Origin of the sequence: Staphylococcus sp. Y174-1 (genome assembly GCF_049897865.1) — a bacterium.
GTDB lineage: Bacteria > Bacillota > Bacilli > Staphylococcales > Staphylococcaceae > Staphylococcus > Staphylococcus saprophyticus.
Window position 1 is genome coordinate 661,927 of sequence record NZ_JAFCXB010000002.1, and the last position, 176,955, is coordinate 838,881.

Sequence of the window (176,955 nt, forward strand, 5' to 3'; positions counted from 1 at the left end):
AGAAATTTGTGAAGCCAAAAAAGAACTCGGTATGCAACAGGGAGTTAAAATTTGGTTTGCGTTTTTTGAAGAAAACAAAGCGTTTTTCACAAAACTTTTCAGTATCCAATATTCTGATAAATATAAGAAAAATTTGCGTACTTTTATGGAAAAAGAATTCGAGAAAAAAATTCCTTATGAAGAAGGCTTAAATCAAAAATAGATGACTATGTATACCTTACATTTATTAGTAACGGCATGGTGCGCCTTATCGATTTATACCTCGGTGCAGACTCACCATACCAAGAAACATTAATTTCCGAAGTTTCTAAGTTAATGCAAATCATTACTGACCCGAACATAGGCTCAGAACAATAAAATTGTCTGATCCTTAACAACTTATATTAAATATGTTGCTAAGCTAATAGCAACCAACTCATTACACAGCCTAAACATAAAAATACATTACGTGAACACCTTTAACGACATAATGAAAAGTTAAACACTTCGACCTCGCTATCTCTACTTTGAAGCTTAACAATGATAATACGACAAAATATAAAAGACCTAGGCAACGCACTTTCCATGCATTTCCAGGTCTTTTATACTGTATAATTTATCCATAACAATAAACCAATTCACGCTTTATAAATTTTCAATTCTAACCCTTAAATGTTTAATTTTATGACGTTCCCCATAAATACTTAATAATTTCATTAGCGACATCTCTATTCTCGTGTAATTGGCTATGTTGTGCCTGCTTACCATGATATTTTGATTCTTGATAACTTTCCGGACTACTGCTCAATAAATCTTTCAATGACTTTGAAGAACTGTTCGATACACGACCGTCAGAGTGCGTGCCGTCTTCAAGATCACCATAAATATTCAACACTTTAATCTGTTTGCCTTGATAAATTGCTTTCAATTCACGCAATTGCTGATACGGTGGATTCATGCGACTTGGTTTCCCTTCTTTATCCACACTGATTTCGTTAACTTGTTCGTTCATATTTAAGACACCATTAAATGTCCCCGCAATATTTACTTGTTTATTCAAACGTGGTAGAGAGGCATCGTTACCATAATTCAGCATATACGTCGCAAATGATAAATTTCCCATAGAGTGACCTACAAAATTGAATTGTTTGAATTGATATTCCTTTTGTAGGGCTACCAGAACATTTTTAAACCATTTTGCATTTTTATCGTAGTCACCGTCTTTATTATTTTCCAATTCAACTTTCACTATAGGATTGATGGCATTTTTGTTTAACTGACCTTTAAACGCGACGTTACCATTTTCAGATACCACTGCGGTGATGACATCGTGAGTGACGCCTTTGTTTTCAGCTTGTTGCACCAGGAACTTCTCTGAATTGGCACTGCCACCATACCCATGTAAAAATAATGTAGGTATCGGATGATTCACGAATTTTGAGTGTGTTACCTGTTTTGATGGCTTTTGACTTACAAAGACTGCCATCACAATCCCTACTACAATAACTATCGCTATGATACTTGCTCCCCAAATCCACAATTTCTTCACTAAAATAACCTCGGTTCTCGTTTTAAACCCATTATAAAGCATGCTTCATAAAATTGTCTTGTATCTGACGAACCTCTTTTGAACATCATTTAAATTCTCTTATATTTGCTAAAATACTTTCTAAAATTTAAAATTATATTAAAAGCGCAACGCATATTACTCGTATTTGCATCATATTATTTAAAATTTCCAATGGAGTGAGATAAATGAATCAAAATATTGAACACTTAAAAAAGATTATTAAAGATGCGAATCAGATTACATTTTTCACAGGTGCTGGCGTCTCTGTCGCAAGTGGCGTGCCTGATTTTCGATCTATGGGCGGCTTGTTTGATGAGATTTCAAAGGAAGGCTACGCTCCAGAATATTTACTAAGCGCTGAATACTTACAAAATGATCCAGAAGGATTTGTTGATTTTTATCATAAGCGCCTACTATTGGCAGACAAGCAACCTAATGTCGTACACGAATGGATTGCTCAACTTGAACACCATCAACGTTCATTAGGTGTTATTACTCAAAATATCGATGGACTGCATACAGATGCTGGAAGCGCGAATGTTGACGAACTTCATGGAACCTTAAACCGCTTCTATTGTATCCAATGCGAACATAAATATGATAAAGCCACAGTGATGGCAAAGCATTTACGCCATTGCGAAACATGTGGTAGTCCAATCAGACCCGATATTGTACTTTACGGTGAAATGTTAGATCAACAGACTATTTCTAATGCGATTCAAAAAATTCAAGAAGCTGACACCTTAGTCGTCTTAGGTTCCTCTCTTGTAGTTCAACCTGCAGCAGGTCTCATTTCTTATTTTGAAGGTCAACACCTTATTATCATTAATAAGGATGCAACGCCCTATGATCGAGATGCAGATGTTGTTATTCACGATGACATGGTTGATGTAGTTAACGCGATTCGTGAGTAATGAAGTTGACTAAAGGCTATATGTTGCGTTTGCACATATAAAAAAGAGAACGCGCTTTTAAACGGTGCGTTCTCTTTTTATTTATTTTTTATATGCAAATACCTTCTAATTAATATCGAAATGGATGCGATGTCGTCACTTTTTCTAGCTTTTTATCTATCCATATTAACTATGTATTTTTTGATTTAATCCCAACTTTTCACGTAAAGTCCCTTCACTATAAGCCGCTTGAATCAAACCTCTTTCTTTTAAAATCGGAATCACTTTATCGACAAATAAATCAAACTGCGTCGGATTGAGCGGTGGCATAATATTGAATCCATCTGCTGCACCACTTGTAAACCATGCTTCCATTCTATCCGCTACATCTTCAGCAGTACCAACGACGATATGATGCCCTCTTGCACCAGCAACGTGCTTCATTACATCTTCTAAAGTATATTCATTCTTCTTCGCTGTATCTTTGATTAAGTCTACACGACTTTGTATATTGTTTCCTTTTTCTACTTCAATATTTTCAAACGGTGTATTTAAATCGTAATGACTTAAATCTGTATCACCTAAATAAGAAGATAATAACTCTATTCCCATCTCTGGCACAATGAGATCTTGTAATTCTTGGAATTGCGCTTCCGCTGCCTCGCGTGTTTCTCCAATAAATGGAAAAATACCTGGCATAATAACAATTTCATGTGCATTTCCGTGCTTTTGTTCAACTTTATTTTTCAAATTATGTGCAAACGTGATTGCATCGTTGATATCATTTTGCGCTGTAAATACAACTTCTGCATGTTTCGACGCAAATTCTGTACCTTTTTCTGAAGAACCTGCTTGTACAAGTAATGGATAACCTTGAGGTGATGCTTCAATATTTAATGGGCCTTTTACACTGTAAAATTCCCCCTGATAATTAATTGGTTCTGGCTCTTTTTCACTAAAAAAGCCTCCTGCAGCATGAAGATGTTCCGTATTAACGCCACGCCAAGAATCCCATAATTGCTTAGAAATATTCACAAATTCTTCGGCTTGATCATAGCGTAAATCATGATTTGCATTCGTAGTGCCATTAAAATTCTTCGCTGTATGATTAATACCTGATGTAACAATATTCCAACCCGCTCTGCCATTGCTGTAATGATCTAAAGACGAAAAGATTCTCGCAAGGCTAAATGGTTCTGAAAATGAAGTAGATCCTGTCACAATCAATCCAAGATTTTGAGTTTCTCTAGCTACAATAGACATTAAAGAAATTGGCTCAAACATCGTAAACATATCTGGATGCGTCTTGTTATCAAGATATAAACTATCAGACACAAATAGAAAATCAAATTTAGCTTGCTCTAACGTTTTTGCTTGTTCAATGGTTTTCGTTAAATTCATACCCCCACGTTCTAATGCATCTGGGTGTCTACTACTCGCAACATGGTGACCAAAACCAGTTAAAAAATATCCTAATTTCATTCTTTTCATCTTTATCCCTCCACACACTTATTATTCCGATTTGATTAATAGGGATAATATTACCATTCCATTATTATAGAGTCAATTAGTTATATAAACCGCATATGAAACAACTTTTTTTAAATTTAAAACAAAAATAACGATTGATGCTTCATATGCATCAACCGTTATGATTAAGAAACTTTATATTGTAATGACATTAAAATTATCGCCCATACCATCGACTAAATCACACAGCGTATATCATAAACTTGAATCAACCATCGCGTTAGCAAATCATCCTATTTAAATGATCTATTTGCGATTGAAAAATTTTTGATTAATGTGGATTCCTTGAGATACGTAACATCATAATATCTTGTCATACAATAGATAAAGAAAATGAGCGTATGTGTATCGATTCGATCTAGTAAGTATTGTGCCTTCAGCTTTTTAAATAATGCTTTCTCTGAGGCGCTACAAAACTTTTTAAAATAACCCCATATATGGCTAAATGTATTGATTACCGAACCTTTGCTAGGCTGTATGGACAGTGCATAATCAATTGCTTCTTCAACATCTCTATATTCACATTGCCCTTTAAGCATTTCTCTAATCTCATTATAGCTTTGTTGACTATGCCACATGACCTCATATTTATATGCTTTCCATAACAATTCCATTTCATGCCTATGTTTGATTATGCTCATCCCCTTATTTAGAGATTATAACTTTAACTTTCACAATAATTTAATATCACCGTACCCATATTAAACCGTTATTTAAGTCTGTGTTAACACGCCATCTTCCATATGATAAACCTTGTCACAATAGGATGTAAGTCGTTCATCATGTGTAACCACAATACACGTTTTATTTTTTTCTGATGTTTGTGCTTTTAAAATTTCCATGACTTCCATCGCATTTTGTGTATCAAGCGAAGCCGTTGGTTCATCCGCTAAAATAATCGAAGGTTGTGTATATAGCGCTTTAGCAATGGCTACACGCTGCTTTTGCCCACCAGAAATTTCACTCGGCAGTTTATTTTCAATTGCTTCGAGATTGAGTTGTGACATCAACTGCTTGTATTCAGTTTGACTTAATACATCTTTCTTTTGTTTAGCCAATAATTTAAACTGCTGTTTCACCGTTAAAAAAGGCACCAAGTTAGTTGCTTGAAGTATAAAGCCAATCTCCTGCATCCGTGTGTTTGCTAATGCTTTCTGAGACATCTGGGAGACTTCCTTACCATTAATGAGAATCTCTCCAGACGTCGGTGTTTGAAGTGCGCCCGCCATAGTTAGGAAAGTACTTTTCCCAGATCCTGAAGGTCCTATAATTGCAATGAGTTCAGTTTGATTAAATTTTAGTGAGGTAGGCTTCACAGCTTCTATTTTTTGGTTTCCATCTTGGAAATATTTCGTGACATTTTTAAATTCTAGCATTTGTTATACACTCCTCATTTACCCTATCGCTTTCAGTGGATCAACTTTTCTTATCGTTAATATGGAGAATAGACTACCTATTAATGAAACAGCGATAAGGACAACCCCATAAATTAATAATGTTGTGGCGCTAAATTTAATCGGTACCGCACTCGGCAAGAACGCTCCTGTAATTAAGGTCAATACCAGTCCAATGACCGTACCAATCAAGGCAATGATAAACGTTTGCGACAACACTACTTTGGCTAAATAACCATTTGAAAAGCCTTGTGCTTTTAATACACCAAATAAATTCGTTTTTTGTAATGTAATAACATATAAAAAGATGCCAATAACTGTAGCAGAGATGATAAATAAAAATGAAATCATAAAGTTTAACGTTAAGTTTTGCGCTGTATAACCTGGTAAGTTTTTAACGAAACTTTCGATACCAATCGCTTCTAAATTATGATTTAAATCTTTAGACTGCCAATCTTTATCTTTTACAACAACCGCATTCGTCTTATCTTCAGTTAATGACGGATTAATATTTTGAATGGTTTTGTTATTTGAAAAAAGTACCGGAGAAGCATTATATTTAGCACTTTCACTAAACCCAACTATTTTTAACTTTTCGTCGGATTGTGATAGCGATAATGTATCACCTAGTTTAAATCCTTTTTCTTTTAACGTTTCATCAGCAACGACTTCATTATCTGCATTAAATTTCTTTCCATCAATCATATTCGGTACGAGAAAAGAATCATCTGTAACACCGAACATTAATGCATTTTCTTCATTATCTCCATTAGATACAATGACACCGGATTGCTTTAGCGTTGTTTGTTTTTTATATGTATCTGCAACATCCTTTTTATCAAACATTGATTGTTCAACCGTTTGATTCGCATCTTTGTTTAAAATGATGGCGTCTGCTTGCCATTTATCAATACCTTCTCTATTCATATTCATTAAACCACTTGCCAAACCTGATAATAGGAACAGCAAATAACTAATCATAATTAAGACACCGATAATCAGACTAAATTTCAATTTGTTACGCTTTATTTCATTCCATGCTAAAAACATAAACAACCTCCTTTCATTTATCTTATAATTTTTTATGTATTTGTATTAACAACTACGGTATATTCAGTGTACCAACTAAACAACTAAAATTACAGCTTTGTACATATCGTAAACTGATTGCGCTTGTATAACATAAATAGATGCTCAGGCTTTAATCAATTTGTTAGCAGCTGTATTATGTGTAACCATTTAAAATATATAAAAATCCCCTCTCAAGTTTGCACTTATATGTGCCATCATTGAAAAGGGCATATGTTAATTAAATAATTCAAGTTCTTGAAAATGGATTCAATATTTCACGAGGGGCATGATTATGCTTTTGACACACTCACTTTTCTACCATGTATGAAGTGATAGATAAAGAAAGTGACAATTAATAATACAGCCATTACTATATACATATTGCCTAACCCAATCTGATTAGTAAACAAACCTAGTATATAGGGCCCAAATCCTAAGCCTAAATCTAAACCGATAAAGAATGTTGAGGTTGCTCGCGCAATTTTTTCTTTTGGTACGACTTTGACAGATACCGATTGAGACGTAGACGTGATATTACCATAACCTAATCCTAATAAAGCACCACCAATTAATAACATCCATGCTGAATGTGAAAATGCAATAACTAAGAAATAGATAGCCTGAAATATAATACTAGTGTATATAACTATATTTTCATTTTTGCATCCATTAATCTACCACAAACTGGTCTTGAAAAAATTGAGACGATTGCATAGACAACGAAAAAGTAACTTGAAGCTGTAATTAAGTCTCTCTCTTGCGCAAAAACTTTAATATAATTAAGAATAGAAGAATAAGAAAGACCAGCTATAAACACGATAATGGCAATTGGAATGGCTTCTTTCGCGATAAAATCTGAAACCTTAAACCCTTTATCCTCTGCTGTTCTAGCAATTGTTTCAAAAGGTACTTTCATAAATATTGCCAAAATCAATGAAATAAAACTCAATACAAGATTAAGTCCAAAGATGACTTCTATTGAATATTGTTGCATTAACAATAAACCTAAAAATGGGCCAATGGCTGCACCAAGCACCATACTCAAACTAAAAAGCTGATACCTTCACCTTTTTTAGTTTCCGGTGTTATATACCCTGCTATTGATCCAGTTGAAGTTGTACAAATCCCAAATGAAAATCCATTAATGATTCTAACAATAATTAAAAATAATAATGAAGATTCTACAAAATAAAAAACACTGGTAATTGTAAATAATACAGTTCCAATTAAGAGTACCTTTCTAGGTCCTAAACTATTGATATATTTCCCCATAACAAATCTACCCATCAGTGACCCGACTATAAATAAACCTGCTACCAGTCCAGCCGAACTATCTGAGGCATTAAATTGAGACTGCGCATAGCCTGCAATTAAAACAATCAGTAAATACATATTCAAATTAACCAAAAAGTTAACTACAAAATTCATCGTGAAATTTTTTGTCCAAATTCGTTCCATATCTATTGTACTATTTTCCATAAAAAATTGACTTCTTTTCTAGTTACAGTGCCTTCCCCTTAAAAATTAAACGCAACATATATATTGTCTGCTCATATTGACTAAATGTAAAATAGTTTTTAGTATATATAACATATAAGTAATTACTTATGTCATTAAGGAGAGAGCCTTATTAACCGTAACTATAAATATATTGAAACGATCATCAATGAAGGAACAATAACCAAGGCAGCCAATAAACTCTATGTTTCCCAGCCCTATCTCAGTAGTTTTATCAAAAATATTGAAGCTGAGTGGAACATCATTATTTTTAATCGTAAAAAACATCCCATTACCTTTACGCCCGAAGGCCAACTTTATTATCAATATCTACAAGAACAAGAGCGACTTTATCATGATGTAACGCGAAAAATCACTAATATTTCAAACTTGAATTCCGGTTTTTTAAATATAGGTGTTACACCTACATTAGCGTTCCATATACTACATAAAATTCTGCCTAAATTTATGAATCTTTTTCCTAATATTAAAATTAACTTAATCGAAGGTAATTCCTAAGACATTGAAAAACAAGTACTAGAGGGTAAAGTCGATTTATGTCTAAATACACTACCATTATGGAATAAAAATATTCAATACACTCAAATCTATACGGAACCGATATATTTAGTTGTGCCACCTCAGCACCATTTATATAAAAGAATTCAACAAAATGAATTAAATTCCAATGAAATCATGTCACTCATATCTCACGATCACTTTATCATTCTAAAAGATAGATACGGACTTAAACAGATCATCAATAAAGTTCTAGAAACATACAACATTTACCCTAATATTATTTTAGAAACTTCAAACGTAGACAATGCCGATCGCCTTGCAATTTCTACAGGCGTCCTCACATTTATACCAAGTAGTTCTACTGAACATAATAGTGACGCCATTTACGTTGAATTAAATCAATCATTTACAAACACAGTAGTGATTGGTTATAACAAATTAGAAAATTTAACAAAAGCAAGTGATCAATTCATTGACTTAACACTTAAACAATTTAACTAAACCACTGCTAGCCACACCTATATTTAATTTTAAAAAGCGATAACTAACACAATTTTTATAGTTAGAGTTGGTGTATCGCAGTTAGCATTTTTGTCCAAATAAAATTGAAAATGTGTATAGAATTGATTGGGGAATCTTTAGCATAAATAATACTTTATATACAGCAAAACTTTGAGGAACACAAAAAACACTAAAGTCGTATGACAAAACGCCATCGACTTTAGTGTTTTTTAATTGGTTTTATAATAAATATTTTCCAGGAAATAATCTATGCGGTATTTCCACTAACTTTTTAACTTATCATACATGCTCATATAGATAAGTAGCGAGCATGATATGCTTTAATTTCGGTCTTTTCAAATTCATTTTATGAAATAAATAAACTACAAATAAATGTCCAAATACAAACGAGAATTAACAATCCGATACTGAAACGCATTGCCATTTTCATCAGTTCTGATTCTTTACCTACTTTATTAACTGCTGCTGTAGCGATAGCTATAGATTGTGGTGATACAATCTTAGCAGTTACACCACCAGCGACATTAGCTGCAACAAGTAATGAACCTTTTGTACCAATTTGTTCAGCAACAGAGGCTTGAATTGGCGCAAACAATGAATTATTGTTTACGACGGATCCCGTCATAAATACACCAATCCAACCAAGTAGTGGTGACAATAATGGGAAGGCAGCGCCTGTTTTAGATATGCCTTGTCCCATAGCATTACTTAATCCACCATATGTTGTAATTTTAGATACTGCTAAAATGAAACAAATGGTTAACACTGAAATCCATAATTCTTTAACTGTGAGACCCAGTAAATGACCAGCCGTTTTAAAGCTCATATTTTTCGCAATAATAATTGTAATGATCGCTGTAATTAAAATCGCTGTACCTGTTTGAGCAAAGAAATTGAATGTCAGTTCATTCGGTTTATTAGTCACAGCATTCATCGTACCCGGTACATTAAAGTTCACAACAAGTGCACTTAGGGCACCACCTTTTTCAAATAAACCTTTAAATGCTGGTAAGCTCCAGATCATCACAACAATCGTTAAAATGATAAACGGGCTCCATGCATAAGTGATGTGTCCAATAGAATGTTTAGGCACGGCATCTGCTTTTTCATCTTTATTAATTCTGAAAATATTTTTAGGTTGCCATTTTCTTGAGAACAATGCTAATGCAATCATTGCTACAAGGCCAGGGATAATATCAGCCAACTCTGGTCCAGCAAAAGCTGCAATAAGCACTTGTAAAACTGTGAAAGTAACTGCCACAACTAAAGTAGCAGGGAAAGTTTCTTTCACACCTTTAAAGCCATCCATAATATACATTAATAAAAATGGCACAACGAAACTAATAAAGCCTAACGTTAAATTACCAATTAACGCTACTTGAGATGTTGTTACACCACCTGGCAAATTCAAAGTATCCACGATAGCAATCGGTATACCTACCGCACCATAAGCACCTGCTGCTGCATTAGCTACTAAACAGTACATCGCAGCTTGCAAAGGTTTAAAACCTAATTGTGTTAATAGTACCGCACAAATGGCAATAGGTACGCCAAAGCCTGCAGCACCTTCTAAAAATCCATTAAATACAAAGCCAATCAATAATAATTGAACACGTTGGTCCCTTGAGACACTCGCGATACTATCTTGCACAATAGCAAATTGGCCGCTTTTTGTAGCAATTTTATATAACCAAACTGCCATGATTACAATAAAGCCTATTGGGATAATCCCTTGATAAAAGCCCTCTAAAGTAGCGCCGCCTGCAATACTTCCTGGTAATTTAAAGAAAGCCATAGCAACAATAATTGTAACGATTAACGTTGTAATTGCTGCATAAACACCTTTCATTTTAAATACAGTCAAACATAATAAAAATAATATAATTGGTATTGCGGCTACAATACTTGAAAGTAGCAAATTATTAAAAGGGTTAAAACTTTCAACTAACATATTTGCTCGCTACTCCTTTATTCTGCTTGTCTTATTTCTTTTGCAATATCTTTGTAGTCAATATCTGTATTTGTAAATGCTTCATCATCGACTGCAAAATGTTGTTCAAATGTTTCAAAGTTTTGAATTTCTACCGTAACATCTGAAACTTCAAAATCCAATACGTGTCCGCCAAAATTACGGTCATCATTAGCGAAATGAACATGGAAACCTGCTGAACCAATGCCATGGAATAATTCTGGTGTAAAGAAGCCTACAATAGAACCTTTGATATTTTCTTCAATTTGTTCAGGTTGTCTATTCGCTGAGTTAATCAATCTTGTATATGGTGGCTCTTGTCCTGGCATCATACGTACATGCATTTTTTTAAATGTTCCTGAAATTTTAACAGCAGAGAATAAATTTTCACTTAACATTTTTTCTTTAACTTCATCATAAACTTCTGTTGAAGATTTATTGCTCGTGCTATACGTTTTATCAGGTGTAAATCTTGATACGGTTGCATATGGTGATAATTCGTCACCTTTCAATTCTACAAATTCTTTATGTTCATTGGCATGATAAGCTTTACCATCAACGATAATCACTTCACCATCTGAACCTGTTAAAGTCGCAATACCAATGTCTCCATGTTCTAATAAATTATTGATTGAAGCAGTACCTTGTAAAAGGCCTGCCATCAATGTACCTAGTGTGCCGTGTTGATATAGTACGTTAGTCATAACTTTATTCACTCCTATTTTGATAAATAATTAATCATTTTCGCCGTTTGATTCGATATTAGTTAAAAGTGTCAGGTAACATATTTGTTGAAAGTTTGACATTATCTTTGTAATTCACTGGGATATCAATTAATACTGGTCCTTCAGTTTCGTATCCCTCTTTAATTGCCGCTTCTAATTCTTCTTGATTTGTTACACGTAAGCCTTTAGCACCAAATGATTCAGCATATTTAACGAAGTCTACTGAACCAAAGTCTACGCCTGAACTACGTTCATATTTCATTTCTTCTTGGAATTCAACCATGTTATATTTACCGTCATTCCAAATTAATTGAATGATATTAAGATTTTTACGTACAGCTGTTTCTAAGTCTTGTGCTGAGAATAAGAAACCACCATCACCAGCAACGGATACAACTTGTGTATTAGGACGTACTAAAGCAGCTGATATAGCCCATGGTAACGCAACACCTAGCGTTTGCATACCATTACTGAATAGTAAGTGTCTTGGATTGTAACTTCTAAATTTACGTGCCATCCAAATATAGTGACTACCTACGTCTACAGTTACTGTTGTATCATCTGATAATACTTTTTGCATTGACTCAATGACTTCAACTGGGTGTAACACGCCATCTTCATGTGTTGGTTTGATACCAGTTGATTCAAGTATATGCGCTCTTAAAGTTTCTAATTCGTCTAAATGTTTTTGACTGATAAAAGGTTCATCGACTTTGTCAGAAATAAGTTCGATTGTGCCAGCAATATTACCAACCAATTCTTTTGCTGGTTGCATATGATTTGTAATTTCCGCTTGAATTTCATCTATATTAATAATTTTAGTATCTAATTCTTTATTCCAATTGCTCGCTTCATATTCAATTGGATCATAACCAATCGTAACAACGAGATCACTTTTTCTTAATAATTCGTCACCGACTTGGTTACGGAATAAACCAACACGACCAAAGAAATGGGATTCTAGTTCACGACTAATCACACCTGCACCTTGGAATGTTTCTACAACTGGTAAATTTGTTTTTTCAACTAATTTACGGATTGCATTCGTTTCGTCTGAACTTGAACTTCTCATACCTGCTAATAATACAGGGAATTTCGCGTTTTTAATCGCTTCAATTACTTCATTAACATTTTGTTCACTTGGCACACCTAAGCTAGGTTTTTGGCAAAGTGCAATCGCTTGTGATTCAACCGGTGCAGAAATAACATCTTGCGGTATGCTTATGAAACTTGCGCCATTTTTACCTGAAGTTGCAGTTCTCATCGCATTTGTCATAACTTCTGATAATGACTCTGGATCTTGAACTTCTTCACTATATTTTGTTGAAGATTTTAATAATGCTGCATTATCAATACTTTGGTGTGTTAGACGTAATAAATCGTTACGTTTAACTTGGCCACCTAATGCTAATACAGGGTCTCCTTCTGATGTCGCTGTTAAAAGTCCAGTCGTTAAATTACTTACCCCTGGGCCACTTGTTACTAAGGCAACACCTGGTTTACCTGTTAAGCGTCCAATACCTTGTGCCATCATTGCCGCGTTTTGCTCATGACGCGTTACAATAAGTTCTGGGCCATCATCTTCAAGTGCATTGAATAAATAGTCGATTTTAGCACCTGGGATACCGAATACATATTCCACACCATTATTTTTCAAAGTATTTATTACCATATTTGCTGCTGTATAATTTTTGTCAGCCATTTTACATTCATTTCCTTTCAACATTTAATGCAAAAAATCATTAATCATTGCAAACAATTTAAATTATTCACTCAACAATGTATTAAAAATTTAATCTCATTATATTATTATGAAAAATTCATATTTAATACTCTAAATTAGCGCCGTTCACATTTGTTCCTATACCATGGCATGTTATAACGAATGATTTGCGCTGTAAATTGATTACATACTAATTATAAAACGCTGCAACATATAAATAAAATACATATTATCTATACAACCCATAGAAAAAAGTAATGGTTAGAACATGTGAAAGTTGGATAATTTGCGTGTATATGGATAACTATCATATAGGAAGTTTTTAAAATAGCTGTTATCTTTCCAGTTGCTCAATGTTGATATTAGAAAATTAAACTTTCCTATTTAATATGTACACACGTGTACATACGCACGTGCGTGAATAAATAAATGTACAAATATTTTGATAGTCGTGTTTGTTGAAGATTGATCGGGGTAAAATTACATAGAACTATAATTTTTCTATATTTAATTAGCAATGCTATATTATGGAATGTTTGTAAATTTTCTGTTTAAATGAAGTTATACATCAATCGAATAACAAAAAAGATATTTAAAAAATTTATTTCTCTCTATGTTTTAATAGTAGAAATAAAAAAGATTCCATATTAGAATGGCACCTATAAAAAATATGTATTTTAATGATAGGTGATTTAGTATTATACTATAGTTGCAAGTTGAGATAAGGAAAGGTGATTAGATAATGGCTACTAACAAAGAGTCAAAAAGCGTTGTAATAATCGGCGCTGGGGTATTAAGTACTACATTCGGTACAATGATTAATGAATTAGCACCAGAATGGGATATTAAATTATACGAGCGTTTAGATCGTCCAGGTGATGAAAGTTCTCACGAGCGTCATAACGCTGGTACAGGACACGCTGCTTTATGTGAATTGAATTATACAGTTAGACAACCAGATGGTTCAATTAACATTGAGCAAGCGAAAGAGATCAATGAACAATTTGAATTATCAAAACAATTTTGGAGTCATTTAGTTCAAAACAAAACAATCAGTAACCCTGAAGAATTTATTCGTCCGCTACCACACATTAGCTTTGTAAGAGGTAAAAATAACGTTCAATTTTTAAAAGATCGTTATGAAGCTATGAAAGAATTCCCAATGTTCGACAATATTGAATATACAGAAGATATTGAAGAAATGAGAAAATGGATTCCATTAATGATGCAAGGTCATAGTGCAGGTGACATTATGGCAGCTAGTAAAATTGATGAAGGTTCTGACGTAAACTTTGGTGAACTTACTCGTAAAATGGCCAAAAACTTAGAAAAAGAACCTAATGTAGATGTTCAATACAACCACGAAGTAATGGACTTTAACCAACGTAAAGACGGTAAATGGGAAGTTAAAGTACGTCAACGTAACAGTGGTAGTGTAAAAACACAACTAGCTGATTATGTATTTATTGGTGCAGGTGGTGGCGCAATTCCACTATTACAAAAAACAGGAATTCCTGAAAGTAAACACTTAGGTGGATTCCCAATCACTGGTCAATTCTTAATCTGTACAAATCCAGATGTTATACAAGCACACGATGCTAAAGTATACGGTAAAGAACCTCAAGGTACACCACCAATGACTGTACCTCACTTAGATACACGTTATATTGATGGTGAACGTACATTACTATTTGGACCATTCGCTAGTATTGGACCTAAATTCCTTAAACAAGGTTCTAATTTAGATTTATTTAAATCTGTTAAACCATATAACATCACAACTTTATTAGCATCAGCAGTTAAAAACTTACCATTAATTAAATATTCAATTGATCAAATCTTGATGACTAAAGAAGGTACTATGAACCATCTTCGTACATTCTACCCAGAAGCACGTGACGAAGACTGGCAATTATACAATGCTGGTAAACGTGTTCAAGTAATCAAAGATACACCTGAAAACGGTAAAGGCTTTATCCAATTCGGTACAGAAGTGGTTAATTCTGAAGATCATACTGTAATTGCATTATTAGGTGAATCTCCAGGGGCTTCTACTTCAGTATCAGTTGCATTAGAAGTATTAGAGAAAAACTTCCCTGAATATAAATCAGAATGGACACCAAAAATCAAAAAAATGATTCCATCTTATGGTCAATCATTAATTGAAGATCCTGATTTAATGAGACGTACACGTCAACAAACTTCTAAAAGCTTAAACCTAAACTATTATAGTAAATAGTAGTTTAATGCATAATAATTTTAAAGGATTGTGAAAAAAATGAAAAAACTATTAGTAGTTTCAGTAATCGGCGCTATCGGTTTTTACGCTTTAAAACGTTATCAAAAACACGTGAATAAAGCACCGAATATCGAATATTAAAAACAACTAACAATTGTAGGGCTTCAATTGAGAGTTTAGAACGACCCCCACTCTTAATTGTAAAAAGACTAATTCGCTTGAGCGAATTAGTCTTTTTTTATATTTCCAATCTTCTTAATCATGCTTCGAATTTCATTACACTTCTCTCAAACCAATTCAAAATACTCAAATTAATAAAATTCATATTACTCAAAGTTCATTCCAACTATATTCCAAATATAATTTTATATAGTATTATTTTTATATATTAATCATTACATAAAAATTAGGAGGCTCATATGACAGAATATCTATTGTTATTAGGTTCAGATCAGTTTTTAAGAGAACGTGCTTACGTTGGTGGCAAAGCAATCGGTGATTTTCAAATATGGACAGCAATTCAAAATGCAAAATATAAGTACAATGCGTATTTTGATTTTTGCATTGATGCCAATCCTTTAAGCTATGAAGAGATAAAAAAGGAGTTAGCATATTATCAAATTCAGGGGTACGAACCAAAAAGCATCGTCCCTTTAAATGATTGGACATTAGAAGTAGCTAATCAATTAAATCAAGACTACGGTTTGCCTTACCTTGAACCAAAGGTTATTAAAGCTTGCAGAAACAAGCACATCATGAAATCCTTATTTGAAAAAGCAAACATTCCTACAGCAAAGTCGATACAATTTAATGATGCAACAGAATTGAAAGAATGTATCAAAGAATTTACTTTCCCAGTAATTATAAAACCAATGGATTTTGGAGGCAGTGGTGGGGTTTACTTAGCAAATAACGAAAAAGAATGCATGGATGCCTATAGAAAATCGAAACAAATTATGGAGACTTATGCTGATACCTTTCATGTGTTTAAAAATAAATTTCTGATTGAAACATTTATTGATAGTGATGACGAAGTTTCAGTTGAAGTGTTGTGTGGTCATCATTTCTATGAGGTCATTACAGTTACTGAAAAATATTTATCTCCCAGACCATGGTTTACTGAAATGGGTCATTTAGTCCCAAGTCACAGATATAAAAATGAAGATATTAAAAACCTTGCAATCCGCACGTGTCAGACTTTAGGTATTACGCGAGGCGTTGCTCATGTGGAAATAAAAATCAAAGGCGACCAACTCTATGTCATAGAAGCTGCTGCTAGACCTGGTGGTGACGCTATAATGGACTTAGTTGAAAATGCTTATGATATGAATCCTTATCAACTCCATATTTCTATGTACATTAATAATAAAGTTAAATCAGCAGATATATTCACACCAAAACGTACGTCTGCTATCGCTTTTATGAAAGCTAAAAAAGGTAAGATACAAAATATTAACTATCCTGATATAGCCAATGATTCTGAAATAAAAAAAGTAAATTTATTAAAGGGGATTGGAGACAATGTAACCGATCCTGAAAATTGGAGCAGTCGTGAAGGACTTGTGCAGTTTAGCTGGCCTGAATTATCGACTACAAAAACTTTCAAACATATTCATAAAGCCAATGAACTCGCATCTAAAATTTTTGATTGTAGTGATGCGCATCATGACTAATTATTTAATAATTACTGCATTATACCGTTTTATCTGTTTAGCCTACCTAATTCTTTGCTTAGCAATTAGAAGTAGAAATAAGATGATGCATCTTACCTCTATAAACGAATCACCTCCACCCAAGTCATATGTAAAATTAATACATTATTTTATGAGCATGCTGATGTGGCCAATATTGGGAACAATTAACTTTATGCTACCTACGCTTACAACTTATAAAGGCGGTGAAGTTCATGAAGTCGCGCTATTAGACAGTGTTTTAGGTATAGGCATGGCTGTCATTGGTTTACTATTTAGTAAATTTATTTCAAATAAGTGGATGCATTTATTATTCATCCTCAGTATTGTAATCACTATCTCATGGTATGTATTAGAAGATATACTCTTATTTAAATTAGTTTTAATGTTACTATTCGGTTTAACCTTTGGTGGTGCTAGAATTATTTTCAGAAAAATGATTGTTACAACCTATGCGAGCCATACCGTAAAACACATTTATTCCCTGGGAAATGCTTTAGGCTCCCTATTCTTGCGCTATGTATTTATTTAAGCATATTGAATTTAAATTTTGTTTGGTTACCATCATTTATTTTATTAATTGTATTACTGTTTTTGCTTAAAATTGGACATCATGAAAGGATTTCATCGCATGAAAAATCACCTAATTGAAAAGAAAGATATTTATAACATTGTATATTACTCGCAACAAGAAATTAATGTCGAAAAATTGTTTGATCAACTTTATGGAATGATAACTTACATGCTAATTTCACCTTGTATGAAATTAGCTTTTTTATTGTACATTATCCTATGTTCAGTCTAACTTCAGACAAACCGTATAGTTACCTAACGCTTGTATAAGCCTATAGTTACAGTGAATGACCCCGCTCCTTATTATCATTCATCTATTGTAAAGACTTTTCAAATATACTCACTGTTGCTATTAATTTTTCTTAGAAACTTTCCATGTCATTTATCATTTAAAGTGCTGATTTATTAAATTCTACCGCAAATACCAAATGCCATATCTCTTATAAAAGCACTGTGATGCTTTTCAGATTCATTTGTTAGATCATTTAAAAATTGTTCAATAGAAAAAGATGATTTAACTACCTGACGTTCTTTCATTCTGGTAGCCATGATATCTATAAGCCACTTCAAATCATTGTCGTCTGAGGTTTGAATCACTGCTTCTGCGATAAATTCTACAGGCACTACGCCTACTTTTTGAAATAATGTATAAAGTTTTTGACCAATATGAATATCGCCACCTTCACTTTCTACAGTTTTCCATACTAGTTGAATCGCTTTTTGATGCATTGGTAAATTATCTGCGCCTACCCCGCTATTAATAGCATCACTTTCTTGAAAACAGAATATACCATTAGGTTTCAAATGACCTTTCAATACATTTAAAGCTTCATATGCACCTGGTAAATACATCAAAACGCTTCTACCCACAATTGCATCAAACTTGCCAATGTCTTTAGGCAAATTATAAATATCACCTTTAATGTATTTTACATTCTCAAATTGTTTATTTTCCTCAGCCATATGAAGCATATCTTGGTTCATATCCACACCAATCACTTCACCTTGGTCACCAACTTTATTGGCAACAATTTGAGTAACCTCGCCCGTAGCGCAACCTACGTCCAGTACGCGCATTCCGTTTTGGATCGATGCTTTTTCTAATAATTTAACTATAAAATCATTTCTCTTTTGCATATTTCATCCTCCTAATCTCTGATATATCATTATTTTTATTATTAAAAAATACCGTGAATCTAAAACTTTAAAAATTTTCTTTGTTTTTACTTGAAAAATATATTGCTATACTAAATAGCACATGTATATAATATTGAATAAATACGTTAGCGTTAACTTTTTACACAAATAACAGTAAGGGGACAGGTTAAGTGAACAAAAGTTTATATAAATATGTTTACCACTTTATATCATTATTAATGGCAATTGTATTCATAATGACATTTCATATGACTAAATTACAAGCAGCTGAAACGACTACTAATGAGTACCATGCAGCCAACTATAAATTAACTAAAAACAATTCAATTCAAACAAAGGATACCAAATTTAATCAAAATAACTCATTGTACCATAACAATAAGAAACAAGTTGCCAAAAATATCGTTAAAAACAATAGTATTTATTCATCTTCTAAAAAAGCTGTAAATCAAAAAGCACAACCTGCATCACAGATACTAAAGTCTAAAAAACTACAAACAATAGCACAACCCATACAAAACCACAAAACACTCGTACAATCGAATACAATAACCAAAAATAATATAAATACTAATGTGAAAGTAATCAAAAGTGAAAAGAAAAAAAAATATACTTTACCAAGACAATTTAAGCAGGTAAAAACGCAAGTTCAATCAACTAAACTTAATAAAACCGGGCAAAAATCTAGCAAAGTAACAGCGAAGAAGCCGCAGGTACCATCAACTTCTAGTAAAGTAACGAAGTTTAAGAAAAGTCTAGTGGAACCATCACCAAAACACAATCAAACTAAAATTCAAAAACCACAAATATTATCAGCAACTGTAAAAAACAAACCATCAAACACACAAATAAAAAAAGCAAAGGCATCTAAAAGTGTAAAAGTTACGCCAAAATCAAGCAAAAAAAAACAGACAAACCTTAACTACTATAATCAAGCGCCAAAACGATGGTCTTCCAAGATACCTGGTAGTGATAATGTTCGAGACTTCGGTCAAACAACCAGTGCTTCTGGTATCAATGATGCATTAAAAATTATGAAAGCTTCAGGTAATAAAGGCGTTACTTTAGAACATACAAATGCAAAAGCAGCTAATATTGCAACTGTATTCAATTGGAATCCTACAGCAAAAGCGTTAACTTATGGCACTGGAACTGCAATTGGCAAACATACAATAATAACAGCGAACCATGTCATCAATAATCAACAAGCACATAAACCGATGACACCTTCATCAACACAAAATTTAAGAATAAACTTATTACAAGAAGGTTCAAAAGTGGCGCGCTCTCTCCAAGTAACTGGTGTCAAAATGTTACAATATGGCGATGTTGCTTTAGTGTATACAAATGAAGATATTTCAAAATATATGAAGATACGTAAAATTGCTCCTGAAAAATCGATTACAAATATCAAATCCAATACACCTATTCACTTATATCATTACGGTTTACCAACTGGAAAATATAAAAAAGATCCAATGGGTACTATGTATCATTCAAAAGGTAAATATTCACTCATGGCTCGAAATGTAAATCCAATGGGTTATTATCAAATGATGGCTGAACCAGGGTCTTCTGGTGGATCAATTTTAAATAGCAAAAATGAAATTTTAGGAGTACATGCTTTCAGAATTGATTCAGGAGATTATAAAAAATATCACCTTAATACCATGGCAGAATTAAGAGGCAAACTTCGTCAAGAAGTAATCAAAAATATAAAATAAAGTCTAACCCTGCAATATCTGAAATAGATTGGCAGGGTTAGACTTTATTTTTCTATACTACTTTTTTACTTGCTATATTTTCGAATACTACTAAGAGTGTGTTTTAGAATAGTGAAGTAGCATACGTTACCTTAGGATACATTTCATTTTAGCTTCGGTGATTTTAGTTGTTTTCACTGACAGATTTACTTTTCTCAAATAGATTATCTAGATGACGTGTAGTCAAGGCAGTATCTTGATTTAGCACTTTAATATCGTTATAAATTGCTTCAAGCTCTTTAAATGAACCTTGTGTTTGATCAATAAGTCCAATGTTCATAACTACTTTCAATAATATATAGGATAAACCTTTAAAATTTTTAAAAATAATAGTCTGTGCTTTCGGTCTAATACGATGACCTTGATGTTCCAACAATTGATACATTTCATTAAAAGCAGCTATTATTTCCTTTATTAAATCATTCGTGTGATGTCTTTTACTTTGTTTTAGAATAAAAAGCATGTTGATTGGTAAAATTGAAGCAGCATGTGACATCAACCAATCTTCAAATTTTGCCTCATATGTTAATTTAATTTTCGTATTTTTAAATATTGAGTTTAGTTCATGTGCGAATGCAATATCTCCATACATATTGCCCACTTTGAGTTCACCAGCATTAAATCTTAAAATCTTAGTATCGTTATCTTCTCTTGAACCACCAGTCATCAAAAAGCCGAATGTGATATGTTTAGTATGATGACTCTGTTGCATTAATGTTTTTTGAAGTAACTTAGGGTTCATGTTATTTCCAACAAAGATAATATTTTGACTTTTATTTTCAGCTAATGTTGGAACCACATTATAAAAATCTGAATACTTCATCGTTACAAAAACCACGTCATATATATCCTGTTCTGAAAGTGTGTTGATCGTTGGTATATATTCAATTGTCGTCTTTCTTTGTAATAAATGTTTAAGTTTTAGTCCTTTTTGATTCAATTGTTCTAAATTTTTCCCTCGTGCCAACATTGTAACAGTATTTTCTTTGGTATTTAGTGCGTGAGCCAAAAATTGACCCTGTACACCAGCACCATATATTAAAATTTTCATATTCTTATCACTCCAGTTTAGTTATTGAACAATTGTTCAATAACTTGAAATTATCATCACTAAACTTTAAACTCAATGAACAATACAACTTTATTGACGCTTAATGAACAAATACTTGAAAATGTTGATGTTAAAAGGAGTTAAAATGGTTAAACGTAAAGAAAAATCTCAACAACTGATTATTAGTAGTTTTGTGGAACTAATCAGAGAAAAAGACTTTGATAAAATATCTATGAATGATATTGCTCAGCATGCCAATATAAATAGAGGTACCATTTATTTGAATTTCATAGATAAATACGACATTTTAGACCATGCTATTGATTTTATTTTGAGTGCAGCAGTAAATCAATGCAATCTTTACATGGCAAAATCAGAGGATAATGAAAAGGCATTACGTGAAATATTATATGTCATTGACGATCAGTACACTATTTTAAAGACTTTGTTTAAAAGGTCGGATCTTAATATAGTTAAACAAACATTATCAAAGAAAATGCGCGACAACATGAATCAAGAAAATAATGAAATTACAATCCAATTTTTATCATCAGCTGTAGTAGGCGTTATTGTATGGTGGATTGAAGCATCAAAACCATGTGATATTGATACTTTAACAACAGAGCTGTCCGTTTTATTGGAACCCCATTCAATGCACTTATAATGCTAAAATTGATAGGAGCATAAAGTTTATATTAAATCGTGTTATAAATTGGGAGTCTGGGACATAAATAAATGTCTCAGTCTCTTTATGTATAATAAAAAAGAATATCTAAATCATTAACTAGTCATTTTTCAATGTCTATCCCTATGTCACTCAACAAAAATTAAAAGTTATAGAGTTTATACATAAAATCGATTTAAATCCAAAATAATTTCAACTCTAGTTTAAACTGCGCCTATCAGTTATAATTAGCTGATGTGTGTTATTTTCATTAAGGGGGAGCATGTTGAAGTATTTTGAAGAAATACCTATTATTAGATCTATTGCTACACTATTTATCGTATGTGTTCATCTATCAGTTTCATATAAGAATAGCGAAAACAACCATAATATGACCATTCTCGCAGGATATTTGAGTCAAATTGGTCGGCTTGGCACGCCTGTTTTTGCAGTGATTAGCGCTTTTTTATTAACCCATTCTGTATTAAAACGAGGTTTTGATTTAAACTATTTCGCTAAATCACGATTCACCAAAATATTTGTGCCTTATATCATTTGGACTACCGTTTATTTATATTATTTAGGTGTTGTTGAAGTGAATTTAGATAGTAATAAAAACTTTATTAGCTATTATTTATTTGGAACTGGAAATTACCATTTATATTTTATATTAACCGTGTTGCAGTTTTACATATTATTTCCATTCTTACAAAAAATTAAAAAAGGGATTCCCTTATTACTAACTTACTTATTATTTACATTCATCACTATTTTATGGCAATTAAACTATGAACACATTTCAATTGATATACCAGTTATCGGTACTTTTATAACAAGTAGGGCATTCATACTCAATTGGATTTCTTATTTTATATTGGGTATTATTTTTGCTAAGTATTATGAAGAAATCAATTCATTGATCAAAAAGTATATCAAGTTATTTTTACCTGCCATTGTTGTCGTCTTTATATCTTTTTTATTGTTTATTGATTTAGATTATTTTGTAACCTCATCGCATCCAGCATTTTTATTATATACACCGTTTTTCTTAATATTTTTGATTTATTTTTATTTTTTAATTAGAAAAAATAAATTACTTATGAAAACATTAACTTTAATTGGTAATTACTCTATGGGGATATATTTAGTACATCCTTTAGTAAAATGGCTTGTATTAAAAATTTCAATTTTTGATAATAGAGATAGCATACTGTTATATGGTCTTTCATATATCATTATCGTCGGTTTATCTGTACTAGTTATTCATTTACTTATTAAAATTCCAAATGGAAACTATATCGTACCTGTCCCTAGAAAACCAAAACTTAAAAGTAATCCCACTCAATATTTCAGAAGTAAACCATCATCATAAATTTACTGTTTTCCATCTAATCAAATTCATTTCACTATTAATATAGCGAAAAGCAATATAGCTTCCTTGACACCACACGTCAAGGAAGCTATTTTTTTACTTTGTAGGAGAACGAAAACCGCATAAAAGACGTATTTACTGAAAAATACATTAAGTTGCGCTATGCCCCCACTACTATAAAAATAGCTACTATTCACAAGCTGCTTTTTTAAAATCACCCCAAAAAGAATTGCACAATTTATACAACTTTTAAAAACTATTCCATAATTACTGGTTTTAATAGTATAATAAATAACAAAAGTTAATTGTTATCACAAAATATAAAAAATCACTATTTATATTTACACAACTAGAGGCTAATTACAAAATTTCATCAAATTATAAATCTTATGAACATAGAAAGGGATATGAAATGAAAGTTATAAAAAGTAATAAAGTAACAAATAAATTTAAAGTAAGTATACTTATAAGTACATACAATAAGGAGAAGTTTATTGAAAATACGTTAAATAGTATATTGGCACAGACAATGAATAAAAATGATTTTGAATTAATCATTGTAGATGATTGTTCCACAGATAATACGCTTGATATTATATCTAAAAAGATTGAAAGTTTTTCTAATTATCAATTTGTTCAATTAGATGAAAATTCAGGAACACCTGCCAAACCTCGTAATCTATCAATCGATTTAAGCAAAGGTAAATACATTATGTTTGTAGATGGCGATGATTGGTTACCTTCAGATGCCTTGGAAAATTTATATACGCTTTTAAAATCAAATAAAACTGACTATGCTACAGGTCTTACAAAATATGTATATAGTGATCGTATTGCACGTAGTGGTGTTGCCTTATCTAAAATTGCATATAATAAAGTTGGTTTGAAAAATTTTAGAAAATCATTTTATCATTTAGCGCCTGCTGGTAGGATGATGAAATCTAGTGTTATCAAAAAAAATAATATTCGTTTCCCAGAAATGATATTTGGAGAAGATTTACAATTTTTCGCTGAAGTGTTTTTTAACACTAAAAATATCAGTACCACACAAGACGTTGTTTATTGTGCTAATCGTTATGACGAAAATATTTCTTTAGTAAAATCTGAAGCATCTACCGTGCTTAATCGTATAAAATGGCAAAATGAAGCCTACCGTTACTTAACAAAAAAATACAAAAACAATAAAATTTTTGCTAACTTATTATACCGAATTATAAACAAAGATATTTTAGAAGGTAAATTTTATAAAAAAGGATTCATTAAAAATATTGATACATTACTTCCTGTCTTTCAAGATATTTTAAATACGATAGATAATGATTTTAATTCTTTGGACTATGCAGATGACACATTGAATCAACATGCCTTAACGCTCATTAAAAATGGTGACAAAGAAGAGATTATAGACTTTGTTAACTTTTATTTAAAGAAAGACGAGAAGCCACTTTACCTTTCAAACGATAAATACTATTACGTCTATAAAGAAAATAAATATAAAAAAAGAATGCATATCATATTGCAAAAAATAATCAAAAAAGATGAAAACATATTTTTAAAACTCTACTCTAAAAACTCAGAATTAAAATATCTTGAAATAAAAAATAGAAAAGATCCAACCAACTATACAGTTCTAGAGATTAAAAAACATCTTTTCAAAACTGGAGAATACACAGTTCAATTCAAAGCAAATGAACTTTCAAAAGGTAAATTAGCACTGACAGTACTTGATAAAGATTTAAATGGAGCTGCTATTAAATCAGGTATGCAATTCGATTTTTATGAGACTGTTAACGGAAATCTCGGTTATATTAAGAAATGATACTTTTATCCTCCTTATTATAGATTTAATGATACGTCCTAACTATCAAAATAAATCAATCAGTAAAATTTAAAAACGACAGTTATAACCTGTAGTTGAAGCGATGTCATAACACATAGCCAGTAACAAATAAAATACTTATAGATGCAAAAAGGCGAACCCACTAGGATTCGCCTTTATTTATAATATGATCAAATAACAAGATTTGAATTTTCATATTATTTCCCTCTTTTCTACTATTTGTTTTTCCTTGAATTTACAACCCAATTGTCTTTCTGATACCTTTTAATTGAATATCTCTCATCGTCGATGCCACTTCTCTCACGTCAATGCTATCTTTATTAGCGGACCAATACTGAAATGTTTTAATTAAAATAACATACAAATATTCTTTCACTAAATCTTCACGTACTTTGGATACATGATGAAGCTCACCTAAATTGATAAACCTTTTACCTATTTCATTCTTTATTTTCATTTCAAAACTTGAGTCTCCATTATGCCCTAATAAAAGTCGTATTGTTTCTGAATATGGCTCTAATGCTTCAAACAATTGTTGAAATACTTCAACATTCAACATATCTTCTTTCGCAAATTGTTGATCTATCTTTTGACGTTCTTCGTATAAATGCGTCAAAATCTCTTCTTCTATCTCTGATAGCAAATTATATTTATCATCATAATATCTATAAAATGTACTTCTTGTGATCTCCGCTTCTTCAACAATTTGATTAACGGTAATTAAATCAAATTTATGTGTTTCTAACAAAGTTACTAAACTGTTTTTTATACGCTTATGAGTTAAAGTAGTCTTCCTTTGATATCCCACATCATCACTCCTATTTTTCAAATATAATACAAAATCATACAAGTTGTTCGATTTCATACATTGTATCATATTTTGTTCTTTTACAAATTCATACAGGATGCTATATTTCCAAAGTATTAATTATCAAGAACTTTAGGAGGCTTGTTTATGTCTACCCAAACAAGTAAAAATATGAACTTAGACATTCATGGACAACAATATAAACCAAAAATCATTATGAGTATTATTCTTCTAGCCACATTTGCTGGTGCACTCATGCAAACGTCATTAGGTACAGCTTTACCTACTTTAATGAATGACTTTGATATAGATTTTAGTACTGCGCAACAAGCAACGACTTGGTTTTTACTGGCTAACGGTATTATGGTGCCTTTATCTGCTTTTCTAGCAACCAGAATTTCTACTAAGTGGTTACATGTCTGTGCATACGGTTTATTATTAATCGGCTTAACACTAACGGCTATTGCACCATCACATCACGATGCATGGATTATTTTCTTATCAGGACGCATTGTCACAGCCATTGCAGTAGGGCTGATGATGCCATTAATGCAAATTATTATTATCAATATGTTCCCTATCAATAAACGAGGTACTGCTATGGGCTTAAGTGGCTTAGCTGTAGGTTTAGCACCTGCTATGGGTCCTACATTTGCAGGCTGGATCTTAGATAAAGACCACGTCTTATTAGGTATTACGATTTCTGATTCATGGAGAAATATTTTTGTATTACCAATTATTATTGTAGCCATCGCATTTGTATTGAGTTTCTTTTTTATGAAAGACGTTATACCGAACCGTAAATTGAAATTAGATGTATATTCACTGATTCTGTCATGTATTGGCTTCGGTCTCTTTTTATGGGGATTCTCCAATGTTTCAAGTGAAGGTTGGGACAGTGTGAACTACGTTATCTTACCGATTATCATCAGTGTTATTGTCTTAACACTATTCGTAATCAGACAGCTCAAATCCAAAGATCCTTTCCTAGATTTATGCGTATTCAAATCTAAAGGATTCACTATCGCAACGATTGGTTTGATTGTGGTTGCTATGGCCATGTACGGTGTTGAAATGATGTTACCAACTTATTTACAAAATATTCATGGTTTCTCACCTTTTGAATCTGGTTTGACCTTGCTCGCTGGTGCTTTAATGCTCGGCTTTATTTCACCCATATCAGGTACGCTATATAACAAAGTGGGCATTAAGCGTTTAGCCTTTGTCGGATTTTCAATTTTAACTTTATCATCCATACCATTTGGATTTTTAAGTGATCATACTTCACCTACATTAATCCTTGTACTCTACGCGATTCGTATGTTTGGTATTGCCATTTTGATGATGCCTTTAACTACAAACGCTATGGATGCATTAACGGTTGAAAAAGGCACACACGGGACAGCGGTCAATAATACAGCTAGACAAGTTGCTTCATCCATAGCTGTAGCACTATTAACGTCCGTTACACAAAATATTATTAATAACAATATGCCCGCTTCTAGTCTTAAAGATATCGATCCTTTAAAATATGCTGAACAGGCGCAACAAGCGTCAATTGACGGCTTTAATACAGCATTTATCATAGGTATCTTCTTTGCGCTAGTCGGTGTGCTCATCGTACCATTCTTGAAAATGAATTCATCTGAAAGTGAGGACAAATAATATGATCATAACAATTATTTTAACGCTATGTGTATTTGTTAGTTGGTTATTAATTCCTCATAAGGTCACACGCTATATTTTAGGTTCTATTTCCACAGTAGCCTTATTACTTATGATCATTGGTATCACAGCTAACATGACACACCATTGGGGAATGGAGAAAAAAGTAGTCACTTCTGATAAAAAAGAAATCTATAGCGCTGGTTCTAAAGACAGTCCAGTCAATATGTTAATCGCTAACGAGATGGGCAAAAATAGTAATAATTATATTATGGTTTATAAAAATCATTCAGACGATCAAAAAGCCGAGACACATTTTAAACCAAATATGGATAAAGATCAATTATCAGAATCGGTTAAACACCAAGCGACATATGAAGTAAAAGATACTGATAAAGCAACAACACAAACTAAAAAAACAGTTTGGGTTTGGAAATCAGATGTTTATAAATCATTATTTAGCTTTGGACATGCTAACCAAGAATTAATCAAAAAAACGACCGTTGTGGCAGTCCCTAAAGATACGTGGGTCGTTTTAGATGCTCAGCAAGCAAAACAATTACAACAATCACAGCAAAAACAGAGCAGCGAAGGAAATCAAGTGAAGCAGCAACAACAGAAAAAAGCAATGCAACAGTTAGCAAGTAACTATAAAAAACAACATCCAGAAGCGTCACAACAAGAAATAAACGACTATTTAAAACATCAACAACAAGTTCAAGCTACCAAACAAATTAAAAAAGAAATAGCGAACTAAATTTGTGTATAAATAAAAAGCGTTAAGTTACTCAGCATTGAATAACTTAACGCTTTTTTTATGTCGACGACTAACTTGTGGCTTAATTATGATTTAAGCCATGTTTTTACTATCTCACACCTTTTCTTTGTTTGTTATAACAGGTCATACGGTTAATTCACCTTAGTAAATCTCAATCTATATCACCCCCCATATATTCAACATTTTTCTATAATAAAATTCCCCCAAATTTTTAATTTAAATTAAATCGTGTTATAAATAGGGAGTCTGGGACATCCATCGATGGTTTCAGAATCTTTTTTCAATTAGGCAGTAGAGGGCTGGACTGAAAATCTAAAATCTCACTTCTTTAAAGCACTCCTTTTTCATGTCATGAAAATGAGTCATTCTTATGCACTTATGCATTTCACATGAAAATTCTAGTGAGACTGATACATGAGGGTTAGCTCAGGTAAACTCTTATACCAGTCATCCTCGCCAGGGAAGTACTAGGGAAGCACTACGAAATCTCTATTAAACAATTTGATTTCAGTCCCCACTCCCTAAATATGTAAACAAAGGAGTCGTTATATGCAAGATATCGTATTAGGTATAGATATTGGCACGAGTGCTGTTAAAGTCATTGCTGTAACCAGGTATGGCAACGTATTACAAAGTGTTCATGCACCACTACAAACAAGGCATGTGGCCAACGGTTATAGTGAGCAAAATCCAGATGACTGGTTTGAGGCTACATGCCATTGCATCCAACAGTTAGTACACAGTGAGGCACTCAATCATTATCAAGTGAAGGGCTTATCTTTGTCAGGACAAATGCATAGTTTGGTTATTCTGGATGATGAAAACCAACCCATCCGTGATGCGATTTTGTGGAATGATACAAGATCAACGTCACAATGTAATTTAATTAAAGCACAACTTGGCGAATATGTATTAGACAATCCCGTCCTAGAAGGCTTTACACTCACAAAATTACTATGGATAAAGGACAATGAACCTGAGCACTGGCTCAAAACCAACGTGTTTTTATTGCCTAAAGACTACGTGCGTTTTAAATTAACAAGCAAATTAAATATGGAGTATTCCGATGCATCTAGTACATTGTTATTAGATAATCAGCAAAAATGTTGGGCTAAAGAGATTGGCCGACAATTTGGTGTTGACCATATTTATCCTGAGCTCGTGACTTCTGATGCCTTTGTAGGCTACGTCACTAAAGACATAGCTAGACAATTAGGCCTAAATCATGATGTCGCAGTATTTGCAGGTGGCGGAGATAATGCATGCGGTGCGCTCGGTTCAGGAGTTGTCTATGAAAACCAAACGCTGTGTAGCATTGGTACTTCTGGCGTTATCTTAACGAGTGAATCTGACAAGCAATACGACTATAAACACAATATGCATTATTTTAATCACGTCGTAAACGATATGTCGTACGTCATGGGCGTCACACTTGCAGCTGGCGATAGTTTGACATGGTTAAAAAATCATATGCTCCCACATTTAAGCTATGAACAAATTGTTACACAAGCTGAATCATCCACATTAGGCAGTCATGGTCTATTATTTACACCTTACTTATCCGGGGAACGTACCCCGCATGGTGACGCAAGTATTCGAGGGAGTTTCATAGGCCTGAAAACGTCGCATCATAGCAGTGATATCGCGCGTGCCGTGATAGAAGGCATTACGTTTTCTTTATATGAATCCATTAACTATCTACGTCACATGGGTAACAATATTGAACATGTGATATCCATTGGTGGTGGCGCAAAAAGTGACTTTTGGTTACAACTCCAAGCCGATATCTTTAATGCTAAAATTAAAAAATTGAAATATGAAGAAGGACCTTGTATGGGCGCAGCCATGCTCGCTGTCTTAGGTTTAGGATGGTATCCGGATGTAGCGCATATGACAAAGCATTTTATAAAATATGAACATAGCTTTGAACCTGATGCCCAAAGACACGAACAATATATGGCTTATTTTGAATTATATCAAGCTGTTTATCAGCAAACACAAGCCATTACAAGTAAATTACTCGAAATATCTGACGTTGATTAACGCTAAAAATATTTTTCTGGAGTGAGCGCCATAGAGTGTTCAACCAGTTAATTCAATATCGTAATATACACATTTGTTTTTAAGTAAAACTTGCAAAAAAGAATAGAATACGTTAGATTGTAGATAATTATTCAGAAAATTAGTGAAACGTATCATTAAAAAATTAAATAGTTTGAGAAACCACTGGAAGTGCCTTGTAAAAGGCTGAGACCGAAGTAGTAACTTAGGAATTCCCTGAACCTGATCCAGTTTGTACTGGCGTAGGAAAGTGGCGTTTAGGTATATTACTCGTTATTTCAACGTCATTTTTCCAGCCGGAGAAGTGACGTTTTTTTAATGAGGTGAGCCATATGTTTATAGCCATTACTGAATTTGAAAATTTAGATTCAGACGATATTCAACATTACACAACCATAGCATCTGTTATTGATTATTTAATGATACGTACCCCTATGTCACAACAGCAACTGATAAATTGGATAAATCGCTTAATACAGGCAGGTTTTCCGAAAAATAAAATCATTATTCATAGTCATATTGCAGTTTTAGAACAATGCCATTTATCAGCAATCCATTTTAGAGAAGCTGACGCACGAATAAAGGATTTTAAAAAGTCACATCCTCATATTCAAATCAGTATGTCGACACATCACGAGGAAAGTGTCAAACAAGCACAAGCACTCAATTTAGATTTTATATTGTTTAGTCATATTTTCAGAACAAATTCTAAGCCTAATCAACCACCACGAACACAGTCAGAAATTAATAAAGTGTTACAGTACCCTATGCCAAACGTAGCACTCGGAGGTGTGAATGAACAAACCTTGAACGATTTGCCGAAAGGATTTGATGGGATTGCAGGTATAACGCTATTCAGACGAAAAAACAGAGAAACGATGGAATTATTAAGGGAGCGATGGAATGAATACCAAATTTGATGTCATTATTATTGGATCCGGCGTAATAGGTATGTCGATTGCAAGAGAATTAAGTCAAAAAGGCCTGCGGATAGCCATTATAGATCGCAATGTTCGCGGTATGTATGCCTCTTACGCAGCTGGAGGTATGTTAGGTGCACATAATGAATTTACGGAATCCTGTAGCTTATTTCATTTAGCAAGACAATCTCAAGCCATGTTTCAATCCCTTAAAGATCGTTTGCTGTCTGAGGTCGGTCTAGATATTGAATATTTGGAAAGCGGCCTAGTTAAAATGGCAAAAAATGAGATAGATAATCCCATTGTGGAACAGCAATTCCAATTTCTACACCAGCACGATTCGAACACACAATTATTATCTTCCAAATCCCTTGAAGCCATTACAGACAATAACGTTCAATCTCAAACTTTAACCGCGATGCTAATTCCTAAAGATCATCAAGTCAACGCGAATCAATATACCAAAGCCTTATTACTTTCCTTAGCCAAACGCCATATCCAATTGATTGATCATAGTGAAGTTCAAGCAATTACAAAGCAAAATAACGGCTATACAGTCATGACGCAAAAAGACACGTACCGCGCCGAAAAGGTTGTCGTTGCAGCTGGTGCTTGGAGCGGTCAATTATTAAATCAATATTTTTCCCAAAATCCTGTCACGGGTGTCAAAGGTGAAGTACTCTTAGTCGAACACCCCACGTTAAACCTGCAGACCACCCTATTTATGACAAATGGTTGCTATATCGTTCCAAAAAAGAATCACCGTTATTTAATCGGTGCTACGAGCTATGTTGATGATTATTCTATCGGCGTGACGAAACCCGGAAAACATTGGTTGTGCAAACAAGCGCAACACTACGTACCAAACTTAGCAAACAGTAAACTGATTCATCAATGGTCTGGTATCAGACCGACTTCAACAAACGGTCAACCCATTATGGATGAAGTAGACCATCATTTATTCGTTGTTACTGGTCATCATCGCAACGGCATTCTGTTATCACCACTGATTGGTTTAAAAATGAGTGAATGGATTGAAAGTGGACGCAGACCCACTGAATTTGAAGACTTTTCAATTGAAAGGAGCTGTAAAACATGAAATGCGTTATAAACGGTGATTATTTTACTTTTAATCAAGCAGTCAGTATCCAAGCTATTTTACAAGAATTAGAGTTGGATGCCGATAGAGTCATTGTTCAGCATAATGAAAATTTAGTAAAACAAGCAGATTTTCAAGCAGTAAAGATTAATGATCAAGATTGTCTTGAACTATTAGAATTTGTAGGAGGCGGATAAAATGTTTAAAATTGGTGACTTTGAATTAAAAGCGAGCTTATTATTAGGTACAGGTAAGTTTGACAACGAAGCGATACAAACACAAGCGATTGAAACGTCTGAAACTGAAGTATTAACCTTTGCAGTCAGACGTATGAACTTATACGACAAAGCATTGCCTAATCCATTAGCAAAAGTTGATTTATCAAAATTCATTACTTTTCCAAATACGGCAGGCGCAAAAACAGCAGATGAAGCAGTGCATATTGCTAAAATTGCCAATCACGCCGGTGTCTGTGACATGATCAAAGTTGAAGTGATCGGTGATGACGAAACATTGTTGCCAGATCCATTAGAAACCTATAAAGCTTGTGAAATATTATTAAACGAAGGCTATACCGTTTGTCCATATGTATCTAATGACGTGGTATTAGCCAAACGTTTAGAAGATTTAGGCGTACACGCGATTATGCCTTTAGCATCTCCAATTGGAACGGGGCGCGGAATCAATAATCCATTAAATTTACGTTATATTATTGAACGAGCCAACGTACCGATCATTGTTGACGCAGGCATCGGGTCACCTAAAGACGCCTGTCATGCAATGGAGTTAGGTGCAGATGCAGTGTTGCTAAATACAGCCATCTCTAGTGCCAAAGACCCTGTAAAAATGGCTGAAGCAATGAAATTAGGCATTCATGCAGGTAGACTAAGTTATGAAGCTGGTCGCATTCCAGTTAAATACACTGCTCAAGCATCTAGCCCACAAGAAGGCATTGGATTTCTATGAATGAACGCTATAGTCGACAAATACGCTATCACGATTTTGGCAAAGAAGGACAGAATCGGCTACAGAAGCTCCACGTGATGATTATGGGCGCCGGTGCATTAGGCAGTCATAGCGCAGAAATGCTAGCGCGCATGGGTGTGGGTCAGTTAACAATCATTGATATGGATATCGTTGATGAATCCAACTTGCACAGACAAGCAACCTACGATGAGTCCGACGCAGCCCGTATGGTGCCTAAAGTAGAATCATTGAAGACCCACCTCAGTCTTATCAATAGCGAGGTAACCATTACCGATGTAAATCAAGAACTAACACCTTCCAATATTGAAGCCGTTTTAACAGAGGCACAACCCGATATCGTTATAGATGGTATGGATCATTTTGAAATCAGATACCTCATTAATGAAGCTTGCCATAAACTGCATATCCCGTGGATTTATGGCGCCGCCGTTGGGAGTAAAGGTACAGTCTTTGGCATAGATTATACAGGTCCTTGCTTAAAATGCATGCTCCAAACCATACCAACGACCGGTGAAAGTTGCGCTATTAATGGCGTCTTACCTCCCGTCGTATCTCAAGTAACAAGCATGCAAGTCTCAGAACTCATTCGATGGGTCGCTGGTGAAGGCTTTTCTCAAAAAATAATGACCTTCGATTGCTTTAATTTAAAATTTAACACATTTAACGCAGAAAATTTGAAGGATCCCCAATGTCCTACATGTATACGTCATAACTATGAGCTACTCCATACACAGCAAAAACAATCTATCGAAGCACTTTGCGGAGATGCATTCTTGTTTCGGTTTGGCACTCAAATCTTTGAACACGTAGACTATCTACCACTCAACGTAACGAAAAGTAATCATTTTGTGAAATTAGCTCATTACGGAGATTATACGATGACCATTTTTAAAGATGGACGTACACACGTATACGGTATTAAAAATCAGACACAAGCCAAAACAGTTTATAACCAACTCTTGAAAGCTATAAAATAGCGCCACGATTTTACTTGTTTGATTTATATTGCCTGTGAAGCACTGGGGAATGATGATTTGTGCGGCATGTCGTTTAGAGCGCGTGATGGGATAAGTCGCATTTCTAGATAGGCATGGTGGATGAACTAATTTATGATAAAAATAGGGCGTATCGCTTTATTATTAAAGATACGCCCTACTCTATTTGTTTCAAATAGATGCCAAAAGTATATTAATGTTATTGTGGTTTCGCTTTTGCTGCATGTCTAGCTGCTTTAACATCTTCAGCTGTTTTTCTATTTTCTTCAGCCTCTTTTTTTGTAGCTTCATCACCACACACCACGTGGTCGATTTTATTTTTTAATGCTTCATAGCCTTGTTCAGCAACAAGCACTTTATCATTTTTATGATTTTCATCTCCAAAATATGTTGCATCCATACCTGCATTATGATGAAAATCCGTATTTGTTGCCCCAGGTAACATAGCCGTTACATTAATATTTTTTTCTTTCAATTCTTCTCTTAACGCTTCAGCAAACATAAATCCAAATGCTTTGGACGGTCCATAAACAGTCTCATATGGTGTAGGTAACGTAGCTGATAATGATGAAACGATTAGAATATCACCAGATTTATTTTTGGCCATATGCTGTGAAACCCTTTTAGCCATATGAACCATACCTGAAATATTAATATCAATCAGTTTTAACTCTTCATCTAAATCATTTTCTAAAAATGCTCCGCCAATACTAATACCAACATTTAAAACTGCCGCATCAACAGTACGATTTTTATTTTCAACAAAACGCCAAAAATCTTCTACCCCATCATAAGTTGACGCATCGGCTTGAAATGGATACGTTTCAACACCTAATTTTTCAATTTCTTTTGCAGAATCGTAAATTCTATCACTTGAGCCTGACATTGCAACATCATAACCATCTTTTGCAAATAATTTTGCCAATTCAAAACCTAATCCTGAACTTGATCCTGTTATCAATACGAGTTTTTTATTTTCAACCATTTGAAACGCTCCCTTTAATTTAATATTTATATTTTTATTCTAAAGGTTAAAGTGCACTTTATAGCAAATAATTAGTTTTGACTGTTCTTTTCATATTCCTTTTCTAAATCATTGAAATATTGAAGTTTTACGTCTACTTTATTAAATGCTTTGTCTAACGCTTCTTGTTGCTGTTCTAAAACTTTCTTATGATCTAATAAAATTTTACGCCTAGAGTCAAAATCTTTTTCTCCATTCACGGTCATTGTAATAATTTTTCTTAAATCATTGATAGACATACCCGTTATTTTCAAGCAATTGCATTAAATCTTTTCTCTTTAATAATTCGCTCATAATATTTTCCACCTTTATCTATATCTATTACTGTAACATTACCATATTGTCAGATTATTATTAGTTTCCTTTTTCATATAAAAAAATGGAAATAACTAAAATCAATAGTTATTTCCATTCAAAACTTTAGTTTTAAGATAAATAAAGTACAATTTTTATCTCTGATTCAACAATTTTATCATTATAAAAATTCGCTTGAATGGCAACTAAGTCATGTTTTTTGAACTGATAAATCTACTACTATATCTTTTTAAACATGGTAAAAACTTCAGCTAAATTATTTATGATATGCTTCTGCTTATCAGTGATTTTGCTAAAACTTTTTATATCGCTTAAAAAATAGGCAAGTTAGTATTTAAATAACTCGCCTATATGTTTGCAGAAATATCATTTAATTCAAAAATTATGTTATTTAAATTCTAAACTAATATTAAATGATAGGTTTCTGTTTACAATAGATTTATCAGCACCTTGCTTGGTTCCTCTATTTTTATGGGATGCTTTATATTCCTGAGACTCTTGCCAATGTTTGTAAGCTGCTTCGTCTTGCCAAAACGTAATGATAACATGATGTTCATGTGTACTATGTGGCTTTAGAAATAATAGATTTTCAAACCCTTCAGTATTCTCTAGATGTTTATCTCTATTTAAGAACACACGCTCGAAGTCTGCCTCTAAACCAGGATTAGCATATAAATGGTTTAAAACTGCATAACCATATTGTGGCAAATCATTAATTTGTTCTAATATAGTATAGTGATATGTCACATTAAATCTATTAATAGTTACCTCATTATTATTTTTGTCTAAATAAATACGATGTATTTCATTTTTCAACAAATGAATCACTCCTTTTTATTGGATGATATGTCAAAATTGCTTAAATTTATCCATAACATAATCTCTACTATTTTTATGATTCACGATAGTCTGTGGATAATCTTTTCCAATTTCAATATGATAAATTTCTTGTAACTTGTCTTTATATTTAGTTGGATCATGAATGTATTTACTGCTCACATCATTAAATATTTCTAGCTGTGTTTTAATAAAATACCCTTGCGCATCAAAACGCTCACTTTGACGTATAGGATTAAACATTCTGAAATAAGGCACTGCATCTGTTCCAGTTGATGCTGACCACTGCCATCCATGTACATTAGATGCATTATCATAATCTATCAAATACTGTCTAAAGTACTCCTCCCCCCAAGTCCAATCAATAAATAAATTTTTCGTTAAAAATTGTGATACGACCATTCGTAAGCGATTATGCATATATCCTGTACGATTCAGCTTCTTCATTGCAGCATCAACGATTGGGTAACCAGTTTGACCTTTTTTCCATACTTCAAAATGTGTTTTATTATACGACCATTGCATGTTTCGATATTTTTCAGAAAAAGATTTAGTTGCCGTTTCTGAATACTGTGTCATTAACACATAATAAAATTCACGGAATAGAACCTCTCTTATAAAAGCTTCAAAATTTTTTTCATCGCTCTCATAATCTTCAAGTAAATCATTTATAATTTCACGAATATCGAGTAGTCCATATGCTAAATATTTACCTAATCCACTTACAAAATCCTGCGACACATCGTCAGTCAATTTATCATAATGAGCTATGTCACCATTTAAAAAATCATCCCAAGCTTTACGCGCTAACTTTTCTATATCTTTATTATTTTCAAATTTTAAGTCACTTTGATTTGAACCCTTTTCCGCAATTTGAGACAACTGCTTAAATTGATAACTTTTTTTAGGGGTGTGTACTAAGTCCTGACGATTTGCTTTATAAAAACTAGTAAATACTTTATAAGGCTGTTGCTGTTTATTAAAAGTCTTTGTTGGCTCAAAATAATGATTCACGCGCTGTCCAATTACTGTAACTTGGTGATTTTCAAAAGCCTTTTTTACATGAGGATAGTCATATATTTCTTTGTGATAGCTCATAATATCTTTTGCTACTAATACGTGAGATAACGCCAATGTTTCTGCTAATTTACCTAGCTTTTCGTATGTGACAATATAAGGTTGTAAATCATGCTTATCTAAAGCATTTACAAATCCTTTTACAACTTTATAGTAATAGTCACGTTTTACTTCTGATGCGTCAGTTAAATCTTCTAAAGGTAAGATAAAATACAATTTATTTATCTCATTTTGATGCTTCACTATATATTGAAAAAGTGGATTATCTTTCGTTCTAAAAACTCTGTTAAGTATGACTCCTAAATGCATTTTATTGCCTCCCAGCTTGTTTCATACAAATTCACTTTATAATTGTCCTTTAACTTAAGATTGTGTTTTAAATCATATACCCGTTTTAACTTTTGTATAATTCACTAAAAAATAAAATAAATTTTAATACCTTACATATTATAGGCAACTTCAGGGTATACTATTATCAGAGGTGATTAAATTATGAATAACAAACAATTACAAAATGAAATTGAAAATATATTAAATACATCAAAAATAGGTGTCCTATCTACTGCACATAACAATACACCTAATAGTAGATACATGGTATTTTATAATGATGGACACACACTTTATACTAAGACAAGCATTGAGTCTAAAAAAATTGCTGAATTTAAAGATAATCCCAAAGCTCACGTACTTATAGGTTACGATGAAACGAATAATCGTAGTTTTCTAGAAATTGATGCTAATGTTGAAATACTGAAAGATCAAGAGACTATTGATTGGATTTGGAACAAACAAGATAAGTCCTTTTTTGACTCTAAGGATGATCCAAACTTGTGTGTAATTAAAGTAATACCAAAATCCATAAAAATTATGAACGATAAAAAATTAGACGCACCACAAACCATTACGTTCGATTAGTTAAAAAGGCGAGCCTAGGACATAAATAGATGTCTCAGGCTCGTTTTCAATTTGGCAGTAGGTGACTGAATTGAAAATGCGATTATATCAAGCTTTTTTCAATCCTAGTCACCCTTGCCGGGGTGGGACTACGAAATCTATATTAGAAAATTTGATTTCTGTCCCACTCCCGTTTTTTATATACCATTATTAATATCTTCTAACATAGCATCAACTGTAATTTTAGCACTCGTCAGTACAATTGGCACTCCTGCCCCTGGATGAACACTAGCTCCAGCAAAATACAAATTTTTGTAATCTCTGCTCACATTAGGCGGTCTGTAATAGTTACTTTGCGCTAAAGTAGGCATTAAACCAAAGGCTGCTCCAAATTTAGCATTATAATCTCCTTCAAAATCCTTAGGCGTATAAATAATTTCTGTCACAACTTGCTTTTTCAAATCTTTTAACGCTTTAATCGTAGAAAGCTTATTGTAAATAATATCTTTCACTTGTATGATTGTTGACTCATCAGACCAATCCGTATCACCTGTTTTCAATTCTGAAACGGGCATCAGCACATAAATACCTGTTTGACCTTCTGGCGCTAACGACTGATCTTCCACACTAGGAGCGTATACATATATTGATGGATCTTGGGATATTTCCCCGGAAAATATTTCATTGATATTATTATCAAAATCCTTTGAAAATATAACATTATGTAACAAGATATCTTCAGATAAATCTTTATTAACCCCTATGTACATTAAAAAGGCTGAGCAAGAATAGTCCATATTATCAATTTTCTGTGTCGTATACTTCTTAGGATGATGTTCATTTTTAATTAAAGATGAAGTAGCATATGGAAAATCAGCAGTACAAATTATTTTGTCATACTTTTCTATATGTCCGTTTACTTTTAGTCCCTCCGCACGCTTATACCTACTATCAATGATAATTTCTTCAACGTTTGCGTTGGTATAAATTTGAGTACCTAATTCTTCATTTAGCGTTTGAAGCGCTCTGACAAAGCTATACATACCACCTTTTATAAAGTGAACGCCAAACATTAACTCTATCATGGGTATAATTGAATACAATGACGGGCTTCGTTTAGGGTCGATACCTATATATAATGTTTGAAACGCTAAAATCTTTTGGATTTTTTCATTATCAACATATTTTTCAATTAAATTATCTGCTTTATCAAATGTTTTGAGTTTCATACCCTGATATATAGTAAAAGGATTATAAAAATCCGTAGGTTTCCTAAACGTACGTTCTAGAAAATATTTTCGTGCTATTTCGTATCTTTCGTATATATCTGTTAAAAAGGACATAAAACCATATGTAGAGTTAGGTTCAATACCTTCAAGCATATTTCTTAACTGAGCAAGATCTGTAGGAACGCGAATTTGATCTGTTTCACTAAAATAAACATCATATATATGTGATAATTGTTTAATTTCCAAGTAATCATTCATATTTTTTTGAGCGTAATTAAAAACGTCTCGATAAATCTCAGGCATCATTACGATGGTTGGTCCCATATCAAATGTAAAGCCATCTTGCTTGATCTGATTCATTCTGCCACCTATTTGTTGGTTCTTTTCATATAAATCTACTTGGTGACCGTTTGCTGCTAATCTTGAAGCTGCAGCTAAACCTGAAACACCGCCGCCTATAACTGCAATCTTCATAATGTTTCACTCCTATTATATTTCGCACTAAGTTCACGATAAATTTTCATTTTTTTCAATTTGCTTACATATACTTTCTTATACAACGTATAGTTTGCCTTCCTTACTTCCACAAGTATTTCATGATAAGCTATCGCAGCTAATTCGATAATGTAACGTACCTCTTCGTCAAAATAATTAATACCGTTTAATGCATTATCATATAACCTAACTGCCTCTGTAGCGTAACTTTCCCACAGTTCTATATAATTTGGCGTAACTCCTTCATAATATATAGAATGTAGATTAACTCGATATTGAGCTAATTTTTCTACACTTAGATAAATTCTTCCATTTTGAAAATCTTCGCCGACATCTCTTAAAATATTAGTTATTTGCATTGCCTTGCCTAAAGCAATCGCAGCTTCTTCAGCTTGCTCGAAATTATTTTCATTTGATGAAGTTAATATAGGAGTTAACAATTCACCGACAGTACCTGCCACACCATAGCAATACTCATATAAATCTGAATCAGTTTTCATTTCTTTTAAAACTAAATCTTCCTTCACATATTGAATTAAAGATTCAAAAGGTTTTTTAGGTATTGAATATGTATTCAATGTATTACTTAAAGCATTCATAATAGCTGCATCACTTTGATACGCTTGAATATAATCACAATCGCTATAAATCACATCTAAATCTCTAGCTATGCCGTTTAATTGCTCAAGGTCTTTGTATTTATCAATACTGTCATCTATAATTCTGCAAACTGCATAAATAGCCCAAATTGCTTTTTTCCTTTTTAAATCCAAAAAATCAAAGGCATATGAGAACGTTTTTGAATGTTCTTTCATTATATTGTGACAATGGTTATAATCTCTCTCTAATTGATTCATTTATTGGCCTCCTCAGTAAGCCTAGAACTTCTTGACATTTGTATAAAAAAATAAGCTATAAATCTATTCTACGACCTTTCCAATATATACGTTTGAATACATTGATATCTAACCATGATTTAAAAAATATCACGACAAAGCATATGAAGAGCAGTGGATGACATAAACTCGCAACGATATTAAAATTTCCTGTTCTTCGAATAAATATATGAAATTGTATCGCATATATAAAATATAGAGTAATAGCTAATAATATATATAACGAGCCTAAATTAATTGAAAAAATTATCGCTAAAACTGTTGTAAGTGAACCAAATAGCCATAAAAATACAAACGTAAGCGTAGACTTTTTAGTTACTTGAGAGCCAAGTGCAAAGTGTTTACTCCAACCCTCTAATAGCGCTTTATATCCTTGAGAATACATTCTAAAATTCACTACGCCTTGGCCTTCATGCAAACTAACTGGCAAACCTTGCTGATTATATGCTTTACTTATTGCAAAGCCTTCAATGATTTGATTTTTAGCTTTCAAATGTCCTTGTGTCAATTTATAATCTTGCTTATTTGTCACAAGGACTGGTCCAAACGCGCCTTGCTCATTATTTGCTGATTTCGTGATTGAAAATTGATTCATACCTACGATTGTCATTAAATTAAAAATCGCCGATATATTTTCATATAGCTTTTTTATCTTGTGATAAGGTTGTATTGACAACAAACCTTTACCACCTTGTAAATCATATTGATTGGCTATATTTTGAATACTATCATCACAAGCAAACTGAACATCAGCATCAACAAACATTAATAAATCATGCGTTGCATATTTGCTACCTTGCCAACAAGCATGTGACTTACCTTGCCATGTAGTATCATTTTCAACAGTATATACGCTCGCACCATAATATCTAGCGACAACTTGTGTCTCATCAGTTGAACCATCATCCATAACAATTACTTCTATTTCTTGCTCTTTACTTATACTGTTAAGTAATTTAGGTAAGTTCTCCGCTTCATTTCTAGCAGGTACAATAACACTGACGGCTGTCTGACCTCTTCCTTTTCCGGAGTTATTTATAATCGCTCGACGCGCATACATACACATTCCACTTATTAGTGATAGTATCGTCAATACTATTGCTATTATATAAAGTATCATTCAGACTCAACTACTTTCTCCATTAATAATAGCTTCTGCTACTTGCATACCACTCAAAGTAACCATAGGCATACCAGCGCCAGGATTTACAGAACCACCTACAAAGTACAAATTTTTGAAGTACTGACTTTTTTTAGGAAATTTAAAACCTTTATTTTTCTTCTTATTGGATACTACGCCATATATAGCTCCTTTATTAGAATTGTATGTATTTTCTATATCATGCGGTGTCCATACGTCTTCATATACAATGTGCTTTCTCAAATCTTTCAAGCCCATGGACTCTAATTTATCCAATATACGTTCTTGGAATTGCAGATATTCTGCTTCACTAAATGACTTACTCTGAATGTACGGTATGTGTGGCAATATTTTTATATTCTCGTGTCCCTCTGGCGCCTGTGTCTTATCTGTTTTATTTGTATTCACTACATAAATAGTCGGATCTTCAGGCAAAACATACTGGTGAAAAACTTGATCATAATTAACTTTAGAATTACTTGAAAAGAAAAAGTTATGATGTTGAAGCTCTGGATAACTTTTGTCCACACCAAGATGCATGACATAACCTGAACTAGCTGGCTCAAATTTACGTTCCAATTTGTTTATTTGGTTTGCATCAAAATTCAATAAATACTTATAAACAGGGATTACTTCCATATTAGATATAATGTAATCTGCATATATTTCCTTATTACTTTCTATTGTTATCCCTGTCACCTTATTTTGACTATTATAATTGATACGTTTTACAGGGGTGTTAAAATGTATGCCCACACCTAATTTTCTCGCTAATTGTTCCATCGCTTCCGCTAACTTATGAATGCCACCATCTACGTACCACAAACCTTCCTCATGTTGCATTTGAGGTAATAAACTCAATACAGCCGGAGCATCATAAGATGAGGAGCCGACATATTTTATGAAATAACCTAGCATTTCTCTTAAATATGGGTTATCTACCCTTTTATTAATGGCTTGTTGCATTGTATGAAAATAATCGAATTGTTTTAAAGCTGAAAATGGACCATGATAACGAATGATTGCATACATCGTATCTAACCCCTTTTCAAAGTAGCTTTTTTCAGCCACTTGATGTATCTTTTGTGCGTAACTAAAAAACGAAGAAAGTTGCTCTATATCTTTATTTGTTAACGATTCATTATTTGTTAACATATCTTCCATGGATTCATATAAATCTAAAATTTGGCCATCTGGATAAACGTTTCTAATCTGTAAACTTAACTTACGAATGCTAACATAATCTTCTAGCCTTTCATCACATCGTTGAAATAAGCGTTGAAATACTTTAGGCATGGTTAAAATTGATGGACCGAGATCAAATCCATAGTCATCTATGTCTAACCTATTTACCTTTCCACCGATATGCTTATTTTGTTCATATAAATCCACTTGATAGCCTGCTTGAGCCATACAAATTGCGCTAGCAATCCCTCCCAAGCCACCTCCTATGACAACCACTTTCTTATTTCCCATTTAATCACCTTTTCTTTTTTGTAATTTATTATAAATACGTATTAACTTAGGGCGATTATAGCGCTGAACAATCATACAAGGCACATTAGCTATAATGACATATATAAAATTAATTATTTTAACACTTTTTGACGCTTTAAAAAACGCAATAACAGGAAATATGGATAGCAGATGAACCACCTCTGCACGTCTAGTTTCTAATATAAATCGCTGTATATCATTCATATTTTTAGATAGATCGAAAGTCGCTTTACTACTGATATTCGGGTTAAGATTTTGACCGTCTGGCAAATGATCTTTCCAATATTGCACTTTAACTAATTGTTGCCATAATTGACCCTCTTGTTCAATATTCCAACTTCGAAAATACTTATTATCTTTTTCTAAGAACTTATAACTAATACGAGTACCAAGTTGAGCAATAATCATTTGAACTATAAACCAATATAGCGCAATATATATAATCTTTTTCATCAATTTAATGCTCAGATTTCGCTGTATAGCTTGGGTTATCTTTATTTAAATACCAATTCCCAGCTGTTAAATAAGTAGCAAAAGCACTCCAAAGCATATATGGAACTAGTAAAATGCCAGCAACTTTTTTTACATTGAAAAATTTTACAGTTGTTGTAACTACTGCGCCCAGTAATACAACACTCTCTATCAACGCACTAAAGCGTAATTTATATTTGAAGTATAATATCGACCATAGATAATTCAGGCTTAATTGTGAGTAATAAGCACCTTTCAAAGCCTTACTAGTAGATTTATTAGTCACTAATGCATAAGCTACGCCCATCGTTGTATAAAGTATTGGCCACACAATTGGAAAGACATAGCCGGGTGGTGAAAAAGGTGGTTTAACATTATTTTTATAATCTTTTCTCGCATTTTTCACTGCAAATTTCCCTATAAATTTACCACCTGTAATTGGTGTTATAACTTTTATAATTGTTTTAATTATCTCGTTTGCTTTCATAGTTGATCCCCTCTTTTTTTGTAAAAGTAACTAGCCTTTATTTTAGCCGTTACAATTCGGCATTGGACATGTTATTTTTTCTAGCTAAATACTTTTTCACTCCATATACTTTCAAAACAATTGCACCTGTAATAACAATTGGCAAAATAAACTTCTTCATATTAAAGTATTCTCCTTTATTAGTTTTTTGGCTATTAATCTTGAATTTAAAAAGATTCATTACACTTTTATGAACTTTTGCTTGGGTATACTTATATACCCACCAAGGTAACGTCGGTTCATATTCTTGTAACGCTATGATACATGCGTCACTATTAGGTAATCTTCTAAATTCTAATCTCGCATTACCACCATCTGAATCTAAAGCGAAATCTCCACCAACAATTCGATATAAAATTCTCTCATTATTAGAAGCTTTAAAATCTTTACTTAATAATAGTAAGTCCTTATTTAAACACGGCACACTAATCGTAAAGTTATCTTCGTTAAAATCACTATTAACGACATTTAATGTAATTCTATTTAAAAAATTTGCATATGATTCTGCCAATTGAATCATATTTACATCTTTAGGTAAGACTACCCTTGATATTGCTCTAACATCTTTAATATCGCCCTTACGTGATGACTTCCCTTTCTTTTGTGTCTTAGTTTCTTCTTCCAAGGCATTACGCACACTTTCCTTATAATCAATCTTGCCTATAGAAATGTCTTTCACAATATTTTCATCATTTCTAATCATATCATGAATTAAGCTATCCATTAACGGATAGACCATTTCTTTTGGAACACCTGAAATAAGTTTCACCCAATATTTACTTAGCCAAATGGGAATAATAGGCAAATCTATCGTAGGTAATCGTTTATCTAGTACCTCTGCAGTTTGCTTGAATAGATCTTTATAAGTCATATGACTAGGTCCACCAATATCTATCGATTCGTTCTCATTTGGATTACGCTCTACAATTTTATATAAACCGTCAATCACGTCGTCTATTGCAACTGGCAATGTTGTATTATAAGCCCATTTTGGTAGTAACAGGCCAGGTAATCTTTCTACTAATTTTTTTAATATAGGGTAAGAACTTCCTTTAGAGCCTATAATCAAACCAGCTCTTAAAGTACTTACTGGTACACCATATGATCCTAAAATCTGTTCGCATTCTAAACGGCTTCTTAAATGTGGTGATAATTCATTTGTATTAGGTATCAAACCACTCATAAATACAATATGCTGAACTTTATTATAACTTGCGGCTTTAGCAAAATTATCAGCTAATAATGCATCCATATCTTCAAAGCTCGCCTGCGTCAACTTAGCTGAAGGCATCATAGAATGGACAAGATATATAGCGATATCAATATCCTCCATTACCTCAGTGATTTCATTTAAATCAAACAAGTCAGCTGCCTTCCAAGTAACATTGTGTTCATTTGATTTATTTTCTATATTTCTAGAAATAGCTATAATTTCATAGTTATCTTTTAATTTATTCATTAAGTGACTACCGATATATCCCGAAGCGCCTGTTAATAATATTTTTTTCATATATTTAGCCTCCAAATAGAAAAAGATGAGCAGGTAAACTTTACCTCAGCTCATCTTCAACTTAACGAGCTCACTTGCTCATTATCTTAATTGACAAGAGCTCCAAGTCTCTTATTTAAAATTATACCCTTCTTAAAGCTTTTCAATCTTTATTTATAATAATTAATCAATAAATTTATCAAACCACAAGAATTTGACTAAAAAAGGAATAATCTTACTTGCTTTAATGATGTCACTAGTATAAAAAATTCTTTATCTTTTCCTGTATAATCTGGAATTAGTACCATATTTGCTTTGGTACTATATAATCACTTTCGATTTAATATATATCTTGATATTATTGAAAAGTATTTGAGCAATTTAAGTTTATTTTTACAATGTATCTACTACAACTTTATATTTTAAAAGTCATCATTTCCAATTTTATACATATATTCTTTGGCTCAGGCTGATGTAGATGTATACTTTGCTTCACCGTAATGATTCAATAATTATTTTTGCTCACTGACTTACCGTCTAATAAGAAGAAAACACCATTCGTTTTATGATTAGAAACCCCGTAATATGTTGGATCGTGTAAATCTTTATTATTTTTAGCTAATGCATTTTTAGTAATCTTGTGATTATTAATCTTGAAGTTATCAGCTTTTTGAGATGTTTTAAAATTCTTATCTAGAATAAAATTACTTTGATTTGCTGTATAACCACTGTAACTATAATAAGGTTTCACAGATTCTTGCGCATGTGCTTGAGTGATATTAAATAATTCGGGCGTTACGAAAAATCCCAAAACTAAACTACTAGCTAAAATAAAGTTAGAAACTTTTTTCATAAAAACCCTCCTCATATTTGTCTTACAGGTCACGTTATTATATTAATGTTACAATGTTGCGATAGTATCACATGATAAAATACATTTTTTATTTCTTCTTACACTCATACACGCAAATTAACTTATGCTTTTCTTAATTTAGAAGCTTATCACTATAGAAAAATTGAAAAGTAAATGTCTGATATGAGCTTATTTAAACAAAGAGCACATAAGCGTTGTCAAGAGAATCATTTGATATACGTCGATTTTAAGTGTAAATATTAAAAAATCGCCTGGAACAAAAAGTAATGTTCCAGGCGTGGCTATGATAAGTCTTATAATAGTTTCGCAAGTGCGACCATGACAAATTGTAATGGTAAACGAAGGACATGCTGCTTAACACTATCCGTTTCATCTCTTTCATCTTTGTAAGAGATGTTCTTACGTGCAGCGTAAATATTTGCAGGAAATACGAGCCAAAGGAATCCTTGTACTACTTTTCTTACGCGTGATCTATTTTTAGCACCGAGTACATAAAAAGCAATTATAAATTCTAATATGCCCGAATACTTAACTATTGCGTGTTTGAAAGGTAAATAGGACGGCACGATTTTTAAAAACATATCTTTATTTTTAAAGTGTGCAACACCACTTTTATAAAACAGTAAACTAAATATGAATCTTACTATGATATTTTTCATAGTCTTCCCCTATTCTTCAGCGACTTTGACAACTTGTTTACCAAAATTCTCTCCTGTGAATAACTTTCTAAATGCAGAAGGTAAATTGTCAAAACCTTCATCTATCGTCACTTCAAATTTAATTTTACCTTCAGACACCCATTGTGCGAGTTGTTCGCTTGCTTCTTTAAAATGATCAGCGAATTGTGCTACTACAAAACCTTGCATCAATGCTTGATTTTTAATCAACGTTCCTTGGATACGTGGTCCAATATCGTCTTTTTCATTATTATATGCTGAAATTGCACCACATACCGGAACGCGTGCAAATCGATTTAAGTGTTTAAACACTTCATCAGAAATTGCGCCGCCTACATTTTCAAAATACACATCAATACCATCTGGTACAGCCGCTTCGAGTTGCTGTGCGAAATCATCTTGTTTATAGTCAATGGCCGCATCAAATCCTAATTCATCTGTTAAATATGTTGTTTTCTGCTTACCACCAGCAATACCGACAACTTTTGCGCCTTTAATCTTAGCAATTTGTCCTACGACAGAGCCTACTGCACCTGATGCAGCTGACACGACAACCGTCTCGCCAGATTGTGGTTGACCAATTTGAAGCAATCCTGTATAGGCCGTCATTCCCGGCATGCCTAAAACACTCAAATATAAATGTAATGGTACATCTTTTGATGGCACAGGGGTCACATCGTCTCCATTCACTGTATTTATCTTTTTCCATGGTAATATGCCTGTGACATAATCGCCGACAGATAGACGTTCATCGTTCGATTGTGTGACTTTTCCAACAATATGACCTTGTAATGGCTCATTCACTTGGAAAGGTTGAACATAACTTTTTGTATCATTCATTCTGCCTCTCATGTAAGGATCTACAGATACATAAATGGATTCTACTTGAACCTCACCTGCATGTGGTTCTCGAGTTTCTATTGTTTCAAATCTAAATACATCGTCTTGAGGGATACTTTGTGGTCGTTTTGCAAGTACAACTTGTTGATTATTCATTTATTATTCCTCCAGATATTTAGTCGTAGCGTCTGATAATGACAAATCACCATTGATGATTTGGAATTCGTGACCTTTTAATGCTTCATCAGTTAACACAGAAACAAGCACTTCTGCTACATCTTCTCTTGTAATAGACGGATTTTGTACATTTTCAAATTGCGCACTCATATTGAATTGTTGCGTTTCATGATCGTTAGTTAATGCGCCTGGATGCACGATGGTATATTTTAAATTTGAATGTCTTAAGTAGTCATCCGCATAATGTTTTGCAATGGTATATGGTTTCAAGTCGCCTGACGCATCAAACGCTTCTCGACGTGAGTCGTACGTTGATACCATAACAAAGTGTTGACGACCGACGTGTTCACTTGCTTTAATTGCTTTCACTGCACCGTCTAAATCTACTATGATTGTTTGATCGTCACCTGTGCTTCCACCAGAACCGACGGAAAAAAGGATTTGATCATACGGTTTAAATAATTCTATTAATTCATCAATAGATTGTTTTGCAACATCAATGTAAGTTGCATCAATACCATCTGCTTTTAAAACTTCAACTTGTTCTTCTTTTCTAACACCGGCAGTAAAGTCAACGTTTCGTGCTTTGAGTTTGCGTACGAGATGTTGACCGACGCCACCATTAGCGCCAATAATTAATGATTTCATGTGTATCGCTCCTTTATGAAATTATTGATTAGCTAAGATTTTTAAAGCACGTTCAGCAACAGCATGTCCTGATTGAGGATTTTGACCAGTCACAATGCGACCATCTACGACTGCGAAATTGCTCCAGTCATCCTCTTTTTTAAAATGTGCACCGTTACTAATAAATTCGTCTTCTAATAAATATGGCATGTATTCAGTTGTACCATTTGCTTGTTCTTCACTATTTGTAAAACCAGTCACGTCTTTATGACGAACGAGGTAATCGCCATTTTTTTTAATGTCGAGTAGACCAGCCGCACCATGACATACAGAAGAGAGAACGCCTTGGTTATTGTAAATACTTAACGCAATGTCGTTAAGTTCTTTGTTATTTCTAAAATCCCAAATCGCACCATGTCCACCTGCAAAGTAAATGGCTTGATAGTCGCTAGAATTAACCTCTTTTGGAGATAAAGTTTGTCCAAATTTGTTCATATAATCATGATCCGTATAGTAATCCCAGTCCTCAGCTCGCATCATTTCAGGGCTAAGACTGACAGGATCAAGAGGCACATATCCACCATTCGGACTTACGAAATCAACATCATAACCTGCGTCATAGAAATCTTTCGCAAAGTGCGTAACCTCTGAGAACCACGCACCCGTAGGTCTGTCTAAATTATCGTATTTCGCAATGTTTGTTACAACAATTAAAGCTTTTTTCATTGTATTTCCTCCTCATTCATGTTTATATAGAGTACAATATCAGTTAAACCTTGGTTTAAGAGAAAGGATATGCTTACATGAAACAATATTACATTGAATATGTCTCAGATTATTGCAATATACCTAAAAGCAAACTGCGTTATTACGAGAAAAAGAATATCTTGAAACACATCGACAGAGATAGCAATAACAAGCGTTTATACACAGACGACGATATCGAAATGATTAAATTTATCCAGTGCCTAAGCAATTTGAATATGCCATTAAAAGAAATCCGAAAAAACACAGACATGCTTTATCAAAACCAAACAGATGTCCCAAGCGTGTTACGCGCACACCTAGAATTCTTGAATGAACAACGGAATTTGATCAGTAAACATATCGACTTAATTGAACAAGAAATACAAACTGCCATGACCGAGTGACGAAGGAAAAGGGCGATAGGTGGATAGGCAAAGCTGGAATGAGTCAGAAAATTGCGTCGGGTGGATAAGCTAGAATAGAATGAGTGGGCGATGGATGGATAGACAAAAACGGTTATAATATATCTTATACCTAAAATTACAGAGTACTAAAACTATCTTATCTGCCATCTCTTGACGCGTTCCCCTTGTTAGTGGTTTAGCTAAAAAATCTCATTAAGTAAATGAATTTATATTATTAAAATTTTATAATAGATAAAATCACTGTACTTCTAATTAAATATAGCTAATTCATTTTGTTATCATTATATTTTTTTATTCATCATTACCTATATTAGTAAAAAACCACCTTTTTTCTCAACGAATTATTATAATTTTCTTGTATTCTTTTTAAGTATTGTCTATATGTGAATTCAATGTTCTGTTTGTTTTCATATTAATTGGTAACAAATCTAAAAAATTTATTAATATCTTGATAAAGCTTACTAATTTAATATTCAAACATCAACATTACTTTTTCTATTTCTTCTTTATATTTAAGAAATCCATTGAACATTTCATGCAAATGGTCATTTAAACTATCTGCGTTAAGCGTGAAATATGCTTTTCTTGTATATATGGCAGTTATAATAGCTGCAACACATGCAAAAATTGCAATAATAATCGAATTCAACAAAAACTAGGCGATTTAGCCTCTATAAATTCAGAGAATTAGTAGCCTAGAACCATTGTATTTTTATTAAATTCCCATTCTTAGGATTCACCGCCATCCGTTTATACAGAAAATATTACAAATCTTTAGTTTATATAAAGCGTACAAAAGACATTTCGATTAAGGCTAATCATACCGTCTTTTTACTTATGATTATTTTTAATTCGATGATGTTAATGTTTTGATTATTCAAATGTTACTTGGGAAAGGGAGACGTATTACGCTACCTCGTTCGCTTAAAATTTGGATTTACATTTGAAAACATAAAAATAACGATTTTCAAAAAGCAGACTATTTCATTAGTTTTCCGTTCTTTTTGTTTTATCATTTATTTACAAATTTTAACTCTATATGCTTTTAAAGCGTATATTTACTTATAAAATTGTGACAAAATATTGACAGCGCTTTCATTTAGAGCTACTCTATATTTAAATTCCCTCACCAACGGTAATTTATAAGTCTCGTATGTAACTTCTTTTTACATAGAAATTTTTTATAATTGTAAGCGATTCCTAAAAATATCGATTTAAGAAAGGGTGATTGTTTTGGAAAATGTTAAAGCAGTATTTAGTAAGTTCTTTGGATTTATACCCCGTGCAATTATCAACATTTTTATCTAATTTATATATTTAAATAACTAATTAATAGAGGTGCTATTCATGAAAAATAGAGAAAACAGATACAGTATTCGTAAATTCAGTGTAGGTGCATCATCCATTTTAGTAGCGACATTGCTATTTATGGGAGGTGGCGGCGGTGCTGCACAGGCAACAGAAACACATCAGAAAGTGGGTACTTCTGAATCAACTTTAGCGCAATCTACTGGTGATAATCAAAAACAAGCTGATGAACAGGAAACACAACAAAACAAAGTTCAATCTAACGAACAAACAGCCTCTACATCGCAGTCAGTAACTAATGAAAATGAAAAACAACAAAATTTACATAATGAAAATACACCTTCAACTTCAGTTAATGATGACACGAATAAATCATACACTAATGAAGAAACAACAAACCGCCTAACTGATCAAACTACAAAAAATCAATCAACTGAAGCTACAGAAGCATCAACTACAGAAACACATTCCGATAACTCTCAATCAGCCTTAACTAGAGAGGATTCACCTTCTCTTGAAAAACAAGAAACGACTAAAAGCACACTTCAAAAAGACACAGAAACTTCAGATAAAAAAGATAACACAACAGAAACAACTACAAATGTAAATCCCACAGCAGAGAAAGCGACTAATCAAGAACTTTCAATAACACCAACTACTACTGATGAATCAAAAACACTATCTACAAAAGATAATACATCAAAAATAACTGACAATCATTCATCAGAAAAGATTCAATCAGAGCCAACCGAAGAAACTTTACAATCCACGTCATCAAAAGCTGAAGATAATTCAAATGTAAATCACGATTCAACAAAAAATGATAATAATGATGTAGAAACACTGTCTACTGAAAAAAACAATGGTATCATAAATACAAATGCAGCAAAACAAACAATACCAACTAAACAATCAATAGATTCCACTACATCTAAAGAGAATACTTTAAATATTAAAAAGGGAACTATCTCAATCAATGATGCAGCAAATGAAACTGTTGGAAATAAAGGTGCTAAAGATCAAAAAGACTCACCAGCAGAATTAGAGATGTTAGCTAACAATACAGTAGCCACGACAAATAATACGTCTCAACAACAAGGTACGACGGAAACAAAAGACCAAACAAACAAACCTGCTAAGCAAGGTCAATACAAAAATCAAGATCCAATTATTCTTGTTCATGGTTTTAATGGATTTACTGACGATATTAATCCTAGCATTTTATCACATTATTGGGGTGGAGATAAATTAAACATTCGTCAAGACTTGGAACAAAATGGTTATAATGCTTATGAAGCAAGCATTAGTGCGTTTGGTAGTAACTATGACCGTGCAGTTGAACTTTATTCCTATATTAAAGGTGGTACTGTAGATTATGGTGCTGCACATGCAGAAAGATATGGACATGAACGCTACGGTAAAACATACGAAGGTGTTTATAAAGATTGGCAACCTGGCCAAAAAGTACATCTAGTCGGTCATAGTATGGGAGGACAAACTGTCCGTCAATTAGAAGAATTATTAAGAAATGGTAGTCAAGAAGAAATTGAATATCAAAAAGCACATGGTGGTGATATTTCTCCTTTACTACAAGGTGGTCAAGATAATATGGTTTCTTCAATTACCACATTAGGTACACCACACAACGGTACACACGCCTCTGATAAATTGGGTAATGAGGCCATTGTTCGTCAAATTGCGTTTGATCTAGGTAAAAAACTTGGTAATAAATACTCTCGTGTAGACTTCGGTCTATCTCAATGGGGTTTAAAACAACAACCTGGAGAATCTTATTTATCATATTTTTCACGAGCTAAAACTTCTAAACTATGGCAAACAAAAGATAATGCTTTTTACGATTTAACACGCGATGGTGCCACAGATCTTAACCGTAAAACATCACTCAATCCTAATATCGTTTACAAAACGTATACAGGTGAAGCAACACACTCTACATTATCGGGTAAATATAAAGCGGACTATAATCTTTTCTTACCATTCACAGCTACTGCAAATGTCATTGGTAAAGCTACTGAAAAAGAATGGAGAGAAAATGATGGCTTAGTTTCTGTTATTTCATCCCAGCATCCTTTCAATCAAGCTTACACAGAAGCAACAGATACAAATCAAAAAGGTATTTGGCAAGTAACATCTACAAAACATAACTGGGATCATGTCGATTTTGTAGGACAAGATAGTAAAGATACAAAACGTACACGTGAAGAATTACAACAATTTTGGTACGATTTAGCCGATGATTTAGTTCAAAGTGAAACGCTCACTCAAACTCAAAAAGCTTAGTCTTTAATAGGTATTTAGAGAAAGGTGGTTAATCTAATGTCTGGTGATATCTTTCAATTATTTAGTTCTCTTTTCAGAGTAGTTAAAGCATTATTTTTCTAATTTAATATAAGCAAAACCCCCTTCAAATGAGAGAAAAATCATTTCCTTTGGAGGGGTTTTTCATTGTGAAAAAGTATGTATTACATTGTCTATGGTTAAGTAATATTGGATTCAAATTTAATCGTGTCTTAGGGAATATTTTTGTATCATTTTCAACCACTTTAAATGTCTTTAGATTAAACATGTTTCTCCCACAGTCAATATAATCTTTATCCCCATTGAGTTCTTCTGTATCTGAGGGTTTTTGCAATCCATCTACGACATTTCTTAGAATGCTTAATGAAGGCTTATAATCTACAAGCAATACTTATATCATTTTAGATATCATGCCTTGTAATTCATCTCCATTTATCTTTTGCCACCCGTTAGCTTTGAAAACAAACCGTTCTGAATTAAAGCGTTTGATATGAAAAACCTTTATCATCATTTCTATGAGTACGGTGTCATTGGGTTTCTTCTTAATATCAAAAATAGCTATAGATGTTAGGTCGATAATCCGTATCTTTTGGGATATTAAGTCGTAACTGATCGATAAGTTCGTTATACACAATTTCACCTTGAGCCGTTTCTTCTATTTCATTGTCATTATTAACAGAAATAGTTAGGATAGCAATCAGACCTTGACGGTCAATTGCCTCCTTAGCCACACTTATTATTTTAGTTAACATTTCGAATATACTGTTCATTATAATATTCGTCGAGTTTCATTTAATAGTGCTACATCGTGTACATAATAATTACCATTATATTGATCAATATGGATTAAATGCTTTCCGTCAATGTAAGATTCATACGTTTTGTAACCCACGCTATAGTTACTATAACGTTTAAGCCAATCATTGAATGACACCTGATTTGTGCTCGCTTGTGTTGAAATATTATGATTCGTATATACAATTTGATTGTTCACTTTAATTTTATATGTGAATTGGTGTTTTACTTCATTTGAAAAATCTGTTTGGATCACAGAATGTAACGTAGCTACATATATATTATTTTCTTTAAGTGGTGTAATACTTGGAATGTGTAGGCTTTGTCCTCTATCATTATTCATGGTCAACACCTCCTATTTCTTCCAATGTCACATGCGCAAATTCACCATTGAACAATTGGTTAGCTGTATCTTTCATTAGTTGGGCAACATCCTGTGCAGTCTCTTTATCATCACATTCAATCATAATCGCATCGTGTATGGGTACGATAATTTTGAACGCTTTTTGTGCATGTATATGTAACCTTAATGGTTTAAATTCAATTTTATCTATATCATTCTTAATACTTTTAATAAAATTTGCATATTGGGTAATATCTATGTTCTCTATCGCCCCTTTTCTTAACCTAACATCTTCATCCATTATTGCATTAGGTAACTTATCGTCTGACATATTATTCAATAAGACGCATAATATATCAAAAGCTATACCATTAAAATTATATGCAGCTCTTTCACTTTCTTCAGGGTTTTTTTGAAATTTTTTCATATCAATCTTATAAATATCGACTAGTTTATCAATTCTTTTCTGTAACTGCGCCTTATTTTTAAGACCTAAGGCTTTCTCAGATCTTTTTTTGTATACATTTTTTGAATGCTTTCTCTAAAGTCGCTACTATTACACATTATCCATTACTCCATTTGAACTATATTTTTTCAAATCATATGCACACAATAATTTTTTGTATGATGTATTATTTTTATTTTCGAATTCAAGTAGATGTTTTTTTAATCTTCTAAAACAATATTACCTTTTATTACATTATACACAAGAACATTTTCTTCTTTACTTGGTGTTATGTATTCACTGTCGCTTATTTCTTCTATTGTAAAACAAGCTATTTTAAAGCAATCTTCTAAATTTTCTAATATGTTTTTAATTTTTTCGTTTTGTTGTTTTTTAAATTTTTCTATATTATTAATTTTAGGATTAATTTTGTAAAACAATAAATTGGGAAAATTGATTTTTTGAATTATTTGCTTATTAATTACATCAAGAATTTGTTTGTTCTCTTCTTCTTCTATCTGAAAATATTTTTGCATAAGTTCTGGTACAGTTTGAAACTCATATTTAATCGTTTTTGAAGTTCCAATAGCTAGTATTTTTTCACTATTATTTAAATCATCTATATCTTCTGTTATTTCAACTCTAGTTTTACCACCTTTATAAATATCTTTAACAACATTCTGAACCTTACGTATATCCAAGGCAGAAACTGATAGTTCTAAATTGCCTAATGGTTTATATATACTACTATAATCTTCAGTTTTAATTTTATTAATTCTAATAACTTTGTTATTTTCTAGTTGAATATCGTGTTCCACAACCTCTTTATTTTTAGAACCTTCGTCAAACTCTACTAGTAAAAAGTTCCTTCTAATTCTTTCAGACAAATCACTATTTACATCTACATATTTATAAATAGTTTCTTAAATATCTCTTATGGTTTCATCGTTTATGCTATAACCCAGAAAAATAATTGGATTATGAATAAATAAAGATAATAACTGTGCTCTAATTAGTTCATAACTAGTATTGAATTTATTGTAATCTTCACTAGTTAATACAATTTTATCTGGTTGACTTATGCAGCTATGTATTTTATTAACTGATCCATAAGGATTACTTAATAATATTTGATTACCAATTAAAGGATTAAATTCGAATAAGTTTTCTATCAATTTGTCATAGTTAGTAGTAACAATTGATCCAATATTCTTTCTAGCCTTTTTCATATGAATAAATTCATATTCAAAATGGATTTTAAAATCTAGTTTCTTAAATAATTTTGATATATCAATTTTAAACCTACTAATATTTATTCCTTTTTCCATTAAATTATAATACTCATCATTGATTTCTTTAAAGTCACCTTCCCTTTCATTTTTTAAAGTTTCATTGAATAAATTTTCTATCTTTTCTCCTAATGCTGGAAAATCATAAGAAGCGTCTTCTTTTTGACATTCATCTTTATAATCATAAAATATTTCTTTATTTCCAGTTAACTGATAACAGATATGTTGCAGTAGATTTTCCCAACTATAGCTATTATTTAAGTACCTTAAGATTAATCCAGTACCTATAAATAATACCCGATGATTTAAATACCCTTTAATGAACTCTTCTATTTTCAAAATTATACTTCTTTTCTTTTTGTTATGAACAACTTATTTTTTAGTTTTATTTGTGATACGCTTCTGCTTATCGGTAGATGATGCGGTTTTTTTTCTCATTCCCCAATCCTATAGATCCACAAGAACACATAACATAGACAATAATCTATATAGATGGTACTCTATATATTGTAAGGGAGGTATGGTTATGTCTTATCAAGAACTAGCAACAATATTAAAAGTTTTATCTGATCCAAGCAGATTAGAAATAATAGATTTACTTTCATGTGGTGAACTATGTGCTTGTGATTTACTGGAACATTTTCAATTTTCACAGCCTACGCTAAGTCATCATATGAAGTCATTAGTCGATAAGCAATTAGTTCTTTCAAGAAAAGAAGGTAATAAACATATGTATCGACTTAATCATGAAATTTTAGATGATGTTAATCATAACTTAAATCTTATTAATACATCTAACGAACGATGTGTATGTAAAAATATGAAGTCAGGTGAGTGTTAATGACAATATTAGCAATTGTGATTTTTCTTTTAACTTTAACCTTTGTGATATGGCAACCGAAAGGTTTAGATATTGGTATCACAGCTTTAATTGGAGCTATCGTTGCGATCATTACGGGAGTCGTAAGTTTTTCCGATGTATTAGAAGTAACTGGTATTGTTTGGAATGCTACTTTAACATTTGTAGCTGTTATTCTTATTTCATTAATATTAGATGAAATTGGATTTTTTGAATGGTCTGCGATACATATGGTCAAGGCTTCAAACGGTAATGGATTAAAAATGTTTGTTTTTATCATGTTACTTGGGGCAATTGTAGCAGCCTTTTTCGCAAATGATGGTGCAGCTTTAATCTTAACGCCCATTGTATTAGCGATGGTAAGGAATCTAGGATTTAATAAAAAAATGATTTTCCCCTTTATTATTGCCAGTGGTTTTATTGCAGATACTACATCACTGCCCTTAATTGTAAGTAACTTAGTTAATATTGTTTCTGCAGATTACTTTGATATTGGATTTATTGAATATTTTAGCCGAATGATCATTCCTAATATATTCTCTCTGATTGCTAGTATTCTCGTTTTATGGTTATATTTCAGAAAATCCATACCTAAAACGTTCGATACAGAAAATCTTTCAGACCCTAAAAATGCAATTAAAGACCCTAAATTATTTAAGGTTTCATGGATTGTATTAGCAATACTACTTGTGGGTTATCTTGTTAGTGAGTTTATACAAATACCTGTATCAATCATTGCTGGTATTATTGCTATTATCTTTGTACTGTTAGCTCGCAATTCCGAAGCTGTGCATACGAAACAAGTAATTAAAGGTGCGCCATGGAATATTGTCCTATTTTCAATTGGTATGTATTTAGTCGTATTCGGCTTGAAAAACGTAGGCATCACCGCAATTTTAGCTGATGTATTATCCAATATTTCAAGTTATGGACTATTCAGTAGTGTTATGGGCATGGGCTTTATATCTGCTTTGTTATCATCAATTATGAATAATATGCCTACAGTTTTAATAGATGCAATTGCTATCGGACAATCGAATGTAGTTGGAACAATTAAAGAAGGTATGGTTTATGCGAATGTCATAGGTTCTGATTTAGGACCTAAAATTACACCAATTGGTTCTTTAGCAACATTATTGTGGCTACATGTCTTAACACAAAAAGGTGTGAAGATTTCGTGGGGGACATACTTTAAAACTGGAATTATCATTACTATTCCAGTCCTATTTGTAACACTCTTAGGTTTATACCTTACACTAATCATATTTTAAGAAAAGAGGCTTTAATTATGGATAAGAAAACAATTTATTTTATATGTACAGGAAACTCTTGTCGTAGCCAAATGGCTGAAGGTTGGGGAAAGGAAATATTGGGTGAAGATTGGAATGTCTATTCTGCTGGTATTGAAACGCATGGTGTTAATCCTAGAGCAATAGAAGCTATGAAAGAAGTAGATATTGATATATCAAACCATACGTCAGACTTGATTGATAATGATATTTTAAAACAATCAGATTTGGTCGTGACGTTATGTAGCGATGCAGACGATAATTGTCCTATTTTACCACCAAACGTTAAAAAAGAGCATTGGGGTTTTGATGATCCAGCAGGTAAAGAGTGGTCAGAATTTCAACGCGTTAGAGATGAAATTGGAAAAAGAATACAAGAATTCAAAGAAACGCTCGTTTAATGTGAGCGTTTCTTTATATTTAAGTCATACATTTTATTAATAATGATTTCATTTCTATATCTTTGATATAATAGTATGCCATTTTCCCATCCTTGTAAAAATTCAGCACGTCTCTTTTATACAGGGCTCTCAAATGATGTAATGTTGAAGCTATACTCAAACCTAATGTTATAGATAAGTCACAAACACATAATTCTTTCTCTTTAATTAGAGCTAATATAATTTTCAGCTTATTCTCATCACTTATCTTTAATAATGTATTGATAAGCCGTTGAGTTTTTTCTTCTTTTAAAAATCTTAAAGCATAATTCACTTTTTCCTCATGAACACAAATGACGTCACAAATTTTATTGTTACTCATATTAAGTCACACCTTAATTTATAATATAAATCCTAATATTGTTTGTATGGTTTTATTTTCAATAATAATAAATAAGCCCAATGCTATGTAAATAACAGCCATAATCCAACGACTGAATTTCTCAACAATTTCACCCACACCAGGAATTCTAGCTAGTTTTTGTGCTGTGAATACTAAAAAGAAAATTAAAACTAAAAATACAATTAAGGTAGTCAGTAATTCAATAATATCCAATGCTACAAAATAAGGGACAAATAAACCAATATTATCTGCACCACAACTTGCAATTGTCACTAAAGAAACAGTTCCTACTAATTTGGACAAACCTTTTTCTTTTAATTCTTTTTTTGCTCTTTTTTCACCTTCACAATCATCATAAATAGCAACTTTTATACCTAAGTAGATGGGGATCAAACCTAATAAACCTAATATCCATTTCTCTGGAACATAATGTAACACAAAAGCTAAAAATAAACTGACTAATATGAGGATAATCGATCCTAAATATTGACCTATATAAATATCCCTATATTCTTTTCTAGTCTTTGCTCTAGCAAAAAATATTAATAAAATCACTAATAAATCTACCGCAGTTGCAATATAAAGTATTGCCGCAGTTATAATAGTCTGAACCATAGAGCACCTCATTCAAATATACATTTGAATGAATTGTATCATATATTGCATATCTTATGAATAATAAATATTAGAACCGAAAAGTGACACTTTAACTGATAGTAAGGAGCTGTGTACATACGAGTGATTTATAGAGTCTTTGAGAATACGACTTAAAGCGATTTTAATTTGTCAGTTCATTGCATTTTGTTTTTTTAACAATTTCACTAATAAGAAGAACCTTATAAAAACCGCATCATTTATGATACACTTCTGCTTATCGATTTATGATGCGGTTTTTAGTTAATAAATAGCCGGTTTCAATATGAAACCGGCTAAACAAATTTTATGATTTTTATATATTGGGATAGTAACTACAATAATCTTTTAGCAATATGAACAGTAATTTTAGGATGAATGAATTAACTGATAGCAATCTACATGTATAATACAAATATGTAGCGGTTGGTTTCTTATAATAAATGACTCAATGTTCTTACTAATATGATTACGATTAATAAACGTTAAATTTTTATTTTTTTAAATATCTAAGTTACAGCGGATACTTTAATTTAGTGAAATTAACTTACTCTAGTAGTACTTTTTTAAAAATGTCTTTTCAAAATTCATGAGCTGATACATAAATTTTTCAAAATCTTCTCTAACAAAACAGCTTAATAAAAGTAATTTTATTTCTTTTGTTAAGTTGTTTTTTATTTCTTTTAATAAGCGTTCTCCATTATGCGTCAAACTCACTAATTTAGTACGTTTATCATTAGAATAAACTCTTTGCACATAACCTTTGTATTCTAACTTCTTAACACGTTTTGATGCAGCTGTCTTATAAGTACGTTGCTTATTTGCTAAGTCGTTAATCGATACTTTTTCATTATGCTGAATAAAATACATTGTTTCTATTTGTTCATAAGATAAGTAACGACCTGGTTCCAATTCTTTAACCATGTTAGTAATTGCTTTATTAATATTCGCTGTAGCATCATAGAATTGGTTAATTATTATTTCTAAGTTTCCCTCTTTATGCTCCATATTAACCTTCCTTACTAAACTATCGTTTTTCAACCATCATTGATTTTTTAAAAATTAAATATTACTTATTATAAGCATAATAACTTTATTCCATTACATCACTTTCTTCAGCTTTTTCAGTTGCTTTTCTCATCAGTGGATCAGTAATTGGTTTAAAGATAACACCAATTAATAAAAATCCTATACCAAATAATGAAAGTATCACTAATTTTTTAGTTAAAATTTCAGGTACAGGTCCTCCAACTGCTTCTCTTAAAGCATCTATTGAATAAGAGAAAGGTAAATAAGGGTGAATGACTTGGAAGAACTCTGGTGTAACTTGGATAGGGAAGGTTCCTCCACCACCTGCTATTTGTAGTACAAGGAAGATGATTGCAATTGCTTTCCCTGGATTTCCTAACAATGACACTAAAGTATATACAATTGAAATAAATACAAGTGATGAGAATACTGATATAGCAATAAACCATACAACAGATTCAACTTGCGCTTTCAGTATCACTATATCTCCAATTGATACGATGAGTGCTTGGATAATACCCAACGTGTAGAACAACCCACTCTTTCCTAGATAAATTTCTCTTGTCGTTAGATGTGGCTCTAATGATTTATGTTTATTATCTGTCGTTAATAAACTTACTAGTAATAAAGCTCCTACCCATATTGCTAATGCTGTGTAAAATGGTGTGCTTGCTGAACCGTAGTCTTTCACAGGAAATATATCTTTTTGATCTATATTAATTGGATTTGCGATTACATTAGCTTGTTTTTTCAAATCATTTTTCAATAGGTCTACCATTTTATCCACTGCATCGTCGTCTTCAATCTCATCAAATAGTTTGTTCGCTTTAGCCAGATCTTTTTCAACATCTGGTAATTGATTACGTGCAAAATCTGCCAAATTGTGCAAGCTTTCTTTTGCACGTGGTTGATTTGTATCTAAAATATCTACCAAATTATCATAGCGATTAAACAGTGTAGGTATTGTATTGTTCACAGTTGCTGTTGTATCAGATAACTGTTGTTCTAAACCTGGCAAGTCATTTTCAATAAATGATGCTGCGTTAGAAACACTTTGTTTAAATTGTGGATAATAATTTTGAGCAATAGACATTGCATCCATATATCTTTGCTCAATAACTGGTAGTGCACTTTGAATCGTCTCAATTCTATCCTTACCAGTAGTTAAAATACTTTCTCCTGAATTTATAACTTGATCAATTGTGTTTAATTTCGATTGAACAGTTGATAGTTTTATATCGCCGTCATCTAATAATGACATCACATCATTAGATACATCTAATAATTTTTGGTTTAGTTCTGACTTAATATAGTTTCTTAAATCATCTAAGCTACTATTCACGCGTGGAATTTCTTTAAGTAATTCTACTGCTTCTTCTTTACCAGAACTTCCATTCGAAAGTGCTTCACTAAGTTGATTTTGTGTCTTAATTAAATTATTAATTCTATTATTTGCTGATTCTAATTCCTTAATCTCATCAGAAAGATCTACCTTTTCTCTATCTTCAAGCTCTGATAATATATCTATAAACTTTTGATTGGACTTACTTGTTACTTCAAGCCTAGATTTAATATTATCTAAAGTTTCTTTGAAATCTTTTGGCTTATCTGTAGATATAATACCGTAAGTGACATTTTTTAGCGCATTAATATCTTCTTGACTACTTTCCGCTTGTTTGTCGGTATAATTGGATAAAGATAATAATGATTTTGATAGTGAAGCTTCCATTGCGCTTACATCTTCACTACTTATTGCTGTTCCATTTTGATTATTTCCAGCATTGTCGCTATTACTATTACTATTACTTATTTGCGAAGTTTTAATATTTGAATAACTATCTGACCCTTTAGAACTTTGCTGCTCGGTTTCAACATTTTCTTGTAATCGATTATTAGCATTTTGATTTGCTTCTTGTGCATTATCAACGACTTCTTGATAGCCTTCGACACGCTGTTGCACTGCAGGTAAATATCCTTGCGCTTCATTCAGGCCTTGTAACCCTGCGTCAACCCCTGCGCTTGCAAGGTCTACACCACGATTAATTTTTGGAAAAGCTTCTGGTACATCATTAGATGCAACATTCAAGGCATTTTCAATATTTGGCATGTAGTCATTTAATGCCAATATCAATTTAGCTCGCTCATTTAATGTCGGAATGGCCGCATTAACTTGGTTTAATTTATCTGCAGCATCTATAACTTCACCTTTATGATTTCCTAACGCTCTAAATTCATCAGCATAATTGTCAATTTCATCCTGATTTTCATCTAAATATATTATTTTATCAGCAAAATCATTAATTTTAGGTATAGAATCATTAGCTTTAGATACTGCATCTTCAATTTTATTTATGGTTGGAATTTCTTCCTCAAGTTTCACGCCAAGTCGATTTGCTTCATCTAATAATGCTTTTGTTACTGTCTCATTAAATTGTTCATTTGCTTTTTGAACAATGGCACTCGTCCCTGCATTTGTCATTTTAGGCGCAATCGCATTAAGTTTTTGATTCACTTTGTATTCTACGTCTGCTTGCTGTGGGTTTTTTCGAAGTGTGCCGGTAATTTGGTGTGTAAACTTCTCTGGTATGTAAATGGCCGCGTAATAATCGCCCATCTTCAAATCATGATCGGCTTTTTTTCGACTTACAAATTGCCAATCAAAGTTATCATCTTTCTTTAGTTTATTGGTAATTTTATTGCCCACGTTCACATTTTTATCTTTAACTGTATCTCCCTTATCCTCATTTACAACAGCCACTTTAATATTTTTAGTATTACCGTATGGATCCCATGTCGCTTCTAAGTTAAACCAAGCATAAAAAGAAGGAAGAAGTGCTAAACCTCCTAAAATCACTAAAACAGCAGGCGTCTTAGCAATCTTTTTCAAATCCATTACAAATAATTTTATTGCGTTCTTCATTTATACACCTCTAAAACTGTATCTATTGATTTTTCTTACATAAATTTAAAATTACTATTTGTTAATTTCATATAAGTTGATATACTGAATGCATTAATAAAGTCTATCCATTTTATAGTTGATACGATTCAACTAAATCTAAGTCTGTTTACAGTGTACCAAGACAAACCATAGTTTGTACATAGCAAAATAATATATTTTAGAAAAGAGGTATTTTCATGAAGCAACAAAAATTATTAGTCTGTTTGCTTTCAACTTCTTTACTTATTCCATCATTTTCTATCAACGATGTTAGTGCCGAATCTTTAGAAAAAAGTGCCACAACTTCTGAATCAAATGACGTGTATAAGGAAAAAGATGAGGAGCAAGCTAAGCAATCACATTCATCAAAAAATGGAAATGATGAAAAGAATAAAGCTAGTGATGAAAAGGAAAATAGTGAACGCAAGAGTAAGTTAAATAGTACAAAAGATGAAAGGACTACAGAAGATATTAATAATAAAAGACATAAAACTTCTGATAATGAATCATCCAACGAAAAAATACCGAGTTCATTTGAAAATTCATTTAATGATTCATCGTCTTATGATAGTTTGAATGTTTTCAAGCCAGAACCTTTTAAGAGTGACAATGATGGGCTATCTGAATTATTAAATCAACTGTTCTCTAATAATAAAATGAAACAAACTTCTACTATAGAGAATAACGATGTACAAAACGAGAAGAATGAGAGTAAAAATGATGATACATCTAGAGATCAAATAAATCCAAATACGACAAATTCGGATGATAGTGACGAATCAAATACTAACAATTTAGAAAAAAATAGTGATAAGGGTTCACTACAAGATGACATTGATGATGTACAGTCATCTGAGAAGTCAAAGAATGATAATATAGATAATAAGTCTGAATCAAACAAACTTCCAATTTATAAAAATCAAAAAAAAGATGATGGTGAGTCAAAACGATCTTCCCAACAAGATCGATCTTATGAAGAAGCAAATAATGATGCTGATGATCTAGACAACAAAGATAATGACACACCTGCTACTGAAAACGATAATGCCAACAGTGATAACGAAAATGCCAACAGTGATAACGAAAATGCTGATAAATCAGATACAAAATCTGACGATAAAGTATTAGATGCAATTTTAGACGAGTATAGTGAAAATGCTAAAAATAATAAAAAACAATATGATGCTAAAAAAGATGATTTATCAAATGGAAATAGTAAAAGTAAGGAAAATAATTCTGAGAAACAGGCATCTAATACAAATGCTAACCCTCAATTACCTTCTGAATCACAATTAGCTAAAAAAGAAAAGCCAGCTCAATCATTTGAAAACGACATAAAACAATCAAACATCAGATCTACTGCAACTTTCCAACAATTGCCAAATTTATCGGATGATAGTAAAAATTCTAACGATATAACAATTACTGAAAATAAAAACACACGAGGTTTTATTAAAACAATTGCACAAGACGCTCACGACATAGGTCAAGATGAAGATATTTATGCATCTGTTATGATTGCCCAAGCCATATTAGAATCTGACTCAGGCACTAGCGATCTTGCTAGTTCACCACATTTCAATTTATTTGGAATAAAAGGAGCTTATGAAGGTCAGTCGGCTACATTTAATACACTTGAAGATAATGGCAGCCATACGTTTCAAATTTCAGCAAACTTCCGTAGCTATCCAAGCAAAAAAGAATCATTGGAAGATTATGCCAATTTAATCAAACACGGCATCGATGGTAAAAAGGACATTTATAAACCAACATGGAAAAGTGAAGCTAATAGTTACCGTTCAGCAACAATGCATTTGGCTACCACATACGCGACTGATTCACAATACGCGGACAAATTAAATAGTATTATCAACCACTATGACTTAACACAGTTTGATAATAAAAAAATGCCTGATTTAAATAACTACAAAGCGAACAACGATGATTATGATTCAGCTTTCAAACCATTTTCAGAAACAACAAATGACTCTCCTTATCCTCATGGGCAATGTACATGGTATGTTTATAATCGCATGGCACAGTTCGACAAATATATGAGTGGTGATTTAGGCGACGCACGAAACTGGAATAATCGAGCAGAAAGAAAAGATTATGCTGTCTCTTCAACACCAAAAGCTCACACTGCCGTTGTATTTGAGGCAGGTCAACAAGGGGCAGACCAGATCTACGGTCATGTAGCTTTTGTAGAAAAAGTTAACGATGATGGTTCTATCGTTATCTCAGAATCAAACATTAAAGGACTTGGTATCGTTTCTTATAGAACAATTGATGCAGATGCTGCAACTGAATTGAGTTACATTACAGGTAATAACTAGTATGTTTAAATATTCCCTTTATTTTATTTATTAAAGTGTTTAATTTAGCTTTTATTCATTCAAAATACAAATGCTCCATTCAAAGTCCCACTTACTAGTGTTCACTTTGAATGGAGCATTTTAAATATACTATATGAATTAACTCATACTAAAATACAGTATGAGTTAATATTTACAATTTTTCTATTTATTTCGTTTGGTGAACCATATTAATCCACCACCTATAATGAAAAGTAGAATCCCTAATGGAATCGTTGATTTTTTTACTACTGTTCCTGTATCAGGTAAAGAAAAATCACCATTATTGTCAAATAAACCACTTAAAAAGCTACCCGAGGAATCACCTAGAGATAAAGCACGACCAGGCGAAGGATTAGATATATCCTTAATTCCATCTAATATACTGTTTCTATTAAATAAATCGTCAAATAGACTTGGTGTACCAAGTAATTTTGAATTTCCACTTAATTTTCGCATCTGTTCAGCTCTGTCTAACAAACTCCCATCAAATTTATTAGATAAACTTGGCGTATATTTTAATGGTTCAAACAAACCATGCATATCATCTTTAAATTTACTTATGTCTTTATCAGCCTTTAATAGATCATTCAACTCATTATTAATTCCCGATTTCATTAGATTTAATAAGTTATGCTTAGAATCTTCTTTTTTGGCAATAACGTCAGCAAGCGCTTTAGCTTTAGCATCATTTAATTTCGTAGCTAGCATTGTTTCTAAAGCTTTACGTTTATCATGAGATTGGTCCAATATATTTTCTAAAATATCATCACTTGTAACATTGTCCCCAAAATGATGTTTGATTAAAGCTACAATTTGTTCGTTACTAGGATTTTTATGCATTATTTCATCAACGATTTTTGATGTATCTATATGATCAAATTTAGTTAATAGAATTGTTTTAATAAGTTCTTGCTTATCAGATGTTTTATCAAACATAGATTTTAAAATATCATCACTCGTAGTAGTAGATAAGTTATCTAACTCACTAACAACTTGACTCGCGATTTGTTGATCTGTTTTACCTTTTGTATCTATACGTTCTAAAATAGATTGTGCACTCTTTTCATCAAAAGTACCACTAACAATATCTTTTACAGCTTGTTCTTTATTATTTACAGATTGTAAATGATTTAATACAACGTCATTTTGTTTTTTTAGACTTTGTTGCGTTTTTTCTATTTCCTTTTTCAATTTTTCTTTGTTTTTAGCAGATATTGAGTCTCGTTCAGAAAGCTTTGATTCCAATATCTTTAAATTATTTTCTTTATTTTCGACATAATAATCTAAATTATCTTTTACTTTTGAATGGTTTGTCGTAACTTTATCGATGTCTTTTTTAATTTCGTCTGATTGTTGCATTTGATTACTCTTAGTATTAGATGTATCTTTAAATGCTAAACCGTCTTGGTTGTTTTCTTTAACAGCGCCTTCGTCTTTTTCTGAAGCCGTATTTTTATTTTCTTCACTATCATTCATATCTGCTATATCTTTACTTTCTTCATTTAGTTTACCCATATCAACTAAATTGGAAAAATTAACACTATCATCAAACAAATGAGCTGTATTTTGCTTTGTATCTCTTTGATTTAAATTAGCATCAAACGTATTATCTTGCAGACCTTCTTGATCGAACAATTCATTACTATCTTGTTCTTCAATATGGTTAGACTTTTCTTTGACAGAAGAGGCTATATTTTTTTGACCATCTAACTCACTTTTTACACTTTCCTTATCTTCAGATACTTCCTTTTTGTCATTTTCAATTAAATGACTCTGCACTTTATTCTGTTCAATGATTTTATTATCAACCTTTTTTGCTTTCTTCAATATTGCTTCAACTTCTTCTGTACTTTTAGCTTTTATAATTTCATTAATAGAAGCATCTTTCTGACTACCTTTAATGTTTTTTAGTTTATCAATTTTCTCTTTACCTTCTTGAATGCGTTTTTCTAGCGTATTTTCACTATTCGAATGTGTCTCAATATTTAAATCAGCCTTATCTTTTGCTTCTACTGATGGTGTTAAAGTCACACTATATCCCATTAAAGAAGTGCTAATAATGAGGGCCACACTAGAAAATTTAAATTGATGATTTAATCTAGTTTTATTATTTAAATTATTATACCTTAACTTTTTCATTAAATTCACCTTTCTTCTAATTATTCATCCTCATTATATAGGTTATATAAATTTATTCAAATAGTAATATTGAAATACTATCTCATTTAAAGTAATAAATATTGTACAACTCAACTTTTAGCTTTATTTATTATAGGGTTCTGCTTATCAGGTAGTGATGCGGTTTTTAATTATATAATTTCAATTAATAAGGTAATGAACAGTTTTTTGATAAATGTTATTCTTCTAAAATTCTTTTTAATTTACACACTAAAAAATATCCTCCTTAACAATAATAAGTTATTTAAATTATTGATTAAGGAGGATATTTTTATATCTATTTATTTCTCAATTTAGAACTAGATTTTTATCGTGCTTTCAGCTCATTTCCTGTCATCCATTTATGATTTTTAATGATTTTACCATTATCTTTGGATTTGTAATCAACTACGTAAACAGTAGTCTTTTTCACGTTATCTATATTGGCTGTAGCACCTTTCATACCAGACATATGACTTGCTTCTAATTTAACAGTATCGCCCTTACTAAATCCATCTTTAGGTGCATCTTTAATCTCTTCGTTTACGACCCATTTATGATTGTTTACTTTTTCATTTCCATTTGTGGGTTTATAACTTACAACATAGGCATATGTTTTATACGCACCTTTTACAGTAGCTTCTGCACCTTTCATACCTGGCATATGCCCTGCTGTAATCGTTACTTTATCTCCCACTTTAAATTCACCCTCATTAGTCGATTTCATATCTTCTGGAACTTTACTTTCATCATTATGCTTCATATGGCTCTCACTTTTTTGGTCATTAGTGTCTTTATCTTTTTCATCATTATTGGAGCAAGCTGATAATATTAGTAATGATCCTAATATCATAAAAAATAATTTTTTAATCATAATAAAACTCCTATCTTTTATTTTAATTTTAATGTAAAGGCATTAATTGCAACAATAACCGTACTTAGTGACATTAAAATAGCACCTATTGCAGGTGATAAAATCAAGCCGATAAATGCTAAAATACCAGCTGCTAAAGGTACAGCAACAATATTATAACCTGCACCCCACCATAAGTTTTGCACCATTTTTCTCATAGTATTATTTGAAAGGGTCAAGAAATGAATAATATCTGATGGATTACTTTTAACAAGTATGATATCACCTGAATCCACTGCAACATCTGTGCCTGCACCAATTGCTATACCAATATCGGCTCTTATAAGACTCGGCGCATCGTTGATACCGTCTCCGACCATCATGACTTTATTACCGTCACTTTGATAATCTTTTATAATGCTTTCCTTATCTTCTGGCATGAGTTGTGCGTGGACATCACTAATACCTAATTCTTTTGCGACAGCGTGTGCCACTTCATTATTGTCACCTGTAAGCATGACTGGTGTAATATTTCTTGATAGTAAATCAGCTACCATTTGTTTTGAGCTTTCTTTAATTTGATCTCCTTGAGCAATCATGCCAATGACTTGTTGATCCTCAATTAAATAGCTGATTGAATTACCTTGTTGAGCTAATTTAGTAAACAAGTCATCGTCATAATTAAGTTTATGTTTATCAAGATAAGAGACATTTGTTATTTTATATGTTTTATTATCAATTAGACCTTCTAATCCGACACCTGGAATATTATTAACGTCTTGTGGATTAGTAAATGAAACATTTTTACTTTTCGCAAAATCAACAATACTTATAGCTAATGGGTGATTAGATTGACTTTCTAATGAGGCGAAAAGGCTTAATATTGTATCATTACTCAAATCATTTTTAAAGCTCTCATAATGATTCACAGAAAAGTTACCCTCAGTTAAAGTACCAGTTTTATCCATCATTACATAATCGATATGTTGAGCTATTTCTACAGACTCTCTATTTTTAATAATTAAACCATTATGTGCACCAATTGAAGTAGAACGTGCAGTGACTAAAGGTATTGCCAAGCCTAAAGCATGTGGACAAGCAATGACTAATACAGTTACGAGACGTTCGAGTGCAAAATCAACATCTTTTTGAATGAGCATCCAGACGATAAACGAAATCACGCCGACACTTACAGCAAAGTAGAATAAATAACCCGCTACTTTATCAGATAACAATTCAGCACTAGATTTATCACTTTGTGCTTGATTAACAAGTCCCATAACTTGAGAAAGATATCCATCTTCTCCCACAGCTGTAACCTTGAGTTGTATTGTTCCAGACCCATTAATAGAACCCCCGATGACGTTGTCATTTTGATTTTTTTGTACTTTTTTAGATTCTCCAGTGACTAGGGATTCATCTATAGATGTTTGTCCTTGAACGATAATACCATCTGTTGGAATGCTTTCTCCGGCTTTTACTTCGACGATATCATCAGTCATGATGTCTGATATTTTAACTTCTTCGCGTTGGCCATTATCCATAACTTTAATAGCACTATTAGGTAACAGTTCTGCCATTTTCTTTAAAGCATCTCCAGCATTTCCGACAGCATTCATTTCTATCCAATGTCCTAATAGCATAATTAAAATTAAGGTTGCTAATTCCCAAAAAAAGTCCATTGTATGACCAGTTGCACTACTAAAGTTATTCATATAAAAAGCATACAAGCTATAAATATAAGCTACTGAGATACCTAGGGTAACTAAGGTCATCATGCCTGGTTTTTTTGTAGCAATTTCATCTTTACCACCAGACAAGAACGGTTTACCACCATAAAAGAATAAAATTGTACTTAATATTAACACTACCCATTCAGAACCTGGAAATGTGAATTGAAAAGGTAAGTTAACACCCATCAGTGGCGATAAAAGAATGATAGGTATTGCAAAAATTAATGAAACAAAAAACTTAACTTTAAAATTTCCATGATGATGTGCATGGCCACTATGATGATGATGTGAGGCATGGTTATCATGATGCATTTGATTGGAATGATTCATGTGATTTTGATGATTATGCTCTTCACCATTATTATTCAAATTAACCCCTCCTAATGAAAATGTTATAGTAAAGTTACTTATACTATAACATATACCCACCCAGGGTATAAAGGTTTTCGATTTATCTCCTTTTATGGATTTATATAATTCCGAACCTTATATCTACACGTCCTACATTAGACCTTGTCATCGATATTTAAAACAATGTTTTAATTAAAAGATCTAATCTTAACTATCACATGACAATACACTCTAACCAAGGTTATCATTACCAACACAAGTCATATATTAATATTCTTAAAGAAAATAGCGCATTTCAAAGTATGCCTAGAAACGAAAATTGTCTTGATAATTATTAGAGAAGCCAGTAAATGAGTTTATAGTAAACTCATTTACTGGCCATTTTTCTAGTATTTATGCTCAGTCTCTTCAAACTATATTAATCATTTTTTGATTCTCATATTCTACGCCACAATAGCTGCATTCTATTAAAGTTACTATATATTCAATCAATTTCAAAGTGAGTTATATACAACCTATTTTTTAGTTTTATTTGTGATACGCTTCTGTTTATCAGCTAGTGATGCGGTTTTTGACAGATGTGTATGTATTATGACATTCTATCATTCTTAAATATTTTCTACTTCTTGTTTTTGTATGAATTTAAAAGAAATTCAGTTATTGTACGTGCTGAGTTAATTGCTAGAGAAGCATGTCGCGTTTCTGGTTTGTAATTTCGCTTGGATTTACCATGTGCGTCACCATATTCATTTCTTACTTCATCTAAACCATTAATTACGCTTATCATTCCACTCAAAATTGTCTTAAAAGTTTTTTCATTATATCCACCTGGTGAAAGATTCATTATCTTACTTACTTTTTTATATAAATCTCTTAAAGATTCATTATTATTAAAATCTTCTTCTTCTGAATCTAAAATATATTTTAGTGTACTTTCAACCATTGATTTTGCAGATGTTATTGCGTCTTCAGGATCCGTTTGTGCTTCTTTTTCAATTCTATTACATTCTCTCAATACATACTCAACATCAAATTTTTCTGCCAAAGATTTAACTGTACTTAGGTTAACCTCGCTTCCATTTTTAGTAATTTTTCCTGTATCTTTATTATATCCATAACCCAATGTATTAATTATTTTTATTAATCTATTAATTTCTATGTCTTCATCAATTTCAAAATTATGCAGATCCCATTGAAATAAATATATTTCTATAACATTAAGTAATTTAGAAAATTCAACTTCATTTTTTAAATTTAAAGTACTAATGTATTCCCACGCTAACGATTTACGTTGCCCGCTATATTTTAAATTTACAGTACTATCTCTCATAATATCTGCATCAATAAAATTATTTTCAATTTCTCTGAGCGAACTCCTTGAAGAGAGTAGGTCTAAAAATTTATCAATGAGTATTGATTTTTTCATGATATTCTCCTATTGACTATTAATTTTTCTAAAGTTTTCAAGTTCATCTTTTAAACCTTTAACTGTTTTTATTTTTTTAGTGATATCTTCTTTTGCAAATATTGTCATATGCTCAATTCCAAATACACGTGTATGATTTTCAAAAAGTTACCTTCCGTATCATTTTCGAAAACCAATACACACTCTTTAAATTTATTCTTCCATTGATTTACCTTCATACATAAAAAAGTGAATATTATAAAACATTGCATCTTCTATAAAATAACGATAATAAAGTGTACCATCTTAGTATACATTAGGATTTATCACACCAAATTCAGGCACTGAAGTTTTGTAAACGCTAGACTCTAATGCGACATATTGACGACCATAGAGAATTATTCTATGATATTTGAATTCATAATAAAAATACAAACTGCACTAATATATTAATTATACATATAGAATGGATCTACTAATGTAGAATAATTTTCTTTCTTTGCAAGTTCTTTATTTTCGTATACTGTATACTCCGGCGATTCTCTAAAAAAATATCCTGTTGATTTTGCATCTATTTTCAGAAGTTAGTAGGAATAATTAATGTCCATATTTATTGAATCATAATTTGAAAATAGCGATAACATCACTCGTCAATTGTCTATTACGTGCTTGGATATCTTTTATATCCCATTGACTATTTTTTTTATTAATTGATTTATTTAAATAAAGTCCTAAATTAAGCCCTACTAAATCTTTATTATCTGTGAAATTTAATTTTTCAACAAATGTTTTATTTCCTAACTCTGAGTTATATGGAGTTAATGTAAGGTTCCCTATTTTATGGACATACTCATCTCTTATTTCCACAGCCCGTTCTCTATCATCAGGGCTTATTACATCTTTCCAATAGTCTGATAAATTTAACCCTTGAGGTAAGATGTGTTCAATAGACCATATTAATGTACCTTTTTCATTTGTAAATTCATCTAAAGAATCTCTCTTAGCTTTATTAAAAAAGTTACCTTTGACTCTCTCTAGTGTTATTAAAATAAAGCGTGTAGTTTTTTTATTCCTATCATAGATTCCACTTTCTAACGCAGAAGTCAATTGTTCATCATTCGGTATAATTTTTTTGACCTCTTTTTTTATATATTCAACTATATCATTGGACTTAAGACCATTTTTATAAATATAATTTTTCATTGTCATAAGATCATGTCTTAAGTTTGACGCTTTGGGAATCAAAGTAATATTTCTTCTTACATATAGAATTATTAATATATTAATAATTTCATTTATGTGTTCATCATTTAATTCATATTCTTCTTGTTTTACCATTATATTCAAAAGTAAAGGATAGCTAGTTGTTGCATCTAATTTGGATAAACCTGATAAAGAATAAGTATATTGTCTTTCATTATTAGAAATTCTATTAAATATTCGGGCTCTGTGTAACAAACTATCGATATAGTCCGCTTTTTTTTCATTAAATATTTTTTCATATTTTTTAACTATTTTGCCTTTAGTCAGGCTTTGCGCGTTATCATAATTTTCAAGACCATCGTAATTATTAAGAATAAATTGTCTTAATTTGATATCGTCAATTTCATCTTCTTTTTCGAATAATGACTTCAGTTCATGCCATTTTTCAATCTCTCCCCCCTTTGAGAGATAAATATTTTTAAGTAGGTCAAGAGGAGTAAGCGGTAGTCCTTTTGAATTTAGACTTGCGAATACTTGATAAGAATCGTTTAGATCGGGAACAGCTATTTCTAATAGAACAACATTGGACAATTTGTTTTGGAACTCTAACAATTCCTCTAAGTTATCGATTTGTCCTATCAAGTGACTTCTTATATAATCATATCTCTTGAATAAAGTATATTTCTTCCAACCACCTGGTTCCTCATTATTCAGAATAAGGGTAATATTTTTCCAAACATTCTTGTCATTATCTAATAATTTCAATCTTACATCTTTACGATCGATTAAAAGATAACGTCTGATATCGCTCATTTGTTCAGATACTTCTAATCGTTTATTTGTATCATCTAATTTTTTCTCAAATTTAAGCAGATTTTCAAATACTCCTAAAAGAAATAAGGATAGGGTTGTTAACCGTTGTTGACCGTCTATTATATGATTTTCATTGTCATCTGTATAAATTAATAAGTTTCCAACATAGTACCCTTTTTCTTCACTCTTAATATCCGCGTACAATGTTTCAATTTGTTCTTCTTTCCAAGAATAGTTTCTTTGATATTCTGGCACATTATAAGTTACGTCACTGTTTGGTTGTAATAAGCCTTCTAAAGTTTTGGTGTTGGGTGTGATTTTCATTATTTACCTCCTGATTTTTCATAATTTTACTAATATTTTTAAAGTAATATGTTATTTATAACTAATTCATATTTTTCATTATCATATAATACTACTTGCCATCAGTTCAGCTTGCTCGACTATATTAACTACTGCTAACTTTAGAAGATCAGTTAGGTATTCGTTCTTTCTTAGTATCTTCCTCACAGCTATTCTCTTTTCACTTGCGCCAATCTACACTAATGTTTGTAAATATATGAGCTGATGAAATTTTTTTACAACTTTCTTTAACCACAGAGTTTATGAAATTTAAAAGTTTATATTTCCTTCTTAAATACTTTCTATTAATAATGTCAAAAACTTATTCTTTTTAATAGGAAAAGTTAGTTGTTTAACTTTCCTATTAATTAAATAATCAATTTTCTCAATATTTTATATGTTCAAAATTTCTAATCAAGCCAATCTATAGAGGAATTTGAAACTTGTTTTATTTTAATTCAATTATAAAATGTTGGTCTATTATATCATATTTATCTAAAATTTCTTTAGTTCTCATAAACGTTTCTCATTTGTATCAATGAAATACTTAAATTTTAATATATATTAATTCAAAATGATACTGTTTTCATCAAAAACCGCATCACTTGTGATACGCTTCGCCGCGCATAATCTTAAACGCACGATAAACTTGTTCTATTAATATCACGCGCATCATTTGATGTGGGAAGGTCATCTTGCTGAATGATAGTGCGTAGTCGCTGCGGTCTAGTACGTCTTTATGCAGACCGTTGGACCCGCCAATAATGAATGTAAAGTCACTTTGGCCACGTGTCATGCGGCTTTCTATTTCTTTTGCCAAACCTTCAGACGTTAACATATTACCTTTAATTTCTAACGTGATGACCGTGGACTGCTGTTTTACTTTTGCTAGCAAACGCTGGCCTTCTTTTTCCTTAACTTGTTCTACTTCTTTATCGCTCATATTTTCTGGTGCTTTTTCATCGGGAACTTCGATGATTTCTACTTTCGAATAGGCACCTAAACGTTTTTCATATTCTGCAATGGCTTGTTTCCAGTATTTCTCTTTTAATTTACCTACTGTGAGTATTGTTATCTTCATTTTTATCCTCCGAGTTTAGTAAAAGTATAAGTTATTAGACTTATCCACAAGTTATACACTTATTCACACTATTCCCTCTTATTATAACAGTAATGTATACTGCTTTTTAATAATTTTTACGTTTTATCAACAAAAAAGAAAGAATAACCTGTGTATTTGTGGGTAACCCTGTGTATAATGTGGGTATTTCTATGTGAATTGTGCACATCTCTGGATAACTTTGGACAAAACAGTGGATAAGTTGACGGTTGTCTTACATACTTATTCACAAACTTAACCTTTTCTTCATAAAACTCTTGTCTAATCCTTACAAAATGCTAAGTTATCCCCTGGTTATATTTATTCGATTACTGTATATTTCATCTGTGTTAAGACATAGGGTTGTATAACCATGTACGATTTATGATGACGGCTAACAAAAAACCTATACCTCCTTATGAGATATAGGTTAAATATGTATCTTAAATGATGTCTATTATGTGAGTTCCTTAAGTAGTCGCTAAACTTTTCCAGTTAAGTCTGTTCATATACCAACCAGTACATTAGCTTATGCATTAATAGTCCCTCTTTATACGCTATTCAACATGTCTATTGATGCGCATAGATGACTGGTTTCTAAATACGCTTATATAAAGCTTTTAAAGCATTACTTCTTTATTTATAAAGATTAGTAGTGCTTATGCAAATGCTAGAGCAATTGCATTCTTTTAAAAAACTCATCCTTGCGAGGGTGGGACTACGAAAATATTGGATTACATTAGCTTATACTAATGCATTAAGAGTCCCTAAACATCATAGATGTTAGGGACTCTATACCTTATAACGTATATATTGGTGTGGCGTTGGCTTTGTCGGTATCGCACAGAAGTACTTCTTTTTCTGTGTCGATATCATTTTCGTTAAGTAATTGACCGACGCTCATGCGTGCGAGATCTTTCATATTATTGTCTTGTGATAAATGGGACAGGTAAATGCGTTTGGTACTACCCGTGATGACGTCTGTCATGGCACGACCTGCGTCTTCGTTGGAAACATGGCCCATATCGCTGAGGATACGTTGCTTGGTCTTCCAAGGGTAACCGCACATGCGTAGCATATCCACATCGTGATTGCTTTCAAAGACGAATGCATCGCTGCCTTGAATCATGCCTTTCATGCGATCTGAGACGTAACCTGTGTCTGTTAAAATCGTAAATTTCTTATAGTTATTATGGAAGATATAGAATTGTGGATCAATGGCATCGTGTGACACGTTAAACGATTCGATATCGAATCCGGCTAATGATTTTGTTTCGTATGGATTGAAGATAAATTTTTGGTCCATTGGAATTTTGCTGTCTTTCTTTTCGATGGCTGTCCATGTTTTTTCATTGGCGTAAATTGGCAACTTATATTTACGTGCTAACACCCCGAGTCCTTTAATATGATCCGAATGCTCGTGCGTCACCAAGATACCATTCAAATTTTGTATCTGTTTGTCTATTTGTCCAAATAGTTCTTCCATTTTCTTTCCTGTCAAACCTGCGTCGACAAGGATACTGCCTTTATCACTTTCCACATAAGTGGCGTTTCCTGTACTACCACTCGCTAATACACTCATACGTATCAAGCGATTCACCCTTTCTAATCTATAAACATTGTTTAACGTTATTATTGCTGGGCAGACTACGGTTTATGTGCCGTCAACTTGCCCTCTGTCTAATTAATGCTATTTGTAAAGTGCAATCAGCAACGCTATCATAACTTTTCCTTATATCGTTATAAAAGTTACAAGCATACTGCACTTTTCTAAAATATTAACCATCTTATGATTATCTTCTCAATGATAAATCAACATGATTTCGACTTTTTTTATAATATCTTTTCGCGTTATTTAACTTTTCCATAATACGTTATTAACAGTATTTAATTTTAACATACTTTTGACTTCACTTCTGTGTATATTGTTTATTTTAACAAGCATCTTTTTCAAAAATTCTTAAATAAAACTCAAACAATCCAAAAAAGCACACCTTCAAAAGGTGTGCTTAAGTAATCCACATTATTCTTCAATAATTTTTGGACTGTCTGATACGGCTTCGACATAGTAGGTCTTAATCTTATCGCCGTGTTTGACTTTAATTTCCCAATTGGCTTCGAGTACTTGTACGTTCGGCTCTTTAACAACGGTATAGTAGCCAAGTCGTGCATTGGTTACTTCATCATTCCGCTTCAAGTAACGATTATAATACAGTGCTTCTATGGCGCTCTTAGCTGAGTTCACTTGTTTCTTATCGTTATTCGCACCTTCTGATGGCGCAATCGATTTCATTGCGGTTTGCTTATAGCTCGTTGCTTTACCTTCATTATTGACGTTAAATTCAAGTCTCGCTTTATTATTGTTCATAATTGGATAGTCATGATACGTTTGTTCAAAGGTCACTTTGTCGTTATCAATATTACTCATTTCGTAATTCTTACCTTTATAGACATTGTCTTTGACGTAGGATTTTAATGCGGTATATTGATCATTTCCGACATCGACCGCATTATTGATATCGCCTTTTGCTCTGGCACCGGAATCTTCACTTGAGATCTCAGAGCGTGATTTTGCATAAGATGAAAAATCAAATGACCGTGCAGTCAGTAATTGCATTTTCAAACCTTTAACACTTGGAAGGTTATCAGGAATTGTAATTTCTTCTTGTTTAAAATTCACAGCATTTTCTTCTTCGCTATCATTGATATGCGATTTATTCACCTTATCAATATAAATAATCACTAAGCTAATATTGACTAGAATAAACACGAAAATAAATAAGGTTTTGGCTCGTTTCCAGTTCATTTATTCTAGCCTCCCATCTTCGTATGCACGCCATTCACCGTTATATTGTACATACCATTGTGGTTTAAATTCGCTATTGCGTTGAATTTCAATATCACTTTTATCTGGTTTTTCTTCCATTCTGTAACCAATCGTCATGTTCGTCACATCTTCAAAGTTAATTTCTGGGTTGTTGGCCAACTCTGAACGTACCGTTTCAGCACCAGGCAATTTCGTTTCGTCTCCGCCACTGTCAATTGTGACATTGGCTTTAAGCAATGCACGTGCATAACTGAAGACGCCTTTATCTCCCCAAGATACTTTGATATTGTTTAAATTTTCATCGTTAAATGTTGGACGACCGTTTAAGAACATTTGATAGGTAAGTTCCCCATTTTTATTATCTATATTGAATAAGCGATAATCATCAGTAAAACCGCCGTGGTTATTAATATAGTCATAGGTACTTGGTATACTATCTTGCATGTTAGTTGAACGGTTTTCATCTTCTGAGAGGTTAGTATAACGATACTTTTCAGTTTCATCATTATAATTCGCCACACCTGTATTATTGTTATAGGTTGCGGTACCGCTCTTCGTACTACGTACAACGACAGAATCATTGAATAATATAGAGTTCATCGTATCAACACTGATGCGGTTGTAAATCGTATGATATGATTTCATCGCTTCTGGTGCTTTTGGTGCAAAGATATGTGTCGCTCTATCAATCGTATCTTTATTCGTTATGATTTCTGAGTATGGATTCATTTTTTTATGTTGTGATTGCATCACTTTTTTAATGTTATTTAATTTTGCGGAAGTGGTCATACGCACAACGTTATGTCTATCGCCACTAATCGCATAAAGTTTCACATTGCCATCTTTGTTATTGTCGATGATAAGTCGATCGAATTTAAAATTATTCGGTACTTTGGCATCGATATTCAGCGCTTGGCCTAAGTAAGTTGCTAATGGCATGTCATAGCTGAAATCAAGTACGAGAAACTCATCCGTTAAATCTGGAATGATTAAGTTGTGGTTGCTGTGCATTTGTTCAGCATGCAATACGCGATGGTTCTTTAATGGCTTTAATATGGTTTCGATATTTTGCTTTGTCGCTTCCATGCCTTCAGTCTGGTCACCTTTAGAGTGAACCACTTGATAGGGTGTAATGATTTGATCCATACCTTGATTCAACGGTTTGCCAATTGAATTGGGCTCATAATCTTTGCTGTTGCTACCTTGGTTATCTACATTGGCTAAATCAGGTGAGAAATTCCAAGTCATATAGGTTAACACGACGCTCATTAAGACAAGAAGGATGAGGATAATCGATTTAATTAATTCTTTACTCCGCATCCCAATCACCATCTTCTAGAACTTCACAAGGAAGTGTAATAAAGATTGACGTGCCTTGTCCTTCTACGCTGTTTGCCCATATACGACCGTTGTGTGCTTCAACGATTTCTTTAGAAATGGCTAAGCCTAAACCTGTACCACCCATTTTACGTGTACGTGCTTTATCTACACGATAGAAGCGGTCAAATATTTTATCTACTTTATTAATTGGAATACCAATCCCATTATCTTTCACACGAATGGTCATACGATTATATAACGTATTCTGTTTCACGTGAAACTCGACACGTTTATCGCCACGAGAGTATTTCATCGCGTTCGTTATGACGTTGTCAAACACTTGGGTCATCTTATCTGGATCGATTTCCGTAAAGATGGTTTCGGTTGGTACTTCACGCACAAATGTCGTATCTTTTGCTGACATTTCATGGCGGTTAATGATTTTATTAATAAACATATTAAAGTCGACAATTTCTTTGGTAATTTGCTCTGATTCATTGTCCATTTTAGATAATTGTAATAGGTCATTAACAAGACGAATCATACGTTCTGTTTCTTCACGTGTAACGGATAGAAATTGTGGTGCTAATTCGCCATCTTTCCAAGCACCACTTTCGAGTGCCTCGATATAACTGTTCATGGAAGTCAGTGGCGTACGCAATTCGTGTGAGACGTTCGCAACGAATTCACGGCGTTCGCGTTCTACTTGTTGTTGTTCTGTTACATCATGTAGCACGGCAATATAACCTGTCACAAAACCAGTTTCTTGTACAATCGTACTAAAGTTAACCCGGGCAATAATACCTTCATTTTCATTAATATCTAATAAGAAGCTATCATTATTTTCTTGAATTTCATCTAATGAGAAATCTTCTTCGAGTTTAAGCACTTTAAGCATGTGGTCACCGATAATGTCTTCTTTCATTGTGCCCATCATAGTGAGTGCCATGTCATTGACAATGCGCACACGGCCACGACGGTCGGTTGCAATGATACCGTCACTCATATGTGTGATAACGGAATCGAGACGGCGTTTCTCACTTTCGGTATTCGCTTGTGCTTCTTGAACACGTTTGGACAGATTGTTAAAGGCGAGTGCGAGCTCACCGATTTCATCGTTACCATAGATTTTCACACGTTGTGTATAGTTACCTTTAGACATTTCAACGGTTTGGTTCCGCATGTCTGTAATCGGCTTTGTAATGGTACGCGCAATAAAGAAACCGAGTATCACGGTAATCAATAGTGATATCCCTGTACCAACGATAAAGATTTGATTGATATTGCTCAATTGGTTATACACATCATTGATGTCCGCTTCGATATAGACATCACCAATTGTGCCATCGTTTGATGTTTTCACAGGCAGGTTGTATACCCACACACGTTGTTTACCATTACCGTAGTCTTTTAATACGGTATGGCTATTGATTTCACCGAGTGACAGCGCCTTTTGAATGGAATTGTCATTCGCTTTTTGATTAATTAGACTACGCGTAGACTGCTTCGAAGTAGCCATGATAATCTGATCTTTATCTATAAAACGGATTTCTTCTATTTCTTGTCTATTCGCATACTCATTAAGTAAGTTCTGAACTTCTTTTTGAGCATTAATTGCATTATCTTCGTCATAGACTTTTTCTATATTAATCTCAATTTGTTTCGCGTATTGCGAAATATTATTTTTAAATGTTTGTGTTAATTCTTTTTCTAGACTATTCGTAAAATATAAACCGATAATTTGCATACCGATTATAATGAGTAATACATAGACAATAACCAATTTCGTGTGTAAGGACTGAAAATGTTTAAGCCATTTCATTAATATGTGCCTCTATTCATGTTGTTGGAGGAAATATCCAACACCACGACGTGTCACAATATATTCTGGATGAGATGGATCATCCTCGATTTTTTCACGTAAACGACGAATTGTTACGTCTACTGTACGTACATCACCAAAATAGTCATAACCCCAAACAGTTTGTAATAAATGTTCACGTGTCATTACTTGTCCCATATGTTTAGATAAGTAATGGAATAATTCAAATTCACGGTGTGTTAATTCGATATCATCGCCACGTTTTTTAATAGAGTATGCATCTGGATAGATGACGATATCTTTAATTGTAATTTCATTGGACGCATCATTAACTTCTTGTGCTGGTTGTGAATAATGACGACGTAAGTTGGCTTTAACACGCGCGATTAATTCACGTGTGCTAAATGGTTTCGTCACATAGTCATCTGCACCTAGCTCAAGACCTAATACTTTATCAATTTCTGAGTCTTTCGCTGTTAACATGATAATTGGCATTTCGTATTTTTTACGTACTTCACGACAAACTTCCATGCCGTCGCGACCAGGTAACATAATGTCTAATAACACGATGTCTGGTTCTTCATCATAGATTAAATCGACTGCATCGTTACCATCATAGGCACAAAATACTTCGTAGCCCTCTTTTTTCAAATTAAATTCTAAAATATCAGCAATTGGTTTTTCATCATCGACTACAACAACTTTTCTAGCCATATTTATAAACCTCATTTCTATATTGTAGTACATTTACATTAAATTCTACGCATTTCCCTATAATACAATTTACCATTTATGGCGCGCTAATTCTATTTTTCCAAATAAAAATTTAAAATTGTATATTGTAAAATTATAACATTATCCCGATTAAATGGGTATTCATCGGGTCATCATAGGTGTTCCTAGTTTAAACAATCATCCTGTATCATTCGAATTTATTGCTTATAACACAAATAAGTGAGCGCACGCGTCACCTAATATGCATTAGATGACGTATGCTCCTCCCTCTGTGGTGCTTTATATTTATCTAAAACTGTATCATTCCGTTATTTATCACGTGCGTGTCGACGCAACGCTTGTTTCAATGTTGAAAAGCCTCATTGTCATAGCTTACTAATCACTGTAACGGATGCTTAGACACTTTTCTGTTTCTTAACGAATAATGAAAGTATAAAACCAATCACTGTTAATGCAGTGATAAAGAAAAAGGTAAACTGTACGCCATGAGAAAGTATGATTTCTTGGCTTACATTCGGATTAGCAGCGCCAAATGATTTCATTGCTGTTGTATAAAGCGTAATGGCGATAGCTGTACCTGCTGAACCACCGACTTGTATTAATGTCGTAATGGTCGCTGAGCCATCTGCGTATAAATCGTGTGGTAGTTGATTTAAAGCGTTCGTTTGTGCTGGCATCATTACCATTGTGATACCAAAGAAAAGTACCATAAACGTAAGAATAATGGCCCAAACTGGTGTGGATGCAGAAATAATAAGTGCAAACGTCATTGCAGCGATAAACATTAATAAATACCCGATAATGCCGAAGTATCTCGCACCAAAGCGGTCAAACAATGAACCGACGACCGGAGACAATACTAAATTGACTGCGTTACCAGGTAATAGCGTTAAACCAGCAATCACTGAACTAAATAGTAAGGCGCCTTTTAAATATAAGGGTAATAAGATGCCTGTTGATAAAATACATAATATCGTAATAAATACCATAGCTGCCCCAAGGACGAACATAGGATATTTAAAGACATTTAAGTTAAGCATTGGTGAGTCAATTTTAAATTGACGTACAACAAAGATGATTAAGGCTAGGATACCGATGACTAATGGTAGCCAAATGATAACATTTGTGAAGGCCACTTCTGCCATGGAACTTAATGCGAAGATTAATCCAGCAAATCCAATCGTTGATAAACAAATGGATAGGATATCGTTTTAGGCTTCGAAATCTCTCCTACATTCTCAGTATTTGTAAAAGCTAAACCTAAGACGACTAAATATAACACTGCACTGATCCAGAAGATGTAGTGCCAACTAGATGCGGAAATAATGACACCTGAAAGTGTGGGGCTGAGTGCTGGTCCTGCTGTAATAACGAGTCCCATGATGCCCATAACCGCACCACGTTTTTCAATTGGGAAGATAAGCATCAAAACCGTAACCATAATAGGTAATAAAATACCTGTTCCTAACGCTTGAATCAAGCGTCCCAATAATAGTAAACCGAAGTTAGGTGCAAGCGCGCCAATAACTACGCCTAATAATGATAATAAAATACCTGAAACAATTAGTGTTTTCGTGCTAAACCATTTAATAAGGTACGATGACGCTGGTACTAAACAAGCCATGACGAGTAAGTACCCTGTGTTAACCATTGCACCGTTGCCGCTGATACTTTAAAGTCAGCCATAATATCGGTTAATGCCATATTGAGTGCTGTTTCACTGAACAGTCCCATAAATCCATCAATCATTAAGACCAGTGCAAACATTTTCGGGCTTTTTACGTTTACTTGTGTTGCCATTTGATATACTCCTTTTTGATGGTAAATGAAGTATAAGTATAAATGAGAGTGTTAAGTATGGATGAGACAAATCAACTACTGTTTCCATAATCATCGATTGCTTTCTTCTACTTAATTCATCTACATAAGTTATGACTTATTCCTATATTTCCATTGAATTTTTATTATGCTAAGAATGATGCATGCTATATAGAAGATGTTTGATGTTACTCAAGATCCCTTTGTAAAGAAACTTTATGCCACATACTCCTGAATTCAAGCCATCTTTAAGCAACATTGTTTCATCATTATGCGACAATCTTCTATATAAATGCTCTAGCTATTTATGTAGTCGAAAAGACTGACCAACTTACTTTAACAAAATTTCGCCATTATTGTCAACCTAGTTGACAATAATGAATTACAAAAAAATTAGAGTATGTAACGTTGTGTTTATCGTTTTATATACTCTAATTATTCATCTGGCTTATCATTTTCTAATTGCCAGTCTGCTTGTAACAATTGCTCTAAATGTGCAACTTCTGACGCACCGATCACTTGACCAATATGTTCAATAATGTGTTGTTTGTTTTTAATATATTTCTCATAGCACATGATACCAAATTCCGTTAAGGTTACACGTTTTTCTTTCTTATTATTGGGCACACTTTCAATTTGAACAACTTGTTTCTGTTCTAATTGTTTCACTGCTTTATGGATTGCCTGACGCGTTAAATTGATCTTATGCGTGAGTTCTGCAAAAGTAGGCTGATCATATTTAATGATCATAATTAAATACCATTCAGCACTACCTAAATGAACCTGAGGTAATTGTTGTGCCGTCATATATTCTACTTTTTGTCTTAAGTCATGGTGTCGATCACTGATGAGGTTAATCAAATCTGTTTCTTCTATATGCTTATGATTTGTCATTTATTTACTCCTCATTTTAAATTTCACTTCATTGTACAAAAGCTTATTCATTCATTAAATAGATTCCGACCAAAACATACGATAAAGTATTGCTCATCCACCATATTACAATATGATATAAAAAATTATCTAGCAAAACTTATACATTTCTATATTTACGCATAAAAAAACCCATCCTATTGGATGGGTTTATACGGTCTCGACGGGAATCGAACCCGCGATCTCCTGCGTGACAGGCAGGCGTGTTAACCGCTACACTACGAGACCTAAAAATGGTGACTCCTACGGGACTCGAACCCGTGTTACCGCCGTGAAAGGGCGGTGTCTTAACCGCTTGACCAAGGAGCCTGTCTTAAGCACAAAATAAATTATATCAACTCTTATACCGGATGACAAGCTATTTTTTTAATTTTATTAGTATAATTTTCTATATTAATTGTATAAAGTTCAAATACGGTGCTAAAACGCTTAAAAAGTCTGTCATATTGGTATGGCAGCACATTCATTTTTATCATTTCAGTCACTAAAATATGAGAAATTGATAATTTTTTAAAAACTATTAAAATTTAAATCTTTTTTGTTTTCAATACTTTTTGATAAACTAGTTAAATAAAATATGAGGAGGGCTTATGATTGGCTAAGGTATTATTTATTAATTCAGGATCCATTGGACATCTTAATCCTACGATTGCCGTGTGTAAAGAACTTGTGGCGCGTGGTGAAGAGGTGGTTTACTACATTGGAGATCAATATCAAGATAAGCTAAAAGATACGGGTGTGGAAATACGTACACTACCAACAGATGAGATTATACAACGCTTTACAGCATACGGCTCTGGCAATTTATTCCACGTCGTCAACGGCTTATTGAATACTGCGGATGTAATACTTCCAAAGATTTTGGAAGATACGAAAAATGAACATTATGATTATTTAATTTCTGACTCCATGTTTAGTTTTGGTAACTTAATTGCGCAAAAATTACATATTCCTACCATTTCGTCGATTACGTCTTTTGCACATACTGCAGAAACGTTTGAAGCGGCACTCAACTATAATGCACAGGCGTTATCAGAAACAGAAATGAATGACGTAGAAGACACTTTTAATCATTTACAACAGCATATTCAAACAACCTATGGCGTCGAGGTTAACTCACGTTATGAAACAATGAATAATCCGGGCGATTTCAATATTGCTTATATCTTGGAAAAATTCCAAATAAATCCTGAATTATTTGATTCAGCACATTATCGTTTTGTTGGACCATCTGTGATGAAACCACAGTCAACGGATTTTATGAGTCAAGTTGATCAAAGCCGACCAATAGTTTACGTTTCCCTTGGCACGGTATTTAATCAAAATATTGGTTTCTTTAATCAATGTTTTGCCGCGTTAAAAGATCTTGATGTATCTGTCATCGTATCGATTGGTGAAGCAAATAACGCGGCTGACTTTGATACAGTCCCTGATAATGTATTATTGAAATCCTATGTACCTCAGACAGAACTATTACAGCATACAGCACTTTTCTTAACACATGCTGGAATGAATAGTACAAATGAAGCATTATTAATGGATGTGCCTTTATTGGCTTTTCCACAAAATGCGGACCAACCGCTCGTTGCGCAACAAATTGAAAATATCAACGTAGGTCAACAACTGAATTCTGAAACTGTCACAACCGAAGATTTGAAAGCAAAAGTTGTGGAAATGTTACAGAATCGCGCAACTTATCAAGCACAGATTAAAAAAATCAAGCAAACACAAGCCTTGAATCAACCTGGTTACGTAACGGCAGTTGATCAAATCCTCACTTTTCGCGATCATCACATAAATTATTAATATAGATAAACAAAAAACCTTGTAGAAGTACCATCCACTCATTGTGTGATGACATCTACAAGGTTTTTATAATATCTAATCTACAATCTTACCATAGTGATTTTAATAGGTTTGTTTGATTACGGTCTGGACCTACTGAGAAGATTGAAATCTTCACGTCACATAATTCAGAAATACGTTCTAAGTATCTACGCGCATTATTAGGTAATTCTTCTAATGAACGACAACCTGTCACATCTTCTGTCCAACCTGGTAATGTTTCAAAAATTGGCTTACAACGTTTTAAGTCTTTCAAGTTAGCTGGGTATTCCGTAATTTCTTTACCGTCTAACTCATAAGCAGTACAGATTTTAACTTCTTTAAGGCCTGTTAATACATCAATTGAGTTAATAGATAAATCTGTAATACCACTTGCACGACGAGAATGACGTAATACAACTGAGTCGAACCAACCTACACGACGTGGACGTCCTGTTGTTGTACCGTATTCACGACCTACTTCACGGATGTGGTGCCCATCTTCGTCAAATAGTTCTGTTGGGAATGGACCATCGCCGACACGTGATGTATAGGCTTTACACACACCGATAACTTTAGAGACGAATGTTGGACCTACACCGCCACCGACAGTCACATTACCTGCAACTGGGTTACTTGATGTAACGAATGGATATGTACCATGGTCGATATCTAACATCACACCTTGTGCGCCTTCGAATAATACTTTTTCGTCAGCTACAAAGGCATCATCTAAAACTTTTGCAGTATCTGTCACGAATGGTGCTAAACGTTGACCAGCTGCATAATATGTTTCAAAGATTTCTTCAAATGTTGGACATGCTTTGCCAAACATCCCTTCGAAGTATGCACCTTTGTATTCAATATTATCTTTTAATAATTTTTCAAATGTTTCTTTATCTAATAAATCTGCGACACGGATACCAATACGTTGTGCTTTATCTACATAAGCTGGACCGATACCTTTTTTCGTTGTACCGATTTTATTATCTCCGCGACGTTCTTCTTCATATTCATCTTGTTTAATATGATAAGGTAAAATAACTTGCGCACGGTTTGAAATGCGTAAATTATCCGTTGAAATACCTCTTTCGTTTAGCCCGTCTAATTCTTTTAATAGTGCTACTGGATCGACAACGACACCATTACCAATAACTGCTAATTTTTCTTTATAGAAAATACCAGATGGTACTAAGTGTAATTTATATGTTTCTCCACCAAATTTAATTGTGTGGCCTGCATTGTTACCGCCTGAAAAACGTGCAATAACATCTGCTTGTTCTGCTAAGAAATCTGTAATTTTACCTTTACCTTCGTCTCCCCATTGTGTCCCAACGACTACTATTGATGACATATGAGCACCTCCAAGTTTTCTCGATTAACCATTACGTATTTTACCAATACACCAACCATATTGCAAACCAAAAATCGAACATTAATTTATTTATATTTTGAAAATTTTGATGGTGTTCAAAGTGGAAAGAGATACAGTTTAAATCCAGTCACACCAATTATTAAGACCATTTTTTACATTTATAAGGACACATACTTACTGCGAATACACGGCAATAAACACAAACAAAAACCGTACAATGAAATACGTATTTGTATTATTGTACGGAAATTAACAAGAAAATTATTTTTTTACCTTATCCAAAATCAGCATGTGCATAATCTATATCTGTAAATTTATTATATTGTTTCATAAAGTGTAACTTAACGGTGCCTGTAGGGCCGTTACGTTGTTTCGCAATAATGATTTCAATTTCACCATTATCGTCATTCGTTTGTGGTTCGTAATTTGAATCATCATCGTCGTCTTCATCTTCGCCACGATTGTAATAATCATCACGATATAAGAAGGCTACGATATCGGCATCTTGCTCGATAGAACCCGACTCACGTATATCACTCATCATCGGACGTTTATCCTGACGTTGTTCTACACCACGAGATAACTGACTCAATGCAATCACAGGACATTCTAATTCTCTGGCAATCGCCTTTAAAGTACGTGATATTTCTGATACTTCTTGTTGTCGATTGTCAGAAAAACGAGAACCACTACCTGAAATTAACTGTAAGTAGTCAATAACAATCATGTCTAAGCCATGTTCTTGTTTCAAGCGACGACACTTTGAACGAATATCTGTGATACGAATCCCAGGTGTATCATCAATAAATATCTTTGTACGTGATAATTTACCTACAGCAATTGTGAAACGATTCCAGTCTTCCTCAGTCATCATACCTGTTCTTAAGCGGTTCGAATCCACATTGCCCGAGCTACAAATCATACGTGTTGCTAACTGATCTGCGCCCATCTCTAAAGAAAAGATCCCTACAGAAAAATGATCTTCATGTGTTGCCACTTTTTGTGCAATATTAAGTGCGAAGGCAGTCTTACCTACCGAAGGACGTGCTGCTAAGATAATTAAATCGTTACGGTTAAAACCCGCTGTCATTTGGTCTAAATCGCGATACCCTGTTGGAATACCTGGCGTTTGACCGCTGTTTTGATCTAATAGTTCTGCATTTTCATAAACATCACCTAAGACATCTCGAATGTCTTTAAATCCATCACTTTCACGTGTGGATGATAGTTCTAATATACGACGTTCAGCATCGTTAAGTATCGTATCTAGTTCCAGTTCATCATTATAGCCATCGTTCGCAATACTATCCGCAGTTTGAATTAATTTACGCTTCGTGGCGTGTTTAAACACAATTTCCGTATAATATTGAATATTACGTGTGGTCGGCACATTACTTGATAATTCTGCAAGATATTGAGGACCGCCCGCTTCATTCAATCGTCCTTCTTGGGATAACTGATCCATAATGGTAACGACATCGATATCTTTATTATCTTCATTGAGGTTCATCATTGCTCTGAAAATGTGCTGGTGTGCCCCTCTATAAAAGGACTCAGGAAGTAATACTTCCTGAGTAGTGTTGATTAATTCTGGATCTATGATAATGGCACCTAAGACAGACTGTTCAGCCTCATTACTGTGTGGCATTTGATTTTGTTCGTACATTCCATCCATTCCATCCATTGCGCTTACACCTCATATCTCAATCCGTTATTATTGTTCAACTGTGTGTACACGAATTGTACCTTCAACTTCTTTGTCTAATTTAACTGGTACGTTAGTGTAACCTAATGCATGGATACCATTTGGTAAGTCCATTTTACGTTTATCAATCTTAATGTCATGTTGTTGTTGTAATGCTTGTGTGATTTGTTTGGTACTTACTGAACCAAATAATTTACCGCCTTCACCTGTTTTAGCAGATACTTCGACTTCAATCTCACTTAATTGTTCTTTTAATTTTTTAGCATCTTCAATTTCTTGTTGACGTTCTGCTTCAGCAGCTTTATTTTTTTGTTCTAATTGTTTTAAGTTACCTGGCGTTGCTTCAACTGCCATGTTTTTCTTCAATAAGAAGTTATTTGCGTAACCAACTGGTACGTCTTTAACTTCGCCTTTTTTACCTTTACCTTTAACATCTTGTGTGAATATTACTTTCATGAATTTTCACTCCTACTCATTTGTTCTGTTATAGCTTGCTGTAATTTTTCAATTGCTTCATCAACAGTCACATCTTTTAATTGTGTGGCTGCATTCGTTAAATGACCTCCACCACCAAGTGCTTCCATTGTTAACTGAACATTCACTGCACCAAGTGAACGCGCAGACATACCTACGACATTGTCTTCTCTTCTTGCAACTACATAAGAAGCTTCTACACCATCTAAACTTAACAGTTCATCGGCAGCTTGTGCAACTGTAACAGGATGGTAGATTTTCTCATCTGAACCATGTGCAATGGCAACACCATTATCTTGTAGTTTCACTGTTTGGATCAATTCAGTACGATTAATATACGTATCAAGGTCATCTTTTAAGAAATGCTGCGTCAAGATTGTATCGGCACCATGTGCACGTAAATAACTTGCCGCATCAAATGTTCTAGAGCCAGTACGCAATGTGAAGTTACGTGTATCTACAATGATGCCGGCAAACATGACCGTTGATTCTAAACGTGTCAGACGTTGTTCTGTTGGTTGATACTCGAGTAATTCTGTAACGAGTTCTGCTGTTGAACTTGCATAAGGTTCCATATATACAAGTAATGGACTCGAAATGAAACTTTCACCACGTCTATGATGGTCAATGACTACTTTACGATTGGCTTTATTCAAAATATTTTCATCGATGACCATTTCTGGTTTGTGCGTATCTACAACGACAAGCGTTGTCTTGGAAGTCATAATGTCCCATGCTTCATCTGAAGTGATGAAACGATCTTTAAGTTCTGGTTTTTCATTTACCGCATCCATAACACGTCGTAACGTCGGATCGATATCAGATTCATTTAAAACAATATAGGCATCTAGATTATTCATCATCGCAAAACGAGATACACCGATTGCTGCACCAATTGCGTCTAAATCAGGACGCTTGTGCCCCATGATAATCACTTTGTCGCCTCCCATTAAGATATCTTTAAGTGCATGTGAGATAACACGCGCTCTTACACGTGTACGTTTTTCCATTGGGTCAGTCTTACCACCATAGAAACGTACATTACCGTTCATGTGTTTAATTGCAACTTGGTCGCCACCACGACCGAGTGCTAAATCTAGGCCAGATTGAGAAAGTTCTCCAAGATCAATTAGATTTTCAGAACCTTCACCCACACCAATACTTAATGTTAATTGCGCGCGATAACCTACGCTCTTTTCACGTAATTGACTTAAAATACTAAAGTTAGTTGCTTCAATTTCGTTTAAAATATTTTGGTTTAAATATGCCACGAATTGATCCGAACTATAGCGTTTAAAGTAAATATTATGTTCTGTTGCCCATCTACTGATGACGCGCGTAACCATTGAGTTGATTTCTGATTTTTGCGTATCATTCATATTTTGGGTAATTTCATCATAATTATCCAAGAATAATGTCGCTATAATTGGTTTAGATGATTCATATAATTCATTTGTATAGACTTCTTCTGTAATGTCGAAGAAATAAAGCACGTGTTCTTTTTCTGAATAACGCACACGATAGTGGTATTCATTTTCATTAATTTCTATTTCTTGTGTTTTTTCTAATTGTTTTAAGATATTAGGATATACTTCGTTGACTGGGTCGGAAATTACATTACGATTCAAACGTTCCGACATAAATCTATTCATCCACTCTATGTTTTCATTTTCATCTAAGATAATCATTCCGATAGGTAGATCTTTAATTGCGATATTACTACCTTCAGAGATATGACCACTTAAATTGTCCACATAGCTATCTAATTTTTGTAAAGCTTGTCTTACCATAAATGCTGTCCCTATAATAATAATCACTAATACAATCGTCGCTATACCTGCTACGAGTTGGTTAAAAACAAACCAAACTACAACCAGCGCAATTGCTGTGAGCGTCATAATTACAAATGGTAAAATCAACGCTTTTTTAGTGGATTGACGGTTCATTCTTCCACCTCAAATCATTTTTTAATGATACTTTTTAAGTTGAAACATAAATCGATTACACCCAGGAGACTTACAATATGTGTTAATGGCATTAAAATTGTCCCTATAACCATTAGTAAAATAGTAAGTACGAGTGGCATTGATTTTGCTTTGCCGAAAAAGTGAATAACACTTAACCCCTGAATATACATACATAATGATAACACAATTTCAAAGTTTAAAACGATACTTTGGAAAGTACCAGCTTGGCTTGCAAACATAACACAAATCAAGACAATAATATATATCCATAATAATGAACGGCTCATCTGCCAAGCATATAATGGTTTAAATATTGGTGTAGCGATTTTGAATTTACGTAAAATTGGAAAAGTAATAATTAAATTGATTAAAATAAGTAGAAAAACTGCAATGATTACCATACTTGGTAACTGAACTGCCAATTGACGGAATCCCTCTTCGAGCATTTGTTTATACTCGTTACCAACTGAAGCACCTGAAATAACCTGATGCATTTGATCTTTTATTGGGTTCATTAAAACTGTCGCGCTTGGTATCTTATCAAACGTTTGCAGTCCCATAAATGCAATTAATGAAATCATACTAATATATGTAGTCGTTATATATAGTATACGTTCTTTAGATGTTCTTTCTTTTAATAATTGGCCAACAACGAAACTCGTAATGAGCACGAGGACCATGATACTTAATACAAATATATTACCCAGTAAAGTTGTTAATACAACCGTTACGACAGCTGTTAATCCGAATGATTCAATTGATTTATGCCATAAGATAATGCCCGGAATTGTCGCAAACGCGCTCAATACAAGACCAAGCGGTGGTAATATATGCAAAGCCAAAGCGACTACGATTAGCGTTAGAATACTAAGCACAGTTGCTTTAGGATATATTTTAGAAAACAAATTCGCCACTCCCATACTATTTTTAACTATACCCTTTATTTTAACCTCTTTAAAACTTTTATACAATTATTGGCAACTCATTTTATATAGAAGTTCTATTCAGAAAATACACCTTCACTATAATCCTTAGAAATCATTGTTATATATCAATCGCTTCTTCACTAACAACAACTTATTCATATTTCACACAAAAATAGGATGTAACCAACTTGTTTCTCACCTCTATTTAGTAGTAAGAAGACAACCGGCACATCCCAAAAATTAAATCTATTTAGTTAGTTCATTTACGTTTGATTTTATAGACTTTTAAAAAGTGATATAGATTCGGCGCCCAATCATTGAAGTTAAGTAAAAATCCATCATGTCCTACATTGTCAGGAACGAAAAAATGTTTATGAAATTTAAAGCGCTCGCCGACTGCTCGAACAAGGTCATCAGGATAAAGTAAGTCATCGGTAAAGCCCATTGTCATAACCTTCGTATCTAAATTACGGAATACTTCATCCACATCATCACGTCCTCTATCGACATCATGACTATCCAAGACATCCAGCAGTGTTAAATAACATGCGTAATCAAAATGATTCATAAACTTATCACCTTGATGTTTTTGATAGGCGACAACTTGATCTGGTGAAAAGCGCTTATCGTAACTTTTAGATGATCGATAAGTTAAGAAACCCAATTGTCTAGCGATACTCATACCATTTTTAGGATCTAAATGAATGGCTTGCCTCGCTATCTCGTTAAACGCTCGACTGTAGGATGATGTTTTATCCGTTGCAGCAAGTATAACGGCTTTATCGACATTAAATTTGCGATTATATAATAATTCAATCGCTTGCATGCCTCCTAAAGAACCACCAATGAGAATATTAATGTGTTCAAATCCTAATGTTTCTATGCCTATTTCAATTGCACGTACAATGTCTCTTAACGTGAGCGTTTGAGGGAAATCAGCATCTGTTAATGCCGAACTTGAACCATACGGACTACCAATTACATTAAAAGTTAAAAACTGATAATCATTGATAGGCATATAGCCCCCATCAATGATACCTCTCCACCATCCTGGTTGATCATTTTTCCCATATGTTAAATGGTTACCTGTCAAAGCGTGACAGACAACAACTAAAGGTTGTCCTTTCAACCCCACATGTTCATAGCGTAGTTTCAAATTAGATATGAGTTCTCCAGATTCGGTTGTAAAAGGCCCTAATTCTAAAGTATCTACCGTATAATTCGTCATGATTTCCCTCCTACTTAATAAAAAACTTCTCACTCATATAAAATAAGTAAGAAGTTATGATTACTTATCATTCGAGTGTATCGTTGGTTTTAGCACCGTACTACACAGCCGGTTGCTGAAGCATCACTGGGCCAAGTCCCTCAGCTTCTCGAAATAAGATTTGATTTTAATTGTATAAAACGAAAGTATGACAGACTAAAAATCGGAAATATCATAATTTTCTAATTATTCTAATTCTAACGGATATCCTGTGTTTCATCAATGATATTCTTTAAAAAACCCATCTCAACAATGCCATAATAATAATCCCACTTAGAATCGTTATCGTTAAACTCCTTGAAACGATGGCAATTACAATCGTAGGTATCATCGTTATCAAAAATGCCATATTGATTGTGTATCCCATTACACCATCTTGTTGGACCAAGACACCATCAATAATCAACGCTGTAAACAATGTAATTGGGATAAAGGAGAGCCATTTGACTACACGTTCAGATAAATGAACTTTAGAAATCATCACAAACGGTATAATTCGAGTCAACCACGTCACAATTCCGCATAAAATAATAATCGTTAACATATGTATCGTTGTCGTCATCGTTCCATCACCACCCCAAGTGCTGCCGTTATTGTAGAAGCTAAAATAATTGCTAAGTATGATGGCATAAATAAACTTAATCCCAACATCATCACAATGACACAAATAATCAGAACTAAGTAAATCTTAACTTTTGAGCGCCTGATTGATTCAAATTGGGAGACGGCAAGAAAAATAAACATAGCCGTTATTGCAAAGTCTAAGCCTAATGCGTCTGGGTCATGGATGTACTTACCAAATAAAGCACCAATAATACATGCAATCGTCCAAAAAACATAAGCTGTTATATTCAAACCGTGTAGCCATCGATCATTAATTTTTTCGCCTTTTAGATGTGGTGTCACTGCAACCCCAAATGTTTCATCTGTTACCAGTGTTGCCAACCCAATTCTATTGAGTAAACTATAATCCTTATAGCTTGGCGCGAGTGTCATACTTAATAAGAACATCCTAGAATTGACGATGAACGCAGTTAATACAATTGCGGATATAGGTGTACCTGCAATAACAAGCGCGCAAATTATAAATTGTGCTGCGCCTGCGTATACAAGCAAACACAGTAAAATAATTTCCAACAAGCTAAATCCTGAAGCAACTGCAACAATTCCAAAAGATAAACCCACGCCTGCGTATCCTAACAAGGTAGGAATACACGCTTTGACACCTTGTTTAAATGTTACATGCGCTTCATTTTCCATACACACCCACCCTCTCATGGCACTTCAAAAATAATATATCAATTCTAATACAACTCATTCTAAATGCGCAATATCTTTAGACATCCGTTTGTGTGAGGTTAGACTAACGATTGTCTTAAAAAGCTTAAACACCCGTTGTTTATATTTCTCTGAATTTTTAGAAATAATTAAGACATACCTCTAAAATATAGCTGAATTCCGCCTAATCATATTTGCTATTTTATACTTTTTACACCTCCCCTACCCTTTCGATAGTGCACAAAAAAACGCATAGGACCTATTGTCGCTACGCGTTTTTAGCATTACTTTCAGTTTTTTATTTAGTCGGACGGATGACTGTTTTACCACCCATAAATGGAACTAACACTTCTGGAATTGTAACTGAGCCATCTTCATTTTGATAGTTCTCAACGATAGCTGCAAAGGTACGACCTACAGCTAACCCGCTACCATTTAAAGTATGCGCTAATTCTGGTTTCGCATTTTTATCGCGTTTGAAGCGAATGTTTGAACGACGTGCTTGGAAATCTGTAATATTTGAACAAGAGCTGATTTCTTTATAATCATTATAGCTTGGTAACCAAACTTCTAAATCATATGTTTTACTTGAACCAAAACCAATATCTCCTGTACACAAGATAACACGGCGATATGGTAAACCAAGTTCTTCTAAAATCGCTTCTGCATGATGAGTCATGTCTTCAAGTGCTTGCCAAGAATCTTCAGGTTTTTCAATACGTACCATTTCAACTTTATCAAATTGGTGTAAGCGAATAAGTCCTCGTGTATCACGACCAGCAGATCCAGCCTCACTACGATAACAAGCTGATTGAGCTGTAAATTTAGCTGGTAATACGTCAGGTGCAATGATTTCATTGCGGTAATAATTCGTTAATGGCACTTCTGCAGTTGGAATGGTATAAAGGCCTTCTTTTTCTACTTTAAATAAGTCTTCTTCAAATTTAGGAAGTTGACCTGTACCATACATAGAATCGGCATTAACTAATTGTGGTACCATCATTTCCGTATAGCCATGTTGTGTCGTATGTTTCGTAATCATGTAGTTCATTAACGCTCTCTCTAATTGTGCACCGTCACCTGTCAAGAATACGAATCTCGCACCAGAGACTTTAGCTGCTCTTTCAAAATCAACCATCTCTAACTCTTCTACTAAATCCCAGTGTGCTTTATCTTCAAATTCAAAAGTTCTAGGTGTACCCCAACGTTTAACTTCTATATTATCTTCATCCGTAGCACCTTCTGGTACATCGTCGTGAATGATATTTGGAATACGAGACAATTTATCATTAAGGTCAACATCTACTTGATTTAAAGTATCATCTAGTACTTTAATTTCATCACCTAGGTTACGCATAGCTGCGATTGCATCGTCTGCATCTTCTTTATTACGTTTTTTCTGAGCAATTTCTCCACTTACTTTATTACGCTCTGCCTTCATTTCTTCGGCTTGACTGATAAGTTGACGACGTTGCTCATCTAGTTCTAATACTTCATCTACTACTTTTGAATCCATACCACGTTTTGCAACTTTTTCTTTAAGGAATTCTGGATCATTACGGAATAATTTGATATCTAACATGCTGCTCATCCTTTCAAATTTCAAAATTTATTGGATAATAACACAAAAAGACCACGTCCCTGTACAAGGGACGTGGTCTACGCGTTGCCACCCTATTTAACAGTCCAAAATTAGACTGCACTCTCACTAAATAACGGCTATAACCGATTGTTCTCATATAGTAGGTAGATTCATATTAAATATGATTACTTGTTCACACTAACCACAAGCTCTCTGAAATCAAAATTCAATATTACTTATCCTACGAACAATAGCATAATTAAGTTAATTTAAATATAGCAAATAACATCAGCTATTTCAAGGGTGACAACGTTTATGTCAATTAAAGTCCCTACATATAAGCAAGATCTTGTAAATATTGCGATACCGCTTCAATATCTTTATGGAACTGTCTATCTTCTGTAATTGATGGTACGATGTGACGTAATTCTTGATACTTTTCATATGTTTTCGGTGATAATTTATCAATATCTTTATATTCAACGGCTTGTAATGCAATAATCGTTTCAATTGCTAAGACACGTCTCGCATTTTCAATGATGTGATAGCCATGACGAGAGGCAATTGTTCCCATCGAAACGTGATCCTCTTGATTAGCTGAAGATGGTATTGAGTCAACACTTGCTGGATGTGCGAGTGTTTTATTTTCTGATACTAGGCTCGCAGCAGCATACTGCATAATCATCGCACCACTCTGTAATCCTGGTTGTGGGCTTAAAAAGGCAGGCAATCCATTATTTAATTGCGGATTTACGAGTCGTTCTAGACGACGCTCTGAGACATTAGCCAATTCACTTACACCTAACTTTAAGAAATCTAATGCAAAGGCAATCGGTTGCCCATGGAAATTACCTCCAGAAATAACAAGCGTTTCATCGCCTTCATCAAATATTAATGGATTATCATTAGCAGCGTTCATTTCAAATTCTAATTTTTCTTTCACATAATTAAATACTTGAAAACTTGCGCCATGTATTTGTGGAATACAGCGTAATGTGTATGCATCTTGTACACGTATGTCACCTTGTGTAGTGGTTAACTCTGAGCCATCTAACCAATCTAACATTCTAGCTGCAACATCTATTTGTTCTTGAAAATTACGTGCTTTATGCACTTTTTCATTATAAGCATCTGTAATGCCATTTAATGCTTGATGTGTTAGAGCTGCAATCCATTCTGCTTGGTAACCTAAGGCTTCCGCTTCAATATAATTAATCACACCTTGCGCAGTCATCGCTTGCGTGCCATTGATGAGTGCAAGCCCTTCTTTAGCTTGTAATTGTATTGGGTTACGATTTAATTGATTTAAGACATACCGGCTGTCAACTTCTTCACCTTTAAAAAATACATTGCCTTCACCAATTAAAGCTAATGCTAAATGAGATAATGGCGCTAAATCCCCTGATGCGCCTAAAGAGCCTTGCTGTGGAATCACTGGTACAATTCTGTGATTGATATAATAAACAAGTTGCTCTAATAACGCGACTGTCGTACCAGAATGACCTTTCAACAGAGTATTTAATCGTAAGACCATCATTACTAAAGCAACTTCTTCTGAAAATGGTTTCCCAACACCACAAGCATGTGATCGAATTAAATTTACTTGTAATTGATTGTATTCACCTTTATCAATTCGCACATCACTAAATAATCCAAATCCAGTTGTAATACCATAGATTGTTTCTTTGTTTTCTATAATGTGTTCCACCGTTTGTCTACTTTTCTTTACGCGTTCCAGTGCTTCTTGTGTTACTTCAACGGTATCTTCCTTATTTAAGAACATTTTAATATCATTGATTGTCAACATTTCACCATTAAGTTGTAATGTCATTTCCCCATCTCCTTGCTTATCTATTTTGTTCAATTAATTCGAGTATACGCTTACATTTTCACACGAACAATAGGATTGACCATATCCGTAATATGGTATTAAATTACTGATTTAATGGGATAAAGTCGTATCAAAATTATGTTTTCTAAAATTAATATTTTCTTTACGACTTTGCTATTGACTAATCTCGAAACCAGGTATAATATTTCTTATTGTATTTATAAATGAGCACATGAAAATAAGATATAAGTAACTTAAAAGAAAATGGTTTTAAAATTCTATAATATAGAGAATATAAGATAGCCAACTTTAACATTTATCATTTTAAGCAGATGCTTATCTTTTTCAAGTCAACGTATTAAATTAACGCTAAATGTTTAAAAGGAGGTTTCAAAATGGAAACTTTATCACAAGTAAGCATTCCAAAACGTAAAGATGAAACACATAAAGGTGATTATGGGAGAATTCTTTTAATTGGGGGCAATGCGAACTTAGGTGGTGCAATCATGCTTGCAGCTCGAGCGTGTGTTTATAGTGGTAGCGGATTAATCACTGTAGCTACACATCCAACAAATCATGCCGCTTTACATTCACGTTGTCCAGAGGCCATGGTGATTGATATTAACGATACTAAAATGTTAACAAAAATGATTGAGAACACGGATTGTATCTTGATCGGACCGGGACTCGGTTGTGATTTTAAAGGCAATAATGCCATCACTTTCCTATTACAAAATATTCAACCACATCAAAAATTAATTGTAGATGGGGATGCTATAACAATTTTTAGTAAATTGAAACCAGACATTCCTACGTGTAAGGTTATCTTTACGCCTCACCAAAAAGAGTGGGAACGTTTAAGTGGTATTCCTATAGAGGAACAAACGTATGAACGTAATCGTGAAGCCGCAGATCGCATTGGTGCAACCATTGTTTTAAAAAAGCACGGAACTGAAATCTATTTCAGAGGTAAAGACTACAAACTGCCAATAGGGACACCTGCAATGGCTACAGGTGGTATGGGTGATACTTTATCTGGTATGATTACAAGCTTTGTCGGCCAATTCAACGACACAGAAGAAGCCGTTACAAGTGCTACGTATACGCATAGTTATATTGGAGAACAGTTAGCAGAAAAAATGTATGTCGTGCCACCATCCAGACTAATCAGTGAAATACCTCATGCTATGAAAGCTTTAGAAAATTAAGCCAAAAAAGACCTACCTCATTGAGGTAGGTCTTTTTTATAATGACTATTATCGCATAAAATTACTCTTCTTCGTTATCTTCATTGTCCGCATTATCAATATCTTCATTCACACGGTCCATAAAGTCTTGTCGTACTTCTTGACGATCATCATCATCTGATACCTCACTATCTTCAACTTCTGTATGAATAGCGTTGCCTGGTGCATCGTCCTCTATCACAGCTTCACCTTGTTGTGAATCTTGTGCTATTTGTTCAGTTGCATCAGTATTTTCTGAATCGGAGGCAATTGCTTCAGTTTCTGTTTCAGCTTCATCTTCCTCATTTACTTTAGCTACTGTAGATACGAATTGATTTTCACCTAATTTAATCAATCTCACACCTTGTGCTGCACGGCCGTTTTGTGAAATATTCTCTACATCAATACGGATAATCACGCCAGAGTTTGTAACAACCATCAAGTCTTCTTCACCAGTCACTGATGTGATACAAACTACATTACCATTACGTTCTGTGATAGTCGCTGTTTTAATACCTTTACCACCACGGTTTGATAATCTGTAATCTTCAACTGGTGTACGTTTACCGTAACCATTTTCAGTCACGACGAGTATTTCATCATCGCTTTCGACTTTTGTAACATCTAAACCGACTACTTTATCGTCTTCTCTAAGTGTAATACCTTTCACACCGGCTGCGGTACGGCCAAGTGGACGTAAGGCAGTTTCAGGGAAGCGAATTAATGAAGCATGCGATGTACCGATTAGAATATCAGTTTCACCATCAGTTAAACGTACTGCAATCAATTCGTCATCCTGTTTGAAACTAATCGCAATTTTACCGTTTTTATTAATATGTGAGAAGTTACTTAGGGCAGAACGTTTCACTCTACCTTTTTGAGTAGCAAAGACTAAATAATCTTCTTCACTTTCTAAATCTTTAACAGCAATCATCGTACTAATCGATTCGTCATTGTCTAACTCAATTGCGTTAACTACTGGAATACCTTTAGACTGACGAGAAAGCTCTGGCACTTCGTAGCCTTTAAGTTTATAGACACGACCTTTATTCGTAAAGAATAGCACGTTGTCATGTGTACTTAACGTCACAAGTTGACTTACAAAGTCTTCTTCTAGCGTATTCATACCTTGAACACCACGACCACCACGGTGTTGTGCTCTATAAGTTGAAACTGGTAATCGTTTGATGTAGTTATTATGACTTAACGTAATCACAATTTGTTCTTCTGGAATTAGATCCTCATCTTCAATGTCATCTAAACCACCAATTTGGATTTCAGTCTTACGTTCATCACCATAACGCTCACGGACATCAATCAATTCATCACGAACAATTTGTAATAGTTTTTCTTCGTCTGCAAGGATAGATTTCAATTCTTCAATATAAGCAATTAGTTCATTATATTCAGCTTCAATCTTATCTCTTTCTAAACCAGTTAAACGTCTTAAACGCATATCTAAAATCGCTTGTGCTTGACGTTCAGATAATTTAAATTGTTCTTGTAAACTTGCCATGGCAATCTTATCGTTATCTGATTCACGAATAACTCTGATAATTTCATCAATATGATCAAGCGCAATTCTCAAACCTTCTAAGATATGTGCACGATCTAAAGCTTTTTTCAAATTATATTCGGTACGTCTTCTTACAACGACTTTTTGATGTTCTAAGTATTCAACTAAGGCATCTTTAAGTGAAATAAGTTTTGGTCTGCCATTAACTAAGGCAATCATGTTTACACCAAATGATGTTTGTAATGGTGTTTGTTTGTATAAGTTATTTAAGACAACACTCGCGTTGGCATCTTTACGGATATCGATTACTACACGGACACCTGTACGTAAACTTGTTTCATCTCGTAAGTCTGTGATACCATCTATTTTCTTATCACGCGCTAATTCAGCAATCTTTTCTATCATACGTGCTTTGTTAACTTGGTACGGTACTTCTGTAACAACAATACGTTGACGACCGCCACCACGTTCTTCTATTTCTGCACGAGAGCGCAATTGTATTGATCCACGACCTGTTTCAAATGCACGACGAATCCCACTCTTTCCAAGAATAATACCTGCAGTCGGGAAGTCTGGCCCTTGTATATCTTCCATCAATTCAGCAATGGTAATATCGGGATTATAACTTAAACTTAAAATACCGTTGATGACCTCTGTTAAATTATGTGGTGGAATATTTGTAGCCATACCAACAGCGATACCTGATGCACCATTAACTAATAAGTTAGGGAATCTAGCAGGTAAGACTGACGGCTCTCTTTCATTACCATCATAGTTATCGATAAAATCAATGGTATCTTTATTTAAATCTCTAAGTAATTCAAGTGTAATCTTAGACATACGTGCTTCTGTATAACGCATCGCAGCCGCACCATCGCCATCCATAGAACCAAAGTTACCTTGTCCATCAACTAAAGGATATCGATAGCTGAAGTCTTGTGCCATTCTAACCATTGCTTCATAAATTGATGAGTCACCATGTGGGTGATATTTACCCATTACGTCCCCAACAATACGCGCAGATTTCTTGTATGACTTGTCTGGTGTCATACCTTGTTCATGTAATCCATACAATATGCGTCGATGTACTGGTTTCAAACCATCTCTAACATCAGGTAAAGCACGTGAGACAATAACACTCATCGCATAGTCTAAGAATGACTCGCGCATCTCACTCGTTATATTTCGTTCATTAATTCTTGATTCAGGTAATTCAGCCATCAAGATATCCTCCTTCAAAAATTCAGTTCATCGTATTAGAAATCTAAGTTGGCATAGACTGCATTATCTTCAATAAACTGTCTACGGTTCTCTACAACGTCGCCCATTAACATTTCGAAGACTTGATCCGCTTCAATCGCATCATCCAATGATACTTGTAACATGGCTCTATTTTCTGGATTCATGGTAGTTTCCCATAATTGATCCGCATTCATTTCACCAAGACCTTTGTAACGTGAAATCGACCATTTTGGCGTTGGTTCTAACTCAGCTTTAAGTTTTTCTAATTCACGTTCATTAAAGACATAGTATTTTTGTTTACCTTGTGTCAGTTTGAATAAAGGTGGTTGTGCAATATACACATATCCTGCTTCTAACAATGGTCTCATAAAGCGATAGAAGAATGTTAATAACAATGTTCTAATATGTGCACCATCGACATCAGCATCTGTCATAAGGACAATCTTATGATAGCGTGCTTTACTTAAATCAAATTCGCCACCAATACCCGTACCAAATGCCGTAATCATCGAACGAATCTCGTTATTATTTAAAATTCTATCTAAACGTGCTTTTTCAACGTTCAAGATTTTACCACGCAATGGTAATATCGCTTGTGTTTCTGAATCACGACCGGATTTTGTAGACCCACCGGCAGAGTCACCCTCGACGATAAAGATTTCACTACGTGATGGGTCTTTACTAGAGCAATCGGCCAATTTACCAGGTAAGCTTGATATTTCTAATGCTGATTTACGGCGCGTGACTTCACGTGCTTTTTTCGCAGCAAGACGTGCGTGCGAAGCCATGATACCTTTTTCAACTACAATACGGCCTACTTGAGGATGTTCATATAAGAAGCGCTCAAATAACTCGGAGAATAGTTTATCAACGATTTGACGTACTTCAGAGTTACCTAATTTTGTTTTTGTTTGTCCTTCAAATTGTGGATCACCGTGCTTAATTGAAACAATTGCTGTCAAACCTTCACGTGTGTCTTCACCTGAAAGTCTTTCTTTATCTTCTTTGATAATTTTACTATTTAATCCGTAACTATTAAGTACACGAGATAGCGCACGTTTGAAACCTTCCTCGTGTGTACCGCCTTCATATGTGTGAATATTATTCGCATACGTCAACAAGTTTGTTGCAAAACCTTTGTTGTATTGTAAGGCAATTTCAACTTCAATTTCATCTTTCGTTTGATGCACGTAAATAGGTTCTTCATGTAAAGGCTCTTTGTTTTCATTTAGCATTTCAACATAAGATTTAATACCACCTTCATAGTGATATGTGTCTTCACGAACTTCTTCACCACGTTCATCTCTTAAAGTAATTGAAATACCTTTATTTAGGAACGCAAGCTCTCTTGTACGTTGTTGTAATGTTTCATAATGATATGTTGTCGTTTCTGTGAAAATTTCAGGATCCGCTTTAAAACGAATGACTGTACCTGTATTATCATCATCTGTTTCTTCAATGACTTTCAAGTCAAATTGAGGTACACCTTTTTTATAACCTTGATGATAAACTTTGCGGTCTTTATACACGTATACTTCAAGATCTTCTGATAACGCGTTGACTACTGATGAACCTACACCATGTAAACCACCAGAAACTTTATAACCGCCGCCACCGAATTTACCACCAGCATGTAATACAGTTAGAATAACCTCAACTGCAGGACGTCCCATTTTTTCTTGAATGCCAACAGGTATACCACGGCCATTATCCGTTACCTTAATCCAATTATCTTTTTCGATCACAACTTCAATTGTGTCGGCATAACCTGCAAGTGCTTCATCGATACTGTTATCGACAATTTCCCATACAAGATGGTGTAAACCTTTTTCTGAAGTTGAACCAATATACATACCTGGTCTTTTACGTACCGCTTCTAGACCTTCCAATACCTGAATCTGTCCAGCACCATAATCTTCCGTGTTGTTCACATCTGACACTGCTTCCACCTTCACTTTCCATTACTTTATAATTTCGCCCTGATTAATGCGATAAAGTTTAGCGTTTTTCATAATTTCATGTTCTATACCGTCTACGGATGTCGTAGTAACAAAAGTCTGCACTTTATGTTGAATAGTGCTCAATAAATGAGATTGACGTGAATCATCTAACTCACTTAATACATCATCTAGCAATAGAATTGGATACTCACCTACTTCAATATTCATTAACTCAATTTCAGCGAGTTTGATTGATAGTGCAGTAGTTCTTTGTTGACCTTGCGAGCCATAAGTCTGAGCGTCCATTCCATTCACATTAAAACCTAAATCATCTCTGTGAGGTCCGTATAAACACACACCTCGGTCTTTTTCTCGTTCCATATTGTCATTAAGTATCGTTAAGACTTCCTCTAAGCGTTCCGTCTCACTTTTATCTTTATTTTCTAGTTTAATACTAGGTAAATAGCTTAAAGACAATGTTTCACGTTCATTTGTAATCCCAGAATGGATAGGTTTCGCTAGTGATTCAAGTTCATTAATAAAATGTTCACGTCTTAGCGTAATTTTGAGTGCGTATTCTGCAAATTGTTGGTTTAAGACTTCAAGCATGGTGCTGTCTGTCTTTTGTCCATATTGCAGTTGCTTCAAATAATTATTCTTTTGTTTTAAAATACGTTGATACTGTGACAAATCATTTAAATATACTGCTGAGATTTGTCCAAGTTCCATATCTATAAATCTACGTCTAATCTGCGGTGATCCTTTGACAATATTTAAATCCTCAGGCGCAAACAAAACGACGTTCAAGTGCCCAATATACTGAGTCAGTCTACTTTGTTCTAAGTGATTGATTTTGACTTGCTTACCTTTTTTAGTGATGTACATCGTTAAAGGCATCTCACCATATCTATAACTAAGATCACCCTCTATTTTAGCATAGTCGCTATCGAAACGTATGAGTTCTTTGTCATTAGACGTTCTGTGACTTTTAGCTAGTGCTAACGTATAAATAGATTCTAATAAATTAGTCTTCCCTTGGGCATTTTCACCAATCAATATATTGACATCGGGATGACAATTTAAGGAAATTGACTCATAATTACGATAATTTTGTAACTGGAGTGTCTTTAATTTCATTCTTCACCTTGATGTAATATCAAAAATGAACCGACTTCTGGTATGACAATGCTATCTCGATGATTTAATTTCTTACCGCGACGCGTTTCACGCTCATCATTGATCATGACATCAAAATCTTGTAAGAACCATTTTGCTTGTCCGCCAGATTCGATAATACCTTCTGTCTTTAGAAATTGCCCTAAAGTAATGTCTCCATCAACAATTACCTCTTCAACCAAATCAATCACTCCATTTCTTTTAAGCTCACTTATATATTATACCTTTTTTTGCGGAAAATTTCATGCAAAATACAGTGAGTAAGCGATTTCTTTTAACTTATTTTAAATATTTTTAAATAATTAGTTTCAAAGTTATTTTTAACGTTGTTTCATATGTCATATTATATCAAAAATAAATACATTATACGGGCATTCTTTACAAATAATATTAATTTTCACTAAATACCTTAATCTGCTTAAAAATTTATGTATGATAATCGGACTATATTTATTTTGCATTTAGAGCTGTTTTAAGACACTTTTATTACTTTTAAGCATTTTCCCCTAAGAAAATGTTTAAAATGCTTATATTTGCCCTTTAAATGTCTTTAATCATGAAATTAAATAATAAAATTAGCAAATTTCTATTTATCTCTTACTATCTGCTTTTAAACTCAGACTCTTTTTTTCAAATAAAAACAGGAACAAACCAGAAATCACTAAGATTTCAAAGGCTTGTTCCTGTTAAGTTGCACTTTTATGAGAAAAGTAATTGCATTAATCTATTTAACAATACGATTAATACGTTCTAATCGGTAAGATGAGTTGTGTAACTGAATCATCGTCTTTTGGTTTTAAAATAAATGGTTTCATTGTACCGAAAAATTCTACTTCCACTTCATCGTTATCAATGGCTTTTAAAGCATCCATCATATATTTTGAGTTGAATGAGATTTTTAAGTTGCCACCATCTACATTACTTGCTTTAACATCTTCTTTTACCGTACCAATTTCTGGTGATGTTGAAGATAATTCTACAAGTTCATTACCTGTACTTAATTTAATGACATTATTGCCGCCTTCACGTGCTAATAAAGATGCACGATCGATGGCATGATAGAATTCACCATTATCAATTCCTAATTTAATTTCGTAATTCTCTGGGAATAAACGAGATGTATCAGGATAATGACCTTCTAATAAACGTGAAATAAAGTTTACGTTACCCACTTTGAATAACACTTGATTTGAAGCAAAGAAAATATCGATGTCTTCTTCACTGTCTGACATAATCTTATTTAACTCAGATAATGCTTTACCAGGAATGATGACATTTTTATTTTCTGAGTCATCTTCTAATGCTACCTTTCTTACAGCCAAGCGGTGTGAGTCAGTAGCTGTGCATATTAATTCATTTTCTTGTATAAGCCAGTTGACACCAGTAAGCACTGGGCGTGTTTCTGAGGTGGACACTGCGAAATTAGTCTGTGCGATAACGTTTTTAAGCACTTTAACTGATAATTGGATCGCATCATCACGAGAAACTTGTGGCAATAATGGATATTGGTCTGGGTCTAAACCACTTAAGTTAAATTCAGAATGTCCAGATGTAATAAGTGTTTGGAACTGTTCATTTGTAGAAAGTTTAACTTCTTTACCTGGTAATTTTTTTATAATGTCTACGAAGAAACGACCAGGAAGCACGACTGATCCAGTTTCAGCAATATCAATAATATCTTCACCATCGACTTGTTTAGGAATAGTGATTTCGATTGAGATTTCTGAATCAGAACCAGTTAGTATAACTTCGTTGTTTTTAACTTCAATTTTGATACCAGTTAAGATAGGTAATGTTGTTCTTGGTGAGATGGCTTTAAGTGTGTCATTTAATTGATTAATAAAATAATCTCTTCTTATTGTGAATTCCATCTTTATTAAACTCCTTCCAGTCGTTTATATATTAAATTATATAGGTTTTAAGACAGTAGTAATAGTAGTAGGGCTTGTGGATTAGGGGATAAGTTAATTTTAGTGAACAGTGACGTCGATTAAAGACTGTGGATAACTTGTGCACTGTGTGTATGACTTTTTAACATTATCCACAATAACGTTTATAATTCCTCTATTAACTATTCCTCAAAATACCTACGATTAATCTGTTATAGTACAGTTTATTTTATTGGTTTCTTATTTCTTTTTCTAAATTTTCAACTTCTTGTTTAAAAGTTGGATCATTTTGTATATCTTTAACTATTTTTTCATGTGCATGAATAACCGTTGTATGATCACGACCGCCAAACTCTTCACCAATTTTTGGTAATGAAAAATCGGTTAACTCACGTGATAAGTACATTGCAATTTGACGCGGATAAGCGATGGATTTTGTTCGTTTTTTAGCGCTAAAATCTTCAATTCTTACACTATAATATTGACCAACAATTTTCTGAATATCTTGTATCGTGATTTTTTTAGATTTAGGTGCTTGAATAATATCTTTAAGTGCTTCAGCTGTTAACTCAGTCGTAATGGGTTGTCCCTGTAATTTTGAAAATGCTAAGACACGTGTTAATGCGCCTTCAAGTTCACGAATATTAGACTGAATTTGATTGGCGATGTAAGTAAGCGCCTCAGTTGGAATGTTAAGATTTTCTTCGCCAATTTTCTTCTGTAAAATCGCCATTCTTGTTTCATAATCAGGCGGCGTAATATCTACGATTAATCCCCATTCGAAACGTGAACGTAAACGATCTTCTAGTTTAGCAATTTCTTTTGGAGGTCGATCACTAGAAATTACAATTTGCTTATTTGCTTGATGTAATTCATTAAATGTATGGAAAAATTCTTCTTGAGTCTGTTCTTTATTTTGAATAAATTGAATATCATCAATTAATAAAACGTCGATATTACGGTATTTTTCCCTAAAACGTTCAGTTTTATTATCACGAATAGACTTAATAAATTCATTTGTAAATTTTTCACTAGACGTATAAATAACTTTAGCGTCTGGATTGTTATCCAATACATAATGACCAATCGCATGCATTAGATGGGTCTTACCTAAACCAACACCCCCATAAATAAATAATGGATTATACGCTTTAGCTGGTGCTTCTGCCACTGCAAGACTTGCAGCATGAGGGAATCTATTACCTGGTCCAATGACAAATGTTTCAAACGTATTATGTGTATTGAACTGTTCACCGCCAATGACAGCTTCATCAACGCCTGGCGTATACTTTTTGGCTGGTTGTTCTGGTTGATTTTCTTCTTTTTGCTCACTTGTATGTAAGCTTTTTAGCTCTTCTTCAGTATAAAAGACTGGTGCTATCTCATGACCAATTGCTTCATATAAAGCAGCTTTAATAATTTCTGCGTAATTCATCTTTAACCAATTAGCAACAAAATCGTCATCAGTAACTACAATCGCTTGCTCATTCTGCAGTTTAAACAATTTTGTATCTTTAAGAAATGTTTGGTAGCTTGCACTACTTACTTTTTCTTGAGCCAAGGTTAGAACTTTTTCCCATATTTCTTGTTCTGACATAATAACAAACTCCAACTTTCGTAAATTTTAAAGTTATACACAAAAACAACAGGTACAAATAAAAAGAATCACAGGCTGTTGATAATTATCCACAAGTTACGCACAATCAGTGGATAACTATTACCTAACTGTGATTTATACACAGGCTTTTGTTGTATAATTTATTAATTTAAACTCTGTAGCAATCAATATCTACATAACTTATCCACATAATTATACTTTTTAACAACAACCTCTGTCAAATGGGTGTGAATATGTTCTTAAATGCTGAGGAACTCTGTGAATAACATTATACTTATCCACAAATTTGAGGTATAGCGTTGTGTATAAGTGGATAACTTTGAGCAATAGACAGTATACCAAATTTTAAGGTGTTTGTGGGTTTGGGAAATAATTTATAAAGATTGTATGAAAAATGTATAACACAAAATGGATAAATGCAGGGGTGCTGCAAAAGGGGATTATTTGCATAGACAGAAGCACTTTTGGAGTGAAACATAGTAAATGCTTGATTGTAATATAATAAAGGAAGTGTATGATGTAACTCATATATTTTAAATCAGTCACTTAAATTGAGACTTGCTTTATAAAATAGATTTTGTTATATTGTAGTAGTTGCTTGAATTATGACTAGAAATTAATAACAGTTAAATCAAGACTTGAAGCAGAAGCGTATATTAATTTATCTATTATAATAGTATAGAACCGAATAAAGATGGAGGTGTTTTTGCATGGTAAAACGTACTTATCAACCAAATAAACGTAAACATAGTAAAGTTCATGGTTTCAGAAAACGCATGAGCACAAAAAATGGTCGTAAAGTGTTGGCGCGTCGTCGTCGTAAAGGCCGTAAAGTATTATCAGCATAAGATCACTGACTCATCAGTGGTCTTTTTTTTGGTTTTAGTGAAGTAAAATTGCTAAAAATTACGTAGATTTCTACTATTAATTTATGATAACGAATGAATAGAACGAAACATAAGGTTCGTTGGTATATGTATTGAAAAGATATGATAAGTGAGTGATGCTTGGTGGAGAAAGCTTACCGAATAAAAAAAAATAGTGATTTCCAGTTTATTTATAAGAAAGGGAAATCGGTTGCAAATAGACAATTTGTAATATATACGCAACCTAATAAAGCGTTGAATCATTTTCGCTTAGGTATTAGTGTTTCTAAAAAGTTAGGTAATGCAGTCGTAAGAAATAGAATTAAACGTGCCATTCGCGAAAATTTTAAAATCCATAAAGAAGATATCTTACCAATGGATATTATTGTGATAGCGAGGCAACCAGCAAAAGATATGGACACATTACAAATACAAGCGAGTTTGGAACATGTACTCAAAATAGCAAAGGTATTTAATAAGCGTGTTTAAGTAGGGAAGGGGAAGAAAGATGTTAGACAACCGTAAGTCTTACCTCAGACAAACCGAAGAATAACTTTTACGAAATGGTAAACAAGATACTCGCTTTTTAATAGGAAACTATTTACAATATTATAATGATAAAAATGAAGTCGAAAAGGAGGCGAGATGGATGATGGATTTAGATACGATAACGAGTATATCCACACCAATGGGTGAAGGTGCAATTGGTATTGTACGTTTATCAGGTGTAGATGCTGTAGATATTGCAGATAAACTTTATAAAGGTAAAGAAAGACTTGAAGATGTAACGTCTCACACAATTAACTATGGTCATATTATTGATCCTGAATCGAACGAAGTGGTGGAAGAAGTTATGGTTTCCGTACTACGTGCACCAAAGACGTTCACACGTGAAGATATTGTCGAAATTAACTGTCATGGTGGTATTTTAACAATTAATAGAATACTAGAATTGACGATGACCTATGGGGCCCGTATGGCTGATCCAGGTGAATATACAAAACGTGCTTTCTTAAATGGCAGAATAGATTTATCTCAAGCAGAAGCGGTGATGGATTTTATTCGTTCTAAAACCGATCGTGCGTCTAAAGTTGCAATGAATCAAATAGAAGGTCGTTTAAGTGATATGATAAAACGACAGCGACAATCCATTCTCGAAATCCTTGCTCAAGTCGAAGTGAACATAGATTACCCAGAATATGATGATGTCGAAGATGCGACTACAGAGGTATTATTAGGGAAATCAAATGAAATTAAAACAGAAATTAATAAATTACTCGATACAGGTACACAAGGGAAGATTATGAGAGAAGGGCTTTCTACGGTTATCGTTGGTAAGCCTAATGTCGGTAAATCATCGATGCTCAATAACCTCATTCAAGATAATAAAGCCATTGTGACTGAAGTGCCTGGTACTACAAGAGATACTTTAGAAGAATATGTCAATGTCCGTGGTGTACCATTAAGACTTGTCGATACAGCAGGTATACGTGAAACAGAAGATATCGTCGAACGTATTGGTGTAGAGCGATCAAGAAAAGCGTTAGGCGAAGCGGATTTAATACTATTTGTACTTAATTATAATGAAAGATTAACAGATGAAGATCGTAAGCTGTATGAAGTGATTAAGAATGAAGATGCGATTGTTATTGTTAATAAGATGGATTTAGACAAGCATTTAGATCTTGATGAAGTCAAAGATATGATTGGCGATATGCCATTGATTCAGACATCGATGCTCAAACAAGAAGGCATTGATCAATTAGAAATTCAAATTAGAGATTTATTCTTTGGTGGCGATGTTCAAAATCAAGATATGACTTATGTTTCTAATTCAAGACATATTTCATTATTGAAACAAGCAAGAAATACCATTCAAGATGCAATAGATGCAGCAGAATCAGGTGTACCGATGGATATGGTACAAATCGACTTAACAAGAACATGGGAAATTTTAGGTGAGATTATCGGTGAATCTGCAAGTGATGAATTAATTGACCAGTTATTTAGTCAATTCTGTTTAGGAAAATAATAAGGAGGAAATAATAATGGCTCAAGAATATGATGTGATAGTAATAGGAGCCGGACATGCTGGTATTGAAGCTGGATTAGCTTCAGCACGTCGTGGTGCCAAAACGTTAATGTTGACGATTAACCTAGATAATATTGCTTTTATGCCGTGTAACCCATCAGTGGGTGGTCCAGCAAAAGGTATTGTCGTACGTGAAATCGATGCATTAGGTGGTCAAATGGCGAAAACCATTGATAAAACGCATATTCAAATGCGTATGTTAAATACTGGTAAAGGTCCAGCAGTAAGAGCGTTACGTGCTCAAGCAGATAAAGTCTTGTATCAACAAGAAATGAAAAAAGTAATTGAAGATGAAGAAAACCTTGATATCATGCAAGGTATGGTAGATGACCTCATTATTGAAGATGATGTCATTAAAGGTGTAAGAACAAATATCGGTACAGAATACTGGTCAGAGGCAGTTATTATTACAACAGGTACATTTTTACGTGGTGAAATCATTTTAGGTAACATGAAGTATTCAAGTGGTCCAAACCATCAATTACCTTCAATCTCTCTAGCTGATAACTTAAGAGGATTAGGTTTTGAAGTCGTTAGATTTAAAACAGGTACACCACCACGTGTAAATGCCAAAACGATTGATTATTCTAAAACGGAAATCCAACCTGGTGATGATGTTGGAAGAGCCTTCAGCTTTGAAACAACAGAATATATTTTAGATCAATTGCCATGTTGGTTAACTTATACAAATGGTGATACACACCAAGTGATTGATGATAACTTACATTTATCAGCTATGTATTCAGGTATGATCAAAGGTACTGGTCCAAGATATTGCCCATCCATTGAAGATAAATTTGTAAGATTCAATGACAAACCACGCCATCAACTATTCTTAGAACCAGAAGGTAGAAATACAAACGAAGTTTATGTCCAAGGTCTATCAACAAGTTTACCTGAACATGTGCAACGTCAAATGTTAGAAACGATTCCTGGTTTAGAAAAAGCAGATATGATGCGTGCAGGCTATGCCATCGAGTATGATGCGTTAGTTCCAACACAATTATGGCCAACACTTGAAACTAAAAAAATCAAAAACTTATACACTGCTGGCCAAATTAATGGGACATCAGGTTATGAAGAAGCGGCTGGACAAGGTATCATGGCTGGTATCAATGCAGCAGCACGTGTTCAAGGTAAAGATGAAGTTATCTTAAGTCGTTCAGATGCCTATATTGGTGTATTAATTGATGATTTAATTACCAAAGGTACAAACGAACCTTATCGTTTATTAACTTCTCGTGCTGAATACCGTCTATTATTAAGACATGACAACGCTGATTTACGTCTAACAGACTTAGGTTATGAATTAGGTATGATTTCAGAGGAACGCTATGCACGTTTTAATGAAAAACGCGCTATGATTAAAGCAGAACAAGAACGTCTAAATGGCATTCGCGTCAAACCAAACGACCGTGTGCAAGAGATTATTGAGGCTCAAGGCGGGTCTCGTTTGAAAGACGGTATCCTTGCTTTAGAATTATTACGTCGTCCTGAAATGACATACGATTTAATTCTAGAAATTTTAGATGAATCACATCAATTGCCTTCAGACGTTGAAGAACAAGTTGAAATTCAAACTAAATATGAAGGTTATATCAATAAATCTTTACAACAAGTTGAAAAAGTTAAACGTATGGAAGAGAAGAAAATTCCAGAAGATCTAGATTATAGTAAGGTAGATAGTTTAGCGACTGAAGCACGTGAGAAATTAGCAGAAGTTAAGCCGCTCAATATTGCACAAGCTTCACGTATATCTGGTGTCAATCCAGCCGATATTTCAATTTTACTTGTATATCTTGAACAAGGTAAAATCCAAAGGGTGAATAACTAAGATGAGTGTAGCATGGTTAACACAGCAACTGAGTACACATGGAATAGAACTTTCAGATAAACAACAACAACAGTTTCAAACGTATTATCAAATGCTTGTTGAATGGAATGAAAAAATGAATTTAACAAGTATTACTGAAGAACATGAAGTATATTTGAAGCATTTTTATGATTCAATTGCGACAAGTTTTTATACGAATTTAACTAAAGAATTAACGATATGTGACGTGGGTGCTGGTGCTGGTTTTCCTAGCATTCCTTTGAAAATCATTTTTCCGAATTTGAAAGTTACAATTGTAGATTCACTGAATAAACGCATTCACTTTTTAAATCAATTAGCGGAAGCTTTAGAGTTAGACAATGTGAGTTTTGTACATGATCGTGCCGAAACTTATGGTAAGGGAGACTACAGGGCGTCTTACGATATCGTTACAGCACGTGCAGTTGCTAGACTTTCTGTATTAAGTGAGCTATGCTTACCATTAGTTAAAAAAGGTGGTCACTTCATAGCACTGAAATCGTCTAAAGGTGAAGAAGAATTGGAAGAAGCACGTTTCGGTATTGGCGTATTAGGTGGTAAAGTACTTGATACAATTTCATATGAACTACCTGAAGATGCAGGTGAAAGACAGATGATTATCATAGACAAACGTAGTCAAACACCTAAGAAATATCCTAGAAAACCAGGAACACCAAATAAATCACCGTTACTTGAAAAATAGTAAAATTCAATACAATTAATTTAGAGGGAGCGCATAGTAAATGAAAAAACCTTTTTCTAAATTATTTGGTTTAAAGAACAAAGATGACATCGTTGGTTATATTGAAGAGGATTATAATAATAGCGTTGAATCTATTCATACGGAACGTATTGTGCCAAACCGTTATCAACCAAGACAAGTATTTGAGCCAAATAAGATTAAAGAACTCGCAGAATCTATAGAAGAACATGGTTTGTTACAACCGATTGTCGTACGTCCAATTGAAGAGGATATGTTTGAGATTATAGCAGGTGAACGTAGATTTAGAGCTTTACAGAGCCTAAGTAAAACGCACGCTGATGTAATTATTAGATATTTAGATGATGAGGAAACTGCTGTAGTCGCACTCATTGAAAATATTCAACGTGAAAATTTATCTGTTGTTGAAGAAGCCGAAGCTTATAAAAAGTTACTAGAAATCGGGGATACCACACAGAGCGAATTAGCTAAAAGTGTCGGTAAAAGTCAGAGCTTTATTGCTAATAAACTTCGTTTATTAAAATTGGCGCCTAAAGTATTGGAACGTTTACGTGAAAGTAAAATTACGGAACGCCATGCGCGCGCGATGCTCAGTTTATCAGAAGAAGATCAAGAAATATTAGTTGAAACGGTTATAAGTCAAAAATTAAATGTAAAACAAACAGAAGCACGCGTGAAACAAAAGATAGGCCCTGAAAAAGTAAAAGCACAAAGATTTGAATTTGAAAAAGATTTAACTGATGCGCGTGAAGCGGTTGGTAAAAGTTTAGATTCTATCGAAAAAAGCGGTATTAAATATGAGCATCAAGCCAAAGATTATGATGATTATTATGAAATTAAAATAAAATTATTTAAACATTAATAGTGATAGAGGTTTACCTATGATAAGACGAGGTAAGCCTCTATTTTTTGTACTAATATATATGATTAGGTATTAATTAAGGTTTAATAAAATCAAAAATACATATTTATAAAATTAGAATAAAAAACAAATGTAATATTGTGAAATTTTACCATTTATGATTAAATTAAGAAAACGCTTTCAAGTTATCTAAGGGGGAATGGTAACATGATTACTTTTATTGTAGCTATTATTTTATTGGTGGTGGGTTATTTCACTTATGGAAAATACATAGACAAAATGTTTGGACCAAATAAAGAGCGACCCACACCAGCGTATGATCAAAGAGATGATGTTGATTATTTACCAATGAAAACGCGATCTAACTCGCTTATACAATTGTTAAATATCGCAGGTGTTGGACCTATATTTGGACCTATTATGGGAGCACTTTATGGACCCATAGCATTTATTTGGATTGTTGTAGGCTGTATCTTTGCAGGGGCAGTACATGATTATCTGACCGGTATGATTTCAATTAGAAATAAAGGGGCGCACTTACCAGAACTTGCAGGGAAATTTTTAGGTCAAGTGATGAAGCACTTTGTTAATATATTTTCTATTTTATTATTACTCTTAACAGGAACTGTATTTGTGACTAGTCCGGCACTTCTATTACATAATTTAATGGATGGACGCATTGCACTGGGTATTATTATTTTTGTTATATTTGTGTATTATATATTATCTACAATTTTACCTATAGATAAGATCATTGGTAGAATTTATCCAGTGTTTGGCGCATTATTATTAGTGAGTGCGGTAGGTATAGGTTTCCGTCTTATTCAAACAGGGGCACCTATTCCAGAACTAAATTTTAGTAATATGCATCCTGATGGGGCGCCAGTATTTCCATTACTATTCTTTACAATAACTTGTGGTGCATTGTCTGGATTTCATGCGACACAGACACCGATTATTTCTAGAACAACAAATAAAGAACAGAATGGTAGATTCATCTTTTACGGTATGATGATTGCGGAAGGTATCATAGCAATGATTTGGGCTGCAGCGGGTATGAGTTTATTTAATGGCTATAATGGTTTGAATGATGTCTTAGCACGTGGTGAAGCTGCATTAGTAGTGAGCCAGGCATCACATCTATTACTGGGCTCTGTATTCGGTACGATCGCCGTGTTAGGTGTTATCATTTTACCAATCACTAGCGGGGATACGTCTTTCAGAAGCGCTAGAATGATTATTGCAGATTATTTAAACTATGGTCAGCGAAATATTGTTAAACGTATTATTGTAGCAGTGCCATTGTTCGTTATTAGCTTTGGTCTTACACAAGTTGATTTCACGATTCTATGGAGATATTTCTCTTGGGCAAATCAAACAACAGCGGTTGTTGCACTATGGGTAGGTGCGATGTATCTATTGATTGCGAAAAAGAATTTCTGGGTGGCAGCAATTCCAGCTGTGTTTATGACATGGAATATTTTTACTTATATTTTAAGTCAGAAAATTGGATTGGGTTTAGACCTCAATTTAAGTTATATCATAGCCTTTGTGCTAACGATTTTATGGGTAGCTTATTTCAGTTATCAATACAAAAAAATCACAGCAGGTGCTAAATTTGAATTGGATTATCAAATACCTTATAAGCAACAACAAACAACATAATATTATATTAAAGGATAGGGGCTTGCTAATATAACAAGTTTCCTATCCTTTGGTATGTCTAAAAGGTAGTATTGATTCCCTGTGACAACAGTATGTAAAAATATTTAAGCATGGCAAAATGATGCAGATGTCAACGAACTTTGATAGTCTTATATTGAAAATCATCATAATCTCTACTTAAAGGAGCAGAACAATGAATTTAGGACATCAAATTAAATATTATCGGCAACGCGATCATTTATCTCAAGAAAGTTTAGCTGAAAAATTATATGTTTCACGACAAACAATTTCTAATTGGGAGAATGATAAAAGCTATCCAGATATTCATAATTTATTGATGCTAAGTTCATTGTTTGATGTTTCTTTAGATGACTTAGTCAAAGGAGACGTGGAGATTATGGAGCGTAAGTTGAAAGAAAGCAGATTTAATCTATCCTCGCATTTAATGATATGGCCGATGTTGATAGCAGGAATATTAATTGGACCTGCGATGTATTACTGGGGAGCATTTGGTTTAATACTAGAAATATTATTATTAGGTACTGGTATTATTGCATCATTTAAGGTAGAGCGTTTTAAGAAATCATATCAAATACAAACCTATGATCGTATCGTAGCTTTTATGAATGGAAAGGAACCAAATGAAGTACATTCATCTAATTTAAGAAATTTAATTACTTCGATATATAGTTTCGTATTAGTCGTGGGTATTTTTATCGCAGTTGTATTAATTAGTATATATCTATTTAAGCCATAAGTATGATATAAAACATGTGGATGATAGTTCGATTTTTAAAAATTAGAAATTTCTCCTTGAGGTTGACGTAACGTAAGGGTGTAACGTGTTATTTGTCAGGAGGTGAATTATGGAATATACCGTAAGTCAATTAGCTAAACTATCAGGTGTAAGTCCTCGCACATTGCGCTATTATGATCAAATTGGATTGCTTAAACCAGATAGAATCAATTCATCAGGATACCGGATATATGGCAAAGAACAAGTAGACATGCTTCAACAAATTATATTCTATCGAGAGTTGGATGTAAGTATTGAAGAAATAAAGAACATCGTTCAACAACCTGGATTTGATCAAGTAACTGCTTTAGAAAATCATTTTCAAAATTTAAAACAAAAGCGTGCACACCTCGACAAAATTATAGAAACCGTTGAAAAAACCATTGCGTATACGAGAGGAGAAATTAATATGCAAGATAAAGAAAAATTTGAAGGATTGAAAGTACAAGCAATTCAAGAAAACGAACGTGAATATGGTACTGAAATCAGAGTAAAATACGGGGATAAGTCTGTAGATGAAAGTAATGCAAAATTTAAAGATATGACTGAAGCGGAATATAATGAATGGCGTAAATTAAAGAATGAAATTATTGAGTTATTACCCAAAGCATATCAAACCGGCGATCCATCATCTGAAGTTGCGCAAATGTTAGCTGCGAAGCATAAAGCATGGTTAATGTATACATGGTCTGATTATACTAAAGAAGCACATTCAGTTTTAGCTGAAATGTACGTGGCTGATGAACGATTTTCTAGATATTATGATAAATATGTAGAAGGTGGTGCTCAATTTTTAAGAGATGCCATAATCGCTTTTGTTAAGAAATAAAGATAGATAAGACGGCGGGGTGTCTTAGATAATATCTTTTGAGCTATAGATTATATATTAATTAAGAAGTTAGACAACACAACGTTGTTTAGCTTCTTTTTATTATTTCGGGATGGTAAAAGTAGGGAGTTAATCAATTTTAAGTTTATAGTTTTTGGTAGTAAAAGTGTTGGAAATGAGGCATTCTTTAATATGCTTCAACGTAGTTTAAGTAGGTACGCTGATACATTAGCAGGTGGTATAATAATAGAGTCGCCTTAACTTCCGGCGGGCGATATTTTCGGCGGGAGGAGGTGTTTAATATGCTTATGATCTTCGTTCACATCATTGCACCAGTCATTAGTGCCTGTGCAGTTGCGTATTTTACTTATTGGCTTAGTAGTAAACGCAATAAATAGAAGGCGACGTTAAGCGGCATCAAAAAATCCCCTCACTACCGCAAATAGTGAGGGAATTGGTGCTTATATGCATATAACCTTCGTTAATTGAATTATAACATCATAGTGCGTAGGAATGCAAAATCGAAATTGTGAAATATAAATATTTAATATAAAGGGAATGGGATAGTAGAAATATATACTTAACTATTTAAGTGAAAGATTTTATATAACCTTTATAAGCGTAATAAAAACACATGCAATATTATGCATGTGTTTTAATTTTTTATTGACTTTATACTTAAAAAAACGAATGTGTATGATATATCACCAATTAATAAGACCTGAATATAATTTATATGATTTAACAGCATTTTTGCTTTGTTTGTCTTCACTATTTGAACATGCTGCAGCTAAGAGGAGTGTAGAAATTAGTATGGCAATAACTTTAATTGCATTTTTCAATTGATTCCCTTCTTTCTAATTGTATAAATATAGTTTACGTTAATTGATAATAGTTATCAATTGAATGTTTTAAATATAAATTAAAAATATTCCGTAAAAAATATAAAACACCAAGTTTAATGGGTATTATTATATTGAAAAGTTGAGTTATTTTAATAATTTATATAAATAAAAAAGGTACGGCAGACATATGGCTATCTGCTGTACCTCTTTTTAAATTTCTATTTAATTGTTATGCCGAAAGTCATTTAAAGTTCACTTTTTCACTGGTGTGACAACCTTCTTTTATACCACAAGACGTACACTTACCGGCTTTTGATTTTTTCAAGAACCTAGTGAGCGCATAAATCGTGTAACTGAAAATAGCCAAAATAATGAAGATGTTGATGATTAATGTCATAAAATCACTTCCTTACATAAATAGATGACCGATTTGATAGAATACCAGTGTCAAAACGTAGGCAGTAATCAGTGGATAGGCGACTGCGAAGACGGTCCATTTTATAGAATAGGTTTCTTTACGAATCGTTGCGACCGTGGATAAGCACGGAATATACAATAGAATGAAAATCATAAATGCATACGCTGATAAAGGCGTAAACTGGTGTTGAATAATATTAACTAATCCGGATTCATCAGATGCATAGATAATGGCCATTGAACTTACGATGACTTCTTTAGCAAGGAAACCAGGTATTAAAGTTGCGCCTGCTTGCCATGTACCGAAGCCTGATGGGGCGACTAAAATGGCAAAGAAGCTACCAATTGAATGTAAAAAGCTATCATCTACATCGACATTGAACCCACCCGGGCCAGTATAATTGAGTAACCAAATGACAACAGAACCAGCGAAGATAAAGGTACCGGCTTTTTTAACGAATCCTTTAGCTTTTTCCCAAGTACTTCTCCAAAGTGTTTTACCTGATGGCATTCGATATGTTGGTAACTCGACAATAAATATCGAATCATCATTTTTCATTACTGTTTTAGTAATCAGTACACTGGTAGCCAAGGCAACCACGATACCTAATACGTATAGGCTAAGGACGATAAGGGCTTGATGTTGTTCGAAGAATACACCAACAAATAATGCATAGACGGGTAAGCGCGCAGAACATGACATGAAAGGTGCGATTAAAATGGTTGTGAGACGTTCTTTTTCACTTTCAATACTACGCGCTGCCATAATGCTCGGCACATTACAACCAAAGCCAATAATCATGGGAATGAAAGATTTACCACTTAAGCCAAAGACTTCCATAATACGATCCATGAGCACAGCGATACGTGCCATATAACCTGAGTCTTCAAGTAAAGAAATAAAGAAGAACAGCACTAAAATTTGTGGTACGAATACAATAACCGCACCTACACCAGCGATAATGCCATCCGTAATTAAATCTTGTAAAAATGGAAATAATCCTATGTTATCCATGACGGATTTAACTGTGTCGGTGAGTGTACCACCTATGAATTCGTCGATTTGGTCTGATAGGGGTGTACCAACCCATGTAAATGTAATTTGAAATATCAGCCACATAATGCCTAGAAATATTGGAATACCTAAAATTTTATGAGTTAAAATTTTATCTAAGTGTGAAGAGAAATATTGACGGTCTTCGTCTGGATAAGTGATAGCACCTTCTAATAAATTGTCTATATAAGCGTTACGTTTTTGTTGGATTGTTTCTCTAATAGATAGCGTTAATGGAGCGGCTAATTGTTGACGTATAGGCGCTATGATATCTATTAAATTTGTTTCAAGGAGGTCTAGCACTTTGGGATTGTCTAACAAGAATTGAATGGCGATAAATCGATAAAGGTGTGATTCAAAGGTACAATGTTGTTTTAAATGTTGCATTATTTTAGTGATTGCTGCTTCAATATCAGCACCATAATCAATATGTAAAGGACGATGGTTAGATAGACGATGATCTTTTAAAGCATTTAATAATTGTTGTGTGCCTTTACCATTTCTTGCAATGATAGGCAGCAAAGGTAATTTTAATTTTTTAATCAATGCACTTTGATCAATATGAATGCCTCGTTTTGCAGCGACGTCTACCATATTTAACCCGATAATCATTGGTGCGCCTAATTCCATTAACTGTACCGTAAGTTGCAAGTTACGTTTTAATTGACTGGCATCTACGATATTGATCATGCCAGAAAAAGATTCGTTTAATAAATAGTCAGTCACTACGGTTTCATCTTTGGAAATCGGCGATAATTCATAAATACCAGGTAAGTCTATAAGATTCCCAGCATTTGATTTAAGACGTCCGAGCTTCTTCTCTACCGTTACACCGCTCCAGTTACCAACGTATTCGTATGTACCAGTGAGTGCATTAAATAATGATGTTTTTCCTACATTAGGATTTCCAATAATACAGTAATGATTAGCCATGAGATTCCTCTAAGAAAATCTGACATGCGTCACAACCACGAATACTTAAATTTTGACCATTCATTTCTAAAATGCAGGGTCCCTTAAATAAACATTTTTGTTTGATTTTTATCTTGGTTCCATGAGTTAAACCTAATGCATGGAGACGCTGAAGCATGTGCTTGTTTCTAATTTTTAAATCAGTTACTGTGTAATTTTTTTCTAAAACGCCAGTCTTTAAATTCAACATATACATCACTCTTTCACAATAATAATCATTATCAATTATATAATTAGGTTTAGTGCAATAGAAGTGGTATAAATATTAAATTTATGAACATTTTGTTAAACTTTATTGCTGTATGCATACAACTTTAACGTGGATAATGATATTAAAAAAAGGGTATAGAAAAGTGAGCAAAGAGATTGTATTTACTTATATGTAATATTACACTATAGATACTATCGAAATATGAAACAATAATGTTTTACCTTGAATGTGTACATGACTATACATAATGATTAACGGCAACTAGGTGATTTGATCTCAATCCAATAAGTAGCAGATGTGATAAAAATGAAGTTGATGTTTGTCAAATGCACATGAATGTTAGGAGGGATTCAAATGGCTATCCGTGAAAATAAACGTATTAAAGTAAAAAGAGTAAACGAAACACGTTCAAATGGTATTTCTGTCATGATTGAAGAAGGTGGATTGGGAGCCGATCAATACTATCAGATAGAAAAGCAAAATGCGAAGACCTCAGAAGAACATTTGCATCAATTTGAACATGAAGTCAGCGAGAAAAGCGACGTAGAATTGGTTGATTTATTAATTATTAATGCACAAGAAAGTACAAATCGTGAATATAATGAAGCATTAAAAGTGATACAGTTAGAAGTGTTACAACGCATGAAGCATTAATCGTATAGTGTACTGTATGACCTGCTGAAATAGAATACCAATAAACTTTGGAATGAAGTAACGATACGCTAAAGTTTATTGGTATTTTTTTAATGTTAAAATAAACGCGTATGAAGTATAACCTACAAATCTATTGTAAATTCAAAGAATTAGGGTGAATACATGTATAATCCTCAAATCAAAACATTTATTAAAGTTGCTGATTTAGGAAGTTTTAATTAATTACAGAATGAATAGCATCTTTTTTCAAAGACAACTTAGAATTGAAAATAACGGAGAGGGACAAAAATCCAATTTTCTAATAGAGATTTTGTAGTCCTACCTATGCAATCAAGGCAAGGATGACTAGAATTGAAAAAAGCTTGATACAAGGGTATTTTCAATTCAGTCATCTACTGCTTAATTGAAAAAGAGCCTTAGACATCATTAAATGTCTAAGGCTCTTTTATGAGGAAAAATGAGTATACTATCCGTTGAATTCTAAAGGATTTGGTCCAATTCTATGATCTTGATTTAACGCATCGATGCGTGCGATTTGTGCTTGCGTTAATGAAAAATCAAATATATTTATATTTTCTTCGATTCTATGTGGTGTGACTGATTTAGGTATAGTCACCACACCATGCTCAATATTCCATCTGATAACGACTTGAGCTGGGGATTTTCCAATTTCATCAGCGATTGCGACGATTGTCTCATCTGTAAGAATTTCAGCATTCATTAAAGGAGACCAAGATTCCATTTGAATAGATTCAGAAGCAAGATAATCTCTTAATGATTGTTGTATAAGGTATGGATGGAATTCCACTTGATCGATGACCGGTTTGATAGAAGTATGTGCTTTTAAAGTTTCAAGGTGTTCAATATCAAAGTTACTGACACCAATATTTTTGACTTTTCCATCATTATATAATGCTTCCATGCCTTCCCATGTTTTTATCATTAGCGACTGATCAGTACCTGGCCAATGAATAAGATAAAGGTCTAAGTAATCTAAACCTAAAAGTTTTAATGAAGTTTCATAACCTACTTGAACGTTATCTTTACCGTAGTGGTCTAACCATAATTTTGATGTGATAAACAAATCTTCTCTTTGAATACCAGCTTCAAGGATGCCTTCTTGAATGCCCTGACCGACCATTTCTTCATTACCGTATACGAAAGCAGCATCAATACTACGGTAGCCACTAACAATTGCATGTTTAACAGCATCCTTTGCCGTATCATTATTTTCCACTCTAAAAACGCCTAAACCTAGTTGAGGCATCGTATGTCCATTATTAAATGTTGTATATTGCATCAAAAAACTCCTTTTTATCTAAATTCGTAATATGACGATAATTATTATTTTAAAGGGCATACTTTAAAAAAGTAAGTACGCACTTTAAAGTACCCGTGCAATAGATAATGCCAAGAAAATAAGTGATGTAAAAAAGTCCCTGAATATAAGGTGGGTGATTAACGGATAACTTTGTAAAATATATGAAAATACAATAAAAGTTAATTCTTTCTTCAATAGCATATACATCAGATTCAAAAATCATTATACTTAAAAACATGTTTGTTTTAAAAATAGCAAGGAGAAGTAAAAAATGAATCTTATACAAAGCTTATTACGAAAAGAAGATGTATCTCGATATCAAAATAAAGATGCGCATCTAGAACGTACACTCCGTGTAAAAGACTTTTTAGCGCTAGGTGTAGGGACAATTGTTTCTACAGCGATTTTTACACTGCCTGGTGTTGTATCAGCAGATCATACGGGGCCATCTGTCAGCTTATCCTTTTTAGTGGCGGCGATTGTTGCTGCAATGGTCGCATTTGTCTATGCTGAAATGGCAACGGTAATGCCTTTTGCGGGTTCTGCATATACTTGGATTAGTATTTTATTTGGAGAGTTCTTTGGATGGATTGTTGGATGGGCATTAATTGCTGAATATCTGATTGCCGTATCCTTCGTTGCTTCAGGTTTTTCTGCTAATTTAAGAGGGCTGTTAGACCCCTTCCATATTTCATTACCGAATTCACTTTCTAACTCATTGGGTACGGATGGCGGTATCTTAGATTTGATAGCAGCAGTCGTCGTTGTTATTACTGCCTTGTTATTATCTCGTGGAACTTCTGAAACAGCACGTGTTCAAAATATATTAGTAGTACTTAAAGTACTCGCGATTTTTTTATTTATTATTGTAGGGGTATCAGTGATAGATCTTGGAAATTATGTTCCGTTTATACCTGAATATAAAGAAACTGCAGCAGGTGCATTTGGAGGATGGCAAGGTATTTATGCTGGAAGTTCAGTCATCTTCGTAGCATATATCGGTTTTGATTCAATAGCAGCTAATTCTGGTGAAGCGATTAATCCACAGAAAACAATGCCAAGAGGTATACTAGGTTCGCTACTGATTGCCGTAACGCTCTTTATTGTTGTAGCTCTTGTGCTAGTCGGTATGTTTGACTATAGTTCATATAAAAATAATGCAGAGCCAGTTGGTTGGGCATTACGTACAAGTGGTTATGGTACGATTGCTGTCATTGTTCAAGCCATTTCAGTTATTGGTATGTTTACTGCCTTAATCGGTATGATGTTGGCTGGTTCCCGTTTATTATATTCATTTGGTCGGGATGGTATCCTTCCGTCTTGGCTTGGAAAATTAAACAATAAAAATCTACCGAACCGTGCATTGATTGTACTTTCTATTGTTGCTGTAGTTATTGGTGCAGTCTTTCCGTTTGGTTTCCTTGCACAATTAATTTCTGCAGGTGCTTTGGTAGCATTTATGTTCGTTACGGTTGGTATCTATGCCTTACGTAAGAGAGAAGGAAAAGATTTGCCAATGCCAGCATTTAAACTACCATTTTATCCAATCATGCCAATCATTATCTTTGTGTGTGTATTCGCTGTATTTTGGGGCTTAAGTGGACAAGCTAAGCTCTATACATTGATTTGGTTTATCATTGGTATTGTATATTATCTATTTTATCTAGTGAAAACGAATCGACAGCAAAAATAAGTAGTTCAAATAAAAATAAAATGATTCAATTGAGCAATAGCATTCACAGTAATTAACATTGAAGTTGCTATTGGTAGTGTAAGTTGAGTGATATTATAACCTTTATCTATAAGGCCCCTCGTTAATTTAGTTTAGTAGTATTTATTAAATTATACGAAAGGGCCTTATTTTTTTAAAAGCATTGTGATATAAAAGGATAACAAACTTATACGAATGCTACAACTATATAAAATGTTTATAAAAGCAACGATATATAAAAATAATTAATATTTTTGTAACGAAAATATTAATTAATATAATGTCGAAATCTAAGTTTTAAAAAAATAGAAATGCTGTAAATAATCACCATTAATATAGTAAATATGATGAGTCAAATAGACGAGATGTGTTAAAACATTGATTTGAATTTATTTATGCTCAAACCGCGTTATAAAGACATAAAATAGTTAATCTTGATTTGTAAAATTTAAAATTTTTGCATAATTTTCAAAAATAATGGTATATTACATGTAAGGGTTTACATTTACATAAAAAGGAGCGCTTTTTAAAGGGGAAAGCTTATAACAGATTGGATTAAATAAAGATAGGAGACACCTATATGAAAATTATTCCATTTTCAAAATTGACAAGCATCATTAATAAAGGTGATGTTATAGCTCTGGCAGCCTTATCAACGGCTAATTTACCAGCTGAGATACTCAAAACGTTAGTCGAATATAATGATGAAGATCAATCGTTAACAGATTTTACATTTATGTTAGCAAATGATATTAGTGATTATCGTGGCGATAGCTATGACTTAGATGCATTTACAACAAGGGGTATGATTAAGCGATTAATCACAAGTATCATCACAGCGTCACCGGCAACAATCAATGCAATGCGCAATAACGAGATCGAAGCGTATTACTTACCTCAAGGCGTGATTACCACGCATTACAGAAGTAAGACGCAAGCCTCACCAGGTACCATATCTAAAATTGGCCTGAACACCAATGTAGATCCTAGGTATACAGGTGGTAAAGTCAATGAGCGCACGACCGAAGATTTAGTCTCGTTGATTGAAATTAATCAACAGACATATTTACAGTATGACTTTCCAGACATAGATATTGCGCTATTAAGAGGTACATATGCGGACATGGATGGCAACATATACATGACACATGAAGCACATCTTGGTGAAGGATATAGCTTAGCATTAGCAACACATAATAATCGCGGAAAAGTGATTGTTCAAGTTAAAGCAGTTGTTCAAAATGGTAACTTTAATCCCAATGATGTATTTATTCCAGGAAAACTGGTCGATTATGTTGTTGTAAACACGAATCCTAAACTGCATAGGCAAGTGATGCAAACGCAATATGATCCAGCACTATCAGGACATTATCAAATTACAGAAATGCGAGAACCATATATAGCATTAGGTACCCGTAAAGTGATTTTGAGACGTGCGGCTCAATTTTTATTAGAGGGTGACGTAATCAGTATTGGTTTTGGCATAAATAATGAATTATCTAATGTCTTATCGGAAGAACAAGTCAATCATTTAGTTCAGCCTAATATTGATACGGGCGTATTTGGTGGATTAATCAGTAGTCGAGAACACTTTGGTATGAATTACAACTTGAGTGCACGAATGAGACATGATATGACTTGGGATTTTATCTATAACAATGGCTTGGATGTTGCCTATTTAAGCTTTGCTGAAGTTGATCAGATGGGTAATGTCAATGTGTCTAAGTTTGGTGAAAAAATGAACGGCTGCGGTGGTTTTATAGATATTAGTCAGACAGTAAAGACAATTGTATTTTCAGGAGCGATGGTTGTTGGGGGTCAACTATCATACGAGAATAATAAAGTAACTGTAGAAGCGCAAGGACGCGCTACAAAATTTGTGGATAAAGTGGGTAGTATGGACTTCAATGCTGAAAATGCAATTAAATTTAATCAAGAGGTCTACTTCGTAACGGAACGTGCAGTATTTGAATTAACGCACAAGGGTTTAAAACTTATTGAGATTGCACCAGGTTTAGATTTAGAACAAGATATTTTAGCCAACATGGCTTTTAGACCGATTCTTTCTGATGATATCAAGCTAACACAGAGTGATATCTATCAAGCGCACTGGGGAGGATTGGCTCAAGCAATTAAGTCGGATTATCGTATTTAAATAAGGGGGAGAAAAATATGAACTACGACTGGATTAAAACAAGAGCAACGTTTGACGAACCAAAAGCAGCGGTCATTGATCCATTCAAAGGTACAGAATGGACATATCAAGATTTAAATATTAGAGCAGAGAACTTGGCGAATTATCTACAAGAACAAGGGGTTCAACGTGGTGATGTTGTTGGTATTTTTTCACCAAATGATGTTGCGCTATTAGACCTATTGTTTGCTTCATTCAAACTAGGCGCTGTGTATTTGCCCATTAATTGGCGATTAAAGACACAGGAAATTGAAAGCGTGATTGCTGATTCTGATGTGAAATTAATATTTTATTCAGCAAAGCATTTATCAAGTTTAGAAGGCATCGCAGATGAACTGATTCATATGGATATTGATTCTAAGACATATGATGATATCGTTGATCCAACCCATCATCGTCCTTTTACAACGGTTAGTGTTGAAGGTGATGATTTAGCATCTTTAATGTACACGAGTGGTACGACAGGATTACCAAAAGGCGTAATGTTCTCTTATGATTCATTTGTAAATAATCCAATTACCATAGCATTGACATACAAAGTATACGCATCCTATACAACCATTATTTCAACACCGATGTTTCATGTACTAGGATTTAATGACTTAACGATTCCATTATTAATGGCAGGTGGAACATTGGTATTACAACGGTACTTTAACGGTGAATCATTAAATGATTTAATGGCTCAATATCAACCGAATTTCTTAATTCAAATCCCAACGATGTACTACGCCATGTTGGTTGCTGACAACTTTGATTTAAAGAACTTTGCCAATATTGAATTCCTCATACAAGGGGGGGCAGCGCCTTTACCAACTGTACAGAAAAAATTTGTGAGCTTGGGAATTCCTATTATTACAGGTTATGGTTTAACAGAGGCACCACTTGTCAGCGTCAATACAGCAGCGAATAACGAACGTAAACCAGCGAGTATTGGGCAACCCGTGATGTTCACAGATATCCGTATCTTCGATGATCATTTTGAAGAAGCACAAGTTGGAGAAATTGGAGAACTGGGCGTTAGAGGTAATAATGTGACACCAGGTTATTGGAATAAACCAGAAGAAACAGTCAAAGCATTTAGTGGTGAATTTTTCTTAACAGGAGATTTAGCCAAGATAGATGAAGATGGAGATGTTTATATAGTGGATCGCCGCAAAGAGATGATTATTACTGGCGGTGAAAATGTTCTCCCTTCCGAAGTTGAAAGGGTACTATCAGAACATCCACTTGTCGCTCAAGGTGTTGTGGTCGGTTATGATAGTCCGAAATACGGGGAGTCAGTTTCAGCAGCAGTTGTTTTAACCGAAGATGATCCAGATTTTGAACAGAAATTAGATGCACATATGAGAGAACATATTGCGGGTTATAAAATACCGAGATTGTATCTCAAATTAACACATATTCCATTAAACTCAACATCGAAACCAGATAAATTAGAAATTCAAAAATATATGAATGACAAAGCGCAAAAGCAAGACCAAAGTAAAGACGAATTAACATAACCCGTCGATTTGAAGCAGGATGTATTTAAAAGTTGGAAAAATTTTTAACTGTAAATGTAAGCGCAATCATAATAAATGGAGGTTTATATTATGCCAACAAAAGAAGAAGTAATCAAAGCATTATACCCAGAAGATATTTTAAGTATCGCAAAAGACTTAACGGAAGGAGAAGTGAAATTATTAAAACAACTTAATGATATGTTAGAAGAAAAATATCGTGATTCTGTTAATGAACATTGGTTAAATGCAACTGAGCCTGAAGACTATTTTGAGGAATTAGGAAAATTAAATTACTTCCAAAATCCATTGCTTTTTGAGGGACGTGAAGGCGAAAAAACGCCTAGCCAATTATTCCAATTCTTTATGTCGTATACAATAGCGAAATTTGATGTATCTCTAGCAACATTACTCGGTGTACACCAAGGACTCGGTCATAATTCATTTTGGTTTGGAGGCAGTAAAGAACAACAAGCTTACTATTTACCGAAATTACAATCACATGAATTACGTACCTGTTTCGCATTAACAGAACCCGAACATGGCTCTGATGTTGCTGGCGGTCTTGAAACCACTGCCAAACGAGATGGTGATAAATGGATTATCAATGGACAGAAGAAATGGATTGGCGGTGCCAATGTAGCAGATGTGATTCCAGTCTATGCAGTTGATGTAGAAACTGGCAAACCTAAAGGCTTTATTATCGAACCCAGTCAAGAAGGTGTCGAAATCGATGTGATTGAAAATAAAATTGCCTTACGTATCGTACCGAATACAAATATTCATTTGAACAACGTAGTCGTCAAAGAAGAACAACGTCTACAAAATATTAATAGCTTTAAAGATATTGCACGAGTACTTTACTCAACACGTGCAGGTGTTGCATACATGGCGACAGGCGCTATGGCAGGTGCGTTAAAAGCCACAACAGATTATGTAACGAAGCGTAAACAATTTGGTAAAGAAATTAGTAAATTCCAGTTAATTCAAGAGAAATTAGCCATGATGCAAGGAAATCTTGCACAAGCCATGACAACATGTGCACAATTGGCACGCATGCAGGCAAATGGAGAATATGATGAAGTGGCTACTTCTACAGCTAAGATGATGAATGCCTTACGTCTAAGAGAGTCTGTTGCGATGGGCAGAGGGGTTCATGGCGGAAATGGTATTCTAGCTGGTGAGTATGATATTGCCCGATTCTTTGCGGATGCAGAAGCTATCTACACATATGAAGGTACACATGAAATTAACGCACTTGTCATAGGCCGTGCATTGACAGGTGATTCCGCGTTTATCTAATAGATGAACGCATTGATATAACGCATTAATTCAGAACATTAAATTTGGAGGGTTTAGTATGACAATAAGAAAAGCAACGGTGTTAGGTGCAGGAACAATGGGGAGTCAAATTGCTGCGCTACTAGTCAACGCAGGATTAAAAGTAAAATTACTAGATATTGTGATTGACGAGAACGATCCAAATAAAATTTCAAAAAAAGCATATGAAATTATCACAAATCCTAAACGTCCACAATTATTCGATTTATCATTTGCCTCTAACCTGACGTACGGTAATTTTAATGAGGATTTAGCAGGGGAAGACGATGCAGATATCTATATTGAAGCAGTAAAAGAAGAAGTTGATATCAAACATCAAATTTGGAAAAAAGTGAAAGACGTGGCTAAAGACGAAGCAATATTTGCCACGAATACGTCAGGTATTCCAATCGAATCAATTGCAGATGTCTTTGAAGATAGTGACAAAGAAAGATTTTTCGGAATGCATTTCTTTAATCCACCACGCATCATGAAATTAGTTGAAGTGATTCCTAATAGCAAGACTTCGAAATCGGTTGTGGATCGCGTGCAACGTTTTGCGGAAGATGTGTTAGGTAAAGGTGTCATCGTTGCTAACGATGTACCTGGATTTGTAGCGAACCGTGTAGGTACACAAACAATGAACGACATTATGTATCGCGCAGAAGTACAAGGATTTTCAATCACAGAAGTAGATGCACTGACAGGTCGCAGTATCGGTCGTCCAAAAATGGGAACTTATGGTTTATCAGATTTGGTAGGTCTTGATATCGCGATTGCAGTTATTAAAGGACTACAACAAATACCTGAAGAACAACCATTCTTCCATGATGTGAAACTATCCGAAAAACTTGCAGAAAAAGGTGCACTCGGCAATAAAACAAAACAAGGATTCTATAAAAAGGTAAACAAAAAGCGTTACGTCTTTGATCCTAAACAAAATGATTATGTTGAGCCACAGAAACCACAATTAGAAATATTAGGTCAATTCGGCAAAGATTTAGCTAAAAATTTAGATGTCATTTTTAATGCACAAGATGATGCTGGTGTATTTTTATGGGAGACGCTAAGAAATAACTTCTATTATTCAGCAATTAATGTACCTAAAGCGGCAGAATCTTTCAAAGACATTGATAGAGCGCTTGTATGGGGCTTTAACTGGAAACAAGGTCCATTCCAATTATGGGATTTAATGGGCTTCGAACGTGTGAAAGCACGTATGAAAGAAGAGATAGGACAGTTACCTGATTGGATAGAGCAACGCAATGAATCATTTTATACGCAAGGTGAGTCTATCGAGCGCATTACGCCCGTAGCGGAATATGTTGATCAAGAACTATGGGATAGATCAGATTCTAATCTGTCTGTAGCAAATAAAGATCAATTATTATTAAAACTACAAAGTAAGAATAATGTTATTTCAAATAGCTTCCTTGATGACTTACTTGAAGCTATTGATACATTAGAGCGTGAAGACTATAGTAGCATGGTGATTTACGCAGGTGGATTTAATTTCAGTGTCGGTGCAAACTTATTCCAAATGAAACAAGCACATGAAGAAGGACGCGTTGTAGAAGAAGTCGGTGCAGCCGTTGAGCAACTGCATCATGTCTTTGCAAGATTAAAATATGCGCTTAAACCCATTGTTACAGCTGTACAAGGTAAAGCGCTTGGTGGTGGCTGTGAACTTGTACTACATTCACCAATTGTTGTTGCTGCCAGTGAATCATATATTGGTCTAGTTGAGACAGGTGTCGGATTATTACCTGCAGGTGGCGGTCTTGCAGAGTTAACAGATAGAGTCTTGCGCACAAATCATAAAAATGATGACAAACAAAAATCAATTACCGATATACTTATGCAAATCGGTTTTGCCAAAGTATCAACTAACGCATATGAAGCGGTTAGATATGGTTATTTAAGAAATACAGATACAATTATTTTAAATACAGAAAAACGTGTCGAAGTTGCTTTAAACCGAGCGCGTTACGAATCGCAAACAAATTATATTCCAACACCAAAAGCACAATATATTGCTTTAGGTAAAGACTTTAAAGCGCTGGCAGAAGGACAATTGGATGCGCAGCGTATAGGTCATTTCATTAGTGACTATGATTATGAGATTACGTTGAAAGTGGCTGAAGTATTAGGCGGTGGGGATATTCCTCGTAACACATATATCAATCAAAGATATTTGCAAAAGCTTGAAAAAGAGAGATTTTTAGAATTGTTACAAAACAAAAAAACATATGACAGAATTTCTCATATCTTAGAAACTGGTAAACCACTACGCAACTAATTATGAATCAGTACAGGAAGGGTGAATTTAAATGCGAGACGCATATATAGTAGCTTACGGACGTTCAGCAGCTGGCAAAGCCAAAAATGGTGCTATGGCACATGAAAGACCAGATGAGGTTGCTGCAAAAGTATTAAAAGGTGTATTAGAAAGAGTCGGTGGTTCGTTTGAACCGAGTATGGTTGAAGATGTCATTGTAGGGAATTCATTCCCAGAAGGTTTACAAGGGCAAAATATCGCTAGAACCATTGCTTTGCTAGCAGGTCTACCGAATGAAGTGCCAGGTCAAACGGTCAATCGTTATTGCTCATCAGGACTTCAAACTATTGCACATGCAGCAAATCAAATTATTGCCGATCAGGCAGATGTGATTGTCGCAGGTGGTATTGAATTGATGAGCGCTGTGCCAATGGGTGGTAATGAACCAACGAATAATCCGATTCTTCAAGATGAAGATTCAGGCGTTTCATACCCGATGGGACTTACAGCGGAAATGGTAGCAGAAACATATCATGTTTCTAGAGAAGATCAAGACGCATATGCAGTTCAGAGTCATCAACGCGCAGCAGAAGCGCAACAATCTGGTAAATTTGATGATGAAATTATACCTATTGAAGTCAATCAAGTAACATATGACGACAATGGACCTGTTGTTAGTAAAGCAGTATTTAAAGAAGATGAACTCATTAGACCAGATACAAATAAAGAAACTTTAGCTAAATTACCAACTGTATTTAAGGCTGACGGTACAGTGACGGCAGGCTCCTCGGCCCCATTAACAGATGGCTCAGGTTTTGTCGTTGTGATGTCTGGTGAAAAAGTGAAGGAGCTAGGCGTAGAACCTATTGCACGCTTTGTTGGATTTAAAGCAGTAGGGGTAAACCCTAAATTAATGGGTATCGGTCCAGCATATGCGATTCCAGAAGTATTGGAACAAGCTAACTTAGACGTTAATGATATTGATTTAGTAGAATTAAATGAAGCATTTGCTTCTCAAACATTGGCTTCTATGAGAGAAGTGGGATTAGATGCTGAGAAGACGAATGTGAATGGCGGTGCCATTGCACTTGGACATCCACTTGGTGCTACAGGTGCGATGTTAGTAGGACGCTTATTGTCTGAAATGAAGAAACGCCCAGAAACACGTTACGGTATGGTTACCATGTGTATCGGTGTAGGTATGGGCGCAGCTGGAATTTTTGAATATGTGAGATAGCACATGGATTAGTAAATGAAGTTATAACAATAAATAAAATATTTGGGATATAAACATTTCAAAATAAAAACGACAATTTCTGCAGTAATGGAAATTGTCGTTTTCTTTTTATGCGAATGACATTTATGAATTTCAGTAAAAGATGCTATCGCTATCTCGTAATAAATCATGGTTATTGTGACAGTACGTATGCCTTTGACATTTCAACTTCAACTCTATGATTATGATATCGTTTGATTTAAAATACGCGTTAAGTATGTTTTTTTAGTCGTTGTTTTGCAGTATGTGTGGCTTTGCTTACAGGTTCATTACCGAGTGCTTTGCCGAGACCGAAATCAGGCATATTGATATAAATATTTTCATATTGATGGGAATCTACATTATATGTTTCATGGTAAAAACCAACGGCTTCATTATGCTTTAATTTTTTCGAGAATTTGCGCCAAGCTTTTAAATGTACAGGCATTTTTGCATAACTAAGCAATTTTTCGTTTGTTTCCCAATATTGAACGATCATAACACCACGATATTTAAACAACATTTCATAAGATAAACAACCGAGTGATTTATCCTTTGATAATTCGGAGAGCATTGGTGGCATAGCTAAAAGTACAGGCAACCAGTGATGAACTTTATACCACTTGTTGATGTGAAGACCAATCAAAAATACAGTGACCGATTCATTAGGTAGTACAGTATAACGACCTTGATTCATATCAAATCATCCCTTCCGTTTTGAGAGCATGGCATTAATTTCGTCTATATCTTGTTGATTACGTCTTGTTTCAATACCCCAAATGATAAAATAAACAATTGTATAAATGACCACAAATAGTATGATTGCTGAAAGTTTAAGAGGAAACCATCCAGCTAATATAGCCAGTGGGAACATGATGATGAGCATTAAACTAAAGTGAGTTAATGTTTTAAACCATAATGTCTTTCGTGAATTCGAAAAGATAAGCGCGCCATAACTGAATGTGATACCGATTAATGCCCATATCACAACAGCAATAAACATAATTTGTAATTCAGTTAAATGTGCAAAGTAAATGCTACCCATCGTTGATTCTGGAGAAACTGGATGAAATTGGTGGTGCGCAAATAGTGTTGAAAATATTAAAGAGACAAAGACGCCAATCGTAATACCAATGGTTCCACCGTGAAAGAATCGTTTCATAGCTTTAAAGCCTCCTTAATTAATGGTAAGTATCTTCTAGAAGAGTACGTAAATGATTGATCAGTAAAACGAATTTCAATCGTGCCATTTTTATTTAATGTTAGATAATCAATGAAGTTCACATTGATGATTTCAGATTTTGAAATTTGTAGAAAGCTATGATTAAGCTGTGCTTTTATTTCGTATAAACGTTGATTCATCGTATATTGACGTTGAGCGGTGATAACATTTAATATCTTATTTTCTATCCGAAAACAAATGATATCTTGTGGTTTAAGATAATAGATGGTTTCGTTGTATTTTCCGGGAAATAATATATTTTGAGATAATTGTTGAATTGAGTTGATAATATCTGATAAATTGTTGGCATCTTTATGCGCGTATAGTATGATTTCATCTTCGTCTAATGTTTGATCATAAACAACCTTTACTTTCATGTTCAGTCCCTCCCCTTACATTAAGTAAAACAAATTTTTGATTGTAATGCTATATAGAACAGGCAAGTGGCTTCTATATGAAGCTAAGTGGCGCGATTAAGGGTAAAAACGTGTAAATAAAAACACCCAAAAGATTGAATTTATCATACAATCTTTTGGGTGTTTACTTATATCATCTATACTAACATTACTTAGTCTAAAGTGATCAATTGATAAACATGTTGCTCTGTTAATTCATTTGTCCATGTTATGTTCAAAGGATGCCAACTTTTACCACCATTGTCGGAAGAGAAGATACCTTTATTATTCGCAATATAAAAGATACCATCTCTTTCAGTGACAGCGGAGATAAGCGTGCCATTTGTGGAAGGTAAGCCTTCAGTTGCTTCAATCCAGGCATTATCTTGTGATTTATCAATAGCATAAATGGTTGAAAATGTATGACTTCCATAACTATGGGCATTCATTGGCGAATTTGATGTTGAGATGACGATATTCTCAGCATTATTTGAATTGATTGCCAAGCCATAACCATATCTATGCTCAATGCCATCTATAAATGTTGTCCATGTTTTACCGTAGTCATCACTTTCAATAAAGGTATCTCTACCACCATTTAAAAAGGCATCTCCGAGAACGCCATATAATTTGTTGGGATGTTCGTCATGACTTTTGAGTACGTGAATATCGATAGGCGCATGATCCGTTTGCGGTACTTCCCAATGTTGTCCAGAATCTGTAGATTGAATCAAACCACCAGCCTCAATTGTAAGAGAAATGATATTGGGCGAGCGATGATTGTTATCTAACCATTTAACGTGATGTGTGTGCGGTCTTGGAGGGAAAAACCATTGTTCTTTTCCAGGAATATGTGCGAAATCTGTCAGTAATTCAAATGAGTCACCTTGATCATAGGAAATAAAGAGTGCACTTGGTTCTGTACCTACTAATACCGCACCAGTATTGTTACCTGTATCTATGACTGAGACTGCAGTAATGGATGTCATAGGAATGTCTTGCTTTTTAAAAGGACTATTATACGTAAAGCGTGTGCCAATAGGTAACCATGAATCGCCTTTGTCCACGCTTTTCCACAAACCGCGATCAAACGTGCCACAATATAATATGTCAGGATTGAATGGATCCTGAGCGATGGCGATGGGGTTCATTCCTTCTAGTTTCTTTTCTATATGAAAACGACCATTAACTTGTTTAACTAATAATAGTGTATTTGCATATGTTGCTATGAATTGACTCATCAGATTAGCCCCTTTTTTATCATTTTTTGAAGTCTATTTGTGACGTACTTAATATACATCACGTTGGTAACGTTGATTTTTAATCATTTCTGTCAAATAGGCTTCGGCTTCAGTTTCATCCATGTTACCTTCTTTGATGAGTACTTTAATTAATGATTCGTGTACACCGCTTGCCATCTCATCTTTATTACCGCACAGGTAAATTGTGGCACCTGCCTGAATCCATTTATAGAATTCAGCACTATTTTCTTCGATGCGGTGTTGGACGTAAATTTTATTTTCAGTTTCTCTTGAGAAGGCTAAGTCTAATTTGCTTAATACACCTTCTTCGAGCCATTGTTCCAAATCATCTTTATAAAGGAAATCATGATGATAATTTTGATTGCCAAAAATCAACCATTGCTCACCTTTAAGATTGAGATAAGCTCTTTCTTGAAGATAAGCACGATAAGGCGCAATGCCTGTACCTGCACCAATCATGATGACAGGTGTTTCTGTGTCATATGGAAATTTGAAATTTGGATTCTTTTTCAAGTATACAGGTAGCTTATCCCCAACAGACGTACGATCTGCTAATTGGACAGAACAAACACCAAAGCGTTCACGACGATGTGCTTCGTATTTCACAACACGTACAGTAATGTGTACACTATTAGGATTTATCTTGTTACTACTTGCAATTGAATATTCTCGTGGCGGTAATTTTCTTAACAGTTGTGGTAGCATGTTGGGTTCAAGCGCAACGGGCGTAAAATCTCTAATTAAATCAATGACATCTTTACCGTAAATATAGTTTTGGACCCATTCCGATTTTTGAATATTAGCATTTAACATGGGATTACCTAATAATTCTGCAGCATTTTTCATCAGCACAGGCGTTAATTTTGCAATTTCAAAATCATGTGTTAAAGCCTCTTTAAGCGAACGCATTGAATCACTGTCGTTCATTTGAATAGGTGTTTCAGCATCCCAATTAAGTGCATCGATGAGTTGGTTCACGAGTACAGGATCGTTTTGTGGGATAACGACTAAGCTATCACCGGGTTCATAGGCCTCACGATAACCTTCAAGTGATATTTCAAGGTGTCTTACTTCTCGAGAAGCTTCTGGTTGTGTAAGAATGGTATTTTTCAGTACTTCTGCTTGAAAAGGATTAGATTTTGAATAAGGTGCTTGAGGTTCTTCTATTGTGACGTCCTCATTTTCAACGCTAGGCGTCTCTTCATTTGTATTGGATGAGGCTTGTGTTAATAGCTCAAGCATGTTGGTAATCCATTGTTCAGCTGTCTCTTCATAATCAAAGTCGCAATCCACTCTATCTGCCACTCTATTCGCACCGAGTTGACCTAAGATATGATCAAAGTCTTTACCAGCTTGGCAAAAATCAGGAAAATCTTGGTCACCAAGTGCTAGTACCGCAAAGTTGACTTGATCTAATTGTGGCGCATCATCACCGTGAAGGTAATCATATAAATCTAACGCATTGATAGGTGGTTCGCCAACGCCTTGTGTTGAACAAATAATAAAAAGGTGTTCAACCTCAGGTAATGAATCTCTCGGAAAATCATCCATATCCCAGAGATGGACATTTAAGTTCTGGGATTTGAGTTTTGTTTCAAATGTTTCAGCAATTTCTTCAGCATTACCAGTTTCAGTACCATATAGTACATGCACGTCTAGTGGTTCTGTTGAAGCTGATACAGGTTCTGACACGGACTGGTCAGTAGAAGTGCTAGTTTCTGTTTTGGTAATACCAGCCTCATTTTCTTGTATGTCCGCTTTGTTATCTGACACTGAAGTTGTTGCTGGATTGAGTAGATAACCACTTAACCAATGTTGTTGTTCAGGTGTTAACATAGGTAGTAGTTGATTGATAAGTGCCAATTGTTCCTCATTAAAAGGGGTGTTGGTTTGGTTCAGTTGCACGGATGTCACCTCTATTGATTATATTTATATAGAAAATAGGTGCATTTGCCCTATGATAAACTATATTGAATTTTATTGAATTATAACATTGATTGAATCATTTTAAATGATAGGAATTATCATTTATTTGAAAATCAAACTAATGACCTATACAGCTCATATATCCAGTAAACTTAAATATGCCCACATCATATCGATAATGATGCGGGCATGTTATATATTTTAAAGGAGAATCGTAAATTAAGAAGTGCTCAAGTTCTTAATTTTTAATATAATGGCTAGGTTTTAATAGTAATAAACGAAATACGATGTTGTCATATGCGAATATTTGTTTAAGGTTTTATAGCAAATGCGCGTACAGGGAAACCTGGCGCATCTTTAGGCTTAGGACTGATTGTGTAAATAATTGCCCCTCGACTTGGGAGTTGATCAAGATTTGTCAGTAGTTCTACTTGGAAAGTATCTTGACCTAATACATAACGCTCACCAATAATGTCACCGTTTTTTGCGACATCGATAGAGGCATCGGTATCAAATGTTTCATGACCGATGGCTTTCACATGGCGCTCTTCAAATAAATACTTTAATGCGTCTAGTCCCCATCCAGGTAAATGGAGCGCACCAGCATCATCTTTATTCTCGAAAGCTTCAATGTTGGGCCAACGTTTAGACCAATCACTTCTAAATGCAACAAAGGTGCCTTGCTCAATAGGGCCGTTATCAGCTTCCCATTGTTCAATGTGTCGACGCGTTAAGATGAAATCCGAATTTGCTTTAACGCTTTTTGAAAAATCTAAAACAACGAGTGGTAGGGCAAGTTCTTTTAAATTTAATTCATGTAAATAGCGCGTATGTTCCACAAAATGAATCGGTGCATCAATATGGGTACCATACTGACTCACAACATTCCAATTTTGAACATAGAATCCGTCGTCTGCGACATTGAATAGTGTCGACACTTGGGGCCGTTCAAATTCGCTAAAACACGGTATGGTTTCATCAAAAGTGTGGGTCAAATCGACCCAAGTTGCTGATTTTAATTCTTCTAATTGCTTCCATAAAGGATAACTCATACGCATCACCTATTTAAGTTAATTTTAAACAGTTGCTGGATTTGTTGATTTACGTAATTTATCGACAGAATTAACTAACACACTTAAGGCTTCTTTAACTTCATCTTCTTTACGCGTCTTCAAACCGCAATCTGGATTTACCCAGAATAATGAACGATCTATTTCTTGTAATGCTCTGTTAATTGCAGCTGTAATTTCTGATTCAGTTGGAATTCTTGGACTGTGAATATCGTATACACCTAAACCAATACCTAAATCATAAGTAATATCTTCAAAATCTTGAATCAAATCACCATGGCTACGAGAAGTTTCAATAGAAATAACATCCGCATCTAAATCATAGATTGCATGAATAATTTGACCGAATTGAGAATAGCACATATGCGTGTGAATTTGTGTTTCATCAGCGACTGAAGATGTTGAGAGTTTGAATGAACGAACGGCTTTATCTAGATAGTCTGCATGGTATTCTGAACGAAGTGGTAAGCCTTCTCTTAATGCTGGCTCATCAACTTGTATGATTTGAATACCTTCACTTTCAAGCGCTAATACTTCTTCATTAATTGCTAATGCAATTTGGTCTTGAACCTCTTCACGTGGTAAGTCAACACGTTCAAATGACCAGTTTAAAATAGTGACAGGACCAGTAAGCATACCTTTAACTGGTTTATCAGTTAAACTTTGTGCGTATAATGTTTCTTTGACAGTAAGTGGCTCTGTCCATTTAACATCACCATAAATAACAGGTGGTTTAACCGCACGTGAACCGTATGATTGTACCCAGCCATATTTTGTAACTAGGAAACCTTGAAGTTTTTCACCAAAGAACTCTACCATGTCGTTACGTTCAAATTCACCATGTACCAGAACATCTAAACCGATATCTTCTTGAATTTTTATCCAACGTGCAATTTCATTTTTTAGAAATGTTTTATATGCTTCATCAGTGATACGGTTATTTTTCCAATCAGCACGGTATTTACGTACTTCTTGAGATTGTGGGAATGAACCGATCGTAGTTGTTGGTAAATCAGGTAAATTTAGGCGTGCGTCTTGTGCTTTTTTACGTTCTTTAAATGCTGATTGTCTAGAAGTTCTGACGCTATCAAAGTCGTATTCAAGATTTTTAAATGATTGGTTTTGAAAGCGTTCATAGCGGGCTTTCAATTCATTGTATTTTTGATCATCGTCGTTGTTGAATAAACGTTTTAACGCATCGAGTTCATCTAGTTTTTCAGTAGCAAAACTTAATCCTTCTGCAATAGAAGTATCAAGTGTTTCATCATCAAGTGATACTGGAACGTGTAATAATGAAGATGAAGGTTGAATGACAAGGTCATCTGTATAATTTTGTAATGTTTCGATAAGCTCTTTTTTAGCTTCTATATCAGCAGCCCATACATTACGACCATCAATAATACCTGCATAGAGTGTCTTCGTACGATCAAATTGGCCGTCTTCAATTTGTTTAAGATTAAAGCCGTGGTCGTGTACGAAATCTAGACCGATACCTCTGATTGGTAGGCTGTTTAAGAATGATAAGTTTACGCGTTCAAAGTAAGTTTGAACGACTAGGTAATCACCTAAGTTTGCTTCAGAAAAATAATTATATGCCGTTTTTGTGATGTCTTCGTAATCTGCGCTATCGTCCGTAACAAGTGCAGGTTCATCAATTTGAATATACTCTGCGCCTGCATCAACGAGTGATTGTAAGACTTCTTTATATAATGGCAATAATGTTTGTACTTTTTCTTCAAATGATTGGTCGCCACCTTTAGATAACTTAACAAACGTAATTGGACCAACGATCACAGGGTGTGCGTTGACGTTTAATGATTTTGCATAGTTAAAGTGTTCTAATAATACATTTTTATTTAATTTTGGTTCAGCATTGTCCCATTCAGGTACAATATAATGATAATTTGTGTTGAACCATTTAATTAAGGCACTTGCAACATGTTCTTTGTTACCTCTGGCAATATCAAATAGTAAGTCATCATCGATATCTCTACCTTGGAAACGTTCAGGAATGATATTGAAAAGTAATGATGTATCAAGAATATGGTCATATAAAGAAAAATCGCCAACCGGAATACTAGATAAATTATAATTTTTTTGTAGTAATAAATTCTCTTTGTGCAAATCTGTTAATTGTTGATGTAATGTTTCTAAATCATATTTATTTGCCCAGTAACCCTCGATGGCTTTTTTCCATTCTCTCTTTCTACCTAATCTCGGAAAACCTAAGTTTGATGTTTGAATTGTCATAATATTGCCTCCTGTTTAGTTGAAGTAATTGATTTTGAATAATTTGCAAGTTCCAGTGTATAATCGACTTTTTGGAATGGTGTAATTAAATACAAGCCATTAAAATATTCATGCACTGTGTCGATCAATGCTTTTGATAATTCAATGCTCAATGATTTTGTTTTTGCTTTATCATCTTTAACAGCTTCAAATTGTTCGAGAATGGCTTCTGACAATTTAATGCCTGGTACTTCATTGTGTAAAAATAATGCGTTGTTATAACTAGTGACAGGCATAATGCCAATAAACAATGGCACATCTAAATGTTTGGTTGCTTCATAGACTTCTTTAATTTTCTCTTTGCTATAGACCGGTTGGGTTATAAAGTAGTGGGTACCACTTTCTAATTTTTTCTCTAACCGTCGTACAGCACCGTCTAATTTTCTTACATTTGGATCAAATGCCCCTGCGATGTTGAAGTTCGTCTGCGTCTTCAGCGCATCACCGTCTGTGTTAATACCTTGGTTGAAGCGTAAAGCAATTTCAGTTAATCCTTTAGAATTCACATCGTATACATTGGTTGCGCCTGGAAGGTGCCCAATCTTTGAAGGATCACCTGTAATGGTCAAAATTTCATTAATACCTAAGAGTGATAGGCCAAGTAAATGTGATTGTAAGCCAATCAAATTGCGATCACGACAAGTGATATGGACTAAAGGTTCGATGTCATATTGTTGTTTAATGATACTCGCTGCGGCAACATTACTGATTCTTACTGTGGCTAACGAATTATCAGCTAAGGTTACGGCATCAATCTTGGCATCGTCGAGTTTTTTGATATTTCTGAAAAATAAGTCTGTGTCAAGATGTTTCGGTGTATCTAGTTCAACGATAATTGTAGGTCTGTGTTTAACCTTTGATGTTAGATTTTGTTTTTGTGTTGGTTTCTCCGAATGACCCGTATATTTAGCGATAGGAATGACATTTTTTTGGTTTATCGGTTTTAAATCTGAGACCGATGATTTGATGTATTGAATATGCTCAGGTGTCGTGCCACAACAGCCGCCAATTAAACGAACGCCTTCATTGATGAGTTGCTCAGCTACTTTTCCAAAATAAGCTGCATTATCACTATATTTAAATTGACTATTTTCAATATCTAATAAGCTTGCGTTTGGATAACATGATAGATAAGCACCATCGGGCAGTTCAATATGTGAAAACGATTGTTGCATATGGTGGGGACCGTGATGACAATTCAGTCCAACAATATCAGCACCGCTCTTAACAACTTGTTGCATGGCTGTATTGATTTCAGTACCATTTCTTAAATAGTTTGTATTTAAAGCCGTGAGTTGAGCAATAATCGGAATATCATATTTACGTTTAGTAGCTTTGATAATGGTTGTAAGCTCTTCTAAATCGTAATATGTTTCAAATAGAATGCCATCAACACCTGCATCGATTAATGTCTCAATTTGTATTTCTGTATGATATTGAATCGATGATAATTCTAAATCTTCTTGTTTGATACCCCTGAATCCACCTACTGTGCCTAAAATAAAGGTGTCGTCGTTTGCAGCTTGTTTAGCAATTTCTACTGCTGCGTAGTGAATGTCTTTAACTTTATGCTCAAGACCAAAAGGTTTTAACTTTTCAAAATTAGCACCATACGTATTGGTTTGAATAATATCGGCACCAGCGTCTATATAAGAACGATGAATGCGCGCCACTTTATCTGGATGTGTAATATTATAGGCTTCTGGGCATGTATCTAGACCTTCTGAATATAGAATGGTTCCAATCGCACCATCAGCTACTAATATGTTGTGCTTTAGTTTGTCGAGTAGTTGACTCATTGAAGGCCTCCTTAAATGCATAATTTAGATCAGAGATTAATTCATCTGCAGTTTCTAATCCAACGCTTAATCTAAATAATCCAAAAGTGATATTTCTGGCTTCTCTTACTTCTTTAGGTACAGCCGCATGTGACATCGTAGCAGGGTGTGAAAGTATTGTTTCAACACCACCTAGGCTGACGGAAACTAAAGGTAAGGAAAGGGCATCTACAAAATCTTGCGCCTTTGTCTCATCTTTTAAGCGGAAACCTAATACAGCACCGCCATGACTTGCTTGAGATAAATGTAAATCGCTATTTCCTGGGTAATAGACTTCTGCAATTTCATCACGTTGTGCTAGATACTCATAAAGTTTTTTAGTGTTTTCAACTGATTGATTAAAACGTACAGGCAATGTTTTTAAGTGTTTAGCCAGTGTCCAACTATCTTGAGCAGATAGGGCAGTACCTGTACCGTTTTGTAATAAATATAATGCATCGGCAATCGTTTGATCGTTTGTTATTGCTACGCCTGCAATAATATCAGTATGTCCACTTAAGAATTTGGTAGCACTATGCACGACAATATCAGCGCCGAGAGCTAAGGGTGATTGTCCTAGTGGTGTCATAAACGTATTGTCTACGGCGAGTTTGAGATGATGTTTTTTAGCAATATCGGCTGCGCCTCTAATGTCTGTAATTTTAAACAATGGATTAGAAGGTGTTTCAATATATATCAGTTTAGTATTATCTTGAATAGCCTCTTCAATTTCATTTAAATGCGTCGTATCAATAGTTGAAAATTGTATATTAAAACGAGTTAGAATTTGTTCTGTTAATCTAAACGTACCTCCATAAACATCATCAGGTAAGATGACATGATCACCTGCATTTAAAGTTAATAACACAGCTGAAATGGCTGCGATACCTGATGCGTATGCAAAGGCATGACTTCCGCCTTCCAATTTAGCTAATTTTTCTTCTAATAAGGCACGGTTTGGATTACCACTTCTGGCATAATCATATTGTGCACCGCCGCCAAGCGTTTTTTGATGGAAAGTTGAAGAATCATATAAAGGAGGATTTGCAGAATCGTAATCTACACCTCTATGTGAATCGAATATTACTTCAGTTTCTTTTGATAAACTCATGAAATCACTCCTTGTTTAGATTTTTCTAATGCTTGAATAATGTCTTGTTCGATATCTTCATAGTCTTCGATACCGATGGATAACCTAATCAAATATTCATCGATGCCCCGTTTGTCTTTCTCTGCGTCTGGCATATCTACATGTGTTTGTGTATATGGAAATGTGATAAATGTTTCTGTACCGCCAAGACTTTCTGCAAAAATACAGACGTTTAAATGTTCTAAGAATTTATCCACTTTATAATCTTTATTTAAACGTAAACTCAACATACCTGTACGTCCGCTATAAAGCACTTTGTCGATGGCCTCTAAGTCACTACATCGTTCTGAGAGTAATTTCGCATTATATTCTGAACGATCCATTCTCAAATGGAGTGTCTTTAAACCACGTTGGAGTAGGTAGCTATCGAATGGTGACAAAGTAGCACCAATCATGTTGTGTAACTGTCCTAATTGTTCTGCAAGTTGATTATCTTTAACGGTTACCACACCAGCAAGTACGTCGTTATGTCCGCCAATATATTTTGTAGCTGAATGTAAGACGATATCTGCACCATCTTCTAATGGCGTAGAAAGGTATGGTGTTAAAAATGTATTATCTATAATAGTCAATAAATTAAATTTTTTGCTTAAGATATAGAACGGGTCTACATCTACTTCAATCATTTGTGGGTTTGAGATTGGTTCAATGAACAATGCTTTAGTATGTTCTGTAATACTTTGTTCCACTTCTTCATAATTGAGGAAGTCAACATATTTGAAATGGATACCATACTGTTGTTCATAAAAATCGAAAAGTCTAAAGGTACCACCATATAAATCGAAAGATACCAATATTTCGTCACCAGATTTGAACAGATTACATATTAATTGAATAGCAGACATGCCACTTGATGTTGCAAATGAAGCTGTGCCGTGTTCCAATTTGGCAAATGCCTCCTCAAATGCTGAGCGTGTTGGGTTCTTAGTTCGTGTGTAATCATATCCTGTTGACTCACCGAGATGTGGGTGTTGATATGCTGTTGATAAGTAAATTGGATTGGCTATGGCGCCTGTATGATCATGTGACAATGCGATTTGTGCTAGTTCAGTATTTTTCATAATTGTTAACCTCCTTGTAAAAATAAAAAAAGCTCCCGTCCTTTAAACCCGAAAATTCGGATGTAAAGGACGAAAGCTTAGCTCGCGGTACCACCTTTGTTTGTTACATTATCACTAAAGTAACCTTATCCAGTACGCTAAATTGTTGTATATGTAACGTTGACTGAATCGTGCTATCATTTTTCGTAAATAAAAAACCCATTCTATAAATAAAATGAGTATTAACGAGAAGATAACGTGTGGAATAATCCAGTACGCCATTTAACAAAATGTTAATACTGTAGCGCTATAACGGGCGCGCCCGTTGATACCTCATATTGGCATCAACACTCAAAGGCCATTTTCAAACTTTCTTTCTGTATCTTCTTTCAGCGTTACGAAGACTCTCTGTGTCAGCAGTGTAAGTTCTACTTTCCTTGTTACTGTGTTTCTGTTATTTCGAATTTGATATACCCAAGATTACACATTAAAATTACTTTTGTCAACAACTTATCTGAAAATTTCGATTAAACTAATTATTTGTCCTATATTCTTTGGTAGATGAGTGATGATATAATAGGCACATCTAATAATAAATCAAATTAAACGAGCTAGAGAAAATAGAAAGTAGGTGTTTGACAATCGAAAATCATCAAGATGAGCGATTAACCATAGAAGATAACGAAAATATTCAAAAAATATCTATGACTACCGTGAAGGCAAATCCATATCAACCACGTAAAACATTTGATGAGGAACGATTAAATGATCTTGCCAAATCAATTAAACTTCACGGCATATTACAACCCATCGTTTTGAGAAAAACGATTTCTGGCTATCATATCGTTGTCGGCGAAAGGCGATTTCGTGCTGCAACAATTGCGGGATTGACTGAAATACCTGCGATTGTTAAATCACTTACGGATGAAGATATGATGGAACTTGCAATCATTGAAAATTTACAGCGTGAGGATTTAAATGCAATTGAAGAAGCGGAAAGTTATCGTAAATTGATGGATGACTTAAATTTAACGCAGCAAGATGTTGCGCAACGTCTAAGTAAATCTAGACCTTACATTGCGAATATGTTGCGTTTATTAAACTTGCCACAGACTGTTTCAAATATGGTGAGAGATGGTGCGTTATCAAGCGCTCATGGCCGCACATTATTAAGTGTTAAGGACAAACAAAAAATGCAACAAATTGCCAAACAAGCTTCCCGTGAGGCATGGAGTGTAAGAGAATTAGAACATTATGTCACTACACATTATAGTGATAATAAAGATAAAGTAGAGGCTACACAAAAGGCAACAAAACCAAAGTTTATTAGACAACAAGAACGTCAACTTAAAGCGCAATATGGTGCAAATGTAGCTATTTCCACTAAAAATAAAAAAGGCCAAATTACGTTTGAATTTAAATCAGAGGATGAATTTAAACGATTAATTCATCAGTTAAATGCTAAATATCAGCATGACGAATAAAAATTTAAAAGAGGTATGACTATGATATTTGTTTTTGATATAGATGGCACAATTTGTTTTAATGGCAAATTTATAGAATCACGGTTAAATCAAGTGATACAGCAATTGAATCGGCAACACGATATCATATTTGCGTCAGCACGACCTATACGTGATTTGTTACCAGTTGTTAGAGATTACAGTAATCATTGGCTCATTGGTGGAAATGGCTCTATAATTTCAAAATATGGAGAAATTCAAACCATGGCTTATATCCCGAATGATTTATTTGAAAAGATTGTGAAGTTAATCAGCGATTATGATTTAAAATATATTATCGATGGAGATTTTGACTATGCTGCTAACGTAAGTGAAAGCCATCCAATTTATAGACAATTAAATCCAGATGGTTTAGCAAAGAATGTGAAGGTTGCTCATATTCAACATCCAATTAAGGTGATTCTATTCGCGACTGAAGAAAAAACATTTAAAGCACTTAAACAATGGTTTCAAAGTTACGAGAATGTGTTATCAATCCATATACACGAAGTGGATCATAGCATAGATATTACAGCCAAAAACATTAATAAGTACTCGACCTTAAAGCACATGATTGGTGCACAAAACTATATTGCCTTTGGAAATGATGTGAACGATACGCAATTATTAAACCATGCCCAACAATCTTTTTATGTGACTAGTACATCAGGCTACTCTGAGGCTTATGATGTGTATATTCAAAATAATGCTGAATCCGTAGCAACAGTCATAGAAGATTTATACTTAAGTGAAAAATAAGAATAAAAACACGCTAAAAAGTAGTGAAGCACAGACTTTTTAGCGTGTTTTTAGTTGACTAATCATAGTGGATTAAAGTTTTAGATCATACAATATACGATTTCAATTTATAAAATGTGAGCAAATCAATACATACCAAAGAATTTGAATTTATATTTTTTTAATTAGTTAACATTTTGTGAACTATGCATTTAGAAAATGTTTGGATTAATTGTTAATGATTGTAAGTTATATTATTTCGTACAATAATAGTGGTGAGAAGTAATTAGGAGGTATAATATATTAACAGAAAGAGAAATTCAAACAATTAGAGATACAGTGCCATTACTTAAAGAAAAAGGACAAACTATTACGGAAATTTTCTATAAAAGGTTATTTGAAGTGCATCCAGAATTAAAAAATGTATTTAACCAAACAAATCAAAAAAAGGGACTGCAATCATCAGCACTTGCTATGGCAGTACTGGCAGCAGCGGAAAACATTGAAGATTTAACACCTATCGTACCAGCAATAATGCCTGTAGTTTATAAACATTGTGCTTTACAAGTGCAACCGGAACATTATGATATTGTTGGAGAAAATTTAATTTGGGCAATCCAAGAAGTGACAGGTTTAGAAAATAATGATCCTATTATTCAAACATGGATAAAAGCTTATGGAGCTATCGCTGATGCCTTTATTGGCTTAGAAAAAGATATTTATAAACAAATGGCATGGGAAGGTTTTAAACCATTTGAAGTTACAAATATCACTGAGGAGACAGAACTTATTAAATCATTTACTGTCACATCAAATCGCATTGATTTAAGTCAATTTATACCAGGACAATATATAACTGTAGATATTTCTAGTGAAAAATTACCTTATCGTGCAAAAAGACACTATTCCATTGTTGATGGAGATGAAAGTTACTTAACATTTGGTGTAAGAAGAGATGTTACTGAAGCGCACGAAGGTGAAGTTTCTACTGTGTTACACGATGAAGTAACTGAAGGTGACATTTTAAATATATCTGCACCAGTAGGTGGATTTAAATTAGAAAATACAGAAAACAAACAATTATTTTTGGGTTCAGGTGTAGGGGTTACACCGCTTGTCTCAATGTTTAATGAAGCCGTTAACATAGGTACACCAGCTATTTTCTTACAATCAACATCTAACGCACAAAATGTTGCTTTTGAAGAAAAATTAACTACAATTGCAAATCAATCAGACCATGCCCAGTTTTATATTCATTTTCGTGATGAAGATGGTTTTATCGAATCAGAACAACTGCGTCAATATGTGGACAATGAGACGGAGATCTATGTGTGTGGCGGTAACTCATTCTTAAAAGCAATGATTGCTGAATTACAAACATTAGGTATTTCTATGAATCATGTTCATTTTGAAACATTTATACCAAGACTCAGTTTTTCAGTATAATATAAAAGGATTAAAGATTTAAGGTATTAGAGATTTAATCATTTTTGCAACGCAGGTATATAACATCAAATATTTAATTTGATGTTATATACCTGCGCTTTTTGTTTCTAGATTAGAATTATTATTAAAATTTAAAAAATTTTTAAAAAAATTTAAAACATGATAACCATAGGCTTTAGGGCGATTTGAAAGTAACTAGATTATTATGACTATTTTGTGAAAACAATTATTATAAAACGTCTTAGCTTCGCTTTTTAAAGCGGTTTCAAAGGTGTATTTTGTCAAAAAATTAATATATTTATTTTAATAAACACAAACTTGACATAAAAAATTTCAATGAGTAAAGTGTGTAGCATAATTATTTTCAAATAATTCAAAAAACGTAGTATAACTTGAATTTAAGTAAGCGTACATTAGAAGAAAAGGGGTGGACCCGTTAATGTCAGAAACAAAAATTACGTATGATGATTTCAATCCACACGCTTTTGAAACACTGGATATCACTGATGAAACTAAAGGTGCACGTGAAGTGATTAGATGGGCTTACGATGTATATGGTGATTCTATTATTTATTCATGTAGTTTCGGTGCAGAAGGCATGATTTTAATTGATTTAATTTCTAGTGTGAAGAAAGATGCGGAAATTGTATTTTTAGATACGAATCTCCACTTTCAAGAGACATACGATTTGATAGACCGTGTTAAAGCACGTTATCCGGAATTAAACATTAAGCTTAAACAACCGAGTCTTACTTTAGAAGAACAAGCGGATCAAGTTGCGCCAGCTTTATGGAAACAAGATCCAAATCAATGTTGTTATATTCGTAAAATTAAACCGCTTGAAGAAGTGTTATCTGGGGCGACAGCTTGGGTTTCAGGTTTAAGAAGAGAACAATCACCGAGTCGACAGGCAACTAATTTTATTAATAAAGATGAACGATTCAAATCAGTAAAAGTGTGTCCTCTGATTCATTGGACTTGGGATGATGTGTGGGATTATATTAAAGCGCATGATTTACATTATAACGAACTACATGATTTCAATTTTCCAAGTATTGGTTGTATTCCATGTACTGAGGCCGTTTCTGGTAATGGTGATTCAAGAGCAGGTAGATGGACGAATTCTACTAAGACGGAATGTGGTCTACATACGACGAATAAACCATAAATTAAGTAGATTCTTTTTTTTACACTAATAACCTAGTATTCGTATCGGAAATATAATGAATGTTGTAGAAGATATAAAATTCGATTGCTATATCGTTGATATGGCAAGAAATAAAATTGATTAAACCTACTTAGACAATAATTATAATTTATCAAATAAATATCGGGGTGAATGCATTGTGAATTTATCAGTATCAAATAGTCCTTTTGACCAAGAACAAGCAGCAAAGTTAAATCAAATTTTTCAGACGTTAACTGCTGAACAACAAATATGGTTAACCGGTTACCTTACAGCGCAACAAGGGTCTGTAACACAAACAGCAGAGGCGCCACAACAGGTGGCAGAATATGTTTTAAATAATGAATCCGAAAGCCAAACAAACAACGATCGTCACATTACCGTGGTTTATGGTTCGGAAACAGGCAATGCACAAAGTTTAGCTGAAATATTTGCAGATCGACTGCTTGAACATAATTACACTGTAAAGTTAACGGCGATGGATGAAATTAAACAGAAGGAATTTAAAAAAGTAGAGGATTTATTTGTCATTACTGCCACGCATGGTGAAGGTGATCCACCGGACAACGCACTTACATTTCATGAATTTATACATAGTCGTAAGGCACCAAAATTAGAAAATGTAAGGTTCTCCGTGCTTGCATTAGGAGACGAGTCATACGAGTATTTCTGCCAAACAGGTAAAGACTTCGATGCAAAATTATTAGAATTAGGTGCTGAACGCCTTGCGGATAGACAAGATTGTGATTTAGATTTTGATGATTTAGCTGAAAAGTGGATGAATAAGAATATTGAAATTCTAAATCAATCTAGAGGTCATGGTTCAACGGTGACTTCTACCGAAACAGTACAATCTGCCAAAGAAAAACGTTACTCAAAATCGAATCCCTACCAAGCCGAAGTATTAGAGAATATCAATTTGAATGGTCGAGGTTCTAACAAAGAAGTTAGACATGTTGAATTGCTATTAGATAATTACGGTGAATCATTTGAACCTGGAGACTGCGTGGTAGTCTTACCTCAAAATGAACCAGAAATTGTGACACTACTGATTGAGACACTGGGTTGGGATAAAGATATTGAAATTCCAATCAATGATGATGGCGATACATTGCCATTGGAAAAAGCGTTAACTGAACACTTTGAGATTACTAAGCTGACAAAACCATTACTTCAAAAAGCAGCGGAGTTATTTGGCAATACGGAGTTACTTAGTCAAATAGACAATGCAGAATGGATACAACAATATGTTGATGGTCGCGATGTCATAGATTTATTAACAGAATTTCCAACTTCAGAACTGAAGCCAGAAACATTTTATAAATTACTAAGGAAATTGCCAGCAAGAGAATATTCTATCGCTAGTAGTTATGAGGCCACACCAGATGAAGTGCATATAACCGTTGGCGCCGTTAGATATGAAGCGCACGAACGCACGCGTAAAGGTGTGTGCTCTGTCCAACTAGCAGAACGGATTCAACCTGGAGACACATTACCGATTTACCTTAAAAAAAATCCAAACTTTAAGTTTCCATTTGATGAAGAAACGCCAGTCATTATGATAGGGCCAGGCACAGGCGTAGCACCATTTAGATCTTATATGCAAGAACGTGAAGAGCTTGGGTTATCTGGCAATACGTGGTTGTTTTTCGGAGAACAACATTTTACTACAGACTTTTTATATCAAACAGAATGGCAGGCATGGCTGAAAGATGAAACATTAGCTAAACTGGATCTCGCTTTTTCACGAGATACAGAAGAAAAAATTTATGTTCAGCATCGTATTGCCCAACAAAGTGAGCTATTTTATGAATGGCTACAAGATGGTGCAGCAATATATGTTTGTGGTGATGAAAAACACATGGCAAAAGATGTGCATGACACCATTCGTAGTGTTATAGAGCAAGAAGGTGACATGTCAGAAGCAGATGCAGAAGCTTATCTTACTCAAATGAAACAAGAAAAACGTTACCAAAGAGATGTTTACTAAGAAAGGAATGATTACATGGCTGAAACAAAAGTCAATTTTTCAGACAAACTGGATGAAATGGAACGTATCAAAGCACATAGTGATTATCTTCGAGGATCGATTGTTCAAGGTTTGGCAGATAGAGTAACAGGCGCTATCGCAGAAGAAGATACAAAACTTTTAAAATTCCATGGTAGTTACATGCAAGATGATAGAGATATACGTGATGAACGTAGAAGACAAAAGCTAGAACCTGCGTATAGCTTCATGATTAGAGTGCGTGCGCCAGGAGGTGCATCAACAGCAGAGCAATGGATAGCAATGGATGATATTGCTAATACATATGCGAACGGCACAATCAAACTAACTACAAGACAGGCATTTCAATTTCACGGTATTTTAAAACGCAATTTAAAACAAACGATGAAAGATATTAACCAGTCCTTATTAGATACACTTGCGGCTTGTGGTGATGTGAATCGTAACGTTATGTGTAACCCTAATCCATATCAATCCGATGTGCACAGTGAAATCAATCAAATTGCTAGTGATATTAGTAGACATTTATCACCGAAAACGCAAGCCTATCATGAGATTTGGTTAGACGGAGAAAAAGTCTTAGATACCAGCGATGAAGAACCAGAGCCAATTTATGGCAAAACATATCTTCCGCGTAAATTTAAGATTGGTATCGCAGTACCCCCGTCCAATGATATAGATGTTTATTCTCAAGATATTGGATTAATCGCTATTTTAGAAAATGAACAACTTGTTGGCTTTAATGTCGCTGTAGGTGGCGGTATGGGTATGAAACATGGTAATACAGCAACCTATCCACAAGTTGGCAGATTGATTGGTTACATTCCTAAGGAAGAAGTCGTCGATGTATGTGAAAAGATTTTAACGGTTCAAAGAGATTATGGTAATCGTGAAGACCGTACGAATGCACGCTTTAAATATACAGTAGATAGACTTGGCGTTGATTGGATTAGAAATGAAATCAACAATCGCTTAGGTTGGCAATTAGAAAACAAGCGTCCTTATCATTTTGAACATAATGGTGATCGCTATGGGTGGACTGAAGGTAGTGGTAAATGGCACTATACACTCTTTGTTCAAAACGGACGTGTAAAAGATACGGAAGATTATAAATTAAAAACAGCATTAAGAACGATTGCAGAAGTTCACACAGGTGATTTTAGGTTAACACCGAATCAAAACCTTGTGATTGCGAATGTAGCTGCACATAAAAAGAATGAAATTGAAAAAATTATCACAGATTTTGGTATTACAGATGGTCAACATTATACAGGTTTAAGACGTAATTCTATGGCTTGTGTTGCTTTCCCAACATGTGGACTGGCGATGGCAGAGTCAGAGAGATATTTACCATCGTTGATTACGAAGATTGAAGATTTACTTGATGAAGCAGGTCTAAAAGAAGAAGAAATTACGATCAGAATGACAGGTTGTCCAAATGGCTGTGCAAGACCAGCGTTAGCAGAAGTTGCATTTATTGGAAAAGGCCCAGGTAAATACAATATGTATTTAGGCGGTGGCTTTATAGGTGATAGATTAAACAAAATCTACAAAGAAAATATCGGTGAAGCAGAAATTTTAGAAAGTTTAAGACCTATTTTATTACAGTATGCAAAAGAAAGAACAGAAGGCGAACATTTTGGTGATTTCGTTGTACGTGCAGGCATCGTTGAAGAAGTCAGAGATGGGCAAACATTCCATAGTTAAAAATTGAGAAAGTGGTGACAGGATGGGGAAAGTATTTTTAGTAGGCGCAGGGCCTGGAGACCCTGATTTAATTACAGTTAAAGGGTTAAAAGCAATTGAACAAGCAGATGTCATCTTGTATGACCGATTGGTGAACAAGGCGTTGTTAAATCACGCGTCGCCTTCAGCGAAATTTATGTATTGTGGGAAAGATCCGAATCGTCATTCATTACCACAAGAAGATACGAATAAATTACTTGTCAATCTAGCGAAGAAAGGACAAACCATCACAAGATTAAAGGGTGGAGATCCATTTATCTTTGGTAGAGGTGGAGAAGAAGCAGAAATATTAGCCGAACATCATATACCATTCGAAATCGTTCCTGGCATCACTTCAGGTGTTGCAGCACCAGCATATGCAGGTATTCCAGTAACACATCGTGACTATAGTTCATCTGTTGCATTTGTAACAGGTGTGATTAATAAAAACATAGATAAAGAAAGTTACTGGAAACATCTTGCACTTGGACCGGAAACGTTATGTATTTATATGGGTGTTAAAAAATTACCTGAAATTAGTGAATTATTGATGAAACATGGTCGTTCATCTGAGACACCTGTCGCTTTAATTCATCTGGGAACATCTGAATTTCAAAAAACTGTGGTAGGCACATTGTCAAACATCGTCGAAGTAGCAAAGGATATTGAAAATCCAGCGATGATTGTTGTCGGAGAAGTAGTCAAACTAAGAGAACGTATTAGTTGGTTTGAAGAAATGCCTGTTGAATCAGCAGTAGCGAAATTAACATATCAATAGAAAGTAAAACAGGTGAGTTTATCGCTATAAATAAGGAGGGGTAACTATGCGAGGTGTCTTATATGTGAGTCATGGTAGTAGGGTTCCAGATGCAGTGAACGAAGCGACAGACTTTATTGATTTAGTCAAAGCGCAGGTCAATGTGCCATTACAGGAAACATGTTTTTTAGAATTAACCAGCCCGAATTTGGCACAAGGATTTCAGCGTCTAGTAGATAAAGGTGCGACAGAGATTTCAGTCGTGCCAGTGTTGTTATTAAGTGCAGGGCATTACTACAAAGATATTCCAGCAGAAATTGAACATAGTCAGCAAAGATACCCTAATGTACATGTGTCCTATGGCAGACCGTTAGGCGTACAACCGAGACTGACTGAGATATTAAAGCAGAGAATTGAAGAATCTGGCGTGACGCCTAATTCGGATGCAAAAGTGCTCATTATCGGTAGAGGCAGCTATAATCCCCAAACACAAAAAGATATTTCTACAATCAAGACACAGTTGTATGAACAAACTGAAATTGAAGATATCGAGACTTGCTACTTAGCAGCTTGTAAGCCTGCATTCAAAGATGCACTACACAGCGCAGTACAAACGGAATGTTCCCAAATATATATTGTGCCTTATTTATGGTTTACAGGTATTTTAGATCAACAAATCATTGATACGGTTACAGAATATCAAAATGATAAAGAGATTATATTGTGTAAACGATTGGGTAAACATCAACATTTACAAGATGCATTGAAAGCACGTGTTGAAGAGACTTTTGAATATGTGACACAGTAATTCATTTTAACAAGGAAGTGATGGTATGCCATTCATACCACTTATGATAGATATTTCTAATAAACGCGTCGTGATTGTGGGCGGTGGACAGGTTGCTGAACGTCGTATTGGCACATTAGTTAACTATACAACCCATATTAAAGTCATTAGTCCTTCGCTTACGGTTGCACTATATCATCGCTACGAACAGGGTGAGATGAGTTGGTGTGCTAAATCATTTGAAGTAACTGATATCGCGGAAGCAGATTTAATCATTGCTGCCACGAATGATAATCGCGTAAATCAACAAATCGCTGCTTCTAAACCGCAACACGCATTACTAAACATGACGACTAAAGCACATGCTGGTGATGTTGTATTTCCAAGCATATTAAGAAGAGGCCGATTAACGCTGAGTATTTCTACAAATGGTGCAAGTCCAACGCTCACTGCACAAATTTTAGAAGAGTTTAAAGCGCGCTTCGATCTCAGTTATGAAGCGTATGTGGATTTTTTATATGAATGCAGACAGCGTATCAAACGAAGTAATTTAACGACACAAGAAAAACAAGATTTTTTGAAACATGTGTTAGATCCATCCTATAGAGATAAAAATAAACAAATCAAAATGATAAAGAAACTTGAATCACTAAACTAAAGTCGGAAGGGGCACGACAAATGCATAAATTATTTATCTTTGCACTTGCAGGATTCCTTGCTCAGCTCATTGATGGATCACTAGGTATGGGTTTTGGTGCTTCATCATCATCAATATTACTCACATTTGGTATCGCACCAGCAATTGCATCCGCAACAATACATTTTTCAGAAATTGCAACAACGGCTGCTTCTGGTACCTCACATCTGAAATTTGAAAATGTACATAAACCTACCATGATTAAGTTAGCAATACCAGGTGCGATTACATCATTTATTGGCGCAGCGTTTTTAAGTCATATACATAGTGATTTGATTAAACCTTTTATAGCAATATTTCTATTAACAATGGGCATTTATATTTTATATCAATTTTTATATAAACGTAATCAAACAGTTGTTAAAGATCCTTCGACGATCGGGCGTTACGCCATGATTCCCCAAGGTGCAGTTGCAGGATTTTTAGATGCCATTGGTGGTGGCGGCTGGGGTCCAGTCAACACACCTTTATTATTAGCACAGAAAAAGCTAGAACCGAGATATGCCATAGGTACAGTATCTGCAAGTGAATTTTTTGTCACTATTTCAGCATCCATCAGTTTCATTATCTTCTTGGGATGGAGCCAGATTAACTGGGGGTTAGTGATTGCGCTAAGTATTGGTGGTTTGATTGCTGCACCTTTTGCAGCATGGTTAGTTAAAATTTTGCCGATGAATATATTAGCAGTCTGTGTTGGTGGGCTGATTATTTTTACAAATAGCAGTTCACTAATTAGTGTTTTTCAATTAAATGCCACAACTTCCATAGTGATAAAAATTGCAGTCATACTGCTTTGGATAGGCTTAATTATTTTCGCTTTATATCAAAATAAGAAGCTACCTATAGATTTTTCTAAAAAGAAAGTGAATGTTAACGCAAATGAGATAGATTAAAAGGAGTGAATCAATATGGCATTAACAAAAGAAATTATTGAAAATACGATTCAACCACATGGTGGTACATTAATTAATAGAGAAGTTAACGCTGAGCTTAAGGAAACAATGTTGGAAGTATCGCATTCCATGCCAGCCATTACACTGAATCCTTGGAGTTTATCAGATTTAGAACTGATTGGCATTGGTGGTTTTAGTCCACTTACAGGTTTTATGAAAGAAGCGGATTATAATGAAGTCGTCGAAAATCTCCATTTGAAAAACGGTCTAGTGTGGAGTATACCGATTACGTTGCCGGTTACGGAAGATAAAGCAAATGAGCTTGAAATTGGTGAAAGCATTGCGTTATATGGTGAAGATAATCATTTATATGGTGTGCTTGAACTTGAGGAAAAATATACCTATGACAAGGAGAAAGAAGCAGCATTCGTTTATGGTACTACGGATATTGAACATCCAGGTGTATTGAAGGTATATGAAAAAGGCAGTGTCTATCTTGCTGGACCCATTCACCTAGTAGATCGACCGAAACATGATGAATTTGTCGATTATCATTTGGACCCATCTGAGACGAGACAATTGTTTTATGACTTAAATTGGAAAACGGTTGTTGGGTTTCAAACGCGTAATCCTGTACACCGTGCACATGAATATATTCAAAAAGCAGCTTTAGAATCTGTAGATGGTTTATTACTGAATCCTTTAGTAGGTGAAACAAAATCAGATGATATTCCTGCAGCCGTTCGCATGGAAAGTTATGAAGTGATATTAAAAAATTATTACCCGGAAAATAGAGCGAGATTAGTTATTTATCCAGCTGCGATGCGTTATGCAGGTCCACGTGAAGCGATATTACATGCCACAGTACGAAAAAATTATGGTTGCACGCATTTTATTGTAGGACGTGATCACGCGGGTGTCGGTGATTATTATGGAACTTACGATGCGCAAACACTCATCGCACAATATGAAGATGAATTGGGCATACAAATTTTGAAATTTGAACATGCTTTTTACTGCAATGTTTGTGAAAATATGGCAACAGCCAAAACATGTCCACACGATGCTTCAGAACATTTACATTTGAGTGGCACGAAAGTTCGTGAAAAATTAAAAAACGGAGAGTCCTTGCCGAAAGCTTTTTCAAGACCAGAGGTAGCGGATGTACTTATCAAAGGATTACAAGAAAAATAAGATCAAAGGAGTTTGAACATGGCCACTTCAAATCATATTACATGGCATGAATCAGCAGTTACGAAAGTAGAAAGACAACAACGTAATCAACATCGCAGTGTTGTCATCTGGTTTACGGGTTTATCAGGTTCTGGTAAATCTACGATATCAGTAGCATTAGAAAAAGCATTATATCAACAACAAGTACATACGTACCGACTAGATGGAGATAATGTCAGACATGGCTTAAATAACAATCTTGGCTTTAGTCCGGAAGATCGAAAAGAGAATATACGTCGTATTGGCGAAGTAAGTAAACTCATGGTCGATGCAGGATTAATTACGATTACAGCGTTTATATCGCCCTATCAAGCTGACCGAGATGAAGTACGAAACTTATTAGACGACAAAGAATTTATCGAAATATACACGTCTTGTAGTATAGAAACGTGTGAATCTAGAGATCCTAAAGGATTGTATCAAAAAGCAAGAAACGGAGAAATTAAAGGATTTACTGGAATCAATGCGCCTTATGAAGAGCCCAATAATCCAGAAATTATTATAGATACAGAGCAAGACAGTATTGAAACAGCTGTTAATCAAATTATTGACTATTTAAAAGTACATGACTATCTTGATGTGAAACCAGTATAGGTTAAGCATTGATGTTTGGGAGAACGTGATAGAGATGTGCAAAATAACTGATACATACAGAAGGTCAACATGTGAATCGTACGCAAAGGGGCATTGATATGGGCATTTTAAATATAATTGCATATTGTTTGATTATAATTTTTGTACTCGTCGTGGTTTTAGGTGTTTGGCTTGTAAATAAAGGACAAGATAGAAAATATTTTTTGACTGAATTGAAAATTATTGTCACGCTACTCATTATGAGTTTTGTTGGTTTAGGTATTTCACTAGTCATATTAGGTTACTTAGGTGAAATATGATGTCTATTTTTAATCAATGTTATCAAGCTATGTAGATAATGTTTATTGTATATCAGTGGGGAAGTGATACATCAACCTCAGAAAAAGAAGCGCTCAGGTGATTTAATTCAATGGATCTGAACGCTTCTTCTTTATTTAATTTTTCGTATGGTTGGCTCACTTTCTAAGGATCCAGCTTCAGTCTGAGGTCTTTAGCTTGTCCTGTTCCTTCAAGCGTCTCGCCCAAAATACATTGTATTTATATGACTATACATCATCAGACACTGCTTTTTGGTTATACTTAATTTAAAATGAGTTGATTAAAAATGATGGCTCAACGTTGTGTCGACATGTAATTTGAGTCGTAGCAAAGTTAAATGCATCATGATATAGTAAATAGATAAATTTTAAACATAATCAAATGTAGGTAGAGGTAGGTTCTAAGCATGAATAAGTCCATAGAAGAAATTGCCAAGGTTGAATTACATTGTCACCTAGACGGTTCAACAAGTGTTGAATTGATTAGACAACTTGCAGATGAACAAGGCGTTAACTTAGATGAATCAAAATTATTTGTCAGTAGTCAGTGTGATAGTTTAGATGACTATTTACAGTGTTTCGATGAAATATTAAAAGTACTTCAGACAAAAGATAGTTTGAAACGTGCGGTTGTAGATGTTGCCAAGCAAGCATATAACGATAATGTGAAATATATTGAAATTCGTTTCGCACCATTATTTCATATGGATCAAGGGTTAACGATGACAGAGGTGTTGGAAGCAGTAGAGTTAGGTGTTAATGAAGCGGTTAATACATTAGGGATAGGCGTTAATTTGTTAATATGTGCGATGCGCCAACATCATACTGAACAAAACCAAGCACTTTTTGATTTTATTCATCAACATCATCATGAAGCAATTTGCGGCATTGACTTTGCAGGTCCTGAAGTAGGATTTCCTACTGTAGCGATTGAAGATACAATAAAATATGGCTTAGATAAAGGTTTCAATCTTACGCTACACGCTGGAGAGTGCGGTTGTATGCATAATGTGATAGAAGGTATTAAATTAGGCTCGAAACGTATTGGACATGGTGTTGCTATAAATCAAGATAAACAATCATTGCAGTTTGTTAAAGAAAATGACGTACTCTTAGAGATGTGTCCAAAAAGTAATATTCAAACCAAAGCCATTACAGGGTTAGAAGCATTAAATTTACCTTATTTGCTAGAACAAGATATACCTTTTTTAATTAATACAGATAATAGAACCGTTACACAGACATCATTAAATGAAGAATATACTTTACTTATAGAAAATGAAATGATCACATTAGAACAAGTTCAATATATTAATGAAAGAGCAGTAGACTATGCATTTTTAAGTGACGAAGAGAGAAAGCAGTTACACTTAAAAATGTAAAAATTATTTAAAACCCGAAGCAATAAATATACTAGCATGTTGATTCATAAAAAGATGATCACCAGCATAAAATGTATAAGCCTGTGTTTGTGATAAACCTATTTGAGCAAAGGCTTCTAGAATATCAGATTGCTTAAAGCCATTGTAAACTTTTGGATGCTGAACATTTTCATTTTTATCAAAATCAACTAAAATCAGCATGCCTCCTGGATTGAGGTGCGTGTAAAGTTTATGCAATAAAGCTTTATAGTCACCACTATGAAGTAAGACTAAAGATAAGAAAATGGCATCATAGGTTGATTGGTTTAATGGATGATCATTAGCCAAAATATCGCCGACAAGTGTTTGAATAGAAGTCTTTTCTAATGCTGATATTTTTTCATCAAAAATATTTACCATTTGAGTTGAGGCATCCATAAGTGTGACTTGTTCAAAGTGATGATCTATATTTAATGTTACGAGTCCAGTGCCACCACCGTAATCTAATAACGAATGGTAAGTTGTATGATTGAGCAATTGATTTGTTGCTTGGGCAATGATTTGTGCTAGGTGAATTCTGTCAGGGTGGTCATACTTGTGAGCCATTTGTTCAAACTGGTCTTTATTCAAGGTAAAACGCCTTTAGCATTTAATGGTTATTATAGATACATTAAGTCTTTAATTGATTTTAGCATAAGACCATGCAAGGATACAAATCGTTTTATTCAAAATCATATACATTATAAATCTTATGATTTTATCATATTAACATTTATAAGCCTAAAGTAGGATTGAGTAAATTTAAAATACTTGGTTTACTATTATATATAGAAGAATGTGTAATGGAAGGAACAGTCAACGTGAATAATTATTTAAAAATGACGATAGGCAGTCTGTGTCTCATCATGCTAATTATATGCATTGCGTTTAATTTAACGGAAAATATGGATGCCAGCATATATCAATTACTACATCGTACGATGTCTTCAGAGATAATCGTTCAATATTTAACAATGATTTCAACAGTATTTTCACCTATATCTTGTTTATGTATGGTGTTAATCATATTACTAGGTTTACTGATTTATGATAGATTTAAATGTGTTTGGTATGGATTTTGGTGTTTTAGTGTCTTTGCTATTGGAACTTTTTTAAAATATGCTATCCAACGTCCAAGACCGAGTGCGGCCATCGATGGTTATAGTTTTCCTAGTATGCATGTGTTAAGTGTATGTATCTTAGTTAGTTTGATTGTATTATTAGTGAAACATAAGGCTGTCATCTTTATAGGCGCGATATTAATCTTATCAATTATGATATCTAGAATTTATTTACAAGCACATTATTTCACAGATACGATAGCTAGTTTATGTGTATTGTATATATTAATACAAACACTATATATTGAATTTGAAACTAAAGGTATTTTTAGTGTGATTTTTAAAAAAAGTAATAACACTTGAATTTTAAATTGCTTGATATATAATAGAATTATAAGTAAATGAAAGCTATAACTCATTACTTTGTGAAGAAGGTGAGTCAAATAGAATCACATAAAAAAGAACAACAATTTTCAAATTTGATTCGTTCTTATCGTAAACAACATGTAGGTAAAGGGCCTCAGTAAGTACAAGTTTCGTTTAAAGGAAACTGGGCTATTGCCTATATGACGGGCGCGTTAAGTAAAGTTGAACAGTTTTATTTAGGCGATAAACAAAATGAAGTCATGCTTCACTATAACCGCACTGAAAAGATAAAACAGTTATACAGCGATATTAAATTAGATGAAATGGAAACGCTCGTTGGAGCTAAATTTGTTAAATTATTTACAGATATTGATTTAGCCGATGATGAGGTTGTATCAATATTTGTATTCGATAAATCAATTGAATAAATACGGAATGGTGTAAGGTACTCGGTGCTGTTTGCTAACTACGTTTTGAATGATTCATTCAAGGAGGTGGTATGTGCAAATCGTATCGAGTATTTTTTTGCTTCGAAGATGCACATAAGTTCAGTAACATTGCACAGTTTTAAAAATAAATTATTAGGAGAGATAAGCATGAAAATCGTAGCATTATTCCCAGAATCCGTAGCAGGCGAAGATAATCAATTATTAAATACTGAAAGAGCAATTGGTTTGAAACCATTTTTAGAAGAAAAAGGACACGAATTCGTTATATTAACAGATAATGAAGCTGATTTAGATAAACATTTAGCAGATATGGATATCGTTATTAGTGCGCCATTTTATCCAGCATATATGACGAAAGAACGTATTGAAAAAGCACCTAATTTAAAATTAGCAATCACTGCAGGAGTAGGTTCAGACCACGTCGATTTACAAGCGGCAAGTGAACACAATATTGGTGTAGTAGAAGTCACTGGTAGTAATACAATCAGTGTTGCAGAACATGCAGTTATGGATTTACTCATCTTATTGAGAAATTACGAAGAAGGTCATAGACAAGCTAAAGATGGCGAATGGAACTTATCAAAAGTTGGTAACCATGCGCATGAATTACAAAATAAAACAATTGGTATCTTTGGCTTCGGTAGAATTGGCCAACTTGTAGCCGAAAGATTGGCGCCATTTAATGTAACAATCCAACACTATGACCCAATCAATCAAAAAGATAATGAGCATTCTACTTTTGTTAATTTTGATGAATTAGTATCAACAAGTGATGCGGTTACAATCCATGCGCCTTTAACACCTGAAACAGATAACTTATTTGATTATGATGTGTTAAGCCGTATGAAAGTTGGCAGCTATTTAGTAAATACTGCACGTGGTAAAATTGTAAACACAAACGATTTAGTGGAACTCTTAAATGCGAAACATATTCAAGGTTACGCAGGTGATGTTTGGTATCCACAACCAGCACCAGCAGATCACCCATGGAGAACGATGCCTAGAAATGGTATGACAGTGCATTATTCAGGTATGACTTTAGAAGCACAAGCGCGTATTGAAGAAGGCGTCAAAGATATCTTAACGCGTTTTTTCAATAACGAAGGTTATTTATGATTTTTCTAATCTTTTCTTTGTATGAATTATTTTCGCTTATCTTTAAACAACCTTGAATATACAAGAATTTGTTTACTCTTAAGTGATTTATAAAAAGCGGCAAAAACATTTTAATTGATAAATAGAAAACGCCAGCAAGATAATTTTCAATTCGAAACTATCTTGCTGGCGTTTTTTGTATTCACGTGCCAGACTCTTTTTTAATATAGATTCCTGTGCTTAGTGTAACAGTTTATTTACCTTTAACTATGACTTCATCATTTTCAAGTACGATATCTACATGTTTTACTTCTGTATGATCTAAGTAGTAATCTGTGATTTTGTCGCGTACTTCTTGTTCAACAACACGACGTAACGGACGCGCACCCATTTCTTTGTCGTAGCCTTTGTCAATCAGCCAATCTTTGACATCTTGTGTAACGTTTATTGTGATTCCCTTTTTATCTAATGTTTTTTGAACATCTTCTAATAATAAGTTCACGATGTCTTGTAATGCATCTTTATCTAAATGTTCGAATTTAACGATACCATTGAAACGGTTGAGGAATTCAGGGCGGAAGAATTTTTTCATTTCATCCATAATATCATTAAATTCTTCATTTCCGTCACCAAAGCCAGCATTAGAAGTACAAATAATAATTGTGTTTTTAAAGTTAATGACATTACCTTGACCATCTGTTAAGTGACCATCATCCATAACTTGTAATAATAAAGTTAAGATTTGTGGATTGGCTTTTTCAATTTCATCAAATAAGATAACTGAATATGGATTACGTCTAACTTTCTCTGTTAATGTGTTTGAATTATCATCATAACCTACATAACCAGCAGTTGTTCCGATCATTTTAGATACGGCAGTTTGGTCACTATATTCACTCATATCTAAGCGAATTAACGCCTCTTTGTTACCGAACAAATCAATCGCTAACTGCTTTGCAAGTTCTGACTTACCTACACCTGTAGGGCCTACGAAAAGGAAGCTACCAATTGGGCGGTTTCCTTCATCGAATCCAGCACGATTACGACGAATTGCACGAGAAACAAGGTCAACAGCTTTATCTTGACCAATAATTTTATCTTTTAAGCGCTTATTGATTTTTTTCAATCTTTCGATATCACTTGCATCCATTTGAGATACAGGAATACCAGTTAAACGTTCTATTGAGTCAGACACGTCTTTTACAGTAGCTTTAGTATTATATTTGCCATTGTTGTTTTCTAATTTATCTTCTAGTTCTTTAATTTCTTTTTGGAATTTGTCAGCTTCTTTATACTCTTCATTACTCACGGCTTTACTTTTATCATCTTGTAATTGTGCAATGCGGTTTTCAATTTCTACTTTATCTACTGCAGGACTTTGTGCTGACAAGTGAGCTGCAGTAATATCTAGTACGTCAATAGCTTTATCTGGCAATAAACGTTGTGGAATATATTGAATTGATAAATCTACACAAGCTTTTAATACGTCATCTGGTAATTCAACATGGTGGTGTTCTTCAAATTTTTCACGGAGACCTTTTAAAATATTAAAAGTGTCATCAGGACTTGGTTCATTAACAAGTACTTCATTAAAACGACGTGCTAATGCAGCATCTTTTAAAATATTATTCCGATATTCATCTTGTGTAGTTGCACCAATAATTGAAAATTCACCACGGCTTAATGCAGGTTTAATTATATCTGATAACCCTTTACTACCAGAATCACCGCCAGTTGAACCTGAACCAATAATTTGATGAATTTCGTCAAAGAATAATACAACATTTTTCGCTTCTTTAACAGCTTCAACTAATTTTTGGATATTTTCTTCAAAAGCGCCACGATATTGTGTGCCAGCTTCTAAGGAAGAAATATCTACTGAGATGACTTCACTATCTTTAATAGATGCTGGTACGTTACCTTTAACAATGGCTTGTGCTAAACCTTCAACAATAGCTGTTTTACCTACACCAGCTTCACCAACTAAAATAGGGTTGTTTTTAGTACGTCTACTTAAGACTTCAGCAGTTTCTTGAATTTCTTTATCACGACCAATTACTGGATCTAATAAATCATCACGTGCTTCTTGTGTTAAATTGCGCCCAATTTGTTCCAAATAATTACTTTCATCATTTTGTCCTTGAGTGCTAGATTGTTGAAATGCACGCGCACTTTGCTCAGCAGAATTTCCGCCTTGTTGTTGCTGTTGTCGTAATTGGGCTAATTGTTCGGGAGAAACCTCTTTACCATTGATATAATATTTTTTATTACCATTATTAACAGATTCTTGCATATCTTGGAATATTTTTCTGAAAATTGAATCAAAATCATCATTGAAAAATCCATTACTCATACATATCACCTCTAAGAAATTTTAGAAATACTTAAGACAACAATTAAATCATGAATGCTTCGAATCAATAATAAATGAATTAATTAATTCATTTATTATATGTGTAAAGCTAATTCTTTAATGCCAATTGCTAATTAAATTTAAATCCCTACATATATTATTCCGCTTATAGTATATTGTTAAACATATTAAAAAATTATTTTTTATAACTGTCTATATTAAAGAATCAAAATTGTTAATTGCAGCTTGATTAAATCAAAAAGTATTTAATGCATTCTATAAATCACTTAAAAGTAAACAGGTATCAGTTTATTCAGGATTATTTAAAGATGCTAAAAAGAAATTGATCTAACCGAATTTATTTATCAAATTTTTGTTTGTGAAATTAAGATATATTTATTTGGTCTATATTTACGTTTTAAGATCTTATATAGACTTCTAGGTATAAAACTGTATAAAACACCCCTAACTCTTTAAAATACCCCCTTAAAATCCAAAATAAAGGTATTTAAATTTTAAATCGTTCTTGTGATAGAGTTTACTTAAAAGGAGCGTTTTCTATGTCTATTTTAATGTGGATTGGGATTTTTGTTGCAGTTTTTATTGGTGGTATGGGAGTGTTTTTATCTTAATATTTTGGAGAAAAGCAAAATAAATAGACCACGTATTTATGCCGAGAAAATTTATTGACCAACTTCGACCTTTATGTTATATATATAGTGAAAAATAGTTATATGCTTTATAGGGAGGGGTTGATATGAGTTTAGATAAAAATTCAAAAAAACTAATTCCTTTTAAGAATATGTCTAATTTTGATGGTGTATTTGAATTTAAGCCTTTTGTTGAATTCGAATTCAACAGTAATTGGGAAGAGTATTTAAATGATTTGGATTATGTCAAAAATATGAATCAAAAAATAGGTTAAATATGATAAGGAGTGATTGTTATGACTTATAATTTAAAACCATTTGGAAGAGATTATTTTGATATGACACCTAGTGAATTGTTTAGAGATTTTGGAAGACAATTTTTTAGTAATTTTCCTGATGAACAAGGTATAAAAACTGATATTAGTGAAAAAGACGATAGATATGAATTAAAAGCAGAGCTTCCAGGATTTTCAAAAGACCAAATAGATATTTCTTATGAAAATGGGACGCTAATAATTTCTGCTGAAAATAATCAGGTAAATGAAGAAAAAGATGATGAAGGTAAAGTCATTCAAAAAGAAAGATCTTATAGTAACGTGAAGAGAATGTATTCACTTAATAATATAGATGAAGATAATATTGAGGCTAAATTTGAAGATGGTATTTTATCTGTAGATTTACCAAAAACAGAAAATAGTCAAAGAAAAGTTATAGATATCAATTAATATAAAAAAGAGATGTGAAAATATTTTCACATCTCTTTTTTAGGGTTTTAAGCAACGAGTTGAAAACGAGTTTCTTCTTGTATCGATAATCATTGGAGGCGAAATTAATATCATTTTCCCATCTACATGTATATCTTTACCATGAATGGATTCAATAGATTTAATCTCTCCATATAAACCTTCTTCTTGTAATTTTTAAAATCACTTTGTAAGGTTATTCTACTTTTTCTTTCAGCTCATTATATCCAGAGTCGATTTCAAATCCCAAATCTTCTATCATCTTATAATCTAATTTATTAGGCTGTCCTCCAGTAATTAAGTAGTCTCCTACAAATATTGAATTTGCTGCCTTTAAGGCCAAAGGTTGTAGTGAACGCAAATTAACTTCTCTACCGCCAGCAATTCTAATTTCTTTAGATGGATTGACAATCCTAAATAGAGATATAAGTCGCAAGCACTTCATGGGTGTCAATTCATCCATTTCTCCAAACTTTGTACCTTTAATAGGATGTAAAAAATTAATAGGAATACTATCTGCATCTATTTCTTTTAAGGCAAAAGCCATATCTATGATATCTTGATTTGATTCTCCCATCCCACAAATCACACCAGAACATGGTGAAATATTGTTTTCTTTCATAATTTCTAAAGTGTTTGTTCTGTCCTTATAAGTATGGGTAGTTACAACTTCTTCATGATAGTTTTCACTCGTATTTATATTATGGTTATATCTATCAACGCCAGATGATTTGAGCTTCTTAGCTTGTTCATCATTAGTTAAACCAAGGCACGCACATATTTTCAGTTGAGGATGGTTTGATTTAATTTCTTCTACTGTTCTACTTATATGATCAATTTCCTTGTTACTAGGTCCTCGGCCGCTCATGACAATGCAATATGTACCTATGTTATTCTCGTGAGCTACTTTGGCTCCGCTAACAATTTGTTCTTCTGGCACTAGAGCGTATCTTTGCTTTTGTTTCATATCTCTAGATTGACCGCAATAACCACAGTTCTCCGGACATATACCACTCTTAGCATTTAAAATCATATTTAATTTCACTTTTTTTCCATAATAATGTTTTCTTAATATATAGGCTTCGTTCAATAAATCTAATGTATCTATATTAGGATTTTCATATATTTTCAATAACCTCTCTTTAGTTAAGGTTTCTCCTTTTAAAATCTTTTCAGCTAAATTCATATTAATCATCCTCATCTAATATATTGTGTAGTGCTTTTTCAAAAATATTAACCATTTTTTAAATTTCTTTATTTAATATGCTTAAAATTGGAACAAAAGTAACAATATTTTCTAAAGCAATGGAACATACTATTTGGTTACCGGGGTAAGTATAGCTATGTAAAAATGTATTAACGCTATGATTATCGCTTAAAAATGTTTTATAAATCTATTGAGAATTTAAAGTAGCAGCTAAAGGTAAATCCCCCCGTAATCGTCTTACCTAGACACATGATATCTAGCGCACATTTTCATGATTACAAGCAAACATTTCACCACTCTTTCCTATATCTGTATTAGTACTGATAATAAAACTAAGCGTTCTAAATGTAAACTAAAAAATAAAAAAGTTTACATTTGAGGTGAAGCACTCCCATTAAATACAAAAATAAATCTGACATTTATCTAAAAAAGAGAGGCCTTAATTACTAATATTCCAAAAAACTTCCTAGAAACTCTTGAAGTTATCGTCAGACTTCTGGTTTGCATTTAACCCTACGTTTAAATAATGGTATGACCAAGAAGGGAAAATATACTTTATATATACTGTTGATGATTTTAGACAAATTTTAAATTAATGAATAATAATTTACTGACTTAAAGTTAAAAATTGAATTTTCTAAAGGTAGTAAGGTATATCTAATGTTCTTCTTAGCAGTACATTTTCTATACGTTTATTTGCTGTAAACAGCTAAATAAAGTTACTCTTACGTTCTTTTGATCACGTATCGTAACATCTTTTAATTAAAAAGATAAACTTGAGTGATTTGGTACGAAAAGAATGAGTCATTATGATAGCGAAAAATCATTTTTATTCATTTAACTTTTGTACAAATCATTTATTTTTTATGCTGAAAGTAGAATAAAAAATAAGAGCATAAGGAAATACAATGCCACTGACGTGTCAATCAGCATAGCTGATGTATTTTATTACCATTCTTTCGTCATTTGATATTGCTATAAATACTGTTATAACAGTATTTATAGCACATTTATATTAGACAAAAATGCAGTGAGTATTTTTTATTCTATAAATTACGAATGGCATTGTTAATGTGATCCCCAATCCTATAAATAAAGCCTATTTAAAGGGCTTCAGATACCCTTTTATTCTAATAGAATAAAGAATTTTGAAGTTTTATTCTAATAGAATAAGCCATTTTTGAAAAAAGGAAATATCAAAAACGAAATTTAAGTAGTGATAGAAAACGAATTTGTGTTATTCATTGATACTTAAAATTTCAAAAGTAATAAAGGAAACCGCAAATTTTTTATGTTGAATTTTACGTTTTTTAAATTTATAAGGAGCTGTTTTGGTATAAAAAATTAGAAGTTTATTCATTTTTAATTTTTTAATCTCTTCTTTTTTAAAATCATTCTTGATATTTGATGATAAGAAAATGTGTTATAATTTACATAGATTGAAGAAAGAGCAAAGACTCCTCCTTCAACAATCATTAATTTATGATTTCTTTTTCAGACAGGCAATCATTGTTTTCATTTAAAGAGATTGATACCAAACCAAATTGAATTTTGTATCTTTTTAAAAATTTGATTGCTTGCATTTAGATAATTTTTAAAAATTTGATTGCTTGCATTTAGATAATTTTTAAAATATTAAGAAAAGGTGATGTTTATGGGAAAACATACTGGAAAACAAAGATTTTCAATTAGAAAATATACATTTGGTGCAGGTTCAGTTTTAATTGGATTGAGCTTATCTTTTACCATTCATTCTACTAAAGTAGAGGCAGCTGAAACGGTATCTGATGTTCAATCAAATATTGGACATGTGACAGATAGCGGAAAAAATGATGATAAACAAGGGATAGATGAAACAAAAGAAAATAGTCAATTAAATACGCAAGAAACTGCCAATGAACATTCTCAACATGTAGATGGACTTATAGATGAAAAGCAAGAAGGATTACATGAAACGACAAATGAAAAAGCAACATTTAAAGAACAAGAAAATTCTCCAGAAAAAACAAATTCAGAGCAAGATGTTGAAAGCACAGGAAATGGAAGAGATGAAAAACAGAATATTAACACAAACGAGAATTATCAAGAAGTTTCAGCGAAACAAGAAGAAACTAATTCTTCAGATAGGAAAATAAATAAAAATAATAATGAAGAGATAGAAGAAAACGCGAAATCTGAAGTCCAGAATGAAGATGATGTAAACGAAAACACGAAGTCTGAGGAACAGGACGAAGATGATGTAAACGAAAACACAAAGTCTGAGGAACAGGACAAAGATGAAGTAAACGAAAACACGAAGTCTGAGGAACAGGACAAAGATGATGTAAACGAAAACACGAAGTCTGAGGAACAGAATGAAGATGAAGTAAACGAAAACACGAAGTCTGAGGAACAGGACAAAGATGATGTAAACGAAAACACGAAGTCTGAGAAACAGGACAAAGATGAAGTAAAAGAAAACGCGAAGTCTGAGAAACAGAATGAAGACGAAGTGCAAAAAATTGCGAAGTTTGACGAACAAGATGAACTAAAAGAAAAAACTGGAACAAATTCAGAAAAAAATACTGCTGAAAATAATGAACAATCTGAAGAATCTAATGTAATAAATAATAAAATTACTGCTGATAGAACAACTGAAAAAGTAACTACTGCAAATAATTCGGCACCTGAAAATAATACTCAAATAACTACTAAGGAAATAGCAGACAGTGGTTTATTAATTAAATCTGACAATACAAATGATGAAGTCATTTCTTTAGAAGATTTAAAAAATAAATCAGATGAAAAAAATGTAGTAGAAAATAAGTTGAAAGCCACGAATTTAAAAACTAGAAGTTTAGCAGCGAGAGATGCACAAGTAACTGCTGTGAAGAATGCAGTTGGAGATACAACTGTTATTGGAGGTAAAGATGTAAATGATTTAATAAAGGTATCTAATGTTAAATACGCAGATGGTACTTGGACAAAAGGTAAGGCATATCCAATCAGTTTTGATTTAGATATTCCAAATGAAGTGAAACGAAATGATTACTTCGAAGTAAAAATGCCTAAAGAATTAAAGCCGACGTCAACTGATAGAGATAATGGTATTCTTTTAGGTGAAAATGAAAGTAATATTTATGCAAAAGGTACATATAGTACAGATAATAATTCATTTATATTTAAATTTACAGATAATGCAGAAAAGTATAAAGATAGAAAAGTAAATGTCTCTCTTATGCAAATTGTTAATTTTAAAACCACTCCGGAATCTGGAAATTATAATCTCGAACTTAAAGTTGGGAATCAAAAATTCAAAAATGCTAAAACAATTGTTTTTAATGGTGATGCTTCAACATCAAGTGTATTTCAAGAAACTGAAGTAAAAGAAAAAGAAGATGGTTATCATCCATATAATACAACATATACAATAAACGCTGTAAATAATTCTATAACTAATGCAACTGTTAAATTGACACCATATGTGGATAGTACTAAATCTACAAACGCTATAAGTCAATTTAATAAAAATGATACAAAGATAACTATTTATAGAGTAAATGATCGTACGACATTAAACCAGAGTGGTAGTGCAGAAAATGTTAATAAAACAGATGTAACATCACAATATAAACCAGTGTTTAATACTGATGGAACAATATCGATTGGGCTTAAGAATATAAGTTCGCCATACATTATTGTTGTTGATAGCAAAACTTCTAAACCATTTGTTGCAGGAACATTTATAGAAAGTAAAGTTAATTTGTCTGGATCTAATATTAGTAGTATGTCTAATACTAATAAAGTAGGTAAAGCTGCACCTTCTACGAGTAACTCTTCAGGTGTTATTGTATCTGATACGACACCACCGACAGTTGATAAGATCACAAATCAAACGAAAGAAGTGAACACAGCTATTGACTCAGTAACAATTAATGCAAAAGATGACAGTGGTAAACCGGTGAGAAATGATGTATATGGATTACCAGATGGCGTAACATATGATCCTTCGACGAATACCATTAGTGGTAGTCCAAAAGAAGTTGGAGACTATAAAGTCACGATTATTACTTCAGACAGCACTTATAATGAAACAATTACGGAGTTTACGATTACGGTGACAGATACAACAGCACCAACGGTGGAAAATATTCCAGATCAAGAAAAAGAAGTAAACACACCGATTGATTCAATCACAATTCAAAGTGAAGATAACAGTGGCAA

143 protein-coding genes, 2 tRNA genes, 10 pseudogenes, 2 riboswitches and 2 other annotated features are annotated in these 176,955 nt (G+C 33.7%); of the genes and pseudogenes, 66 read left to right on the plus strand and 89 right to left on the minus strand.

Annotated elements, in window-relative coordinates:
• Positions 1–31: 31 nt before the first annotated feature.
• A complete protein-coding gene (locus ACP7BT_RS09985) occupies positions 32–202 on the plus strand; it encodes a hypothetical protein (protein ID WP_228482893.1) in 171 nt (56 codons plus the stop codon).
• Positions 203–661: 459 nt separating this feature from the next.
• Here the strand turns inward: ACP7BT_RS09985 and ACP7BT_RS09990 are convergent, their stop codons facing one another.
• Complete coding sequence (locus ACP7BT_RS09990) at positions 662–1,465, minus strand: alpha/beta hydrolase (protein ID WP_412179184.1); 804 nt, start codon at positions 1,463–1,465, stop codon at positions 662–664.
• A gap of 269 nt (positions 1,466–1,734) precedes the next feature.
• Between ACP7BT_RS09990 and ACP7BT_RS09995 the strand changes: the two genes are divergently transcribed.
• Positions 1,735–2,463, plus strand: coding sequence for an NAD-dependent protein deacylase (locus tag ACP7BT_RS09995; protein WP_041080192.1), 729 nt, complete (start codon positions 1,735–1,737; stop codon positions 2,461–2,463).
• Positions 2,464–2,628: 165 nt separating this feature from the next.
• Here the strand turns inward: ACP7BT_RS09995 and ACP7BT_RS10000 are convergent, their stop codons facing one another.
• The 5 genes and pseudogenes from ACP7BT_RS10000 to ACP7BT_RS10020 form a co-directional block, all read right to left on the minus strand.
• The gene (locus ACP7BT_RS10000) at positions 2,629–3,933 is read right to left on the minus strand and encodes an LLM class flavin-dependent oxidoreductase (RefSeq protein WP_011302092.1); all 1,305 of its coding nucleotides are present in this window, start codon (positions 3,931–3,933) and stop codon (positions 2,629–2,631) included.
• Positions 3,934–4,205: 272 nt separating this feature from the next.
• On the minus strand, positions 4,206–4,586 hold the full coding sequence (locus tag ACP7BT_RS10005) for a YbgA family protein (protein WP_228161046.1): 381 nt from the start codon (positions 4,584–4,586) through the stop codon (positions 4,206–4,208).
• Positions 4,587–4,685: 99 nt separating this feature from the next.
• Complete coding sequence (locus ACP7BT_RS10010; protein ID WP_002482042.1) at positions 4,686–5,348, minus strand: ABC transporter ATP-binding protein; 663 nt, start codon at positions 5,346–5,348, stop codon at positions 4,686–4,688.
• Between the two features lie 18 nt (positions 5,349–5,366).
• A complete protein-coding gene (locus tag ACP7BT_RS10015) occupies positions 5,367–6,416 on the minus strand; it encodes an ABC transporter permease (RefSeq protein WP_037537402.1) in 1,050 nt (349 codons plus the stop codon).
• Between the two features lie 311 nt (positions 6,417–6,727).
• Positions 6,728–7,916: pseudogene (locus tag ACP7BT_RS10020) on the minus strand (MFS transporter).
• A 171-nt stretch (positions 7,917–8,087) separates the two neighbouring features.
• On the opposite strand from ACP7BT_RS10020, the pseudogene ACP7BT_RS10025 reads away from it, so the two are divergent.
• A pseudogene (locus ACP7BT_RS10025) lies at positions 8,088–8,957 on the plus strand (LysR family transcriptional regulator).
• Positions 8,958–9,324: 367 nt separating this feature from the next.
• Here the strand turns inward: ACP7BT_RS10025 and ACP7BT_RS10030 are convergent.
• Genes ACP7BT_RS10030 through alsS form a run of 3 tightly spaced genes read right to left on the minus strand, consistent with a single transcriptional unit; the run spans position 9,325 to position 13,374 of the window.
• A complete protein-coding gene (locus ACP7BT_RS10030) occupies positions 9,325–10,929 on the minus strand; it encodes an L-lactate permease (RefSeq protein ID WP_041080197.1) in 1,605 nt (534 codons plus the stop codon).
• 17 nt (positions 10,930–10,946) lie between these two features.
• On the minus strand, positions 10,947–11,651 hold the full coding sequence (gene budA, locus ACP7BT_RS10035; protein WP_041080199.1) for an acetolactate decarboxylase: 705 nt from the start codon (positions 11,649–11,651) through the stop codon (positions 10,947–10,949).
• Between the two features lie 58 nt (positions 11,652–11,709).
• Entirely contained in the window at positions 11,710–13,374 is a 1,665-nt protein-coding gene (alsS, locus tag ACP7BT_RS10040) for an acetolactate synthase AlsS (protein WP_041080201.1), read from the minus strand.
• A 763-nt stretch (positions 13,375–14,137) separates the two neighbouring features.
• Between alsS and lqo the strand changes: the two genes are divergently transcribed.
• The 4 genes from lqo to ACP7BT_RS10060 all read left to right on the plus strand — a co-directional run bounded on the left by lqo (position 14,138) and on the right by ACP7BT_RS10060 (position 17,857).
• Positions 14,138–15,634, plus strand: coding sequence for an L-lactate dehydrogenase (quinone) (gene lqo / locus ACP7BT_RS10045; protein ID WP_002482034.1), 1,497 nt, complete (start codon positions 14,138–14,140; stop codon positions 15,632–15,634).
• 39 nt (positions 15,635–15,673) lie between these two features.
• Positions 15,674–15,775: an SE2200 family small protein gene (locus ACP7BT_RS10050; RefSeq protein ID WP_075340018.1), complete on the plus strand. Its 102-nt coding sequence runs from the start codon at positions 15,674–15,676 to the stop codon at positions 15,773–15,775.
• A 278-nt stretch (positions 15,776–16,053) separates the two neighbouring features.
• Complete coding sequence (locus ACP7BT_RS10055; protein WP_041080203.1) at positions 16,054–17,307, plus strand: ATP-grasp domain-containing protein; 1,254 nt, start codon at positions 16,054–16,056, stop codon at positions 17,305–17,307.
• 163 nt (positions 17,308–17,470) lie between these two features.
• Complete coding sequence (locus tag ACP7BT_RS10060; protein ID WP_235304928.1) at positions 17,471–17,857, plus strand: hypothetical protein; 387 nt, start codon at positions 17,471–17,473, stop codon at positions 17,855–17,857.
• Positions 17,858–18,303: 446 nt separating this feature from the next.
• Here the strand turns inward: ACP7BT_RS10060 and ACP7BT_RS10065 are convergent, their stop codons facing one another.
• Positions 18,304–19,035, minus strand: coding sequence for a class I SAM-dependent methyltransferase (locus tag ACP7BT_RS10065; RefSeq protein ID WP_002482030.1), 732 nt, complete (start codon positions 19,033–19,035; stop codon positions 18,304–18,306).
• Positions 19,036–19,226: 191 nt separating this feature from the next.
• Here ACP7BT_RS10065 and ACP7BT_RS10070 point away from each other — a divergent pair, with 191 nt between their 5' ends.
• A complete protein-coding gene (locus tag ACP7BT_RS10070) occupies positions 19,227–20,780 on the plus strand; it encodes a trypsin-like serine peptidase (protein WP_041080205.1) in 1,554 nt (517 codons plus the stop codon).
• Between the two features lie 163 nt (positions 20,781–20,943).
• On the opposite strand, the gene ACP7BT_RS10075 is transcribed toward ACP7BT_RS10070, so the two are convergent.
• On the minus strand, positions 20,944–21,870 hold the full coding sequence (locus tag ACP7BT_RS10075) for a ketopantoate reductase family protein (RefSeq protein WP_041080207.1): 927 nt from the start codon (positions 21,868–21,870) through the stop codon (positions 20,944–20,946).
• Between the two features lie 145 nt (positions 21,871–22,015).
• Here ACP7BT_RS10075 and ACP7BT_RS10080 point away from each other — a divergent pair, with 145 nt between their 5' ends.
• The 3 genes from ACP7BT_RS10080 to ACP7BT_RS10090 all read left to right on the plus strand — a co-directional run bounded on the left by ACP7BT_RS10080 (position 22,016) and on the right by ACP7BT_RS10090 (position 25,725).
• Positions 22,016–22,534: a TetR/AcrR family transcriptional regulator gene (locus ACP7BT_RS10080; protein ID WP_041080208.1), complete on the plus strand. Its 519-nt coding sequence runs from the start codon at positions 22,016–22,018 to the stop codon at positions 22,532–22,534.
• 286 nt (positions 22,535–22,820) lie between these two features.
• Positions 22,821–23,906, plus strand: a complete 1,086-nt coding sequence (locus tag ACP7BT_RS10085) for an acyltransferase (RefSeq protein WP_041080210.1) — start codon at positions 22,821–22,823, stop codon at positions 23,904–23,906.
• A 412-nt stretch (positions 23,907–24,318) separates the two neighbouring features.
• Positions 24,319–25,725 (plus strand): glycosyltransferase family 2 protein, encoded by a 1,407-nt coding sequence (locus ACP7BT_RS10090; RefSeq protein ID WP_041080211.1) that lies wholly within the window; start codon positions 24,319–24,321, stop codon positions 25,723–25,725.
• A gap of 256 nt (positions 25,726–25,981) precedes the next feature.
• Here the strand turns inward: ACP7BT_RS10090 and ACP7BT_RS10095 are convergent, their stop codons facing one another.
• The gene (locus ACP7BT_RS10095; RefSeq protein WP_041080212.1) at positions 25,982–26,554 is read right to left on the minus strand and encodes a TetR/AcrR family transcriptional regulator; all 573 of its coding nucleotides are present in this window, start codon (positions 26,552–26,554) and stop codon (positions 25,982–25,984) included.
• A gap of 147 nt (positions 26,555–26,701) precedes the next feature.
• Here ACP7BT_RS10095 and ACP7BT_RS10100 point away from each other — a divergent pair, with 147 nt between their 5' ends.
• The 8 genes from ACP7BT_RS10100 to ACP7BT_RS10135 all read left to right on the plus strand — a co-directional run bounded on the left by ACP7BT_RS10100 (position 26,702) and on the right by ACP7BT_RS10135 (position 35,041).
• Positions 26,702–28,219 (plus strand): MDR family MFS transporter, encoded by a 1,518-nt coding sequence (locus ACP7BT_RS10100; protein ID WP_041080213.1) that lies wholly within the window; start codon positions 26,702–26,704, stop codon positions 28,217–28,219.
• Between the two features lies 1 nt (position 28,220).
• The gene (locus ACP7BT_RS10105) at positions 28,221–28,976 is read left to right on the plus strand and encodes a DUF4811 domain-containing protein (RefSeq protein ID WP_041080214.1); all 756 of its coding nucleotides are present in this window, start codon (positions 28,221–28,223) and stop codon (positions 28,974–28,976) included.
• A gap of 570 nt (positions 28,977–29,546) precedes the next feature.
• Complete coding sequence (gene xylB / locus ACP7BT_RS10110) at positions 29,547–31,040, plus strand: xylulokinase (protein ID WP_041080216.1); 1,494 nt, start codon at positions 29,547–29,549, stop codon at positions 31,038–31,040.
• Between the two features lie 175 nt (positions 31,041–31,215).
• Positions 31,216–31,324: riboswitch (TPP riboswitch) on the plus strand.
• A gap of 66 nt (positions 31,325–31,390) precedes the next feature.
• A complete protein-coding gene (locus tag ACP7BT_RS10115) occupies positions 31,391–31,978 on the plus strand; it encodes a thiamine phosphate synthase (protein WP_041080217.1) in 588 nt (195 codons plus the stop codon).
• Positions 31,962–33,077, plus strand: coding sequence for a glycine oxidase ThiO (gene thiO / locus ACP7BT_RS10120; RefSeq protein ID WP_041080219.1), 1,116 nt, complete (start codon positions 31,962–31,964; stop codon positions 33,075–33,077). The genes ACP7BT_RS10115 and thiO overlap by 17 nt, the downstream gene beginning before the upstream one ends.
• Positions 33,074–33,274, plus strand: a complete 201-nt coding sequence (gene thiS, locus ACP7BT_RS10125; protein ID WP_002482018.1) for a sulfur carrier protein ThiS — start codon at positions 33,074–33,076, stop codon at positions 33,272–33,274. Before thiO ends, thiS begins: the two co-directional genes overlap by 4 nt.
• Before the next feature lies 1 nt (position 33,275).
• Complete coding sequence (locus ACP7BT_RS10130; RefSeq protein ID WP_041080221.1) at positions 33,276–34,043, plus strand: thiazole synthase; 768 nt, start codon at positions 33,276–33,278, stop codon at positions 34,041–34,043.
• Positions 34,040–35,041 carry a HesA/MoeB/ThiF family protein gene (locus ACP7BT_RS10135; RefSeq protein WP_041080223.1) on the plus strand — a complete coding sequence of 334 codons (1,002 nt, stop codon included), beginning with the start codon at positions 34,040–34,042 and terminating at the stop codon, positions 35,039–35,041. The genes ACP7BT_RS10130 and ACP7BT_RS10135 overlap by 4 nt, the downstream gene beginning before the upstream one ends.
• Before the next feature lie 217 nt (positions 35,042–35,258).
• On the opposite strand, the gene ACP7BT_RS10140 is transcribed toward ACP7BT_RS10135, so the two are convergent.
• The 4 genes from ACP7BT_RS10140 to ACP7BT_RS10155 all read right to left on the minus strand — a co-directional run bounded on the left by ACP7BT_RS10140 (position 35,259) and on the right by ACP7BT_RS10155 (position 38,621).
• A complete protein-coding gene (locus ACP7BT_RS10140) occupies positions 35,259–36,044 on the minus strand; it encodes an SDR family NAD(P)-dependent oxidoreductase (protein ID WP_002482015.1) in 786 nt (261 codons plus the stop codon).
• 71 nt (positions 36,045–36,115) lie between these two features.
• Positions 36,116–36,289 carry a hypothetical protein gene (locus ACP7BT_RS10145; RefSeq protein WP_426303765.1) on the minus strand — a complete coding sequence of 58 codons (174 nt, stop codon included), beginning with the start codon at positions 36,287–36,289 and terminating at the stop codon, positions 36,116–36,118.
• Between the two features lie 496 nt (positions 36,290–36,785).
• On the minus strand, positions 36,786–37,217 hold the full coding sequence (locus ACP7BT_RS10150; protein WP_016911012.1) for an antibiotic biosynthesis monooxygenase family protein: 432 nt from the start codon (positions 37,215–37,217) through the stop codon (positions 36,786–36,788).
• 30 nt (positions 37,218–37,247) lie between these two features.
• Positions 37,248–38,621: a cryptochrome/photolyase family protein gene (locus tag ACP7BT_RS10155; protein WP_041080227.1), complete on the minus strand. Its 1,374-nt coding sequence runs from the start codon at positions 38,619–38,621 to the stop codon at positions 37,248–37,250.
• Positions 38,622–38,804: 183 nt separating this feature from the next.
• Here ACP7BT_RS10155 and ACP7BT_RS10160 point away from each other — a divergent pair, with 183 nt between their 5' ends.
• Positions 38,805–39,230, plus strand: a complete 426-nt coding sequence (locus tag ACP7BT_RS10160; RefSeq protein WP_041080228.1) for a pyridoxamine 5'-phosphate oxidase family protein — start codon at positions 38,805–38,807, stop codon at positions 39,228–39,230.
• 176 nt (positions 39,231–39,406) lie between these two features.
• Here ACP7BT_RS10160 and ACP7BT_RS10165 read toward each other — a convergent pair whose 3' ends face one another.
• From ACP7BT_RS10165 to ACP7BT_RS10220, 12 genes and pseudogenes are all read right to left on the minus strand, one after another.
• The gene (locus tag ACP7BT_RS10165; protein WP_041080230.1) at positions 39,407–40,912 is read right to left on the minus strand and encodes a phytoene desaturase family protein; all 1,506 of its coding nucleotides are present in this window, start codon (positions 40,910–40,912) and stop codon (positions 39,407–39,409) included.
• Positions 40,909–41,790 (minus strand): phytoene/squalene synthase family protein, encoded by an 882-nt coding sequence (locus ACP7BT_RS10170; RefSeq protein WP_041080232.1) that lies wholly within the window; start codon positions 41,788–41,790, stop codon positions 40,909–40,911. Before ACP7BT_RS10170 ends, ACP7BT_RS10165 begins: the two co-directional genes overlap by 4 nt.
• Positions 41,791–41,845: 55 nt before the next feature.
• A complete protein-coding gene (locus ACP7BT_RS10175) occupies positions 41,846–42,889 on the minus strand; it encodes a glycosyltransferase (protein WP_041080233.1) in 1,044 nt (347 codons plus the stop codon).
• Between the two features lie 66 nt (positions 42,890–42,955).
• Positions 42,956–44,446: a phytoene desaturase family protein gene (locus ACP7BT_RS10180; protein ID WP_041080235.1), complete on the minus strand. Its 1,491-nt coding sequence runs from the start codon at positions 44,444–44,446 to the stop codon at positions 42,956–42,958.
• Positions 44,447–44,920 (minus strand): hypothetical protein, encoded by a 474-nt coding sequence (locus ACP7BT_RS10185; RefSeq protein ID WP_002467534.1) that lies wholly within the window; start codon positions 44,918–44,920, stop codon positions 44,447–44,449.
• Between the two features lie 4 nt (positions 44,921–44,924).
• Positions 44,925–45,425 carry a TspO/MBR family protein gene (locus tag ACP7BT_RS10190; protein ID WP_002467556.1) on the minus strand — a complete coding sequence of 167 codons (501 nt, stop codon included), beginning with the start codon at positions 45,423–45,425 and terminating at the stop codon, positions 44,925–44,927.
• Between the two features lie 49 nt (positions 45,426–45,474).
• Entirely contained in the window at positions 45,475–46,974 is a 1,500-nt protein-coding gene (locus ACP7BT_RS10195; protein ID WP_426303766.1) for an NAD-dependent epimerase/dehydratase family protein, read from the minus strand.
• 446 nt (positions 46,975–47,420) lie between these two features.
• Positions 47,421–47,806: pseudogene (gene isaB, locus ACP7BT_RS10200) on the minus strand (immunodominant staphylococcal antigen IsaB family protein); the annotation flags it as partial.
• A gap of 314 nt (positions 47,807–48,120) precedes the next feature.
• Complete coding sequence (locus ACP7BT_RS10205) at positions 48,121–48,486, minus strand: DoxX family protein (protein ID WP_037538703.1); 366 nt, start codon at positions 48,484–48,486, stop codon at positions 48,121–48,123.
• Positions 48,487–48,495: 9 nt separating this feature from the next.
• Entirely contained in the window at positions 48,496–49,500 is a 1,005-nt protein-coding gene (locus ACP7BT_RS10210) for an NADP-dependent oxidoreductase (protein WP_002483586.1), read from the minus strand.
• Positions 49,501–49,503: 3 nt separating this feature from the next.
• A complete protein-coding gene (locus tag ACP7BT_RS10215) occupies positions 49,504–50,169 on the minus strand; it encodes an NAD(P)-binding oxidoreductase (protein WP_002483587.1) in 666 nt (221 codons plus the stop codon).
• Positions 50,170–50,190: 21 nt separating this feature from the next.
• The gene (locus ACP7BT_RS10220) at positions 50,191–50,874 is read right to left on the minus strand and encodes a type 1 glutamine amidotransferase domain-containing protein (RefSeq protein WP_041080243.1); all 684 of its coding nucleotides are present in this window, start codon (positions 50,872–50,874) and stop codon (positions 50,191–50,193) included.
• A gap of 77 nt (positions 50,875–50,951) precedes the next feature.
• Between ACP7BT_RS10220 and ACP7BT_RS10225 the strand changes: the two genes are divergently transcribed.
• Complete coding sequence (locus ACP7BT_RS10225) at positions 50,952–51,299, plus strand: MerR family transcriptional regulator (RefSeq protein WP_037538708.1); 348 nt, start codon at positions 50,952–50,954, stop codon at positions 51,297–51,299.
• 487 nt (positions 51,300–51,786) lie between these two features.
• Here the strand turns inward: ACP7BT_RS10225 and ACP7BT_RS10230 are convergent, their stop codons facing one another.
• Positions 51,787–51,969 (minus strand): hypothetical protein, encoded by a 183-nt coding sequence (locus tag ACP7BT_RS10230; RefSeq protein ID WP_037538711.1) that lies wholly within the window; start codon positions 51,967–51,969, stop codon positions 51,787–51,789.
• 698 nt (positions 51,970–52,667) lie between these two features.
• Here ACP7BT_RS10230 and lip point away from each other — a divergent pair.
• A complete protein-coding gene (gene lip, locus ACP7BT_RS10235) occupies positions 52,668–54,929 on the plus strand; it encodes a YSIRK-targeted triacylglycerol lipase (RefSeq protein ID WP_041080247.1) in 2,262 nt (753 codons plus the stop codon).
• Positions 54,930–55,143: 214 nt separating this feature from the next.
• On the opposite strand, the pseudogene ACP7BT_RS10240 reads toward lip, so the two are convergent.
• From ACP7BT_RS10240 to ACP7BT_RS10260, 5 genes and pseudogenes are all read right to left on the minus strand, one after another.
• Positions 55,144–55,717, minus strand: a pseudogene (locus ACP7BT_RS10240) (DUF5906 domain-containing protein); the annotation flags it as partial.
• The gene (locus tag ACP7BT_RS10245; protein WP_041080249.1) at positions 55,717–56,085 is read right to left on the minus strand and encodes a phage major tail tube protein; all 369 of its coding nucleotides are present in this window, start codon (positions 56,083–56,085) and stop codon (positions 55,717–55,719) included. The pseudogene ACP7BT_RS10240 and the gene ACP7BT_RS10245, both read right to left, overlap by 1 nt.
• Positions 56,078–56,572: pseudogene (locus ACP7BT_RS10250) on the minus strand (DUF6038 family protein); the annotation flags it as partial. The gene ACP7BT_RS10245 and the pseudogene ACP7BT_RS10250, both read right to left, overlap by 8 nt.
• 179 nt (positions 56,573–56,751) lie before the next feature.
• Complete coding sequence (locus ACP7BT_RS10255) at positions 56,752–57,417, minus strand: hypothetical protein (RefSeq protein WP_041080252.1); 666 nt, start codon at positions 57,415–57,417, stop codon at positions 56,752–56,754.
• A 36-nt stretch (positions 57,418–57,453) separates the two neighbouring features.
• Positions 57,454–58,158, minus strand: coding sequence for an SIR2 family protein (locus tag ACP7BT_RS10260; RefSeq protein ID WP_041080253.1), 705 nt, complete (start codon positions 58,156–58,158; stop codon positions 57,454–57,456).
• 187 nt (positions 58,159–58,345) lie between these two features.
• Between ACP7BT_RS10260 and ACP7BT_RS10265 the strand changes: the two genes are divergently transcribed.
• The 3 genes from ACP7BT_RS10265 to arsC are packed head-to-tail and all read left to right on the plus strand — an operon-like array spanning position 58,346 to position 60,368.
• Positions 58,346–58,660: an ArsR/SmtB family transcription factor gene (locus tag ACP7BT_RS10265; RefSeq protein ID WP_037538716.1), complete on the plus strand. Its 315-nt coding sequence runs from the start codon at positions 58,346–58,348 to the stop codon at positions 58,658–58,660.
• On the plus strand, positions 58,660–59,949 hold the full coding sequence (arsB, locus tag ACP7BT_RS10270; protein ID WP_041080254.1) for an arsenite efflux transporter membrane subunit ArsB: 1,290 nt from the start codon (positions 58,660–58,662) through the stop codon (positions 59,947–59,949). Before ACP7BT_RS10265 ends, arsB begins: the two co-directional genes overlap by 1 nt.
• Before the next feature lie 17 nt (positions 59,950–59,966).
• Positions 59,967–60,368, plus strand: a complete 402-nt coding sequence (arsC, locus tag ACP7BT_RS10275; protein WP_041080255.1) for an arsenate reductase (thioredoxin) — start codon at positions 59,967–59,969, stop codon at positions 60,366–60,368.
• A gap of 19 nt (positions 60,369–60,387) precedes the next feature.
• Here arsC and ACP7BT_RS10280 read toward each other — a convergent pair whose 3' ends face one another.
• The 4 genes from ACP7BT_RS10280 to ACP7BT_RS10295 all read right to left on the minus strand — a co-directional run bounded on the left by ACP7BT_RS10280 (position 60,388) and on the right by ACP7BT_RS10295 (position 65,332).
• Positions 60,388–60,729, minus strand: coding sequence for an ArsR family transcriptional regulator (locus tag ACP7BT_RS10280; protein WP_041080256.1), 342 nt, complete (start codon positions 60,727–60,729; stop codon positions 60,388–60,390).
• 18 nt (positions 60,730–60,747) lie between these two features.
• Positions 60,748–61,365, minus strand: coding sequence for a CadD family cadmium resistance transporter (locus tag ACP7BT_RS10285; RefSeq protein ID WP_041080257.1), 618 nt, complete (start codon positions 61,363–61,365; stop codon positions 60,748–60,750).
• A gap of 570 nt (positions 61,366–61,935) precedes the next feature.
• Positions 61,936–62,391 carry a MarR family winged helix-turn-helix transcriptional regulator gene (locus tag ACP7BT_RS10290; RefSeq protein WP_002483600.1) on the minus strand — a complete coding sequence of 152 codons (456 nt, stop codon included), beginning with the start codon at positions 62,389–62,391 and terminating at the stop codon, positions 61,936–61,938.
• 85 nt (positions 62,392–62,476) lie between these two features.
• On the minus strand, positions 62,477–65,332 hold the full coding sequence (locus ACP7BT_RS10295; protein ID WP_041080258.1) for a YhgE/Pip domain-containing protein: 2,856 nt from the start codon (positions 65,330–65,332) through the stop codon (positions 62,477–62,479).
• A 218-nt stretch (positions 65,333–65,550) separates the two neighbouring features.
• Here ACP7BT_RS10295 and ACP7BT_RS10300 point away from each other — a divergent pair, with 218 nt between their 5' ends.
• Positions 65,551–67,689, plus strand: coding sequence for an amidase domain-containing protein (locus ACP7BT_RS10300; RefSeq protein ID WP_426303767.1), 2,139 nt, complete (start codon positions 65,551–65,553; stop codon positions 67,687–67,689).
• A gap of 183 nt (positions 67,690–67,872) precedes the next feature.
• Here ACP7BT_RS10300 and ACP7BT_RS10305 read toward each other — a convergent pair whose 3' ends face one another.
• The 15 genes and pseudogenes from ACP7BT_RS10305 to ACP7BT_RS10375 all read right to left on the minus strand — a co-directional run bounded on the left by ACP7BT_RS10305 (position 67,873) and on the right by ACP7BT_RS10375 (position 87,430).
• Positions 67,873–69,849, minus strand: a complete 1,977-nt coding sequence (locus ACP7BT_RS10305; protein ID WP_041080262.1) for a GA module-containing protein — start codon at positions 69,847–69,849, stop codon at positions 67,873–67,875.
• Positions 69,850–70,195: 346 nt separating this feature from the next.
• Positions 70,196–70,741 carry a YdhK family protein gene (locus ACP7BT_RS10310; RefSeq protein WP_000592150.1) on the minus strand — a complete coding sequence of 182 codons (546 nt, stop codon included), beginning with the start codon at positions 70,739–70,741 and terminating at the stop codon, positions 70,196–70,198.
• A gap of 17 nt (positions 70,742–70,758) precedes the next feature.
• Positions 70,759–72,822, minus strand: coding sequence for a heavy metal translocating P-type ATPase (locus ACP7BT_RS10315; RefSeq protein ID WP_041080265.1), 2,064 nt, complete (start codon positions 72,820–72,822; stop codon positions 70,759–70,761).
• A gap of 601 nt (positions 72,823–73,423) precedes the next feature.
• Entirely contained in the window at positions 73,424–74,230 is an 807-nt protein-coding gene (locus ACP7BT_RS10320; RefSeq protein WP_041080267.1) for an abortive infection family protein, read from the minus strand.
• A 597-nt stretch (positions 74,231–74,827) separates the two neighbouring features.
• Complete coding sequence (locus ACP7BT_RS10325; protein WP_052463690.1) at positions 74,828–76,549, minus strand: DUF262 domain-containing protein; 1,722 nt, start codon at positions 76,547–76,549, stop codon at positions 74,828–74,830.
• Positions 76,550–77,168: 619 nt separating this feature from the next.
• The gene (gene rlmH / locus ACP7BT_RS10330) at positions 77,169–77,648 is read right to left on the minus strand and encodes a 23S rRNA (pseudouridine(1915)-N(3))-methyltransferase RlmH (RefSeq protein ID WP_041080268.1); all 480 of its coding nucleotides are present in this window, start codon (positions 77,646–77,648) and stop codon (positions 77,169–77,171) included.
• A gap of 817 nt (positions 77,649–78,465) precedes the next feature.
• Positions 78,466–79,266: an MBL fold metallo-hydrolase gene (locus ACP7BT_RS10335; RefSeq protein WP_002481989.1), complete on the minus strand. Its 801-nt coding sequence runs from the start codon at positions 79,264–79,266 to the stop codon at positions 78,466–78,468.
• A gap of 423 nt (positions 79,267–79,689) precedes the next feature.
• Positions 79,690–80,472: a two-component system regulatory protein YycI gene (locus ACP7BT_RS10340; protein WP_069822125.1), complete on the minus strand. Its 783-nt coding sequence runs from the start codon at positions 80,470–80,472 to the stop codon at positions 79,690–79,692.
• A complete protein-coding gene (locus ACP7BT_RS10345) occupies positions 80,473–81,813 on the minus strand; it encodes a YycH family regulatory protein (protein ID WP_041080270.1) in 1,341 nt (446 codons plus the stop codon).
• Positions 81,803–83,635 carry a cell wall metabolism sensor histidine kinase WalK gene (gene walK / locus ACP7BT_RS10350; RefSeq protein ID WP_037537341.1) on the minus strand — a complete coding sequence of 611 codons (1,833 nt, stop codon included), beginning with the start codon at positions 83,633–83,635 and terminating at the stop codon, positions 81,803–81,805. Before walK ends, ACP7BT_RS10345 begins: the two co-directional genes overlap by 11 nt.
• A gap of 12 nt (positions 83,636–83,647) precedes the next feature.
• Positions 83,648–84,349 carry a response regulator YycF gene (gene yycF, locus ACP7BT_RS10355; RefSeq protein ID WP_002481985.1) on the minus strand — a complete coding sequence of 234 codons (702 nt, stop codon included), beginning with the start codon at positions 84,347–84,349 and terminating at the stop codon, positions 83,648–83,650.
• A 416-nt stretch (positions 84,350–84,765) separates the two neighbouring features.
• Positions 84,766–86,170 (minus strand): annotated as a pseudogene (locus ACP7BT_RS10360) (DHA2 family efflux MFS transporter permease subunit).
• A gap of 453 nt (positions 86,171–86,623) precedes the next feature.
• Positions 86,624–87,082, minus strand: a complete 459-nt coding sequence (locus ACP7BT_RS10365) for a MarR family winged helix-turn-helix transcriptional regulator (RefSeq protein WP_041080273.1) — start codon at positions 87,080–87,082, stop codon at positions 86,624–86,626.
• A 194-nt stretch (positions 87,083–87,276) separates the two neighbouring features.
• Positions 87,277–87,349: transfer RNA gene (locus ACP7BT_RS10370), tRNA-Asp, on the minus strand.
• Between the two features lie 6 nt (positions 87,350–87,355).
• A tRNA-Glu gene (locus tag ACP7BT_RS10375) sits at positions 87,356–87,430 on the minus strand.
• A gap of 285 nt (positions 87,431–87,715) precedes the next feature.
• Here ACP7BT_RS10375 and ACP7BT_RS10380 point away from each other — a divergent pair.
• On the plus strand, positions 87,716–88,927 hold the full coding sequence (locus ACP7BT_RS10380; protein WP_041080274.1) for a macrolide family glycosyltransferase: 1,212 nt from the start codon (positions 87,716–87,718) through the stop codon (positions 88,925–88,927).
• 88 nt (positions 88,928–89,015) lie between these two features.
• Here ACP7BT_RS10380 and ACP7BT_RS10385 read toward each other — a convergent pair whose 3' ends face one another.
• From ACP7BT_RS10385 to hutH, 10 genes are all read right to left on the minus strand, one after another.
• Positions 89,016–90,299 carry an adenylosuccinate synthase gene (locus ACP7BT_RS10385; protein WP_041080275.1) on the minus strand — a complete coding sequence of 428 codons (1,284 nt, stop codon included), beginning with the start codon at positions 90,297–90,299 and terminating at the stop codon, positions 89,016–89,018.
• 295 nt (positions 90,300–90,594) lie between these two features.
• Complete coding sequence (gene dnaB / locus ACP7BT_RS10390) at positions 90,595–91,995, minus strand: replicative DNA helicase (protein ID WP_037537355.1); 1,401 nt, start codon at positions 91,993–91,995, stop codon at positions 90,595–90,597.
• A gap of 39 nt (positions 91,996–92,034) precedes the next feature.
• A complete protein-coding gene (rplI, locus tag ACP7BT_RS10395) occupies positions 92,035–92,481 on the minus strand; it encodes a 50S ribosomal protein L9 (RefSeq protein ID WP_002481977.1) in 447 nt (148 codons plus the stop codon).
• On the minus strand, positions 92,478–94,445 hold the full coding sequence (locus tag ACP7BT_RS10400; protein WP_041080276.1) for a DHH family phosphoesterase: 1,968 nt from the start codon (positions 94,443–94,445) through the stop codon (positions 92,478–92,480). The genes rplI and ACP7BT_RS10400 overlap by 4 nt, the downstream gene beginning before the upstream one ends.
• A 14-nt stretch (positions 94,446–94,459) precedes the next feature.
• Entirely contained in the window at positions 94,460–95,386 is a 927-nt protein-coding gene (locus ACP7BT_RS10405; RefSeq protein WP_200885953.1) for a DUF2232 domain-containing protein, read from the minus strand.
• A gap of 265 nt (positions 95,387–95,651) precedes the next feature.
• Entirely contained in the window at positions 95,652–96,620 is a 969-nt protein-coding gene (metX, locus tag ACP7BT_RS10410; RefSeq protein ID WP_041080278.1) for a homoserine O-acetyltransferase MetX, read from the minus strand.
• A gap of 61 nt (positions 96,621–96,681) precedes the next feature.
• Positions 96,682–96,780, minus strand: a riboswitch (SAM riboswitch).
• A gap of 111 nt (positions 96,781–96,891) precedes the next feature.
• Positions 96,892–97,221, minus strand: a complete 330-nt coding sequence (locus ACP7BT_RS10415) for an AzlD domain-containing protein (protein ID WP_037537336.1) — start codon at positions 97,219–97,221, stop codon at positions 96,892–96,894.
• A complete protein-coding gene (locus tag ACP7BT_RS10420) occupies positions 97,218–97,919 on the minus strand; it encodes an AzlC family ABC transporter permease (RefSeq protein ID WP_041080280.1) in 702 nt (233 codons plus the stop codon). The genes ACP7BT_RS10415 and ACP7BT_RS10420 overlap by 4 nt, the downstream gene beginning before the upstream one ends.
• A 316-nt stretch (positions 97,920–98,235) precedes the next feature.
• On the minus strand, positions 98,236–99,519 hold the full coding sequence (serS, locus tag ACP7BT_RS10425; RefSeq protein WP_011302016.1) for a serine--tRNA ligase: 1,284 nt from the start codon (positions 99,517–99,519) through the stop codon (positions 98,236–98,238).
• A 63-nt stretch (positions 99,520–99,582) separates the two neighbouring features.
• Positions 99,583–99,771: a binding site (T-box leader), on the minus strand.
• A 79-nt stretch (positions 99,772–99,850) separates the two neighbouring features.
• Positions 99,851–101,350 carry a histidine ammonia-lyase gene (hutH, locus tag ACP7BT_RS10430; RefSeq protein ID WP_041080281.1) on the minus strand — a complete coding sequence of 500 codons (1,500 nt, stop codon included), beginning with the start codon at positions 101,348–101,350 and terminating at the stop codon, positions 99,851–99,853.
• A gap of 395 nt (positions 101,351–101,745) precedes the next feature.
• Here hutH and ACP7BT_RS10435 point away from each other — a divergent pair, with 395 nt between their 5' ends.
• Positions 101,746–102,558, plus strand: a complete 813-nt coding sequence (locus ACP7BT_RS10435; RefSeq protein ID WP_002481968.1) for an NAD(P)H-hydrate dehydratase — start codon at positions 101,746–101,748, stop codon at positions 102,556–102,558.
• 61 nt (positions 102,559–102,619) lie between these two features.
• Here the strand turns inward: ACP7BT_RS10435 and gyrA are convergent, their stop codons facing one another.
• From gyrA to dnaA, 6 genes are all read right to left on the minus strand, one after another.
• Positions 102,620–105,313, minus strand: coding sequence for a DNA gyrase subunit A (gene gyrA / locus ACP7BT_RS10440; RefSeq protein ID WP_002481967.1), 2,694 nt, complete (start codon positions 105,311–105,313; stop codon positions 102,620–102,622).
• A 35-nt stretch (positions 105,314–105,348) separates the two neighbouring features.
• Positions 105,349–107,283 carry a DNA topoisomerase (ATP-hydrolyzing) subunit B gene (gyrB, locus tag ACP7BT_RS10445; protein WP_002481966.1) on the minus strand — a complete coding sequence of 645 codons (1,935 nt, stop codon included), beginning with the start codon at positions 107,281–107,283 and terminating at the stop codon, positions 105,349–105,351.
• A 12-nt stretch (positions 107,284–107,295) separates the two neighbouring features.
• A complete protein-coding gene (gene recF, locus ACP7BT_RS10450) occupies positions 107,296–108,411 on the minus strand; it encodes a DNA replication/repair protein RecF (RefSeq protein WP_041080282.1) in 1,116 nt (371 codons plus the stop codon).
• Complete coding sequence (gene yaaA, locus ACP7BT_RS10455; RefSeq protein ID WP_171914394.1) at positions 108,408–108,641, minus strand: S4 domain-containing protein YaaA; 234 nt, start codon at positions 108,639–108,641, stop codon at positions 108,408–108,410. Before yaaA ends, recF begins: the two co-directional genes overlap by 4 nt.
• 549 nt (positions 108,642–109,190) lie before the next feature.
• A complete protein-coding gene (gene dnaN, locus ACP7BT_RS10460; RefSeq protein ID WP_041080283.1) occupies positions 109,191–110,321 on the minus strand; it encodes a DNA polymerase III subunit beta in 1,131 nt (376 codons plus the stop codon).
• Positions 110,322–110,568: 247 nt separating this feature from the next.
• Positions 110,569–111,936: a chromosomal replication initiator protein DnaA gene (gene dnaA / locus ACP7BT_RS10465; protein WP_002481962.1), complete on the minus strand. Its 1,368-nt coding sequence runs from the start codon at positions 111,934–111,936 to the stop codon at positions 110,569–110,571.
• A gap of 731 nt (positions 111,937–112,667) precedes the next feature.
• Here dnaA and rpmH point away from each other — a divergent pair.
• The 10 genes from rpmH to ACP7BT_RS10515 all read left to right on the plus strand — a co-directional run bounded on the left by rpmH (position 112,668) and on the right by ACP7BT_RS10515 (position 122,038).
• Positions 112,668–112,805 carry a 50S ribosomal protein L34 gene (rpmH, locus tag ACP7BT_RS10470; protein WP_000240855.1) on the plus strand — a complete coding sequence of 46 codons (138 nt, stop codon included), beginning with the start codon at positions 112,668–112,670 and terminating at the stop codon, positions 112,803–112,805.
• 159 nt (positions 112,806–112,964) lie between these two features.
• Positions 112,965–113,312, plus strand: coding sequence for a ribonuclease P protein component (gene rnpA / locus ACP7BT_RS10475; protein WP_011304029.1), 348 nt, complete (start codon positions 112,965–112,967; stop codon positions 113,310–113,312).
• Positions 113,313–113,475: 163 nt separating this feature from the next.
• A complete protein-coding gene (gene mnmE, locus ACP7BT_RS10480) occupies positions 113,476–114,855 on the plus strand; it encodes a tRNA uridine-5-carboxymethylaminomethyl(34) synthesis GTPase MnmE (protein WP_100217365.1) in 1,380 nt (459 codons plus the stop codon).
• Between the two features lie 16 nt (positions 114,856–114,871).
• On the plus strand, positions 114,872–116,749 hold the full coding sequence (mnmG, locus tag ACP7BT_RS10485) for a tRNA uridine-5-carboxymethylaminomethyl(34) synthesis enzyme MnmG (RefSeq protein WP_041080284.1): 1,878 nt from the start codon (positions 114,872–114,874) through the stop codon (positions 116,747–116,749).
• Between the two features lies 1 nt (position 116,750).
• The gene (rsmG, locus tag ACP7BT_RS10490) at positions 116,751–117,470 is read left to right on the plus strand and encodes a 16S rRNA (guanine(527)-N(7))-methyltransferase RsmG (RefSeq protein ID WP_002481958.1); all 720 of its coding nucleotides are present in this window, start codon (positions 116,751–116,753) and stop codon (positions 117,468–117,470) included.
• A gap of 40 nt (positions 117,471–117,510) precedes the next feature.
• A complete protein-coding gene (locus ACP7BT_RS10495) occupies positions 117,511–118,350 on the plus strand; it encodes a ParB/RepB/Spo0J family partition protein (RefSeq protein WP_002481957.1) in 840 nt (279 codons plus the stop codon).
• 207 nt (positions 118,351–118,557) lie between these two features.
• Complete coding sequence (locus tag ACP7BT_RS10500; RefSeq protein WP_041080285.1) at positions 118,558–120,015, plus strand: carbon starvation CstA family protein; 1,458 nt, start codon at positions 118,558–118,560, stop codon at positions 120,013–120,015.
• A gap of 193 nt (positions 120,016–120,208) precedes the next feature.
• Entirely contained in the window at positions 120,209–120,772 is a 564-nt protein-coding gene (locus tag ACP7BT_RS10505; RefSeq protein WP_002484368.1) for a helix-turn-helix transcriptional regulator, read from the plus strand.
• A gap of 109 nt (positions 120,773–120,881) precedes the next feature.
• Positions 120,882–121,640 (plus strand): MerR family transcriptional regulator, encoded by a 759-nt coding sequence (locus tag ACP7BT_RS10510; RefSeq protein WP_041080286.1) that lies wholly within the window; start codon positions 120,882–120,884, stop codon positions 121,638–121,640.
• A gap of 302 nt (positions 121,641–121,942) precedes the next feature.
• A complete protein-coding gene (locus ACP7BT_RS10515; RefSeq protein ID WP_115338749.1) occupies positions 121,943–122,038 on the plus strand; it encodes a type I toxin-antitoxin system Fst family toxin in 96 nt (31 codons plus the stop codon).
• Positions 122,039–122,344: 306 nt separating this feature from the next.
• Here ACP7BT_RS10515 and ACP7BT_RS10520 read toward each other — a convergent pair whose 3' ends face one another.
• The 4 genes from ACP7BT_RS10520 to ACP7BT_RS10535 all read right to left on the minus strand — a co-directional run bounded on the left by ACP7BT_RS10520 (position 122,345) and on the right by ACP7BT_RS10535 (position 125,118).
• Positions 122,345–122,482: a hypothetical protein gene (locus ACP7BT_RS10520; protein WP_160279505.1), complete on the minus strand. Its 138-nt coding sequence runs from the start codon at positions 122,480–122,482 to the stop codon at positions 122,345–122,347.
• Between the two features lie 244 nt (positions 122,483–122,726).
• Positions 122,727–122,882, minus strand: a complete 156-nt coding sequence (locus ACP7BT_RS10525) for a FeoB-associated Cys-rich membrane protein (RefSeq protein ID WP_080773297.1) — start codon at positions 122,880–122,882, stop codon at positions 122,727–122,729.
• Between the two features lie 12 nt (positions 122,883–122,894).
• A complete protein-coding gene (gene feoB, locus ACP7BT_RS10530) occupies positions 122,895–124,889 on the minus strand; it encodes a ferrous iron transport protein B (RefSeq protein ID WP_041080287.1) in 1,995 nt (664 codons plus the stop codon).
• Positions 124,882–125,118, minus strand: coding sequence for a FeoA family protein (locus ACP7BT_RS10535; RefSeq protein ID WP_037539168.1), 237 nt, complete (start codon positions 125,116–125,118; stop codon positions 124,882–124,884). Before ACP7BT_RS10535 ends, feoB begins: the two co-directional genes overlap by 8 nt.
• A 375-nt stretch (positions 125,119–125,493) precedes the next feature.
• Between ACP7BT_RS10535 and ACP7BT_RS10540 the strand changes: the two genes are divergently transcribed.
• On the plus strand, positions 125,494–125,793 hold the full coding sequence (locus ACP7BT_RS10540) for a hypothetical protein (RefSeq protein ID WP_011304021.1): 300 nt from the start codon (positions 125,494–125,496) through the stop codon (positions 125,791–125,793).
• 466 nt (positions 125,794–126,259) lie between these two features.
• On the opposite strand, the gene ACP7BT_RS10545 is transcribed toward ACP7BT_RS10540, so the two are convergent.
• A complete protein-coding gene (locus ACP7BT_RS10545; RefSeq protein ID WP_041080289.1) occupies positions 126,260–127,093 on the minus strand; it encodes an aldo/keto reductase in 834 nt (277 codons plus the stop codon).
• 292 nt (positions 127,094–127,385) lie between these two features.
• Between ACP7BT_RS10545 and ACP7BT_RS10550 the strand changes: the two genes are divergently transcribed.
• The 6 genes from ACP7BT_RS10550 to ACP7BT_RS10575 all read left to right on the plus strand — a co-directional run bounded on the left by ACP7BT_RS10550 (position 127,386) and on the right by ACP7BT_RS10575 (position 137,356).
• Positions 127,386–128,807, plus strand: coding sequence for an APC family permease (locus ACP7BT_RS10550; protein WP_002484362.1), 1,422 nt, complete (start codon positions 127,386–127,388; stop codon positions 128,805–128,807).
• 598 nt (positions 128,808–129,405) lie between these two features.
• On the plus strand, positions 129,406–130,980 hold the full coding sequence (locus ACP7BT_RS10555) for a CoA-transferase (RefSeq protein WP_041080290.1): 1,575 nt from the start codon (positions 129,406–129,408) through the stop codon (positions 130,978–130,980).
• A 17-nt stretch (positions 130,981–130,997) separates the two neighbouring features.
• Positions 130,998–132,524 (plus strand): class I adenylate-forming enzyme family protein, encoded by a 1,527-nt coding sequence (locus ACP7BT_RS10560; protein WP_041080291.1) that lies wholly within the window; start codon positions 130,998–131,000, stop codon positions 132,522–132,524.
• Between the two features lie 90 nt (positions 132,525–132,614).
• Positions 132,615–133,823, plus strand: a complete 1,209-nt coding sequence (locus tag ACP7BT_RS10565; protein WP_041080293.1) for an acyl-CoA dehydrogenase family protein — start codon at positions 132,615–132,617, stop codon at positions 133,821–133,823.
• A gap of 58 nt (positions 133,824–133,881) precedes the next feature.
• Entirely contained in the window at positions 133,882–136,140 is a 2,259-nt protein-coding gene (locus ACP7BT_RS10570; RefSeq protein WP_115338745.1) for a 3-hydroxyacyl-CoA dehydrogenase/enoyl-CoA hydratase family protein, read from the plus strand.
• 31 nt (positions 136,141–136,171) lie between these two features.
• Positions 136,172–137,356, plus strand: a complete 1,185-nt coding sequence (locus ACP7BT_RS10575; protein ID WP_002484357.1) for a thiolase family protein — start codon at positions 136,172–136,174, stop codon at positions 137,354–137,356.
• A gap of 250 nt (positions 137,357–137,606) precedes the next feature.
• Here the strand turns inward: ACP7BT_RS10575 and ACP7BT_RS10580 are convergent, their stop codons facing one another.
• The 10 genes from ACP7BT_RS10580 to ACP7BT_RS10625 all read right to left on the minus strand — a co-directional run bounded on the left by ACP7BT_RS10580 (position 137,607) and on the right by ACP7BT_RS10625 (position 149,566).
• Positions 137,607–138,071, minus strand: a complete 465-nt coding sequence (locus ACP7BT_RS10580; RefSeq protein ID WP_011304010.1) for a DUF4188 domain-containing protein — start codon at positions 138,069–138,071, stop codon at positions 137,607–137,609.
• Positions 138,072–138,077: 6 nt separating this feature from the next.
• The gene (locus ACP7BT_RS10585; RefSeq protein ID WP_002484355.1) at positions 138,078–138,536 is read right to left on the minus strand and encodes a DUF3021 domain-containing protein; all 459 of its coding nucleotides are present in this window, start codon (positions 138,534–138,536) and stop codon (positions 138,078–138,080) included.
• Positions 138,533–138,973, minus strand: coding sequence for a LytTR family DNA-binding domain-containing protein (locus ACP7BT_RS10590; RefSeq protein ID WP_002484354.1), 441 nt, complete (start codon positions 138,971–138,973; stop codon positions 138,533–138,535). Before ACP7BT_RS10590 ends, ACP7BT_RS10585 begins: the two co-directional genes overlap by 4 nt.
• Positions 138,974–139,164: 191 nt before the next feature.
• On the minus strand, positions 139,165–140,232 hold the full coding sequence (locus ACP7BT_RS10595) for a WD40/YVTN/BNR-like repeat-containing protein (RefSeq protein ID WP_041080297.1): 1,068 nt from the start codon (positions 140,230–140,232) through the stop codon (positions 139,165–139,167).
• Between the two features lie 48 nt (positions 140,233–140,280).
• Positions 140,281–142,158, minus strand: coding sequence for an assimilatory sulfite reductase (NADPH) flavoprotein subunit (locus tag ACP7BT_RS10600; protein WP_041080298.1), 1,878 nt, complete (start codon positions 142,156–142,158; stop codon positions 140,281–140,283).
• A gap of 332 nt (positions 142,159–142,490) precedes the next feature.
• Complete coding sequence (locus ACP7BT_RS10605) at positions 142,491–143,231, minus strand: cyclase family protein (RefSeq protein WP_037539165.1); 741 nt, start codon at positions 143,229–143,231, stop codon at positions 142,491–142,493.
• Between the two features lie 24 nt (positions 143,232–143,255).
• A complete protein-coding gene (metE, locus tag ACP7BT_RS10610; protein ID WP_152609421.1) occupies positions 143,256–145,502 on the minus strand; it encodes a 5-methyltetrahydropteroyltriglutamate--homocysteine S-methyltransferase in 2,247 nt (748 codons plus the stop codon).
• Complete coding sequence (locus ACP7BT_RS10615; RefSeq protein WP_041080301.1) at positions 145,496–147,337, minus strand: bifunctional homocysteine S-methyltransferase/methylenetetrahydrofolate reductase; 1,842 nt, start codon at positions 147,335–147,337, stop codon at positions 145,496–145,498. Before ACP7BT_RS10615 ends, metE begins: the two co-directional genes overlap by 7 nt.
• Complete coding sequence (gene metC, locus ACP7BT_RS10620; RefSeq protein ID WP_002484348.1) at positions 147,291–148,466, minus strand: cystathionine beta-lyase MetC; 1,176 nt, start codon at positions 148,464–148,466, stop codon at positions 147,291–147,293. The genes ACP7BT_RS10615 and metC overlap by 47 nt, the downstream gene beginning before the upstream one ends.
• Complete coding sequence (locus tag ACP7BT_RS10625; protein ID WP_002484347.1) at positions 148,463–149,566, minus strand: PLP-dependent transferase; 1,104 nt, start codon at positions 149,564–149,566, stop codon at positions 148,463–148,465. Before ACP7BT_RS10625 ends, metC begins: the two co-directional genes overlap by 4 nt.
• Before the next feature lie 62 nt (positions 149,567–149,628).
• Positions 149,629–149,998 (minus strand) — a binding site (T-box leader).
• Between the two features lie 182 nt (positions 149,999–150,180).
• Here ACP7BT_RS10625 and ACP7BT_RS10630 point away from each other — a divergent pair.
• The 14 genes from ACP7BT_RS10630 to add all read left to right on the plus strand — a co-directional run bounded on the left by ACP7BT_RS10630 (position 150,181) and on the right by add (position 164,810).
• Positions 150,181–151,029 carry a ParB/RepB/Spo0J family partition protein gene (locus ACP7BT_RS10630; protein ID WP_002484346.1) on the plus strand — a complete coding sequence of 283 codons (849 nt, stop codon included), beginning with the start codon at positions 150,181–150,183 and terminating at the stop codon, positions 151,027–151,029.
• Between the two features lie 21 nt (positions 151,030–151,050).
• Positions 151,051–151,806, plus strand: coding sequence for an HAD hydrolase family protein (locus ACP7BT_RS10635; protein ID WP_041080303.1), 756 nt, complete (start codon positions 151,051–151,053; stop codon positions 151,804–151,806).
• 279 nt (positions 151,807–152,085) lie between these two features.
• Positions 152,086–153,231, plus strand: coding sequence for a globin domain-containing protein (locus tag ACP7BT_RS10640; RefSeq protein WP_041080305.1), 1,146 nt, complete (start codon positions 152,086–152,088; stop codon positions 153,229–153,231).
• A gap of 439 nt (positions 153,232–153,670) precedes the next feature.
• Entirely contained in the window at positions 153,671–154,399 is a 729-nt protein-coding gene (locus ACP7BT_RS10645; RefSeq protein ID WP_002484343.1) for a phosphoadenylyl-sulfate reductase, read from the plus strand.
• 178 nt (positions 154,400–154,577) lie between these two features.
• A complete protein-coding gene (locus ACP7BT_RS10650) occupies positions 154,578–156,407 on the plus strand; it encodes an assimilatory sulfite reductase (NADPH) flavoprotein subunit (RefSeq protein WP_041080307.1) in 1,830 nt (609 codons plus the stop codon).
• A 15-nt stretch (positions 156,408–156,422) separates the two neighbouring features.
• Positions 156,423–158,132, plus strand: coding sequence for an NADPH-dependent assimilatory sulfite reductase hemoprotein subunit (locus tag ACP7BT_RS10655; RefSeq protein ID WP_002484341.1), 1,710 nt, complete (start codon positions 156,423–156,425; stop codon positions 158,130–158,132).
• Between the two features lie 22 nt (positions 158,133–158,154).
• Positions 158,155–158,928, plus strand: coding sequence for a uroporphyrinogen-III C-methyltransferase (gene cobA, locus ACP7BT_RS10660; protein ID WP_002484340.1), 774 nt, complete (start codon positions 158,155–158,157; stop codon positions 158,926–158,928).
• A gap of 46 nt (positions 158,929–158,974) precedes the next feature.
• Positions 158,975–159,715: a sirohydrochlorin chelatase gene (locus ACP7BT_RS10665; protein WP_041080308.1), complete on the plus strand. Its 741-nt coding sequence runs from the start codon at positions 158,975–158,977 to the stop codon at positions 159,713–159,715.
• Between the two features lie 25 nt (positions 159,716–159,740).
• Complete coding sequence (locus ACP7BT_RS10670) at positions 159,741–160,352, plus strand: NAD(P)-binding protein (RefSeq protein ID WP_037539164.1); 612 nt, start codon at positions 159,741–159,743, stop codon at positions 160,350–160,352.
• Positions 160,353–160,372: 20 nt separating this feature from the next.
• Entirely contained in the window at positions 160,373–161,284 is a 912-nt protein-coding gene (locus tag ACP7BT_RS10675; RefSeq protein WP_037539163.1) for a sulfite exporter TauE/SafE family protein, read from the plus strand.
• Between the two features lie 15 nt (positions 161,285–161,299).
• Positions 161,300–162,478: a sulfate adenylyltransferase gene (gene sat, locus ACP7BT_RS10680; RefSeq protein ID WP_041080310.1), complete on the plus strand. Its 1,179-nt coding sequence runs from the start codon at positions 161,300–161,302 to the stop codon at positions 162,476–162,478.
• An 18-nt stretch (positions 162,479–162,496) separates the two neighbouring features.
• The gene (gene cysC / locus ACP7BT_RS10685) at positions 162,497–163,111 is read left to right on the plus strand and encodes an adenylyl-sulfate kinase (RefSeq protein ID WP_011303992.1); all 615 of its coding nucleotides are present in this window, start codon (positions 162,497–162,499) and stop codon (positions 163,109–163,111) included.
• Between the two features lie 71 nt (positions 163,112–163,182).
• Entirely contained in the window at positions 163,183–163,410 is a 228-nt protein-coding gene (locus ACP7BT_RS10690) for a hypothetical protein (protein ID WP_225310478.1), read from the plus strand.
• Between the two features lie 425 nt (positions 163,411–163,835).
• Complete coding sequence (add, locus tag ACP7BT_RS10695; protein ID WP_002484331.1) at positions 163,836–164,810, plus strand: adenosine deaminase; 975 nt, start codon at positions 163,836–163,838, stop codon at positions 164,808–164,810.
• A gap of 3 nt (positions 164,811–164,813) precedes the next feature.
• Here the strand turns inward: add and ACP7BT_RS10700 are convergent, their stop codons facing one another.
• Positions 164,814–165,419, minus strand: coding sequence for a class I SAM-dependent methyltransferase (locus ACP7BT_RS10700; RefSeq protein ID WP_041080311.1), 606 nt, complete (start codon positions 165,417–165,419; stop codon positions 164,814–164,816).
• 212 nt (positions 165,420–165,631) lie between these two features.
• Between ACP7BT_RS10700 and ACP7BT_RS10705 the strand changes: the two genes are divergently transcribed.
• The 3 genes and pseudogenes from ACP7BT_RS10705 (at position 165,632) to ACP7BT_RS10715 (ending at position 167,820) form a co-directional block, all read left to right on the plus strand.
• Positions 165,632–166,252, plus strand: coding sequence for a phosphatase PAP2 family protein (locus tag ACP7BT_RS10705; protein ID WP_041080312.1), 621 nt, complete (start codon positions 165,632–165,634; stop codon positions 166,250–166,252).
• A 38-nt stretch (positions 166,253–166,290) separates the two neighbouring features.
• Positions 166,291–166,683: pseudogene (locus ACP7BT_RS10710) on the plus strand (DUF2294 domain-containing protein).
• A 168-nt stretch (positions 166,684–166,851) separates the two neighbouring features.
• Positions 166,852–167,820: an NAD-dependent formate dehydrogenase gene (locus tag ACP7BT_RS10715; RefSeq protein WP_052463691.1), complete on the plus strand. Its 969-nt coding sequence runs from the start codon at positions 166,852–166,854 to the stop codon at positions 167,818–167,820.
• Between the two features lie 29 nt (positions 167,821–167,849).
• Here ACP7BT_RS10715 and ACP7BT_RS10720 read toward each other — a convergent pair.
• Together ACP7BT_RS10720 and ACP7BT_RS10725 are read right to left on the minus strand one after the other, a co-directional pair.
• A pseudogene (locus tag ACP7BT_RS10720) lies at positions 167,850–167,927 on the minus strand (replication initiation protein); the annotation flags it as partial.
• 125 nt (positions 167,928–168,052) lie between these two features.
• Complete coding sequence (locus ACP7BT_RS10725; protein ID WP_041080313.1) at positions 168,053–170,152, minus strand: AAA family ATPase; 2,100 nt, start codon at positions 170,150–170,152, stop codon at positions 168,053–168,055.
• 250 nt (positions 170,153–170,402) lie between these two features.
• On the opposite strand from ACP7BT_RS10725, the pseudogene ACP7BT_RS10730 reads away from it, so the two are divergent.
• From ACP7BT_RS10730 to ACP7BT_RS10740, 3 genes and pseudogenes are all read left to right on the plus strand, one after another.
• Positions 170,403–170,498, plus strand: a pseudogene (locus tag ACP7BT_RS10730) (protein rep); the annotation flags it as partial.
• 411 nt (positions 170,499–170,909) lie between these two features.
• Positions 170,910–171,077, plus strand: coding sequence for a hypothetical protein (locus tag ACP7BT_RS10735; protein WP_160279506.1), 168 nt, complete (start codon positions 170,910–170,912; stop codon positions 171,075–171,077).
• A gap of 21 nt (positions 171,078–171,098) precedes the next feature.
• Positions 171,099–171,527, plus strand: coding sequence for an Hsp20/alpha crystallin family protein (locus tag ACP7BT_RS10740; RefSeq protein WP_041080314.1), 429 nt, complete (start codon positions 171,099–171,101; stop codon positions 171,525–171,527).
• 214 nt (positions 171,528–171,741) lie between these two features.
• Here the strand turns inward: ACP7BT_RS10740 and bioB are convergent, their stop codons facing one another.
• Both bioB and ACP7BT_RS10750 read right to left on the minus strand, forming a co-directional pair.
• Complete coding sequence (gene bioB / locus ACP7BT_RS10745; protein ID WP_041080315.1) at positions 171,742–172,731, minus strand: biotin synthase BioB; 990 nt, start codon at positions 172,729–172,731, stop codon at positions 171,742–171,744.
• A gap of 58 nt (positions 172,732–172,789) precedes the next feature.
• Positions 172,790–173,056: pseudogene (locus ACP7BT_RS10750) on the minus strand (aminotransferase class III-fold pyridoxal phosphate-dependent enzyme); the annotation flags it as partial.
• A gap of 1,350 nt (positions 173,057–174,406) precedes the next feature.
• Between ACP7BT_RS10750 and ACP7BT_RS10755 the strand changes: the two are divergent.
• Positions 174,407–176,955: Ig-like domain-containing protein (locus tag ACP7BT_RS10755; RefSeq protein WP_426303769.1), on the plus strand; the 2,549-nt coding region annotated here is incomplete at its 3' end.

What these genes read in the sequence shown, in the direction of transcription:
- ACP7BT_RS10190 (WP_002467556.1), bottom strand. Translation starts at nt 45,425, where the DNA reads ATGAAAGCAAACGAGATAATTAAAACAATTATAAAAGTTATAACACCA.
- ACP7BT_RS10435 (WP_002481968.1), top strand. Translation starts at nt 101,746, where the DNA reads ATGGAAACTTTATCACAAGTAAGCATTCCAAAACGTAAAGATGAAACA.
- walK (WP_037537341.1), bottom strand. Translation starts at nt 83,635, where the DNA reads ATGAAATGGCTTAAACATTTTCAGTCCTTACACACGAAATTGGTTATT.
- gyrA (WP_002481967.1), bottom strand. Translation starts at nt 105,313, where the DNA reads ATGGCTGAATTACCTGAATCAAGAATTAATGAACGAAATATAACGAGT.
- serS (WP_011302016.1), bottom strand. Translation starts at nt 99,519, where the DNA reads ATGTTAGATATCAAATTATTCCGTAATGATCCAGAATTCCTTAAAGAA.
- ACP7BT_RS10130 (WP_041080221.1), top strand. Translation starts at nt 33,276, where the DNA reads ATGTTTAAAATTGGTGACTTTGAATTAAAAGCGAGCTTATTATTAGGT.
- ACP7BT_RS10060 (WP_235304928.1), top strand. Translation starts at nt 17,471, where the DNA reads ATGTGGCCAATATTGGGAACAATTAACTTTATGCTACCTACGCTTACA.
- ACP7BT_RS10345 (WP_041080270.1), bottom strand. Translation starts at nt 81,813, where the DNA reads ATGCGGAGTAAAGAATTAATTAAATCGATTATCCTCATCCTTCTTGTC.
- ACP7BT_RS10220 (WP_041080243.1), bottom strand. Translation starts at nt 50,874, where the DNA reads ATGAAAAAAGCTTTAATTGTTGTAACAAACATTGCGAAATACGATAAT.
- ACP7BT_RS10560 (WP_041080291.1), top strand. Translation starts at nt 130,998, where the DNA reads ATGAACTACGACTGGATTAAAACAAGAGCAACGTTTGACGAACCAAAA.
- ACP7BT_RS10385 (WP_041080275.1), bottom strand. Translation starts at nt 90,299, where the DNA reads ATGTCATCAATAGTAGTCGTTGGGACACAATGGGGAGACGAAGGTAAA.
- ACP7BT_RS10580 (WP_011304010.1), bottom strand. Translation starts at nt 138,071, where the DNA reads ATGAATCAAGGTCGTTATACTGTACTACCTAATGAATCGGTCACTGTA.
- ACP7BT_RS10365 (WP_041080273.1), bottom strand. Translation starts at nt 87,082, where the DNA reads ATGACAAATCATAAGCATATAGAAGAAACAGATTTGATTAACCTCATC.
- ACP7BT_RS10080 (WP_041080208.1), top strand. Translation starts at nt 22,016, where the DNA reads ATGGTTAAACGTAAAGAAAAATCTCAACAACTGATTATTAGTAGTTTT.
- ACP7BT_RS10675 (WP_037539163.1), top strand. Translation starts at nt 160,373, where the DNA reads ATGCATAAATTATTTATCTTTGCACTTGCAGGATTCCTTGCTCAGCTC.
- feoB (WP_041080287.1), bottom strand. Translation starts at nt 124,889, where the DNA reads ATGGCTAATCATTACTGTATTATTGGAAATCCTAATGTAGGAAAAACA.
- ACP7BT_RS10030 (WP_041080197.1), bottom strand. Translation starts at nt 10,929, where the DNA reads ATGTTAGTTGAAAGTTTTAACCCTTTTAATAATTTGCTACTTTCAAGT.
- ACP7BT_RS09990 (WP_412179184.1), bottom strand. Translation starts at nt 1,465, where the DNA reads ATGGCAGTCTTTGTAAGTCAAAAGCCATCAAAACAGGTAACACACTCA.
- ACP7BT_RS10500 (WP_041080285.1), top strand. Translation starts at nt 118,558, where the DNA reads ATGATTACTTTTATTGTAGCTATTATTTTATTGGTGGTGGGTTATTTC.
- ACP7BT_RS10595 (WP_041080297.1), bottom strand. Translation starts at nt 140,232, where the DNA reads ATGAGTCAATTCATAGCAACATATGCAAATACACTATTATTAGTTAAA.
- ACP7BT_RS10265 (WP_037538716.1), top strand. Translation starts at nt 58,346, where the DNA reads ATGTCTTATCAAGAACTAGCAACAATATTAAAAGTTTTATCTGATCCA.
- ACP7BT_RS10550 (WP_002484362.1), top strand. Translation starts at nt 127,386, where the DNA reads ATGAATCTTATACAAAGCTTATTACGAAAAGAAGATGTATCTCGATAT.
- ACP7BT_RS10140 (WP_002482015.1), bottom strand. Translation starts at nt 36,044, where the DNA reads ATGGTTGAAAATAAAAAACTCGTATTGATAACAGGATCAAGTTCAGGA.
- ACP7BT_RS10505 (WP_002484368.1), top strand. Translation starts at nt 120,209, where the DNA reads ATGAATTTAGGACATCAAATTAAATATTATCGGCAACGCGATCATTTA.
- ACP7BT_RS10165 (WP_041080230.1), bottom strand. Translation starts at nt 40,912, where the DNA reads ATGAAGATTGCAGTTATAGGCGGCGGTGTTTCAGGTTTAGCTGCAGCT.
- mnmE (WP_100217365.1), top strand. Translation starts at nt 113,476, where the DNA reads ATGGATTTAGATACGATAACGAGTATATCCACACCAATGGGTGAAGGT.
- mnmG (WP_041080284.1), top strand. Translation starts at nt 114,872, where the DNA reads ATGGCTCAAGAATATGATGTGATAGTAATAGGAGCCGGACATGCTGGT.
- ACP7BT_RS10405 (WP_200885953.1), bottom strand. Translation starts at nt 95,386, where the DNA reads ATGGGAGTGGCGAATTTGTTTTCTAAAATATATCCTAAAGCAACTGTG.
- ACP7BT_RS10645 (WP_002484343.1), top strand. Translation starts at nt 153,671, where the DNA reads ATGTCAGAAACAAAAATTACGTATGATGATTTCAATCCACACGCTTTT.
- ACP7BT_RS10285 (WP_041080257.1), bottom strand. Translation starts at nt 61,365, where the DNA reads ATGGTTCAGACTATTATAACTGCGGCAATACTTTATATTGCAACTGCG.
- ACP7BT_RS10515 (WP_115338749.1), top strand. Translation starts at nt 121,943, where the DNA reads ATGCTTATGATCTTCGTTCACATCATTGCACCAGTCATTAGTGCCTGT.
- rlmH (WP_041080268.1), bottom strand. Translation starts at nt 77,648, where the DNA reads ATGAAGATAACAATACTCACAGTAGGTAAATTAAAAGAGAAATACTGG.
- ACP7BT_RS10590 (WP_002484354.1), bottom strand. Translation starts at nt 138,973, where the DNA reads ATGAAAGTAAAGGTTGTTTATGATCAAACATTAGACGAAGATGAAATC.
- rpmH (WP_000240855.1), top strand. Translation starts at nt 112,668, where the DNA reads ATGGTAAAACGTACTTATCAACCAAATAAACGTAAACATAGTAAAGTT.
- thiS (WP_002482018.1), top strand. Translation starts at nt 33,074, where the DNA reads ATGAAATGCGTTATAAACGGTGATTATTTTACTTTTAATCAAGCAGTC.
- yycF (WP_002481985.1), bottom strand. Translation starts at nt 84,349, where the DNA reads ATGGCTAGAAAAGTTGTTGTAGTCGATGATGAAAAACCAATTGCTGAT.
- ACP7BT_RS10185 (WP_002467534.1), bottom strand. Translation starts at nt 44,920, where the DNA reads ATGAAAAAGATTATATATATTGCGCTATATTGGTTTATAGTTCAAATG.
- ACP7BT_RS10510 (WP_041080286.1), top strand. Translation starts at nt 120,882, where the DNA reads ATGGAATATACCGTAAGTCAATTAGCTAAACTATCAGGTGTAAGTCCT.
- ACP7BT_RS10635 (WP_041080303.1), top strand. Translation starts at nt 151,051, where the DNA reads ATGATATTTGTTTTTGATATAGATGGCACAATTTGTTTTAATGGCAAA.
- ACP7BT_RS10050 (WP_075340018.1), top strand. Translation starts at nt 15,674, where the DNA reads ATGAAAAAACTATTAGTAGTTTCAGTAATCGGCGCTATCGGTTTTTAC.
- rplI (WP_002481977.1), bottom strand. Translation starts at nt 92,481, where the DNA reads ATGAAAGTAATATTCACACAAGATGTTAAAGGTAAAGGTAAAAAAGGC.
- ACP7BT_RS10715 (WP_052463691.1), top strand. Translation starts at nt 166,852, where the DNA reads ATGAAAATCGTAGCATTATTCCCAGAATCCGTAGCAGGCGAAGATAAT.
- ACP7BT_RS10575 (WP_002484357.1), top strand. Translation starts at nt 136,172, where the DNA reads ATGCGAGACGCATATATAGTAGCTTACGGACGTTCAGCAGCTGGCAAA.
- ACP7BT_RS10145 (WP_426303765.1), bottom strand. Translation starts at nt 36,289, where the DNA reads ATGACCGTGAATGGAGAAAAAGATTTTGACTCTAGGCGTAAAATTTTA.
- ACP7BT_RS10585 (WP_002484355.1), bottom strand. Translation starts at nt 138,536, where the DNA reads ATGAAACGATTCTTTCACGGTGGAACCATTGGTATTACGATTGGCGTC.
- ACP7BT_RS10215 (WP_002483587.1), bottom strand. Translation starts at nt 50,169, where the DNA reads ATGAAATCATTAATTATTGGCGCTAATGGTGGCGTCGGTCAACATCTC.
- ACP7BT_RS10010 (WP_002482042.1), bottom strand. Translation starts at nt 5,348, where the DNA reads ATGCTAGAATTTAAAAATGTCACGAAATATTTCCAAGATGGAAACCAA.
- ACP7BT_RS10065 (WP_002482030.1), bottom strand. Translation starts at nt 19,035, where the DNA reads ATGCAAAAGAGAAATGATTTTATAGTTAAATTATTAGAAAAAGCATCG.
- ACP7BT_RS10295 (WP_041080258.1), bottom strand. Translation starts at nt 65,332, where the DNA reads ATGAAGAACGCAATAAAATTATTTGTAATGGATTTGAAAAAGATTGCT.
- ACP7BT_RS10725 (WP_041080313.1), bottom strand. Translation starts at nt 170,152, where the DNA reads ATGAGTAATGGATTTTTCAATGATGATTTTGATTCAATTTTCAGAAAA.
- ACP7BT_RS10655 (WP_002484341.1), top strand. Translation starts at nt 156,423, where the DNA reads ATGGCTGAAACAAAAGTCAATTTTTCAGACAAACTGGATGAAATGGAA.
- add (WP_002484331.1), top strand. Translation starts at nt 163,836, where the DNA reads ATGAATAAGTCCATAGAAGAAATTGCCAAGGTTGAATTACATTGTCAC.
- ACP7BT_RS10535 (WP_037539168.1), bottom strand. Translation starts at nt 125,118, where the DNA reads ATGTTGAATTTAAAGACTGGCGTTTTAGAAAAAAATTACACAGTAACT.
- ACP7BT_RS10225 (WP_037538708.1), top strand. Translation starts at nt 50,952, where the DNA reads ATGAAACAATATTACATTGAATATGTCTCAGATTATTGCAATATACCT.
- metX (WP_041080278.1), bottom strand. Translation starts at nt 96,620, where the DNA reads ATGACGAATTATACGGTAGATACTTTAGAATTAGGGCCTTTTACAACC.
- ACP7BT_RS10205 (WP_037538703.1), bottom strand. Translation starts at nt 48,486, where the DNA reads ATGAAAAATATCATAGTAAGATTCATATTTAGTTTACTGTTTTATAAA.
- ACP7BT_RS10090 (WP_041080211.1), top strand. Translation starts at nt 24,319, where the DNA reads ATGAAAGTTATAAAAAGTAATAAAGTAACAAATAAATTTAAAGTAAGT.
- ACP7BT_RS10570 (WP_115338745.1), top strand. Translation starts at nt 133,882, where the DNA reads ATGACAATAAGAAAAGCAACGGTGTTAGGTGCAGGAACAATGGGGAGT.
- budA (WP_041080199.1), bottom strand. Translation starts at nt 11,651, where the DNA reads ATGACTAACGTACTATATCAACACGGCACACTAGGTACATTGATGGCA.
- ACP7BT_RS10625 (WP_002484347.1), bottom strand. Translation starts at nt 149,566, where the DNA reads ATGAAAAATACTGAACTAGCACAAATCGCATTGTCACATGATCATACA.
- rsmG (WP_002481958.1), top strand. Translation starts at nt 116,751, where the DNA reads ATGAGTGTAGCATGGTTAACACAGCAACTGAGTACACATGGAATAGAA.
- recF (WP_041080282.1), bottom strand. Translation starts at nt 108,411, where the DNA reads ATGAAATTAAAGACACTCCAGTTACAAAATTATCGTAATTATGAGTCA.
- hutH (WP_041080281.1), bottom strand. Translation starts at nt 101,350, where the DNA reads ATGACATTACAACTTAATGGTGAAATGTTGACAATCAATGATATTAAA.
- ACP7BT_RS10155 (WP_041080227.1), bottom strand. Translation starts at nt 38,621, where the DNA reads ATGCATTTAGGAGTCATACTTAACAGAGTTTTTAGAACGAAAGATAAT.
- ACP7BT_RS10160 (WP_041080228.1), top strand. Translation starts at nt 38,805, where the DNA reads ATGAATAACAAACAATTACAAAATGAAATTGAAAATATATTAAATACA.
- ACP7BT_RS10210 (WP_002483586.1), bottom strand. Translation starts at nt 49,500, where the DNA reads ATGAATAATCAACAAGTTGTACTTGCAAAACGACCACAAAGTATCCCT.
- ACP7BT_RS10300 (WP_426303767.1), top strand. Translation starts at nt 65,551, where the DNA reads ATGAAGCAACAAAAATTATTAGTCTGTTTGCTTTCAACTTCTTTACTT.
- ACP7BT_RS10670 (WP_037539164.1), top strand. Translation starts at nt 159,741, where the DNA reads ATGCCATTCATACCACTTATGATAGATATTTCTAATAAACGCGTCGTG.
- arsC (WP_041080255.1), top strand. Translation starts at nt 59,967, where the DNA reads ATGGATAAGAAAACAATTTATTTTATATGTACAGGAAACTCTTGTCGT.
- ACP7BT_RS10665 (WP_041080308.1), top strand. Translation starts at nt 158,975, where the DNA reads ATGCGAGGTGTCTTATATGTGAGTCATGGTAGTAGGGTTCCAGATGCA.
- ACP7BT_RS10735 (WP_160279506.1), top strand. Translation starts at nt 170,910, where the DNA reads ATGAGTTTAGATAAAAATTCAAAAAAACTAATTCCTTTTAAGAATATG.
- ACP7BT_RS10115 (WP_041080217.1), top strand. Translation starts at nt 31,391, where the DNA reads ATGTTTATAGCCATTACTGAATTTGAAAATTTAGATTCAGACGATATT.
- ACP7BT_RS10495 (WP_002481957.1), top strand. Translation starts at nt 117,511, where the DNA reads ATGAAAAAACCTTTTTCTAAATTATTTGGTTTAAAGAACAAAGATGAC.
- cobA (WP_002484340.1), top strand. Translation starts at nt 158,155, where the DNA reads ATGGGGAAAGTATTTTTAGTAGGCGCAGGGCCTGGAGACCCTGATTTA.
- ACP7BT_RS10005 (WP_228161046.1), bottom strand. Translation starts at nt 4,586, where the DNA reads ATGGAATTGTTATGGAAAGCATATAAATATGAGGTCATGTGGCATAGT.
- ACP7BT_RS10100 (WP_041080213.1), top strand. Translation starts at nt 26,702, where the DNA reads ATGTCTACCCAAACAAGTAAAAATATGAACTTAGACATTCATGGACAA.
- ACP7BT_RS10075 (WP_041080207.1), bottom strand. Translation starts at nt 21,870, where the DNA reads ATGAAAATTTTAATATATGGTGCTGGTGTACAGGGTCAATTTTTGGCT.
- ACP7BT_RS10555 (WP_041080290.1), top strand. Translation starts at nt 129,406, where the DNA reads ATGAAAATTATTCCATTTTCAAAATTGACAAGCATCATTAATAAAGGT.
- ACP7BT_RS10290 (WP_002483600.1), bottom strand. Translation starts at nt 62,391, where the DNA reads ATGGAGCATAAAGAGGGAAACTTAGAAATAATAATTAACCAATTCTAT.
- sat (WP_041080310.1), top strand. Translation starts at nt 161,300, where the DNA reads ATGGCATTAACAAAAGAAATTATTGAAAATACGATTCAACCACATGGT.
- ACP7BT_RS10135 (WP_041080223.1), top strand. Translation starts at nt 34,040, where the DNA reads ATGAATGAACGCTATAGTCGACAAATACGCTATCACGATTTTGGCAAA.
- ACP7BT_RS10605 (WP_037539165.1), bottom strand. Translation starts at nt 143,231, where the DNA reads ATGAGTTATCCTTTATGGAAGCAATTAGAAGAATTAAAATCAGCAACT.
- ACP7BT_RS10015 (WP_037537402.1), bottom strand. Translation starts at nt 6,416, where the DNA reads ATGTTTTTAGCATGGAATGAAATAAAGCGTAACAAATTGAAATTTAGT.
- ACP7BT_RS10615 (WP_041080301.1), bottom strand. Translation starts at nt 147,337, where the DNA reads ATGAGTCAACTACTCGACAAACTAAAGCACAACATATTAGTAGCTGAT.
- cysC (WP_011303992.1), top strand. Translation starts at nt 162,497, where the DNA reads ATGGCCACTTCAAATCATATTACATGGCATGAATCAGCAGTTACGAAA.
- ACP7BT_RS10280 (WP_041080256.1), bottom strand. Translation starts at nt 60,729, where the DNA reads ATGAGTAACAATAAAATTTGTGACGTCATTTGTGTTCATGAGGAAAAA.
- ACP7BT_RS10565 (WP_041080293.1), top strand. Translation starts at nt 132,615, where the DNA reads ATGCCAACAAAAGAAGAAGTAATCAAAGCATTATACCCAGAAGATATT.
- ACP7BT_RS10245 (WP_041080249.1), bottom strand. Translation starts at nt 56,085, where the DNA reads ATGAATAATGATAGAGGACAAAGCCTACACATTCCAAGTATTACACCA.
- ACP7BT_RS10175 (WP_041080233.1), bottom strand. Translation starts at nt 42,889, where the DNA reads ATGTATGCGCGTCGAGCGATTATAAATAACTCCGGAAAAGGAAGAGGT.
- ACP7BT_RS10420 (WP_041080280.1), bottom strand. Translation starts at nt 97,919, where the DNA reads ATGGAAAATGAAGCGCATGTAACATTTAAACAAGGTGTCAAAGCGTGT.
- ACP7BT_RS10340 (WP_069822125.1), bottom strand. Translation starts at nt 80,472, where the DNA reads ATGAACTGGAAACGAGCCAAAACCTTATTTATTTTCGTGTTTATTCTA.
- ACP7BT_RS10000 (WP_011302092.1), bottom strand. Translation starts at nt 3,933, where the DNA reads ATGAAAAGAATGAAATTAGGATATTTTTTAACTGGTTTTGGTCACCAT.
- ACP7BT_RS10540 (WP_011304021.1), top strand. Translation starts at nt 125,494, where the DNA reads ATGGCTATCCGTGAAAATAAACGTATTAAAGTAAAAAGAGTAAACGAA.
- dnaB (WP_037537355.1), bottom strand. Translation starts at nt 91,995, where the DNA reads ATGGATGGAATGTACGAACAAAATCAAATGCCACACAGTAATGAGGCT.
- xylB (WP_041080216.1), top strand. Translation starts at nt 29,547, where the DNA reads ATGCAAGATATCGTATTAGGTATAGATATTGGCACGAGTGCTGTTAAA.
- ACP7BT_RS09995 (WP_041080192.1), top strand. Translation starts at nt 1,735, where the DNA reads ATGAATCAAAATATTGAACACTTAAAAAAGATTATTAAAGATGCGAAT.
- bioB (WP_041080315.1), bottom strand. Translation starts at nt 172,731, where the DNA reads ATGAATTTAGCTGAAAAGATTTTAAAAGGAGAAACCTTAACTAAAGAG.
- ACP7BT_RS10545 (WP_041080289.1), bottom strand. Translation starts at nt 127,093, where the DNA reads ATGCAATATACAACATTTAATAATGGACATACGATGCCTCAACTAGGT.
- alsS (WP_041080201.1), bottom strand. Translation starts at nt 13,374, where the DNA reads ATGGCTGACAAAAATTATACAGCAGCAAATATGGTAATAAATACTTTG.
- lip (WP_041080247.1), top strand. Translation starts at nt 52,668, where the DNA reads ATGAAAAATAGAGAAAACAGATACAGTATTCGTAAATTCAGTGTAGGT.
- ACP7BT_RS10525 (WP_080773297.1), bottom strand. Translation starts at nt 122,882, where the DNA reads ATGACATTAATCATCAACATCTTCATTATTTTGGCTATTTTCAGTTAC.
- ACP7BT_RS10180 (WP_041080235.1), bottom strand. Translation starts at nt 44,446, where the DNA reads ATGGGAAATAAGAAAGTGGTTGTCATAGGAGGTGGCTTGGGAGGGATT.
- ACP7BT_RS10310 (WP_000592150.1), bottom strand. Translation starts at nt 70,741, where the DNA reads ATGATTAAAAAATTATTTTTTATGATATTAGGATCATTACTAATATTA.
- ACP7BT_RS09985 (WP_228482893.1), top strand. Translation starts at nt 32, where the DNA reads ATGCAACAGGGAGTTAAAATTTGGTTTGCGTTTTTTGAAGAAAACAAA.
- ACP7BT_RS10400 (WP_041080276.1), bottom strand. Translation starts at nt 94,445, where the DNA reads ATGAACCGTCAATCCACTAAAAAAGCGTTGATTTTACCATTTGTAATT.
- ACP7BT_RS10325 (WP_052463690.1), bottom strand. Translation starts at nt 76,549, where the DNA reads ATGAAAATCACACCCAACACCAAAACTTTAGAAGGCTTATTACAACCA.
- dnaN (WP_041080283.1), bottom strand. Translation starts at nt 110,321, where the DNA reads ATGGAATTCACAATAAGAAGAGATTATTTTATTAATCAATTAAATGAC.
- ACP7BT_RS10055 (WP_041080203.1), top strand. Translation starts at nt 16,054, where the DNA reads ATGACAGAATATCTATTGTTATTAGGTTCAGATCAGTTTTTAAGAGAA.
- dnaA (WP_002481962.1), bottom strand. Translation starts at nt 111,936, where the DNA reads ATGTCAGAACAAGAAATATGGGAAAAAGTTCTAACCTTGGCTCAAGAA.
- arsB (WP_041080254.1), top strand. Translation starts at nt 58,660, where the DNA reads ATGACAATATTAGCAATTGTGATTTTTCTTTTAACTTTAACCTTTGTG.
- ACP7BT_RS10415 (WP_037537336.1), bottom strand. Translation starts at nt 97,221, where the DNA reads ATGACGACAACGATACATATGTTAACGATTATTATTTTATGCGGAATT.
- metC (WP_002484348.1), bottom strand. Translation starts at nt 148,466, where the DNA reads ATGAGTTTATCAAAAGAAACTGAAGTAATATTCGATTCACATAGAGGT.
- ACP7BT_RS10305 (WP_041080262.1), bottom strand. Translation starts at nt 69,849, where the DNA reads ATGAAAAAGTTAAGGTATAATAATTTAAATAATAAAACTAGATTAAAT.
- ACP7BT_RS10320 (WP_041080267.1), bottom strand. Translation starts at nt 74,230, where the DNA reads ATGAAAAAATCAATACTCATTGATAAATTTTTAGACCTACTCTCTTCA.
- ACP7BT_RS10705 (WP_041080312.1), top strand. Translation starts at nt 165,632, where the DNA reads ATGGAAGGAACAGTCAACGTGAATAATTATTTAAAAATGACGATAGGC.
- ACP7BT_RS10740 (WP_041080314.1), top strand. Translation starts at nt 171,099, where the DNA reads ATGACTTATAATTTAAAACCATTTGGAAGAGATTATTTTGATATGACA.
- lqo (WP_002482034.1), top strand. Translation starts at nt 14,138, where the DNA reads ATGGCTACTAACAAAGAGTCAAAAAGCGTTGTAATAATCGGCGCTGGG.
- ACP7BT_RS10195 (WP_426303766.1), bottom strand. Translation starts at nt 46,974, where the DNA reads ATGAAAAAAATATTATTAACAGGCGCTTCGGGATATATCGGTAGTCAC.
- ACP7BT_RS10170 (WP_041080232.1), bottom strand. Translation starts at nt 41,790, where the DNA reads ATGAATCAATTAGAGAGAGATTATAACCATTGTCACAATATAATGAAA.
- ACP7BT_RS10105 (WP_041080214.1), top strand. Translation starts at nt 28,221, where the DNA reads ATGATCATAACAATTATTTTAACGCTATGTGTATTTGTTAGTTGGTTA.
- thiO (WP_041080219.1), top strand. Translation starts at nt 31,962, where the DNA reads ATGAATACCAAATTTGATGTCATTATTATTGGATCCGGCGTAATAGGT.